Here is a 230,686-nt window from a genome sequence, read left to right as displayed (position 1 = left end):
AGGAGAAAACGGTTGTTGAGACGTCATTGGCGTAGTCGCCAAAACAGAATCTGTGGCGGCGACAGACGGCTGCTGCCACAATGCCGAAATCAATACAGCCGCGATTAAAGAGGTGAATCTGGTAAACACGGGGGCATTGCTCCCCAATGCAGTCAGGCCAGAAAATCTTACCATCATCTTGATTTACTCAATTATTAAATTGTTATGCACTGAGCTTTCAAGACGATTAAGCCTGAGGATCAGGGGGCATGCCAGTCACATGGCCACTTTAAAGAATGAATGTCCGTATATTTACACTCTTCGAAGGTCATAATTGCGAAGAACCCGGGGCAGGCCCTCAAACCCAGCTGTGGCATGTGCCTTCGCCATATTCTACCTACCCGCTTAATAGGGCTGGCCTCTGATTACGCCCCTTCTGTTTGTTTTGGCTGGCGGGCTTGCAGTTAAAAAAGTGTTGCCCAGTCATTCCCATTCATAAATTTTTCCGGTATACGAACGGTCTTTCAACTTGACGATACCATCACTTAACAGCAACTTTCCATCAGACACGTGAATCGTCAATCGTACTCGCCATTCATGGGTTCCCGATTCCTCGAAAACCCCTTCACCGGTACCCGTGACAAAGCGGCCTTCTGGCGGAAAAGCCTGACCAGCATAGCTAACATGCCCTCTGTCAGCGCCAGGCTCGGAGCCATAGAAGGCCATAGTTGATGTTATGACGCCATAGCCATCCGCCATGCCTTCAAAATTGACCTGGGTGATCACTCGTCCATCGTTATCATCTGAAACTGTGATGCTTGTGGATTTGGAAGAAAACTCCCCGATTGCATTTCCAATAGTCATTGTCGAGTCCTCATCTGAATAAATCGTTTTTATCATTTTTGAGAAACTGGAGATGAACTGATCCATAAGTGTAGTTCAGTCATCAATTGACAATAACTCGAGCTTAGAAAGCTTTATCCTATAAGTTTTTTCGCTTATGTAATTGTGCGCTATAACAACAGCAACGATGGTGGTCACATTATGAATGAAGTCGTTTGTCCGACGTCTGAACAGGCGAATGAGCAATACTTAGCTGGCTCTGCAACCCCCAGCAATGATCCACTTCTTGATTGCGAAAGATGATGGCCAAGACACGTCTTCAGCGGTTCAGTTTTTCAATCATCATGGCTTCAATCTGACGTCTGGCCACCTTGTTACTGGGCAGCATGGGCACCTCATCCCGGCTGATGGCCACATAGGCGCGAGGTACCTTGTAACTGGACAGGTTTTCCGTTAATTGCGCCTGAATGTCTGCAAAGTCCAGTTCCGCATCGTCGCGAGGTACCACAGCCGCCACCAGCAGCTGACCTCGCTCTCGATCGGGAATGCCGACAACATACGCCGAGTGAATGCCATCCAACTGCTGCAGTTCGTATTCCACTTCAGCTGGAGACACATTGCTGTTGGCGGTTTTGATCATGTCGCCATCGCGCCCGACAAAATGGATACGCTTGCCGTCACGCTGACCAAGATCGCCGGTGTGGTAATAGCCATCTACGGTAAAATAGGCATCGCGCTCCATCTTGTGCAGACCCGGTGTCAACGCATAGCCACGCACCTGAATTTCTCCCACTGCGCCATCGGCCACGGGTTTGCCGTCTTCATCGGCTACCCGCACCTCGAAGCCATCGGCAATATGATCCAGCGGTGGACACAGCGGGTAACCCGGTGCTCGCATCTCATCGGCGTAGGAATAAGGCCCCAGAGTTTCTGTCATACCCAGAGCCCAAATGGTCATGCCCTCGGGCAGCTCAAACATATCGTCCTTGGCCAGTACACTGCCCATGGCAATTTTGCTGTTGGTACTGGTGCCTTCACTGCAAACGGTTTTCGCACCGGCAGTCCAATTAGCCAACAAAAACAGCATCATACCGCCAACCCAGAACATCGGCAGGCCCACCATGATTTCGGCACCGGGAGGCAGTGGACGCATCCGGCACAAATATTGAGTACGCTGCAGCATGGGGCCGTGACAGTGTTTGACACCCTTGGGCATGGCCATAGAGCCGGAGGTGTAAATTTCCAGAACCTGATCGGTCGAATGAACTTCCGACTCAACCTCACGCAATAACTCGTCACTCACTGATTTGGCTGCAGACAGCAACCACTGTTGGTCACGGATCGATACCGGCAGGTCCGGTCCGGTGGATACCACCCAACGCAGAAAGGGCACTTGCTGTAATCGAAGATCGGGCGTTGTCGCCGTCACCAATGCTGGCAACGCGTCACAGAGGCGTTGCACATAATCCTTGCCCAGCAATGAACGTTGCAACAGCAAACCGCTGATATCCGACTGTCTTAAAATTCGTACCAGCTCATGGGCCTTCGCCAAGGTACTGATCGGCACGGCAATGCCACCAGCCCGGGCGATGGCCGCAAAAGCCACCGCGAACTCAGGGCCGTTGCCGTAAATAAACCCCACCCGACTGCCTTTCCCCACTCCGCGCGCAATCAACCCACGGGCCAGTTCAGCAGAACGCGAGTCGAGTTCGACAAACGAGACCGAATGTGTGTCCCCCGTAGCGCTCGTCAGGCTGATTGCCGGACTTTCCCCGTAGAGTCTGGCGCTGGTTCTGATCAGCTTAGGAAAAGTTTGGGCAGCGTCAGTAACAATATCGAAACCTTGCGTTGGATTCATAAATTTCTGCTGTCCGTTTAGGAAAAGGATGGCCTGTTTTTGCAGAGAGGCCCTTCCCTATCCAAGCCATGATCTTATCGTCAAGTCGTGTTGTAACATGTTTTTCGGAGTATTTTATACACCCTTACCCCTACCAACGATTCAGGCAGCCGCCTCAGGCAATTTCAAGCGGGGCAGCTTAAGGCTGGCGATGTTACATCGACCGACCCGCTTGGCCCATGGCCAGCGGCAGCTATCGGAGCCAATGCTTTCGGGCTGCCCGTATTCCTTCAACTACCAGGCAGTTCCTTCAGTAAATTCGCGTAAAAGCCCTGTATCTGAACCAGTTCGCGGTGGGAGCCGCGCTCGATGATTCGTCCCTTGTCCAAGACCAGGATTTGATCAGAGTGTTTAATCGTGCTCAAGCGGTGAGCAATGGCAATCACGGTTTTGTCCATGAACACATGATCAATGGCTTTTTGAATGAGCTGTTCGGTCACGGAATCCACGGATGCAGTCGCCTCATCCAGCAACACCAGCTCACTGCCAGAGGCAATGGCTCGGGCAAATGCCACCAGTTGACACTGCCCCGCCGACAGATTGCTGCCATTGCCCTGCAACTGGAATTCGTATTGTCCCGGCAGGCGTTCAATAAACCCGTCCGCATAGACATAACGGGCCGCTGCCTCTACATCGGAGCGGCTGATACCCTCGCGTTCAAGGCTAATGTTGAACGCAATGGACTGGTTAAAAAGAAAGACCTCCTGCTGCATCAGGGAGCACAGCCGACTGATCTGGCCCAGCGGGATCTCCCGCAGCTCGCGGCCATTGAGTAAAATCGAGCCCTGGTAATTTTCGTAGGTTCTGTTAAGTAACCGCAGGATCGTGGACTTGCCAGACCCGGTACTGCCAACCAGGGCAATTTTCTGGCCTTTAAGGAGCTGAAAAGACACGCCGTCGAGCACCTGAGGTCCGTCGTCACTGTAACGGAAACTGACGTTGTCAAAGACCAGGGATTGAAACGTGTCTTCAACCGTTGAAGACTCCGTCAACTCCCCATCACGAACCGAGGTATCAACCTCACTTTCCTGCAGCGGTTGTTCAAATATTTCTTCGATGTGACCAAAGGCTGCGAGTGCTCGCTGGATAGAGGCGACTTGCGAGGTAAAATCCCGAATAGGCACAAAGATTCGATCAAGGGTTTGGGTGAAACCGATCAATACCCCGTAGGTAATTGTGGCAGCCAGCAGCTCGCGGGCACCAAACCAGATGATCAACGCCATGGCAATGGTGGTAATCCCCTCAATAATGGCGAACAGCGCGGAGTCGTAGAAATTGGAGCGCGACTGGGCCCGGAAGAAACCCTGGGTATAGTCTTCATACTTGTTTTGTACCTGCTCTTCGGCTGAGTAGAGCTGCACGGTCTTGATGCCGTTGAGGCATTCCTGCAAGTAACCTGTGCCCTGCGACAGCACCACCCGCCCTGAGGCATAGGCATCGCGCAAGCGGCGACGCAACATTTCGGTCATAAAATAAGTGGGCGGCCCCATGAGCAGCACCATCAGAGCCAGCTTCCAATTGATCACAAACAAAAAGATCAACAGGGCCAGCGTGGTCAACACATCGCGCACCATGCTCAGCAACCCCTGTGCGAAGGATTCGTTGACGGCCTCCAGATCACTGGTCAAACGGGTCAGGGTGACGCCAATTGGCGTTTTATCAAAGTAACGGCGGGGAAACGCCAGTACCCGGGCAAACATATCGGCCCGCATATCTCGCAACGCGTAGAGCGCCGACTTCTGCAGAAAAAAATTGAACAAAGCGTCGGCCAGATAATTGCCAATCAGAACCAACAGCAGCAAACCCGACCACCAATAGAGGCCGCTGATTTTGCCGGGCACGATCTGGGTATCAATGATGTGCATGATCAGCCAGGGAAAAGCCACGCTGCACAGAATGGTCAACGGGACGGCCGCGGCCCCCAACAGCACCTGTTGGCGATAAGGTTTGAGGTATTTGAGGAAGCGGCGAATCAAATGCCAATCGATGGCTAACCGCTCTGTCTCCGGAGGCTGCGCTCGCTTTTGTTGCGAACTCTTGTGCTGCGAACCTGGACGAGGCGACGCAGAGCTTCCACTAACATCACTCATAGATTGGGCTCCTCGTCTTTGCTGGGCCGAGTGGGTTGAGCTTCCGGTTCTTCTTGCCCCTGCTGCTCAGCCGCCTGTAATTGCCAGGTCTGGCGATACAGTGGAGAACGCTCCAGCAATTCCCTGTGCGTTCCCTGCGCAACCACTGCTCCCTGGTCCATCACCAGGATGTAATCCACCCGCTCCAGCACACTGGCACGATGGGAGACAATGAGAATACTTTGACTTTGCATATGGTCGAAAATTTGTCCCAGCAAAAAGCGTTCAGTGTCGTTGTCCACGGCCGACAGGACATTATCCAGAATCATCAATTTAGAGGGCGTGTACATGGCGCGAGCCAAGCTCAAACGCTGTTTCTGACCGCCGGATAACAGAATCCCCTTCTCGCCGACCAGGGTGTCCTCCCCTGCCGGGAATTTATCCACCTCGTCTTGCAGATCACTTTGATAGAGCACATCATCGATCGGCTGCGACTCTTCGTCACCGGCACTGAAACGAATATTGTTGACCACCGAATCGGAGAACAAAAACGGTTCCTGTGTGATGGTCCGCACAGCACTGCGCAAATCCCGGCGCGACAGCTGAGTGATGTCGTAGTCATCAATAAATATACGGCCGGGCTCAATCTCCAAGTGCCGATTGATGCAATTCACTAAAGTGGATTTACCCGACCCGACCTGGCCCAGGATACCGATGGTTTGGCCGGGACGAATATCAAAACTGATGCCCTTGAGCGCCGGCTCGGCCTGCCCCGGGTAGGTGTAACTGAGGTTGCGGATACTGACACCGGAACTGAACAATTGTTGACGCTCGGCATCAGGCAGGTGCTGATGATCCTGTGGCGGAATGTCACTGTCGAGAATCTTGCGCAGACTCTCGATGCTCAGAATGCCATTTTGAAATGAGGAGAAAATCATCGCCATGGAGAAAAACGGCATGGCCAGTAAGGTGGCGTAAGACAAAAATGCCACCACCTCCCCCAGTGACAACCCGGACTGAATCACATAGACGCCACCCACCGCAAGTATGAGGACTTTCATGATGCGATCGGTATACCCCAGAATCGGCAGCACCAGGGTGCGTATCCGGGCCAGTTGCAGAGACCGCCGCAATAATTTGTCATTGCCCTGGGCAAATTCGTCTCGCGCCCAGCCCTGAATGCGATTCGATTTGATGACCTCGATGCCGGACAGTAACTCCACCGAATGGGACGACAGCGCCTGTAACTCTTCCATTCGCACCTTCATCATCTGCCGCATACGACCAATGGCCCGGTGTGACACCAGAAACGTCGCGACCACCGGAACCATGCAGTACAGCGTTAACTGGGGGGATAATTGCCACATTTTGTAGGGCGTGAGCGACAGGGCAAAAGTAATGTTGAATACCTGCAGCATAACCACCCCGGCCAAAGCCCGGATACCATTGATGTCATTGTTGACAATAGAGATCAGCGTGCCGGTGGGATGTCGCTCAAAAAAATCCCGTTGCAGATGAGTCAGCTGAGTGAAGGCTTCATTTTTAAGATCGCGTTCAACCGCTCTGCCGGGGTTGAAAAAAAGCATTCTCGATAGCGTACGTGTCGCCATCATCATTAAAGCCAAACCGGCAATCAGCAATATCAAGGTATTGAGCTCCCCCTGATGCTGGGGTAACTGCTCTTTGAGCAAATCAATGGAGGCACCGATATAGCGAGGAATGCTGACCGCAAACCAGTTAGTGGCCAGTAACAGGATTACTCCTGTTCCATAGGACCACTTGTGACGGAGCACGTAGCGGAGGAAAAATTGCCAATTTGATTCGCGTTTTGGGTGATCTGACAAAACTGTTCCAGAATATTCGACGGTCCACGGTTTTGGTTGTGGGATGTGAACATCCAACAACCCCGGTACAACTGGGCCGCTATGATACTCGGTTGTTCGCTTTTTCACGACCCCTCAGCGCTGTCGCCCGTAAAACGGCCACAATTCGGACCACCGTCACTGCAAGGTGCATGACTCTGGGCAGGATAAACATACCGTCCCGATTCGCTATCGCCCGTTTTTTTATCAGGGGAAAGGGTAACCGTCAGCAAAATCGGATTCTGCCACTTCGATCAAAGAAGGCCCCGATCTGACAGAGGCCGCCAGTAATTGAGTCGCTAGCTCCTCTCGATTCGATGCTCGTGTCGTTGCACAACCAAAGCCTTTACCAATCATCTGAAAGTCGGGGGTATAGATGTCCACACCAACCCGGTCCACCTGGGCATCGTCCATAAAGCGCCGGATTTCTCCATAGCCGGAATTGTTCCAAAGTAAAAATATCACCGGCACCTGCGCCTCGACGGCACTGGCCAACTCTCCGATGGAGAACTGAGCCGCACCATCACCAATTAAACCAATCACCGGAAGATCCGGGCGACCCAATTTCGCACCCATGGCCGCGGGGATGGCGTATCCCAGAGTGCCGAAACCACTGGCTGAGTGAAAATAGCGTCGAGGCTGCTCTGTTTCATAAAATAGCCAGGCATAGTACACCGGCTGAGTGGAGTCGCCGGCAATAAGGACATCTGGCAGTGTTTCACGGATAGTCGCGAAAAAATCAGCGTACCTGGGCGAGTCCAACGTTCTGACGCGCCGTTTTAATGCCTGGGCCCGCGTCTGGCCATCAGCGTTTACGGCTGTTTCTGGCAAGTCCCGGGCCAATGCAACGAACATCTCTTGCGCATCGCTGCATATGGCCAGGGTAGGTTTTACATTGCGACTGAGTTGAGACGGGTCGATATCCACACGGATTAATTCACCATCGATTTTTATCGGACCCGCAAAGAAAAAATCATAATCGGTTTCTGAAAACTCGGTCCCCACCGCCAACACGACATCGGCGTTCTGCATTTCATCGCGAATCGCCTCGCAGGAGCCCGACCCTCCTACAACCAAAGGATGGCTGTAAGGGACAACGCCTTTCGCATTGACGGTATTAACGATCGGGCAATTGAGTTTCTCGGCAAATACGAGTAACTCGGTGCCGGCGTTAACCGCGCCACCACCGATAACAATAAGGGGGCGATTTGCGTTGCGCAGTATATCAATTGCCCTCGCCACGTCATCGGGTGCAGGAGCCGGGGGACGAGGTATTGGATAGCAAGTCACGTCCACATGATCCGCAGGCTCGGTGATCACATCGATGGGAATTTCAATGTGTACCGGGCCGGGTCGCTCACTGTTGAAGACAGCAAAGGCCCGTGCCAGCACTTTTGGCAGCTGGTCCAGATGTCTAACCTGATGACTGAAGCGCGACACCTCTGACACCAAGCTGCCCTGGTCAGGCAGCTCGTGAAGGAAGCCCTCTCCCATGCCCAATTGGCCACGGCGATTCACCGACGAAATCACCAGCATGGGAATAGAATCCTGGAGGGCTTGCCCCATGGCGGTGGCAATGTTCGTCATCCCAGGACCCGTAATAATAAAACACACGCCAGGGGTACCGGAAGCCCGTGCATAACCGTCTGCCATAAACCCTGCCCCCTGCTCATGGCGTGGGGTAATGTGACGAATATGACTGCTGGCCAGACCACGATAAAGTTCTACCGTATGAACCCCCGGGATACCAAACACGGTGTTGACCCCGTAGTTTTCTAACATTTTGATCAGCACTTCACCGCAGGTCGCCATATTGGCCTCTGTATCAATAAACGATGAATTTGTGCCAGCTCCGTCAGGAACTCAACACGAACCGTTATCCTGGCTATTCAGCACCATCCATTCTCTTAACTCTTCAGCGCCATCCATTCTTTTAACTATAGTGTAAAACGACAGTATAAAACGACCCTGAATCAGGATCACGGGAAAGAGAACTCTATGGGCTATGCAGACGATAAAAGCGAGCCGGGCCGAACATTTTCTGGAATCGACTTGCGTTCAGGATACGCCACAAAGGTCGAAAATAGAGGGAGGGTAAGAATGAAACGGTCTTAAAGAATGAGATTACGGGATAGCAAGGGCGAATGGGCTGACGGCAATACTGCAGGATAAGCCAACGCAAGCCGACTCATCCTGCAGATTACCCCAACAACAGGATTACAGTACCCTCTTAGAAGCGGTACTCGGTACTCAACCCGATTTGACGCAGGCTTGTTTTCGTGGTCCAGCCGGACACCCCGGTGACGTAACCGTTCGGATTGGCGGCATCAGCGCCCGGGCCAACATAATCCGGCCCACCAAAGAGGGTCGCCGGTTCGCGATTCTCGGTGATATTGCGGGCAAATAACTGTACCCGCCAACGACCGGCCTGGTCTTCCAGACTCACCCGTGCCGAGAGATTCCAGTCCGCCTCGTAAACAAAGCGTTCATCCGCAGAAGGCCCTAAACGGACGTCGTCTTTGTACACCGCATCGCCACCGATCACCAGATCCATACCATTCAGAGGTACGGTATAGTTGGCGTTTAGCACCACTTTATGTTCGGGAACTCCCACAATCTGTTCACCGCCAAGATCCGTGAAGCCGATAGGGCTGCCTTCAGCATCAACCCGCAAATCATAGGGGTCGAAGCCATTGTAGGCAGAGGGATACTCTGCAACGTTGTAGATGTAACCGGCATTAATGCTGAGGTGCTCAGTAATATCCCCAAAGAAATTGAGTTCAACGCCTTTACTGATCACCGATGAAATGGAAGTGGGGGAGCAATCGAGTACGCCCACGTTATTCACGCCACAACTCTGCCCCTGGTAGTTTGTGACATCGTTATAGAAGACGGTGGCTTCATAACCCACGCGTTCACCCCAAATACCTTTGGCGCCAATCTCGTAAGCTTTAGGAATTTCTGCCGCAATCACCGTCGCCGGCGAGCCCATATCCGCCGGAACTACTTGTGGGCCCTTGTATCCTCTCGTATAGGTGGCAAACAACATGGTTCCGTTTTCCAAACTGTATTGAATGCCAATTTTTCCCGACACATCGGTTTCACTGGTTTCGCCAACCTGTGGCGCAATACCATCATCGTGATTCAGGTTGGCACTTTGATAGTCGGTCAGTTCCTGATCGGTATAGCGCAAACCCGCCAACACACTCAGCTGTTCATTAATATGGTAGGTTGCCTGCCCAAATGCGGCATAAGCTTCATTAGTCGTTTCAGTATTGTACTTCTCAGCCACTGGGTGGCAGACACCCGCCAGCTTGTCGGTAAAATTACAGAAGGGTAAGAAAGGCGGAATCGAAGGAACGCCAACGAAAAACCCACCTTGTTCACCTTCATAAGAAGATTCACCTTCATACTTGTAATAATAAAGACCCGCGGTGTATTCCAGTGTTTTTCCACTGTTGGACGAAAACCGAATTTCCTGGGATATTTGCTTGCCTTCAGACACCGCATCGGTGCTGTAAATCTGATCGTGCGCCTGCGGATCGGCCATAATGTCGAAACTGCTGGGGCCCTCTTCCCTTTTGCGATAACCGGTTATGGAGGTCAGCGTGCCGGCCTCGAATTCAATATCCACCTGGGCCGAAAAGCCAAAATTTTCATACTCTGAGTAGGTATCAAAGGTTAAGCAACGTTCATTATTATCCTCAGATGGGGTAATGCCACAATCGGCCAGGTGACTGTAGAGATCCGTCCCTTGTTCCACATCGACGTAAACAAAATTGGGGTTTGCGGTGTTTTCATCACCCTCACTGTAATCAGCGATCAGGTTGATGGTCACGCTCTCTGAAGCCTCCAGCAGATACCGCGCTCGAATGGCGGTTTCTTCACTGAGACTGTCTTCACCACGGGCGGCATCGTGTTGGACACCTTCCACTTCGTCATAGTTAGCCGCCACACGTAAAGCGGAGTGTTCTGTTAATGGCACATTAATCGCTGCGCGGACCGTTTTTTGCCCAAATTCTGAAGACCCCGATGTCGGTGAATAGTCTGCCTGAACGTAGCCCTTCACCGTGGACGTGTCGGGGGCGACGGTGGCCATATTGATGACACCGGCGGACGCGGTTAATCCAAACAAGGTGCCTTGCGGCCCCTTTAAGACCTCGACCCGTTCCAGATCAAAGATCGCATTGTTGGGCACATTGCCCTGGGGCACGCCGTCCACGACGATGCCCACGGCGCCTTCCGCCGAGCGGGTAAATGAATTGGTGCCAACGCCTCTGACCTGACCTCCACCACCAGGCCCCCCAAACGCCTGCACCATTTCCAGAGCCGGAGATGTTCGTGCAAGATCCGCCAAACCATACACTCGCTGATCGGCCAATTGGTCAGAACCGACCACGGTTATGGCAATGGGGACATCGAGAACGTTTTGCTCGCGTTTTTGCGCCGTAACAACGACTTCTTCCAGCAAAAGCGATCGATTGTCATTCTGAGCTTGTGCGATACCTGTAACTTGCAGGGCATTGAGGCCAGCAATGATAGCTGAGAGAGTTTTTATTTTCATAGCATCACTTTTATATAATTATATTGTGTATTTGCTGTTTGATGGAGATCAACCTGTAACAACCAAGTCTGCACCCCACTTTGTCGACAGTAGCTGGGCTTCTTTTTATGGGTGCACTTAACGCTGCAGAGAGTTGGCATACGTTATCAGTGATACGACTCCTCTGCTTGTAACGTTAATCATTTTGAGCGCTTGCACACCGGCAAACTCAAACGATCAGACCGAACCGAACCAACCACACTGTGTTAAATAACTGCAGTGCTAAATAACTACAGTGTTAATCACACTAGCAAGCATTAAAGCGAAGATAAAATAATATTTTTTTAAAATACCATAGGCATGGCCTATACATAAAAATTACAATCTGGTACCCACTGTAAACACAATGAGCTTACTTCGACTGTATTTAGAGGAAAGTCAAGATTTGAGTCGAGCGGAGTGTTGGCGCTTAGGGGACCTGGCAGGTCTGCGAGTACTGTGAATTGGTGCCTGGCCCACCTAGGGAGCAGTTCATCTGTGTTGAGAGCATCGGTCTTAAAAGCACCTGGCTTAAGTGCATGACCTTAAAAAAGCCTGCCTTGAGAACTCATCCCTCTCAAGCTTCGGGAGTTGACTGCCACAGGTCTATTGCGCATAGATCTTGCGTTTCTTCCGTGCGACGGTTTCATATTCCCGTGCAGCGATGATCCAGGCTGTGGTCGCAGTTAATGCGTTTTTGACTATATCCCAATATCTTTTAATTTTTGGCGGTATTCATCGGTAACCTGGCGTGACTCCTCCAGGTTGGTCACGGCGTTGAGAGTAATCATAACCACCAGCTCTGTGCGAGAGGTCGAGCGCCCCTCGGAACTGAATAACCAGCGTATGATGGGTATTTTACGCAGAAACGGTACGCCGCTACTGGATTCATCTTTGGTTTCTTTAATCAAACCACCTAGTACGATGGTTTCTCCGCTTTGAACCGCCACGGTGGTATTGATCAGGCGCTGGGTGATAGTCGGGGAATCGATAGAGGAAGTGAATGTCTGCTCCACATCATTCACTTCCTGAGAAATGTCCAGGATAACCAGTCCTCCCGCATTAACCCGTGGTGTGACTTCCAGTAATACGCCAGTATCTCGGTACTGAATCGTACTGGTTACCAGAGCACCGGTAACCGGACTATCGGGGACTGTCACGGTGCCACTGGTGTTGGTTGTTTCCGAAGTTCGAATAGGCACCTGATCACCGACGCGTATCCTCGCCGTATAGTTATCCAACACCATCAACGAGGGGGATGAAATTACATTGAGGCGCGAGTCCTCGGCGAGCGCATTCAGCAACACTCGCGTGCTGGCGGCGTCAAACAGTGCATAGGTAAAATTGGGGTCCACAAAATTGGGGACAATATCGGAAATTCCATCATTGGGAATGTTCAAGCCCCCACGACTGTCTTTTGAACCGGCTCCCCCGGTAAAGAACCATTGCAAGCCGTATTGCAGTTCATCATCCAGGCTGACTTCAACAATGGAGGCCTCGACCAGCACTTGTAAGGGGACAATGTCCAGTTTTTGCAAGGCCTTCTCCACTTCCTTGTAGTCGGATGGACTCGACAGTATTAACAGGGCATTGTTCTCTTCATGGGCGATAATGGTAATATCCCCGGTGTCGAGAATGGAATCGGCCAAGGAGGTTGCTGGTTTCGCCTGCGTCTCCCCTTCCACGTCAACCGGTGTTGGTCGCTCTTCCTCAAGACGGGGTTTGTTGCTACGATTGCTGCGGTTCTCCGCGAACAACTGCCCCAGAATATCGGCCAAATCCACGGCTTTGCCATTTTGTACATAGTACACATACATGTTCAGTCCGCTGGCATTTTCAGAGTGATCCAGCCTTTGCAGCCATAGTTTTATTTCACCGAGGTATCTTTCCTGTGGTGTTATTACCAATAACGCATTAAGACGCTCGATTGGAGTTATGCGCAACATACCACTGAGCGGGCCGCTGTTTTCATCCCCAAAGATGGATTGTAATTCGATGGCCATTTTGCTCGCTTCCACATTTTCTAAACGAAACAGGCCTACCGACATACCTTTCAACTGGTCCACATCGAACATTTCGATCGTATCAAACACACTGGTCAGTTCTCGATGGGTTCCCCCAAGAATCAATAGGTTTCGATACTCGTCCTGCTGAATGAGTATCCGCTCTGTTTTGAAAGGCTCAAGAATCTTGACCATTTCCTTGACGGCGATATAGCGCAGCGGCACTACCACCATCTGATAACCTCGATCCGCTGACAATTGTAATTTCGGGCTCAAACCTCCAGCCCGCGCCTCATCCAGCGGGATAATTTCGTAAAGGCCCTCACGTTCAATCAAGGCCGCGCCATTGGCGCGCAACAAGGTTTCCAGGGTAGGTATCAAGGCGGACCTAGGAATGGGGGATGTTGTCCTGAGGATAACCGATCCCTCCAGGCCCGGCGCTATGGTATAACTGCGCTGTAGAATATCCCCTATTACCGACTTCACCACCTCACCGATATCCGCTTCCTGGAAATTCAGTGTGACCTCTCCGCTGAGCTCTTCTTGTACGGATGATTTTGAAGTCTGACGGATGACATTGCCGCGAGCGGAATAGATCTGGTAAGTCTCGGGTTTCGCGGTGTCGCCACCATTCTGGGACTGAAATTCCGCCAGCTCGCCCGATTCACGGCTTTTTGCCACAATGATCACGGCAGGATCATCAGGTGGCTTATTGTCGCCCCCTGCAGGTGTGTTTGTCTGTTGCTCAGGCGATGAACTGCAAGATCCCAAAAACATCATCAGGCACATCAGAGCCAGCCTGGAAAGATTTATTTTTATCATAACAACCTCAATTATGTGTTGTTTGCGAGGCTCTCGCTATACCATGATTATGGCTCTTCATTGCCATTTTTTCCCCGCTTGGCTTTCGCCTCTCGCTGTTCATCGTTGAGCGTCTTGCTGCTTGATCGATTCGTTTCCACTTCGCTGTTTGCTTGTTTTTTTTGCTTATCGGACACGGAATTTTTCTTTTTTGCCGATGCGGCTTTCTTTTTAGGCGACAAAAGTTCACTCCGGCCAGTATCGTTTTCTGAACTCAAGTTGACCGGCAATACCATTTCCAGCGAGTCGTTCTCTGAATCCAGCGTGACCCGATCATCAGATACGCTGGTGATTCGCCATCCATCGAGAAACATGCCCTCATCAAGAGTCACTAGGCGAGTTCCATCCAGGGCCTGAAACATAACCCGGGTTTTTTGCTCAGCTTTTACCACTCCGGTTAAACGCCATTCACCGACCACCAGACTGTTGCCCTTGCCGGCTGAAGACGTAACCGGTTTTCGCAGCGGATCAAACAACGGAGCTGCGGTAATCACGTCATAGGATGATTCGGAAATCTTCACCAACTGTGGCAAACTCTTATCGGCTGTCAAAACAGAAGGCGATTCACTGACAGGCTCAGAGCTGTCGGAAAACAGCAGAAAATACACAGCCTCTGCCCCCAGAAAAACGGCCAATAAAACACATATCCAAAGCATCACACCGGTAGTCCTCACCATCACACGCCTTCGGGTTCCAAAAAACCAATCAGATGAAAACGCACATTCAACACATCGGGGTTTTGCGCTTGTATCTGGGAGGCTTGCAGCTGGGATTTTCCTCGCTGTGGCTGCCGCAGGCGGCGGGCGTTGGCGATAATCTCAACCTCCTCCAGATACAGCAAAGGCTGACCGGCCTCCAACGTCAGAAAGATTTTTGACAACTGGTTAATATCACCGGTCACATTGACTTTCAGTCCCACGTCAGGGATCTCTGCGTCTTCCCGATCCGAGAGGTCCTGGGTACTGGAAAGCTGGGCACCGACACCAACCACAACATCCCGAAGATAGGTGCGCAAATTGGCAGCCGCAATACTCGACTTATCACCCGTGACAAAATAACCACTGCGTGATATCTGATCCAAATCACGCTGCAACAACGCCTCGTAGGTTTTGCGATTATTTAAAATGTTGTGGTAACGAGCCAATTCAAACTCCAGCCTTTCCGCTTCGTCAAGGGCGGTCTGGTAATAGTGAAAAACCGGCCTGATGACAAGGCTGTACAGCAAGATCAGCAACAGCAGCAAAATGCCAAGCGCCATTGCCTTTTGCTGTTGATCACTTTGCAATGTCAATGAACCCCACTTCACTCGATGGCCCTCCCTCCCTCTGTGCTGGTCAGCGTCACTTTCACTTCGGCGACAGTAATCACAAAACGCTGCTTACCGGTGCGGGGATTACTCGTGACTGGGGAGTAAAAGCTAACGTCGGTAAACAGTGGTGAATTATCGAGAATTTCTATCAATTTGGAGGCGTTACCAGATTCGCCGTGCAGTTTTAATTGATCGCGATTGAACTCGAGTCGAGTAATCCAGGTATCCATCGGCACGATACTTGTCAGCTCCCGCAGAATATCCACTATAGCCACCTGTTGATTCTTGATCGTAATCACATCGCGCAGCTGCTGTTCCAATGTCTGCTGAATCCGTAACAGCGCACTGGCATCCAGAGCCTCTTGCTTGACTCCGTCTATCTCTGCCCGCAGATCGGCCGACAATTGATGCAAGTGCCACAGCGGCAGGACGATGATCGCCGACAATAGCAACATGGCTATACCGGCGAGGCGCCAGCGGTACCTGGAGTCTTTTTTCATTTTTTCCGATCGATCAGTGATGAAGTTAAATTCCACCTGCTCAATGGAATTGCATCGCAATCCCACTTGATCCGGATGCAGGTTTAACTGATCGAGAACGGCAAAGACCGGCGCCAGAGTCGCTCTGGGAATAACGGCTAATTGCAAGGTAAGGGTTTGTTTGACGGGCTCTCTTGACGTAATGCAGTAATCGTAATAAACCTGCTCCGACCTAAAAGGCGTGAAACGATCCATTTCAAACCCCAACACATCACGCAGATTATCCACGGTAGCAAGAGGCAATCTCAGTGTTTTCACCAGCGCCTGATTTGCCGCCAAACACACTACGCTAGTGATGCCATGTGTCCGGCTATCGGACACTGCTTCGGCGAGTTTAGACCTGATGTCATCCAGTTGCGCTGCTGTAACCTCGTCAGTATTCAATGTAAAAATCTGACGGTCTGCTTTCAGGGAACTGGAATCTTTTGTCTTGTCTTGCACTGTCCGCTGAAACCGGCAGGTCAGCTGCCCACGTTCAAATTCAATGAGCAATCGTGGTTGATTGGCGTGAAACCAGGTTGTAGCGTTGGCAGGCAGCATCTGTTGCAGCTGGCTCAACCACCACTGCCATCCTGTTTGCAGCTGGCGCAACAATATATCCAGTGAAAAAGTGCTGGATCCAGTAGTCTGAGCAAAGTGATCGTCAGGCATTACTTACCTCGCTCCGAATCCGGGCCCCAACCCCACACTTATTTTTTTAACAGCGCTTTACTGCACCTGGTTACTCGCCACGACTACAACTTTCGCTCCCCCAACGAATCTTGTTCGAACCTTTCCACGTCAACCGGCACCTGATGCCACAGACTCACTCGCACCGGTCGGCGCCGGTTATTGCGGTCCAGAGCCACTGAGGCCAACATTTGGGCTTTGACGCCGGATTCCATTGAGGCGACTGTTAAAATAGTGTAGTTGATCCCCTTAAGGCGCGACAGAAATTGCCGGGGAATCTCCGGCGGTGGTGGCGGTTTCAATCCCAGGGCATGATTCTTACGACGATCTTCCACATAGCGAGCCACTTCACTTTCTGTGGCATTACTGACCGCTAGTAAGACTTCAACGGGTGCCACTTCAGGATTAATCCCCGAGCGTCGTGTGCCTACTGTCAACAGAGGCTCCAGAGCATCATAAATGTCAGGTTCGATGCCCAATACCTGGCGGAGCTCTTCCACGCTCTCAAACGGGGCGTTTCTGACACTGTAGCCAATTCCCGCATTGAGATACTCCTGCTCTTCGGCCCCGTTAAGCCGGCGCAAGTCATCGGCATCTCGCCAGTCGAGAATGGCATCAGCCAACGCGGAGGCTTTGGCGTCAATCACGCCCGCCCCGGTGAACAACTTAACGAGCAATTCGTAGGGAGCACTGTTAAGATTCACTTTACCCATCTCATCCTGTACCCAAAGTTCAACCGTCGCGTTCGCCAAATTCAGTTGATGAACACCGCCATCCGCCAGCCAACGCACATTGGCATCCCGATTCAGTAAGTTAAGTAGCGCCAGTTGAAGCCCTCCCTCTGCCACATAGAGTGCCTGCCGACTCTGAATTTGATCAGCCGCCAGGCGTGTGTCGCTGCGTCCTACCATTGTCAATCCCGAAGCAATGACGGCCAACAGCGTCATTGTCCACAGGACACCCACCAGAGCGACGCCCTGACAACCACGAACGGGCCGCTGAGCAAACACATCGCGGGGAAAATCTCGGCCGGTACACACGCTGCTGGTCGTCACAACCGCGCCACGTAGATCATCACAATCATGCCACTCAGGTGTCGACCGCCTTGCTGCCCCTCATTCACACCGTTTACTCCTTGCTGAACCGCTCATCACCTGCGCTGAAATCCAACTCCCGCTGTAAGGGGATAATCATCAACAGCGGCCAGTGGCTCAAGTTCTTTTCGTCGTTGTTCACCGTTTGAACTCGCACCATAACCGGCAGGTTTGGCTGCCGCTGCCACTCCGTCAGCCAACCCTCCTGGGAATCCCAATACTCAAATTCAAACTCTCCCGGAAAGAAACGGGTCGTGGCACGGTCAAACATCCGGCTCCAATCTTCCGGGCGAATCAGATTGCCCTGAGTGACGTCATTACTCGTTAGCTCATAGGGCTGGTACCCCAACATCAGCTGAGATTGCTGTGTTTCTTCGTCGTAAGTTGTCACCAGAGTCCACCAATAAAGCGATGCGTCTTTAAGCGGCCCCGGGGGAGGCGCCACAAAGCTGATCCGATGATGGTCTCCGTAGAAAGCGGTTTGCAACTTGCCATTTTCATCCCGCAGTTGATTGTTGTGCATCAGGCGCAGCTGTCTGCGTAAAAAGTTTTGCACCTGGACTAACTTTTCCGCCTCCAGGCTTCGGTCGGTGACCGAACGCCAACTGCGGGCTCCCAGTTGCAACACCTCAAACAACAACATCCCCATCAACGCAACAATCACCAACGCCAGCTGCAGTTCCAGCAAGGTAAATCCGCGATGATCCCGACGCTGGAACAAACTCATCATGGAAGCTCGCGCAGGTAGACTCGCTGCAATGTTAACTGGCGCGCTTCGCCCCAACTTACCTCAAGCCGGATCAAATGAGGGCTCAAGAACTGCATGTCCTCTTCCCAAGCTGGCGTATCGGTGGCTTCATCATCCAGAGGTCGCATTGCCTCAACATCAGCCTGCCATCGATAACCGTTGTCAAACTCACCCTGGTAGCGCCCGGATTCCATGTCGTTAGCCACCATATAATTCAATTGGGACTCCGCCATCATCAACGCCAGGCGCCGTGACTCCACCCGCGCGGTATTGCTAACCACCTGGGAGAACACTTGCATGACCACCGCCAGCGTCAGCGTGAGTATCGCAAAGGCCACCAACACCTCCAGCAGGGAAAAACCGCGCGCGACGCTTAATTCCAATCGCCGCGAAATCAAGCGCTGGGCATTTTTTTTATTTTGACTCATTAAGCACAACCTGTCCCGTTAACCAATCCACGGATATCGACCATGCATTCTTTCCCGAGGTTAGAAATAATTCTCCGCCCGAGGAAGAACCATCGGGGTAAAAATAAATTGCCTCATAAGCACCGTCATAAGGCCCCCACTCGCCTGCTTTTAGCTGCAGATTTAGGGCTTCGGGCCATACATGCGGTTCTTCCTCGGTCGAAAGCTGGTACTGTCGATCATCCCGAATGAGGGAAAAATCCACTGTCTTTCCCTGCTTCACCGCCTGAACCCGGGCAGTGCGCATTACCACTACCATGCCCCACACGGCTTTCTGCATCCGAGCGCGCTCAACCGCAGAGCTGAAGTTAACCCCGACCACCCCAATGGTGAGGATGATGATGGTCAACACCAGCAGTAGTTCTAACAGAGTAAAACCCGCCTCAAGCTCTTTTCGATACGAACTTGCGACTGTCACGGTGTCACTCCCAGCTGCGAATATCGCTGTTTTCCCCATCACCCCCCTCGCGGTTATCCGCCCCCAGGGAATAAAGGTCAAAATCGCTGTGCTCTCCCGGTGACACATAGAAATACTCGTGACCCCAAGGGTCTTTGCGAATCACTTTTTTCTTTAAATAGGGGCCGTTCCAGCTGTTGGCGCCCGCGGGTTTATAAATCAGAGCTTCCAGCCCCTCTTCACTGGTGGGATAGCGTCCCACTTCCAACCGAAAGAGATCCAGGGCTGCGGACAGCTCTTCGATCTGCAGGTGAGCGGTCTTGGTTTTGGAGCTGCCCAGTTGTTTAATCACTTGCGGGCCTACCAGACTGGCAAGCAGACCGAGAATAACCAGAACCACGAGCAGTTCGATTAGCGTGAAGCCTTTACGCCGTCTAACAAAGAATGCCTTGCTGCTGTGTTTTTTCACCGTTCGTCTCCTGCGCCATTGGCGTATCTGCATGAGTACACCCACAAAGGGCCACCAGTTTCACTTACATAGGCAATTGATTAATACTGATAATCGCAGCCAGTATCGACACGATAATGCCGCCAATCACTACCCCCAGGCCAACGATCAACAGTGGCTCAATCACGGTTAACAGCCGTTGAATCGCGGTATCCACTTCCCGTTCATAGACCGTCGAAATGCGCAATAGCATGCTGTCGAGCTGGCCGGTTTCTTCACCCACTTTGACCAGTTGCAAAGCCAACTCCGGAAACACACCAGTTGCGATCAGTGGCTGCGCCAGGCCTTCACCTTCGCGCAGACTCTCCATCGCTGTGGCCACAGCTGTAGCCAACACCTGATTGACAATAACGGCTCTGGCAATGGGCATCGCTTGCAACAACGGCAACCCACCGCTCAATAAAGTTCCCAGACTGTGGCTGAAACGGGCAACATCAATTTTTTGCAACAGGGAGCCCAGCAGAGGCAATCTCAAACACCAGCGATCAAAACGCAGACGGTTTTCCGCTGGGCGCAACCAAATTCGGAAATAAACGCCAACACCGATTAGCAACAACAGCGCCAGAGCCCCATAAGTTTGCAACCAATCTGCCGCACCAAGCACAATACTCGTGGACAGCGGCAGCGCCGCGCCCATGTCATCGAACAGTGAGGCAAACTGCGGCACGACATACACCATTACCAGTATCAGCGACAGGCTTGTCATCACCACCAGAATGGCCGGATAGAGCATGGCCGATGTGACTCGCTCGCGCAGCGCCCGACTGCGTTCCAGATAACTGGCGAGCTGGGCGAGCCCCTCCCCCAGATTGCCCGACAATTCCCCCGACTTCACCAGACTGACAAAAAAGCTGTTAAACAACTGTGGCTTGCCTTCGAGTGCGGCCGACAATGAATTGCCGCCACGCACCGACTCCTGAATTTCTCCCGCCAAAGCACTCAGGCGAGGATGACTGGAGAGCTTTTTCATGATGTTCAGAGCGCGGTCAAGAGAGATACCAGACGTCAGCAGAGTGGCTAACTCCCCGGCGAACTGAATCACCTGCTTCTGCCCCAACTTGCCCGAGCGCACCGGCAGCCAACGCTGTTGGGGAGAAACGGCCATGACCGCTTCCCTGGCCTCCAGGGGAATCAGGCCCGTGTCGCGAAGCTCGGCAATCACCGCCGCCTGATCGGTGGCTGTCATCACCCCCTCGCGCTTCTCACCGCTGCTGGTTATGGCTTTGTAACTGAACAGTGGCATTGGTTCATGCCTCCCGCGTCACACGCACCACTTCCTCAATCGTGGTTAACCCCTGCATCGCTTTCCGGCAGCCGTCCTGATAGATAGTGCGCATACCGGTGCGTACGGCAGCCTGCTGGATTTCGCTGGAACCGGCTCGCTGAACGACCAGTTTGCGTATTTCGTCGTTCATCTGCAGCAGCTCAAAGATGGCCAGACGCCCTCGATAACCGCTGCCATCACAGGCTTCACAACCCTTGGCGCGGTACAATTGAATAGCTTCACCGGCCACATTCAGACTCGCCAATCCGAGCTCTTCAATCACCTCAGGCAATGGCCGATACGCTTGCCGACAATGGGCACAGAGTTTGCGCACCAGACGTTGCCCAATCACTGCGCTGAGCGTCGAGATCAGCAAATAATCCTCAACCCCCATTTCCAGCAGGCGCGTAACACTGCTGGCGGCATCGTTGGTGTGCAAGGTAGATAGCACCAGATGTCCTGTGAGCGCGGATTGAACACAAATTTGAGCGGTCTCCAAATCACGCATTTCGCCAACCAGAATGACGTCGGGATCCTGACGCACAATGGAGCGCAGTGTGCTGGCAAAGGTCAGGCCGATGTCGGGTTTTACCTGAATCTGATTGATCCCCGCCAGCTGGTACTCAACCGGATCTTCGACAGTAATCACTTTTTTCTCATCGGTGTTGACGGTGCCAATGGCGGTATAAAGTGTGGTGGTTTTACCACTGCCCGTCGGCCCGGTAACAATCAACATGCCGTGCGGCTGCTGCAAAATAGACTGCAGGCGCTCGCAAGACTCCTGGCCAAAGCCCAGGGTTTCAAACTGCAGACTGATGCTCTCGCGGTGCAGCATTCGCATCACCACACTTTCACCGTGGATGGTGGGCATGGTTGATACACGAATATCCAAGTCGTGCCCCTGCATCCGCAGCTTAATGCGACCGTCCTGGGGCAAACGGCGCTCGGCGATGTCCAGCTTCGCCATGATTTTGACACGGGAGATAACGGCTGCGGCTATATCCGCCGGCTGCGGGTCGTATTCCCGCAACACGCCATCGACCCGGTAGCGGATTTTCAAGCTGGTTTCACCGGGCTCAATGTGAATGTCCGAGGCGCGTTGATCCAGGGCGTACTGAAACATCTGACTCACCAGACGTATCACCGGCGCTTCACTGGCCATATCCCGCAGCTGCTCTACGTCCTCGGCGCACAGTTCGTTTTTCCCTGACGCGGCTGCATCGACGTCATCGGCTTGCTTTTGCTCATACAGCCTTTCTATTGCCCGCTGAATCTCGGAGGGGACTCCGGTGCAACGACGCACCCGTCTCCCCAACGCCAGCTCAACGGCTTTGGCAGGATAATCATCCGCTGGGTTCTGCATGGCCAGCAGTATTTGTCCGCGAGTCTCTTTCAGGGGAATGATGCAGTACTCGTGCAAAAATCGGGGGGGCAGCTTGTCCGCCGCTATCGCCTGCAGTGGGTAGTGACGCGATTGCGCCAATGGCCGCTTCAGCATATCGGCGATGGCCTCGGCCATGACCGGTTCAGACACCATATTGAGCCGGCGCAAGGTGTCGGCCAGTGGCTGGCCGTCCGAGTCGTCCCCCAATACACGCAGGGCACCTTCAAGATCAGCTCGACTGAGAATCCCCTTATTCACCAAATAGCTCGCCAGCCCCTGATTCAAACTGGGAGCAGGCATTGGCTCGGTATGAGACAACATAGCGTCAGGCACTTTCATCTCCATCTGCAACCTTGCGAGCGAAGCATCATCAACCGGTGGCTTACTGACCTCTTGATCGCGACCAGGATTCTGATTACCGCTAACGGTTACGACCTTTTCTTTTACCAAATGCTTCCAGCCGTTGTTCGAACAAGCTTTTGCCGCTGTCGGCTTGCAGCAACCAGTTCTATTTATTGTTTCTATTAACGGTTGTTTCCATTAACTATAGCCACTAATCAACGTTTACCGCTCGGGCCCATCCAAAAGAACGCCCCATCCATCGGACGCGGACTCACATGCCTCTTTCCCACGCCAAACCCTGGCGTGTTTCATAACATCACCCGATCAACAGAGCGATAACCGGAAACTCAGGACCCAAGGACAGCCGTCACGAGAAGCAGCCAGCCCCCCCTCACATGTGGTTAAAAAATAATCGCCAATATAATTTAAGAATATAGGCCGCCTCCAATAGATCGGAATTGAATCACAAAACCCCGACTTACTCGTTTTAGCGCTCAAAAAATGTTAACGACCGCAAACCTCGCAGCGCTCGTATTCTGTACACTTAGACCATTAAACGATTAAAAAGACCGGCACTTAAGCAATAAAATAATAACAAGCCTGTCGTCTCGCAGTTCCGAGAAACTTTATCCCCCCAACTGGCCTGGAAGATCTCCCAGTTATTACTTATTGGTATATTTGATGTATTTGAAAAGATCTATTTTGTCTATGCTGTCGCTACTGGCGACCACTCAGGTTTTGGCTGGCGAGCCCACCTTTGACACACAGAGTCATGCCGACGCTCAATCCGTGCGTGAAACGTTGATCCAGCACTTTTCCAATTCTCCTAATGCTCAAAAACAACGTGTGGCCGAACTACTGAGTCGCGGCCAGGGCCGACAGGTCGAACTGGCGGGCACCACTGAGGTTTTTTACGAAGATTTTGAGGACGGCTCTCACCGTCTCAGACAAACTCTGATCACACCAGCCGGAGAACGCATCCAGTTGTTGGCCGCCGGAAGTCGGTCAGAACTCCGGTACGGCGATCAAGTCATCATCCAGGGTTTGCAGCTCGACAGTGAAGACGAAAGCTACCTCGCCTATGAAGCCAACGGCAGCACTACCACATCCACCAGCACCAGTGCCGCAGTCACACAGACCACCGGTGATCAGCAGACGCTGATCCTGATGGTGAACTTCTCCGACGACAGCAGCCAACCTTTTACTCCTCAAGAAGCCGCGGACGTTGTTCATGGTTCCTCCAGCGACTTTCTTTATGAGAACTCATTCGGCCAGACATCTCTGAGCGGCAATGCGTATGGCTGGTATAACATAGCCACCAGCGTCGACGTGTGCGACAGCGAGCTGCTGATGGAACTCGCCGACCAGGCAGCACTGGCAGACGGCATCGACCCCAACAGCTATGCTCGGGTGGTCTACGTTCACCCCCGTCGCGATACCTGCGGCTGGTCCGGACTCGCCTCCCTGGGGGGGACTCCGTCGCGGGTTTTACTGAACGGCACCCTGGATATTCATAACGCAACCCACGAAATAGGGCACACTCTCGGCTTGAAACACGCCCACGCCCTCGAGTGTGACGCACAGGCCTGGTCAAGCGACTGCCTGAACCGAGAATACGGCGACTCACTGGACAACATGGGCGCACGCATGGCCCACTACAACGGCTTTCACAAGGAACAACTGGGGTGGCTGAACACACTGGATATCGCCATTGCCGAGCAGTCCGGCACCTACCAACTGGAGCCCTATGCCATTGCGTCCGGTGGACAGGCCAAGGTATTAAAGGTATTGCGCGACACAGATCCGGCCACCGGTGAGCGCAGCTGGTTCTATATCGAATACCGTCAGGGCAATGGCTTTGACGGCCTGATCTTTGATGAATTTGGCTATAACCAGGCCAACCTCCTCAACGGTATCATTGTGCGGCTTGGCTCGGAAAGCAGTACCAACAGTTCTAATTTACTGGATATGACTCCAAACTCGGACCCCGTGTGGGATTTCTTTGACGCGGCTCTGGAAGTGGGACAGAGTTATACCGATCCGCTATCCGGCGTTACCATCAGCACCCTGTACGCCGACAGCCAAAGCGTACAGATCTCTGTGGAATTCGCTGCAACCCAGCCAGACTGCACCCGAGCCATCCCCGACGTGGCGTTGATCCCGACGACCGAAAGCGCAGCGTTTGCCGGAGACTCCCTGCAGTATCAACTGTCCGTCACCAATGCCGATTCCAGCGATTGTGCCAGCGCCCAGTTTGATCTGCAGGCCACCGTCCCCACTGGCTGGACTCAACTGCTCAGCAGCTCCATTTTGACTCTGGAACCCGGCGCCACTGGCAGCACCAACCTGACCGTCACCGCAGCCAGCAATGCTCTCGAGGGCGCCTATGTGATTGAATCCAGTGCGATTCAGAGTGTCAGTGGTGCGTCGGCCACGGACTCGGCCTCTTTTACCCTCACCTCCCCGGCAGAACCCGACACGAACAGCGCCCCAGTGGCGGTGGACGATAGTGCAAGCACCGTGGAAAAAACGCCGTTGAACATCGCCGCCCTCAACAACGACCATGATGCCGATGGTGACCCCCTGACCGTGGTCGCAGTCTCTCAGCCCAACGATGGCTCGGTGAGCCTCAACAGTGACGGTACGCTGCTCTATACTCCGCCACGCAAGTTCACCGGCTCCACCACTTTTGGCTACCAGATCAGTGACGGCGAACAGCAATCCTCGGCACAGGTAACGGTTTTGGTTGAAGCCGCCAGTTCGGAAACTGGCCCTGGCGGTAAGGGAAGCGGCGGCAATAAAGGCGGTAAAAAATAAACCTGGGTGCGATTAAAACTCGTGATTAAAACTCGTGATTAAAACCTGTGATTAAAAAAAGGGCAGCTTGAGGCTGCCCTGGTATAAGTTGCGATTGAATAGCTATCGCGTTTTTTACTGCATCTTGATCACTGATTGACCGCTTACTGGCAAAGAGGACAATCAGTGTCATCCATATCACCGACCGGGATACCACTGAGGGAACCGGTACCAGAAGTGCTGGCTTTATTGTAAAAGCTCACAGTATCCGGCTCATCCAGATTCCCCAGGATATCCACACCGGTGGTGTCCGGGTTGTATTGCTGGGTGAAGTTCACCATTGCCCCAGGTGCCATCGGACCATCCGCTGCACAGGAGGTACCGTCAGCGTTACAGGTGAAACTGGGAACACCGCTGCTGTACACCAGTCCACCTTCTGGATCACCCACGGACACATTCACCAGATTTTCATCAGTACCGTTGTTGGTTAACTGTATTGCCGTATTGACAAAAATCGTGAGGGTGCCGCTGCTGTTGAACCCGAGATCCACACCCGCAGGCGCACAGTCCTTCGTGATCAGAATATTGGGAATCGGATTCACAGAACAGACCTCTGCGCCACTCGGAGCACTGGCAGAATCCGTTGCCACATCACTGGCGTCGAAGGTGTTTTCTCCACTCCAGGTAATGGTGTTGGCATGGTCCGTCTGAGTAGTACTGGAGACTGCGGCCGAGAAGGTCAACACTTCCCCGGGGGCCAGTGAGCCCGATCCATCGGTTGGGAACGCACTCAAGTCAGCCCGCAGAACGGTGTAAGCACCCGCGGCCGCACCCGAGTCAGTCACGTCCATAAAGCTGACATTATCCAGCTTCACATTCCCGGTATTGGAGACCGTACCTGAGATATCCGCCACGAAGGTATTGCCACCAGTGATCGCGGCGTTGGTACAGCTTTTCGTGACCTGAATATCCGCCGTTCCAACAGCACTACAGATGGCGGTGGCGGTCTCTGGACCTACTGTATCGGAGCCAAACACGCCGCTGGCGGTCACGGTATCGGTAAAGTCGAAACCGGCTCCGCCACCGGTCAGATCATCCACAAACGGTGGCAATGCAGTGTAATGCCCTTCATAGGCAATCGTTTCACCGGAGTTGTGATCAAACGACACGGTTTGAGTATTCAGTCCAGTCAAGTTACCTGGGACAGCCTCCCCATCCGCCGCCAGACACAAACCATCACCGGAGGTATCGATACACACCTTGTCGAACACACTGCCGGAGGCATTGTCTGACAGAGTGGTGGTCATCATGACCGCACCGCTGTTGGTAGTGGTACCGGAGAAGGTGACATCCGCCGCAGTGCCCGCAGCATTGAGCTCTGCTTCACACTGTTTGGTTACTGCCAGACCACACAGATCGAAAGATCCCAAAGCGAAATCCTTCAATTGCGCCGTTTCGGACTGTGAAGAACGGGACTCAGCCATAAAAGTACTGAAACAGCCGATGTCTTCACCCAGCACCGCATTCAAATCCAGGCCAAATTCAACAAAAGCCGCAGATTCGTGCTGATAGCTGGTGGCAGCCAGTGGGTTGTTCGCAACCAGGGTATTGGCGTAGTCGTAAAGTGGATCTTCACCAAAAGTCTGGTCCGGTAACAACTTGTTAATCACACCACAGACATCGTCGTCACCATCGCCATCCACATCGGCCCCACCGGTTTCACATCCCTGACTGGAGAACTGCAATACCAGCGAACCGGTGGCATCGTCACCGATCCACTCGTAGACATCGATATCACCCACAGTACCACCTTCGGTATAGGCAACTGCCACAAAAATATCACCGTCAGCATGCTCACCTATAAAGCTACCGGTATTTGCTCCCGGTTCCAGAGGAGCACGAGTGACATCATTGCGGAAAAACCAGAAGCCCGCATTGGAATCACCGTTCACCGAATAGGTATCCATCCCGAAGTAGAGAATGGTGTGCCCATCATTGGGATCGCTGTAAGCGGCCGCAAAGGCGTTGACGATATCATTTTTGTCGGGCACCTGGTCACTCTCGACCTTGTACTGCCACGGACCGTCCTGTATACCATTAGTGTCTTTGGATCCACCGCCGGTGAAGAAACTGTCTTCCGGGGTCCTGGCGATGACAAAGGCTTGCGCGCCATTATCGATATTACCGTTGGCAAAAGTATCTTCGATAAAAGAGATCGCAAAGGCACTGGAAGCAGCTCCGCCGTTCCAATCAATATAGACGTTCTCCCAGTCTTCACCCGCGGCAGCGTCATCCGCCGTATTACCATCGCCGACAATCGCTGGAATCGGGTCATTTTTCTTATCCTGATCACCATCGACACCTGCCCGCGTATCCAGTTCAAACACGCCCGCGTCATGCACCGCGTAGGTGGGTGTACCCACCACCGCAAATGCCAACACAAAACACATACACGTTATAAATCGTTTCAGGCACATAATATGCACCTCCGTTTCAGGTTTTGCCTTGCGCTCACTGAGTTACGCCTCAATAAGCACTCCCACTATTCAAAGCTGCTACGGTAAACACCAGGGTTTACGGAAGCAGCGTTTCTCGATCGTTCGCGCATAATGCTATTATTTTTTTTCATTTGAACGAGTCCCAAAAGCAATGGGATTAGCCCTCACATCCAGAGGTGTTTCACTGTAGTTCTCAGTACTATTTTTGAGGGCGTCACTTCTCAAAGTTGAGAATGACCCACCTGCTGATATTCTTTAAACAATACTTCGCCTGCGCCGAACCTGAAGAGGCTCGCCGTAAATTATCAGGCAATTACTTTACATCCATCCCGAGACAGTGGGATAGGTGGCTTAACAATCAATTAGCCAGGTAATGGATTCATCCAACAGCACCTCTTTTTGTCTTCGAGAGAAACGGCTCTTCCTCAAAACAATGAGAGCTTTTTATTTTTAATCACACTGAACGAGAAATTCAAAATTTCCTTTTCCCGAACCAATTCAGAGCTTAACTTTTAATACCTATTATTTTCACAAAAATAAATTATTTTTAGGACGTTAAATGATGCGTTAAAAAGTATAGCATCGGGTTTTTTCTTCTATTTACTCTATGTTCAAAAAATAATAATCACGGACATCTAATAATAAAACAATTAGCTAACCAGGCGTTCGCTAATGTTTATCTCGATTTAAAAAAAAAGTGAAGAAAATATGCCTTGATCGCGAAGGACCCTAAGCCAAGAAAATATCCATTGTTATTCTGCACTTACGGATCAAGATAAAAACAACTATTGAAGTGTTAAATAATTTTACAGTTTGTTGCGGGGTCGTCGTAAAAATCAAAGTCTATTTGAAGAAGTATACATATGAAATAAAAGTCTATTTTAAACCCAAAGCCGAGCAAGAAGGTCGATTGAACTTCAGTCGAGCAGAGCGAGGAAATCCGAGCACTCCAACGCCGTTGTCGACACCAGTCCCACTGGGGTTCAATTAGGGCGAGCCCAACATCAAACAGTTCGCCACACCAAAGAGAGTTGCGTGGATGTAAAACCAATCCAGACGCTGAACCTGAACATTCAGAAACACGCAGGTATTACCTGGGCCTCACTCACCCTTTGAGATGAAACTGTCGGGTGGTTTAGCCAAGTGTCGAGGGGGCGTACAGAATGAAAGGCTCAGCAAGACTTGACCCAAAACAAATTCCGTTCTCATTATCAGCTAACGGTAATGAGAATAATTTCAAATGCATCTGAGTTTCACTTGACCTGACCAATAAAATCTTGATCCTTGAATGCGACACAGCCGGTAAAATCAATATCAACCGCAGGGTCTGTGATGCCTGCAAAAGGACTATCCAGTGGGCACTCACCGAATAACCAGAGCCGTATCGAGAAGCTGCCGACCGCCTTCCCTGCAGAATCAAGGGCAAGGTTATTGCTCAGCCTTGCAACACCTAGACCCGTTAATATATAAATGGGATAGCTCACCCCTAGGGCAGATCCGCCTGCCTTTTACGTACGGGTTTGAAAGGTGTTGCTTGTTCAGGCAATAGCACTAATAACGCAGGTCATCGCTATTTGCGGCAGGTCGTGCCTTTGGGCATGAGCCAGAAGGGTAACGGAACGCAGTACCGCGAGGGCAAACTGCATTCCGGAACCGTTACACATGGGTGTTAGCTTTTCCGGTACATGGTAATGACCACCGCACCACCCAAGCCCAGATTGTGCTGCAAGGCCACCCGTGCGCCTTCAACCTGGCGCTTGCCGGAATTGCCGCGCAGCTGATTGACCAGCTCATAACACTGCGCCAAGCCGGTCGCTCCAATGGGGTGGCCCTTGGACATCAAGCCGCCGGAAGGGTTAACCACAAACTTACCGCCGTAGGTGTTATCGCCGTTATCCACGAACTCGGTAGCGCCACCTTCCGGGCACAGCGCCAGGCCTTCATAGGTCACCACTTCGTTGGTGGTAAAGCAATCGTGCAGCTCGACCACCTGAACCTCTTCAGGACCAAAGCCCGCCTGTTCGTAAACAGACTGAGCGGCACGGCGAGTCATGTCCGCACCAATCAGGTTCATCGGATTTACCCAGGTTTCCGGGGTATCTGTGGCCATGGCCTGGGCCACAATCTCGACACCATCGCTAATGCCATGTTTTTTGGCAAAAGCTTCGCTGCAGATGATCGCTGCACCGGCGCCACAGGTGGGAGGACAACACATGGTCCGGGTCAGATAATCCATGTAGACCATCTTATCGTTCATGACCTCTTCCACCGTCAGCGGGTTGGAAAACAAAGACAGCGGATTGTGGACCGCATGACTGCGGGTTTTGACCGAGACCTTGGCAAACAGATCCGCCGAAGCTCCATACTGCTCCATATAATAATGACCGGCCGCACCAAAACAACGTAACGCCAGCGGCCCATCCGGGTAACCTTTTTCATCCAATACCTTGAGGAAGTTCTCGAAAGGCGACTCGCGATCATCCCAATGGGAACCCAGCGCACCCGGTTGCATTTCCTCGAAACCAAAGGCCAGGGCACATTCCACAGCACCAGACTCTACCGCCTGACGAGCCAGAAAGATCGCCGTTGAACCGGAGGAGCAATTGTTATTGACGTTAACTACAGGAATACCGGTCTGAAAGGCATCGTACAGCGCGTGTTGACCGCAAGTGGAATCACCATAGATGTAACTGCCATAGGCCTGCTGAATCTCTTTCGGATTGATACCGGCTTCTTTTACCGCACCCTGAATCGCCTTGGAGGCCATCACTCGATAGGGCTCCTGGGTGCCAGGTTTGACAAATTTCACCATGTCGACGCCGGCGACAATTGCTTTACTCATGGTTGTGTCCTTAATTCTTTGGGTTTATCAAATTTGATGCTTATGCCCAACGCATTGAGCAAACTCTCTGAGTCGAAGTTCAGCATTCTAAACCACATCAGAGGGTGCATAATCGATCATGACGAAATGCGCACGAATTTGGATAATGCTTATACCAGATAACGACACCGAAAATACATGCCTATAAAAGTCACCAGTGTTGTCCAGCTGAGCGATAGCAACAAAAGCTCATAATTCAACCAAAACTCAGAACACCAAAAAATATCACATCTACCTAATAATCAATTAGTTACAAGATATTTATTAGTTATAACATCAATACATGATGATAACTTAAGGGTGATGTAAGATGACGCAGTGTGACGACTATTTATACCCAAACAGAAAGCATCAACAGAGCTTAGCGCACATTGCTGTCATCCTGGTTTAAGCTTCCCCCCCCCCGTATTCAGTGCCAATTGGCCAGAGGAAATTTTAAAAACCCTCTATCATCTACCGTCAAAAACACACAGTGATCAAAATAAGTAGCTACCGCAATAGAGACTTTGCCCGGATTAAAATACCATAGGGCCATTTTTTGACGGTGATCTTACAAGGAATAATAAATGGGTACTTTTTCAACATTAACGTACGACCTGACCGATGGGCTGGCCAAAATCACCCTGAATCGGCCAGAGGCCGCCAACGGCATCAATCTGGCGATGGGAGAAGATTTGCGCGATTTGGCCATGGCCTGCAGCACCAACAAAGATATTCGGGCAGTCCTGATCACGGGCACCGGGACTATGTTCTGTGGCGGTGGTGATCTGAAGAGCTTTGCCGATCTTGGTGACAGCATCAGTGAAAAACTGAGAGAACTTACCCTCAACCTGCACACGGCCATCACCTGTTTTCGACGCATGAACGCCCCCATCATTATTGCGGTGAACGGCACTGCAGCTGGCGCAGGTATGAGCCTGGCGGTCAGTGGTGATTACGTGTTCACGTCCGACAAAGCCAAGTTCACCATGGCGTACACCGGCGTGGGACTGTCACCAGACGGCAGCGGCAGTTATTTCCTGCCTCGACTGATCGGCATGCGCAAAACTCAGGAGTTGATGTTGACCAACCGTGTGCTGTCCGCCGAGGAAGCTTACGAGTGGGGACTAGTGAATCAGGTAGTCAGTTCGGAAGAATTGGTCGAAGCTTCCGAAGCGTTGGCCAGGCAATTGGCCAGCGGCCCCACACAAGCTTACGGCTCGGTGAAAAAATTGCTTAACATGAGCTTTGAAAACAGCCTGGAAACTCAAATGGAGTTTGAATCACAGTTCATTTCCGGAATGTCGGCGACCGAAGACGGTCGTGAAGGCGTGCAGGCCTTTAAGGAAAAGCGCAAGCCATGCTTTAAAGGTGTGTGACCATTCAGGCCTGCTGCTGTGGGCCTGAACCATCAACATAGACTCGCTAAACGGCGTGTTGAGCAAAAGAATTTTGAAAGGAATTTTTTAAGTTGAGGCGGCCTCTATGTGAGCCACTCTTATGTGAGCCACTCTGCCGCATCCATCAACGGCAGTTGGGATCACTTACCAACCTGTCTTGGATCGAATGTCAGAGAGGTGTGTCGTCATCAAGCAGTTTGCAGCATTAACAATAATGGACGGCAATCCAGTTCGAAACCAGGCTGAATTGCCATCAATTTCAGCCCGATCAGATCATCAATCAACGTCTAGCAATTGCCTTTTTTAGCCTGGCCTGGCGGGCAGAAGGAGCTGCTTTTTTTATTGTGAGAATGGTGTCTTTCCTCGTAATAACGCTTCTCCTGGTAAGAGGTCTCACTGCGGTAATATTTCTTGTCCTGATCCTTGGTGGTCACCGCCGCACCGGTGGCACCACCGATGGCTCCACCCAGAATGGCACCGTCTCGCCCTCCGACTTCATTCCCGATCGCCGCGCCAATAGCTCCGCCGATCCCGCCGCCAATGGCCGCATCGAGAGTGTCATCGGCCATGGCCATGAACGGCATTACGGTTAAACAGACTGCGGCTGCTAATTGATTGATTCGCATATTATTGATCACTCGCTGATTCATTATTGGCTGCAGCCAGTATGCCCGAGTTTGGCGTGAAATTTCACAAGCAATGAGCTTGCACCTGCCGTTTTGTGACAGCGTCCGGCTTCGCCGTCATAGATTATGAAAATGCTCACACTATTCGGTAAACCCATGCCTCCTTTTGAGCGCACAGATACGGATCATCAAGCACCACTCATGGCTAGAGCCGCAGCGGCCGCGGCGGCCATATCCGGGGTTTCACAAGCCGCAAGATACTCCTGCTGCAGGCGACGCACCAATTCTGCCACCGTGGGGATATCGTCAATTAAGCCGATACCCTGCCCTCCACTCCAAATATCCTTCCAGGGTGTTACCCCCTCGGGCAGGTGGTCGGTACTGCGCCCTTCGGGAATGAACAAATGGTCAGGATCCAGGCCAACGGCACTCAGGGATGCCTTTAACCAACTGGCCGGCATGCCGTTGACGCCACGGGTATACATCACATCCGTCACTCCGCCTTCCACCAACATCGTTTTATATGCCATCGGCGCGGCGGCTTCCTGAGTGGCAATAAACCGCGTCCCCATGTACGCAAGGTCTGCCCCCAGCGCTTCTGCCGCTCGCACCGCTGCTCCGGTACTCACCGCTCCGGCCATCACGATGGTGCCATCAAACATAGACCGTACCTGTGGAATGAACGTCAGATGACTGATCGTACCAGCGTGGCCGCCACCCCCCGCTCCAATCGCCACAATACCGTCGACGCCCGCAGCGATGGCTTTTTCAGCGAAGCGAAGGGTGGTCGCATCGTGAAAGTGCAACATGCCCGTATCTTGAATTAAACGGGCGTTATCGGTGGGATTGCCCACCGAGGTGACAATGATCTGCACATCGTAACGACGACACACGTCAAGGTGTTTGCGGAACTCTTCACGACTGAACGTCGGCGAAATGTTGACCGCCAGCGGACCAAGGGCTCGCCCTGGCTGCGCCTCCCCAAAATCGGCCAAGGCTTGCGTCACGGCTTTGAGCTGGGCTTCCAGCTCGGCCAAATCACGGCAATGGTTGCGGGTCAGAGAGCCAATAATACCGGCCTTGCAGCATTCAATGGCCAGCGTGACACCACTGCACAGAAACATCGGCGCGGCAAATACCGGCAAAGTCAGGTTGTTGCGAAGTGTTGCAGGTAATGACATGGTGTGACTGCTCCCGGAGACCATGATCGAGGATTGGCAGGATACTTTGGCTTAAACCTGCCCTAAAGGCAGTTTACACGCAAGCCTCTGACTGGAGGAGATCTGGTCGTACTATCGCCCATGATTGCTGATGACGCTATGTCCTTTAGCCTGCTGAGCAAACTCTTTACCACGCAATCAAACAATCCGTGTTTTTAAACTGCCCCTATTTTTAAGCTATGCTGTTCTGTACACCATGACCGCCGGGCAACCTGTCTCTCCGGCGGAAAGACACCTCTCTTTATTTCACGAATGCACTCACCGATCTTGAAGCAGGCATATGGCTGAACCTAATTCACTGACTGCCGTGGAGATGGGCATCGACACCCATCAGGAACCGGTCGTTTTTCTTCGTGCCGACAGTAACATCTGTCGCTCCGAAGGCTTTAAGGCCAATACCCGTATCCAGGTACAGTGGCAAGACCACAGTATTATTGCCACGCTTAATGTCGTCACCAAGGCCGTGCTTCCCTTGGGGAAAATCGGCTTTTCACAAATCGCCTGGCGGCGAATGGGCCTGAGCGGTGAAGAGCAAGTCACCATTTGTCACGCACCGATTCTGCATTCCATGAGTGCCGTACGGAAAAAAATCTACGGCCACGAACTGACCGAACAGGAAATAAATGACATTATTTCCGACATCAGCACGCATCGCTATTCGGACATGCAGATTGCCAGTTTTATCAGCGCCTGTGCCGGTGACCGCTTGAACATTGCGGAAATCACTGCCCTGACCCGCGCCATGGTAAAAAGTGGCAAGCGCCTGCAGTGGCATCAATACACCTACCTCTATGATAAACACTGTATTGGCGGCATACCCGGCAACCGCACGACCCCGATCCTGGTAGCGATTTGCAGCGCCGCCGGTTTGACCATGCCCAAAACGTCCTCTCGCGCCATTACCTCACCCTCGGGAACTGCCGACACCATGGAGGTGCTCACCACGGTGCGCATGAGCCTGGCCGAGATGCAGGAGACGGTGCGCCATGCCAATGCCTGTCTCGCCTGGGGCGGCGCGATCAATCTCAGTCCGGCCGATGACTTGCTGATTCACATAGAACACGCGCTGGACCTGGACGGGGAAGGCCAGCTGGTAGCATCCGTGCTGTCGAAAAAAATAGCCGCCGGTTCGACCCACGCCCTGATCGATATCCCCGTAGGCCCAACGGCCAAAGTTCGCACCCAGCATCAAGCCAGGCATCTCATCAACATGTTTTGCAAAGTAGCCGCGGCCCTGGACCTAAAAGTTCGCTGTATTATCACCAGTGGAGAGCAGGCGATCGGCAATGGTATTGGCCCCGCTCAGGAAGCCCGGGATATTCTGGCCGTTTTGCAAAACCATGAGGATGCACCGTCGGACCTGCGTGAGCGCGCCGTGTTTTTATCCGCCCAGCTGATGGCCCTGGCCAGGAATCACCCCCATGACGATGTGTCAGCCTATGAGGTACAAGCCCGCAATATTCTCACCAGCGGTCAGGCCTGGGAACAATTTCAACGCATCTGTGAAGCCCAGGGCGGCCTGAAAACCATCCCCGAAGCCCGTTACCAATTACCACTGTGTACCGATCACAGCGGAACCCTGCTGGCGATGGATAACCGTCGCCTGGCACGACTGGCCAAACTGGCCGGCGCACCCGGCTCGCCCTCAGCAGGTGTAAGGCTGCACGCTAAAATAGGCACTGCTCTGGGAGAGGGCCAGCCGTTAGTCACGCTGTACGCCAACAGCCAGGGCGAACTCAGCTACGCTGCGAGCTATTTCGATAATAATCGCGACCTGTTTATGATTGGTGAAGCCCCATGACACCCGCCCTCGCAATACCTCCATCGACCTCAATCACCCTGTTTGACCTGACCGGGAAACACTCACTGACCGCCTTATTGGCCCGCGAACTACGTGCCGACATAGGTCATATCGAGCAGCGGACATTCCCCGACGGAGAAACCTACCTGCGCATCACCAGCCCCTCGACCGACACCTTGACCGACACCATAGCCGTGGTGCTTGCCGACCTGTCACAACCAAACTCTAAATTTTTGCTCCTGGCTTTTCTCTGTGATGCCCTCCGTGATACCGGCGTTCAGCAAGTAGGACTGATAGCCCCCTATCTCTGTTACATGCGCCAGGACACTCGTTTCAAAAACGGCGAAGCAATAACCTCACAAACCTTTGCCAGACTGCTGAGCCGTTCCCTTGATTGGCTCATCACTGTCGATCCCCACCTGCACCGCTATCGCACCCTCAGTGAAATCTACACCATACCCACCCAACTGGTGCACGCAGCCCCCACCATCGTGGAATGGTTAAGCCAGCAACCGAGTAACTTGCTGCTGGTTGGCCCCGACGCCGAAAGTGAACAATGGGTATCGATGCTGGCCAAAGCCAACAACCGGCCCTATGTGGTGGGTAACAAACACCGGTACGGTGATCGCGAGGTAGTCATTGAACTGCCCGACTTGCGCCAATTTCAGGGGCGTCGGGCGTTAATCTTTGATGACGTCATCTCCAGTGGACGCACGATCCTGCAGTGCCTGAAAAGCCTGCAAGCGGCGGGGTTTAACGAGATCGATTGCGTGGTGGTTCACGCCGTGTTTGGCGATCAGTCAGAAGCTTTGCTGAAAGCTCAAGGCTTGCGGCAAATGTTCACCACCAACACGCTGCCACACCCCTCCAACCGCATTGATCTTAGCCGGCCTTTGGCGCAAGCCACTCGGGAAATGCTGCAGTCACAAATTAATTGATTTAAACCCTTGATCACATTCTGGACGTCGATGAGCTCGAGTCTCAGTGCATCATTCTCATTCTTACACACTCACCTGAATTCACGTGCCAGCCGACCAGCCTGTGGATTTCCATTCAATTGAGAGTCAACCCGTTAAACATTATGAAATTAAGAGTAGACTCATCCACATTTCTCAACAGACCGTACAATGTACTCTGCCCCACAAATTATGGTATGACTAATTGTTGTATTATTAATTATTGCATGACTGCGGCTCATTCAGGCTTAGCGCCCTGGTTTGGAGCTTTGCAGCGCGGGGAAAGTGACAACAGGAGATACACATGATTTCAGTGACCATCAACGGCCAACCGCAAGAATTGGAGGTCTCGCCCGAGACTCCAATTCTTTGGGTACTGCGCGATTTCTTAGCTTTAACCGGCACACGTTTTGGGTGTGGCATGGGTCTCTGTGGGGCGTGTACTGTGCATCTGGACGGCACGGCCATTCGCTCCTGTGTCACCCCGATCTCGGTTGCTGCCGGTAAAAACATCACCAGCATCGAGTCGATAGAGAACGATTCTGTGGGACAACGTGTACAACAGGCCTGGATGGACGAAGCCGTCGCGCAATGTGGTTACTGCCAGGGTGGGCAAATCATGAGTGCGGTGTCGCTGTTAACAACCACCCCCCAGCCGACCGATGAACAAATCGATAACGCCATGAGCGGTAATCTCTGCCGCTGCGGTACCTACCCGCGGATCCGCAAAGCCATTCACCGTGCGGCCGGCACCGAAAGCCTGTCGACACACACAAACGGCTCTCAAGTGCAGGCAAACGACACGCTGTTCCGCGAGGTGAAAGTATGAAAACGTCCGATAACCGAGACCAGGCTTTGCAGCTGGCAAACGTCAGTCGTCGGAGCTTTCTTAAAGGCATCGCCGCCTCCGGCGCCCTGGTTCTGGCGGTAAGTTGGGATCCTGCCACGGCCGAATCTGAACCCCGCAAGTACGGCGCCGATTACATGGCTCATGGCTGGGTGGATAATCCCAATATCTTTATTCGTGTCGCAAGAGACGGCCAGGTCACCATCATTAATCACCGGGGTGAAATGGGTCAGGGCATCCGCACCAGTCTGGTCATGGTGATGGCAGATGAGATGGGCGCCGATTGGCAACAGGTTCACGTCGAGCAAGCCATCGCCAACGAGGAAAAGTATGGCAATCAGGATACCGATGGTTCCCGTTCGATGCGACATTGGTTCGAGCCCTTGCGCCGCGCCGGGGCTGCCGCAAGAACCATGCTGGAACAGGCCGCCGCAAACCAATGGCAAGTGCCCGTGAGCGAGTGCCGTACCGATGTCCACGCGGTGGTACATACCCCCTCCCAACGCACCTTGTCGTTTGGGTCCTTGGCGGCTGCCGCCGCTGAACTCCCGGTTCCGGCCCGGCAAAGCCTGACGTTAAAAACCCCCGATCAGTGGCGTTATATCATGCGCACATCAAACCAGCCTTTGGCCATTGACGGTATGGATATCAACCAGGGTAAAGCGCTCTACGCCGCCGATATGCGTGTTGACAACATGCTGTATGCCGTCATTGCCCGCCCTCCCAGTTATGGCTCCCGGGTCAAAAACGTTGATGCCAGCAAAGCGCTTGCCATCGCGGGTGTCGTCAAGGTGCTGGAACTGCCCAGCGTTACCCAGCCGTCCGGTTTTGAGCCGCTCGGCGGGGTGGCGGTGCTCGCAGAGCACACCTGGGCGGCGATCCAGGGCCGTAACGCCTTGCGCATTGAATGGGACGATTCTCCGGCCGGAGACAATGCACATTACGACTCTGAGGCATTCCGCGCATCGCTGGAAAGCAAGGCCACACAGCCCGGAAAGCCCGTCCGCCAGGTGGGTGACTTCAGTCAGGCCCAACGGGACTCAGCCCAACACCTGACTGCCACCTACTACGCCCCGCACCTGGCACAAGCACCCATGGAGCCCATGGCGGCCCTGGTGAGCATCCAGGGTGATCACGCTGAAGTCTGGTCGTCCGTTCAAAACCCGCAGGCCACAAGAGATGGGGTCGCCAAACGACTGGGGCTCAAAGCGTCTAATGTCACGGTTAACTGCGCCCTCATGGGCGGCGCTTTCGGTCGCAAAGCGAAACCGGATTTTGTGTTTGAGGCCGCCGATCTGTCAAAAGCCATGGGCGGTCGCCCGGTCAGAGTACAGTGGACCCGGGAAGACGATCTGCACCACAGTTTTTACCACACGGTAGCCCTGCAGCACATGGAAGGAACGCTCGACCATAACGGCCAGGTAAGCGGTTGGTTGCACCGTATACTGGCGCCCAGCATCTCCTCCCAGTTCGCACCTGATTCCGGGCACTTGTCTGACCGTGAATTGACCCAGGGCATTCGCAATATGCCCTTCGATATCCCGGCAATTCAGCAAGAGACCGGAGAAGCCCTGGGTCATGTACGCATTGGCTGGTTTCGCTCTGTCTATAACATCCCGCACGCGTTCGCGATTCAGAGTTTTGTTGCCGAGCTGGCGAATGCGGCCGGCCAGGATCACAAAGCGTTTCTGCTGGAACTGCTGGGCCCCGACCGGCAGATAGACCCGCGTACCCAGGGGGAAAACTGGAATTATTCAGAAGATCCAAGCCGATACCCAATTGATATCAAACGCTACAAAAACGTCATCGAACGGGTGACTCAGGAAGCGGACTGGGGCAAAACCATGCCGCCCAATCGCGGACTGGGCCTGGCCGTGCATCACAGCTTTGTCTCCTATTGCGCCATCGTCATGGACGTTGAGGTCACCCCCACAGGAGACGTCATCGTGCATCAGGCGGACATTGCCTTTGACTGCGGACCGCAAATCAACCCGGATCGAGTGCGCGCCCAGATGGAAGGGGCCTGTGTGATGGGTATCGGGATTGCCCTGATGACGGAAATCACGGCCAAAAACGGCCGCGTGCAACAGGACAACTTTCATCAATACCTGATTCCCCGTATCAATCAGGTGCCCAGGACGATACGGGTACACGCGGTCAACAGTGATCTGGATGTGCCCCTGGGAGGGGCCGGTGAACCTGGCTTGCCCCCCGTCGCGCCGGCCCTGTGCAACGCCATTTTTGCCGCCAGCGGCAAACGCATTCGTTCCTTGCCGGTGGCTGATCAGCTGAAGAGTTAACGGCTAGGCGCGATCAAACCAGTGCCGTGTTCTGTTGGCGAACCCCACCAGCGTCAACATGACCGGCACTTCCACCAGCACCCCCACCACGGTGGCCAATGCCGCACCAGACTGCAAACCGAACAGGGAGATCGCCACGGCCACGGCCAGCTCAAAAAAATTGGAGGTGCCAATCATGCACGCAGGTGCCGCAATATTATGGGGTAACCTGAGCCCTCTGGCCGCACTGTAGGCCAAGGCGAAAATGCCATAGGTTTGAATCAATAACGGAATGGCAATCAGCACGATGGGCAGAGGATTGGCCAAGATCGTTTCAGCCTGAAAGCCGAACAACAGCACCACCGTCGCCAACAGGCCAGCGATGGATACCGGCTTGAGCAGCTGAATAAAATAATTGAGTCTTGAGTGATCCTGACTGGAATCCAACAGTTTGCGGGTCACCACGCCCGCCACCAGCGGAATCACCACATAAAGCACCACCGATAACAACAAGGTGTCCCAGGGCACGGTGACATCACTGACGCCCAGCAAAAACGCAGCGATGGGTGCAAACGCAAAAATCATGATCACATCGTTAACGGAGACCTGTATCAACGTGTAGTTGGCATCCCCCCGGGTCAAATGGCTCCAGACAAACACCATGGCCGTACACGGTGCCACACCCAGCAAGATCATCCCCGCAATGTATTCGGTGGCCGTTTGTGGATCCACCAGGTCGGCGAAGAGGACCCGAAAAAACAGCCAGCCCAGAGCCGCCATCGTAAACGGCTTGACCAACCAGTTAATCACCAGCGTCAGCAACAAACCCTTGGGTTTCTTACCAATATCTTTGAGGGAGGCAAAATCCACCTGGATCATCATCGGGTAGATCATCACCCAAATAAAAATCGCTACGGGTATGTTTACGTGAGCCACTTCCAACGCAGCGAACCAATGGAACAAGCCCGGCACCAGATTGCCCAGTACCACACCGGCAACAATACACAGGGCAACCCAGAGGGAGAGAAAACGTTCAAACAACCCCACAACACGAACTCCTTCAGATCTTAAGATGGCGGAAAAAAGACGTGATTCTAAAGCAAAATTGCGGCAAATGGTTGCTCTTGACAGTTCAGGCCTGACTTTCCTCAAGAGACAGCCTGTTCAAGAGTCACAGTGCCCCACACAAATTCATGTTCTAGAGTGACAAGACCAGTAAGTGACAAACCCTCAGGAAAACAGGCCTGTCATCGTCAGAAAGGCCTTGGCTAAGCGAGCGTGTTACACAGTGGACAACACGTGCCCACTTATAGGCAGTGACCTTATACAAAGACATTTTAAGAGCATCATGTGATTTAGCGATTACACTTATAACGATACCAAGAAGCTTTTAGCGTAGTTGTAGTTATTGACAGAGTTATTGACAGAGCTATTGACAGAGTTATTGACAGATTTATTAGCAGAGCTGTTAGCACAGTGATCAGGCCCCTCAAATCGAACTTCAGGTCGAATTTCATGCCATCCAACTGGATCGAAATCGAAAATCTGCACTTCAGTCACGGCCCCAGGGTCATTCTCGACGGTATCGATGTGGTGATTCCCAAAGGAAAAATCACCGCCATCATGGGCCCCAGTGGTTGCGGCAAAACCACTTTGCTGCGACTGATCAGCAGCCAGCTGAAACCCAGCCAGGGGTCTATTCGTATTGAGGGTGTGGACATTACCTCCCACAACCGGGAACAGCTGATGGTCCAGCGCCGGCGGATGGGGATGCTGTTTCAGACCGGTGCCCTGTTCACCGATCTGTCCGTATTTGAAAACGTGGCCTTCCCCTTGCGGGTACACACTAACCTGCCTGAGCGCATGATCCGCGACCTGGTGTTGATGAAACTGCACGCCGTGGGTTTGCGTGGTGCGCGCGACCTGATGCCGGCCGAACTCTCCGGCGGCATGACCCGACGAGCGGCGCTGGCCCGGGCCATTGTGCTCGATCCGGACCTGATCATGTACGACGAACCCTTTACCGGTCAGGACCCCATATTTGTGGGCTTGCTGCGGCATTTGATCCGCCGTATCAACCAAACCATGGACTGTACCTGCATTATTGTCTCTCACGACATCAACGAAACCCTGTCGATTTCCGATTACATGGTGGTGTTGGCCGACGGCAAGGTAATCGGTCACGGCGTGCCGGATGAGGTCGTCAACAGCGATAATCTGCATGTGCGGCAGTTCCTCCAGGGGCTGCCCGATGGCCCGGTGCCCTTCCACTACCCGGCGCCGGACTATCGACAGGACTTGCAGCTAGAGGGTCTTTAAAATGCTGAACTATCTACAGCGCATGGGCAGGCTCGGCCTCGATGTGGCGGCCGACATTGGCCGCGCCGGTATCGTGCTGTGGCACGCCATATGGGGTGCGCCGGACTGGCGGGCGGGGCCGGGACTGTTACTGCGACAGCTGTATTTTATCGGTGTCTATTCGCTGGTCATTATCATCGTCTCGGGTATGCTGATCGGTATGGTGTTGTCTCTGCAAGGCTACACCGTGCTGGTTCGCTTTGGCGCGGAAGCCGCGCTGGGGCAGTTTGTCTCACTCACCCTGCTGCGGGAAATGGGACCGGTGGTGGCCGCGCTGTTGTTTGTCGGTCGTGCCGGTTCGGCAGTAACGGCAGAAATCGGTCTGATGAAGGCCACCGACCAGCTGGCGGCCATGGAAATGATCGGTGTGGATCCGTTGAGACGGGTCATCCGGCCACGTTTGTGGGCCGGCATTATCGCCATGCCCATCCTGGCCCAGGTGTTCAATATGGTGGCAATTCTGGGTGCCGTGGTGGTGGGCGTTAACTGGCTCGGCGTCGATGGCGGCTCCTTCTGGGCCAACATGCAAAACGTCGTGGAATTCCGCGAGGACGTCTTAAACGGCGCCATCAAGGCCTTCTGCTTTGGTATCGTGGTTACCTGGATCGCCATCTTTCAGGGTTACGATGCCGTGCCCACGTCGGAAGGCATCAGTGCCGCAACCACACGCACAGTCGTACATTCCTCTCTGGCGGTATTGGCTATGGATTTTTTGTTAACCGCGGTGATGTTCGGTGTTGATTAACCCGCTGAGACTTATTCAAGCATCACGTAATGAGAATTTCTGCATGAAACTTTCGGGAGGCACCTGATCATGTATTCACGAACCATGGAAATTATGGTCGGCGTATTTATGCTGATGGGCATTATTGCCCTGTCGTTTCTCGCCATTCAGGTGAGCGGGCTGAGTTTGAGCACCAGCGAGCGGGACACCTATACGATCTCCGCCAACTTTAACAACGTTGCCGGTCTCACTACCCGCGCCAAGGTTTCTATTGCCGGTGTTACGGTGGGGCAGGTCACCGCCATTCACCTGGACCCGTTAAGCGTTCGCGCGGTGGTGGACATGGCCATTCAAAAGCAGGTGGACTACCTCACCACCGACAGCATTGCCGCCATCAAAACCGCCGGCGTCTTGGGCGATCAGTACGTGAGTATCCAGGTTGGCGGAGCCCCGGATTTGCTGGCAAACGGTGACACCATCACCGATACCCAATCCGCCCTGATACTGGAAGATCTGGTGGGTAAAATCATTACCTCCATAGGATCGGATAAATGACACTCAAGTTACGCGTCAGCCCGTTGAGGGCAATCGGTTCAGCCCTGGTGTGTTTGATGATCACGGCATCGGTGTGGGCCGCACCGATTCCCCGTGATAACCCCGAACAAATGCTGATACAAGCCACCGACCAACTGCTCGACACCTCCAAAGCCGCCCGCGAATACGCCATGCAGGACCCTCAACGCTATTACCGACAAGTGGCCGAAATCATCGAGCAGGTCATCGACAAAGAGTATTTCGCACGCGGAGTGATGGCCACTTACGCCAGTCAACGCCAGTACCAAGCCTTGAAAACCGACGCCGAGAAACAAGCTTTTAAAGCGCGGGTAACCCGGTTTGCTGACATCCTGCAGACGGTCTTAATCGAAAAGTACGCCGACGCCCTGTTGACCTTCAAAGGCGACCGAATCGACGTTAAGGCTATTGCCACCAGCACCAGCCATGCGAAGAAAAGCAGCTTGCTGCAAACCATTTATGATAAAGGAGGTGCCACCTATAAAGTGCAATACAATCTGCATCAAAAAAGTGACAGCTTGTGGTTAATCAATAATGTGATCATCGAAGGCATTAATATGGGATCCACCTATCGCACCCAGTTTGCCGAAGCGGTGGAGAACAATCGCGGCGATGTGGACTATGTCATTGAGCACTGGCACGAGCTGATGAACCGCCCGCAAGAAAAGGCCAATACCAACCATGGTTGATCACGCCTCCCTGTCGTTCTCAAACGATACCCTGTCGGTAGAAGGCAGCGTGGACTTCAGCAATGTGGTTGCGCTGTGTCATAGCGGCGATCAGTGGCTGCGGGATCAAGCCCCGGAACATTGTAAAATTGATTTTGGCAAAGTCAGCCGCTGCAACAGCGCCGCCACAACTCTGTTACTGAGCTGGATGCGCACCGCGAAAAGTGTTGGCAAGGTCGCAAGCATTGATCAGGTTCCACCGGCACTGCGCTCACTAATGGATCTGGGTGGGCTGGACATGTTGTTAATGAAGGAATAATGCTATTTGAAGAAATACGCCTTACGCGTTGGCCCGCAGATCAAGCGTTCAACAACCGAAAGCTTTGTCACTGTGAGGTCTTGTCTTTCACCGGCACTTAATCAGATCCAGTTACATTCCCCCAGCACATCACCAACCTTTGTCTACATATCACTGAACCGGTTGGTCGATTGAGTCATGCGCATGATTTCATGCTCTTCCAAGGACAGCAGGGCCTCCAGCATCTCCTGGGCTGAATCGATGTCGGCCCGTCTTGCCAGATAGCGATAAAGTTCGATGGCCTGTTGATGCTGATCGGCAACGACCTCCATAATTTGAGAAGCATTCAGGTTAGCGAAGGGTGTCTTTGAATGCACTTTCTGTAACACGGGGGTTTTGTTGACATACTCATTGAACCAGGTGTTCAAGGCGTCTTCATCACCCGTAGACTCGAAGCCGCGAATAACCTTGGCCAGCGCTTGTTCATGATCCGCCAAATATGCCATTACCATCCTGGCCCGTTCATCGCTATTTTTATCCACAGAATTGGACAAACACTGGCTCAGTTTCTCATGAAATTTTCGGGTCCAGTCCAGGACATCTCTCAAGGTTTCTATCTCCATGACTGCTTTCTCCTCGGTAGGTTAACTCAGCCCTTATGCCAGCCGCTTTGTCGTCAGTTTCATTTTCGCAAGCAAACACTCACCACAATCTGCGAAATTTTCTTTTATGAAGCGCGTGTAGCCCTTACTAACGTAAGTCCTTACTATGAAGTGTAGAAGATCGCCAAAAGAATAGGTTGTGAGCGAATCATCCTGACACTCAAATCAACACCCCTCCCCCTACAGGTTGCCATCAGCGGTACCGGGACCCCACCAGCGGCCTGACAACCCTTCGTCTAAACACCTGCAGTATTGGTAATCATGGTGAAGACACTGTCAGAATGACTGCATTTACCCTGCAATCACCCTCTGGCAGCAGCTGCTAGCTGCAACCGTTGCTGCCACGGCGTTATCAGACTATATGGCATAGCCAGAACCTGGAGTATCGGCCTTTATTGCGGTTGACCAGCCTGCGCCAGCTTAACCACTGATTTGTTAATTTCCCTGCTGGACTTGGGCCGCCCTTTGTTCCATGACCTGATTTACACAGTAGGCGGCGTAAGCGTCGTTAGCCGCATACTGCAGTTGATACTCTTTGAGTACTGGTGCGCCCCAGTTTGATGTTTGCCCTTTCTTCGACAGTCTCTGGCCTAACAGCATGGCCACTGAAGCCTGGGCGCCTATGGGCTGCTTTAGTTTGGCGGCGGTTTTAAGGGTAACGCTGAGATCCACCAGATGCGATAAATTTGCCCGATATTTTTTCCTGAACAACGTGCGATCACCGGAAAGACCAAAGCCGACCTTTTTGACCAGCGGGGATTGCAGAATCTCCAGCACCAGCTCGACCCCCGCCGGGTATGAGGCTGGAAATAAAAACGCCCTGTTGGCCGTTGCCAGCTGGATCAGGTGTGGCCCATCAGATCGCTCTCCCGGGCGAAAGGTCGGTTTACTTTCGGTATCAAACCCCAAACAATCGGCTTTAACCAAAGCCTTTCTCGCCAACTTGAGCGCCGCCTCATTGTCCACCAACGTGATGGATGACAAGGGTAAACCCTCGAACGGTGGCAACTCGTTAATTTCAGCCTTGGTCGGCCGTAACAGTTTGATCATGTATCCCTGGTTTGTCTCGAACGCTAGGTTAGTTGCGTGCTTTTTGTCCCGGCACTTTATTGATTGATGTATTATGCGATGCCTACCCCGAGTAGGCCATCGTCTTGGAGCATTTCGCGCCAATGTGGTAACGCTACTGGGTTAAGCGCCGTCTGGTTAAGCGCCGTCTGGTTAAGCGCTGCTGGGTTAAACCTTATGTGGTTAAAAACCATGTAATTAAAACCCTATGTGGTTAAAAGCTATGTGGTTAAAACCTACGCGGTGGTTAAAACCTACGCGGCCAAGCCCAATCTGGTTAAATACAGTATGATTTATTTTCACTGCCCTGCCGGTTGGTTCGCTGTCCGAACCTTCGTTTTGTTATTGACAGTCTTTGCTGTTTCGACCCTGACTACCGCCGCCGAAGTCGGTAGCGGTGAAGCAGTGCCCGCCACACCCAGGCGCTGGCTGCTGGTGGACACCGGTCTTCTGACACTGAGTGTCATGGAAGGCAGTGAAGCGATTTATCACGTGCAGAACATCGCCATAGGCAGTAATGGCACCGGCAACCATCACAACAAACGCCTCCGCGACGAGAAAACACCTCTGGGGGATTTCACCATCACTGCCATCCGCCCCAGTAACCGTTTTCACCTGTTTGTTGGATTCGACTACCCCACCATGAGCTACGCCGATGCTGCAGTCGCCGATGGACGAATCAGTCAGGAAGAGTATGCGGCCCTTCAGAGCGCATGGCATCAGAATCTTCCAATTCCTCAGTCTACCGGGCTCGGCGGCTATTTTGGCATTCATGGTGTGGGGGCTGGGAATGCACGGATTCATCGCCTGTTTAATTGGACCAATGGCTGTATTGCTCTGACCAATCAACAGATAGAACAACTGGCTCGTCTGATTACAGTCGGCACCCCAGTGTCGATCCGTTAAAAATAAATGCGGTTTTTTGGCACCCCGTTCTCTCCAAAAGGGGTTTTTGCCCTTCCAAGCCCTGCTAATCCTTTATGACCTGCTATGCTTGCTCTAGTCACTAGTCTTAGTCTGGTCACTAGGAGGTACTCGCCAAAATCAGCATTTCTGCAGTCAGATTGCCCCGGTCTATCGCTTTTGAACGGATACCGTTCCAGGCAGGGGGGAAGGACTGCAACACGGAGGCTGATGACTGATATCAACTTGGATAAGAGTGGATACTGACGGCGAACAACCTGACTTAACCAACAACCCCTTGATAAATTCCGTAAAGAGAGTCACTACCATGAACACTTTATTGAAAACCACTGTCGTTGGCGTTTTTTTGGCTGCACTGACCGGAATGAGCGGTTGCGCCTCTACCTCCAAGGCAGAGATCGATGCCATGAAAACCGACATTCGGACCGCTCAGGACACGGCCAATCGAGCTGCCAGTGATGCCGCTGCCGCCCGAAACGAAGCCGCTGCTGCCCGCGAAGCTGCGGAGCAGGCGCGTAATGCCGCCATGGAAACAAACGAAAAGCTTGATCGCATGTACAAAAAATCTATGTACAAATAATGCATGCAACCCTAAGTTGAGCTGTCCGGCCATAGCCGCCAGACAGCTCAACCGCAAACAGACCCGTTAGCTCGATCACTGCAGTGTGGCAATCGCCACAGGCAGTCCGCTGGCAGATCGGATAGCGGCCTCAAGGGCCACGGTATTCAGGTTAACCCGGCGGTCTCGCTGCACTTCGCGATCCCTCAGTGCTTGCGACACGGCGTTGTGTACGGCGTCAACCAGCTCTTTGGCCTGATCCTCGCCGTGTTGTAAATTTTCCAGTAAAGGGTGCACCTCAAGATACAAGGTATCCCCCAACCACCCGGCCTTGGCCGGTTGATTCACAATACGCACCGCGGTTCCGGAAGCCACTTGCGGAAACAACTGTTCAATATCTCCCGGTGACAGGCGAATGCAACCGTGTGAAGCCTGCAAGCCAATGCCAAAGGTTTTATTGGTGCCATGAATGAGGTAGCCGGGAATCTCCAGTTTCAACGCATAGTTACCCAGTGGATTGTCCGGTCCCGGCGGCACCACCCTCGGCAGCGACTCGCCTCTTTGCTCATGCTCCAGACGTATCGAGTCGGGGGGATACCAGGCCGGATTTTTGACCTTGCTAATAATTCGGGTAGTGCCTTGAGGCGTATCCCAGTCCTGCCGGCCGATACTGACCGGGTAAGTCTCTACCACTGGCGTTTTCCCCTGCCCGGCCTTGGGATAAAAATACAAGCGCATTTCGGGCAGGTTCAATACCAGCCCCTTCAAGGGCGTCCGAGGCAAGATAAAACTCGAAGGGATAATCACGGGCGTTCCTTCACCAGGTAACCAGCGATCCACATGGGGGTTGGCCCATACAATTTCTTCCTGCCCGATCCCATAGTGAACAGCAATATCGAGCAGCGTGTCTTCGTAGCGAGCAGCGACGGTCTCGATTGTACCGATCAAGCCATCATTTCCAGTGGGCAAAGGATAGCTCATGGCGTGAACCGATCCGACTACCGGAAACCACGCCCCTCCAATCGACATCAATAAAATGGCAGCACAACGAAAAAAAGAAGCCACTGATAGGGCCAAGGCAGGGTAAACACTCATAGATAACCGGTTAACTTCGTTAAGTTAAGCGTAGATTATCACAGTGGTCGGCGGTTTTACTTTAAATACTCCGGGAAGTCTCTCACGAATTTGAAGCCCTCTATAGGGCTCATGGTTTATCAAGCGGGCAAGTGTTCAAGCCAATTAGTCGATAGAGAGGGCAAAAACCCACCAACCCCGTCAGCAAGGGTACCAGACCAATCAACCCCCATAAGGTTTTGGGGCCCACGACAACCAAAGCCAGCAAAATCAGCCCAACCACTACTCTGATTGTACGATCAATTGTTCCTACGTTCGTTTTCATCATCGTTTCCCCGGTCATTTGGCTAATGTAATGACGTCACTATAAGCCAAGGCCACTAAGGGGTTTTTGATCTGAATCAGAAAGGCGTCCGCGGTGATAAGACTTAGTGGCCGAAACGATCTTCAATATGTGCATGGCCATCAGTTTCATCCCGGCAACAACCCTTTTAGCAAAGGGCAAGGCCGCTTTTCGTAGAGTTGATTTTAATCGATTACCAATACCTTACTGCCACGCACCCGTTGTGTCTTCAACGCCACCAGCGCCCGATTGGCATCCCGCAACTCAAAACACTCGACCTCTGGCTGGATGTTGATTTCCGCCGCCAGCGCCAGAAATTCCCGAATATCACGACGCGTCACGTTGGCCACGGATTTGATTTCTTTTTCCTGCCAAAGATCGCGGGGGTAGTCCAGCTTCAGCCAGGCATTTTGATCACCCACCTCCTTGCGAATGGCGTTAATCACCAGTCGTCCACCCGGGGCCAGCCGCGACATCGCCGACACAACGGGCAACCAGGCGGGAGTGGTATCAATGATAGCGTGGAGTGGAGATGCCGACGTGTCAGAAGTATCACCCACCCAGTCTGCACCCAGGGAGCGGGCAAACTGGCGGGTGTCTTCATCGCGGGCAAAGACATGGATGGCAGAATCAGGATAGAGGTGGCGGGCCATCTGCAACACCAAATGCGCCGAACCACCAAAGCCGGTCAGTCCCAGGGCGGCGCCATTGTGAAGATTGGCCAGGCGCAGGGCGCGGTAACCAATGGCGCCAGCGCAGAGTAACGGTGCCGCCTGAATACTGGAAAGGCTGTCAGGCATGGGATGAGCAAAGTCCGCCTCGATCACCATCTGCTCGGCGTAACCGCCGTGGATGTCGAGTCCGGTGCCCTCAAACTGCGGGCAAAGATTTTCCCGATCGCTGCGGCAATACTCACAAGTGCCACAGGCTTTCGCAATCCACCCCACCCCCACTCGATCGCCAATGCGCAGTGATGTTACCTTATCGCCGATCGCAATCACCTCACCGACTGCCTGATGGCCCAGGATGCGAGGCAACTGGGACGGTGGTAACCGGCCTTCGATTTCATCCAGCTCCGTATGGCAAACGCCACAGGCCACCACTTTCATCAACACCTGGGATTGATCGGGTACCGGGTTGGGAAAATCCAGCCATTGCAGGGGTTGGCTACCCGGAACCACATCGGCGAGTTGTGTTAATGCCATGGCCTTCATCACTGACTCCGGTTTGACGGTTTAACTCACTTTATGTGTGCTTGCTTTTGGGGTGTCAACAGCACCTGCTTTTGGAGTGTCAACAATGGCTGATCACGTCTCAGCCATCACTTCTTAGTATAGGACTCGATGATGCTGAAGAGACCCTGTTTTTGCCATTCGTAGATCAGGCCAGGCGATGTGCCTTCATGCTGCAACATGGCCTCATAAGAACCATAGAGTTCATAACTGTAAAGCCCCAGCTGGAACAGAACATCGTCTGTGGCAACCACCCCGGTTTTGCGTAAGATATCCGCCAGAATGCCTGCGATTTGACGGGCGTGCCGATGATCAATGGCCTGCAATTCAGGATAAAGGTGCATGGCTTTGTTCAATTCTGCCTCATAACGGCTCTCCTCCGGATCCAGATCGTGCGGACGGTAAATCTGATCCATCATCGTCTGCATGATGCTGACTGGCGTCTCGCCCTCTAGATCGCTGGCCTGGTATTCGCGCAACAATTCCCTCACCGATTGCAACCAGTCACTGTAGAGCTGGTGGATGATCGCCTGCTTGTTGGGAAAGTACTGGTACAGAGACCCGATGGATAAACCCGCCAACTTGGCAATGCGATTGGTGGTCAGTTTTTCCAGCCCCTCGGAAGCCAGCAAACTCTTGGCGGCCGCCAATATGTTCTGCACTTTTTCCTTCGAACGAGACTGGCTGGGGGCTTTGCGCACCACCACCTTTCGCGATTTTTGGCTACTTTCTGACAATTGGCTACCCTCTGACAACTGGCTACTCTCCACAGGCCGCGACCATCCACACGCGGTGTGCAACACCTTTTACAAGGCACGCTGCCCCAAGGCGTTTTGTCGACCCCGTGGCAACATGGCGACAAGATATCAACTAAATGGTTACTAACTAATAGCGACTAAATAACAACAATATCGCAATAAACACTCTCATAAGCAGCGCCTATCTTATCAGAATCCCCTCTCTATGCCCGTTGGCTGGCCCCAACTTTCACTCCGATGCTACAAACATGAATTATTATTCAACTATTGACCGCACCATACAGCTGCGTTACCCTGAGTACACGAGCTTTTACTCGCATTGAGACGGAAAGCTCAAAGTTGAGCTGGCGCTCAAGGCTAAGGCTTGTTTTGTGTACCTTTACGAGCACTTTGTATGAGTAACATACATAAATTTTCTGACTGATGTGGAGTGGGCAGTCATCCACTCGCGCTGCTGCGACCCGGTAAGTGCAGCGTCAATGACAACAGCCAATGACTACAGCCAATAACAACAACACAGAAGACAAGCTAACCACCTGACACATCGCCATTAGAGATTAAGAGGAGATTGCACCCATGAGAAAATCCACTAACCGATTGTTACCACAAACGCTGGCAGTGGCCGTCGCCGCTTGCATCAGCTCCACCACGTCACTGGTCCAGGCCTCGAATTCCGGCATGATTGAGGAAGTCATTGTGACCGCGCAAAAACGCGCGCAATCCCTGCAGGACGTCCCCTTGTCCGTTTCGGCCTTTTCCGAGCAAACCCTGAAAGACCTGCACATGGGCGATGCCAACGACATCTTTCTCTACACCCCGGGGTTAGTCTCTGCCCCTGACTACGCCACCGCCGAACGGATTGCCATCCGCGGTTTAGGCTCGGAACAATTCGGCTACGGTTTTGAAAACCACGTGGGTGTGTTTGTGGACGGCATCTATCAGGAGGGGACCTCCGCCGGAGAATTCTACGATCTGGAACGGGTAGAAGTGATTAAAGGTCCGGTTGGCGCCTTGTTTGGTCGCAGCGCCATCGCCGGTGCGATCAGTGTCAGCCGCAATAAACCCGGTGACCAGTTTGAAGCCAGCCTGGATGTGGGGCTGGGTAACCTCGGTCATCAAAGTTACACCGGCGTGATCAATCTGCCGTTGACCGAACAATGGTCTTTGCGCGCCGCCGGCAAATACGATGAGAACGACGGCTATCTGCACAACATCGCCAACGGTGAGGATCTGGGGTCGACCCAGGTTGAATCTTCTCGCCTGTCCTTGCGCTACGTGGGCGACGTGGTGGATGCAACTTTTACTGCGGTCTACGAGGAACGGGCCGACATGCCCAACCTATCCCAGACCACTTCCGACATTCTGGATGAGTCAATTTACGGCTTCCCTGCCACGGATTTTATTCTGGATCCCGCCGCGGACCTAAGTCTGGCGGGCGCCTATGACGATTACGATGTCGCCGCCAGCCTGCGCCCTTTCTTTACCACCCGCTTTAACGACTGGATCGCCGACATCAATATTGCCGCCAGCGATCAACTGGACATCAAATTGCTCACCAGTTACCGCGAAGTCAGCAGTCGTTATACCGAAGATTTTGACGCTAACGATGTGGCTGACCTAACCTCCTCAGGCCCTTTTTCACAGAACGTCAATGGCGAATATTTTCAACAGGAAGTGCACTTTACTTACACCACGGAGCACAACTGGGTGCTGCTGTTCGGTGGCAACTACTATAACTCCGAAGTAGAAGCCGAAACCTTTGCGGTCACCAGCGATACCCTGATGGCCGGCAATGCCTTCTGGGATCCCGCGCTGCTCGGTCAGACGATATTGCAATCAGAACTGGGCCAAACCGCAGGTGACTACTGGGGCTGGTCGTCGTTTGTGGATGTTACCATCCCCCTGACCGCATCACTCGACCTGACGCTCGGGGCGCGCTACACCTTTGATGAAAAAGAACTGACCAATTTCGTCCCCGACCCACACACCCTGCCCGGCAATCAGGGTTTGGTCTGGAGCGCCAATAACATTGGCTACACCTCCGCGCCGGTGACCAATAAAGATGACTGGGCGGATAGTACGGTAAGGGCCGCCCTGAACTATCAATTTAATGAAGACATCAGCTTTTATGCGTCCTATGCCCAGGGTTACAAGTCGGGGGGTATTGATACGTTTTCTTACGCCTTTGCCGACGGTGTCACCTTCCCGACATTTGTGGGTGAGGATATAACCGCCTATGGCGGCGTGCCCAAAGCCGTTGACCCGGAAACCAGCGACAGCTACGAGCTGGGGATAAAGTCCTACTGGCTGAATCAACGCGTACAGTTTAATGCCGCCGCTTTCTATTATGTGTTCAAAGATCAACAGCAATTGGTTCAGGACGGTGCGGCCCTGATTGTCGAGAATGTGGGCGAAGTGGAAGGTAAAGGCCTTGAAGCCGAGGTTCGCTTCCTGCCCACGGATAACCTGGACATCAGCGTCAACCTGGGGTACCTGGATACGAACATTAAGGAAAATGACAGTTCTCCGGAGTTGGTCGGTGAAACCACCCCTCGGGCCCCGACCTGGACGTCATCGTTGATCGCCACCTACACGCAGCCCCTCAACAATGGCAGTGCCGCCTATTTCACTTACAGTTACTCGTATCAGGATGAAATGCGCACGGATGTAAACCCGCAAGCGCCCTATGTGAAAGCCATGGAGTTGAGCAACGTGCGGATGGGCTATCAATCGGCAGATTCGAAATGGGATGTCTCGCTTTACGTCGACAACCTGTTTGATGAATTTACCTATTATGACCGCCGCATTGCCGATCAGGTGGTTTTCTTACAGGACCAGTATCGTAACATCGGCAGACCTCGCACGTGGGGCCTGGATGTCAGTTACATCTTTTAACGCAAAGCTCTGACAGCGAGTCACAGCCGCCCTATTGTTACACGGCTGTGACTTTTTGGCGCTGAGAGGTGTTGATTTTTTTGGTTGAATTTTTTGGTTGAATTTTTTGATAGGGGCGAAGGCTCTTATTGCCTAGCGTTGCTGCGCTTAATTAACTGAGGCCCAGGTGAGCCCGAGTGTTTAAACACTGAAACTCACACTACCCAATTCCAGGTTTCACCTGGGATGTTCACGTTGCGTTACTTTCTCTCAATTTAGCCGACGCTGTTTCAGGTCGGCACTTTTTAAACGTTAACGACGGCACCCACTGTGAAAACAAATCTTTCTTTTTATGCACATTGACGAATCTACACATCGACAGGCTCTATTATGCTGAACCTATTACCGTCTTTACCCAACCTCGTGAGGCATTTGTTGTTGCTCACCAGTATCGCCTTATTGCCTTCCTGCACAACGCCCGAGATTGCTGATGCCAACACCGACATTGCACCTGCGGACACCGTTATCCTCGGCGCTCAGATTCACACCGAAAACATCAATCAACCCCAAGCCACCGCAATTGCGGTCGATCAGGGAAAAATCGTGTATGTGGGCGATGACACGGGTGCAAAAAAATGGATTGGTGCTGGCACCGAAACCTTAAAGCTGGACGGCGATCTGGTTTTGCCAGGCCTCGTTGACGGGCACACGCATGCGGGGATCTTGTCTTTGTTCGCCTCGGTGGAGGTGGTCGACACCCCCAACCCCGAACCTGAAGCTCTACTCACCTGGTTGCAACAGTACGCGGCCAATAATCCGGACCTCGAATTTATCGTGGTCGGTTACTTTCGCACCGCCGATTTCGGTCTACAAGGTCCTCACAAAGCATTGCTGGATAAAGCGGTCAATGACCGACCGGTCGCGATCATGGACGACTCAGGTCACAGCATGTGGCTCAACAGCAAAGCGCTGGAGGTGATGGGCATCGATCGCAATACCCCAGACCCGGCCCCGGGCTTGGCATTTTACCAACGCGACAGTAACAACGAACCCACCGGCTGGATCAAGGAATTTTCCAGTGCGCCGGTTCAGGAGCGTATATTGCGCACCGCGACCGCCGCCGATCTGGAAAACAATTTGGAAAAGTTTTTGCAGTTCCTGTCCAGTCGGGGCGTGACCCAACTCTATGATGGCGGTAACCTGTGGCTGCACGACAAAGTCTACAGTGCCTTGTCAAAACTCGACCGTGAAAATCGCTTGCCTTTGCACTACGAAGGCACGGTACACGTGCACCTGCCCGACCAAATTGACCAGGCCATTCCCGAATTAAAGCGTTTGCGTCAGACCTATACCGGTACCAACCTGCACTTTAATACCGTGAAGATACATTTTGACGGTGTCCATGAGATCTCCACCTCTGCCGTTCTGCAGCCTTTCGCCAATGATTCGTCCAATCAGGGTGGCACGCTGATCAGCCAGGCCCGTTTGGTGGCGTTCATCCAGCAGCTGCACGAAGAGAAAATGGATCTGCATCTGCATGTGGTGGGTGACCGGGCAACGCGTATCGCGCTGGACGCTTATGAACAGGCCGGCGCTCAACACTGGGATTACCCGCGCCTGACCTTATGCCACCTGGAGCTGGTGGATGAAGCCGACATCCCCCGCTTTCAGCAGCTCGGGGTGGTGGCCAATTTCACCCCGCATTGGTTTGGCGACCTGTTTCAGGGGGGCGCCGAAACCCTGGGCAAGCGCAATCATCACAAGATGCGGGCCAAAGCGTTTTTTGACGCGGGCGCCACCGTGACCTTTTCCAGTGATGTGGTGGTCCCGTTCGAGTTTGATCGGGCCAGCCCCTGGGTCGGCATGCAAATTGGCCATAACCGCCAGGATCTGGAAGGCGGGCAAAAGGCGCCCGTCATGCAACCCGCGGATCAAAAGCTGAGCCTGGAACAGCTGGTGCGTGGCTACACCCTCAATGGCGCCTACCAACTGCGGCAGGACTCGAATGCCGGTTCCCTCAGCGTGGGTAAGGATGCCGACCTGGTGATTCTGGACCACAATATTTTCCAGCAAGACCCTTACCACATCGCCCAAACGCAGGCCTTGAAAACCATGCTCAAGGGCCGTTTTGTTTATCAAAAGGACTGAGGCTACCGTGGTCGCAGGTCGCAAATCCCGCCGCCACGGAAAATCGCCTTGAACCCTGGCTAAGAACCACAGCGATGAACCATGGCGATGCTGACCCGAGTTGGTTAAGATGCGGCTTTTAAAACGCAGATGACATCACCATGCAAAGAGTTGAACTGGCCAATGGCGATCTGAGCTTTTCTCGCTGTATTCAAGGTTACTGGCGCCTGACCGATTGGAACATGTCCGCTCAGGACCTGGTTCGTTTTGTCGAGCAGGGTCTGGAGTTGGGCATCACCACCACTGACCATGCCGATGTTTACGGGGCCTTCACCGAAGAAGCCTTGTTTGGCAAAGCCCTGAAATTGGCTCCTCATCTGCGGGACAAATTGGAAATCGTCTCGAAAGGCGGCATTCAGTTTCCCTGTGAACAGAAGCCGGATGTCTATCTGGCACACTACAATACCAGCAAAGACTACCTGATCCAGGCCGCCGAGCGTTCGCTGCAGCAGCTGGGCATCGACACTCTAGACGTGTGGCTCATTCACCGTCCAGACCCTCTCATGGATGTCGATGACGTCGCAGAAGCGTTTCAACGCTTAAAACAGGCTGGCAAAGTCAGGTATTTCGGTGTCTCCAACTTTAGCGCCAGTCAATTTTCTTTATTGCAATCGCGACTTGCGTTTCCGTTGATCACCAACCAGCTGGAAATCAGTGCGGTGAACACCGACTCTGTGTTTGACGGCAATCTGGATTACCTGACGCAAAACAACATCAAGCCGATGGCCTGGTCCTGCCTCGGTGGCGGCAAGGTGTTTGACGATCCTCAGTACGCGGCATTGCGCCATAAGGCTTTGGAAATTGGTGAACAGCTGAACGCCAAGCTGGATCAGATACTCATGGCCTTTGTGTTGCGCTTGCCCTGTGAGGCGATGCCGATCATCGGCAGCGGCAATATCGAACGGGTCAAGCAACAAGCCGGCGCCGTGGACATTCACCTTGATCATCAACAGTGGTTCAGTCTGCTTGAGGCCGCCAGGGGCTTTCCCATTCCGTGATCGGTTGTTCGCATCGCGATTAAATCAACACGCTCCGCCGTGGGATTCGGCTGACGCTGCCCGTGCATGATATCGCCGCCAAACAAGGATTACCGGGTTGCAACCGGACAGACATTTTTGTCAGGTTTTGCGGCGATACTCGCTGGGCGTCATACCGTACCAGCGCTTGAAAGCCCGACGAAAATTGGCGCTGTCATGATAATTCAACAAACTGGCCACCACTTCAACCGTCAGCCGACTGTCCCTCAAGTAACTGCCTGCCAGCCGTGCCAGCAATTCGTCGCGCAATGCACGGAAACTGGTCTGCTCAAGGGCCAGCCGTCGCGCCAGAGTGCGCTTGGTGATAAACAAAGCTTCGGCCACATTCTCCTCCTGACACAATCCCGGCGCATGAGTCAGCATATAGGCCTCCACCTGTTGTCTGGAGGTGTGATTGTGAGCTGGCAACTGTGCCAATAAGGTCTGACAGTGCTGCAGTGCCAGTTCATAGTTACCGTGATCGGCAAAACTGTTGGGTGTATAACAGAGCTGGAGAGGAATGCGTAAACAGGATTCCGCCCGGTCGAATCGCACAGGACATGGCAGGTACTGTTTATAGAGTCGTGCATAGTGGGGAGCGGAGAAACGCAAATCCAGCATACCATCGTGCATCGGACGGCCAATAATGCATTCAATGGTGGTCAACAGAGAGAGACTGACCGCCTCAATCAGACTTCTATAAATTTCCACCTCCGCCTCAAAATCCACTTTCAGATGGCATTCTAACCATTCATCACTGCGTGAAATGTCCATGCGAATAAAACACATGCGGGTAGGCAGATAATCTTGAAAGGCTTTGACGGCTGACAATAAATCCGGGCTGCTGTTGGCCAAAAAACCCAGCGCACCGTGAGTGGGGGGTGTAAGACGGTTACCTACCCGCAGGCCAAAGCCGGAATCCCCGGCTAACCTCAATGAATTGCGCAGGATCTGTACCTGCTGACGCGTGGTCAAGAGGCTTGCATCGCTGGTGAGATCTGGCCCTTCCAGGCGAGTGCCTGCCAACAACAGCCCCAATGACTTTTCTTGCAGACCCAGCTCCGAGGCGATGAGACGGGTATAACTGGTCGGAATGCACGGGCTGTCAATCGAGGGAATGGCGGGCATTAACATACGATGATCCTGAGTAGGGCGTGCTCAAGTGTCTTTAAATGACCCCATTTTGTCAATAAATGACCTGCAGTAATCCTCCATCAGCCCCTACTATTAAAACCAGACATAACCATAACTAGAAACCAAAACAGAGAGGCTATCTCATGCCCCAAATCACCTTCATCGAATACAGTGACAAATCCCATTGCGTCGACGCGGAAACTGGCAAGAGTCTCATGCAGATAGCGATTGATCATGGCATCCCGGGCATTGACGCCGATTGCGGCGGCAGCTGTGCGTGCGGGACCTGCCATGTAATCGTTCATGAGACCTGGCAAGGTAAATTACCCACCGCCCAGGAGGAGGAAATGGCCATGCTCGACATGACACCAGAGCCACAGCCGGGTTCTCGTTTGTCCTGTCAGCTGACCGTCACGGACGCGCTGGACGGCCTGGTTGTACGACTCCCCGAATTTCAAATGTGATCGCGTCCCATCAAGGAGAATAATAATGAATATCCCATTTACGCTGTCTTCCGCGGTTGAGCCTCTGCCACAAGCCCATGCCATCCCCCTGGATCAACTGGACGTCAGTGACCCGCGCCTGCTGGAACAGAACATTTGGCCAGACTATTTCAAACGCCTGCGCGACGAAGCACCGATTCACTATTTGCCAGCAAGCCCCTTTGGCGCCTTCTGGTCAATCACTCGCTTTGATGACATCAAATTTGTCGACAGTAACTGGAAACTGTTTTCGTCCGAGCCGGTGATTGTGATTGGCGATCGAACAGAGGATATGGAGCTGGACATGTTCATTGCCATGGATCCCCCCAAACACGACCAGCAACGCAAGGCGGTTCAAGGAGTCGTCGCGCCGGCTAACCTGACGCAAATGGAAGGCCTGATCCGCCAGCGCGTCGGCAGCATTCTCGATAATTTGCCCATAGGCGAGAGCTTTAACTGGGTGGAACATGTGTCGGTGGAATTGACCTCGCAAATGCTGGCCACCCTGTTTGGCTTTCCATTTGAAGATCGGCACAAACTTATTTATTGGTCTGACATGGCCACCGCCGTGCCCGAAATGACCGGCGCTATTTGCGATCCGGAAGAACGCATGAGCGCCATGGGTGAATGCGCCAAAACCTTCTCTGGGCTCTGGCATCAGCGCGCTGCCGAGCAGGCTGCAGGTCAGCCCCCTGGCTTCGACCTGATCCAGCTGTTGCAGAACAATGAAGACACCAAGGATCTGATTGAACGGCCGAAAGAGTTTCTCGGCAACCTGATTCTGTTGATCGTCGGTGGCAATGACACCACACGCAATTCCATCTCCGGCGGGGTTCACGCGCTCAATCAATTCCCCGCCGAATTCGACAAACTGAGGGCTGATCCCGGGCTGATTCCGAACATGGTGTCCGAGATCATTCGCTGGCAAACGCCCCTGGCACATATGCGCCGCATCGCCACCGAGGATGTGCAGATGCATGGCCAGACCATCCGTAAAGGCGATAAGGTGGTGATGTGGTATTTATCCGGCAACCGCGATGAGCGGGTCATTGATCAAGCCGACCACTTCATGATCGACCGCCACAACGCCCGCCAGCACTTGTCCTTTGGCTTTGGCATCCATCGCTGTATGGGCAACCGCCTGGCCGAAATGCAGCTGCGGGTTTTGTGGGAAGAAATCCTGCAGCGCTTCCACTGGATTGAAGTGGTGGGTGAACCCGAGTATGTGCGCTCGAACTTTGTTAAAGGGTTTAAATCGTTGCCGGTAAAAATACACCCTAAATAGCGCGCGCCCCTCGGCAGTCGATGGATGTTTACCACAACCCTATAACGACAACCGGTGTCTAACCGCTAGAGAGCACACTGTTCAAACAAGGCCGAGAGAGAGCCTTGATCCAGTGGTGGAAGCCCTATCAGCACCAATTGGTTATTCGTTGGCTGAGGGCTTTTTATATGCTGAGGGCTCTCTATGGGCTGAGGGCTGTCTGCCGGTTTCTCAGTGATGCGCGTTTGGGGTAAAGGCCTTTCTTTTTCCAAATGGACCCGTGAGCCGACCACGTGCACCACACAGCGCTGGTCGGGCACTTCTTTAAGGTGCACAAAGCCCTTCACCCGATAAATGCTGGCCGGCAGGTTCTGTAGCGCCTGACGCAGTTTGGGCAAACTCATCAGTGAGCTGCTCTGCCAGCTCAGGGTGGCGAACATTTGGCCATGCGAAAGCTCGGCATGCGCGCTGTGCGAAGTGCACCTGATGGAAGCAGAATGCTCGTGAATGTGCGTCAGACAATGATCCTGGCACTCCCCCCGAGAATGCCCTACAGAATGCTCCTGAGAATGTTCGGCACATCGATGATCAGACGCAGACTTCAACGCGGCATCGGCCACACCTTGACCGAACAAGAGCACCAGGGGCACCTCGGCAAACTGCGTTTCAATCACCCGGGCGTTGGGGTATAACCATTGTTCTCGCAGTTGTTGCAGCTGTGCGTCACTGGCGAGATCTGTTTTATTGATCACCACAATGTCCGCCACCGCCAGCTGATCCATGGCGAGGCTCTTCATGTCACCCTCAAGCGTCGAAAACTGATCCGCATCCAGCAGGGTGATCACACCATCAATCACCAGCTTGTGCCTGAACTGTGGGTAACGCAGGCTACTCACCACTTTTGAGGGATTGGACACGCCGCTGGTTTCAATCAGGATATGGTCGGGCCGGTCCCGGCGCTGATGCAGTTGTCTTAACTGCTCAATCAAGTCGCTTTCCACCGTACAGCAAATACAACCATTGGCCAGGTTCAGCGTATTTTGCTCGGCACTGACAATCAACTCACTGTCGATGTTGATATCACCAAAATCATTCACCATCACAGCAATCTTCAAGCCGTGATCGCTGCTGAGAATTCGATTCAACAGGGTGGTTTTGCCGGAGCCCAGAAAACCGGACACCACAGTGACAGGAATGGGCGCTGTTTTCAGGTTCATGGCTCGACCTTTTGGGCAATGGGTTTGGGATCGAAGTCGGGGATCTCTTCGGGCTTCCACACCGCCTCCAGCTCGCTGCCGCGAAATTGATCGAGCCGATCCCAGACAATCTGCCCTTCCATCACGGTGAGATCCACTTGCGCCCGATGCAGATTGCCGCGCACCGGGATCTCGAACAAATTGCGATCCAGCACGATCAGATCCGCTGACTTGCCCACTTCGATACTGCCCGCCCGCGCTTCAATCCCCATGCACCGAGCGCCATTGATGGTCACCACCTCAATGGCCTGCTGCAGAGAAATGGGCTCACCCACAAACGGTGTGGTGTCTTCCCCCCAGGGGCTTTGACGGGTGATCATGGTTTCAAAACCGATCCAGGGATTGATGTTCGACACGGGCCAGTCCGTCCCCATAACCGCGTTACCGCCGGCCTCCAGCACGCCCTTGAAGTTGTACAGGGTTTTCACCCGCTCGGCGCCAGCGTGGGTTCTGGCGTAGGCAAACTCCGAGGGGTACCAGGCCGCCGGTGAGAACTCCGCCGTTACGTTTAAGGCTTTGAATCGAGCCAGGTTCTCGTGCAGCAACAAGGTGGAATGGGCACACTGATGACGCACCCCCTCACCGTTCGCACGCCGGGCTTCGGCAACGGCATCCAAAAACAAATCGGAGGCGCCGTCGCCGGTGCAGTGGGCAATCACGCGGATGCCCTTGCGGTCGAGATCCACCACCATGTCGGTAATGTGTTCCGGCGTCAGGTTTAAGCCGCCCCGCCAGGAGGTTTCCCCCGGCCAGGGCCCGGCCAGATAAGAAGACCGGGTTTCATGCACCCCGTCGAAGTGAAACTTGACCGCATTGGCACTCAGGCGGGCACTGCGGTAGTAGTGTCGCTCCCCGGCGATCAGTTGCCAGCGCCGCTTCACCGGGAAAATATCATCCTGCCAACTGATGGCGGCCTCCACCCGCAACGTCAGTTCACCGGCATCGTCGAGGGCTTTGAGGGCGTTGAGCCGATGCTCACAGACGTGGACGTACTTGGTGGCCACCACACCGCGGGACGATTGATACTGCACCCCCTCGCGATAGGCTCGTGTTAAGGCCGGCATCGGTGTGGGCGGCATGGCGGCGTGGATCATGGCATAGGCGCCATCCACCAGTATGCCCGTCGGCTCGCCGGTGAGGCTGTCACGCTCCAGGTAACCATTGCCCGGATCCGGCGTATCGGCAGTGATCTGAGCAATCTCCAGCGCTTTGGAGTTCACCATCATGGATCCCCAGGAACGGTCCAGAATGGCAATCGGGCGATCAGGCAAGATCGCATCCAGCCACGCCCGACCGGGCTCAACGCCCGCTTGCCGAAAGGTGAAGTGCACAAAGTATGCGCCGTAGATCCAGCCATCTCCCGGCTGTGCGGCCGCGTAATCCAGAATACGTTGCCGAATATCAGCGGGGGTTGGGCTTTCCAGCCCGATGTCCAGATACCCCGCGTAACCCGGCGCCAGCGCCAGATCCGGGTGGGTGTGCATGTCATAAAGACCGGGCATGACAAAGCGCCCCGCCAGATCCACGATCTGTGTGTGTGCATCGATCAGTGACTCGACGTCTTCTGGCCTGCCGACCGCGAGAAAACGCCCGTCTTTGATGGCCACCGCCTCGGCCCACGATTGTTGATCGTCAACGGTATAGATGGTCCCATTCATCAACACCACATCCGCCATCCCCCCACCCTGACCGGCGTGGCTGGAACGGTAATTGACACTTTTCGGCCTGACACTTTTTTGTATGACACGTTGCGACGTAGACGCCGCGGCTCTCTGGCTCATTGCTGTCTCTCCTGCTGAGCATTAAACGACAAGCGATATGCTTCGCTTTGCGCAGCAGAGTAACAGTGGTCAATCGTCAGAAATATATCATTAATTGACAAAAAACTATCATTAAATAACAATCTCTAGCGGGCTGGACTTGGCCGAATCCCCCCGGCCAGTGTTTGACCGTGCCAAGAGACAAACGCTATCCAGAAACAAACCCTATCCAGAGCTAAACCATATCCAGAGCTAGACCATGCCCTTCCCCCACCAGGCTGACCTTCAACGAGAAACCCACCGGCTTGCGGCCAAGCTGTTGCGGCACTTTTGTCGATTGCTGCAACTGCAGGTGGAGCGTGTGGACGAGGCCAACCCAGCAGGGCAAACACCGCGGTTCGATCTGGAAGCCGCCATGAGGCAGATGGGCATACGCCCGAATCGGGGCGACCTGTCGTCATCGGTTCTCGATTTGCCGCAGTATTACCAGCTGTTGGCACTGGCGGCGCCGGACCTGCAAGCCAGCGGCTTTTTTCTGGAGCTGGGTAACTGCTTTGACATTACCGATGCGGGATTGCTGGGATACGCGTCCTTGAGCGTGGAAAACTTTCGCCAATCGTGGGAACTGACCACCAAGCACTACGCACTCTATCCCCACCCGCTCAGGGCCCGTCGTGACATTACCCAGGGACGTGTTTGCATCCGTTTGCCAACGCCGTCCCGGCAGACAACCACCAATATCTATTTGCAGGAAGAATGGCTGACATCAACCTGGAAATGGATGCACCAGCGTTTGCCGTCGCTGGCAGGCAGGCCCGAATTGCAATTAAAGCTCGGCTACCCTGCCCCGGCTTACGCGGACCGATATCGGGCCTTGTTCCCGGGCCCGGTCAGCTTTGGGCATGAAGAAACCGAATTATCGTTTCCCGAAGCCTGGTATGACACGCCCTTCCCCACTGCCAATCCGGCCACCGCCAGATTGTGTCAGGAACAATGCTCACTGATTCTGTCGCAACTGGATACACAAAGTGATCTCGTCAATCAGGTTAGACGCGCACTTTTGCTGTCGCCGCAGAGACATTTTTCCTCGCTGGAGGCCCTTGCCCATCAGTTTCAGTTGCCACCCCACACGTTTCATCGGCGCCTGAAAAAAGCCGGCACCAGCTACAAGCACATTGCCAGTGAAGTGCGGATGGAATTGGCTAAAGAGTACCTGACCAGCACCACCCTGCCGCTGCAGGAAATCAGTTATCTGTTGGGCTACGACTACGCCGCCAACTTTTTTCGTGCCTTCAAAAAATGGTTCGGGGTGACTGCGGCTCAGTACCGTCAGGTTGTAACAGCGGCGCCGTAAAGTTTAGAGGCAGACTTACAATAACGATCAGTGTCAGTCCCTCGTGCTTACTTACCTGATGTTAACTTGCCTGATCTTAATTCTCTTGCCATCGGCCAGATTATTATCCGGGTGCTGTATGACTCGCTCACCCAAGGCCACCCCCTCAATCACCTGTGAGTAGAGCCCGTTGCGTTTACCCAACCTGACCTTACGCAGCTCGGCATATCCATCATTAACCAAAAATAATGCCCACTCCCCACTGATGCGAAACAGGCTCGCATTCGGAACTTGCAACACATCGTCGCCGTCCCAAAGGATGAAAGTGGCTTCAATACGATAGCCATCACCCAGATTCTTCCACTGTTCAGCACCGGAGGTGATATCCACAATTACCCAAACCCGCTGTTCTTCCACGCCCAGTGCGGAAACTTCGGTGAACCCCACAGGCTCGACCAGGCGCACGACACCCTGCAGCAGTTGACCGCCCCAGCGTTGCAACTCCACGGGTGTGCCGGGCGAAATTTGCACCGCGTCAAAACTCAAAACATCCACCGCCACCTCCAGGGCTGCGGGATCACCCAGTTCCAACAAGGGTGTGCCGGCAACTACCACCCCTTCACTTTCACGTAAAATTTTTAATACCCGACCGCTAACCGGAGCCTTGATCGGCACGCGTTCCTTCAGTACGCCTACCGAGTTTTGGGCGGCTGAATATTTCAATTGCGTACTGGCAGCATCCAGGTCGTAGCGGGCCACATCAACGGCGAATTGGGCCGAACGCAGCAGCGCTTTGGCACGCTGATTGTCAGCTCTGGCCTGGCTTAATTCGTCTTCAGAGATGACACGGGTCTTGCTGAGCTTCAGTTTGCGTTGATATTCTTCAGCATAACGTTCGGCGTCAGCTCCTGCCGCCGCTGCTTGTTCTTCTGCGGCAGACAAAGCGGATCGGGCCGCTGCGATGCGGGCCTCGGCTTCAGCACGACTGCGCGGGTCAAGCACATTGGAGCGCAGCGGTTCCAATTCGGTCAGTAAATCGTTTTGTTTGAAAAGATCCCCCACTTCCCAGTCAATACGCCGCACAAAACCGGATACCGGAGCCGAGACCAGATAACGGTCTTTTAACCGGGTGACCCCCTCCTCCTCGATGCTGACTCGCAAGGGCGCACGTACCACTTCGGTGACTTCCACCAACACCGGTTGTGGGCGTAAGCCCAGAAACAACAGCAGTCCGATGAGAGCGGCTACAACACCAAAAATCACATTGCGTGTGGAAATCATGGTTTTTTTACTCTTTCGATTTTCAGCTCAGAGATGAAACTTGTGTCGGTTAAATGTGGATTTGCTTTCATCCTCATCAACCCTCTAGCGATTCCGACCATCCAGCTATTCCCGGGTTTTTAAGACTTCAACCAAATCCAACGTCCTAAGTCGGCGCCATACCAGCATACCCGAGACCAGTGCCGAAACAATCACCACCAGCGCCGAAAAGGCATAAGTGTACGACGTTAAAACCAGCGGTACCCGAAACAAGTCCGACTTCATGTTGTAACTCATAAATTCACACAACCAGGTCCCCAGCAAAAAACCTAAAGGTAAACTGATTAGCGTCATCAGTGCCAGCTCCCCCAACAGGATATAAGCCACTTCTGCGTGGGTGTAACCGAGCACCCTCATACTGACCAGCTCCCGTCCATGTTCGGCCAAGGCGATACGAACGGTGTTGTAGACCACGCCAAAAGCGATCACAGCCCCCAAGACCGCATTAATAAAGGTAAACGTAAGCAGCACCTGTTTCAGGGTGTTATGGAAGCTTTCAATGACGGTCTGGCGAATATTGATACTGGCGACCAGAGGCATTTCTTTCAAACGCTGATACACAAGATCAGCCAGCTCCGGATCGATGCTCATTAGCACAGTATTGACCGCATCACCTTCCCCCATCAGGCGATTGACGTTCTCACGTCTCATATAACTCCCGACCCCCAGATACTGCTGCGACAGTGCAGTTACTGTCACCGGCACAGTGCGCTGTTGTCCTTCCAGACTTTCCACCATCACCACATCACCGGTGCTAAAACCTAGTTTGTGTCCGAGGTGTTCTACCACCATCAAGCCGTTCTCTGGCATGGCGATGTTTTCCAGCTCTGTGGTTAAGACATTTTGCAACTGGGAATCAGCAGGAATACCCTGCAGGCTGGTTCGAAAACTGCGGTGCTGATAATGCAATTTAATGGGTACTTTTCTTAAGCCCTCCACATATTCAACCCCGGGAATGGCCCTTAGGCTGGACAGCGCGCTTGTCGCCACCGGCTCGTAGAGGGTGACTTCCAGATCTTGTTGTTGGGCCAGATTAAACTGCACATGCATCATCATCTTCACCGCATCTGTCTGAAAGTTACCCACCATCATAATGGCCCCCGCCATCGACAGGCCGATAATTGACAAGCCGGTTTTTAAGGGCTTCTTTTGCATATGCCTGACAATCATTTTGCCAGGCGGAGAAAACCAGCGCTGCAATCCCAATGTCTCCAGCCACGAACGGCGGTAATATTGCGGCGGTTCAGGCCGCATGGCCTCGGCCGGGGGTAATTTCACCGCGATGTGCACGGCTCGCCAGGTGCCAAACAAAGCCGTCAGGATGGTCACCAAACCCACCCCCAGAAACATCAGGGGTCTGGCCGTATAGAGCAGCACCGGGAAGCGGTAATATTCCGTGTAAGTGGTGGTCGTTATCTGGCCGAGGTAAATTCCCAACGCAAAACCGCCGAGGATGCCCAACACGGTTATGACCATCACCAGCTGGGCGTAATGCAGGCCGACCTGCCCGTTGCTGTAACCAAACGCTTTGAGGATGGCAATAATATCCCGCTGGGTGCTCACCAACCGGGTAATCACCACGTTTAACAGGAATACCGCCACCGCCAGAAAAATGGTCGGAAACAGATAGGCCATGGTTTTCAGCTGGGTGAATTCCTCCTTCAAAAACATATTGGAGAATTGCTCATCCCGATCATAGGCCCCGCGACCGCCGTAACGTTGCAACAACAGGTCCAGCCGATCTATCACGCCGTTGGCGCTGGCGCCCGGCTGCAGCTGAATCACCACATCGTTAAAAGCCCCATCCATGTCATAAGCCGCCGACAAGGGTCGGTTCGCCATCCACAAAACGCCAAAGCGTTTATAATCCGGAAAAATTGCACCGGGGGCAATTTGGTATATATATTCGGGCGATAAGGCAACACCGACAATTGCCATGCTGCGTCTTCGGCCATTAATGATGGCCACCAGCGAATCCCCTGCCTTTAACCGCTGCGCTTCGGAAAAGGCATCGCTGATCAATATTTCATTATCACGACGATGATCAGGCAGACGGCCGGAAACCAGGTACAAACGATTGATACGCGGTTGACGGCCATCGGGAATGGAAGTGAGCAGGCCGCTGACAGGATCAGCAAAACCCGGAACTTCCAGATTGACTTGAGCAATAACTCGGGATTCCGCCAACGCCACCCCCGGAATTTCCGTAATGGAGCGCATTAATGATCCTGGCGCGCGTTTCAATTTGGCAAACACCTGACCAAAATTGTGCTCGCGGTAGTAGGTGTCCCGGGTGTTCAGCAATGAATCGTAGGTGGATAAACTCATCACGCACACGCTAACCCCACCCACGATCACCAACATGATAGCCAGCACCTGACCGCGCATGTGCCACAATTCGCGCCAGAGTTTTGTTTGCAGGGCCTGATAGCGCATTACCAGACGATCTCGCTGGGCGTTTTGATGCTCTCGTTGTTCTTTATGTCGCTGATCTGACCGTCGATAAGATAAATAACCCGATCCGCCATCTCTGCAATACCCGCATTGTGCGTAATAATGGCAACTGTGGTATTCAACTCGCGGTTCACCCGTCGCAAGGCCTCCAACACCACCACGCCGGTGGTGGAATCCAACGCTCCGGTGGGCTCATCACACAGCAGCACCGCGGGACGCTTGGCAATCGCCCGGGCAATCGCGACCCGCTGCTGCTGACCGCCGGATAATTGTGCCGGGAAGTGATGCAACCGATCCCCTAAACCCACCAGCTCCAATGCCTCAGCGGGCAACATGGGATCATCGGCTATCTCGGTCACCACAGCGACGTTCTCTTCGGCAGTGAGACTGGGAATCAGATTGTAAAACTGAAACACAAAACCCACGTGGTGGCGGCGATAATCCGTCAACTCCCGATTCGAGGCACGTGTGAGGTTTTTACCGCAGTAGGTGACATTGCCATCCGTCGCCGTATCCAAGCCTCCGAGGATGTTCAGCAGTGTCGACTTTCCAGAGCCGGAGGCCCCCAGCATCACCACAAATTCACCGCGATACAAATCCAGGCTCACCCCCCGCAGCGCGTGAACCTGGACCTCACCCATATCGTAAACTTTGGTGATGCCTTCGGCATGAAACACTACATCACTGGTGTCAGGGGGCATAGACGCTCGCTACCTCATCAATCAGACATCGCAAGCACACAACAGGGCCTGGTTTTGCAATGGCCCTGTCTCAGCGGCCATAAGTCGCAACTAAAGTAGCCTTGCCAAGTGAATTGGCATTAATCATAAATCCAATCAACGCGGCACTGGCATCTTTTGGAAGTTCAATATGCTCCGTTTTAAGGGCGTGTACCGTAAAAATGTAGCGGTGGGCATTATCCCCTTCCGGTGGACACGCGCCGCCGAAACTGTAGCTGCCAAAATCAGAACGCCCCTGAACGACACCCGCAGGTAGCAATGCGCCGTCTTCGGTGCCGGCATTTTTCGAAAATTCAGTGACGTTGGCCGGTATATTGTAAGCAATCCAATGCCACCAGCCTGAACCGGTAGGGGCATCCGGGTCATAAACCGTCAACGCATAACTCTTGGTACCACTGGGGCCCGACGTCCACTTCAGATCCGGTGAAATATTTTCACCACTACAGCCAAAGCCATTGAACACCTGTTCGTTTGTCAGCATTGCGCCTTCATGAATGGTTTGACTGGTTAGGGAAAATTCCCCCGCAAGGGCAGACGAAGCCGCCACCGCGAGACCGAAGATAAGCACTTTACATTGTTTGATCATTGCTACTTTTCCTTGTGTCCTGTTAATAACATTAACCTGCTGAGCTACCATGGCGTTTCAGGCGATAACTGCCGTTTCGTTCCGCAACGAATAAAGCCGCTCGATAATACTGATTGTGAATGGCAACCTCGTGCCTTTCTAGTTCAATTGTCTTTTAGCAACATCAGAAATCATTTTAGTAACTTCGCTAAATTGTCGCCCGGATATTTTGCTGTTTTCCCGAGTCGACAAAAAAATCTCAATACAGGGGGCAGGCCTGGACAAGCTCCATGTTTTCAAAGCGTGCTCCGCCAGCTTTTGGGTAAGATAACATTCCGGCATGAGCGTGTAACCCGACCCGCCGGCCACCAGATCAGCGATCAGCCGGTGTGAGTCTGTTTCCGTGCTGATCTTCAGGGCGCAGTGCGATTTTGCCGCGACATCGTTGATTGCCCCCCGCACACCCAGGTGATGAGACGGTAACACCAATGGCAATTGCAGAGCACTCGAGTGGGGGATGTCTCCATGGTGGGGTAACGGGGACGATTGGGGCCCCACAATGACCAGAGGCAGCGTGGCAATCCGTTCTTCTGTCAACCGATCATTGCGTGATGATTCCTCGAGGATGGCAAAATCAATAACACCACGACCTAACCAGTCGATCAATACCCCTGTCGCCCCTTCGACGACACACAGTCGAATGTTGGGGAATGTTTCCCGAAGCGCCTGAATGACTGGCATCGCCAGAGAATCTGTCAGGCCCGGTGGTAAACCCAAGGTAAAATTGGCCGCCATTGTCGCCCCCATTGAGCGAATGTTGTGCAGAGCCATATCCAACTCCCGCAGCGGCCCGGCAATGGCGCTGCGAAGATATTCACCCTCCTCGGTCAGTAGCATGCCCCTGGCCGTGCGAGTGAACAAAGTCACGCCCAACTCTTCTTCCAACAAGCGGATTTGGCGACTCAGCGCGGGCTGTGCAATGCGTAAAACACCCGAGGCTTTTGTTAAGGAGCCGTCTTCGGCGACGCGCATGAAATAGGTCAATCTTCGGGTTTCCACAACGACTTTCTCTGTCTGAGATATACAATGTCGTTATATTAGCACGCCGAATGTTGTATTGGTGATATACAAGGAGAAGCCCTACCATTATCCGCACTCGGGATCCGGTGTCTGTCGTAGGTATGGTTGTCGTTGATACGGTTGTCGTTGAACCGATTGTAGTCGACATACTAATTGTTGGCATTCACGTCCCGGAATAAACGTAAAAAGTGGAGACCAGAATGGATTTTTCAGAGCGTTACGGCCCGTGGGCCATTATTGCCGGGGCTTCAGAGGGCACCGGTCGAGAATTTGCCAGGCAAGTCGCGGCCCAGGGGGTGAATCTAATCCTCATCGCACGCCGGGAGGCACCGCTGATGGCATTAGCAGAGGAAGTTTCACAGGAATCCGGTGTGGAATGTGTCCCCGTCTCTGTTGACCTGACCAGCGCCGATGCCGTGCCGACTATTATCGACGCGGCAGCGGGGCGGGAAGTCGGTCTCTTTATCAGTAACGCCGGCTCTGACACCAACAGCGCTCAATTTCTGGACAAAGACATGGATGCCTGGATGGATCTGATTACCCTCAATACCCTGAGCCCGGTTCAGTGCTGTCACTATTTTGCCAAAGCCATGCGTGAGCGCAAGCGGGGGGGAATTCTGTTGGTGGGCTCGGGGGCGTGCCACGGCAGCGGGCCCTATATGTCGGCTTATTCCGGCACCAAAGCCTTCAACATGCGCTTTGCCGAAGGTCTGTGGGCAGAGCTGGAGCCTCACGGGGTGGATGTTCTGTTCTATGCTCTCGGCAGAACGGATACCCCGATGTTGCGGGCTCAATTGGCGGCCAATGGGCTGCCGCTCCCGCCTGGCTTGGCCGATCCCGTCGAGGTCGCTCAAGTGGGTCTCGAACGATTGCCCCATGGCCCTGCCGCTGACTGGGGCGTAGCAGACGATGCTCCCGGCCCCGGTGGCATTTCGGCAGCTCAGCGGCGTGAGCGGGTAAGGATGATTGCCAAGATGAGCGCCGACATATTCCGCAAGGAAACACTATGATGACCCTGCAGAATTTATCGGATCGTCAACAGATCACGGAGCTGATTTACCGCTATTGCCGCTCCGTGGATCGGCTGGACATTCCTTTGGGGCACTCCATATGGCATGAAGATGCGTTCGCCGATTATGGCGCTGACTATTATCAGGGGCCCGGCAAGGGGGTCATCGACCTGATTTGTGGTCATCACCGTTCTACCTTGGCTCACTCTCACCAGATCACCAATATTCTCATTGAACTGGACGGTGATAACGCCGGCAGTGAAAGCTATTGCATGGCGGCATTAAAAATTCTGCAAAACGATACGCCCATGCAGATGATGGTTTGGACACGGTATGTTGACCACTGGTCGCGTCGCAACGGCCGCTGGGGGCTTGATCGCCGCGTCGCCATTCGGGACTTTGATGAGATTCGGCCGGTAACACCGATGACTCAGGTATCAGCCGGGCGCCGGGATCTCACCGACCCCTCCTACGAAGCTCTGCGATTGAAAGCAGACAAACTGTAACTCACAACACCCCCCTGGAGAAAACATGAAAGCGGCTTATATTCTTGACGGTCAAGTGTCAGTCGGCGAAGTGCCCGACCCAATCCCGCAACAAGGGCAAGTCCTGGTCAGGACCCACAGTTGTGGATTGTGCGCCTCGGAAGCGCATTTCTTACAATCGGGAGAACAGGTTGTGGGCCTGTGCCAGAAACATGGTGGCCCGTATGCCGGACTGGATCTGTCACGCCCTTTTGTACCTGGTCATGAGTATGTGGGCGAGGTGATTGATTACGGCCCCAACAGTAAAAAACCGATCAGGATAGGACGAAAAGTCACATCCGTTCCCATCATGAGGCAAGCGGGTGCGCATTCGGTCATCGGCTTTAACAATGATTGTCCGGGCGGCTTTGGTGAGTACATGCTGCTCGATGAGGACATGGTCATTGAAGTGCCCAGCGGTCTCGACGATGACCTGGCGGCCATGACAGAGCCTTTGGCCGTCGGGCTCGAGCATGCCCGCCGTGGTCTGCCCACCAACGAGGATACCCCTCTCGTCATCGGCTGTGGCGCCATCGGCCTGGGAGTGATTGTTGGGCTTAAACTTAAAGGGATCGGCCCGATCGTAGCTGCCGATTTTCACGCAGGCCGGCGTAAGGCCGCGCTGAAAATGGGCGCTGACATCGTCATTGACCCGCGTGAAATGTCTCCCTACGAGCCCATTCATGACCTCGGCGGCAGGCAAGTAAATCTGGTGTACGAGTGCGCGGGTGTGCCCGGGCTGCTACAGCAGATCATCCAATCTGTGCGCTTTGATGGCCGTATTGTGATGGGTGGCTATTGCATGGAGCCCGAGCAGATTCTCACCTTCAGCGCCCAGAATAAACGCCTGACGGTATATTTTGCCGGAGGCGAAGAACCCCAGGATATGACGTTGGCACTCAACACCATCGCCGACGGAAAAATTGACATCGGCTCCTGGATCGGTGCCAAAATAGGTCTTGGCGGAATAGCCCAGGCTCTGGCAGAAATGTCGGGGCCAGAGGCGGCGATACGTACGGTTGTGGACCCCCGTAAATTTTGAGTCACGGGGGTATTCAAATCACCTGAAAACTACTGATGGTGGTTGCACGAGGAATTCAGCAGACTGTTGATGTTCGCATTCGAGGCAATTAATCCGGTTAGAAACTCAATCACCTGCGGGTGACAGGAGCCACGGCAAAGCACTTTCAACATGCAAAGATAAGTACGGGAGAAGATGCCAATGCCAGTTCAGGGGCTGGACCACATTAATATCAGAACGACCGATGTCATGGCCAGTGTGCGGTTTTATGAGGACGTACTCGGCCTGAAATACACAGCCGGCCCTCTGGTAAGGGGACATCAGGGCCATTGGCTTTGCGACTCAAGCGGTAATGCCATCATCCATTTGCGGGAAAAGTCCACCTACTCCCCAGCAACAGGCTCCATCGATCATATTGCCCTAAGGGCTGACGGTCAGGATGAAATGGTTCGACGGTTAGAGGCGCGGGGAATTGAGTTTAAAGTCGCCGAGGGGTTGCTCCCGGGAATAACACAGGTATTTTTTATTGACCCTCATGGAATTCCCTTCGAGATACAGTTCAGCCGCTAATCGAAAAACGCTGGCCTGCCCTCCTGACTGCACGTAGAGGACATCATTTACCTTGCCTGTAACACAGGTACAGCGCAGTCACCACATTCCGCGATCGCGCTTTTTTTAAAGTCGCGCTCTTCTTAAATCACGCTTTCGCGATGCGCCCTGGTTACTAAATTTCCGTGGGATGCCAACAGCCTGGCCTTCACCTCATCGGGTGAAGTTTGCTTAGCTTGGTCGAATTCTTCCGGGGTAATGCCAACCACTTGGATGAGATCCACCCGGCCAGAATTCAGGCAGAAACTATCCGGGAAATCTTTAGGTGGTACAAACATCATCGAGCTGATCGTTTGGGACAAAAAGAGGGGGACGCAGTGACCGCTTTCAAACGGTGGCAAATCACCCATGCTTCCCGATGCCCGAAGCAGGTTGTATGCCATTAACGTTTGCAATACCTCCACAGCCCATTCAGACTCCTCTTCCGTTTCAAGCAGGAATTCAACACCTAATCCCGACGTAATTCCCTGATGATTGCTTTCCCAGGGGTTTGACATCCCCGATGTCACATACGCCCAGGTTTTTCGCTGCTCGGTGGGTTTACACTTGAAAACACCATGCGCCAACCAGCGCGGATTAATTGCATCCACGTCCAGTTTGTCAAAAATATTGGTGGATAACGGAAAGATTCCAGGTCCAGTCTCACCAAACAGATGCTGGTATGCTCGCTCTTCTCTCTCATACCAGGATTCGTCCATTAAGCTCATTCTATCCCCGTCACCTTAACAGGCAGGCTTTTGCACGTAACGTGCAGCCTAATTATTCTTATGCCGCGATCATCAGCCCGGAGATAACCTGTGGCGTTGACCAAAACATCCCTATAAATCAAGTAGTTAGAAAAATATCACATTTTTAGAATAATTCATACGCCACGCAGCAAAATTGACACGTGCGACTTTACACGCCAACACGAAACCTGCTAGCACAAACCAAGCTTAAAAATATCGTAACGAGCGGCATAGACCCGTTAATATGATGTGTGCACTGGGGACCCAAAGCGCTAGCCACAAAACGGCTGAAAAAATCAGCCCTTACAGACAGGGACTTGCCATGCTTAAAGATAATGCACTGGCATTTGAGCAATCTATACTCAGCAGACGGCTCTTCGGGAGCTCTCCACGGCCTCTGTGGAGCACCAGAGTCTGTGTCGAAGAGCGTGGATGATGACTATGGTGTGTACTCGTCGAAACTGAAATAACGCGCTCCAGTTACAGACTGGTAACGCACAATAAAGCCGGATTCATGCTGAAAAAGTTCGTCAACTTTGTGTCAAAAGAAGCCTTTGTCTTCCCCTGCAATGTATCTCGAGAAGCTCGCAGTTAAAATCCGTCACCCTTTCTTGAATTGACATTCTCTATATTTATGAACAAGAGTTTTTCATGCTCTGTATAATGGCAATGTAATTCTGACCGCGAAGATAAAACAGCTGCCCCGGCAAAATAACAGAAGCCCACTTGCCGAAAAAATCTCCTGTTACCACTACAGTAAATACTCGGAGATATTGTCACTCCCCCTTTGAGGAAGGGCAGTTTATTGAACGCCAACGTACCGGTGACATACCAAACTGGGCGTTGAACCAACGGGTAAAAGAGCTGGCCATTGAGTAACCCAATAGATCCGCTATGCAGCTCAAGGAGTATTGAGGATTGGCCATGTAGCGTTGAACCAGCACAAAACGCACCTCATTGATCAAATCGGTAAACGTGACCCCATCACTTTCCAACCGGCGTTGCAAAGTTCTGGTATTGACCCCCATGGCTTGGGCAATTTGTTCGATTGAAGCCCGCCCCATTGGCAGCAATAAATAAATGGCCTGACGAACTTCCTCTGCTACCGACAGGGCTTCCTCTCTCTGCAGAGAAGACAGCAATAACTCAGCATAACGTGCCATCGCAGGATCCGCTTGCGGGTTGGGACAATCCAGATCCGCACTCGCGCACACTATGCCATTGAACTCGGCACCGAATTCAACTTTAGCACCGAACATACGTTTGTGAAGCTGCACATCCTGTGGTGCATCGTGGGTAAAGTTCACGCTTTGCGGGTGCCAATTCCCCCCCAACAGGGCCTTGCATAAGCGGTATAGGACACCGATGGCAAACTCGATTGACTGACGCGCTGGCACTGAAGTTTCGGTCACAACCTCCTCCCGAATGATAGCGACCTTGCCAGCGTCTTCGATGTGCATCACCAGTGCTTCGTTAAGCAGACGGCGGTAATGTATGGTGATGTGCAGCGCATCACGTAGGGTTTTCTGATGCAGAAGCAAAAGACTGACGGCACCAAAATCCGATAACTGGCGGGTTTCTGCCAAACGCAATCCGAAAGTTAGGCAGTTGCTGGCCTGTGCCGATTTTTCCAGCAGGCTGACAACGGCCGTGGCTGAAATTCGATTATCCTGATCCGCCAAGAGTGCTGGGGTCAAGCCCACCTCCCCTAACAAGAGCTGGGGGTTCAACCCCAGGTGTCGACACAACTCCGAATAATTGTTCAGTACCGCAGCGCGCATTTGAGTGGTCATGACGTCCTCATCCTCTTTTAGACACATCGAATCGTGTTAGAGGCCAGCATTTATACATCAGCTGTCATGAAATGAAAAGTCGGTGTCGTCAAAAGTGAAGTTAGAGCCCCTACTCTTTTTTAATATGATGATCACAATAACTCAGCGTTAACGCTTCCAATACTGCAAATCATTTTATGAAGGAGACCGACCATGGCTAAGTGTGTCCGCTTTTATGAGACCGGGGGACCAGAGGTTCTGCGTTATGAAGATGTGGAGGTAGGGGATCCGGGACCAGGTGAAGTGCGCCTGCGCCATGTGGCTGTCGGCCTCAATTACGCCGACACGTACTTTCGCAATGGCACCTATCCCATCCCTCTCCCCAACGGTATCGGCGTTGAAGCCTCCGGCGTGGTAACAGCAATTGGCCCGAACGTCGACAACGTGAAGGAGGGTGAGCGAGTCACCTACACCGGTTTCATCAATACCCTGGGAGCCTACTCGACCGAACGTCTTGTACCCGCAGCCCCGCTTATCAAACTGCCTGAAAGTATCAGTTTTGAAACCGCCGCCGCCATGACCATGCGGGGGCTGACCTCATCCTATCTGATGCGTCGCATCTACGACTTCAAGGCCGGCGATACTATATTGCTGCACGCCGCCGCTGGCGGAGTTGGTCTGATTGTGTCCCAGTGGGCAAAATTACTGGGGCTGAACGTGATCGGTACTGTATCAACTCAAGCCAAAGCCGAACTCGCCACAGCTCACGGCTGTGATCACATCATCAACTACAGCCATGAAAATGTCGCTCATCGAGTCCGCGAGCTGACGGATGGCGAAGGTGTCCACGTGGTGTTTGACAGTGTGGGCAAGGACACGTTCATGTCATCACTGGATTCCCTCAAACGCCGCGGCCTGTTGGTCTGCGTCGGCACCGCGTCGGGCCCGATTCCCCCTTTTGATCCGCAACTCCTGGCGATGAAGGGTTCCCTGTATATGACACGTCCGGCACTGGCCGATTACATTGCCGACCCAGAAGAAAAAGCGACGCTGGCGAGTGAGCTCTTTGACCACGTTGGCAGCGGTCGCATCAATATCGAAATCAACCAGCACTATGCGCTGCAAGACGCCGTGCAAGCGCATCGCGATCTGGAAGCCCGTAAAACCACCGGCTCGTCCATCTTTGTCATTTGAGGATATTCCCATGCGCGTTCAACAGCTGACCCACAACATTGGTGCCGAACTGTCCGGCGTCAACCTTGCGGATGCTATTCACGATGACAGCTTGTTTGATGAGTTGCGCCAGCTGTTGGTGCAGCACAAAGTGCTGTTTCTCCGCGACCAGACCTTCACCCGTGCCGAACACGTGGCTTTCGCCGAGCGCTTTGGTCCGCTCGAAGATCACCCGGTGGCGGGATCCGACCCAGAGCACCCGGGGCTTGTGCGCATTTACAAGACCCCCGATCAACCCATGGATCGCTATGAAAACGCCTGGCACACGGACGCCACTTGGCGCGAGGCTCCTCCCTTTGGCTGCGTATTGCGTTGTGTGGAATGTCCGCCTGTGGGCGGGGATACCATGTGGGCGAACATGGCCAAAGCCTACGAGCTGTTGCCTGAACATGTGAAAACACAAATCGCCGATCTGCGCGCTCGCCATTCTATCGAGTCCTCGTTCGGTGCGGCCATGCCCATCGAGAAACGTCTGGCGCTCAAGGCACAATACCCGGACGCGGAACATCCGGTGGTACGTACGCATCCGGAGACCGGTGAAAAAATCCTGTTTGTGAATGGGTTTACCACCCACTTTACCAACTACCACACACCCGAACGCGTGCGTTTTGGCCAGGACGCCAACCCTGGTGCCGCCGATTTACTGCGGTACCTCATTAGCCAAGCCTATATCCCGGAGTTTCAGGTGCGCTGGCGCTGGCAGCCCAACAGTGTCGCAATCTGGGACAACCGCAGTACTCAGCATTATGCCGTGATGGACTACCCACCCTGCCACCGCAAGATGGAACGGGCCGGCATCATTGGCGATCAGCCTTTTTGATCAGCAGCTTCCTGCAACCCCCTCCAAATTTACTTATTAAAGGACACAGTCATGAATTTCCTCGACGGTTCACTCTTCCCTGAAAATCAGGACAAACTGGTTATTACTGCGGCCCCCTATGGCCCTGAATGGTTACCCTCTGACTACCCGGAAGACATTCCCGTGACCATGCAAGATCAGATCCAAAAGGCGGTTGATTGCTATGAAGCGGGCGCCTCTGTATTGCATTTACATGTCCGCGAACTGGACGGCCGCGGCTCCAAGCATCTCTCCAAGTTTAACGAGCTGATCGCTGGCGTGCGTGAAGCGGTACCCGAAATGGTTATTCAGGTGGGAGGCTCCATTTCTTTCGCGCCGCCAGAAGACGGTGATGCGGCAAAGTGGCTGGAAGACGACACCCGTCACATGCTCGCCGAACTCGACCCCAAGCCCGATCAGGTCACCGTCACCGTCAACACGACGCAGATGAATGTCACAGAGCAGATGGATGCTCGCGACTACGCCGGCACCTCCATGGGGAACGAAACCTACGAGGCCTACCGAGAAATGATCGTACCCTCAGGGCCCGAGTTTATCGAAGAACACATAAAACGTCTGAGCAACGCCGGTATTCAAAGCGCTTTTCAATTCTATAACATCAACAGTTACGAAACCGTCGAGCGCCTGATGCGCAGAGGAGTCTACAAAGGCCCACTGGTGTGTAACTGGGTAGCCATTGGTGGCGGCATGGATCAACCGCATATCTACAGCATGGCCAACTTCCTGCGCGCCATCCCCGACGGGACCATGCTGACCGTGGAAAGTTCGATGCTCAACGTACTGCCAATCAATATGATGGGTATGGCCATGGGGTTACACGTACGCTGCGGCATTGAGGACAATCTCTGGGCACAGGATCGCTCTCACAAGGTGACCACGGTTGAACAAATTCAGCAGCTGGTACGCATCGCCAAAGAGTTTGGTCGTCCTGTAGCCAACGGGCAGGAAGCTCGCGAAATTCTTAAGATCGGTGTTTTCTACGATACTGTCGAAGAAACTTTGGCGGCCAACGGCTTCGCGCCAAACCCAAAGGGCGGCACGCAAGGATTTCTGAGAAAATAACCTAGTCAGACGAGCTGGAAACGGATACTGGCTCACCGAATCTTCAATGAGGAAGCCTCATGGCTCATTACCATCAAGACGATATCCCTGTGATCGACGTTTCACGTCGATTCGCCTGGATTGTGTTTGCCCTGACCTTTGGTCTGCTGATTTCCGACTATATGTCTCGTCAGGTGTTGAACGCCGTATTTCCCCTGCTGAAGGCCGAGTGGCAATTGAGTGACACCCAGCTCGGCTCGCTGTCGGGGATTGTGGCGTTGATGGTTGGGCTACTCACCGTACCACTGTCGATCCTCGCGGATCGATGGGGTCGGGTCAAAAGCCTGACACTGATGGCATTGCTATGGAGCTTCGCGACATTGCTGTGCGGTCTTTCCGACAACTTCGGTCAGATGTTTGCTGCCCGCTTCTTTGTCGGGATTGGTGAAGCTGCCTACGGCAGTGTTGGCATTGCTTTGGTGCTGTCGGTGTTTCCGCCGAGTCTGCGCGCGACTTTGGCCAGCGCGTTTATGGCCGGTGGGATGTTCGGTTCCGTGTTGGGCATGGCCTTGGGCGGCGTGATCGCCGCTCAGCTGGGGTGGCGCTGGGCTTTTGTTGGCATGGCTCTCTTTGGTCTGGTGCTGGCGGCGATATATCCTTTTGTCGTGTGCGCTAAGCGGGTGGCGCCACAAGCGCAAGCGATTCGGCAGCAGCGGCCCTCTCTGCGCGGCCTGATAAACAACCGTTCCGTGTTGAGCGCTTATGTGGGCAGCGGCCTGCAGCTGTTTGTAGCCGCCACCTTGATGGCCTGGATGCCGAGTTTTATGAATCGCTATTACGGCATGGGCACCGACCAGGCAGGCTTGATCGCTGGCTTGTTTGTGTTGCTCATGGGTGTTGGTACGGTGTTGTGCGGAATGTTGAGTGACCGCTTATGTCGCGAACGGGCCCAGCATAAAATCACGCTGGCCATTGCCTACTGTCTGCTGTGCTGCTTGTTATTCAGTGTTGGTTTCCGGCTACAGCCGGGTATGATGCAACTGTTGTTATTGGGCTTCGGTATGTTTCTTGTCGCTGGCACCAATGGCCCGGCCGGTGCGATGGTGGCCAACCTGACTCACACCGCCATTCACGGCACCGCTTTTGCTACCCTCACATTGGCCAATAACTTTTTCGGAATGGCACCCGGCCCTTTTGTGACAGGTATTCTGGCCGACTGGCTGGGGCTGTCTCAGGCGCTGGCGTTGATACCGTTAATGAGTTTGATTGCCGCAGGGGTATTCTTTTACGCGAAACGTCACTATCAGCGTGACGCGGCAAGTGTGCGTGAACTTTATAATAAAGAAGTGGATAGCTCATCAGACTCAGTGGTATCAGTATGACTTCTCTTCAGATTGACGTTGCCTTTGATTTCATTTGTCCCTGGTGTTTAATCGGCAAACGCCAGCTAGACAAAGCGCTGGAAATGCTCGCGGAAAGTCACCCACAAACGGAGGTCTCCGTCGAATGGCAGGGGGTGCAACTGTTGCCACAGTTACCTCCTAACGGTTTGCCGTTCGCTGACTTTTATCGTCAGCGATTGGGCAGCGATGAAGCGGTGCGTCTGCGTCAGGCACATGTACAGACTGCAGCGGCCAGTGCTGGGCTGAAGCTCGATCTGAGTCGGATTGAGCGTATGCCCAACACCGCCAATGCCCACCGCCTGTTTCAGCAAGTTCGAACACGGGCAAACCCAGCTCAGTTAGCCATGCTGCTTGAGCGGTTGTTTGCAGGGTATTTTTGTTACCGTGAAGATATAGGTGACCGAGATACACTCACCCAAATCGTCACTCAACTCGATGGCCTCGAGTCAGCGCCTCTGCTGTCAAGTCTGGAAGATCGACAGCCCCCATACCAGTCAGAACTAGGCGCTCTCAGCGTGCCCGCCTTTGTCATCAATCAACAAGTTCACCTCTTCGGGGCTCAACCGGCAGAAGCCCTGTACACCGCTCTCTGCCAGCAACTGGCCAACATGTCTTCTGAAACTGATAAATCGCTCTAGTTTCAATGGCCAACGCCCTGCGAGCAGATTCCTTCATCTGTCGTAGCCGACGTTAACATTACGCCCGTCCTTATCGATGGCCAATGTAAGGTTATCGACGACGGCTATCCCCGCACAGTACATCACAGTAGCCGTCGGTCTGAAAGCAAGTGGCTCCTTATACGTACCCACCAACGCCATGTCTGATCGGCAGCAGAAGAGAATTCATCCCTGCCCTCATCACACGTATCTGAAGACACAGACACAGTACCGTCAGATGATCCGTTTCAGCAGGGCGCTGGCCCATCTCCACAGAATCCCGAAACGCATTTGTTTTTACCCGGCGATATAACAACCTCACGGCATGACTTGGGTGGGCAATCTATGCCTTCCTTTTCGCGCACAGGCAACACTGCGTGCTCACCCACCCTGTCATGAAATGAAAAGTCACTGTCGCGTAATGAGAAGTAAGCCAACCCCGCCTCTTTTAAAGTAAACCAGCTTGCTAAACAGCAGCGAACAATAGAAACGTCTATAACCATTTTACAGAAATTGAGCCGTACACCGCTGATCCCGACGGCGGTGATTATAAAACTGGCCTGTAGAGGACAAGAATAATGAATATAAAAAAAGCAACGAGAGAGCAAGTCACTAACAAAGGACTGTCGCGTCCATCAATACTGGCGCTGGCCATTGGTCTGGCAACCAGTCCTGTCGTCATGGCGCAATCCGGTAAATCCCCTGCACTGGCGCTGGAAGAGGTGGTTGTCACTGCACAAAAACGCGCTGAAAGCCTTCAGGACGTTCCTGTTTCCGTGGATGCCATGTCCGGCGATCAATTACTCAAAGCAGGCTTCCGCGACGTCGACGACGTGGCTGCACAAGTTCCATCATTAATTGTCACCAGCAACTTATCGCCTCTGAACGCCAGCTTCCGAATCCGCCGAATCGGCAATGAAGGGAATATCCCTACTTTTGAACCTGACACTGCGTTGATCATCGACGGTGCCTTTCGCTCCCGTTCCGGCATTGGGCTGGGCGAACTTGTGGATGTGCAATCAGTGGAAGTGTTGAAAGGCCCCCAAAGTACCCTTTACGGTAAGAATGCCGGCGCCGGTGTCATCAGTATTAACACTGAAGCCCCATCGTCAGAATTTCTGGGCATGGGCGAGATTGGTCTGGGATCCGACAACTTGCAGCAGTTTAAAGGTTACATCAATGGTGCCCTGACCGATGCCGTCAATGGTCGAATCAGCTTTTCCAGCACTCGTCGCGACCATATGATCGACAACCTGATAGGTCCCGACGGAGACAGCCAGGATGGCCAAGCGGTGCGTGTACAGCTGAGTGCCGATCTCACTGACAATTGGTCCTCACGTTTGATCATTGGTCACATGAAGCGAGATATGAATACCATGCTCGGTGATACTTGGTACAGCCCCACTGTCGTCGCCATCGCAGATGCCATGGCACAACTGGGAGCAGGACATCCCGTGACGAACAATGATCCCTCGGATCGAATCATTGAACAGGTGGGTACCAACGACTTTGAACAAGACTCAACCGATGCTGTGTTGCACTTTGAATACAGTGGCGATGGTATTTTATTTAATTCCATTACGGGTTATGAGGATTATGAATCCACAAATATCATGTACGGTGTCGAGCAAATGCCGTCAGACCTGTGGATTTTTAACGACCGCCAAGAAGGCTCTTCCTTCTCCCAAGAATTCCGTTTGATGTCTGACACCGATGACAACTTTAGCTGGCTGGTGGGGACGTTCTATTACCAAAATGAATTTTCTCGTGGAGACAAAAACACGCCTGAATTTGAATTGCAATCCGACGTGGACACGCTAGGCGCGGTTGTAGGTGCAGCAACCATTGGAACACCTATGCCTACACTCTTCGGCAGCCCTGGCGACACCGGTGATGTTTATGCCCAGCAGGATAGTAAGAGTTTTGGACTCTTTGGCACAGTGGGTATCAACCTTACCGACGACCTGAAAGTGGATGTCGGATTGCGCTACTCGTACGATAAAAAAGACGGTAAAGTTGAACAACATACGACCACCGAACTGGGCTGCATTCTCAACAACCTTGTATGCTCAATTACTCCGGATGCCAGCGACTTTGATGACCGTGACAGCTGGTCAGCTATTACCGGAAATACCACCTTGAGCTGGTATGCCAATGACACCACGATGTTGTACGCGACCTATTCACGGGGTTTTAAAGCCGGGGGTTACAGCCTGCAGTGGGGTAACTTCAGCGAAGAAGCGCGCCCCTTCGATGAAGAGACCATCCAAAACTTCGAGCTGGGTTGGAAGGCTGAGTTGTGGGACATGCGCGCACGGATCAATGGCAGTGTCTTTCACACCGAATATGAAGATTTCCAAAACGCCACTTTCGTCGGCCTGGCCTTTGCCGTTAACAATGCCGAGAAGGTCATTGTCGATGGTATTGAACTGGATTCCACGTGGTTACTGACAGAAAACCTGTCCGCCGATATCAATCTGGCGTACATCGATGCCAAATACGATGAGTATACAGGAGGCCAGTGTGCTTATGGCCGCACCTCGGATAATGCGCTGGGGCAATGTGATTTGAGCGGAGAAAACCTGCCTTTCGCGCCTAAATTAACCGGCAATCTGGCATTAGAGTGGAATCAGACATTAGCCGATGGTGACTTTTATGCGCGCGTCGACTACCGCTATACCGACCGCGCCAACTACAGTTCTGAGCTGGATTCACGTCATGAAGAGGACGCTTACTGGGTAGGTAACTTCCGCACTGGTTGGCGTAACGCCACCTGGGATATCGCTGCCTGGGCGAAGAATATCAACGACGAGGTGTACTACGTCCAAAAAACTGCGTCTCCCCTTGCGTCCAAGTTAGATGGTGGCGCTTCTTTCCAGGCGTATACCGGGACACCACGAACCTACGGCGTAACGGTTCGTGTGAATTTTTAATTTCATAAACACACCGATCACAGAGAACCGCTTTGGGGCAGCTCCGCATCAACGGACTGCCCTGTTTTTCAAGCGCTTATTTAACCAGAAGGTAACTAATTCATGGATACCCAAGCAACCGTCTTGATCGTACCCGGCTTGCGAGATCATGTCACCGATCACTGGCAAACATTGCTGGAAGCCAAACTCAACAACGTGAGAGCGGTACAGCCACTAACGACAGATAAACTTAATTGTCGGGCACGGGTTGACAATATTCAGAGCGAAGTTGAGGGGATTGATGGTGACATTATTCTGGTTGCGCACAGTGCTGGTTGCCTGATGGTCGCTCATTGGGCTGCGACCTACACACGTTCTATTAAAGGCGCTCTGCTGGCTGCGCCTCCTGACATCAACGCCGAGTGGCCAGCCCATTACCCCAGCCCTCAAGAATTACGTGAGCACGGTTGGGATCCAACCCCTCAATGCCGCCTGCCCTTTCCCAGCATACTGGCTGCCAGCAGCAACGACTATCTGGCCAGTCTTTCCTCAGCGTCGCTATTAGCATCTGCGTGGGGTAGCCAACTGGTTAATCTGGGAGACGTTGGCCATTTAAACCCCGCATCGGGCTTTGGCTCATGGCTTCTGGCGGAAGAGTTTATTCTCGAGCTCGATCGCTAGCAAAGTGTTTGCGATCAGTTACCGGGCGCAGAACCTAACTGAGAACCTGAGCTTTGTGAATGATCGTACAAATCCCCCAGTCACCTTATACACCTTAAACCACAAGAGGAATCACCATGCTGGGTCAAATGATGAACCTGCCGCTCACCATCACCAACATTATGAACTTTGCTGAGACAGTTCATGGCAGCAGTGAAATCGTCTCCGTGACAGCCGATAACCCTGACCATCATTATACCTACACTGAAGCATTCGCACGAACTCGACAGTTGGCCAATGCGCTAGCCAAGCTTGGCATTGAACAGGGTCAGTGTGTTGGCACTTTAGCGTGGAATGATTACCGCCACTTGGAACTGTATTATGCAACCTCTTGCTCCGGCATGATTTGCCATACCATCAATCCACGCCTTTTCCTTGAACAACTCGAGTACATCATCAACCACGCCAACGATGAGTGGCTGTTTATCGATGTCATGTTTGTGCCCCTGATGGAGACATTGGTTGATAAATTGCCCAATCTAAAAGGCTTTGTGGTACTCACCGACCCAGCTCATATGCCCAACAACAGCAGCTTACCCAACATGATCTGCTATGAAACGTTGATCCAGGGTGAATCATCGAAATTTGACTGGCCGGAGCTGAATGAAAACGCAGCCAGCGCTCTGTGCTACACCTCTGGAACAACCGGCAATCCTAAAGGCGTGCTTTACTCACATCGCTCCACCGTTCTGCACAGCTATACCACTGGGTTGCGAGATATCTTCGGATTGACAATGCACGACGTGGTTATGCCCCTTGTACCTATGTACCACGTCAACGGCTGGGGTTTGGTCTACACAGCCCCTATGGTCGGCGCGAAGTTGGTGATGCCAGGCCCAGCGATGGGTGACGGTGAAGTCTTGAATCGCCTGATCAATGATGAATGCGTCACCTTTTCCGCTGGAGTGCCCACTCTGTGGCTGGCTTTGCTGAATTTTATGCAACAAGCCGGTACCTCTGTACCGACTCTGGAGCGAGTTATTACAGGCGGCGCAGCTTGCCCACAACCCATTTTTGACACTTTCCGAGAAAAGTACGGGGTCGAAGTGCGACAGGCCTGGGGTATGACCGAAATGAGCCCGCTGGGTACATTCAATACCTTTAAACCCCATATGCACAACTGGACGGAGACAGATAAAGCTCCAGTGCGTCTCAAACAAGGTCTGCCCGTCTGTGGCGTGGACATTAAAATCGTCGACAGCGACAACAATGAACTGCCCTGGGATGGCCAGTCATCAGGCTCGCTTAAAGTACGCGGACCCTGGGTTATCCAGCGTTATTTCAAAGCCGACAGCGATGCGACCGACAGCGACGGTTGGTTCGAAACTGGCGATGTGGCGACCATAGACCCTCAGGGTTACATGATGATCACTGATCGCAACAAAGACGTCATCAAATCGGGAGGTGAATGGATTTCTTCGATTGAGTTAGAAAATACCGCCATGACTCACCCACAAGTGGCAGAAGCTGCTGTGATAGGTGTCTATCACGAAAAATGGACTGAAAGACCCTTGCTCTTGGTCGTTCCTCAACCCGGCGAATCCCCGCTCCCCGATGAGCTACTTTCTTACTTCAAGACAAAAGTGGCCAGTTGGTGGATCCCTGAAGCCTGTGAGTTCCTACAAGAGTTACCTCATACCGCAACCGGAAAAGTGAATAAGAAAGAGCTTCGCCAACAATTCAATGACTATCGCTGGCCAGACCATGGCGAATAACAACAGCCGATTGAGCATCTAACTAGCAGAGGAAACCCATTTTGTTGTACAAATTATTCCCAGGGCTTTTATGGCTTAAAAATTACCATAAACATACATTTAGTAGAGATATATTCTCAGGCCTATCCATTGGCGTAATGTTAATTCCCCAAAGCATGGGTTACGCGATGGTTGCAGGTCTACCCCCTGAAATTGGCTTATACGCCGCCATTTTTCCACCTCTGTTGTATGCTTTACTGGGCACATCCAACAAAATTTCTATCGGCCCCGTGGCATTGGATTCTATTTTGATTCTTTCGGGGCTGAGTGTCCTGGCAGAACCTGGCTCAGACGAATATTTACAGCTCGCCATTGTGCTTACACTACTGGTGGGGATTTTACAGTTTGTATTTGGACTGCTGCGCTTTGGTTTCATTGCGAACTTTCTCTCCTATCCAGTAATCGTCGGCTATACCTCAGCAGCAGCGATTATCATCATAGGCAGCCAATTACAAAATCTAGTGGGCGCCAATGTTGAGAGCCAAAATGTTATTGAGTTGGTGTACCAGTTACTTGTGTCTTTCAATCAGTGGAATAGATACACACTAGCTGTCACGACTGCCAGTCTAGTATTTATCATCGCCAGCACCCGGCTTTTACCAAAACTTCCCAACGCCTTAGTTGTTCTCGTAGCAAGCATGTTTATTGCTGGCCTGTGGCAAATTGATGAATATGGAGTGGCTGTTATCAATTCGATTCCTCACGGTCTGCCGATGTTTGAATTCCCCAACCTCAGCTGGAACCAGTTGGGTGAATTATTACCAATCGCCTTCACTGTGGCGTTTATGGGGTACGTCGGAACCATTTCGATTTGTAAATCCCAAGAATCCCCCAAGGACAAGATCAGTGTTAATCCCAATCAAGAGCTGATCGCAATTGGCTTGGCCAACATGTTGGGTGCACTGTTTCGGGCGTTCCCAGTGTCTGCCAGTTTTTCTCGCAGCGCTGCATTTCGTTCGGCCGGCGCTTTGACTCAGGTATCGGCTGTCATTTCTTCACTGTTGATCATTCTCATACTGCTGTTTTTAGCGCCTTTATTCGCCAGCTACCCTTTACCCAAAGCAGTACTTTCCGCCATCATTGTAATGTCGGTACTTGGCCTTTTCAAATACACCGAAATGAAAACTCTTTTTCACCAGAATAAGAAAGAGTTTTGGATTTTAATGACCACATTTTTAATCACCTTATTGCTCGGTGTCCAGCAAGGACTTATGGCAGGCGTGATCATTTCGATTCTACTGGTTATACATAACAGCGCAATGCCACATATGACCGAACTGGGTTTAATTAAAGAACAAGGTCTTTATCGCAATATAAACCGATTCAGCAATGCTGAAACTCGGGATGACCTCTTGATATTCCGCTTCGATGCTCCACTGTATTTTGCCAATAAGGATTACTTTCTCACTCACCTGTACTCATGGATTAAACAGCGACCCTCGAACAGTTTGAAAGCTGTTATTTTTGATGGTAGCGCCGTAAATAGCATTGACAGCACCGCGATCCGTATGCTGTCAAATTTAACGCACAATCTCCATGAGCAAAATATCGAAGTCTACTTTACCAATTTGATCGGACCAGTACGCGATGCTTTAACAGCTTTTAAACTTGGACATTATAAGGAGGGACATATCTTCTCTACGGTCACGGATGCTGTGAAATACATTGATGAGGGTGTCTATTGGCGAACGGAAATTGCTATGCAGACCAACATTGATAGTCCCCCAAAAAACGAAACGGTCTAAATTGGTATTTTCAGGCCATATCAAAAATAGAGGCATTTTGCTAATGGGGAAGTTGACAAAATGATCTGAGTCCCGGAAAAGTGCCAAAATCGAACGGTGGTGACCCCAGATAAATATATAGGGTGTCTTCAGCTCAAGGATAACTCGGACACTTAATGCCCTACGATAAGCGGCGCGAGAAACGAGCTGTCGGTGACCGAAGGTTAAAAATCAAGGACAGCCATTATTCATACTTATAAACTCAAACTTTGGTATGAATATCACAAGCAATGGAACTTTTATCGAGACAATCCCATACTGCAAGGGTTTGCAACACAATCCACTGCCGTTAGCTTGGAGGTCGAAACCCAGATATCGGATGACTGTCGTGCCCCAGCCTCGCTATACGTTCAAACTGCCAATCGGGCGTTGCCTACTCACTGAGAGATTACTTACAACTGGTGGATTGTACGAGGCGTGCCATACGCGATGACAAACGGGGTACGATTCCCGAATACCTGCCGCCGATTCTCACACGGTTAAATATTCCCCCCGACCAATGGCTGATCAGAAGCCAGCACTTTGAACAGATCCTGTATCGACGATTTCGAAAATCGGCTTAACTTTCTCGAGCCCACCCGGCCATATTAATCCATCGGTTTTCGCCGAGGAGTGTCTGCGTCTGAAATATGGCTTTTTGACCTATGTTTAGGCTTTTGTCAATTAATTCTGATTGCGCAAGAGCATTTGGTAAAATCCAAAAGAACTATGATGGGGTTTTCAAAGTCTTTTTTAGGAAGTGCCTGTCTAGGACTTGCTGTTATATCTAAAATTTCAGCACTTAGTGCTTTACCGAACAGACACAGATTTTGGTTTGGCATACTGTATACAGGCAATCAGAATTTTCTGGTTACGTTTTCCAAGCAGTTCTAGGTTAATCCTATGGTGACATTCATGAACAAAGACCAAATTAAAGGCAGATCCGATACTGCAAAAGGTAAAATCAAAGAAAAATTCGGAAAAATTTTCGGCGATAAAAGTACAGAACTCGAAGGAAAATCAGAAAAAGTCGCAGGAAAGGCACAAACAGTCTACGGCGATCTAAAAAGTGATGCTAAACATGATCTCAAGAAATAATAACCCTACTTTAATTAAAAGGAGGTTAGATATGAGCGCTGAAAATCGGGAACACAGTATTTTAAAAGACAGTAATATTCATGCGAAGCATGCCTTGCATCACGCTCCCCCTCCGGCATTGATGAGTGCCAGCACAATCACAGGGGACAATGTCTATAACAATGAAAATGAGGATCTCGGCAAGATCAAGGACATCGTTCTGGATTTAAGTAACGGAAGAATAAGTTATGCAGTGTTGTCATCCGGTACTTTTCTTGGCCTGGGAGAAAAGCTTTTTGCGGTGCCATGGAGTGCACTCACACTTGATGCAGAAAATAAATGCTTTGTATTAAACGTTGACAAAGACGAGTTCAAGCTCGACCCAGGATTTGACAAGGATAAGTGGCCAGACATGGCAGATAAGAAGTGGGAATTAAACAGTCATAACTATTACAAAGCCACACCTTATGATGAAGGTTCTCACACCGGAAAAGCTGACGGGAATTTTGTCTTTTATAAAAGCAGATAGGACACCGTTAATTAACAAAGAAAAACACAGACTTTATGGCGCACGGAAGCGCCGCCACGTCTTTCTTCGAACATTATTGGACATAGAAATAATCTGTCGTAATTCAGACTTATTCTGTAGTAATTCAGACTTGATCTGACAGTTACCGATTTTTCATAAGGTATCTGTGAGGTCAAATTCAGTTCACGAATTTTTCCTTCCAGATCTGCTTGCCATCACGCAAGGTATCCATTGGCGCTCTGCAGCAGCACCTCTTGCCTTGATGGGTTCGTTGATTGTTGCAGTCATCCCACCAGATGTTCGGTTGCCCTTGGTTTGGGCTGTGGGGGAGCATCTGAATGAACGTCTTACCGATGCAGGTATACACAATATGACTTTGGATGCCCCGCGCGTCAACTGTACTTTCATTCCAACCTTATCTAACTCCCCTTCAGATTCATAGTCGATGAAATTCCATTCTAATTTCGAGGCCCTCCTATAGATCGATATGAGAGAACAAAACAGTTGGCAACTGCTGCCATAAATAAATCTTTGGGAGACCGCTCATCACCTGTAGCACCAAATTGTTTTTGTGGGGAAACCACAACATCAGGTAAATTGTTAGCTCGGCCTGTCAATCTACCCAAAACTTTCCTTCGGACTTTACTCTATAAAATTGGGGTAAGTCTGTCATTTTAGTACATCCTAACTAGAGATTTGATGGAACTTAATCCCCAAAATGCTAGTGCTATAAGTCATCTTAGCAGGGAGTGAAAAGTCGATATCAGCCTCTACTGTTTCATTAATGTCACTTGTGTTGATGTTGAAACCCGATAGATAGTCACATCAACAGTATGCTCGTTTTGATCGTCAATCAGCGGCACATTCAACCCCTCCACCCCAACATTTACCTCAACACCATCCAGCGCAATGGTATTCGCACTGGGGATGCCCATGACTGTGCTCTGATGAATATTAATGTGATACATCGATTCACCATAACGATAGGCAATGGCGCAGTCCTCCCACCCCAGAGGTAGACAGGGTTTAACGAAAAGCCGGTCTGCCTCTCGACTCAACCCCATCAATGACTCAATAATCAGGCGGTACAACCAGCCCGCCGATCCGGTATACCAAGTCCAACCACCGCGACCAATGTGCGGTGCGACCCCATACACATCGGCGGCAACCACGTATGGCTCAGTTTTGTAGGTAGCGACCGCTGTTGCTGTCAATGTATGATTAATAGGGTTGATCAATGTCAGCAATTCCCACGCACGAACACTGTCACCCAATTGCGCGAAAGCCATCGCCGCCCATATAGCCGCATGGGTGTATTGCCCACCGTTCTCCCGCACGCCCGGCACATAGCCTTTGATGTACCCTGGCTCTAACTTCGATTTATCAAAGGGCGGATCCAACAATTGTACTAGCCCCTGTTCACGCCGCACCAGGTACTTATCCAGCGCATTCATGGCTTTGTGTGAACGCTCGCCGTCGCCAGCACCAGACAAAACGGACCAGCTCTGGGAAATAGAATCAATCTTGCACTCACGATTCGTCGCTGAACCCAGGGGAGTACCATCGTCAAACCAGGCGCGCTTATACCACTCACCATCCCATGCGTGTTCGGCAAGATTACCCCGCAATGTCTTGGCTTCTTTCCGGCACCGCTCAGAGAAGGCCATGTCGTTATGCATCAGAGCGACATCGGCAAAAGCTGTCAGTACTTGGTAGAGGAAGAACCCGAGCCAAACACTCTCCCCTTTGCCATGGATACCGACCAGATTCATGCCGTCGTTCCAGTCACCAGACCCCATTAATGGCAAGCCGCGCTCACCTAAACGCAAACCGTGCTCAATGGCCTGACGGCAATGCTCATAAAGACTGGCAAATTGCGGCGAGGAACCAGGCAAGTCGTAATAGGATTCTTCATCGGGGTTGAGGCTGCGACCCTCGAGGTAATTGAGTGGTTCATTCAGTACGCCAACATCGCCTGTGGTTTTCAGGTAGCGACAGGTTGCCAATGGCAGCCACAAAAAGTCATCGGAACAACGTGTGCGCACACCTCTGCCTGAAGGAGGATGCCACCAATGCTGGACGTCACCCTGCGCATATTGGCGCTGCCCGCACAACACTATCTGCGCCCGCAGCAATGCCGGCTGAGTGTGCACCAGGGCCATAGCATCCTGCAGTTGATCACGAAAACCGAAGGCACCACCGGACTGGTAGAAACCACTGCGCGCCCATAGCCTGGAGGCTAACGTCTGATAAACCAACCAACCATTTGCCAACACATTCAACGCCACATCCGGGGTATCAATCTGCACTGCACCGAGAGTGTGCTGCCAATGCTGTTTCACTCGTGCCAGCGCTGCGTTCGCCGTTCCTGGTATCCGTAACCGTTTAGCCAACTCACTGGCATGAGTGGTATCACGTCCCGCGCCCAAACGAAAAATAATTTCGCGCTCCTCCCCTGCCGCCAACGCAAAACTGACTTGCAGCGCACCGCAGGGATCGAGTGCCGCGCCTACGCGGCCGGATAAATGGGTTCTGGATAAAGCATCAGGGTTTGCCAGTGAGCCATTACGCCCCAAAAATTCACTGCGATCGCCGGTTAAAGTCCGAGACATATCATCAACATCAAAAAACGCCACACGTCCAGAGAATTCGGTGTTGTAGTTATTGTGAGCCAGCAAGGCGCCACTAAAGGCATCGATGTGCGTGACTACATGCATGGCCGTTTTGGCGCGCAGATCCCCTAGCACCCATTCAACAAACCCGGTTGCGGACAGCTCTCGCGTTCTGCCAGAATTATTGCGCACTCTCAAAACGGAATATTTAACCGGTTCTTCCAGGTCCACATAGATACTCAGCTCTGAGTGAATCCCCTCTGCAGTGCTGTGTTCAAATACGCTGTAGCCAAATCCATGGCGCGTCTGATACGCCCCAACACTGGCACACGGCTGTCCGGTGGGCGACCAAACCTGACCACTGGTTTCATCGCGCAGATAGAGTGCCTCTCCACCGCTGGTGCCAACAGGATCATCACTCCAAGGGGTGAGCCGGAATTCATGAGCATTTTCACTCCAGCTGTATGCCAGACCGCTTTCCGTCACCACCGTGCCAAAACCGGGATTCGCGATGACGTTAACCCAAGGCGTAGGGGTTTGAGTTCCGGTGCTGGTGGTAATGATGTACTCGGTGCCGTCGGCACTGAAGCCGCCCAGTGAATTCTCCAGCATCAGTTGTGGAGCGTGCTGCGCCGTCTGTTGATGCGGTTGTCGCGAGACGGGACTGCCGAATTCCCCCTCTAACACCGTAGGTGTTAACCGCGCCACACTGGTATTTATCAGTGTTCGGCGATTGACCTGCTCCATCATTGTGCCAACACTGTCGACAATAATGACCCGCGCGGCAGCCTGTAACAGAACCCGGTCTTCCAGAGAGATCTGTTCGGCAAAGCGTACAAAAATGCCACCGGGTCGATCAATCGTATGCGCATCACTGCTGGTGGCAATGAGCCCCATGATCTGATCCTGCAACTGCTGTCGGTAGCCAATGTGGTTTTCATTCCAGATTACCAAATCAACTGCCAACCCTTTGAGTCGCCAGTACGCGTGACACTGGATAAGCTGACGGGCATGATCCAGACAATTAATATCCGTAATTTTGAGCAACACAATCGGCAAGTCACCGGATATCGCATACCCCCAAAGACCAGACTGTCCGCGACGGTTCTGAATCAGAATACTGGCATCGGCGCGCAAGGTTGCATTAGCGTAGATGACTGCACCGGCAAGTCGTCGATACAGCTGTGCCTCTAGCTGGTGAGCGTTTATCTGCCGCAAAATCACGCCGCTGTGGGTACCGGCAAGATCGACCACCCGATCCGTCAGATGTCGATCCTGATAACGCTCAATGAGCGTCATGCATTCCTCACGACTGCTCGCGGCCCCAAAGATAAAGTCAACCGTCGCAGACTGCCTTGGCTCAAGCACAATGGAACACCGAATGGCTGCGAGCGGATCAAGTACCGAACCTTGACTGCCTGACAACGGCGTCGTATCGATCATTGCCTGGGGTGCAGCGGACGTACGTCCACGGCCGATAAAGCGCATGCGATCAGTTTCAAACGAAATGTCATTGACCGCGGTTCCATTGGCGCCCAGAAGGTGGAACATCCACGGGGGTTTTTCACCGGTCGATCGTGGACGTCGGCTGCACAGGATCGCGTTCTCGTGGCTCAGCACTTCGGTCTGGACAAATAGCTTCCCAAATGCAGATTGCATGGCATCCGCATCGGGGGTAGAGAGCACCACCTCTGTACAACTGGTGATTTCGATGGTTTTTCGTGTCAGTGATCGATTGGTCAAGCGCACTCGGCGCAGCTCGATATCATCTTCCGGTGACACCACAATTTCGGTGTAGGTCTCAATCTCTCCATCGCGGCGGCGATATTCAGCACGACCTTCCGAAAACATCGCCGCGTAACTGGCTGCGGGTTGGCAAGTGGGTTGATGAGCGGCTGACCAATACTCGCCACTATTAAGATCACGCAGATAAATAAAGGATCCCCAGTTATCACAAGTGCTGTCTTCGCGCCAACGAGTTAACGCAAATCCCTGCCAACGGCTGTAACCACCACCGGCATTAGTCACCATCACCTGATAACGTCCGTTAGACAACAGTTGCACCTCGGGTGTCTGCGTTTGTGCGCCCATGGGAGCGTCCAGTGATGCTTCCATGGCGTCGGCAAAATCCTCTCCCTCTGCGTGTTCCGCAATGCGAGTATCCAGCACGGTGGTTTTCGGAATGCGCTCCTGCAACAGCAGAAGTGTTGCCTGCAAGGCAGGATCTGACACAAAGCGCCGCTGCATGGGACGTTGCAACAGCAGGTAGGCCAGTGACAACAACGTCATACCCTGATGGTGGGCCATAAAAGAGCGCACAACACTGTGGCTCTGACCGCGCAGTAACCGTATCGGGGTATAGTCAACCGCCTCGTAAAACCCAAATCGCCCCTCTATTCCGTCGCTCGAAAACTGTTGTAAATTAAGACACGCCTGCTCAGGTGCAATCATCAAGGCTAGCGCTGTAGCGTAGGGAGCAACCACGAACTCTTCGGCCAGACCCCGCTTTAAACCCAACCCAGGAACACCAAAGGCGTGGTATTGATAATTCATGTTTGCATCGACAATGTTGTAACCCGACTCAGACACCCCCCAGGGCATGCTTCGCTGCTTACCGTAAGCGATCTGTCGCATTACCGCCGCGCGGCAACTCTGTTCCAGCAAAGAGCTGTCGTACATGGGCATGACCAACAGGGGCATCAGATACTCAAACATCGAGCCACTCCACGACACCAGCACCGGTTCGCCACCGGCTTTGGTCAATAACCGTCCCAGAGCGAACCAGCTCTCTTGTGGCAACTGCCCCTGAGCAATAGCCACAAAGTTACACAGCCGTGCTTCCGACGCCAGCAAGTCGTAATAGCTGGTATCGCATCGGCATTCATCAACGTTGTAACCCACAGCCAATAGGTGGCTCGATCGATCGTATAAGAGTTCGTACTCCATGATGGCGAAACCGTCCGCCTGCCGAGCCAAACTCTGTGCGCTAGCCATGCGATCAAGCATCTGAGACTGACCTTGTTCAAGCCGTTGACGCAGGAAGAGTAAAGCGTCACGCTCGGTTGTGGATTTTTCTATTGACAGATCACTGTCACGCTGCTGAGTGATCGTCACCAGATGATCAATCTCTGCCAGCCACTGTGAACTCCGTTCGTTCAACTCGGCCAATGTTGGGATGCTATTAAATTTCATCATTACCTGCATCGGCTCCGGCAGGTTCTTGATTGTGAGCCATGGCGCCATAGCCAGAAGATCATCCAGCCCATCTTGCGTCTGACGCTTCACCGCGTACAACCACTGCATGGCGGTCGCCATTCTTTCATCCATACTCAAGTTTTTATTAACACTCAAATTTCCATTAACTCTCAAACTTTCATTAACATTCAAAACTTCGACTCTGTCTGCCTCGTCTGCCTCGTCTGCCTCGTCTGCCGGGGTTACAGTAGCCGGATTTATCACACCGTGCTTGGCAGCAGTCATAATAAGGCAGGCTAAACTCCGCGCTATTTCCTGCAGGCAGCAGAAAGTCCCCGGCAAGGTCATTGGCTGTAACGCAACAGCCTCGTTAATCAGTAATTGAAGCTTCGCCATAGACGCCGCATCAAAAGGGCTTTCATCGATAGCGCTGCGAACATCGGCTACCGCTTCCTGCATCAAACTGACACTATCGGCCAGCCCATCAAAAACACGTGGCGACACCAACATCTGTGTCGGCAACTCCAGCAGTGCCGCACGCAGGGTTAATAGGTGTCCAGCGAGATTGCCACTGTCCACTGAGGAAATGTAACGAGGAGGCAAAGGCTGCAGTGTTTCGGTGTCATACCAGTTATAAAAGTGTCCCTGATAACGCTCCAGCTTCTCCAGCGTAACAAAGGTATCCGCACAACGACTAAGCAGGGTGCCGGTAGAAATATAGCCAAAATCAGCGGCGCTAATATTGGCCAGTAATGACATACCAATATTCGTTGGCGACGTGCGATGAGCCAAGACTGGCCCAGGATCTTCCTGAAAATTATCAGGCGGTAACCAATGGTCGTTGGCAGTAACAAAACAGTCAAAAAACGCCCAGGTTTTCCGTGCAATTCTTCGTAAAAACAGTAACTGTTCATCACTTAATTCATGTTCATTCCGCACCAAAGGCTTGCTGAGCCACCAGGAAAATAACGGGGCTAACAGCCATAAACTGGTAACCGGTATGACCGCTATAAACATATACAACCCGGCAAAACCACTCGCCACGGTAACGCCAACCGCCAGCGCGGGCGCAATCCACATTGAGCGATATTCTGCAACGAGACCCTCCTCATTACTGCTATCCCCACGAGACGAGGAATGATTATTGAAAACACTCCATTCCAGCAAACGTTTGTGCGTGCCTAATACGCGCCAAGACGTACGCAAGATGGTAAAAAAGTTAATGCACGCCTCAAAGGGAAGGCAGGCAAAGCGGAATAAAATCAGGGTGGTGTTCTGTCGCACCGATCTGAACACCGTGGCCAGATGCCGGCTATAAAGAACCTCCTGAGGCCGACGCAACCCATCAACAACGCAAGCCAACAAAGAGGGAATCAACAGCACACCGACTACCACCAATGTCCAAAACCAGGGCTGTGAAAACAAAAACCAGCCGCACAATAGCAGCAGCATAAACACAACAGGAATCAGACTGCGACGAAGGTTATCCAACACTTTCCACTGCGATAACCACGACAGCGGATTGCGCTCCCGTCGTCCATCGAATCCCGGAACCCTGGGCAATAACCAATCGGCTATTTGCCAGTCACCGCGAATCCAACGCTGCTGCCGCGCAACATCAGTCTGATAGCGGGCGGGATATTCCTCATACAGATGAACATCGCTCAGCAGCCCAGAACGCGCATAGCAACCCTCAAGTAAATCATGACTGAGAATCCGGTTTTCAGGAAAGCGTTGGTCGAGCGCGCATTCAAAGGCATCAATATCGTAAATACCCTTGCCAATAAAGGACCCCTCGGCAAATAAGTCTTGATAAATATCCGAGACTGAACGGGTATAGGGATCAATACCGGGTTCATTGCCACAGAGTTGCGCATAGCGAGAGCGGTTTGCCCCCGACAAACTGGCGGCCATACGCGGCTGAAGAATGCCATAGCCACCTACGACGCGCCGGCAACAGTCATCATAACGTGGCTGGTTGAGAGGGTGTGCCATGGTAGCGATGAACTGCTGCGCGGAATCTCGAGGCAGCTCGGTATCGGTATCCAGAGTGATGACGTACTTAACATCTGACAGCTCGGCCCTATTGCCGATCGTCACATTGAAGCGATCCCAGCCGCCGCCCCGCAGAGCGTGATTGAGTTCGGCCAGCTTGCCACGCTTGCGCTCGTAGCCCATCCACTTATTTTCTTTCGGATTCCAGCGGCGAGGGCGGTGTAATAAAAAAAAGTGGTCGCCAGTCTGGTATTTCTCATTGAGCTTTTCGATACCGCGACTGGCCAACACTAACAGCGGTTCATCCGTCGGCAGAGTCTCGACATCAGCATCACAAAAATCCGACAGCAGTGCAAAATGCAGATAGGGATCACGGCATCCCAGAAAACGCACTTCGAGGGCCTCAAGGAGATCCGAAACACCCCGCGCGCTACTGAGCAAGGTAGGAATAACCACCAGGGTGCGCTTCTCCGGTGGTAACCCTTTCGAGTAATCCATGCGCGGCAATAATTGCGGCCTCACCAATAAGGTCACTAACCAGTTTACCAGCGCCGACGCCAACTGGCTGAACGCCAATATCACCAAGGTCGACAGCAGTATAAATTGCCAAGCGACCATACTTTCACGATACGCTGGTATCAGCAGTGCACCGCTAAATATCATTGTCAATAATGTGATGGAGCCGAGGTACACCACTAACGGCGCACGGCGAAGCCAACGACTGATCCGCTCCACACGGGTCAGCTTCACGCCTAGCACCGTTTCTAATGTGGGCCGCCCTTGATCTATCAAGTAGTAACCCACATGAGCGGTATGATCATGATGACCGTTTTGCACAGCCCCTGATTTCGCAAGATCGATCGCCACCTCCGCCACATGAATTTCAGCCTGTCCCAAGGACGAGTCGAAACCTGGGCTGCGTTTGGCCAGAATATCGATGACTTGCCGGTAGCGATCGCGGGAAGCAAAATCCATCGCGGAATACACTGTACCGCAATTATCCTCGCACATGTCCCGACACAGTACCCGTTCGACCAGACTCATGTCCTCGATAAATTCACGCCACTCCATTGCTCCCAAAAAGCGCAAACTGCCTATGGTATTACTGACAGAAGCCTGATCGGCCGCCTGCTGTTGAGTTTCTGAAAGTACCAGCTGTTCGATGGTCAAACTCGATTCAGCCAATCGCTGCCTGATCCAGGTTAATGGCAGAGCCAGAGCCGATCCGTGCCCCTGAAGACAACGCTCCAGCTCCGCCACAAATGAACTCACCATCGGCGGGGCTGAACGGGCCATGTCAGCAATCACTAAAATCAGACTTTTGGGGTCACTTTCAGCGATTTCCAGCATTCTGTTAGCCCACTCCTGGGCCAGGTTGACATTCACTCTGGCCGCAGCAATGCGCACACTGACGCGTCGTAAATTCTCAATCATCGCTAGCCGCAGCATGATGGGGATTGCCCACAGCTCACCTAACATCAATGGTGTAACGGTTTGATAGGCAGCAACAAACAGCGTTAACGCCTCGCGATCAACACGGCCGTCGCCATGAGAGATAACCTCTAAAGCCAGATCATAGACACGCGGCAAGCCTGCAGAAGGTCCTTCTACCAACCGCGGCAACTCACGACTGTAATCCTTTGGTAAATGCCGTCTTGCGATACGCACTTGTTCATCAATCAAGTAAAAGTTATCCAGCAACCATTCCCCAGCAGGAACTATCCGCAATTTGTTCTTTACCGCGGCGGTTAACAGTGAATGCGTTTCAATTAAGCGGCGCTCATTGTCATCGAGACGTGACAGCAAGCGATCTAAATGTTCCGATTCACCCAAGGTATGTTTCAACGCCAAATATTTTCCGTGCTGCTCCATTTGTTCAGCGCAAAACAGCTCATCACGTAGCGGCATTTCCTCGACTTCTGCATCCAGCTTTACGCCTTTACCATTCAAACGCCTGATGAAATCCGTGCCTTTTGAAATATGGCCATTGAATACCTTGCTAAAATTTTTCAGTGACATTTGATTCATCAATATCGATAATCCATTGTACTGCTGGCTTTGCCAACGTGAATTTCACTGCTTTCAACCGCTTACTGATATATCTCTATACACTTAACGTTTATAAGGCACGCTTCCTTAATCACAAAAAAAACTGTCAAACTGAACTTGATCAGACGATTCAAGGCCCGCAAGAATCCCCCCAGCTCGGACGATGGCGATTCGAAGACATTAGAAACAATGGCGGCTGAATAGAGAAGTCACTGATATTCAAAAAATAAACTGGGCTTATCAAATCAGCACGGAGAAAAGGTAATATCTAGAGTGAAATAGTATCTAGAATTGACGCTTTAGGTCTGTGCGGTAACGTACGCTTCCCCGAATAGGCATGGACTGCCGCCCTGTCGCTCGGATGTGAGAGCGGCAGACACTTGCAGAAATCGATAGCGCTCAGAATTAAGAAATATTTCGGAGGTTGATGGGCTGTAAGTTTTACGCTAAGGGTTAAGTTATGACCATTGTCGAGATAAAACATACCCGACCATGCCCTAGTCAGAAGAGCTGGGCTTTTGATATGACTCGGTATGATAAGAATACCGGTGATAATCATTTGATTTACGCAGTTTCAAGTAATAACTGCATTGACTACGGCGCCAACAACAAATCAATCTGCCCTAGCCGCTGACTAAACAGCCATGTTCCCTCAACCCACTGCAGTTTGTCGTTAAACGTGCCAATAAGGTGAGACGGAGTAGCAACGGAGTCAGCCTCATCGTTCGCTGCGGCATACAAGATGATATAGCTGGTGCATGACCTTCGGTTGGACTCACAACATCTATAACGATATTCGAGGTGATATGACGACTAAGCCTGCGCGGGCAACGCGAGCGCCCGTGGAATGGCCCGCCAGTGCAAATGTGACCGGAGCCTCCGCCAACACACGTTGCGCCATTGCAATATGGTTCTCGCATCCACGAAAGTCGAGGGCATGAACCTCAGTCAGATCTTGCAGGGCATCAAACTGTGCACGCCAAACACGTTCGTCACATAACAGTCCAGCCAGAAGATACAGGCTTTGCTTCATTTACAATCTCCTAATAATGCTGCCAAAAAGTGCGTAGATCGTGCACCTAAAGTAACATCACGTGCTCCATCTCGCCATCCAGCGCGCTAATATCCATGGCACAGAGACGGTATTCCCCACGATAGCCAGCGGACAATATCTGCACTCCCGCATTTCTCAGCACATCTCTGGAACACGTCAGGTTTTCAGAAAGTCCTCATAGGTTTCGCCACGCTTGATCGCGTAAACTTGCATATTGCTCAAATCAATTTCATCCATACCAACTACTTGCGGATTCACTTGAGAGTCCTCAGTTAATTAAAGAGTTATCTTGATCCGATGGATTGATCACCTCATAGAGCACGGCCGTCATGGCCGTGGTCGTGGCGAGGTAATAGTTTTGATGCACATTGTGCCAAGGGCCCTCGACGGCACCTCGCATCGCCAGCCACATGATCTGCTCAAAACTCTCAGACCCTCCCAATCGCACGTAGTCGGCTTGTGTCATACGCGTCAGAGCCTGAGGATCGTGTTGCAGTAACTCAAGAAATTCCATATCCCAGTCGGTGTTATTAAAGCCAGCGAGTTCGACGTGTATCTGATGCGAAAGTCCGCCCGTAACGACGACCACAACGTTCAGAACCTCGGGGTAGGACTCCACAGCCCGACGCACGGCCTGGCCGGCTCGTGAGGCCAAAGGAGCGGTAAGGGAGCCGCGCACCCGTGATCGATCGGCTTGTCCTGGAAGACAGTGATGTCGAACAGAAGACCTAGAAAGATTTCAGTAAAGGTCTACCAGATAGATCTGAACTGATCAGTGCTCCAATGAGTAATAACCGGTAGAAGTATTGCTTCGCAGTTAGCGCCTTATCAAGCCCCATCCTCTTCAATTCATCGTCAAACACTAATGCATCATTACGGTTTTTCCAGCCTTTGGCCAACAATTTAACCAATCCCTTCCGGTTGGGGTTGATTTGTTTTAACAGTTTAAGTGCGATTGCCAACGTCATCTCTTCTCTGGTGAAATCCGACCCCATAGGGTAGTGAGGGAGATGACTGCTCAGAGATTCTTTACGTAGAGAATGATGCACAGCCTCGGGAAAATTGTTGCAGAAGGCCTCAGGAACTTCATAATCAATTTCAATTTTTCCTGCTGCTTTTGCCATTTTTAACAATTCTGGTTGGAACCTTGAATCGGCAATGCACAACATCCTCGAAATTACCTCACGGTCTGACACGCCTCTCAGATCCGCCATACCGTACTCCGTAATCACAATATCACGAAGATGACGGGGAATTGTTACATGTGGGTAGTCCCAAACAATATTGGATTGTGTCTTCCCTTTCGCTGTACGTGTGCTATGCAAACAAATGATTGAGCGCGAGTTTGGCAATTCGTGAGCTTGAGCAACAAAATTATACTGCCCACCAACACCGCTCACGATTTTATAGTCTTTTAATCCGTCGGAAATGATGGCTCCTGTTAATGTGGCCATCATTCCGGTATTGATAAATCGCGAATCACGTCGCTGAACTCGTTTTAATGCCTCATTACCATAAAGATGATTTGTGTAGCTCACCGGGCACATATTCAGCCCATCACGTGAGTCGTTATCAAGATCACGTAACTGCTGGTAAAAGTTTTCAGAACCTATAAAAAAACCAGCGTGACAGTAGTGTCCGCTTCCCAGTGGTTGGCCGATGTTTTCATCACACAAAGCAGCCACTGTTTGCGGGTTTTGATCACTCTCCGGTAACACTGTATTTGTGTGACTGACGATGTCGCCATCTTGCCAGTAAAGACCTTCAGGAATACAATGCAATGCCTTTAACAATTGAAAATCATCCACTGACAAAGGCGCCTTAATAACCCTTTTTTGAAAGAGTATATTGATCAGCTCAGGGCTGATTTCTGGTTGAATGACATCATGATCGAGTAGAGACTGTAATTCATCACTTGGATAAACCTTGCGGGTAAGAACAGAATGTTTCCGTAAATAGAGAAGCCCCTCTACATACATTTCGGTATTGGCATAAATGCCTTGTTCAAACGTATTCTTTTCCAACTCCAGGCGTGGGCGAATATCAGCATGTCCGGAATGTATCAGTATGTTCAATAGCCTTTGATAATTTTGATTATCATGCTGGCGCATCGCCAGCATAAAGGCGATGGCATCCCCCATGGAACCAATACCAATCTGTATTGTGCCGCCATCTTTAATCAGCGTGCTGGCGTGAGCGGCAATAGCATAATCCGATAATCCTACCGGAGCCTGGGGAATAGCAAAGAGAGGAAAATTGCCATGGTCATTTTGTTGAGAGTTATCGCCGGTAATTAACAGATCGAAAAAAGTTTCGCTAATCTCAGCCTCGCCGTGTAAATACGGCAGCTTCCTGTTTACTTGAGCTATAGTGAAAACCTTCTTGTCTACCGCTTTCAAGGCTTTTACCAAATCAATAGTCACATCCGGGTTACAGCTTAAGCTGTAGTATCGGCGCCCGTCCGGATTGGGAGCGACTTGATGGGCGATAACATTAACACCAAGGTCTACCAGGTCACGTACGGCATGCGTATAGTTGCTGTTTAAAAATTCGCATTGGGCAGAGGTATTGCCTAAAAGTTGACCTGGATTTAAGAAAAACTCAGAAACTTTAACGTTGGTTGGTAAACTGTTGTCCCGTCTGGAAATGGCGTATTCTAATTCTGGGTAGTCGGCATAAATACGGTGAACAAAGGGCTGTAAAAACCTTGAGGATAACTCGTCCTTGGCCCGTGGAAATTCCAGTGTGAGCGCAGTCACAATGTGTAATGTTATGGCTGGATCCGATTGGGCTCTTTTGAATATCCCGTTTGCAAAGTGATTAGCTTTTCCCAACCCCAGGGGTAGTGCCATTACAATGTTTTTACCGACCGAATCAATCAGGTGGTCAATTCCAGCTTCAATACTTTGCAAATAATGAGTCATTATGAAATTAGTCTGTCTCCAAGCCATTTTTCGTGCCAAATGCCACTTAACGTCTGATCATTAGTGGCCGAGCATGGCAGCCCTGGAGCAGATCGGTATTCTCTAGATGGCATTGACCGGTAAATGAGACCCCAACCATAGCATAACGCTGAGTGACTGTGGGTGTTTGACCTGCTTTAGTATCTTTTGGGGAAATTAGGGTGCCTGTAATCAAATGAAAGCCCGGGATATAAAAATCAAGGACAGTCATTATTCATATTTGACCTCTGTTTAGGCTTTTGGTCAATTAATTCTGATTACGCTTGAGAATTTGGTGAAATCCAAAAGAACTAGGATGAAATTTTCAAAGTCTTTTTTTGGAAGTGCCTGTCTAGGACTTGTTCTGCTAACTCACCACCGTGATTCACGGTCTTTTTATATCGACAAAATATGCTACTCGATACGCAATATCTTGCACGCTTTGGAAATATTGCTTATTCATCCGCCACATTGGGCAGTCTGCGTTTGTCTTTTATGATCCAAAGACTACTATCTAGTATTAGGATTATCTGTTGGTTTCTGTTGATCTAAAGGTTTCTTCACCTTCAATCAAAATCGATAACTCTTTATTTTTCAAAAAAAGATGTCTCAGATATGCTCCTAACTCACTCAGCCTAGGTGGTGGGAAATGCCTGTCTAGGACTTGTTCTAACAGGACTTTATGCACGCTAAAGACATCGACATCAGCGAGTTGGAAGATAAGTCTTTCTGGTTGAGGTTTGGTGATAATTTGTCTCATCTGGCAGCGCCAGTATTGTAGTGATTAATTTTAAAACTCGTAGCAGGTAAATGTGGCGTTCTTCATTTTATTCCTACACATGCTGGGATGTATTAGCGCGGTTCATGCCGTGCTATATACCCGAACTGAGCAGGGTGCCATTGCCTGGAGCATCTCCCTTATCAGTTTTCCATACATCGCACTCCCGCTTTACTGGTTTCTGGGACGCAATCGTTTCAAAGGATATGTCAGCGCCCGTAAGCTCTCGCAGCAACTGGGCGTTGATGTGTTGCTAGACAGGCGCGAGACATTAGCGCCCTATATTCTAAACAAAGACCAACTGGATCCCGCGACACTGGCCGCCGAAAGACTGGCGGCACAACCAATGTTAGGCGGTAATGCCGTTGAACTTCTCGTCGATGGTGAAGCTACTTTTAATGATATTATTTCCGGAATATTTGCCGCGAAAGAATACATCCTGTTTCAGTTTTTTATTATCAAAGACGACGGGCTAGGCAGAAGAATTAAAGAATCGCTCAAACAGAAGGCCAGTGTGGGTATTCGAATTTATTTCCTTTATGATGAAGTCGGCAGTCATTCTCTGTCTGTTGGCTATCTGCAGGAATTGCGCGATGCCGGCATAAAAGTCGCACCTTTCAATACACGCAAGGGTCATGGTAACCGGTTCCAGTTAAATTTTAGGAATCATCGGAAGATTGTCGTTACCGATGGAAAAGTGTGCTGGATCGGCGGGCATAATGTCGGAGATGAATACCTTGGGCTCAATGCCAAATTCGGCCATTGGCGCGATACCCATGTTCGAATAGAAGGCCCTGCATCACTGGGTGCGCAGTTATCCTTTATTCAGGATTGGCACTGGGCCACAGAGACAATTCTCAATTTAAACTGGGATGTGCCTGATGTTGCACCGGGTAAAAGCGCTGCACTCATCCTGCCGACTGGACCGGCAGACGAACTCGAATCAGCCAGCCTAATGTTCACGCAAGCAATAAACAGTGCCAGAAGCAGGATCTGGATAGCAAGCCCGTATTTTATTCCGGATCGCTCAGTATTAAACGCCTTGCAACTGGCTGGTTTGAGGGGAGTGGATGTTCGAATCCTGATTCCTGAAATGCCTGATCATTATCTGGTTTATCTGGCGGGATTTTCTTACCTCGAAGAAGCAGGGCTTACCGGGGTCCGTTTTTTCCGTTACGCCGACGGGTTTCTACACGAAAAGGCCATGTTAATTGATGAGCGTGTCGCCACCATAGGTACGGCCAACTTTGACAATCGATCATTCAGACTCAATTTTGAAATTACAGCGGTGATCGCTGACGATCCTGTTTTTATCAATAAAGTGGAATTGATGTTTAACAACGATTTTCAGTCAGCACGTGAGGTTTCTTCAACGGAGCTCTATGAAAAACCCTGGTGGTTTCAGTTTGCAGTTAAATTCGCCAGACTTACCTCTCCAATCCAATAGTCGCTTCCAGGCTTTACTAATTCCTATTAATCTTTAAGGTCAAGGCTGCCATATAAATGGTCCACCATCTGGGAAGTGCCTGTCTAGGACTTGTGCCACCGAGGAGTTTCTGCGTCTGAAATATGGCTTTTTGACCTCTTTTTAGGCTTTTGGTCAATTAATTCTGATTACGCTTGAGAATTTGGTGAAATCCAAAAGAACTAGTATGGAATTCTCAAAGTCTTTTTGGGAAGTGCCTGTCTAGGTCTTCCGCAATTGCATTTTCGATATGCGTTTCTGTACTCAGCCTGGCCTGGGGATTCGCCTTCTTCGCTGCCATCAAGTTGACCGAGGACCATGTGCTGCAGCATCAGCTGAAGCGTGCCGCCGAAAGCTATCCCTCTTTGACGACCAACCTTCGCGGGTACGACGAGGTTGGTAGCTTGCCGGAATCAATTAGGGAGTGGGCGCAGACAACCCCTGATGAGGGATTGTACGAATTCAATGCCGAACAGTTACATGTCGCGATAATACCTACAGACAATGAACAGCGGCGCGCATTTGTGGTTTTCGACGTTGCCGGAATTGAGGCTGCCTCGTCCGAGGATTGGTGGTGGCTGCTCATTATCACCAGTGTTGTGGGCGCTCCCGGAGTTTTTGGTTTCGCTCTGGGAGTAGTAGTGATGCGGAGAGCCGTCGCCCCTGTAGTGCAACTCGCCAAAGTGGTCGCGGACATTGATCTGGAACATCTATCAGCCGGAGATCATAAGCGCATAGAGTCTAGCTGGTTCGGCGACGATGAGGTTGGCATGCTCGCTGGAACCATTGAAAAGACTCTTGAACGTATCAGCGCATTTGTTGCGAGAGAGCGCTACTTTACCGATTCAGCCAGCCATGAATTGCGCACGCCGATCACGGTGATAACAGGTGCACTCGAGCTGTTAGAACAAAGCGATCTGTCAGTAGCCGATCAGAAGGTGGTTGATCGGGTGAGGCGTGCGACGCTCGACATGAAGACCACGATTGAACTTTTCTTGTTCCTCGCTCGCGAAACCGACGACGGTTTGTATGGCAAACAGTTTTTGGTGATGCCGCTGGTGAACCAGGCTATAGAACAACAACGCCATTTACTGCGAGGCAAGTTCGTCGATGTTGAAATCGATCAGCTCGCAAAACCCACAGTATGCGGGCATCCACAAGCTTTTTCTATCGCGGTCAATAATCTGGTGCGAAATGCGTTCGAGCACACTCTCGCCGGGCAGGGACCGATCACGATTCTCATCAAAGAGCACGAGCTATTAGTCACCAATCAAGTGAGCAGTGACGCTGATGGTCGCCACACCCCGAGCGAGGCGTCGTCTCACGGATATGGCCTGGGTCTGGGTATTGTTCAACGGCTGTGTGAGCGCAATGGCTGGTCGTTTTCAATCCACGTTGATGCGGCGCGTGTTGCCGCCCGTCTTTCATGGTGAGGACAGTAGGTTCCCACCACAAACAAGAACTTTCAAACAACAACTGCTAAAAAGGAGTCACGCAACAGGTGGTGCATAGGGTAACTCGGGAACCTGCCGCCTACACCACAACCCACATCGAGGGCCTTGCCCGCCTTGGAGGTAAATTCAATAGCTTAGCGCACCTTTTTGAACAACCTATCACTGTGGAAAACAAGTCATTATTTTTAATGAGACCTCCGGGAGGGCTTCTATGCACTCAATGTTTCAGAAAATGGGCTTTAATTTCAGAAAGTACTACAGAAACTGGTGGCTATTGCTCGTAAAAATATTTTTTCAACGTCGCCAATTGCTTCTCATAATGACACCACCCACCCACCGACCGGCTGTGGATTTTGCTGCGTACCTGCGCCGCACTGGCTGTCGCTGCGGCGGTACGATTGCTCTCAAACGCCAAACATTCGGGTTCGAACTCCAGCTGTAAAAAATTCAACAGGCCACGGGTTGTATCTTCCTGCTCCGTCACCAGCGTCTCATAGTCGATCGTATGAAAACGTTCCGGCAGGTGCCTTTGCCAGTGCGCCATCAGCTCGCGATGCTGCTGGACATAACTGCCCAACTCCTCTAATTCGTAAGAGTAAAAGTAAGCCCCGGCAAAGAGTTGTTTGTATAGCGCCCAACAGTTATCCATAGGCTCGCGCTGCAGGCAGACGAATTGAGCCTCGGGGAAAGCTTTGGCCAATAAGCCGATGTAAAGGCTGTTGTGTGGCAGTTTGTCGACAAACCGCGGCTGGTCATTGCGCAGGTAGTGAATGGCCTGATAATAATGTTCAGCAAGCGGCTTCAGGTTTTGGTGAGCCACCGCTTCCAGCACCTCCACACTCAGCAGATCGCCAGATTGAAGCGCAGCCAGCCGTTTCGTCTGGATGGGAATGTGAGGCAACTCACCCAGAGATTGAACCCCGCTGTGATTGGTAATGATGCGCTCTACCAACGTGGTTCCAGAGCGCGGCAGGCCGACCACAAAGACGGGTCCTGTCGAGGCCAGATTCTGCTGAGTCGCGCCGTCATTGGAGAGGCTCGAAAACCACGATGAATCGAATGTGTGCCGTAATGACTGAAACAGTTGGCGATCGCTGGCGGGGTTGTAGTTCAGTCGCTGTCGCTGGGCTTTAGCCCCCCCATGAAAGTGTTGCCAGGCCTTATCCCATTGCCGCAGGTCTTCAAAGGCTTTACCCAGACTGTAGTGCAGAAAGATTTGACCCTGAGGATCTGTGTCCGGGCATTTTTCCAGAGCCGTCTGCAATGTACTGACCACATTAGCGTTAGCTGGCTCTAAGCGCGCTAACTGCCAATGAGCTTTGGGGTAATTAGGCTGCAGCTCCAGTGCGTGCAGCAGGTAGTTTTTGGCCCGTTGCCTGTGCCCTAGGAAGATCAGGCAACCGGCCGTATTCGACAGGTACGGTACGGAATCCGGAGACATCTCCAAACAGCGCTCGTACAAGGTCAGCGCCGTTTCCTGCAAACCGATATGGCTATAGACCGTGGCCAGCAGATCCAACAAGGTGGCAGACAAGGTATGGCACGCTGCGCTGTGCAGAATCCAGTCAGCCTGTTGTCGAGCCAAGCCATGCTCACCTTTATGCACAAGGCATCGCGCCAACTGAATACGGGCATCAAGACGAGAGGAATCGAGCTTCACCACAGTTTCAAACGCACGCAACGCAGCCCCCAAATGGCCGTGCTGCCCGGCCATCAACCCCATCACCATGTGAGCATCCACCTGTTGTGGATCAGCCGTTAATATCTTTTGACACAGCTGACTCGTCAACGGCCAATTGCGCGAGGCAAACGCTTGTCGCAAGGCGTGCAATTCAGAAGTCATGCTTTCGTGTCCTGTGGAGGCCCAGGGCTCTATACCGAAGCCGTTCAGTTTTCTACAGTGTAGGACACTGAGGCGCTGATTGGCACGCAGGAGTTCAGACGGTCATTTTACTGAGGGCAATAACAAGACGGCATTCGTGCAGAGCACACGGTCTATACCCGCCGCTAAGGGGATTCGTGAAAGGACTCCATAAAGTCGATGATTTCCTGCATGTCCTGACTGTGCCAGAAACTCAGAAACACCGACATGATCAGCAGTTGCGAACGGGCCCTTTCGCTGCTCTGGATGCGCTCATCGAGCCTATCTTTTGCCACAGCCAATTCCGGCGCGTGAAGCAGAATCAATTTCGGCGCATCCAGCATCCAGGCCAGCCCCATCATCCCGACATAGATTTTCAAATGTCGTTTTAGCTCACCAAGAATAATTTTTTCACCACCCGCCTGATGAAATTCATCCACGAACAAGGTCAGTAACTCATCCAAATGATCATGCCAGATGTTTAACTCTGCCGCGCTCAGGCAGCCCCAAATCGCCATAGCCACATTCATTTGGCACACATTTCCCCAGTCTATCAGGCCACATTGCAGTTGTTCCTTTTCATCGCGCCAGAACCAGGCATTGTCCACGTGTGCATTCCAGTGACACAAGGCGATCAATTCCGGTGAGCTCTGGAGGATCTGTTTGGCAACAGACTCCAATTTCTGGAAACGCGGCGCTTCTTCTGCCAAGCGCTCAAGAAAAGCATCGCTGCGGATAGGTTCCGGCAAAATCTGAGGGTAGGCATGACTGAACTCGGCGTATTGCCTGACACGGCGTAATATCTGTTCAGGCGTATAAGGCGCACGTTGACTGACCGACAATTTTTCCGGCTCAAAGGGAAAGTAAGTTTCAACTGTGTCGGCTAACTTTCCAGCCTTGTGTGTACCCGCCAAACGTGCCAGGGCGGTAATCAGTGCCCGGTAGTGCCCCAGGGGATCGGGCATTTCATAATCCAGACATTTGGGGTATTGGGGCTCTACCCCATTCTGATCATAAGGAATTCGCTGAGTAATGAGGATGCCGGTTCCGGACTCATGGTGGAAATCGGAGAAGTAACAAATCGGAACGGCCACGGGAAAACCTGGATCCCGAGATAACAAAGCAAATAATACTTCCAATTCCATCTGCACTTTTGCCGCATCTCTATGGTCATTGTCAAAGTCTCGGGAAAACTTCACAAACAGATCGCGATGTAAATGTGGCAAGGGGGTTTCATACTCAACCGAGAGCAGCACTTTTCGACCGGTGCTACCCCCCTCAATTTCGCGGCATTCGGTAATGGTCTTGATTCGATTATCGGCGGCTAGCACGCCGGTCAACTGGAAGGCCCTGGTCAGAAACGCCTCTCCCCCTTCCATCAGGGCAGCAGCGTGTGCCGGTATGTCCAATCCCAGTCTATCGCCGCGGATCCAATCGATTTTCATAGGTGTTCTCATCGCAGGTGAATAGTCACAGAACAACCTACCGCGAGAAAACTGCTTTGTACATCACTCTATCGGTACACTCTATTGATTACCTACGTACAGTCAGCCTGGCTAAGCAACTCAAAACAGATTGGGTTGACTCCCTGAGTACTGGTGTCATCGAAATAATTGCCACTCCTCTTGCGATGCGTAATAACCATTAATGTAGGTTACCCTCTGCATCGATAGAGAACTTTGATCCGCAATGATCTCATACCGTGTTTCAACCAATCTCGCCCCGGCATTGACATTATTTCGACGGGATTTTTCAATGAAGACAAAGTGATTATCGGCCACCATGTTCAAATCATAAATCCAGAAGCCATTGAGTAATTCGAGATTTTCCAGCCTCAGAACATTATCTTCGGCAAAGGTTTTTTCAGCATGGATATTGAGATTACCGGCAGAGTCCAGTTCGATATCCACCTCCAGGGTGGCGTCTTGATACTCCTCCCGGGGCTCTCCTACAGAACCTTTACAATCCTTGAAAATCAGATCACCCAGCCAATCGCCTTCCAGTTGACGAAACAGGTTTTCAAGTTGATTTTTTTCATCGACTGTCGGGATATACTCGTTTTCAAGCTCATAATACCCCTCGCCCAGAGCAATCAAATTTGGCGACTGTTCATTACAGCTATTGGCTGTCGCAGCAGGACTTAAAACCGCAACGCCTATTACAAATACAAAGATATAAATATTCTTTAAACTGGTTTCATTATTCATAATTCTTCCCAGCCTCACTGCATCGACCACAACTACATTAACTACTCAACCTCTACATTACTGAACTACTCATAAACTACTATAGCTATAATCACAGCCTCAACCACAACTGAAACTGCAATTACAACCGCTTTTCCATTTTTACATGGGGGATACCCTGTTCGGTATAGCCCTCCCCGACCATCGTATACCCCAGTTTTCGGTAGAACTCGACGGCCGTTTGCCGCGCGGACATTTCCATATGGGTGAAGCCACGCATTTTCAAGATGGCTTCTACAAAGTCAATCAGCCGGCTGCCCAATCCTCTACCCTGAAACACTTCAGACACGGCCATTTGCCGCAATTTTCCCACAGTGTCACCCGGCAGTGGTTTGACAACCACACAGGCGGCCAGCTCGGAATGTATAAAAACACCAAAATGAAATTGCCGGGCATCATCCTTGACATCGAGGCGGGTCAAAATCAGGTTTAAAGGAAAGCGAAGCACAGCCTCCCGAAGGATCAGGGTTTGTTTGTAATCCTCGGAATTGTAATTAATTTCTTTAATGATCATGGCCATCTTTACCTGAAAACCTGTCTCTGCCGTCTCAGTTTAGGTTCAGGGTTTCTGACCTGTAAAAGCGAAAGACCCCATAAACCCTGCTTTAACCTTGCCTGACATGCTATTCCCTTCCACCTTGCCCGTAAATTTCAAAGTCATTTTCATCGGCTTACTGATCTTGTTAATCCAGGTCACATCGCCGGTTGCAGGATTGTAGGCGATTTCTTCAATGACCGTAGTGGTGCCTTCGCCGGTTTGTTCGCCTCCCAATACACCGTCTGTCGTGGTTAAAGCCAGGCTGCTGTCCATGGGGCCCGTTGGACCTTTGACGGTCACCACCCACTCACCATCCAGAGTCGCGGGGGCCGACGCTGAGGAGGCGGCATTCTGCTGTGCCTGTTGCACCGCCCGATCCTTGATCGTCTGGGCACCACGGGCATTCACATACGCGGGCAATGTGTCCCAGCCACGCACGGTCGAGGTTGACAACAATTTGGCATGCTCCATGTCCACGTCCCAATCTGGAATACGCTTCAATAACTCCTCAAACACCACCCGGCCTTCCAGCCGTGCCAACACATTACCGATGCACGTATGAATACCATAACCAAAAGTCACATGAGAAGGAGTTCTACCGCGATACAGATCAAAATGATCCGGGTTGGGGAAAATGCGCTCATCGTGATTAGCCGATCCCACAAGGAACAAGATCGCACTCCCGGCCGGTACCGTCTGTCCCTGAATTTCAACGTCTTTTGCAACATATCGGGCGACATGGGGACCCGGTGGTTCCAGCCTCAGCACCTCCTCAATCGCGTCGGGAATTAACGAAGGGCTTTTCACCAATTCCCGCCGCTGCTTCGGATGCTCCGCCAGCGCCTTCGCCACCCAGCCGATCAACCGGTTGGTAGTCTCATTACCCGCTCCGGCGAGAACATTAAAAAACGTCACCAGTTCTTCTCGTGTCAGCTTGCGCAGGGTTCCGGTCTCATCCGTAAACTCAACATTTATCAGCTCTGTGGTGACATCATCACCCGGGTTCTTCTCTCGCCAATCAATGTATTTATCAAAGCTTTGCTCCAGTTGCAGCCCCTCGCCATAATCCAGCGGTTTACCTTCTTCGGTGCGCATTTTGGAGTCGGTAATTTCCCGAACAGATTGAAAGTCAGACTCTGGGATACCCATCAACATGCCGATCACCCGCATGGGCAGTTCACGTCCCACATCGTGAATAAAATCGAACTCATCTCGCTCTACCAGAGGGTCCAGCACCTGAGCCGCCAATTTTCTTACCATCGGTTCCAAATTCATCATTCTTCGCGGGGTAAACAAACGCTGGGCAATTTGACGGTACATGGTGTGACGGGGCTTATCTTCAAAGATAAACGTCCCGGCAGGCATCTGGATATTCTGTTGGATCATTTCCAGAATACCGCCACGAGACGAGATAAACGTTTCATGATCACCCAGCCCCTTGCGCACATCTTCATACCGGCTTACGGCATAAAAGTCGTATTTCTTGTTGTAATACAGAGGTGCCTCTTGCCGTAAACGTTGGTACACCGGGTAGGGTTGTTCCACAATTTCCCGTGAATACGGATCGTAATAAACCTCGCTGCTTTCCATACTGTTGCCTTTGTTATAGTCAGCCCCTGTTCATCAATTGTCCCGTTAATTATCAGGAATGAATCACAGGAACAGGTTGCTATGACCGAGCGCTTTCTTTTGATGACAAGGATTTTAACGTGTGAAAAGAATCGCCCTGAATGACGTGCCGGGTATTCGATACACCAATGATAATAGCCCCCACTTCAAATTAGTGTCAACATCCTGACATCAATTCAACTTTTCGCTATACTAAGCGGCCAATGATCCAATTAGCCGCCACAGGGCTGCCGGATGATTGTCATGCACCACAAGCAAAACCCGGATTCGTGAAACAAAAGGTTATCCATGACGCCACCTGATAAACTCAGCACCTCGGACCTCGATGCACCCGGTGCTACGAAAAACACAGTAAAACGCCGACGCTATAATAGCCCACTGCGAGAGCAACAGATGGCGAAAACCCGTCAAAACCTCATCCAGGCGGGAGTGGAGCTGGTGCACGAATTTCCCGATTGGGACTGGAACAATCTGACTTTCCGGGCTGTCGGCAAACGCGCCGGTGTCAGCGAGAGAACCGCTTATCGACATTTTGCGACAGAGCGTCAGCTGCGTGATGCTGTGATGGAAGAGCTGGTCAAAGATTCCGGTATTCGTCTGGAGGAACTGGAGCTGGACAACTTCAGCGATGTGACAGCGCGTATTTTCTCAATCCAGTCGTCGTTTGCGGTGACACCGAAAACGGTAGAAGACCCAACCCTTGCAACGATGGATCAACAGCGACGGGAAGCCCTGCACCAAGCGGTTATTCGCGCCACGCCCTCCTGGCAGCAGCAGGACCAGGAAACTGTGGCTGCCACCCTGGATATTCTCTGGAATCTGCCGTCCTTCGAACGCTTGATTGCGGCATGGGATTTCGAGCCAGAGCGAGCATCAGACACCATTCTTTGGGTCATTGCGCTGATCAAAGAAGCGGTTCAGAAAGGTAATAAACCCAGTGAATACTGTCGTGAGTAATTACGACTGCTGGTACGGGCTGCTGGTTGCTTTCTAGTAGCTTTCTAGTAGCTGTCTAGTTGCTCCGGCCAGCTCCGCTGACTGCGGCCCCAAAGAAGCCTGGCCCACTCTTCGACAGCTCTCTCAGGCATTCAATCCCACCCCAACAAAAGCAACGCCATGCCTGGGCCGCTACTACTGACAGCTACCCCGCACTCCCACCGCCATCTGATCATTCATTGGCCTAACCAAGCTTTACCTTTCGATGATATACAACACTGATGTCCAATGATAAGGTTTAGCGATAATATAACCGCGGTCGCAGACACCGCGGTCACAATAAACCTACCGCCGTTCTGCAGCAGAGCTGATCCGTTCTTGATGACTCTCACTCTGGCTGCCATAAGGATTATTCAATGTCAGGCATGTCTCCGGCCCAGCTGTCCCCCTATCCTGCCCCTTCCGTAGCCTGGCGAGCCACTATCATATTATCCCTGCTGTACTGGCTGTCGATTCTGGACCGTTTCATTATCGCGTTGTTGGTAGATCCCATTAAACGGGACCTTGGCTTAACGGATATGCAATTCGGCCTGTTACAGGGTGTAGCCTTTACCATTACCTTTGCAGCCTTCGGACTGCTGGCCGGCGCGCTAGCCGATCGCTTCAGCCGTCGCTGGATTATCTTTGCCAGTGTGTCGATCTGGTCCCTGGCTACCGCCGCCTGCGGCCTGGCCCAGAATTTTTTCCAGTTGCTGTTTGCCCGGGTGGGCGTGGGAGCCGGCGAAGCGGGGCTCAACCCCAACGCCAACTCCATGCTCGCCGACCTGTTCCCCAGAGATCGACTGACATCCGCCATGGCGGTCTACACCATCGGAGCCACTATTGGCTCAGGCATGGCTTACCTGCTGGGCGGCATGATTGTCGATCTGGTCAGCAATTCCAATCCGATTGCCTTGCCCTACATCGGTGAACTGCGTCCCTGGCAATCCGTATTCCTGATTGTCGGGATTCCCGGAGCATTTATGTCGCTGCTGATATTTACCATCCCGGAACCTGTACGTCGGGGAAAATTGAGCACTGCGGAGGCCGCCAAACGTAAACACCTGCTCAGCTCTTATGCAGAGTTATTGAAATTCATGCGGCCTCGCTGGAAGTTTTTTACCTGCCATTATATGGGGTTTGCCATTGCGTCGATTGTGTTGACTAGTGGCGCCATGTGGTATCCCGCCCACATGGGCAGAAGTTTTGGCTGGGACGCCAGCACCATCGGCCTGAACCTTGGATTGACTTTAATTGTTGCCGGCGTCACCGGAAAATTACTCAGTGGCTTCATCATGGACACGATGTACCGCCGCGGTTACCGCGATGCCCAGCTGCGCTGGTACACAGGCTGCCTGCTCGTCGCAGCACCCATTGGTATTTTAGCCACCACCAGTGATAACCCCTGGGTGTTTTTAGGTGGCATTGGTGTCTTTCTTATTTTGCTGGCGCCCCTGCCGGCTTGCTACAGCACCGCCCTGAACCTGGTTACACCCAATCAACTGCGCGGCACCGGCATTGCATTCTTTGCCGTCACCGGCGGCCTGATTGGTATGGCAGCGGGGCCTATTGTCGTAGCGGCTATTTCAGATTATCTGTTCGGCTCAAACCTGGGGATGGCGATGGCTGCCACCATCGGCGTTTGCAGCCCGCTGGCAGCGCTGTTTCTGTTTCTGGGTTGTCGCCCTATGCGCGAAGCGGTTAATGAAGCAGAAAGCTGGTCAGGCAACCCTGTAACCGTCAATTAACAGGATTGCCTAAATGTAAAAAGGGAGCTGGCTTTCGCTGGCTCCCTTTTTCTGACACGCTTTTGATTGCGTCGAATCTTACACTTTACTCGACAGCTGTCCATTCAAGGCTATTGCGTCACTGCCGCCAAACGCTCTGTTGCCATTTGTCGAATGTCGCTGGCTTTGACTTTTTCATTACCGGTAAGAGAAAATTCGTCTTCAGCAAAGAACAACACTTTCCGCGGGACTTTAAAACTGGCCAACTTCTGCTTGAGAAAGGCAATCATTTCTTCCTCATCCAGGGTTGCACCGTCAACCGGCACAATACAGGCCACCACCATTTCACTGAGGGTCTCGTGAGGTACACCAACGGTTTGCGAGCGCTTAACGCCGGGATAATTTCCAATGACCGTATCAACTTCTTCCGGTGACACATTGGCTCCGCCGGTTTTGATGATGTCATTCAGGCGCCCTTCCCAAAACAGGTGGCCGTTTTCATCAATATAACCGCCATCGCCGGTACGGTAATAACCGTCTTCATCAAAAGTCTCTTCTGGAGATTTGCCCAGATACCCTTTCATTAAGGTCGGGCCTTTGATACAAACCTCACCACGCTCGCCCATAGGCACAATGTTTCCAATGAGAGGATCGACAATCTTCATAATATTGCCTGGTAACAAAGCACCGAAATTGCGTGGGTCTTCATTGGCCGGATCTCCCAGCACAAACGAACTCAGAATACTCATGGTCTCGGTGGTGCCAAACGCATTGGGCATTTCCCACGTCGACGTGACCGTAGGGTGCTCCATAATCAGTTCACCCTTGGTGATCTGACGAAGACTGCTGAGATCCGCCTGTGCCCAACGAGGACTTGCCTGCATACGTGCCCACTGGTGGGGCCGACCATTCATCAAGCTCACTTTTTCTTTTTCAATTAACGCTAAGGCTTCGTCGGCATCAAACAATGGTTGCAAAATTATTGCACCACCGGTGGATAACGCCGTCCCCACAATAATCGATACCGGCCCTGACCAGAAGAAACCATTACCGGTCCAGCTGCGCGCTGGCTGATCCAGTCTCCACAAACGTTTCCAGCGCCAATACTGAATCGTGAACGCCTGTTGAGAATGTAAAATACCCTTCGGCAGACTGGTGGTACCTGATGAAAAAAACAGGGCGCCGGCATCCGATGGATGCACTTTTGCCGCTCTCGCCTCTACCACTTCGGTTGAAATCAATTCGGCAGTTTGTAAAAACGAGTCCCAGGATTCAATCGCTTCGATTGCAAAGACATCGCATTCAGCATTGCCCGTTTTAGTCACGCCATCCAGATACACCAGACGTTTTAAAAACGGAAAATTCTCAGAAGACATCGTCCCGGCTTTTGCGGATAAAATTGCCGGTTCAAGTTCTGTCAGCATCGCCGCAAAATCTTTTTTCAACACTTGGTCTTCAAACAGTAACACCGACACATCCGAGACACTCAGTAAATGCTTCATTTCATCCGGAGTTGAAAACGTACTGAATACGACAGACACGCCACCGGCAAGGGCCGCACCAAACATGGCACTTAGGTATTCAGCCCGGTTGGTCATTAAAATACCCACGCGAGTATCTTTAGTGACACCATTGGCAATCAATGCTTTCGCAACCCGAACGGATTCGTTCCACAAATCCTGATAGCTCCAGCGCAGAACATCGCCGGTGTGAGCACCATCAGAGGAGTTTTTCCCATAGTGCATGACAACAGCTTCGCTCGCCGCGTAGCGTTGCGTGACTTCCCGAAGATACCCCGGAATTGAGAGTGCTCCAATGCCTTCCTCTTCACTGAGAGGCATGGCGTGGAACAAAGAGAGTGGTTGTGCTTTTATCATTATTGTCTCTGTGCCTCTTGTTGCAAAGGCTGTTGATATAGACTCAAGTTAAAAATTATTTTTGAACATTGCTCTGAAAAACTGACGCCAGCCAACCGTTGAGTTGGTCTTGTGTTGAACAGACTCTGCATTCACAGGCCCTGCAGAGCAGCAGGAATCCTGCACAGCGTTATGCAAGATGGATAACGCTGTGCAGCGGGTTATCGAATCAGCAGTGGGGGCTGATCAATAAGGCAGTTCGATTTCAGCAATGGCACTGAGAATGACGTCGCCATCCTGAGTCGTCTGCTTTACTTTCACCTGTACCACTGGCATGCCATAGGCTGACTGCTCAATTTTGTCGATCACCTCACCGTCAATGTAGGTTATATCCCCTTCAAAGGCTGGCATGCGGAACTGAGACTTCGAATGCCAGATGTAGCCTTCATGACCGGCCCAATAGGCCATGTAGTCGTGGAACCAGGCACTCATGGAAGCACCGTAACCGTAGGCACCTCCCATACCAATTTTTTCAGCCTTATCCTGGTTGATGTGACCACTGGACGGCCCGTGATAAAGACCGTCTTTCTGACGCGGATCAATCAGACCGGCTTCGTGATCGTAGGTCATGTTTTCTGAAAATCCGGCATCTTCTTTGGCGGGATCGTAAACCCCTTCCGGTGCATTCCAGCGCCAGGTACCCCAGATATTCTGACGGTGAGCACGGCATTCCAGTGCAAAGGTCACCACGGAGTGTGGCCCTACCACACGCCGTCGCAATTTATCGCCAATCTGGACTTCTTCGAAATGCGGTGAAACCCCTTCACGGTTTGACAGGATCCAATCCATACGGGTGCGGGCGATTTCGTCCAGCTCCTCGGTCGTCCACTTTTTAGGCGTGCGCTGCTCTTTGTCGTACATACCGCGCTTCCTGGCTTCTTCTATCAGGTAACGGATGGCCGTTGAGCGCTCTTTAGCCACCAAAGAACCATTTTGGTTGCGATGCACCGTATCACCACGGGAGAAGACGGTGGGGCCGGCAAATTTTGTGTCAGCGATGTCATAGCCATCAAAACGACGCTTCTGGGTCAGCTTGTCGCCTGGGCGAACCGGGGTGCCGTAAAACCACCACTCTTCACCGCCAAAAATCAGGTGAGAGCCCGGGATATTCCCGACACAAGCCGGGTGACAACCATGGCCGTAGTCCATGGCCACTGTGAATGACTGAGGTGCCACAATGCCACCAAATTCGGATTCACGGGCAAACTCTTCGTTCCAGTGAATCGGGTTGGGGTAATCCATGGCCTGCACCCAACGGCGAATATCGGTGGCATTACAGGGATCCCATAACTCGGCAAAGATCACCGGTTTGCCGACCCACTTGTCGACATCACTCATATCCAAAGTCACCGGATTTTCGTTCTCAACAGCAGCAGACATGTGGCCTCACTCCTTTCAATTATTATTAAAATTCATACGATAACGGGTTGATTGGCAAAATAGTAAGCGACTTGCCTACCGAGGTCTCCGCACTTTACGCGGCGTTATATACACTTTGCGCAAGCGGGTTTGGCGATGCCCCGAATACTCTTTACGCCGTAATTATATACGCCGGCAGGCGCTTAGAGGTGTAGATTTAAGGGAAGATGACGGAACTGATCTACGACCAGGCAGGAAGGTAAATCAGACACAAAAATGCCCGAATTCATGCAAATCCGGGCATCTCTGCGAGTTTTGGCCAATCAGGAGTGAGTGATCCACTCCCAATCCGTTATTGAGTCTTAACGACCACCCGCTCCCTTACTCATGGCTTCCATCACCTCATCCAGGTTGAACGAGGCGGGTTTCTGCCGTGGAGGGTACTTTTTGAAAGTTTCTATCATCTTGCCAGCGATCTGCTGTGACGGTACCACCATCCACTGCAGCTGCGCTTCCATCCACTCGTAGTATGTATTGGAATTTTTCTGGGCCCGCTCGAACGGATCCATACGCAGATCAAACACTAATGGCGCGCGCAGACTCACAAAAGGCTCCATCCAAACACGGAACGTGTGCGCTGTTTGCTCCTTGAACACCAACTTCCAGCGGTCATAGCGCATGGCCACTAACTGTCCGTCGTCATTCCAGTAGAAGAACTCCTTGCGTGGCCACTCACCCGCATCCGGTTTACCGGTAATATGCGGCAAAAGATTGTAGCCATCCAGATAAACGTTGTAGTTGGTGCCGGCCGCCCGATAGCCTTTAAGCAACTTAGCCTTGATGTCGGGCTCCCCAGCTGCAGCCATTAAGGTAGGCACCCAGTCGTTGTGCGCGGCAATCTCGTTGGACACGGAGTCTGGCTTAATTTTACCCGGCCAGCGGATCATGAACGGCACCCGATATCCACCTTCCCAATTGGTGTTCTTCTCACCGCGAAACGGCGTGATACCACCGTCGGGCCACATGTTAAAGTGAGGGCCGTTGTCGGTGGTGTAGATCACGATGGTGTTATCGGCAATGCCCAGATTGTCGAGATGATCCAGCAACTGCCCGATCTCGAAATCGTGCTGCATCATGCCATCGGCGTATTCATTCAGGCCTGATTTACCCGCCCATTTGGGTGGCACATGGGTGACATAGTGCATACGGGTGGTGTTGAACCACAGGAAGAACGGCTTGTCAGCTTTGACCTGTTTATCCACCCAGGTGGTGGCCGCTTCCAGAAACTCGGTGTCGGCCGTTTCCATGCGCTTTTTGTTCAGCGGGCCGGTATCTTCGATTTTTCCGTCTTCAGTGCTGTGAATCACACCACGGGGTCCGAATTTTTTGCGAAACTCCGGGTCCTTCGGGTAATTGGGGTTCTCCGGTACCTCTTCGGCATTGAGGTGATAGAGGTTGCCGTAAAACTCATCAAAGCCGTGGTTGGTAGGCAAAAACTCGTCACGGTCCCCCAAATGGTTTTTACCAAACTGGCCACTGACGTACCCCAGTGGCTTCAACAATTCAGCCAGGGTCGGGTCTTCCTTCTGGATACCCAGTTCCGCTCCGGGCGCTCCCACCTTGGTCATGCCCGTGCGCACCGGCATCTGTCCGGTAATGAACGCAGCGCGACCTGCGGTACAGGATTGTTCGGCATAATAATCGGTAAAGCGCATGCCCTCTTTGGCAATCCGATCAATATTCGGTGTCTTGTAGCCCATCATACCCGCGTTATTCACGGACAGGTTCCAGTATCCGACATCATCACCAAAAATCACCACAATATTGGGTTTGTCTGCAGCAAACGCCATCGGTCCCAACGCAATTGCTGATAACGCCAACAGTAAATTCCAGATCGAAACTTTCATACTATGTCCCTTAAGTTATCATCGGCGCCCCGATTAAACGCAGGTCGCACAATTCAGCGATACAGGACTTAGTGTAGATCGGTCTGATGGCTCTGCAAGAAAAACACCGGGTAAAGAGGCTCTTAACGCCAATCCGTTTGGGGAATCGCGACTGACACAAAAGCAGGAGTTACAGTGGCCATGTTTTCTGCAAGGTGGATACGACTTTGGCGGATAAGTCTTTTAAGCCAACCAAACAGATTCTGAAAAACTGGCGATTGGAGTGCACAGCTCAACATCTGTCATGTTTATGGCAGCTTACCGTCATGGCTGGTGTGACAGATTTTTCAACTCAATGACCACTGAGGTCTTCTTCTATTCCAGCGTTGCTTAATGACATTAATGCCCTAAGAGACCTAATTGAAACCTTGCATCAATTTACTCGCCTTTTTATACGAACTTATACGATTTATATGTAGTTATACGATTTATATGTAGTTATACGATTTATATGTAGTTATACGATGCGTTGATTCGGCGGTTTAATTCATCAGCCTGACAAGTGCTTGGCGACAGCACGGGCAATGACCAGCTCTTCATTGGTTGGTATGACCAGCACCCTCACCGGGCTTGTCTCGGCACTGATATCAAACGCATGTTTGACATTCAAAGAGCCATCAATGATGACTCCCAACCATTCCAGTTGTGCACAGATTCGCTCTCGCACTAACGCCTGATGTTCCCCAATGCCTCCCGTGAACACTAAGGCATCCAAGCCGCCCAATGCGACCGCCAGACCGCCCAATTCGCAGCGGACTCGATAGACAAAGTAATCCACCGCTTGCCGGGCGGCTGGGCTGTTCGACGAGATCAGTGTACGCATGTCATTGGAAAGGCCGGAAATACCCAGCAGACCGGACTCTTTATACAGGATGTTGGAGATTTGCCCGGACGACAGGCCCTCATTGTCCAACATGTAAAGGATCACCCCTGGGTCAATTTCCCCGCAGCGGGTGCCCATAGGCAAGCCATCAAGCGCACTGAATCCCATGGTTGACGCGATTGACTGCCCCCCCTTCAACCCACACATAGAGGCCCCATTCCCCAAATGCGCCACGATCACAGATCCGGACGATACTTCAGGCAGTGTCTGCGCCAGTGCATTGGCAATGTATTCGTAGCTCAAACCGTGAAACCCGTAACGACGCACGCCCTGCTCGTAATATCGACGCGGCAGTGCAAACACATCGTTGACAAAGGGGTGTTGGCGATGAAATGACGTGTCGAAACAGGCGATCTGTGGGACGGCCTTATAACTCATGCCGGCAGCTCGAATACCCCGAATATTGTGAGGTTCGTGCAGTGGCGCAAACGGCGTTAAATTCTCCAGGTCTGCCAAAACCTGCGCATCAATGAGCGTCGGATGGGTGTAATCTATCCCTCCGTGCACCACCCTATGCCCCACCGCGACGATGTGCGCATCCGGCAGGCAACGTCGGATTAGATCAAACACAGCGTCAAACGCTACCGCGTGAAATTGCCCGGAATGCAGCGTCATACGACAGTCATCGATAACCTGCTCATTTGCCCAGCGAGCCAATAACTGAGCATCATGTCCCAACTGCTCAACCTTCCCCGAGGCCACAAGATCCGGTTCCGGACCGCAAGTAAAAAGCGCAAATTTCACCGATGATGAACCCGCGTTCAAGGTCAGTATCAGCGACGGCATTAAACCAGACCCCGCTTGTCATCGGTCAGGCGCGCCTGGTGAATTGCAGCCACCGCGCAAGAGGCCAAACGGGACATGGCATCGTCCGCTCTGGATGTCAGTATGATCGGCACCGAGGCACCGAGCACCACGCCCGCCGCTTCGGCGCCAGCCATAAAGGTCAGTTGCTTTACCAGCATGTTGCCCGCGTCCAAGTCGGGAACCACCAGCACTTCTGCGTGGCCCGCCACCATGGATTTGATGCCTTTGGACCTGGCCGCAACCGGATCCACCGCATTATCCATGGCCAGTGGACCTTCCACCAAGCCACCCTTAATTTGCCCACGATCGGCCATCTTGGAGAGCAATGCGGCGTCCATGGATGAAACAATGGCCGGGTTCACCAGTTCCACCGCACTGAGCACACCCACTCTCGGAGTTTCGATTCCCATGGAGATCGCGAGGTCAATCGCGTTTTGTACGATGTCCACCTTGGTCATCAGGTCGGGCGCGATATTGATCGCGGCATCGGTCACCAGTAACGGATGAGCAACGCCCGGGACATCCATAACAAACGTGTGGGTAAAACGACGACCGCGGCGCAACCCTCCGGTTTTGCGCAAGGCCGCGCGCAACAGAATGTCCGTATGCAGGTGCCCCTTCATGATGGTCCCGGCCCTACCCGCTGTCACCAGATCAACACCCGCGATCGCGGCCGCCGCTTCACCCTCTGCGTGGACCATTTCAAATTCAGAAATGTGTTCATTCAACTGTGCAGCTGCCTGCAGTATTTTATCGCGGTTACCCACCAGAATCGGCGTGATAATCTTGCGCCGTGCTGCCAACAAGGCACCCTCGAGAGATTCTGTTTCTTCCGGGCAAATGACCGCTGTCACCAGTGGTGGAAGTGGCTCTGCTTTTCGAATCAAGGCACTGAAATGACGGTGTCGCTGCACCACCAACCCCGGCAGACCGGCGTCGTCAAACGTGATTTTACGCGTCGGCGCAATAACCACAACCTCTCCCTGGACAACCAGGGTATCCGTTGCCAGATCACGGACTTCAGTATCCAGAGTCACCGTGCCATCCGCATGCTTGGTTTTCACGGTTACTCTGATCAACACTTCATCCCCCGCGTGCACCCGACCGACAAAATTCAGCGCTTGCGAATGGTAGAGCGTACCCGGACCGGGCAAATAATTGCCCAGCACCGCCGAGATCAGGGAACTGCACCAGATCCCCGAAGCGACCGGCAGCTCACTTTCATCGGAGTCATCGGGCAGATGCATTGGGTTATGGTTACCAGACACCGCAGCAAACACATAGAGGTCATCCAGCGTGCAGACGCGACGGTGCTCAAACGATGCACCGGGGTCCAGTTCATCGAAGGTGGTGTTTTCGAGAATCATGGAAATCCTGAGACAGAAGGTGAATGATTAATCAGAACGTATTCAAGAACTTATCTGAACATGTTCTGTTAATCATAGCCGATCTAAACCAAATCGGTTTAAATACTGTCGATGGAACCAAAGTCCACTCGCCAATCTGCGTTGACACTCTTTGAATCAGGATAAGTTTGGAAGTGCTTCCTGAATGCAGCTGTTTCTTAAATAAGAAATCAGCTGCATTCAGGCGCATTTTTATTTTAACGCAGTGCTGTTTTAAGCCAACGCTATTACTACCAAGCGTGCGTTAAGCCAACTGCGCCAAAAAGTGATCGGCAATGTCCAGCTCGTAGTTGCCATTGCCACTGCCCAGGTGCTCATTCAACATGGAGCGCTTCAGGAACAGGTGACAGGGATGCTCCGAAGCCATGCCAATACCGCCGTGCAACTGCAGCGCTTCTTCCGACACATCGGCAAACATGGAGCAAGCCACCAGCTTGGCTTTTTTTGCCAGCAATTGTGAATCGATTTCAGCCAGTTGTTCGTCAGTGATGCGTGACAGACTGTCAGCCAACAACGCTTCGGCGGCGTCAATCAGCGTTTTCATATCCGCGCAGCGATGCTTGAGAGCCTGAAACAGGGCCAGCGGTCGACCGAACTGTTCCCGGGTATTCAGGTGCTCAATGGTGATATCCAGCAAGCCGGCGGCAGCGCCAACACAATCCGCGGCCAGAGCGAAATCGCGCAGGCTTTGCAGGCGCGCAATCATTGCAACCGCCGCGTCACCGCGCGCGAGCACCACCTGATTGGCCAAAACCACATTGCTGAAGGTCACATCAAACAAGCGACGGGTGGTGTCCCAGGTGCCTCGGGCAGAGAGTTCGACACCTGCCTGATGCAGCTTCACTAGCACCACACAATCGTCCACACACACCAGAACGTCGCTGGCGGTATCCGCCGACGGCACCACCGAGAGCTTGCCGTTAAGCGTGTCAGTTAACGTTACCGTCGACACATCGGCCAGGGGTGCGGTGACGGCGTCACCGGTGGTGAAACGACTGATCAGTTCGGCTTTAGTATCAATGTCGCTTTGTACAAGGGCATCCACTGCCAGCGTCGCTGCCAAAAACGGCACCTGGGCCAAACCACGACCCAGTTCGGTGTGCAACATGCTGACGCCATGCACCCCCAGTCCCAAGCCATCCAGCTCTTCGGGAACCGCCGTCAATAACCAGCCCAGTTCCACCGTCAATGGCCAGAGAGTCGCTTCTTCAGCGGCGGTGCCTTCGCCATCCATAACCTGGCGGGCGGAGGCTTTCAATTCGTTCAGATATTCGTTCAACTCACTCATAGCGGCCTCCTTACAGTTTCCAGGTTTTGGGTTCACGGGGCATTCCCAAGACACGCTCGGAAATGATGTTGCGCTGAATTTCATTACTGCCACCGGCGATTGACCAGTTGTAGGAGTTCATGAAATCCAGGGTCCAGTTACCCGTTTCCTGTGTCGCACCGCGCATAAAGTCAGGATCAAACTGACCCTGCAAGCCGCTGATGCGACGACCCAGTTTGGTGTACTCACGCAGTGTTTGCGCGTAGCAGAGTTTCACCATGGAGGCATCACCAACCTTTTCTTCGCCGGAGATACGTTTTAATAAATACTGATCCGCCAGGGCACAACAGGCATCGACACGGGCAATGACTTTACCCAGGTCGCGGCGCAACGCTGTATCTTCCAACAGACCGCGCTCTTTCAGTGTCTCGGCCAGCATCGGCAGTGCGTAACGCATGCGCTGGCTCAGCTCCACCAGTGTCAGTCCACGCTCGGATGCCAAGGTCGCCTGTGCGACTGCCCAGCCCTGGCCTTCTTCACCGACCAGATCTTCCACCGGGACTTCGACATTATCAAAGAAGATCTCGGCAAACTCGTCGTCACCGGTAATCTGATTGATCGGTACCACCGTGACACCAGGGGACTTCATGTCCAGCAGCAGATAGGTCTGGCCCGCCTGCGGGGGACCGGAACTGTCAGTGCGTGCCAGCAACAGGCAGCGGTCGGCGTACTGGGCCATGGTGGACCAGGTTTTCTGACCGTTGATGATGTATTTGTCACCGCGGCGCTCGGCGCGGGTTTTGAGGGAAGCCAGGTCAGAGCCGGCGTTGGGCTCGGAGAAGCCCTGACACCAAATCTCACCATTGAGGATACCCGGCAGGTATTTCTCTTTCTGGGCCTCGGTACCACACTCCATCAGCGTACAGGCAGCGTGGTACAAAGCCACAAAATACATGATCAGTCGCGGCGCATCGGCACGGGCCACTTCTTCGTAAATGACCTTTTGTTCTGCCAGAGAGCGACCTCCGCCGGGCCAGCCTTCGGGCCAATGGGGTGTGGCATAACCCGCTTTGGACAGCTTGCCGAACCACTCGCGCTGCAGCTGTACAAACGATTCCTGATCCACCCCAGTCATGGCATCGCGCCAGCCGCTGGGAACATTGTCTTGCAGCCAGGTACGTACCTCCTGGCGCAAAGTTTGGGTATCACTCTCCGACATCATGGATAAAGCCCTTTGGTGTAAGTCCAGACAGTTATTATATGCAACAGTGGTGACAATTGTATACAACAGTGGTGACTAGTTATACCTTTACTTCGATCCAATCATCGACTATTCGCAATTCGTAGGTATCAATCGGCTTGGTGGCCGGCAGGTTGAGAGCCTCACCGGTTTCCAGATTAAACTTGGCCCCATGCACCGGACAGGTAATGGCACAATTGCGCACCCGACCGTTGATCAGCGGCTTCACCTGATGCGAACAAATATTGGAGACCGCAAAATAGCGGTCCTTGCTGTGGCACACCAATACCCAGACACCGTTAATCTTAGCCGCCTTTTTACCATTGGGCGGCACTTGTGAGACTTCACAAAAACGCGTAAATGCGGCCGTCACCGGGATCATCTCTTCTCCATTCATACTGCCTAAACCTCAAATTCGTTCCTTATTGACCCGACACGGACTGTCCAGAGACATATTTATCGACCGTCATTTCAAAATGACGTACCCGGATTTCCTGATAATTGCCCAGCGTCAGACCCGGCTTGGCACTGGCCTCAATGCCCTGCTGTTGCAGAATCAGGTTTTCGGTGTCCTGATCCAGAATGGCACCAAAGCCGGGGTCCATGCCTTCAGCCTCGGTAAAGGACTGCACCTCGTCCAGATAGACAGGCTCGGCCGGATCCGGGCGCTCACCGTCTTTGGGCACTGGCCGCAGGAAGAACACCTCATAGATGGTCATGCGGTGATCTTTCGGGTCCGGCCGGAAGCGGTACACCATCGGCAATGAAATCCCCGGAAACACAAAGGTGTTCGGGAACAGGGTGTAAGAGAAACAATCCAGCAATTCGGAATCGGACACTCTGCTCAGATCGGTGTTGGTCGCCTGCTCAAACATCGCCCGCATGGTGTCGGCCATGCGTTGACGGGCGCTTTCGCCCTCGGCCAGAGTGCGGTCGATATCCCCCAGCACCGAGGCATCCCCCACGGTAAACTGATCGAGAATGTCCTGCTCGCTGTACTGGCCTTTCAGGTGCGGACTGAGCACCCCCAGAGGTGAAATAAAGCGGTTCACATGGTCACCGTAAACGTCGTACTGGGAGTTGGCATCGCCGTTGGAGACTGCCACCTGTGGGTGGGTATCGATCACATGGTAGGCCTCCATAAAGGCTTCCATGGTCAACTTCCAGTTGGCTGGAATCAATTTCGACACATGACACTGAATGTAGCGGTTTTCCAGTCCCCAGCTGTTGATGTGCGCCATGAATTCAGGGCCCAGATAATCTTCCAGAGACGGCGCATTCTGATCCATATTGATGAACACAAAGCCGGCCAGGGTTTCCACACGGGTCTGCGGCAGTGAGAACTTGTCCGCCTGCACATGGGGGAAATCCCACTCACAGGTGGATTGCTTCAGGCTGCCATCGAGATTCCAGCTCCAGCCGTGAAACGAACACTTAAACTCCTGAGTGCAACCTTCTGTACCCGACGCCCGCAGCTTGGTGCCGCGGTGCAGACAGGCGTTGTAATAGGCGCGAATGTCATTTTCAGACACCCGGGTGATGATGAATGAATAACGCCCCAGATCGTAGACGTAGTAATCACCGGGCTCAGGAATGTGCTCCTCGCGGCAGGCAAACTGCCAGGTGCGCTTCCACAGGGTGTCGTATTCTTTTTTGGCGTACTCGGGATCGTAGTAACGCTCCGTGGAAATGTCCTCGCTCCCCAGATACTCATAGGACTCTGAGCGAACCCAGTCAGGCGCACCCACCTTATCGCTGGCGATGATATCCTGCGTAGTGGGCTCATCGGGGCAGCGGGCTTCACCATGTGCTATTTGCTGATCTAATACCTGTTCGCTCATCGTCTTCTCCACCAGGATGTCTGTCGTTATTATTCGGCCCTGTCACCCACAAACGCCGTGATCTCCGGGCACTGCCGTATCTGACCGACATTATGGCACCCCCCTATACACGCCAAAATGACTGCAGTCGCACACGTGCTTGCCTGTCTCCGAGAGCCCCTTTATCCGCCATAATCCCCCCCGTTAGACTAGCTCTACAGCAGTTTGGCGAGCTTTTGTGAAAACAGCCTGATGCGCGTGCCGGGCACGGAAACATTCTCACCGGAAACATCATGTTCAGCTGCACCAGATAATAACAACCCTATGGGAGGGATAATCACATGATCAGAGGCATACACCACGTTGGCGTCCATGTTCACGACATGGACCGAATGATTCAGTTCTACCGGGATGCCTTTGGCTTTGAGCTGGTGGGCGAGCCGTTTCAATGGAGCAATGATGAATTTATCGATCGCATAGTGGATGTTCCCAACTCCGCGGCCCGGGGCTGCATGCTCAAGGCCGGCAGCTGCTATATGGAGCTGTTTCAGTACAGTGCGCCGGCACCCAATTCCACTGAGCCACTGAACCCCTACGACAAGGGTTATACGCATTTTTGCGTCGATGTGACTGACATCGACGCCGAATACACACGCCTGAAAAGCGTCGGCATGACCTTCAGCGAATCGGCCCCGATCGATGTCGGCCACGTGAAATCCATTTACGGACGCGACCCGGAAGGCAATGTGATAGAAATCCAGGAAACCACCGCCGACTGTGATTTCCCGCTGGATCAATTAACCGCCGACCCGACCCGTCCATAACCTAGTAACTAGTTTCTAGATCCTAGTATCTAAAACCTAGCATTCATTGGCCAGCTGGCTGTTTCGCCGCTGGCCGCAGTTCGAATCCAGATGCAGTAATCCCATGACAAAGCCTGAAGCGACCCTCGATAAAACCGTAACCACACTGGACGACAAATACACCCAGCCCGACGGGCAGGTGTTCATGACCTCCAATCAGGCGCTGGTGCGCTTGCCGCTGGACCAGATTCGCCGCGACCGCGCTGCCGGGCTCAAGACCGCCGGCTATATCTCCGGTTATCGGGGCTCACCGTTGGGCGTCTACGACTCTGCCCTATGGAGCGCGCAAACCCTGCTGGATGAACACAATATCGTCTTTAAACCGGGCCTCAACGAAGAGCTGGCGGTCAGCGCCATTCGCGGCACTCAGGAGCTGAAATGGTTCGGCCAGTCTGAATTCGACGGGGTGTTCGGACTCTGGTACGGCAAGGGTATCGGTGTGGATCGCGCCTGCGAGTCCATGAAACTGGGCAACTTCGAGGGCGCCGCCGCCCAGGGCGGTTTTCTGATTGTCGCCGGTGACGATCACGGCGGCAAATCGTCCGACAGCGCGCATCAGTCGGAGCACACGTTAATGGCGGCGATGGTACCCATTCTCTACCCCGCCAGCATCAGCGAAATTATCGAGTACGGTCTGTTTGGCTGGGCCATGTCCCGCTACAGCGGCTGCTATGTCGGCCTCAAAACCATCACCGACACGCTGGACCTGTCCGGCTGTGTGGAATTGCCCGACGCCTTTCACGACTACGCGATCCCCACCGACGTTGAAATTCCCCTCGAGGGCCTGAACCTGCGTCCAAATTTACCGCCGCTGATGGAAGAGGAGTGGCTGGTGAATCATCGCCTGCCCGCCGCCACGGCCTTTGCCCGCGCCAACAGTATCGGCACGACCGGCATCGATCGGGTCATCATCGACGGCGAGCGTCGCCGTCTGTCCATCGTTTCAGCGGGCAAGGCCTATCTGGATGTGCGTCAGGCACTGGCCGATTTGGGCCTGGACGACGAGGCCTGCCAGCGTCTGGGCATACGTCTCTACAAGCCAGGCCTGGTGTGGCCGATGGACCCGCAAGGTTTGACGGCGTTTGCCGCCGGCAGTGACACGGTACTGGTCGTCGAAGAAAAACGCCCGGTAATGGAAGATCAGATCGCCCAGCAACTGTATGGTCTCAGCGCCGATCAGCGCCCCGCCCTGACCGGCAAACGCGACCTCAAGGGCGCGTCACTGCTGCCGTCCATCGCCGAGCTGTCGGTGGGCACGGTGCGTCACGCCATCAAAACCTTGCTGGATCAGCTGGGCATTCAGGATGACCACGTCGACACCCACTACCACGGTTATCTGGCGCTGGAACAACGCGCCACCGAACTCGGCAGCAACGCCGTGCGCCCGGCCTTCTTCTGCTCCGGATGTCCCCACAACACCAGCACCAAAATCCCTGAGGGCTCAAAGGCCATGGGCGGCATCGGCTGTCACGGTTTGGCGGCCGTGGTGATGGATCGCGACACCATGCAATTCATGCCCATGGGGCACGAGGGCTCACCCTGGAATTCGGTTAGCCAGTTTGTCGACACCCCCCACATGTTCCAGAACATGGGCGATGGCACCTACTCCCATTCCGGCATCCTGGCGATACGCGCCGCCGTCGCTGCCAACGCCAACATCACCTACAAAGTGCTCTACAATGACGCCGTGGCCATGACCGGCGGCCAGCCGGTCGAACAGCAGCTCACCCCCATTGGCATGGTCCAGCAGATACTGGCCGAAGGTGTGCGCCCGGTTTACCTGGTGTCGGACAACCCCGACCAGTACAAGTCCACCAAGCTGCCCACGCACTCTTTCCTGCGCCACCGCGACGAAATGGACAACCTGCAACGTCAACTGCGCGAAAGCAAAGGCGTCAGCGCCATTGTCTACGAACAGACCTGCGCCACCGAAAAACGCCGGCGTCGTAAACGCGGGCTGATGAACGACCCGGACAAGCGGGTGTTTATCAACCCCGAGGTGTGTGAGGGCTGTGGTGACTGCTCGGTACAATCGAACTGCATCAGCGTGTTGCCGCTGGAAACCGAGTTCGGCCGCAAGCGAAAAATTGACCAGTCCACCTGCAACAAAGACTACAGCTGCGTCAAAGGTTTCTGCCCATCGTTCGTCAATGTCAGCGGAGCCAAAATTGCCCTTCACGCCAGCGGCGACCCCGCCCGTTTACAGCAGCTGGTCGAGCAGTTGCCCGAGCCCGCACTGGCCCCGCTGGATGCGCGCGGTTACAACATTCAGGTGGCCGGTATCGGCGGCACCGGAGTACTGACCATCGGCGCGCTGCTGGGCATGGCAGCCCACCTGGATGGCAAAGGTTGCACAATTCTCGATCTCACCGGCATGGCGCAAAAAGGCGGCTCGGTCACTAGCCACATCCGCATTGGGCCCAACCCCAAAGGTATTTTTACTTCACGACTGTCAGAGGGCATGGCCGATCTGCTGATTGCCTGTGACCTGATCGTCGGCTCCGGCGCTGCGATTTTGAAAAGTGTGCGCCCGGGTCACACCGCCGCCATCATGAACACCGATGTGGCGCCCACCGGAGAATTTCAGACCAACAAACACCTGGATCTGGGCGAAGCCCGGCTGCGCAAAGCCATTGTGGTAGCCATTGACGGCGGCCCTGCGTTCAGCCTGCACGCCAGCAAACTGGCGACGGACCTGACTGGCGACAGCATTGGCACCAACATGCTGATGCTCGGTTATGCCGCGCAGCAAGGTCTGTTACCCCTGTCGATCAGGGCCATTGAAGAAGCCATTCGCCTTAACGGCACCTTTGTCGACGGTAACCTGCGGACTTTCGCCCTGGGTCGACTGGCGGCTCACGATCCACAAGCCCTGGCAGCTGAACTGGACTCAACCCCGGAACCAGTACCACTGGATAGCGTAGAGGATGTGCTGCGCAGCCGTAGCCGCTTGCTGACGGCGTATCAAAACGAAGATTACGCTAAAACATACCGTGATTTTATCAACACTATCCGTCAACGAGTCGCCAGCACCAAAGCTAGCGACACCTTCGTCCGTGAAGTCGCCCTGACCCTGGCACGGCTGATGCTTTATAAAGACGAATACGAGGTCGCACGGCTGTACACCGAGCCAAAATTTTTGGAACAGATCCGCAGTCAGTTTGCTGGTGACTTCAAACTCAGCTTCAATCTGGCTCCGCCGCTGCTGCCGGGCCAAGACAAGGCCACCGGCCGGCCTAAAAAGCGCACTTTCGGCCCCTGGATCGTCACCGTCTTTAAACTCTTGGCCAAGCTCAAAGGGCTGCGCGGCACTGCGTTTGATGTGTTCGGCTACACCGCCGAACGCCGCATGGAGCGCCGGCTGATTGTGGAGTACCGCCAGTTGATGGAAGGCATCGCCGACCAGCTGAACGCCGACAACCTGTCCGCCGCCGTGAATCTGGCCAGCGCTGCGCGTGACATCGCCGGTTATGGTCCGGTCAAGGAAGCAGCGGTCGAAGCCTACCAACAGGTATTGCCGAGCCTGATGGAACGATTCCAGCACCCGACAAAGTTAAACAGCGGTGTTGAATACATTGCGGCTCAACAGGTATCCTGAGGCTAACTGCGTCGCTAAACACATTCACAACCGCTCGAGGCGCGCACCCGTCAGAGAACTAGAATCTAGTAACTAGAAACTAGAAACTAGAAACTAGAAACTAGAAACACAAGAGGCTGTATCCATGCACAAACGCAACGTCGGTAATTCCGGACTGAAAGTGTCCAGCATTGGGCTGGGCTGTAACAATTTCGGACTGACACTGGATGCCAGTGCCTCGCAGGCGATCATCCAGCGGGCGCTGGATTTGGGGGTCACCTTGTTCGACACGGCCCCGGTGTACGGCCAAGAGTGGGGCTTGTCCGAAACCATTTTGGGCCAAGCCCTCGGCGCTCGCCGGCAGCAGGCGGTGATTGTGTCCAAGTTCGGCATGACGCCGGACTTCACCGTCAGAGACTCTTCTCGACGCGGCATCATCCAGGGGCTGGAAGACAGCCTTAGGCGCCTCAATACCGACTACATCGATCTCTACATGCTGCACTGGCCCGATGCCTCTACCCCCATGGAAGAAACCCTGCGAGCACTGGACGACATCATCCGCTCCGGCAAGGCCCGTTACATTGGCTGTTGCAATCTGCCCGCCTGGCAAGTGGTGGAAGCCAAATGGCTGTCCAAAACCGACAAGCTGCACGAATTTATCGTTGCCCAGGACGAATACTCCCTGATCAATCAATCCGCCCAGCACAAGCTGATGCCCGCCCTGGAGCAATACGGCATGGGACTGATGCCCTACACCCCGCTGGCCAATGGCTTACTGACCGGGAAATACTCCGCGAACGCAGCACAGCCCGACGGCACCCGGTTGAGCAAAAACCTGTGGAACATGGGCGACCGCTACCTCACCGAGGCCAACTTGCAACTGACCGAAAAACTGACGGCGTTCGCGCAAGAACGGGGGCATACGTTACTGGAACTGGCCATCGCCTGGCTGCTGGCACAACCCGCTGTCTGCAGCGTGATTGCCGGTACCACCAAACTGGAGCAACTGGAAATGAACATTGCGGCCAGTGACTGGCAGTTGAGCCAAATCGACCTGCAACAGATTGAGGCACTGTGCTCAGAATCCCCTTGATTGTGAAGAGCAGTGTCCTTTAAAAACAGTGACTATGGATGACATTGCCTCCCCTGCACATCCGAAAAAAATAACCTTCAGGAGCACATATGCAACAACCACTCACCTCTCCTTTTAGCCATGTGAGCACGGCCGAGCAAGTCAGCGCCGGGTTGGATTTGTCCCACGTGCACGCCATTGTGACTGGCGCTACCGCAGGTCTGGGTTTGGAAACCGCCCGGGTACTGGCCCTGCGCGGTGCCCAAGTCACTTTGCTGGGTCGCAACCAGCAGGCCGGTGACGCCATCGCCAAAACCCTGCAGGCCGAAACGGGCAATACCAATATTGACATGGTGTCGGTGGATTTGAATTGTCTGCAGAGTGTCACGGAATTTGGCAACCACATCAACCGCTCCGGGCAGGTGGTGGATCTGCTCATCAACAACGCCGGTATCATGGCCGCCCCTTACCAGCGCAACGAATTGGGTTTTGAATCACAGCTGTTTATTAATTACGTCAGCCATTTGCTGCTGTCCGAAGCGTTAACACCGGCCCTGCTCAAATCCTCCGCTCCACGTATTGTCAGTTTGAGTTCGCTGGGACATCACATGTCACCGGTGGTACTGGATGACTTGAATTTCGAAAACCGGGCATACGACAAATGGCGTGCTTACGGCCAATCCAAAACCGCCACCGCCCTGCTGGCGGCCTACTTACACCAGCAACTGGGCGCTGCAGGCGTGCTGTCCACTGCCGTCCACCCAGGCTCCATCGATACCAACCTGAGCCGTTACTTGACTCCAGAGGAACGTCAAGCGGCCATTTCAGGCGGTAAATCCACTTACAAGACCCTGCAGCAAGGCGCTGCCACCACCCTCTGGGCGGCCACCTCTGTCTTGCTGGAAGGCCATGGGGGCAGCTACCTGGAAGACTGCAACATTGCGCCGGTGGTTGAAAAGCCCAACTACCAATATGGCGTAATGCCATACGCCATCTCGCTTGAGCAAGCCAATGGTCTCGTCCATAACGTCGAAGCCGCACTGGGCAAACCCATTCTGAGGAAGTTCTGAGCGTCCCACGAACACAAAAAATCTCGTGATTTACACCCCCACACTTGCCGACTCAATATTGGTGTCAATCCGTTGACGTGAATTTGCATGGGAGTAAAGTGTGCGCAATAATAACCTCAAAATTTGACGACAGCGCGAAGCCTCCTTTACACCTTTAAATTTGCAAGATTGCTTTAACGCACGATACCTATAAAAAAATATCCTTATCAAAATACCTTTAACAGGCAAGAAGCCCATGCAAAAAAATAAAAACACGCGTCTTTTTCAATGCAAACGGACACTGTTCAGCCTCATCGCTGGTATCACTGTGGCTGCCATACCGTTAGCCGGTAATGCCGGTTCTGAAACCGACCAACATCAGCTGGGAACCAAATATTCCCCCCTGACCCAGATCAATAAAGACAATGTGGCTAACCTCGAGCTGGCGTGGGAGTTCAACACCGGCGACTTGCCGGCAGAAGTCGACGGCATGTCGCTGATCGCGTTTGAAGATCAACCCAGCCTGATTGAAGGCAATCTGGTGGTCTGTTCCGTCAAGCGCCGCCTCACCGCCCTGGACCCGGCCACCGGAGAAACCCGCTGGACGTTTGACCCGGAAGGCCCGGACCGCAGCACAAAAAAATGCCGCGGTATCACCAGCTGGGTGGACGAGCAGGCCGCGGCAGGAAGCCAGTGTAAAACCCGAATTTTCCTGGGCACGTCCGATTACCGTTTACTGGCCATCGACGCCAAAACCGGCAAAGCCTGTGAAGCTTTTGGCGAAAACGGCGCTGTTAAAATGCCGATCACCAAGCCCGAATTATTTCCCGGCGAGGTCGTCGCCACTTCCAATCCCGCCGTGGTTAATGGCGTGGTCGTGGTCGGTTCCGCCGTTGCCGATATGCAGCGATCCGATCCTCCCAGCGGGCGAGTGCTGGCGTTTGATGCCCGGACCGGCGCACAGCGCTGGGCGTTTGATCCTGTGCCCCGTGATGCCAACGACCCGGCCATGACTTCCTGGGGCAAGGGGACCGAAAGTTTTGGCCAGGGGAATGTCTGGTCGTCCATGGCGGTCGACCAAAAACTGGACCTGGTGTATCTGCCCACCACCAGTGCTTCTGACGATTACTATGGTGGCGACCGCCCCGGCGACAACCACTACACCTCTTCCGTTGTCGCCCTGAAAGGCGCCACCGGTGAAGTCGCCTGGCACTTCCAGTTTGTGCACCACAACGTGTTCGATTACGACACGCCCACGCGCCCCATGCTGATCGATTACCCTCACAATGGCGAGATGGTGCCGGCTCTGGTACAAAACACCAAAATGGGCATCATCTACATTTTCAATCGTGAAACCGGCGAACCTCTGGTGCCAATTGTCGAACGTCCTGTTCCCCAAAATATCCAGACACCCGGTGAAGTGCTGTCACCGACTCAACCCTTTAGCGAAGGCATGCCGACGGTGCTGAAACACGGTTTCACTCCGAATGATGTGTGGGGCTTTACCTTCATTGATGAATGGCTGTGCCGCAACAAGGCGGAAGAATACCATTACGGTCCGATTTATACGCCACCCAGCCTTAAGGGAACCATCATGTCACCCTCCGCCGGCGGGGGTCCCAACTGGGGTGGCGGCGGCTATGATCCAGACAGCCACATCATGGTGGTCGCGTCCAATCGAGTCCCCACCATCGTTACCTTGATTCCGCGGGAACAAGCGCTCAAGCCACAAGCGGATGACTCAAAGGTTGAAGGGCTCTCCATGACCTTTCCCAATCCCGGTTCAAAATATGTCACCAAGGTAGAGCCCCTGCTGTCGCCCACTGGAGCCCCGTGCTCTGAACCGCCCTGGGCAGCCTTGACGGCCATTGATTTGGTGAAAAAAGAAATCGTTTGGGAAGTTCCGCTGGGCAGCATTAAAAAGATGGCGTCACTGCCGTTCGACTGGTTTCTGGGCACACCCGGCGCCGGCGGCCCGCTGGTCACAGCAGGCGGGTTGGTGTTCATCGGCTACACCCTGGACAACAGTTTCCGCGCCTTTGACATGGCCACCGGGGAAACCCTGTGGGAAACGGACTTACCGGCCGCCGGCACCTCGATTCCGGTGACCTATGAAGTCAACGGCGAGCAATATATTGTCATCCCGGCCGGCGGCCACAGCATGTACGGCTCGACCATGGGCGACTCGGTGATGGCGTATAAACTCAAGCGTTCTTAAAGTTCGCTTGAATTCAACGCAAAAAAACGGGCTGTGAATCACAGCCCGTTTAACTTTCTCACCAACAGCGACCTGAACTTCCATCTTTCGCGATCAGTGTTAACGACTGGTTTTAACTATCAATCCTAACTACCAGTCTCAACTACCACCGAGCACTTTCCAGCGTTCCGGTGTCATCCAGACATACTCTAGGTAGTGTCCCACCACCTCGCGTGCGTCCAGATACAAAAATTTCAACTGGTCACTGCCGCCTTCAATCACGACCGGATACCCCATCTCGTCCACCCGACTGCGGAAGTCATCCCAATCCGCCACGCGCATGCAGCTGTGGTGAAATTTCACACTGTCATCGTCCGGCAATTCATCGGTATACACATCCACCAGACCGGACACCGGCTCAATCAATTCGTATTGCAAATTGTTGACCCAGATAAACGCCAGTTTGGAGACCGCCGTTCCCTTGCCTTTGGCAGTGGTAATTTCGACCGGCACTTCGTAACTCGCCACTTCCACCACATCGCTGTTTTGGCGAAAACGCTCAATGGCTTTTTCGATATTGCGGGTAATGTACCCATTTTGGTAATGCTGGCCTTCAAACATACTCTCTGCTCCGAAGTGATTTCAGGTGAGCGCGCTGTTTGGATCAATAGCTCTCCCACCGTCAGGTTAACCCAGTCAGCGTGCCACAAAATTCAGCCGCTCGCAGGCACAGGCGATTTATCCAGAGCGACATTCTATTGCCATCCGGCCTTGGAAGGGCTCAACTTGCGAGAGGGAGCCATTACATGCGACAGGAAGCCACATACTGACGTTCAGGTGCTTCAGTTACGTCTGGTGTATCGGCGCGTCATACGTTCAATAGAGTAACGTGAGCCCATCACCACGACCACCAAAGCAAACATCACCAGAGCAGATCCCACCCATTGCATGGTGGTCATTTGTTCATCCAACACCCAAATACCGGCGAGCAGCCCCACCACGGGTACCCCCAGAGAAAACGGAGCGACCCGACTGGCCAGATGACGCGTCAGCAACAGCGTCCAAAGCCAGTAGGCCAGACCGCTGGCGGCCCACCCCAGATACAGCAGTGACAACCATCCGGTTGCCGATGCCTGCAACCAATTGTCATGTGCATCATGGTCGTCAAAGACGATTGAGATGAGGACAAAACCCACCCCGGATATCAGACTGCTCCAGGCAACCAGGGATAAAGCCGAATACCCCTCACTGCTGGCCTGCATTTTTTTCACGATGATGTTGGCGCTGGACCACATGAGCGCCGCCATCAACGTCAATAAAAACCCTAATTCAGTAACCGTTCCGAGACCCTGATCAGTGAACAGGTTCAGGACAAAGCAGGCCAATCCCGCCGCAGCTACCATCATGCCCACAGTTAACGGCCTGGATATGGGTTCGCCCAGCAAGGTTGCTCCCATCAGTGCGGTAAAAAAAACCTGGGTTTGCATCAAAACGGATGCCAGTGCCGCCGACATTCCAAACTTCAGGGCAAAAAATAAAAAACTAAACTGCCCCAGACCCTGGGCAAAACCGTACAGCAACAACCATTTCATCGGTATCGATGGTCGCGCCACAAACAAAAACAAAGGAAACGCAGCCAGCAAAAAACGGGCAGCCCCCATTTGGAAAGGCGTAAAGTCCAACAGCGCGAATTTCATAGGAACAAAGTTCAGTCCCCACAACAGAATCACCAACATCGCCGCGACCAGTTCCACGGGCGATAAGTGAGCGGATTTTTCTGACACCATGCCCTCCAAAACCCTACACACCCCCAATCACGATGGTGGCCAGATACGCTAAATTGCGCTTAAAAAGCGTTTCGACAGACCTGGCTGAGTGGCACGTTATGAACAGCATTTTTTTATCATTTTTCAAAATTCTTCTCGCTCGGATTCAGCCGTAAATATTCAATTTTTCTGACACGAAATCTTTACAAATCAACACCGGTGTACACTAGACCACACTACCCCAATTGGAACATAATAACCAAAGAAAAAAAAAGCGGATAAAGCCATAATAACAACAACAGGAGTGTTCGATACATGGAGATGCTAGGCGAGCAGCGCATTGCTGCTCCTTGTCAAAAAGTCTGGGAAGCCCTCAATGATCCCGATGTCCTGCGTGCGAGCATTCCGGGCTGCCAAAGTCTGAGTAAAGAAGCCGATGACCGTTTCGCGGCGACGGTCGAAGTCAAAGTCGGTCCCATCGGTGCGCGCTTCAAGGGCGTGGTCACACTGACACAACTCAAACCGCCACACAGCTATGTCCTGTTACTGGATGGCAATGGCGGCATTGCCGGTTCCGCCAAAGGCTCTGCCAAGGTACATTTGAGCGAGATCGACGGCGGCACACTGGTGTCTTACGAAGTCGATGCGCAGGTCGGTGGCCGCATGGCGCAATTGGGCGGCCCGATTATTGACGCAACGGCCAAACAACTGGCCGGTAAATTTTTCAGCCGCTTCGGTGACATCGTCAGTGGGGTGAAAGCACCAGAGGCAGCACCCGTCGCTGCAGCCGGTCCCGCAGTAACCCCCGCCTATGGCATTCCCGCTTATGCACCAGCTGCGGCGGCTTCTTCACTCTGGCCGGGTATCGCCATCGGTTTGCTGCTGATTTTGGTAGCGCTGGCGGCGTTCGAATATGGGCGTCATTCAACCGCCTCCGTCATCGTCATTGATAACGCCGTGCTGGAACGGCTGATTCAGGAGCAGCAGCATCAAAACGGGACACCCAGCCAGCCCTCCAAAGGAGACCGGCAATGAAACCCGCTCCTTTCGATTACGTCGCACCGGCCTCTGTTGAAGAAGCCTGCGCGACGTTGGCCGAAGCCTGTGGCGGTGCCGCCGTACTGGCTGGCGGGCAAACACTGATACCCCTGCTCAACCTGCGCATGAGCCAACCGTTCATTTTGGTCGACATCAATAATATCCCTGAACTTAAGGGCATAACCCGAGTCGACCACGGAATTCGTATCGGCCCTGCCACACGCCAGTGCGATGCTGTCGACAGCGACATTCTGATTCAGGATCTGCCCGTCATTGTCGAAGCGGTACGCCACGTGGGACACCACCAGACCCGCAATCGCGGCACAGTGGGCGGTTCCATCACCCTGGGTGAGCCCGCGGCCGAACTACCCGCCACCGCGGTAGCACTGGGCGCCACCATTGAGATCCGATCTTCGCAAGGCATACGTCAGGTGTCCGCCGACGAATTTTATCTAGGTCCTTACATGAACGTGCTGGAGCACGATGAACTGGTCACGGGTATTACCTTTCCCGGCTGGCCCCAGGGTCACCTGACGATTTTTCGCGAACTGGCACAGCGCCCCGGCGATTTCGCCTTGGTCGGACTGGTCGGCGCACTGGCGATTGAGGCCGGTAAAATCACCCACGCCGGACTGGCCTGGTTTGGCATGGGACCGACACCGATGAAAGCCCGGCAAGCCGAACAACTATTGATTGGCCAGTCGCTGCAGGACATTGATCCAGAGATCATCGCAGAAAGCGCTGTTGCCGATACCGCACCTTTCGACGACCAGCACACCAGTGCCGAGTATCGTCGCACCGTCGGCACCCGGCTGTTCGCCCGCGCATTGCTTGAGGCCATCGACGCTCAGGAGGCGGTATGAGCAAGCACACCATAGAACTGACCATCAACGGCCGCCGTCACAGCAGCGACGTTGAAGCGCGCACCTCCCTGGCGGATTTTTTACGCGACGATGCCGGTTATACCGGTGTCCACTTAGGTTGTGAGCACGGCGTCTGCGGTGCCTGCACCGTCATCGTCGACGGCAAAGCCGTGCGCAGCTGTCTCATGCTGGCCGTACAAACCCACGGCAGCGACATCACCACGGTGGAAGGTCTCGCGGCGGACGACGGCACCCTGCACACCGTCCAGCAAACCCTGCAGGACGAACATGGATTACAGTGTGGTTTCTGTACTCCCGGCATTGTCATGACCATGGCGGCGCTCACGGACGAGTCCTACCGCTCACAGGCAAACCCTACGGAAGAGCAGTTGCTGGGTGCGCTTTCCGGTCACATTTGCCGATGCACCGGTTATCAGGGCATTCGCCGGGCGGCGAAAAAACTGGCCAACCCGGTGGAAATCTACAGTGGAGACGAGTCATGAACGCACCCACTCAGATTAGCGGCCCCAAAGCCACTGAGAACATTCAGGAAACCCAGCTGGCCATCAAGTCGGAAAGCCAATTAGAAAGTAAGTCGGAGAACAAGCCGTCCGAAAAGCCAAGCCACGACGCCATCACCAGCGGACGTTATATCGGACAAAGGGTGCGCCGCAAGGAAGACCCGCGACTGCTGACCGGCCGCGGTCAGTTTGTGGATGACATCAGCCTGCCGGGGCAATTGCAGGTAGCCTTTGCCCGCAGCCCGATTGCGCGCGGCGACATTGTCGCCATCAATATGGATATCGCCCTGGATGTCCCCGGTGTGCATGCGATTTACACCCAGCAAGACCTGGCCTGCTACAACGTGGACATGATCAGCTTTTTCCTGGTGTCCCCGGAAGTTGAAATCACCCCGCTGGCCAATGGCCGGGTTGCCTATGTCGGCGAGCCGGTGGCATTGGTCATCGCCGACAGCCGTGCCATCGCCGAAGATGCCGCCTCGCTGATTGAGGTGGAATACGCCGAGCAGGATCCGGTGATCAGTATCCGCGACGCCCACCACGCACCACCGATTCACCCCGGTACCGACGACAACATTGCCGCGCAGATGGGTGAGGAAGACATTGACGAAGATCTCGAAGCCGAGCTGCAACGCGCACCTCACTTGATCACGCACACGGTGGTGCATCAACGGATCTCGCAATCCCCCATGGAGACCCGCGGTGTTCTTGTCACCTTTGACGGCAGCGAAGAAATCACGCTCTACATTACCTGCCAGAGCCCGCACATGGTGGCCCGCTGGGTGTCCATTGCCCTCGGCTTGCCACCAGCCGCCATCCGGGTCATCGCCAAAGACGTCGGCGGTGGTTTCGGACTTAAAAACCACCCCTGGAAAGAAGAGACGGCGGTCATTCTCGCCGCCATGAAATTGCGGCGTCCGCTGAAATGGATCGAAGATCGCTACGAAAATTTGATCGGCGCCAATCAGGCCCGCGAACAGGAAATGGCACTGCAAATCGGTTTCGATCACGACGGCACCCTGATCGCCTCCCACGGGAATTACAGCTGTAACAATGGCGCCTACCCACAGCTCGCCGAGTGCAATATTGCCGTGCACATGTTTGTCTGGGCCGCCTACAAAATGCCCACCTATGGTTTCCTGACCCGCGGCTGGTACACCAACACCGTCGGCTACGCCGCTTACCGTGGCCCCTGGGCGATGGAGACCCTGATCCGTGAAACCGCCCTGGATGTTGCCGCCCGACGCATAGGCCTGGACCCCATCGAGATCCGTCGTCGCAATCTGGTGACCTTACAGGATCAACCCACCACCTCCTGCATGGAAATTCCGCTGGAAGACGTCACCCCGGCCGAGTGTCTGGAGAAATTACTCACTGCGTTTGACGTGGCCGCCTTCCGTCAGGAGCAGGCCGCCGCTCGCGAGCAGGAGCGCTACCTTGGCTTGGGATTAGCGACCTACATTGAGCCCACCGGCGCCGCCGGGGCGATCACCACCATGACCGGTGAATTGGCCCAGGTGCGCATTGAGCCCACCGGCAAGGTCACCGCCACCATGAGTACGCACTCCCAGGGGCACGGCACCGCCACCACCATGGCGCAAATTTTTGCCGACCGACTGGGCGTTGCCTATGAAGACGTCACCGTCTTTGAAGGCGACAGCTCACGCGGTGGCTTCTCTCCCGGCGCAGCGGGAAGCCGTCAGGGGGTGATTGCCGGTGGTGCCGCCATCAAAGCCGCCGAGTTGCTGGCCGACAAAACCAAACTGCTGGCCAGCCATCTGCTGGACACCACCCCCGACAATATCCTTATCGACAACGGCATGGTGTCGGTTGCCGGACAACCGGACAAAACCCGTTCGCTGGCCGACATTGCCAACATCGCCTACGGCGAGCCCGATCGCTTACCGGAAGATTTTGAACCCGGACTGGAAGCCCAGTACCGCTATCAGCCGCCACCCATGACCTTCAGCAGTGCCGCCAATGCCTGTGTGGTGGAAGTGGACAGTGATACCGGCTTCGTCAAGATTCTGCGCTGGATCTCGTCCGAAGATTGCGGCACCCCGATCAACCCGGCCATTGTCGAAGGTCAGATTTCCGGTGGTCTGGCGCAGGCCATTGGCATGGTGTTGCTGGAAGAGGTGGGCTTCGACGAGCGCGGCAACCCCACCACCGCCACCTACAAGGATTATCACCTGCCCGCCATTTCCGATGTGCCGGATTTTGAATTCGTGCACGCCAACACCCCGTCACAATCGGTCGGCGGCATGCGCGGCGTGGGCGAAGGCGGTGCCATTATCGGCGCTCCCGCACTGGTGAACGCCATCGCCGATGCTCTCTCGCCTTTTGGTGAGGTGCCGGTGGAACTGCCACTGACACCGGTGAAATTGTTGAGTGTGATTGAAGGTCGTGACCTGAGTCGTAAAACCGCAGCGCCCGCCAACACCCCGGCGCAGGAGGGCAACACGAGCGTGGCCGAGCCAGTCACTCCAGCTACCGCACCGGAACCCGCAATCGCGCCAGCCACAGCCACAGCCACCAACACTGTAGCCGCCGTGATCGACGGTGACTGGAAAATGATCCTATCCACCCCCATGGGGCCACAGGAAATAAGCGGCCATTTCGAAACTCAGGGCGACTTGCTGTCCGGCTACCTTAGCAGCCCCGAAGGCCAGATGGACTTTAGCGGAACGGCGGAAGGCAATAACCTGAAATTTGATTTAAAGGTTCAGAAACCGATGAAGATCACCCTGAAGTACAACCTCACGGTGGACGGTGACAAGCTGGCGGGCAAATGCAAAATGGGGATTTTTGGCTCTGCCAAGGTCTCCGGTGAAAGAGCTTAACGCTGTCCCCGCTTAAGCGCTCTATCTTCAACGGTCTGTCGTAAACAACAGCTTGGCAAATTAGGTGCCCGCCATCAAGGTGGGCACCTAAACTTTTGCGTGCTGAACCGTTAAGCTTTTGCAAAAGTCGTTTATTGGGCAGTGTCCGGCAGCGCCTGTCGACGCAAACGGCGTGAGACACTGTCCACCACAATGTTCAACAAGGCCGTCACCACGATCAGCAAAAAGGCACGGTCGTAACGGATTTCTTCGAACGCAGAATCGATGTAAAAACCCAGTGTGGCAATGCCCAGTATGCCCATGATCGCGCTCTCACGCAGAATGACCTCCCAGCGGTAAAATAGAAACGCCAGCATCGCGGGGAAACGCCGCGGCGTTTCTACGTAAGCATAGCGTTTGAGCCCTTGCGGATCATCCGCTCGGGTAATCCGGCTTTTGTGCTCCGCATCGCTGGCGTTGGCCACCAAAAAGGCAATCAAGCCGCCGTTGTGCAAGGCCAGCGCCAGCACCACCGGCAACCCCGACGGCCCCAGCAACAGCAACAGCACATACACCAGCACCATCTCCGGGGTCGAGCGCAACACCAGCAACAGCAGGCGACCCGGCCAGCGCATCACGGGTCCCACCAAAGCCCGGCTGGCAAGCGGGTAGGTGAGCAACACCAACACGCCGGTCAACACCACCGCAATTTGCGTCAGCAACAGGGTCTGCACCAGTCCCGGCCACACCTGCTCACTGAACATCATTGTGAGCCAGTCGAGCAATCCGCTGCCATCACCGGCGCGCAGCGCCGACGGCCAGATGTCCACACTGACAAACTGCCACAGGGATCCCCCCCCGCTGAAGCCAATCGTCTCCGGCAATAACCACACCGCCGCGATCAAATAGAGCGGAATCAAACGCGCACGCAGCCACCAGCGCAGGCTGGCAATCAGCAATAAAAACGCCCACAACAAGGCACCGGCCTCGCTGTACTGCCCCTGCTTAAACGCCGTTTCCAGATGGAACCCCAGGGTCGGCAAACCGATAAACCCAAGAATGGCACTGGAGCGCAGCGCACATTCAAAGCGGTAGCGGGTATAGCTCAACAATGCCGACCAGGATTGGGGCAGCAGCGTATAGGCCGTACGTTTAAGACCCGTTGCCGCCGGCGGTAACGTCTGCGCAGGCTGCGTTGCCTGCTGCTCAAAAATTTCGGCAAACACCTTGCCGAAGACACCGGTAAACGGCACCAGAATGGCCAGTAAACCGGTGGTGGCACTGAGGCCAAAGATCTGCATAAAGATCAGCCCCCAGAACAGTTCATGGACGGAGCGCAGCGCCGCACACAAGAGCCTGATCGGGCGCCAATGAAACACCATGGCCAACAGCAACCCCAAGGGGGCCGCCACCGCCACCGCCAACAACGCAAAAGCCACGGTATAACCCAGCGCCTGCAATAGCGCCGGTAAGTCGCTCCAGCCAGGCAATAGCAATCCCCAGCCGATTTTCCCCAGCTCCTGCCAGGGGTCCACCGCATAGATTTCAATATCGGCACCGAACAACGCCAACAGTGCCGCCCCCACCATCAGCAGACAAACACCGTTCAGACGGCGGGCACTCGAGTTCTCACGAAACGGAAGATGGGGCAGGAAACGGGATACTTTACCGGCGAGACATCGAAAAGACTGTGTGATAAACGTCATGAAGTGCGAATAACCCAACCATCGTCGGTGTTGCCAGGCAGACCGGAAACCGGGGAAGACACCTGCTGGTAAAATTCATCCAGTTGCTCACCATTCAATTCCCGAGCCGGACAATCACAGCAGAGCCGGCCTTCGCGCAGCACCACGATCCGGTCAAAGTGATCGAGTGCCAACTGGCGGTTGTGCAAACTGATCACCGCCGTTTCATGCTGCTCAAGCAAATACGCCAATAACATTTCAGCCTGTAACGGGTCCACCGAAGACACCGGCTCATCACCGAAAAACACTGGCTGGCGACGGAATAAGGCACGTCCAATGGCCACCCGCTGGCGTTGACCACCCGACAACCGGTCTACCGATTGCCACAGTTTGTCTTGCAACCCCAACGTCTGCGCTATTGCGGTAATGTCGCTGCGAGCTGATGACAGCGGACGGATAAGATTCCACAGCGCTGTCAGCGTACTGAATCGATCCAGTCCGCCCATGAAAATATTCTGATACACCGACAACAAATCAACCAGCCCACCCCCTTGAGGTTGCAGCGCGCTAGTCTCCGGCTGCTGTTGGTACAACAGATTCATCAAGGTGGTTTTACCCGCACCCGAGGGGCCCAGTAATGCCACTTTCTCACCCTGACGGATGGTCAAACTGATGTCCGCCAGCACCCGGTGATCACCGTAACTTATGGACTGATGGGTCAGTTGCAATAACACCGGCGCGGTCGGCATGGCTTCAGTTGTCTCAGTCATCAAGAGTTGTCTTACGCATCAATCATGGTCTTTCTAATTCGCTGTCTTACTGATCAATCAAGCCAATGGCTTTCGCGGTTGCTTCAATCGGTGCATAGTCACTGTTGTTTGCCGGAACAAAACTTTTTCTGGGAAAGCTGGCCAGTAACTCCGGGTCAGTCATCTCAAGCAGCACTGTACGTACTTTCTCTTTAAAGCCCTGACCAAAACGCTGATCCACATCACCGCGGATGCTCCACTGATAATCCGGATAGGTGGGCGTTGTCCAGATGACCTGAACTTTGTCCTCGTTGATGTCGCCCTGCTTGAGCATATTCTCCCACACCGCGTAGTTCACAGCGCCGAGCTGATAGGCGCCGGACTGCACTTGCGCAATGGTGCGACTGTGATCGCCGGAAAACCCAACGCGGGAAAAAATGTCTGCAGGTGCTGCAGAAAATGCCTGGCGCAGATAATATTCAGGCATCAAGCGACCCGACGTCGATCCCTTCGAACCAAAGGTGAAGGTTTTACCTTTGACTGCTTCGGCCAATTCAGCCCCGGGCTCAATCCCGGCACTCTTATGCGCGATAAAATAGGTTTTGAAAAACTGGTCTTCGAACCCCTGAGCCAGAGCTTCTGCGCCCGGTACCAGGCGACGTGCCTGCACCCCCGACAAACCGCCAAACCAGGCCAGCTGGACCTGATCATTGCGGAAGGCCGTGATTGCCGCGGCGTAAGACTTCACCGGGATATAGCGCACTTCAACCCCGAGCTGGTCACTCAAATAGTCCGCCACCTTGCCAAATCGTTGCTGCAGACGGGATTCATCTTCATCCGGGATGGCTGTGAAAACAAAGGTCTCGGCCTGGGCCAATACCGGCAGGATAATCAACAGAGGCAGCAACAGGGCCTTAACCAATACGCAACGCACAATAGACATGAAAAATTCCTATTTAGTAAAAGTGCCAATCTTTAAAAGTGCCCATGAACATCAATGTAAAATGAACCGTCCTGCGAAAGGGACAACAATACAGGCATGAAGGGACAACAATGCAGGCATGAAAAGTAAATACCCTTATGTCTCACCCCTTACGTCTGTGAGGCGAGGTATTCACGCACTTCGTCTCGATTACCGCGAAAGACAATTTTGTCGAGACGCTTGCTGAGCTGAAAGTCGTACATAGGGTCGTAGTAATCCGCTAACAGCCGTTGTATCCAATCGCGGTGCAAATTTGGATTACCTTGCCGGTGAGCATCCAAGGCCCGAACCAGTTGCTCACTGACCTCAGCATAGCGCACGCCGCCCAATCGCTTACGGACGCGGTACAGCGATTGAGTCAGATCCTCTGCGAACGCGTTGAAGCTGTCCTCCTCACCTAACTGCTGACGCCACTCCTCAAGTTTGTTGAGGATATAGTTGCGATAACTGTGCTCAATACGCTCTTCCAAAGAGACGTCCAACAACACAATCGGACATTGCTGCATAGCCTTTACCAACAACGGCGGCACCGAGCAACGCCCCACCAGACGGCCTTCATCTTCAAACAGAATCGGCTGAGTCGGTGTGCGTAAATGATGCTCTGCTTTCAACAGAGCGACGGCCAATGCATTCTCAAAACTCAACTGGGTGGGCTGCCCCTGCGGTCGTCGGCCAAAACTGGACCCCCGATGGTGTGCGAGTCCTTCCAAATCGACAGCCTGATCCGACGCTTCCACCAGCGCGGTTTTGTTACACCCCGTGCGCCCACCCAGTACCTGCAGCGGGCGGGTCGAACAAATGCGCTCGAACTCATCGATCAGAAACCGGCGCATGGCCTTGTAGCCGCCATGGATACGCGGGTAATCGCAGCCGGCTTCTCGCACCCACTGCTGACAAATCTGACTGCGCAGCCCACCGCGCCAACAGTACAAATAACCCTCAGGGTGACGTTGGGCGAAATCGATCCAGGCCTGAACTCTCTGCGCTTTGACGGAACCGCACACCAGCTGATGTCCTAGCTCAATGGCCGCCGCTTGCCCCTGTTGTTTGTAACAGGTACCCACCTGGGTGCGCTCATCATTGGTCATCAATGGCAAGCTCACACTGGTTGGCAGTGCGCCTTTTTCAAATTCGACCGGTGCGCGGGTATCGATCATCGGTATGTCGTTGAGAAATATCTCAAGCAATTCCTCACGCGTTGGGTTCGCGTCCGCACGGCTCACAGCTCAACCCCACCTTGAACCCGAATCGGGTGCTCGCCACTGAGATCCTCTAACTGGCCAATACTGCGGGCGTACAGCCCTTGCTCAGCCAATAGAGATTCAAGTGCCAGAGCCTCACCCGGACGCACCGCAATCAGCAAACCACCGCTGGTTTGCGGATCGCAGAACAGATGCTGTTCCGTTGGGGCCATCGCCGCCAACTTATGACCGTAGCTGTCCAGATTGCGGCCGGTGCCACCGGGCACACAACCCTGTTGCAGATACCCCAGTGCTTGCGGAATTACCGGTACTGATGTGGCCTCCACCACTGCCTGCAAACCACTGCCTTCACACACCTCCAATAAGTGCCCCATCAAGCCAAAACCGGTCACATCGGTAATCGCAGTCACGCCTTCCAGCTTGGCCGCCTGAGCGCCGACGGTATTCATCTGGCACATGATGTCCCTTGCCAAATGGGTGTGCTCCGGTTGCAGCTTTTGCTGCTTCTGGGCGGTGGTCAGAATGCCGATGCCCAAAGGTTTTGTCAGATACAGCCGGTCGCCGGCTTGGGCCTGATTGTTTTGTTTCAAGTGCTCGCGGCGTGTCAGGCCCGTCACGGCCAGCCCGAAAATGGGTTCCGGGGCATCGATACTGTGCCCACCGGCCAACGGAATACCCGCATCAGCACAGGCCTGACGACCACCATCCACCACTTGCTGTGCTACTTCTGGCGGCAACTCATTGATCGGCCAGCCCAAAATGGCTATCGCCATCAGCGGCTGCCCCCCCATGGCATAGATGTCACTGATGGCATTGGTCGCCGCAATACGGCCAAAATCGAATGGGTCATCGACGATCGGCATAAAAAAATCCGTGGTGCTCAACACCACCTGGCCATTGCCCAAATCGTAGGCGGCCGCGTCGTCCTTACTGCTGTTGCCCACCAGCAACTGCGGCGAATCCGGCAATTGGAGCTGCGACACCAGGATCTGGTCCAGGATTTTGGGAGAAATTTTACAGCCACAGCCCGCGCCGTGGCTGTACTCGGTCAAACGTACCGGTATATCAGTCATGCCTTCATTCGCTTCCACGTTGAAACAGGCCTGAATGATACGGACTACGTACCATTTTGTCAGTCATTCGCCACAAGTACTTTTTTTGCGGCCCTAATCACCCGCACTGGCACACAGTTCATCATGAGTAATACGCTGTGCCGATCTATCCTTTAGGCGCACCTCAGACCTGATGACAGTCACCCTATCGACTCCCTATCGACTACACTTGTGGGATTACTCGGGGCGCAAATTCACTATTTCTCACCACTTTTATTCAGCCACAGGGAAGACGCAGCATGATCACTTTGCTTAACCACGACCGTGAAGCCAAAACGAACCCCGCCGGAAACAGGATGACCTTGCCGCCTCTCTTTGCCAGCACCGTTGCGGTTGTTGTGGGGTTTGCCGCTTTAACTGCGCCAGACTTTGCTCGGGCCCAAAGCAGCGAAGAGCTTGCCAAAAAACTCTCCAACCCCGTCGCCGCCCTCATCAGCGTGCCTTTCCAGCTCAATTACGATTCCGATCTCGGCCCCGATGATGACGGTGACCGCTATCTGTTGAATGTACAGCCCGTTCTGCCCTTCTCCATGAGTGAAGACTGGAATTTAATCTCCAGAACCATTCTCCCGGTCATTTCGCAAGACGACATTATTCCGGGCGCGGGCAGCCAATCCGGTATCGGTGACATTGTGCAAAGCGTTTTTTTCTCACCCAAATTGCCCACAGCGAGTGGATGGATTTGGGGCGTTGGCCCCGTGGCATTACTGCCCACGGCTTCCGATGATTTGCTCGGTGCTGAAAAATGGGGAGCTGGCCCCACCGGAGTTGCCCTGAGGCAAACCGGTCCCTGGACTTATGGAGCCCTGGCCAATCACATCTGGTCCTTTGCCGGTGATGATGACAGGCAGGATGTCAGCAGTACGTTTTTGCAACCCTTTATCTCTTACACCACCAAGCAAGCAGTCACTTTTGCGTTCAATACCGAATCCACTTATGACTGGGAAGCCGAAGAATGGTCCATCCCACTCAACCTGATGGTTAGTAAAGTCGTCAAAATGGGCAATCAAACCACCAGCATCGGTGGTGGCCTGCGCTATTGGGCCGAAAGCACGGATAATGGCCCGGAAGGGTTTGGCTTTCGCCTCGTGTTTACGTTGTTATTCCCAAAATAACGGATGAGATGAAATATCAAGTCGTGTCCGGCAACGGAGGTTTATCGTGAAATACCTGTTCAAAGTCCACATCAAACCCGGCCACACAGCCGAGGAGTACGCCGACGCCTGGATGAGAGCCAGTGACATCATTCAGCGCGCTCCAGGCGCACGGGGTACAGAATTGCATCGCAAACTCGATGACCCCAATGAGCTGATTGCCATTGCCAGCTGGGAAAGCAAACAGCAACGTGATGCCATGGAATCGCATCACGACGGCACCGTTGCCGCCATTATTCGCAGCGCCGCGCCCTATTGTGACATTGAACCCATTGGGGAATTTGACGATCCGGAATGGGTGGTGATGCCCTCAGAGTCACCGGCCTCGGGGACCGGCAAAAAACCAAATTAATAACCCCAACACCGGTAATAACAGCACCACCAAAATCCAGATTAATTTGTTAACCATACTGGCCCTGGATTGAATAATATTAAGGATGGCCCATATATCGGCAATCAAAATAAGAAGACCCAAAAACCCTGATACCTGAACATCCATCGGCAACTCCTTGTTATTCTTTTGTGATTTTTATTTCTTTCGTCATGTTTGTATTGCGGACAAGCTTAAGGCTCAGGTTACTGTTAACCCACCAGATAAAACTGTTCACTCAACTTCTGCGTCAGCGCTTGATCCGCTAAACGGCTTCTTGTGATCCATCTGTGACCCTGATTATAGTTCCCTATCCTGTACTTGGCCTGTCGTTCTTCCTCCCTGTCTCCCCGCCGACATGTTTCCCCACCGACCTGTCTCCCTGCCTGCCCGCCTTCATCACATTACCCTTTTGGCTCGGCATCTAAAAAAGTCTTAAACCACTTGAAATACCATGCATATGCATGTTTAATAAACTCATGACTGACTCAACCCTCCAAACCAAGAACACTGCCAGCAAGGCCAAATCCCGGGTCGCGCCCTGCTTCGCGCTGAGTTTGCGCAAGGCCAACCGGGTCCTGACCCAGTTTTACGACCGGGACATGAGCCCCCATGGCATCAAAATCACCCAATTTGCCATTTTACGGGCTGTTTATTATTTGGGAGAAGCCACCAACCGCAGTTTGCAGAACGTACTGGTGCTGGATCAGACCACCTTGTCGCGCAACCTGAAACCCCTGCTGCGCGATGGCTATCTGGAAACCCGACCCGGCCGGGATAAACGGGAAAAAGTTCTGCAGCTCACCGCGGCCGGCAAGCAACTCTTTCACGCCGCCGCCGAGGATTGGCAACAAACCCAAAGCGATCTAAAAGCCCTGTTGGGCGATGAGCTCATAGCGCAATTACTCACAGTTGGTGATGCCATTGTCGACCTTAAAGACACCTCGAGCTGAAGCACTCTACTCATGACCGGGAGAAACCCTGCGATGAACCAACAAGCCCTACCTCACGCAAAATACATGCATATACATAAACAATAAACCTCAGCAACCAAGGAGACCGCCATGGCGCAGACACACACAAATACCTCATCGGTGTTTCAACCCAGCAACCAGATGACGATTTACACCCATCCGCTCACCCACAATCCCATCAAGTTACAGCTGGTGATGAGTTACATCGCTCACGAATCCGAGCGGGCCCGTCAACAAATGCACGATATCCAATTGGAAACCGTTGCACTGAACCAGCTGGAACACAAACAAAAGGATTTTTTGCAGCTCAATCCCAACGGCAAAATCCCGGTACTGGTGCACGGCGACCTGATTCTCTGGGAATCCAATGCCATTGCCCAGTATTTGGCTAACTATTTCGGTTCCCGTCTGTGGCCCTACGGTGCCGATCAACAAGCCAGTGTATTGCGTTGGTTGCTGTGGGAAACCGGATGTTGGGATACGGTGGCCGGCAATATCCTGTTGAACGAGTTCTATTTGCCCTTTTGGGGCTACCCCGGAGATGCCACCCGCAAGGACAAAAACCGAAAAATATTCAAAACACGCGCCGCGCTGTTAAATCAACAACTGCAAGGCAAGGCGTATCTGAACGCCGAGGAGATGTCGCTTGCCGATCTCTGTATAGCGGCGCCGCTGATGCACTTTGATGCCATTGACATCAATCTCAGCGCTTATCCGGCACTGCAGGATTGGTTAACGCGACTCAAGCATCAGCCCTGGTGGCAGCAGGTCGTGCAAGAGCTGCAAGTTTTTCAAAATACCTATACCACAACCGAGGCATCACAACTGATCTCTTAATCTTGGATTAACCAAACAAGGTACATGCATATACATTTATTTATGCATCAAAAACCGTTTAATTGGCAGGAGTACTCACCATGTCACCGTCTCATTCAACAGCGTATACCTACTTCCAGTTTGTTCATCGCTACCCCAAAACACTGGTCATCCTGAGCGTGTTAGCCATGCTGACCATAGGCACCTTTTTACCTCAGCTCACCAAAGACACTCGCGGTGATGCGTTTATGGACCCCAGTAACCCTGCCCTGTTGTATCGCGACAAGGTGAAACAGCAATTTGGGTTGTCGGATCCGTTTGTGATTGCCGTGGTGACACCACAGGATCAGGGCATTTATGCCCCGCCGGTACTGGAGTTGGTGGAATGGTTGTCTGAACACAGCCAGAACGTCGACAACATTGATCCGGAGCGGGTCATGAGCCTGGCCACGGAAAACAACATCCTTGGCAGTGCCAGTGGCATGGAGGTCACCCCCTTCTTTGATCCACGTCCGCAAACGGATGCCGAAAGTGCACAGCTTCGGCAAGCCATTGAGGACTTCCCGCTCTATCAGGGCAAGCTGGTGTCGCGCAACGGTCGCGCAACGCTGATTGTGGCGGAAATGCTCGACGAAAATCAGGCCGAAGACACCTACATTGCTCTGCAACAGCTGATCGATTCAGCACCCACCGTTGACGGCGTAGAACTGCACCTGGCCGGTGAAGGTGCCGTAGCCGGCTATTTAGGCAGCTACATCGACAGTGATGCTGGTCGGCTTAACCCCATTGCCGGCTTGATCATCACCCTGATCATTGGTCTGGCGTTTCGGCGGGTGGCCCCGGCCCTGTTGGCCAATGTCATCATCGCTGCATCGGTGTTAATGACCTTAAGTCTCATGGCGGCCAGCAAAGTGCCTTTTTATGTCATCACCAACGCTCTGCCGGTGATCTTAATCGGTATCTCTGTGGCCGATGCCATTCACATCTTCAGTCGCTACTACGAACTGCAGATTGAAAAACCCGGTGTCGCCCGCAGCCAACTGGTGGTCGAAGCCATGGTCGACATGTGGCGTCCGATCACCTTGACCACCCTGACTACCATGGCCGGTTTCCTGGGCCTCTACTTTGCCTCTCACATGCCTCCGTTTAAATTCATGGGCGTGTTCACGGCTCTCGGCGTCGCCATCGCGTGGGTTTTTTCCATGGTATTTTTGCCCGCAGCCATGATCTGGGCCCAGCCCAAAGTCAGTCAGAACTTCGTGCGCAGCCAACAGGCGAATCGTGAGATTTTTTCGGTGATCATGCAAAAACTGGGTGGCATCAGTATTCGCCATCCGGGCACAACCATAAGTCTGGCGGTAATCATTGCCCTGGCAGGCTTCTATGCCGCCAGTCAATTGCAGGTGGATGAAGACCGGATCGAAACCTTCCACCACAGCGAGGCCATCTATCGCGCCGACCGGACCATCAATGCGCACTTGGATGGTACCAATAATCTGGACATCGTCATTGAAACGGAGCGTGACGAAGGCCTGTTTGAGCCGCAGGTATTGCAAAAAATTGAGGCACTGCAGGATTTTGCCCTGACCCTGCCCCACGTCAATAACGCCACCTCGATCGTCGATTACCTCAAACAAATGAACCGGGTATTGAATGACGGTCACCGTGAAGACTATCAATTGCCCATGCATCGCGACGCCATCGCCCAATACTTTCTGCTGTACTCCACCTCCGGCGACCCGACCGATTTCGAAGAAGAGGTCGACTATGATTATCGCCTGGCCAACGTTCGTCTGATGCTCGACAGCGCCGCGTTCCGCCACACCCAACCGGTGGTAACCCAACTGCAATCCTACCTCGACAACAACTTCAACGAACCCGGTCTGTCCGCCACCCTCAGCGGCCGCGTCACCGTCAATTACCACTGGATTCGCGGCGTCGGCGATACCCACTTTTACAGCCTGGCCGTGGCCCTGATCCTGGTGTGGTTAGTCGCGGCCTTGTTATTCCGTTCCGCCCTGGCCGGCGTCTACGCCCTGTTGCCGGTGGTCAGTGCCATCCTGCTGATCTATTCCTTTATGGCCCTGACCGGTATTGCTTTGGGCATTGGTACCTCCATGTTTGCCAGTGTTGCCATCGGCCTCGGGGTCGACTTTGCCATCCACACCCTCGATCGCATTAAGGAACGCCTGCATCATCTTTCGCAAACTGAACGCAGCATCACCCGCAGCCAACTGGACGAGCAACTGCTGGCCATTTTTCCAACTACCGGGCGGGCGCTGTTGTTTAACTTTCTCGCCATTGCTTGCGGTTTCGGGGTGCTGATTTCCAGCAAGGTGGTGCCTTTAAACAACTTCGGCACCATTGTCGCCCTGGCCGTGACCACCAGTTTCATTGCCAGCGTGACTCTATTACCGGTACTGATCAAAGTGTTTAAACCGCGGTTCGCGTTTGGCACACTGACGGTGGAAGAAAACTGCCCGACTCACGCTTCAGCGTCCACCAAAATCATCGGCACCGGCCGCGTATTGGGCTTTCTGGTGGTGGGACTGGCTCTGGTCATTACCCTGTCTTTGTTGGGAGAACGCGCTCAAGCCGAGGGACTTGCTGACCATACCTCTGCGGCTGGTGAATTGCCCACCAGCGAATGGATTATAGAGCAGGTCAACAGCCGCGACGACGGCCAACAGGTGACTCGCACACTGACCATGACCCTGACCGATCGTCACGGCAAACAGCGGGTGCGGGAAACCCGGGGATTTCGTAAATACTTTGGCGAAGAGAAACACTCGGTATTGTTTTACACGAGCCCGACCAATGTCAAAGACACCGCTTTTCTGACCTACGATTACCCCCGCGATGCCGAGCGCGATGACGATCAGTGGCTGTACCTGCCGGCGTTGCGCAAAGTGCGTCGCATCTCCGCCTCGGATCGGGGGGATCACTTTTTGGGCACCGATTTCACCTACGAAGACATCAAAAAAGAAGGCCGGCTGGAGCCGGCTGACTTTGCCTACAAGGTCATCGGTCGCGAAAGTACCAGCTCTAGCTCTAGTAGCAGTGACAGCTCTAGTGACAGTGACAGCGAGCACACACTGTACCACCTGGAGGGCATCCCCCACACCGAGGCCATTGCCGGGGAATTGGGTTACAGCCGCACCGAACTCTGGGTCGACAACCAGACCTGGATCGTGGTCAAGGCGCGCTTCTGGGACATACGCGGCAATGAGCTCAAGTCCTTACAAGTCGAAGACATTCGCCCTGTAGATGGCATTCTCACCCGTCACACCATGATCATGAGCAACCATAAAACCGGTCACCGCAGTGTGTTCACTTTCAGTGATGTGGACTACCAAACCCCTGTCGATGACCAGCGCTTTCGTCAACGCAGTCTGGCCCGAGGTCTGTAACCATGAAACCTGTTGTGCACCACCCTCTCATTACGTTAACTCTGGGCGGGCTCATCCTGAGCCTGCCAATGGGCAGCGTGGCCTCGGACAAACAGACTCCCTGGCAGTCGAAACTGAACGAACACCTGAACGGACAATGGCAACAAGAGTGGGCCGGTGACCGTCGTGAAAGCCAAAAAATGGAAGCCCAGCTGCAGCTGGAATGGGAACAGGATTTTACTGACGGTTGGCTGGCTCAAACCTCCCTCACCGCCATCGCTCGACTGCGATTGGATGCAGAGGGGCTCTTAACCGATGGCTCAACCCGGCAAACCTACAGCAGTGCCAGCGAGCCCTGGATCAACAACCGTCACTCACAACTGGAGCTGCGCGAATTCTATCTGGATGCCGAATGGTGGAATCTCTACTGGCGGCTGGGCAAGCAGCAGGTCGTCTGGGGGCAAGCCGATGGCTTAAAAGTTCTGGATGTGGTCACACCGCAAAGTTACCGGGAATTTATTCTCGACGACTTTGACGATTCCCGCATTCCCCTGTGGATGGTGAACGTGGAATGGCTCACCTCGGACAGCAGCAGCCTGCAGTTTTTGTGGATACCCGACACCAGCTATCACGATCTGGCTCAGGGCGACAATCCCTACACGGTGACCAGCCCACTGCGGGTGCCGTCACCCTCAAATATCCAGCAGGCGGTCGACGGCGTAACCACAGATCAACCCCGCAAACCCAACCACTGGCTCAAAGACAGTGATGCCGGTGTGCGTTACAGCCAATTCTGGCGCGGCTGGGATCTCACCCTGAATTACTTTTACCACTACCGCGACTTTTATGTGCCCTATCAAGCGATTGAAGCCAACACCGATGTAACAACCGCGCCGGCATCCGGGACTGTGTTACATGTCCAACCCCGTTATCAACGTAGCCATCTCATTGGCGGAACGGCCAGTAACGCTTTTGGTAATCTGACCCTGCGCACCGAAATTGGCTGGTACAGTCACAGCCATCACATCGCCGAATACTCGGCAAACAATCAGGGCATCGAATCCAGCCCCGAGCTGAGCTCGGTCATCGGCCTCGACTGGCAAGGCTTCAGTGACACCCTGATCAGCGTGCAGTGGTTTCAAAGTCTGTTGCTGGATTACGACCGGCGCATGATCCGCGATCACAACGAGCAAACGCTCAGTCTGTTGCTGGAACGCAAGCTGGCAAACGACACCTGGACCCTCAAACTACAGGGGTTGTACTCTCTCAATCATCAGGATCAACTCTGGCGCCCGAAAATCAGTTACCTGTGGCGCAGCAACGTCGAACTGTGGCTGGGCGCCGATGTTTTTTCCGGAACCTCAAAAGGCCTCTATGGCCAGTTTGATAACAACGACCGGGTTGTGGTGGGTTTTGAGTGGGGGTTTTAATGAAAACGGTACGCTGCTGCTAATGCTTCGTCGACCATCATTAGCAGAGCGTCTTCCACAAGTGAATACTTTGGTGTCCGTCCAATTACCGATCTACTGGTTTCACTTCAAGCTATGGCACAAGGTATGCCACAAGGGGAATTACTCATCCATAAGAAAGCGATCAATCTCCTGATGCAAGCCCAAAATAATTTTTTCGTGGTGACTGGCCAGCCAAATCTGCTTGATGGCTTTGGAGCGTAAGCCTTTCTGGATGCGCTGCAAGTTACCCAAATCCTGACGCGGAACCTGATACATTTGTTCCGGATCATTACCATCGGTCACAAATACTGGCTCTGCGCGTTCAGGCTTTACGGCAGCGGGCAGTGAGCGCGTGGAGAAAATTTCAAACGTACATTGATGCGGATCGCTTTCATGTGGACGTACCCGATAGATCATCGCATTCCCGGCTTGCGGCAAAATCATCACATTGGGAAACAGAAAAATCTCCCCGCCCCACATAGCGATAATTTCCGGTATAGCCTTGGGCATGGGGCGATCCTTGGCGGCAGCATTCTCATAGAGCACCCGAATGTATTCACCACCCAGGCTGGACCCTTCAGGAATGGGCTGGCCCTTCAACGTGCGCAATAAATCCACGTCCTCTTGCAGAACTTGCGCATCCATACCGTCAACCAGCAGTTGCAGGCGATCTGCCATCGCATCCACCGGATCTTGGCCCGGCAGCTGTGAGGTGACTTTGCCTTGATAGTTGGTGGCTCTGCCCGCATAAAAACGGCCATGGCCATTGGCGTACGTCTGGTAGTCCACATTGTGGTGGTTGTAATTTTCAAACTCACCATTGATTTCATCGCCAAAAATAAACTCCGCCGCTTTGACTTCCAGCTGCGGGTGGGTGGCGGGAACATGGTAGGTTTCAAAAAACGCCTCTTCCGCCACCTTCCAATTTGACGGAATCGATATCGACTTCCACCAATAATGACGCATCTCTTTCAGATTGAGGTCGTCCATCAAGGATTTTACAGGTGCAATAAAATCATCAAACGACGGGCAATCTTTATCGAAATTGATAAACACAAAGCCCGCGTACACCACACACGGCAGACTTTTCAGGGCTACATCGCTATTACACAGCTTGCCGCCACGGAATTCTTCCCGGGCCAGGATGTACTGATTGTCGCCCTCAGTGTTCCAGCGCCAACCGTGGAATGGACAAATAATATGCCCGCCGGGAAAAGTACCCTGCCCTTCAGCCAACGCCGTTCCTCGATGAGGGCAAACGTTGTGGTAGGCCTTAACGGTGTTTTCATCCACCCGGACGATAAAGACCGACTGATCGCCAATTTCGTAAGTGATAAAATCATTTGGCTCAGGGACTGCATCCACCCGTGCCGCCACCTGCCAGACCTTGGTCCACAGCCGATCGAACTCCAACTGTAAAAACTCGGGGTCTGTGTAGCGACCGACGCGAATCCCGTGCTCCAACGTTTTCCAGCTTTCAGGAACCTCTTTACCCTGGATGGTTTTACCCTGAATTGTATTACCCTGGATTGTTGCGGTGGTGCTTTCACGGTGCGGTGTGGATGTTCTAGTCATATTACTCAACCTCTCAGATATTTTACCTATTCAATTATGGTCAATCTAGCGTGGCACGGCAGTAGCATGAGCTCTGTAACGACATCAAAACTGCCTTGACATTTTTGATCACTTAGTCGAATGCCAAGACACAAACATTAATACACTGCTGAATCATACAATGCCCGGTCATCATTCTCCAGCTAGACTCACCAGAAAGGCTCTATGAGGGTCATCTCTGCTAAACGCCTGACCTTATGAGAACGCCCGTTTTTCAACGGCTTTGCGGGCATCACACCGGGACAGGATTATCCGTAACGAAAGCGGTTAAGTTAAGCCGGAACCTATTTTTCCAGTGCTCCTTCTTTAGGTATCGAGCTTGTTCCATCTTGCCGATTAACTACAGGTGCGGGGACAAACTCTTTCGGCGCAGGTCCCAAACCAAATAATAGATAGGCCGCAACCAGAGAGAGAATACACGCCGCATAAATAAACAGTGAATAACTGCCCGTCATGTCATACACAAGCGCGGCCAACGCTGGGCCAACGCCGCCACCGACGGCTATAGCACTCGACATGATGCCGAATATTTTCCCAAAGTTTCGAAGACCACCATAGAGGCTGGTCAGATACGCACAAATCTGCAATTTTGTACCCGCCGCATAACCAATCACCATCAGCCCGATGATAATCATGGGTATACTGTCAACTTGTTTGAGCATCAGAAGAAACGCAAAACCGGATAGGCCTAAAGTAATCCCTCCAACCCAACCAGCTTCAAAGCGATCCATCAGCCAGCCGGTTGCCAGTTTGCCAAAAATTCCAGAAACACCATAAATACTGGTGAGATATGCCGCATATTCGCGGGTTACACCCGATTCCACCAGAATCGGTACTTGATTTACCAATATGCCAATACCGGTCAACATAACGATAAATGTCGCTATGCAGATGCGTATCAAAGCCGGATGGCGAATCGCTTCCCTTAAGGTTAATCCGGGTAATTCTGGCTGTTTGGGATTATCTTTAACAATCACAGTGTGAACGTCATTATCTGATTTCCGCAATCTGTCCCGCGCGTCATACAGAAAAAATATTGCCGGTATTAAAGCAATCCCTCCCCAACCAAATCCTAACAAAAAATAGGCATGTCGCCATCCGAAAGCCGCTATAAGCCATTGGGTGAGCGGAGGAACTATGGCCTGTGCGAATGCGGTACCGCACATCGTGACTGCAATGGCCAAACTCCGCCCGGCATAAAAAGTTCCTGAGACTGCCGTCGTCCAGACAGTAGCTTTAATCAGCAGAAACACCAGTGACTGACACACCCAAAACATCATCCACTGAACCGCACTGCCGTTAGCCAGCCCAAAAGAGGCTAACACCACCCCCGAAAGAACCAATCCCGGCAGCGCAATACGCCGTGATCCCCAATGGTCAATCAGCCCGCCGACAAAGGGCGATAAAAAAATTGATGTTACGGCAGAAATGGATAGGCCTGTCATAATTTCTGTCCGACTCCAACCAAACTCTGTTGTCAATGGTTCCACAAATAATCCAAGAGCGTTGGGAACAATTGAATAAAAACCAAACCCCAAGAAACAGCAAACAACCATAGGCCAATGCGCTTTCCATTCTCTGCGCTGATCATCTTTTCTGGTTTTATTCATACCCACAACCCTCTCATAAGAACAGGCATGTTATTGTTATCAATGACCAATACTTCAGCCTTACATTTAATTAAGATACTTCAATTTTTTTACTCACCGATATACATTTTTCATCATTAGCTTTCACCACACACAATTTAATAAAAAAAAGGCCACTAAAATCAATCCGTGACCATAAGAGGGATAAAAACGAAGTTTAACATCCAAAAAAAATGCCATTCACATCAGCAAAGTCAAACTATTGACATCTATCAACCATTCTTGAAATCAGATCAGAGGCAGTTACGACGCCTCGGCGTAACGATTGCTCGTAACCTTCTTGTTCTACCGCTGGGCCAAGGACTTCCAGATCAAAAACACCCTGATACCCCGAATCCAAAATGTCACCCATCAATCGATCCAGAGGCAAGTCCCCATCACCAATGTGTACCCGTCTACCTGGCGGCAATTGGTTGTGGCTACCGATAGCCACATCATCAATTTGCACAAGGGTAATTTGGGGGCCCGCGCGCAACAGCGTTTCACGAAGGTTTCGTTCCATCCAGCAATTACCAAAGTCCACCACCAAACCCAATCCCGTCAGTTCAGACACATCAACAGCATCACGCAGTGTATTAATAAATGAAGCATCGGTACGCAGTGAGGGCTCAAACGCCAATTGCACACCGACACTGGCAGCATGTGTCACACATGGCGCTACCGATTCAGAAAATACCGCCATAACTTCATCCCAGGGTGCGCCGGTTGTTCTGCCTGGAGGGAAGTAGATTGAGCAATTGGGATCGACAGAGGCAATAATATCCATCATTTTATTGAGCTGATCTTGTTCCTGAGTCCATTTCTCTGGAGCACTCAACGAAAAAGAGCCACAAACCAAGGTCGAAGGTTGGATATTTTCATCCATCATGCGGGAAAGCTTGCCGTCCAGGTCATCGGAGACCTTGGATATCAACAATCCGGCATGATGAACACCTAACTCTTTCCACAAAGCCAGATCCTGTTCGAAAGACCAGTTAAACGTGCTTAAGGCATTCACTGACAGTCGTTTATTCAACATGGTGACACCTCGTCGATAGCCGCTTTAATCAGGCGAATTTGAGATTCCAGCCAGCGCACCTCACTGAAATTTTCACGCCCATTCTGTTCGAGCAACCTTTCAGTGGCTGTCAGCTTAATGTTGAGTGCAGTCAAATCCGCAGCATCAACATCCAGAACTCCTTCGGCCATGTGCATGGCATGAAGTATTTTTCCTGCATTGATGTGATGCTTTGCCTTTTCAAGTACCTTCTCTTTACCCGCCAATTGAATCAAGTCTGCGAATATCGCCGCCGGCGGTACATTGTAAAGCTCTGTGCTTGACTCGTAACGAAACCAGCCAATGTGCTCTTCCCATATCGCCCTCACCAGCCAGGGCAGCTTGCCATGCCCCTGCCCTATGGACAGATCTGGCGGCAATTTTATTGATTCCATCAGAGTCCAAAGATCAATCCCGTCATTCATTCCTTTAAAGGTTTGATCCTTGATGTACTGTACCGCATCGCGCATTCTGGTGAGCTGTGTGCGTATGGCTGCTTCCCCTCGCAAGGGCTCACCATGGCCGGTGATCAGCACTTTAGGATTGAGATTTATGACACGCTGAAGGCTGTCAAGGTACCATTGTACATAGCGTATCTTATCGCCCCGCAAGGTGTATAAATTAGGAACATGGCCAAAGATAGGACCGGTCATATTTCCGGTAAACGCGATGCCTTCTTGTGGCATCCAGACCACCAGAGAATCTATAGTCTCCCCGCCTTTGACTGAATAAAGTTCAAACTGTCGACCACCCAATTCAAAACGGTAGCTGTCGTGAAATGTGGTTGTGATGACGGGTTTGGTGAACTCCTGCACGCTTTTTTTGATATCGCCACTCCACAGCTGTCTGGAGCGGCGAGCCATAGTTGGCCTTAAAGCTTCCCAATAGCCATACACATGATCAAAATTTGCCTGAGCGATGGTTTCCGTTTCCGGGGTATTAAACCACCGCCACCCACCCACATGATCTGTATGACTCTGAGTAAAAATAATTTTTGCGACGGCATTATCACTGACAGAATTCAGTCTGCGAAAATTTTCATCGCCACTGAATACAATTCCTGTATTAATGATGACGTCTCCACCAGACGTGATCACCCGATACGCATTAGAGACGTCCTTGGACATATAAATACCATCACCAAGGTCGATAGCATTTTGCGTACCTTCACCGTCGAGCACCAGCGTCGCATTTAAAGGTTGCTTGGAAGCGGTCATTATTTCACCTCGTGACGAACAGCAAATCGATCGGTGTAAAAATTAAAGCGCTGGCGAAGCTTGTCAATGTCAAGTTTGAAGTTCCCTTCCAGGTCATACACAACTCGACCATCTCTGCCACGCGGGTGATTATCCATATAATCCCGCATATCTTTTTCGCTGTCGTCCGATAGTGGTAATCCCGCCGCCGTCAACACACGCTGAGCCGTTCCAACATCATCGCCCATAATATCCTGAAACAATAAATCAACCCGCTGTCCATCCGGCACCTTGTCCATGTCACGAATATAACAGCGCAGCATATGCTCAATACGATCAACCCAGTAATTGACGTGTGCCTCGATATTTGGCACTTTTTGATGCGCCAAAACAGACAGCCCTCGCATGGTTAACACTGACTGCAAAATAGCCAACGGGTCTCTGTGAGTCATGACAACAATGGCATCAGGATAAACCGTCATCAGCGCCGGTAGCTGTTCACTTTGGGCATTGCCTTTCAGGATCCAGCGTCGATCATCTGGCATCTGATACGCAATGGCCTTCAGCATGGTGCGACCATATTGATAGTGCGGTACTTGATCCTCTGAAAAATAAAAATCTCGCCACTTGGGAACATCTGCCATCCACTCCCATTGATAACTAGCGAAATCCGGAATTTGCAGTTCATTTTCACCACAGGCATGATCAGGAGAATGCTCATGCATTGCAGCCATGATCGGGTTTGCCTTCATCTGGTTCCAGTGATTATTGGACCTAACCCAGCGCGGATCCTTACCGTCCCGATCTGGCACTTCACCCGGTGTCGGCACCGCTTCTGAACCCAAATACACCGGCAGATAGCGTAAGCGCCGGTCTGCAGCTATCAGATTTTCAAGATGTGTAGTGCCAGAACGGGGCAGCCCGGTAATAAATATAGGACGGTCAATTTCAACTGCATCAACGGCTGGATTTCTTTTCAGAAATTCTTGATTTTTAAGTCGATTAGCCGCTGCTTTTATACACGTAGCCACAATGCGCTTTTTGGATATTTTCCAGGTATTGGTATCTCCTTCAACCTCGCCAAGTATGCGGGCCAGTCGATCTCGAAACCCCATATCCCCGAAATCTTCCAGACCGGTTTGCTTAACGGCCGCACTCAATACGCTGTCAACGGACATATCCAACGGCTCTGCTTCGATTGTTTCCAGTTGCTTGCGGCGTTCTGGCGATAGCGTGGGATTTTGAAATTCGTCAACTCGGAATACTTTGGATTGCACTTCAGATGCAGTCATCGCCTCCACTCCTTAGTCTCTCTCTGACAATTTTGCAATGTTGGCTTTTCCTGCATTGGCCATCCAGCCACCATCAATTTTGACCAGATCGCCGGTATGAAAACGCGAGGCATCACACATGAAATACACACCGATACCTTCAAAATCTTCGATGGTACCGAAACGCGGGATCGGTGTTCGCTCACGCACCTGCCCTCCCAACGGTGAGTCAGGCCCCTGATCTTTGACGGTTTCACTGACGGTGTAACCTGGGCACACCGTATTGCAGCGAATACCGTACACACCCAGATCAACAGCAATACCGCGAGCCATCGAAGCCATTGCTCCTTTTGCCGCATTGTAATGTTGCATCCCGGCTGAGCCGGTTAAGGCAGACAAGCTGGCACAAAACACGATGGAACCACCCGGATCACCTGCATCAAAGCGCTCCTTCATATGACGTGCTGCTTCGCGTGCAACATACATGGCGCCATGCTGATTCACACTTAATAAGCCGTGATACTGCTCACCCGACAATTCAAGGAATGATTTCGCATGATTCATGATGCCGGCATTCGCAATGGCACCGTCCACCCGACCCATAATTTTCACAGCCTCTTTCATCGCCACAACAACCTGTTGCTCATCAGCCACATCAACCTCTTGAGCGATGACCTTGGTACCAAATTGTTTCAACTCACGGACGGCCTCATCATTTTTGTCCTTACGGCGACCCCAGATGACGACATCACCTCCGGCCCGGGCAATCCCCCGCGCAAAGCCAAAACCAATTCCTGCATTGCCGCCGGTAACGACAACAACTTTACCTGTCAAATCCAAAGGGTTCGTATTCATTATGCTCACCATTATTGTTAACCAACTCAATAAAGTTAACTCTATTAGAATAAAAATCCAATGTAAACAAATTTATGCGACATTGAGATAACTTTATTGGAGATATGCCGCGATTTACATATGCAGCGATAGCAAACAGGTAACTCAAACTGAAGTGACTGCCACCGAGGGCAAAGTGAAACTGCTGTCTGCAGAGTGCTGCTGCACTCAGGCGGGCGACACCGCGTGGATGGGTACTGGGTTTGGCCCGCAAAGCGGGCCAAACAAGGGTCAAAAATTATAGTGCAGGCTAGCCCCTACAGTGCGTGGAGCTCCGTAGTGATAGGCTCCGTAACCGCCGCTGTCGAGCACGTTCAACCCGCCCAGGACATATTCCTCATCCGCAGCATTATTGACGTACGCCGCAAAATCAAAACCGGATCCCATAATACTCCGCCAGTCAAACCGGGCATTCCACACAGCGTAGTCGTCCCACTCTGAAAACTTTGTGGCGAACTCAACATCTTCTGCGCTCCACAAGCCGCCGGTACGACTTGGCATAATGCCGAACTGCTTAGCCTTCGGGTGGGTAGACATATCATCCTGCCAGTAAACACTTGCCATCAAGGTCATTTCGCCCAGAGCTTCATTCACTGGCAGCGTGTAAGTCGCGGACGCTGTAAGTGTCTGTGGGGGCACATAGGAAAAGTCATTATTACTGGTATCGACTTGCACACCATTAATCAGGTCTTCGCGCTCCTTAAATTGTGCATCCACATATGAATAGGCCAGTGTCAGTGTCAATCGATCCGTAGGGACTGCGGTCAACTCCACTTCCAGGCCTGATATTTGGGCTTTAGACGCATTTTCGGTGCGCGTGACCAAACTATTTCCCTGAAAGAAAGACACCGTGTTTTGAATGTCTTCATAATCCTGGAAATATATCGCCACATTCGATCGCAGAGGAAAACCAAGCCAATCCCAGTCTGCCTTATGACCAATCTCATAAGTTATAACCGTCTCTTCATCGAAAGGGGTCAGCGTGGCGTCATCGACCCCTCGTGTATTAAAACCTCCCGCACGATAGCCAGTGGAGACGCTGCCATACAATAACTGTGCGTCAACCGGAGCATAGCTGGCGGAGATTCTCCATGTCGGTGACGAGTAATCCTCATCCACATTTCTTTCACACGTAGTCAGGTCAGAACCATTGGGGCCCGTCAGCACACAATTGGTTCGATCCAAATTGCTCCAGCTGTGCACAGACAGTTCACGCCCTTCCCAACTCTGGCGTGCCCCGGCAGTAACCGACCACTCATCGGACAAAGAATAGGTGCCCTCCATAAAAACCGCATAGGAGGTATTTACAATATCCGTATAACCCGAGTCGTAGGTAAATGGCCCTTGTTGAAGCTGCCGATCTTGTGACGCGTTCAGTTTTGACCAGTAACCGCCCGTCATCCACTCCAGCTTGCCGCCGAAAGCAGTGCCCAACAATTGTATTTCATCACTGAAGAACTCCGAGTCCATGACGTTAAGCGGTGGATTCAACGTCGCCCCCCAAGGGAGGCCGGCAGCCCACAACAGACCATCCTCTGGTACCGACCCAAACACGGGGTATTCCGTTCCATCAATATCCGTTGCCGTACGGAACACCACCCCGCGATAACCAACAATATTTTTAATGCTTAAGTCATCATTAATTTGAAACTCGGTGGTATTGGAAGCAAAGGTATTCCTGACCAGCTCTTCACCATCCAGATCTGACTTCACTTTCCACGGGTCATCCCGGGCAATATTTTCCTGAACTGCATTCCCCCAAGGGGCCAGCACGGGACTGACTCCAGCGGCAAAACCCAGACCGACACTGTAGTTAATGCCTGTCACAACTGGTACCGCAGCCGCACTTTGGGCCTCGTCATAGGCCAGAACTGTATAATTTGTTAACGAACCGGTGTCTACATTAAGACTGAATCTGACGCTTTCAGAGTGCTCATCACGATAGTCCTTGCCGTGCAGCGCATTGTCGGCAATGTTTTCTTGATAACCATCACGATCCAGCTTGCGACCCGACAGCCTCATTTGCACAGCATCTGATACCGGAATGTCTACCGCGCCTTCAAATCCCCGCAAGTTATAGTCACCCAGCTTAAATTCTGCATAGCCACCAAACTCATTGCCTGGCAGCTTCGGCGTCATAAGTACGGCCCCGCCAGTACTGTTGCGACCAAACAGCGTCCCCTGTGGCCCCTTCAGAACCTGGAGGTTTTGCAGGTCGTACAAACCCAGATTACTGCCCTGTGTTGGGGCAATGACGATGTCATTGAAATACATGGGCACAGCCGGGTCCTGATTAAACGCAGCCTCCCCCTGACGCTGCCCACGAAGGGTAATCATGGGTTCATTTAAAGAGCCGCCAGCCTGAGAAATTCTCAGCGACGGTACTTTGGTTCCCAGGTCTTCAACTTGACCGATACCCTGTGTGCGTAAAAAATTTTCATCCAGCGCGGTAATCGCGATAGGCACATCCTGTAAACTTTCCTCACGCCGGCGAGCGGTTACTACAACCTCTTCCAGTGACAGGACAGACCCTTGATTTGAGGATGACTGTGCGTTGGCAAGACTACTCATCAACCCCAATAGGGACGATGCCAGTAGTATGGAAGGTTTCAGCAACCGCTTGGTGTTGACGTGTTGACGGATCATCGTCGGGAGTACTTTGGGCTTACTCTTCATAGGAAAACTCCTGTTGGAGACTCTTTTATTATTGTGTCGCAATTACACCTACGTGAACGTACTCACTGTGGGTGCTCTCAGAATCTGGCTTTTGCTCCAGACGCAGCGAAGATCGACTGGTCGCCCAAAACAAAAAAACCAAATACTTTCGAGGCTGAACCTGAGCCCCTGATATTCTTAATCACGTTATTCCTGATTGCTCAGGTTAGTCCTGAATGGTTGTGAGCCCATAGAGTGAACTTTTTAAAGTACCCTGAGTACTTTCGACCTGTCGCAATAGATCTATTATTTTTATATTCACGCCAGAAATTTGGCTTTTCTGGCCAGATTCAACACCCACTCATCCTCGCTCAAAGTCGGTTGTTCGCCGTTTTGGTTGCTCCAAAACCTTAGCCTGAACCCTACATGAGTTAACTCTAAAGTCATACTTTATGATTTACAATAGATTTTTAAATAAAAAAAGATATCTCTTTATGGTGGGCCGTGCTCCTAAGCAGAAGCTGCATATCAACAGAAGCCTTTAGCTAGAATGAGAATAAGGTCGGAAGGACGGGGACGAGCGGAGGGTCTAAGATTGGAAGAACACTAAGGACTGGCACAGCCCTAAACAGGCATCTTTATTCAATAAATTACAGCAACATCCAAAGCAAAGCGGCATCACCTGGCACAAGTTTTATCGAGCGAGGGGCTCATTGTTAATGGGTCTGGTCTGCAATGGTATTCGGCATCCCTTCTCACAGACCATAGTGCAGACAGGGTTACAGCCTGCCATGCCCCCACAAACGTTTATGAAAGAGGTTGCGATTATGACGAGCGACCATTTCCCCCAGTGCCACATCCCCTTCAGAAATAGCTTCTATTTCGAGCAGCTTGGCTTTGCGCCAGGCCCGTACAAATTCGCGATGTTCTTCGCTGCCGTCCAAAGACGCTGGAATAGAGGGAAACTGGGTAAAGGTAAATGTCCGGTTGATATGAAAGATCAATTCAATATATGGGCTGTTAATTAATTTAAAAATTTCCCGGCGGTTTTCTTCTTCTATCGCCAGAATATCATCAAACGTTGCTTCATCGGTCACAGATAACACGTCAGACCTCAGCTTGGCCATTAACTGGCGAGTCTCTTCGGTAGGTGAGGATGCGGCTTTTTTGACAATGGTCATCCACATCACCGAGGCAATTTCAGTCACATCCTCAGTATCAACATCCAGCATTTTCAGATACGCACTAACCGAGTTTTCGATGACTTCGACACTGGGACGACTGGCGAAGTAACCACCATTGATGCCTCGCTTAACCTTCAACAGCCCCTCGCGTTCCAGCAATCTGGCAACCTGCCTGACGGTCGGACGTGAAACCCTCAGCAAATCGGTTAAATCATCTTCACTGCCCAGAAGATCGCCGTCTGAACGATTCCAAATGAGGTCTCGCAGTTCCTGAGCGGCGGTATTCATATTGTTCTTGGCTTGCTTCGGTGACATACACCCTCCGTGAAATCGAGGCATGTTTATACCACATTTTCAAAAGCAACTGATAAATGTTTGCCCTGACAGAGGTAGAGTGAACCCCAAGGGGAGAGCGTCAGCCCGCAACATGCCCAGCATTCACTGATCGCACCCCCGCCAGATTGCCTCCATCAACCCTAATATCGGTACCACTGATGTAAGCTGCCTCATCCGATAGCAAAAATGCAACCACAGCTGCAATCTCCTGTAGATTCCCCTGCCGCTTCAAGGGACAGGTCTGCAGCAGCGAGTATTTTCCGTTAACCTGCTTAAATTCATTCGCCCCTTGGGGTGAAGCAATCAACCCTGGCGAGACGGACACCACACGTCCACCCCGTTGTCCCCACGCCAGAGCCTGGCGCTGGGCCAGCTCAAGCACCCCGATTTTGGACCACATATAACTCAGCTCTGGTGTCATGGGCAGCTCTGCAGTACTTTCCAGCGCCGCTAAAAAATTGGCTGCCAGAGGGTTCTCAAACAACAACTCAAGCCCGGCTGGCAGGCGTCCCAAGTGCGCAGAGAGAGACGATATCAGCACAGCGCTGCTCCCCGGCGTCACTTGTGGCAACAACTCCTTCGTAACCAGCGCTGGCCCAATCAAATTGACGGACATAATGGTGCGCCAGTCCGCCATACTCGGACTGAGCCCCGCCACATGTGCAAGAGCCTTGAAACCTCCCAGCTGGTTTACACAATGGCCCAGCTGTTGCACCGAGTGTCTGCAGGTGACGTCGCAGACTTGCGTGATTACCTGTAAGCCGTCCTCACGTAAAGTCTCTGCCTGATGCTGCAAGCGCTTGGGGTTGATATCCACCAGTAACACTTTGTGGTTCTGCCCTAGCCTGCGAGCCACCGCAGAGCCCATGCCGCCAGCACCGATAACCACGGCCAAAGGCAAAGCGCCCCAGGCATTCGTCAGATCAAGTGGTGTCACATTGCCACCCCCCTAGTCATGTTCGGATGGTTTGCTCATCAGAGAGAAGGTTTTGCAGGCAAGCCCAAATTTCCGGAAGCAATGGCTTCTATTTTCTGACGGATGTAGGCGTCAGGATCAGCAGCATGTCGCTGCATCTCTTCAAGTACTGACGCGTGAGTTGGAATAAATATGCGTTTTTCTTCCATCCCATCAGCAAGAATCGTCCCAGCCTGCTCGGCACTTATCAATTCAAATTGAGCGCCGGGACCACTCATGATGGCGTTATCCGACCAGCTTTTCATTCCTTGCATCACGCCCGTCATTACCGGGCCCGGGCAAAAACAACTGATCTGAATACCTTTGGGCAAGAGATATAAAGCCAAGGATTCGGTTAACGCGACAACCCCCGCTTTGGAGGCGGCGTAAGGAATACGATTGCTGGCATAAGGGTACAAACCGGAGAAAGAAGCGGTATTCACGATATACCCGCCTCCCCGAGCAATCATTTTGGGCAGGATGATTTCATTACTGCGCACCACGGGCATCAAATTAAGATTTACCACCCGCTGCCATTCAGACAGTGGAATGTCTTCCGGGTTGCCCGAAATAATAACGCCCACGTTGTTCACGACAATATCGATTTCTCCCAACGTCTGCTCGGCACGAGAAAACGTCCGGTGCAGTGAATCGTTGCAAGTTACATCACATTGAAAGCTGCACGATTTACCGCCATTGGCCTCAATGTGAGCGGCTGTCGTTGCCGCCCCGGCTTCATCAATATCTGCAACAGCCAATGCGGCTCCACGGCGAGCAAATTCCTCAGCAATTGCTCGCCCGATGCCATTACCGCCGCCCAAGATCAAAGCCGTCTTATTCTGGAAAAGCGAAAGGGATGAAGTCATGGAGTTTCCTCTTTTTAATCAATGGAGGGGCCTCAACCCTGTAGTGCCAGATCAAGCAACGGTTGCGCCGCATCATGAATGGGTTCGTAAGCAGGATGACCGCCCAGCGCTTCTCCCAAAAGCCGAACATCTTTATTAAGCATTTTTGCGCCGTGAGTAAAATCTGTGGGCTGTTGCCACCTTGCGCACACATCAAACGCAAAACTTCGGCCACTGCTCAGTTTTATTAAATCCACAAACGCGTCAGGGTCAATACCCAATGACTTGGCCGCTTCCCGTGCGTGATAAGCCATAGCGAGATTGGCAGCCATCAGGGAGTTATTGACTAACTTTGCCATCTGTCCCGAACCAATCGGCCCCAGGTGAATCAAATGCCCACTGAACGTGTCCAATACCGGTTTCATTTTTTGAAAGGCTTCAGCGGTACCGCCAACCATCACGGTGAGCGCTCCTTCTGCAGCCGCCCCGCCACCGCCACTGACTGGAGCATCTACCAGCAGCAGTCCACGGTTTGACGCTTCCTGTTCCAACTCCCGACACAGCTGAGGGTGTATGGTCGCATGAATGGCAACGGTTCCACCCGGTTTCATCGCTGGCAACAGCTCTCGGCAAACTTGCCTAACCCCGTCATCATCGACCACACAGATACCGCAATGCTCAACCTGCTCACCCAGCTTGGTGACGCTTTCAGCAAAGGTCGCCGATGTATTTTCATAAGGACTCAATGATTCCGGACGACGAGCCCAGAGTACGACCGGCAATCCCGCGTCTATCATTCGCTGCGCCATAGGCGCACCCTGACTGCCCAACCCGATAAAACCGTACTTCATCTGAACTCCTGATTGTCGCTACTTTTATAGCCTATTAGGCTGGTGTTAAAGCACCACCAAGACTCACTATCATTGGATACCGACTGCCAGCAACATTTAACTTTTCGGCTGGCCATCCCAAGTTAAATTATTTTTGATTTTATGGGCCATATCAAAAAGCACGCCCTGCACATAAGATGCTTTTGGCCAACCCGCATGTACAGCATACTGCAGGACAAACTCCTGCATTTCTTCAACCGTGGTATTACCACTGGCCATGGCACCATAAATATGCGTTTGTATAGGGCTTGTCGCGGCTGAGTCACACACACCCACCAAAGTCACCCAACGGCGTGAGCGTTGACTCAGGCTCTCTCGGTGCCACACCTCACCAAACACAAAATTCAGAATACCGCCCTCAAAGTAGGGAGCCACCGGCGGCGGCCCCGGAAATGTCATCACCTGGGCAAATTCATCGGCGCCACGCTGCAACCTGTCGCTGGGTTCCCAGGGCTTTTCGGCAAGTGGTTTGAAACCGTCATCAGTCAGATTCAGCGCCTGCGACATCCGACTGACCGCAGCATCAATCACGGCACCCGATGACCAACCATTATAAATCGAGCTGTGTACCGCGACTTCGCGTAATTCCTGAACACTGAGCTCCTGATTACTCAGCGCCCCGCGGATATAGTGGTCCAGAGAGTCGGAGGGATTGCCATTACTGGCTACACCAGCAATGGCGATCAGATAACGTGCCTTCACATCCAATCCAGGCCGGGACCAGATCTCAGCAAAAATGTAATCACGCCAGGTGGATTGGTATAGCGTTTCTGGCGCAGCCACCGTTGCAGCCCAAAGTTTTTCTTGCAGTTCTGCGCCACACGCACTTCTATTCTCTGGATTTTGCATTCTTGCACCCCTACATTTTGGCAGTGAGAACAAATACACGCGGGCTCGAATGCGGATATAAAGTATGCGAGCGGCCTGATAGACTGTGTATTTATTCTTATTGTGATTCAGCGAATTCTATAGCTGCTATTCAGTTGCTCGTGTACGATTTCGTGTTCATTGTTCTGTAGCTCTGGCTACCCAGTTACAGATAAGATATACAGACTTTCTGTGCTTCACTGGAATTTCGCCCCATCATCAATGCATCACAGATGTTTTCAATTTTGTACTCATGGGTAACAAGTGAAGAAAGATCGTATTTGCCTGACTCCATCAAATTGAACACATCTTGGGATATAGATTCATTCGGCGTATTCCCACACCCGTGAATATGCCAGTTGTTGTAACACACCGACTTTAAATCCATGGGTACCGGCTCGTGATGCACCCCCAGTATGGCCAGATGCGCATCTCGCTTCGCCAGCATGGTGAAGTTATCAATTGCAACGGTAAGACTCAGGGCATCGACATAAATATCAGCACCGCAACATTCACCAGACAATCCAGCTTGCGAACCAAACTCTTCTATCGCACGACTTTTTAGGTCTTGGGACGCAGCATTGCAGGTCACTACATCGAATTTTTCAGCATTCTTTAAACGAAAATCCGAAACATCCACGATCATCACTTTATCGCAACCGTACCATTTCAGCATGATGGCAGCGGACATACCAATAATCCCCGCACCAAAGACAATGGCTGTTTTTCCAGGACCAGGATTGAGGCCAACGACACCCCGAGCCCCAACCATAAAGGGCTCAAGTAAAACAGCAGTTTTAATGGGTATATCTTTGCTGATCTTTAAAACACTGAATCCGACTTCACATTGTGGCAGTTTCAGGTACTCTGAAAACGCCCCCACGTTTGACATACGCTTGCGGTTTCGGATGGCATTGCCCAAATTGGGAAACACCCAGTCTCCCTCGACCAAACCCTGTACATTTTTACCAACTTCCACCACCTCACTGACCACTTCATGGCCAAACTCAGAATCTTTCCAGACAGGCCGTGGATCTCCATTTTTATAAGCCGCGATGTCAGTCCCACAGACTCCTGCCAACAGATTTTTGATGATCACGTCTTCATCGCCACACTGTGGATATGGTAACTCCACCACATCAACACAACCTTTATCGCGGTAGATGGCAGCTTTATAATGTTCAGTACCCATACATAACCTCAGATTAATAAATGACCGGACATCAACAAAGACGTACATACCCATTGCAAACGATAAGTCGCCAATGTCAAGTGATGCTGGAACCTCTTCTATATCAATATTTTTCTTGCTGCACTCACGGCCTCTCTGACCATGTCTCTTACATCCAGCTCATTGGCCAGCCGACTAATTATTGGCACTTCTAAGCCAACCGTCAGTGCTGGTGAAATCGCTTTCACAAATTCCTGTAGAGGTAAAACGCCCTCACCAGGTAAACGCCGGTCAAAACAGGCTTCCTGGAAATAATCATCACTCGTTGGATTAACAGCAACGTCGCACAGTTGCACATACCCAATGAGATCAGGGTCGATGGTCGCTAATGAAGAGAGGGTCGCGCCGCTTCGAAAAAAGTGCATCGTGTCAATTAACAGCTTTATCTGACCTGGCTCTACTTCCTGAATAAGACGGAGAGCCTTCTCTAATGTGTTGATCGGATGAGGCGGTGCGAACTCCAGGTAAAGCTTCATATTTCGATCCGCCACCAGTTGTGCCAGCATGGCCAACTGGTCAAAACCTCGGTTTTGGTCAAAGTCGAGACAGACGGTACTGACAGCCTCGGCCCCCAACTCCATCATGATGTCCAGGTCATTGCCATAGTTGGTAACATCCGTGCCTGGACGAATGGCAAACCCTTCAGCAAGAGAAATGGTGACGCCGCTGTCATTCAATACGGCAAGGGTTTCTCTTCTGAGTGCAACATCCTCTCTGAGTGACCAAGGCGGAAAGCACTCAAGCTTCCAGGGTACCGGCGTCAAGGCGGTAGAAATGTGACCGCAACCCGATTCTGCTGCCAGCAACACATGCTCCACCGGCGGCATACCGAATACAGTTTGCAACTCTATACCTAATCTTTTCACTTGGGTGTCTCGCTTTCACTGCCTCGATTTCACTCAACAGTGCTGACGGATAAAATCGACTTCACTCCACTATAGAGATAACTCTATTAAATATCAACCTGCAAAAATATTAATATAATGGGATTTCAATACCCAAATCCACAAAAGAGATAACTCAATGGAAATAACATTATCCACTATAACTGCCCCAGAAGGTCAGTATGGACTCCTATAATCCGGCACCAAGCAATTCGACCGATAGGCCCACCCAATATTGCTGTTGGATCTTTAAAAAACGGCTACATGCTGCTGGGATTTCCTTGCTCCCCCTCTCGCGCTCCCCAAAACCGATATCAAAACAAAATGCTCCTCAGGCGTTAATCACCAAACAGGATTTGACAAAAGTTATGATCTTCGTAAATATAAATCCAATAATAATTATATTTATCCATTATTGGATAATTATGAGGTGTGAATTATGGCTAAAAACATGAATGACCTGGTGATCATCAGTGTGGATGATCACATTTGTGAACCGCCAGATGTGTGGGAGAAGCATGCCACTGGTGATGCGAAAGAAACCGCCCCGAAGTTTATGACCGACGCACAGGGTAAAAACTATTGGGCCTATATGGGCAAACAGTATCCCTCCGTAGGGCTCAATGCGGTCGTTGGTCGCCCCTTCGAAGAGTATGGAATGGAACCAACCAATATCTCGCAATTACGCAAAGGTTGCTATGACGTGCATGCTCGCATCGACGATATGGACATCAACGGCATCGCGGCATCCCTGAATTTCGGCAACTCTATTGCCTTCAATCCCAGAATTTTTCAAAACGCCCCCAATAAAGACCATGCAATACGGCATATCAGTGCTTACAACGACTGGCAAATCGACGAGTGGTGTGGCTCCTACCCCGGTCGCTTTATTCCCTGTGCCATCCTTCCAACCTGGGACATGAATGCGACTGTCGCCGAAATTGAACGCATTGCCAAAAAGGGGTGTGTTGCAATTTCCGTCACCGAGAACCCGACCGTCATTGGCCTCCCCAGTATCCATAACGACTATTGGAAACCATTTTGGAAAGCGGTTAATGACCACGACATGACCATTTGTCTGCACATTGGCTCTGGCAATCCTGCACCGCACGCGTCAATGGAAACCCCGATTGAGGCCTGGATATCGACTATGCCCATGTCCATTGCGGTCGGGGCAGCGGATTGGTTACAGCTTAAGGTGCTGCATGAATACCCGGATATGAGGATCGCCTTATCTGAAGGCAGCATAGGCTGGGTACCTTACTTCCTTGAACGCTGCGACTTTTCAAACTCTCGCCATAAGGCTTGGACCCACTCTCTGTTTCAGGACACAAAACCCAGCGAGCTCTTTAAACGTCATTTTCTTAACTGCTTTATCGATGATGCTTTCGGACTTAAAAACATCAATGACATCGGTGAAGATATGATTGCTTATGAATGCGACTACCCGCATTCAGATACATTGTGGCCGCAAGTGCCTGAAAGGCTCTGGGAAACCGTACAGATTTTGACTGAGCGTCAAATCGATAAAATAACCCACGAAAATGCCATGCGCTTTTTCCGTTTTGATCCATTCAAACATTTTAAACGAGAGGAACTTACCGTCGGTGCATTGCGGGCCAAGGCTGAAGCCAAAGGTGTCGACACTACGCCCATTTCCTCAGGTGGCAGCAAACCTTTGACCGATGAGGCAATTCGTCCTATTACATCGGGTGATATTATGACTATGTTCGAGGCTCACGCCGAAAAGAATAACGCCTAATCCGAGCCTTAAAATTTTGAACAGATGAGCGTCATTAATGATAAAAATTGAAGAAGTCATTGCAGGCGCAGAACAAGCGTCAGGATTAAAAGCCAAACTCGACATGGCCACTCATGAAGGCTTGTCTGTTTATTTAAATTCACTCAATACCGAAGCCCCCCTCACCGAGAGGGGCTGGGCAAGTATAAAGAATACATTAATCTCCAACCTGTCGAATCGACTGCAAATAGACCATTGGCTTGAAGCCAATCCGGAATTACTGCAACGCCCTGTCGAGAAACCGATGTTTGTGTTTGGCCTACCACGAACTGGGACAACCTTAGCGATCAACTTGCTAAATGCTGATTCAAATCGCCGCTGTTTATTACGTTGGGAGGCGCTTAATCCAATTCCGCCAGCGCAGGCTGACCAACTCAGCAGCGATCCCCGCTGCCTTAAAGAACAGGAAAAACTCAACCAGTCGCTAAAACACATACCTCATATTTCTGCGATACACCATGAAGATGCTGACGGGCCCACTGAGTGTCAATTCGCCATGGCGCAGTCATTTTGTGCACAACTTTACGATGCCACGTCTGAGGTGCCTTCATACCGCCATTGGTTATTACATGAGGCAGATTACCTCCCGGTTTTCCAGCATCACAAGCGGCTTTTACAAGTGTTGCAAGCCAACAACTCGGGACAATGGACGCTCAAGAACCCTTGGCATCCTTTGTTTCTGAGTGACTTAACATCTGTATACCCAGATGCGCAGCTGGTCATGACCCACAGAGACCCGGTTGATGTGGTTGGTTCAGCCTGCAGTTTAATCAAGCAAGTGCGATTACTGTTAAGTGATGATGTAAATCTGGAATATATTGGCGAGTCAATGCTGGATATCTTCGAGGAAATGATTCGTCGCACACTCAAGCATAGGGAAATGCACGGCTGGGATTCCATCTACGATTTACAATATTCCGAGCTGATGATTAATCCCATTGGTGAAATGAAAAAGCTTTATGCCCACTTTCACACACCATGGACATCCACCACCGAAACAGCGATGCAACAACTGTTGGCCAAGAACCCCAAGGGCAAGTTTGGTAAACACGAATACACCCTTGATGAGTTTGGCTTGAGCAAAAGTATCGTACGCGACCGTTTAAGTGACTATTGCAATCAGTTTAATGTCACCTGTCATGACTGAAGGCTCCGACAACATCAAATAAATAATCAAATAAAACGCAGGCCACAACCCTCTGTGGCTTGCGAGATTTCTTACCACTTTTTGGGCAAGCGTTTATTGCGGGTCTTCCCTTCAGGCCGACGATTCAAGTTCATAGTGAGACTTCATACCCTGCGATCAGGCCATTAGTAACGATGGCTTGCGGCCGTGAACTTCGCTGGTGACATAATCGGCCGCTGCCCGCATCCGACTGATGCGCGCTTCAATCTCAGTTTGCTCCATTGTAAGCGGCAAGCCTGCCAGGGTGAGTTCCAGAATAACTTCACCGGACGGAGAAAATACCGGCACCGAGATGTGACTGATTCGCGCCGCGCCCAAGTCATCCAAAGAGAGAAGCTGTATCTCATTTTGCGAAAGCTTGCCCAACGCTTCATCCATCGCTGCCCAATACTCCGGAGACTGGTAACTGTCTACATGATCCGCCACCAACCGGCTGAGCGCGTTGATCCCCTGATCCAGCGTTGAGATGGAATACCCCCTGGCACGAATCGCAGCAATGGCTTGTTCAAGATACGTTCTCATAGAGGTCGAAAAACCGGAGGTTGCTCGCTGTAAATAAGCTTCAATAGACGCTGTGCTGGACCATGCTATATGGCACATTCCGACAGGTGGTACCAGCGGTCGTCGGTCGCCAATCCGCGTCACCCCACTGTGTTCCGCAGGGCTCCCTCTTTTAGCCAGGTATAGAACCTCATCGCCAGTGATCACACTGACCATACATTCCGTTCCCAATTCAGCGGCGACCTTTGCCATCTCTTGCTGGGCAATATTCACCACTTTGTGTTTTTCCAATGCCACCTGCCCGATCGCGATCAGGGTAAAACCCAATGAGTAAGTTTTGTGTTTCGGATGGCGAGCCAGGTAGCCCGCCTCCGAAAGCGACATTAAGACACGATGTGCCGACCCAAAGCTCAGTGACAAGCGTTCAGAAATTTCTGACACTGTAAATGACTCTGCCGGATGAGATGCCATAAAATTAATAACCTTGATGATCCGGCCATTCGCTCCTCCCTCCATAGATCTTCCCCCCTATCTGCAAGAAACAATTGACAATTGCGCACAAGATAGCAATCATATTTCCACAAAACAATATAGATTTCCAATATTGGAAAAAAGGCCAGATCTACGCCAGGGCGCCTTCCTTGCACCCCAATCCAAAATAATTCGCCCTACCCTGGAACAGCGCCGTTTTCATTTTCAGAGGCAGGAAGGCTCTCTTCAATAATCAATCGTTTTGAGAGCTGGCTTACCGCCGATGCTGAAACCCTAAGAGCAATAACGATGGTCAACCTATGCATGTTTTAAAGCCGCTGACAGGACTCAGAATCCTTGATTTCACGGCGATGCCACCCGGTGGCGCCTGTACCGTGATGCTGGCCGACCTGGGTGCAGAAGTCATTCGTGTGGAACCCCCGGCCAGTAAAGGCAAGCCCAGCCTGGTGATCGGCCAAATGGGCCTCAGTCGGGGTAAGCGTTCGATGACACTGAATATGCGCAACCAAGCCTCCATTGACGTTCTGACACGGTTGGCCCCCACCATTGATGTGGTGGTTGAAAATGCCAAACCAGGCGCGATGGAAGCCAGAGGCTTTGGCTATCCACAATGCAGTGCGATTAACTCACACATAATCTGGTGTGCTATCACCGGTTTCGGCCAAACCGGCCCCTATGCTGAACATGCAGGGCATGATCTGTCATACATTGCCCACTCAGGCCTGCTTGGGGCAATGTCCGATCAATTACCCTGGCAACCCGGCATAGCGCTGGCACTGCAGGCTGGGGCACAAACAGCGGTAGCCTCCATTCTAGCGGCTGTCATTGAGCGAGGGCGATCGGGTAAAGGCGCCTTTATCGATCTCAGCTTGTCAGAAGCCGCGACCTGGTTGCTGAACTGTGGTATCAACCCACTGTCGAAAACCCCTCTCTTTTTGCAAGCCACTGCCGACCGGCGACTTTACCAATGCGCAGACAATCGCTTTGTGGCCGTCGCCTGCGCAGAACCCCGTACCTGGAATATTCTCTGCGATGAGCTCAAAGTGCCAGAGTGTAAAGCGCTGCTCCATCAGCAGGAACACCAACAGCAAATTACCCGGACGCTTACAGAAATTTTCAGAACCCGCACGGCCCCCGAGTGGGTCGAACAGCTAGCCCCAAAAGGGGCCGCCGTGACCATCCTCAATCACGGCAGCGAGCTCCTCGACGACCCTCAGGTACGCAGCCGGCAATCGGTGGTTGAAACGGCAGGTGTTCCCGTACCCGCCAGCCCGATACGCATCAGCACATCCGATGGCGCCCACACCACAACCAATACCGAAGTAGCACACATCACAGGTGACGATACAGTCGCCATTCTTCGCTCAGCCGGTTTTACGAGCACTGAAATCGAATCGCTGACAAGCGACGCCATCATCTAACACGACAATTGCGCAGCTGAAAAGTCATCAAGACTGCGAGAGGAAAAGCAACATGACAAAAATTCTGGAAGGCATTACCGTCCTGGAAGTCGCACAGCACACTTTTGTTCCCGCCGCTGGCGCCATCCTGGCGGACTGGGGCGCGAATGTGATTAAAATAGAACACCCGGTAAGAGGCGATACCATGCGTGGTTTTCGCAGTACCGGAGGGGTGGAGCACAACCCTGACCGGCACACCCTTGTGGAAAATGCTAACCGCGGCAAACGCAGCGTGGGGGTTGATGTCTCTACCGCTGAAGGTCAGCAGCTCATCTACGAAATTGCCAAAACTGCGGATGTTTTTTTGACGAATTACCTTCCAGCCCAAAGACAGAAATTGAAACTGGATCTGGAACATATCCGGGCAGCGAACCCAAACATCATTTATGCCCGTGGCAGCGCCTATGGGGACAAGGGCCCAGAGCGTGAAGCCGGCGGTTTTGACGGTACCGCTTACTGGACCCGCAGCGGCATCGGCTACTCCATGTCTCCGCCGGAATTGGATCGCCCGCTGATGCAAGGTATACCCGCTTTTGGCGATTGTGCTGGCGGCATGAATATCGCGGGCGGTATTCTGGGCGGGCTGTTCCACCGCGAAAAAACCGGCAAGCCTGTCGAGCTTGATGTTTCACTGCTCAGCACGGCCTGGTGGTCGGCGAGTACCGGTCTGGCACAAACCATGGAACTGGGGGAAGTGCCACGCACACGTATGCCTGCGGGGGGCGGCTCTCCGGGCAATCCGTTTATGGGAAACTTTACCACTAGCGATGGCGGCACCATCAATTTTTGTATTCTGACGCCCGGGCCTTACATCCGAGACACGTTTCAACATCTCGGGATTCCCGAAGCCGCAGACGACCCTCGCTTTGCCGACGTGGAGGCGTTGCGTGAGCACTGGGCTGATGCCAGCGCACTGCTTGTCCAGGCCATTGCCAAGCAGCCGTTTGCTTATTGGCTCAGCCACCTGAAAACCATGAAAGGGCAGTGGGCGCCGTTTCAAAGCTTGGAAGATTTAACCCGCGATGAGCAGGCATTAGCCAATGACATGATTATCGAAGTCGAAGGCTCTGACGGACATCCCCTCAAACTCGTTCGTCCACCGGTGCAGTTTGATCACGCCCCCGTACAAACAACCCGCGCCCCTCAGGCATCCGAACACACCGAACTCTACCTGCTGGAACTGGGCCTGGATTGGGAAAGGATTGAAGCATTAAAAGCCAGTGGCATCATCTCTTGACGATTGAAATCGTGGTCACGGATTAATCCATAAAAATACATCTTCGCCAACACCAAGAGGCTTTACTCATGATTGGAAACGACCCTCTCGACCTCGAAGGACAGATCGCCTTTGTCACCGGTGCAGGACAAGGTGCCGGTCGCGCCATCGCTCTCACTCTGGCCAGGCACAATGCCGGCGGGATTGCCGTAAATGATTTTGTCGCTGAACGCGCCCAGGCCGTCGCCGACGAGATCATCGCCCTGGGCATACCCGCCTGCGCCGCCCCCGCTGACGTCAGTGACATCCAGTCGGTCACAGCAGCCATGGATGCAGCTGAAGCGCATTTGGGTCCCATTACCCTATTGATCAATAATGCAGGCAATGCCGGACCCAGCGCATCGATGAAGCCTTCGCCCGTGTTCTGGGAAACCAGTCCAGATGAGTGGGATCGCTACTTTAAAACCAACCTCCACGGTGTCATGAACTGCTGCCATAGAGCGCTCCCCTCCATGGTGAAAGCTGGCCGGGGTCGCGTGGTGACCATCGTTTCTGACGCGGGCAGGACCGGAGAACAACGCCTGACCACATATTCTGCTGCCAAGGCGGGGGCCAATGGCTTTATGCGTTCACTCGCCAAAGAGGCTGGCCGCTACGGCATCACCTGCAACTGCATTTCCCTGTCGACGCTGGAACCACCTTTGGCGGAACCCGAGAAATCCGAATTTTTGGCCAGTGAACAAGCCCAAAAACACGTTAGCCGTTATGTCATTCGACGGTTTGGCAAACCAGACGATGTCGCCGCCATGACCCTGTTTCTGTGTTCAGAAGCGGCATCCTGGATCACCGGACAAACGTATCCGGTAAACGGCGGTTATACATTTGCCGTGTAACATGAATAAAAATTAATGCCCTTAGCGGCCTAACTACATAAAAGAAATAAACTCAGGTGGACACAAACATGAAAACAGCTTTGGTCACCGGCGCTGCCGCCGGTATTGGTAAAGCCTGCGCTATGCGCTTAGCCAAAAACGGTGTTGCCGTTGGTGTTCTCGACCTCAACCTTGAGGAATGCCAAACCGTGGTGCAAGAGATTGAGGCCAGCGGCGGTAAAGCCGTCGCGCTGACGGCCAACATTGCTGACCGGACAGAAGTCCGGCATGCGGTTGGCAAGTTGAGAGATCACTTTGGTCCGATCACCATTGTGGTGAACAATGCCGGCATAGCCAACTTCATTCCCTTTGAAGATCTCACCGACAAAGATTGGGACATCATGTTTGAGATTAACACCAAAGGTACTTTTATTGTCACTCAAGAAGTTTTGCAAGATATGAAAGCTGCTGGTTGGGGGAGAATCATTAATATTTCGTCATCCAGTGCCCAAACAGGGAGTAAGGAACAGGTTCATTATTCTGCGTCCAAAGGTGCCGTCATTGCCATGACCAAATCACTGTCACAAGCACTAGGTCCCTACGGCATCACCGTCAACAATATTCCACCGGGTGCTGTGATGAACACCATTATGTCAGAAGCCAATAAAGATAGGTTCAGGATGTCAATGGATCAACTGACCAAGATGATTCCCGTGGGACGAACAGGTGTGGCGGACGATATTGCGAATGCCTGTGCCTGGCTGGCATCGGAGGAAAGCAGCTATATTACGGGACAAACCATTGGCGTTAACGGTGGTCGCGTGGTGTCCTGATCAGGGCACCACTTTAACCATCCCGCTAACGAATGACATCAACACCTGTAGTACAGAAGTAGAATCGGTGTTAATTTTTCAGACTCTTAGGACTACGAGGTTGACGATTTGCTTCACCTAAACCGGTGCCCAGATGGGGGCACCCCGCTGTTCCCTCTGCGATGGTATCACCCGCCCGTCAATGTCGGTAATACCGTACTCCTCGGCTAGTTCTGGGGCAATAAAAGTACCACCCGTTTTGTCCATGATGTTCGGATCAGCTGCCAGCGCGGCGATTACCCGGCCGGGAAATTCCACCGACGTTCCGGCGGCACTGTTGAGCTGGGCCGCCATGCCCGGCACAGATTTAAGATTCTCTTTGGCCCGCTCGGTGTAGGTGAAACCCTGCCACAATGACATCGAGGCGACGTTGTAGGGTTTAAGTTCGATCGCCATGTCCCGCGCCATTCGATCGGTCGCGGTTTTGGCGGTTCCAAATATCGCGCTGTAGGTATAGGTCACACCCACATAACCGGAAATACCGATAATCAGACCCGATCGCTGTGGCACCATGATCTGAGAGGCGTGCCAGGCCGCCACAAACGCCGCTCGCACACCAATATCAAACATCGCCCAATTGGTTATGGGCTTTTGCCAAAATCCACCGGGCTGGGTCATTTCGTCAGGGATGGCAATCGCATTGTTGACCAGGATGTCGAGGCGACCCTGCTCTTGTTTTACTTGTTCAAACAGGGCGTTGATCTGCTCGTCATCGGCAAGATCCACGGCTACCGGAATCCCCTTGCCGCCGCGCTGATCGCACTCGGCAGCCGTTTCGCCCACCGTACCCGGCAAGGGATTCACACCGGCTGTAACCGTACGTCCGGTAACGTAGACCGTGGCGCCCTGCTCCGCCAATGCCAGGGCTATTCCCTTGCCCATGCCCCGGCTCGCGCCGGTAATGACGGCAATTTTTCCCGATAACAAGCTCACGAAGGTCTCCTTAATCGTGTGTGGCACTGCGCGTTTAATGGGCGCCGCCATTAAAATCAACGCGCTTGATTACTTCTTCGGCAGCATGATCTCCGAGAGCGCAGTGGCCGAAGTGACGCCAAGTTGGTTGACCATTTTGAACTTGACCTGCACTAAATGGCGTCCTTCGTCGTCGATCATTTTGTCCACAATCTCACCGTTCATCACGGTAATATCACCGGTGAAAGCAGGCCCCCGGTAAGAGCAGTTCGAATGCACGATCTCGCCCCATTCACCGGCCCAGCCAGAAAGATAATCGAGAATCCAGGCCCCCATAGACGCCCCGTAGCCGTAGCCCCGTGGCATGCCGATCTGGCGTGCGTAACGTGGAAACAGGTGGCCGCGAGAAGGCCCGATGTAGGCGCCGTCGGTCATCTCCGGATTTTCCAGTTCCAGCACAGGGTCTTGCTCTTTACCGGCCATGTCGCCGACAAACCCCAGGGCCTCGATATCGAGGTCGGTACGGCGCTTCACGCCACACCACAGGGTGAACAGATATGAACGCCATTCCGTGGTAAAACTGGCAATGCTATGCGGACCAATGATACGCGCAGGTAACTGGTCGCCGACATTGACATCGTCCCAGAAGCGCTTGCCGTGTCCCAGGTCGTGGAGCATTTTGATCCACTCGAACTTTTGCTCCTCCAGCTGCATCAGTTCCGCGTCTGCCCACACCGGGTCTTCAGTGCGGTCGTCCTCTTCAAGGTTGGACATTTCCCGGGCCAAGTCAGGGCGATAACGGATGGAGGTCGAACGCTGCTTGGCAATCAAGTCACCGTCCTGGTTGTAATAGTAGTTGTCGCCGCGCTGGAAACAGGTGGGTCCGGCAAACTTGGTGTCCTTAACCACGTAGTCAAAAGGTACCCGGTGGTTATGCAGCATATCGCCAGCAAAGACCCGAGGGCCTTCAAACCACCACTCATCGCCACCAAACACCAGATGGGAATTGGGAATGCAACCGATGCAGGAGGGGCCCGTGCCGTGGGCATCGTCCATGGAAACCGGGAACGACTGCGGCGCGACCATACGACCAAAGCGACTTTCGGCGGCAAAATCCGGATCGTAGTGAATCCGGTTGGGATAGTGCATGGCCTGAACCCAACGGCGAATATCCGTGTTGGCAAAGGGCTCTCGCATCCTGGCAGGCTGAATAGGAACCCCCATAATGCGATCCAAATCCGAGCAATCCAACGTCTTATCTGTCACAAACACCTCACGTCATACATATAGAAATGGCTTCCAGGGCCAGCAACGTTTGCACCGAGCCAGTTACCCGCCGTGGTCTCAAATTGACACCTTAAATTCACACCTTAAAGGTACCCCGACCGCCTCCATTCACGCTTGACTTATTTTGACAATCTGTGAAGATATAACCGCAGGTCAACCAGCGACGCAGACGCAACCTATATTCTCAACCGGCCACCCACACGCAAATGACACCCCCCGGGAACGCTCCACAGGATTTCGATACCTTACACCCTCAATTACTGCAAGGGTTTGATCAGCTTGTCACTGACCTTGGGGGCAACCCGACTCATCTATTGGCTGACAACGGGTTGCAGCGCGGACCAGGCGGAAAAATCGAATCTAAACTCACCTACAAAACATTCGCCAGACTCTTGGAACATTCGGCGCAAGCGCTCAACACTCCCGACTTCGGCTTGCGACTGGCCAAACTCCAGGGCGTGACAAACAGCTTTGGTGTTCTGGGTGAATTACTGCGCTACGGGCAGACCTTTGGCGACGGACTCGATTACATCGTCAACCACAACTACCTGCACAGCCTTGCCGCTAAAATCTGGAAAGATTCACGCAGCCATCCCAAACTGGTCTTTATCGGACACGACATCCTGGTGGAGGGTGTTCCCAATAAAGAACAGGTTATGGAATTCATCTTGTTATTAGGTCACCTGGGTGCCTTGGAATTTACCGCAGGGCGGGCCCGTGCCCGGCGAGTACAATTTCGTCATCAACCGGTATCCAGCCCGGCCGTTTACCGACGTTATTTCGGATGCGCGGTTTTTTTTGGTCAACAGGTAGATTGCATCAGCTTTTCAAAGAAGGACCTGGCTTGCACCGTCGTCGACCCCGATACAACGACGTTTGCCAAAGTGGTAGAGCATCTTGATGCCAAAGTGAACCAGCGCAGGCCACCGCTGCACGCGCAACTTCGCGGCATTATCATGCACTCACTGACCACCGGAAGCTGTGATCTGGAGACCGCGGCCCGTAAAATGAACCTCCATCCCCGCACCTTGCACCGGGGCTTAACGCAGGAAGGAACCAGCTTTCAAAAAATCAAGGATGAGGTGCGGCGTGACACCATGGTCTACTATCTGCTGCATACCGATCTCACCTTTTCGGCAATCTCTGAAAAACTCGGGTTTGCCGAGCAGGCCATCATGAGCCGAAGCTGTCAGCGATGGCTGTCGGCCTCACCGTCGCAGATCCGCTCCCGAAGAACGCCAACAGCTTAATAGGCTGACTCAGCGCAGTACATACTCGATATACGTCTGCTTAAGTATGTGATTTTTTCAACAACCTGCTCAGCCACCTCACAGCCAGTAGGCAGAGAATTAAAAAATTACTTTGGCAAGGGTATTCGCTGTCTTCAGGCTACTCATACAAATCTCTCTGCCCGTTTGGTGCTATGGCCCACGATGCCGAGCTGGCGTCTTTTGAGGCGCTTTTCTGATTCATGCATGGCCCGGTTTTAAAGTTCGGGCATGAATTCTCACTTACAGAGATGCAGCAGGCAGCAGTCGCAATGCTACTCTGCCCCCACCACTACCCTTACCCGATCCAGATTCTGAATCCGGGTAAACTCGGTATTGCCATCGCCCTGGCGCTGCGCTGCCGCCCGCACGGTGACAAAGTAGGTGCCCGGTGCCTCAAAGCGATGGCGGTTGAGAGCAACGCTACGAGCCTGGGGATCCTTGAAGCGCTCGACTTCGGCAAACACCCCGCTGCCGTCAAAATCCCAGGTTACATCGACCACCCGGCCAGCGTTGGTGGGCACCACCACGGTAGCGGTAAACTGTACCTCTTCCCCCGGCCGCACCGTGACGCTTTTGCCAGCGTTGGCCAGCAAATCAATCACCGGTTGAATGCCCTGGCGTGCAGCAGCCGTGGCCGGAATCTGCACCTGGCCATCGGTTATCTCATAGACGCTGGTCGGTGCCGGTGCTATGCCTTTTTCGACCCACGCACTTATGTCCCGCAGCGCCTGTTGCAGCACACCAAGGTAACTGACCGTTTGCGTACTGACCGACTGATCCTTGCTGTCGCCATGATTGGCGTGATCAGTGTACCAAAGCCGGAAATTGTCATTGAGGCTGTCGCCATATACTTTTTGCGCCTGCTGACGATACCAATCGCCCTGCCATGGGTAGGCTTCAGTATCGTAAAGATTCGACAGGAGAATCATTTTGCCTTTGAAATTGCCGGTTGGCAGGATACCCGCAGCGCTCTGCGTAAAGCGTGGTCCCAACAGCATTGGCCGCTGAGGGTAGATGGGGTTACCCTGCTCATCGCGGAACTGATCCCACACCGGGTAACCTTCGGCAGGCACTTGATGGCGATGGTAAGTCTGTAAGGCGAGAATATTTAGATTGCTGATTTCAACATCATCGCCGACCTGCAACTGCTTCAACACCTCGGCCGAACCGCCCACCATGGGATCAGCACTGACCAGAATAAAGTTGCCCGCAATTTTGTTGACGCCAATGCGCTGGCCCGCTGCCTCGCCGGTTTTCACAAACACATCTGAACCCAGGGTATGTTCGGTGGGCAGACGGTCAAATTCGATAGCCACCGGAATGCGGTTATCTGCATTGCTCAACATGCCTTTAAACGCATCATCGGCCAAGCCCCGAGAAACCGAAGCCACCAGCGCCTCTTTGATACCTGAGTTCGGCACATCCTGGGTGAAAATCAGTTTTTTTATTCTGGCACGCTGCTGTATTTTGGCTTTCCGTAATGATGCCGGTGCGTCATAGCCCTCATAACCGGGCTTGGTCCAGAAGTCACTAAAATAGCTGGGGTCTGCCATCAGTATGCCGGGATAGAGTGCAATCAGGCCATGCAAATCCAGAATGTCGTGGGTATACCAGGCCTTTAACGGGAAACCCATTTTGGTCACTTCGGTCAACGCAGCCGCTTCCTCTGCGTTCAAACCGTTGTAAGGATCGACTTCGGAACCTACTTCAATGGCATCTACAATGGCTGGGAACTTATCACCAAGTATGCGCATGGCGTACATACGCACCGAAAACACATTGGGAATCGCCATGGGTGAGCCGGGCACAAAAGGTACTGCTCCATCCCAAACCCCTTCTGTGTTTTCCATGCCACCAATGGTGCGGTAAGCCCCACCGCTGCCACCAAAGGCATAACCGTAAGGGCGTTCACAAGCGTACATTTCCATGGCAACTATGCGCGAGTAGTTTGCGGCAGCGGCATTGGCCCGATAGGCTGAAATACTCGAATCAACCTGACTACCCGGCTGTCCCATTACTCCGCGGCCACCACCATTAGTCTCGACAAAGTAGGCGCCACTCTCAATGGTGAAACGGATTTTGTCATCTTCTCCGGTCGCCCCCTGGGAAATGTTCTCACTCAGCGGTATTGGTGTAATGTATTGAAAAAAGCGTCCTTCATAGACACTCGCTGGAGGCAGGTAAAATGAAAAGCGAGTGTCGGTGCCTTCGAAGCCTCCGTGCACATAACGATGTCTGACCGGACTGTTCCGCCACTCATCCTGATCCACATAGGGTCTGGCGAACATGGCATCAGCCGACAATGCCTTCTCTACGGCTGGTTGAGCATCGCACACTGCCAGTTCGGCAATCTCATCTCCGGCTGCGTGAGCGGTGGTAATAATATCGGTTGTTGCGTCGGTCGCCGAATCCGGTTGGCAAGCGCACGCCAGCACACAGAAACCGGTAATCAATGATATTTTCAGGATATTTTGTAGCATAAAAGTTCCTGTTGACTTAAGGAAATAAAAACACTCGATGATTGAACGGGAAAACACTGCCTGTGAATCAACTGAATAATCAGCCCGCAGATCAGCCGCCAAGCTGCCGCTGCCTCTACTTGGACTCATTACCTCAATTTGTACTTTTTAAAAATTGTACTTTCTACAGTCGTGCGCCCTTCAGTTGTATCTTCTACAGCTGCTGCTCACTAAAACGCGGGGTCCACAAACGCGCGTTCCAGCGCCCGGTCAATGGCATCCTGAAAACGCCTGGCATCTTCCGCCTCGGGTTGCATAGCCTGAAAGCCGTGATAGCCCCCGGGTACCACAAACAGCTCCGTGGGCACGCCGGCATTCAGCAACCGGCGGGCGTATTCAATATCCTCATTCACAAACAGGTCGATGGAACCCACCCCGATAAACGTGGGCGGCAAGCCCGACAAATCCTTTACCCGTGCAGGCACAGCGCCTTCGGGCACCTGCTCGGAACCCGCCGGCACCCCCAGGAGAGCACTCCACCCCATCACATTTTCTGCAGGCCCCCACGACAGATACCCCATCCACTCCGGCTGGGGCACGGTGCTGCCAGTGCGGTCATCCAGCATGGGATAAATCAGCACCTGCCCCCGCAGGGGAATGTCGCCGCGCTTTCTGGCCTCCAGCGCCAGCATGGCGGCATGACCACCGCCAGCGCTGTCCCCCATCAGCACAATGCGATGTTTGTCCACACCCAGTTCGGCGGCGTTGTCGTACAGCCATTGCAAGCCGGCGTAGTTGTCATGCAGCGACCCCGGGAAGGGCGTTTCCGGGGCCAGCCGATAATCTACCGACACCACCACACAGTTATGTTTTGCCGCCAGTGCCTGCATCTCGGCAACCGAACCTTGCGCACGGCCCAAAATGTAACCACCACCGTGGGTGTGTAATATGGCAGGCCGAGATTCATCCCCCTGACGTCCGGCATTGATCACATAAACGGTCACTTCCGGCTCACCGGCCAGCCCCGGAATGCGCTTCTGTTGCACGGCCGGTTGAGCCAGGAATGGCCGCTCATAGCGTTGGCCGCCTTCGCGCAGCATGGGCAAATTCTCAACGGAAAACCCTGGCCGATCGGCATACCCCTTGCGCCGCTCCAGACCCGGACGCAACGCGGGCGCCACATAGCGTATAAACTCTGCGTGTCTCTCTAGCGTCTTTTGTGTCGCCTCCTCCGTTACTGCGCTATCCGTAACTGAACTATCCACAACTGAACTATCCGCAACTGCGTTTGGCCCCCACATTACAGCGGCCATCAACAAAGGCCACGCCAATCGTTTCTGAATATTGCTCATATGGATCTCCTAGTTTGCCGGTTGTAACAGTGTCACCGGCCCCATCAAACCCGAGGGTCGCAAGGGGGCATTGGGCAGATAGGTTTTAATGGTGGTGTAGGTCACTTTTTCGCTCTCTTCTACATCGGGTTGCAGGTCGCCAATCAAGCGATTGACCCACAAGTTGGCGACCCGAATTTCCACCTTGTTGTCACCCACTCGTGCCAGTGCATCGATATCCACCTGATATGGCGGCTTCCAGGCGATGCCCGCCGCTTGGCCATTCACCCACACTTCGGCCACATCACCTACCTGGCCCAGATCCAGCAGCAAAGAGCCGGAGTCAGGCTTGGCCGCCAGGGTAAATTGGTTGTGATAGGTGGCAATGCCCGAGAAATACTTCACGCCCTTGTCCGCGTGTTCCGAGAGTGGCGCCAGTTGTGGCAGTACCATAGATTCCGGCGCACCGCGACCGGCCTCAAAACTCACCTGCCACTCGCCCGTCAGGGTCATTAGCGGTGTGCTCTGAGGTACAGCCACTGTGCGTGAAGCGTCGCGGGTATCCTCAGTGAACACCACGAAATAAGACTGGTGCGCGGCCATGGGCAGTTCCACTTCCGTCACCTCGCCTTGAATGCGATAGCTGGCCGGAGCCGATTGGCCAGTGTCGGCGTACCAGAATTGCGGAGCTTTACCGGTCACGCGAAATTGCGCGGTAACGGTCTGGGCATCCCCCTGATTGGAAACGTAATAAATATCACCGTGTTCAATCGCACGATGCACAAACTGCAAGGGTGCAGCGGCACTTTCCACCCCACCTTGCACCACATTCTGCGCTGCACTTTTCGTCACACCATGCGCCACAAAATCCGGTTGCACGCCGAGCTGTTGCAAGGCGTCCTCGACGTTGCGACTGTTGATCACGCGCCCTTTGCCAACACGGGTTAGCGGGTCACCCGACCAGAGTTTGGCCACCAGGGCAGCAAAGGCACTGTCATCATCCGCCAGGCTGGGGCTCAGCGTGGGGGCAGCCCCCACCACGGTTGCCCCCGCTGCAACCAATTCGCCCAACCGCTTCAGTACCGGCAGCGTCATGTACTGACTGGTGCCACTGAGGAAAAGCACACGGTAGCGAGCGCCACCTGCCGTCACCAGATCCCCGCCTTCGGTTTGCAACAGGTTCATCACCGCATCCGGCGAGACAAAATCGTAGCCGTAGCGCGTGGGTATATCCTGGGCGTACTCATTGCGCAGCAACGCGCCTACCGGCGTTTCTTCGCCGTAGAAATAAGCCACATCGGCCACAAAGCGGCCCTGTTGTAACAGGTAACTGTTGCGCGCCATGTAATTGATCCAGGGTTTGGCCATGGGTGCCCAGGTTTCGTGGCGACTGAAGAACTGGCCAAAAATATGCAACGACAAGCCCGGCTGTTTGTCTTCCACCGGCTGATGCACCACGCTGTGAATCACCGGGCGGTTGATGCCTTGCAGGAACTCCTGGTCAATCATCGGCTGTAAATCGGCCGGGGCGTAGGCCCAGGGCGCCAAGACCGACGTCAGCGATTCTGCGGCCACAAACGGTTTACCATAGAGATGAGCCACCGACGCCGCACCGCGCATATCAGCTTTATATTTGGGCGCGGCACCGCTGTCACGGTTGTGAGTCCACATGGCGGCCATGGGGATATCAGCAAAGCGGCGCATCTCCAGATCATCCCCCAGCGTCGCCAGGCCGCGGTCGCCTTCCAGCGATTCGCCATACACCGTCAACCCATAGTCGTGAGCGACCCTGGCGACTGTGCCGTAATGTTCGGTAGAAATCAGATCCGCCAAGGTGCGGCGGTAATCGTAAAGGAACCGGTCGCTCTGCTCGCGCGAACCGATGATCACGCCCGTCAGTGCCGGCATCCATGGTGTCGGATCGTAGCCCCGCAAGCGTTTAAACTGTGCCACCATTTTCGGCGTCCAGTTGGAGGGCCCCGCCTCAATGCTGTCGGTGAGCAGCGCCTGCAGCCCTTGCTCACCCATCAACTCACCGCCTACGACGTCGCGGTAGTTGTCCAGATAGGTGCGCAGGTAGCGCTCAACGGCGTCCGCATCGTGCTTGTCCACCTCCAGACCGGTAGCTTCCGGTGTGGCCGGATGATTGGTTTTGCCAGTGAGGGAATAGCCCAGCCGCAAGACCTGCCACTGCCCCTGTTCAGGCTGCCAGTTAAGGGTGCCATCGGCCTGCAGATATTGGCTCACGTCCAACACCTGTGACGGTGCAACACCCGCCACATCACTCCCCGCGAATTCGTCCAGTCCGTAATAGTTGTAGACCAGTGAGAAGCCGGCTTTTTGTTCATAGGCGTTCACCCGGGCTTGCGGCGAAAGGCTCAACTCCATCAGCTCTGGTTTGGACGCGGCACTCCAGTTCATGCCCATCACCGCCCTGGGATCGACTCCCGCAGCCGGGGCAAAGTTCATCACATTATCGACACCACCGTGGCCGAAGACCAGCCGAAACTCCTGCCCTATCACCGCCTCAAACGAGGCGGTAGTCGGTACTTTGGAAAGACGCAGACGGGTGATGCTCTGCCACTCACCCGACTCATCCAGAACCTGCAATTCAGGCTGCAACGGCCCCTTGCGAAAATCGCTGGGGGCATTGGCCAAAAACAGTTGCAGTGAGCGAATCGTCTGCGGCTGGTCGTAGCGAAGGCTGACCGTTACCGGCCCAGAGCCAGCCGCCGGAAAATCCACCCCGGAGTGCAAGTCCCCGTCACTCAACACATCCCCCGCAATCGCGTTTCCGTCAATCGTGATCGCGGCCTTGGCCGAGCTCACCGCCGTCACAGGGTAAGCCAGCACCATCGCATCCTCAAAGTGTTGATGCTTCAGGTGATCACTGCCCAAGCCGTGCTCCAGTGCCATGGGTAAGGTCTGAAAAGGACCGGTGGTGTTCGGTGGCGGCGGCAACTTGACCGCTGTGGACTGGGCGGCATCCACCCGCGTTTCGCTCCACACCAACTTTTTCATGCCGTCTTGAGCTGGTACCCATGGACCACCGGTTTCGCTCCAGCCCGGTGAGGCCGCAATGCCGAATTCCATGCCCTTGTCCGCGGCCGTCTGAACCGCCAGCTTGAACGCCTGCTGCCAAGCCGGCGACATATACACCAAGCGTTCGTCCACAATCTGCGGTGTCTGCATGGCGGCATCGAAATTTTGCACACCGCCGATACCAATGTTGTCCATCCAGTCCAGATCCCTGCGTATACCCTCGGCGCTAATGTTGCCGTTCATCCAGTGCCACCAGACGCGGGGCTTGGCCTCTGTCGGCGGGGTTTGAAAACTCTGTTGCAGGTCGGTCACGCTGTGACGGTTGCCATCGTGAGCAGGGCTACAGCCACTGAGACCGACCGTCAGTGAGGCGGCAGTAATAAGATGGCGGGCGAAAGGGAATCGACAGGGCATGGGTCACTTTCTCTGACTGGAATACCGATACCCACGTTGCTGGCATCGGAATATGAATTCAATGTTGTTTAAATTCGATCAAAAAAAACGGGGCAGAAGATCTGCCCCGTTTTCGGGTTTGGCTTAAAAACGTTTGGTGGCACTGATGGAGAGCACCCGCCCCAGAGTAAAGCCACTGTATGAGGCTTGACCATTGCGACGGTACAGGGGCGGCTCTTCATCAAACACATTGCCGGCGTTAAATCGCAGCGACAAATCCTGAGTCAGTCCTGTGCCCTGAAAATCATAGCCAACGTACAGGTCCGTCACCAGAAAGGCATCCACATGATCCTGCAGTGGTTCGCCGTTAGCGGGATTGCTTGAAGCATCATTCACCGCATAGCTGGGGGTGTACTTGAAGGTCATCTTGGCTCGCCAGTTATCCCGCTGCCAGCCCACGGCGCTCATCAGGTTGTACTTGGCTGAATTATCGCGATCATCAAACCACTGATTACCTTCGACACTTTTCACTTTCGATTCCAACTTGTAGTTGCCCGACAACTGGAAGTCGAACGTACCCAGGTCACTGTCGTGCAGGTAGTTAAAACCGAAGTCCAGGCCGCGAATCAACGCCTCGTCACCGTTGTCCAGGCGCCGGTCAATAATCACCGCGACCGTACTGGCATCCACACCGGCCCAGGCATCATCACCGTTGAAGGTCTGGGCAGAGGCGGCATCCAGCTGTGCCTGGGTAGGACTCCAGGTGTAAGCACTGGCGTACTGCACGGCTGACACCGAACTGCGCGGATCAAAGAAACCGAGGATGTCGGTAAATTCGATTTCGTAGTAGTTTGCCTGCACTTGCAAACCCTCTGCCACCGGTGGTGTCATGGTAAAACCGACGGCCCAGGTTTCGGCGGTTTGTGGCTGCAAATCATCGTTGGCACCGAACAACTGAGCCACATTGGGTCGCGCCGCAAAGTCGATGGTTTGACCCGCCGCCGCCGCCGTGTCCGTTAAAAATAATCCGGCCACACCGGCGTTATAACCGGCTTCAGAGCGTCCAATCTGATCCACCAGGGTCGGGGCGTTAAAAGACTCCCCCCAGTTGGCATGAATGGACAACCACTCCACCGGCTCCCAGGTCAGGCCCACATGGGGGTTGGTGGTATCACCAAAATCACTGTAGTCGTCATAGCGAGCGGATGCCGACAGAACGAGGGATTCAATCCCGGGTTTACCACTGATCAGCGGCACTTGAAGTTCAGCAAACACGGAGTTAACTGTGCGGTCGGCACTGTCATAATCAAGACCGCTCAGGCCGCCCCGTTCGACGTTATCCTCGCGAATTTCTGCCTGCTGGTCGCTATACTCGACCCCGATCGCCATCGAAAGGTCTCCGGCGGGAAGTTTCAACAGGGCACCATCAGCAATGACCCGCGCCATAAACAGCTGCTGCAGTGACTCACCCGATTCTTCCCAGTTGAGTACATCGCGAATGACGTTTGCCTCGGCCGCGGCAATATTGGTGGGATCAATGACGCCGTCTAACACATACCCCTGCAATTTGGTGGCATTGGAATCCGGCTGATTGTAGTCACTGTCACTTTCGCTGTAGTGCAGCAGGCTGGCAATACGCCAGCCGTTGTCCAAATCAATTTTTAACTCGGGGGATAGGCCCCAGGCTTCAAAAGTGGTTTCACCCTGGGGGTCGCTGTAAGCCGCGTTCGGGGCATAGGAAAAGCCCACAGTAGGCACCACTTCGATACCTGCTCCGGTAATTTCGCGGGTGGCGACGGTATCGCCCAATGGATAAACATCCCAGGTCGTATTGCGCTCGCTGTAGAAACCTTTGACATCCAGGCTGATGCGCTCAGTCAGGCTCTGAGTGACGCCGAAGAACAGTGAAGAGCGATCTTCAGCTGGCACCAAAGAATTGAGAGACCCTTTATCACACAGTTCACCGGTACTGCCCAGACTGGCCACGGATGAACCGTTAAGGTAGACCGACGTGATCGAGGTTGGGGAAATACACTCCCCTTCAGCCGGAGCCACTTCGTCGCGACTGACCCAACCGCCGCCTTTTGACCAGCTGCGATCCTGGCCCAGAATGGCGTCGCGATCAGAGTGATTCAGTGAGATGTAGCCAGAACCGTTTGTCCAGGTCGTGCCCGCAGTGATGCTGGTGTCGTAGCTCCAGTAATCATCACCCTGACTGTAGCCGGCACTGATTTCGACACCGTCAAAATCTTTTTTGGTGACAAAGTTAATCACCCCGCCAACGGCATCGGCGCCGTAGAGGGAGGAGCCACCATCGGTAATGATTTCTACCCGGTCAATCACCGCCGGTGGGATCATGTCGGAATCCACCGCAGACTGTTTAACACCGACCGGCACCACGCGGTGACCGTCGACGAGCACCAGTGTGACGTTACCAGAGGCGGTACTGAACTTGGGCAGCGCGCGCAGATTGGGGCGTACCACCTGAGTTTGTGTCGGCGCGGTGGGCTCGAGACTGGTCATGCCATTGAACAGGTTACTCGCCTGCGGAAGGGTAGCCAGAATGTCGTTGGCACTTGTTGCGCCGGAGACTTTCACATCGTCAGCCGAAATGCCAATCACCTGTGAACCGGTGGGTTCAATACCACGGATATAGGTACCCGTTACGGTAATTTCCTCCAGTTGCAAGGGATCTGTAGCGTCACCCTGAGCGTAGGCATTCATCATGCCCGCCGCCGACAGAATCGCGCCGGTGATGGTGATGACCGATTTTTTCAGGTAAAACTCAGCCAAAGGCTGTGGGGATACTCGAGTATGCACAGTGATTTCCTCTTATTTTTATATTTATTCGGTAGCTATAATTTTTTGTGTGTCCCTCGTTCAAACAATTTGAGTTCAAACATCTCGGGTTTAAATATCCTGGAAGCAAATATCTCCGGTTAAAACCCCTCTGATTTAAACCCGGACAGTTAGGACACGGATGAAAATACGTCTTAGAGTAAGACAAGGGTTGAGCAACCAACTTCAACAACTAGACAGCACTGGTGATCAACGCTAGATCAGTATAAGAAACCGACGCCTTATCGGTCAAGATAATTCATTTTCCTTCTTTTTCTGTATTATTCGACCTGTGAAATGCCACATGCAATCAAATTCAATCACTTTAAGTCATTAACACCCCCCCCCCTCTCTTCCCGTTTGATTTGTATGCCACTGACTGATGGTGCGTTAGTGGTTGGGATATCGTACGCAATAAGCACATAACTGTAAACGTTTACACAACACCTTTGTTCATCCAGATCGATAGGTGTTATTCAATAAGCCGCGGCACGACGCCAGCTTGCCGACATTGGCAAAAGCCTTAACGGAAACAAACGATAACAACATGAGAGGACGCCGATTCAGGCTAATGAAAAACCAAAGGTATTTCATAATGGATGAAGAACAGTACGCGGTAACCCAGTTAATCTGGGTGTACTTTTCATTGCACCTGACTTAGATGTGAATTGTTGAATGGGTCGGATTTATGCTCTGGCCTATCGATTCGGTTTCTGTCGAAGATAGTTCCCACTCAAAAGAGACGTAGCCAGTCAATAAACGGTTTTCGATTTACATTGAGTCAAATATAACCTGCTCTGTTGATCTGTAATGCCCTCACCGGACACTGATTTCTCCTTGTGGAATCAGTGCCGGACTTTATCAGATCAACCGTCCAAGATAACAGTCTCCGACCAGTCAGGTTAATGGTCATCTAATAACCGAGAACACATACAGGAGTACAGGAGTACAGGAGTACAGGAGTACAGGAGTACAGGAGTACAGGAGTACAGGAGTATCGATGTTTTAAAAATTCTCTGCAGACCTCCAGCGACTTAAACCAATTCAGATGTAAACGTTTACATGTTGTTTTCCATAATCTAGACTAGCGGCTGATAATAAAACTTACTGCTCACAAGCATTGGTCATGTGTGCAGTAAAACAATAATTCGAGAAGCCTTTATGCCATTGTCCAGCTCAGCCAAAGCCTGGTTATTCCGCCTTTTAATTGGCCTTCTGGTCGTCATGCTTCTGGGCACCGCGATCATGGTGTACAAGATGCGTTCCTACGGTTTCTGGCGCAGCCCGGTGTACGAAATCGACGCGCCGCAGGTTCCGGACCTCAAGCGCCCAGCCGTACTGGTCTTTTCCAAAACCAACTCGTTTATCCATAAAGAGGCAATTCCGGCGGCCGAGGAACTGTTGCAGCAACTGGGCAATAAAAATGGCTGGTCGGTGTATGTGACCGAGAACGGCGCCGTGCACAACCTGCAGGATCTGGCCCGCTTTGATGCCATTGTCTGGAACAACGTCACCGGCGATGTGCTGACACCCGAACAGCGCAGCGCCATGCGCCAGTGGCTGGAAAACGGCGGTGGCTGGGTCGGTCTGCACGGTGCCGGTGACAGCTCCTCCGACTGGGACTGGTACATCGACTCGCTGGTGGGCGCGCGTTTTACCGCCCACCCGTTTCCTGAGCAATTCCAGCAGGCCACCTTGCAGCCGGAATCCGCTGACCCCATCGTCGCCCACCTGCCCCGTCCCTGGCAGCGCACCGACGAGTGGTACTCGTTTGCAGCCAGCCCGCGCGGCAAGGGCTTCACCGTCCTTACCACACTCGACGAAACCACCTATAACCCGGATTTTCGCGGCCAGGATTTGCGCATGGGCGACGATCACCCGGTCATCTGGAAACACTGCGTGCAGCGGGGTCGCGCGCTCTACTCGGCACTGGGACACACCGCCGAAAGTTACCGCGAGCCCGCCTATACCCAACTGCTGGAAGCCGGCGTGAGCTGGGCCGCCGGGCTTGGTGACCGGGGTTGCCAGCAGGTCCCGGAATCTCCGGCCCCCAACCCACTCCGACCGCAAGTTCCTGTGCCTAAATAACAGTACCCATACGCAAACAACATCGGTACGAGAACGTGATCAACCAATACCTGTAACCCGTCGCGGCGTAACAGGCGAAATTTCAGTAAGCGGAGTAGGAACAATGGCAAAAATCAGAATGGGCATGGTCGGCGGCGGCGAAGGCGCTTTTATCGGTCAGGTACACCGTTACGCCGCCGCTCTGGACGGCGAAATCGAACTGGTCTGCGGCGCCTTCAGCAGCGACCCGGAAAAATCCCGCCGCTCCGGTGAAGCCCTGCACCTGCCCGCTGAGCGCGTCTACGCCAGCTACCAGCAGATGATGCAACACGAAGCCACTCTGCCGGCCGGGGAGCGCATGCAGTTTGTCGCCATCGTCACCCCCAATCACATGCACTTTCCGGTGGCCGCCGCGGCGCTGCACGCCGGCTTTCACGTGATGTCCGACAAGCCCGCCACCTTTGACTTGCAACAAGCTTTGCAACTGCGTGAACTGGTGCGCGACACCGGTTTGCTCTACGGCCTCACTCACACCTACACCGGCTACCCGCTGGTGAAAGAAGCCCGCGACCGGGTGCTGGCCGGCGAACTGGGTGCCGTTCGCAAAGTGGTGGTGGAATACCCGCAGGGCTGGCTGGCGTCACGGGAAGATGAAGCCGACAACAAACAGGCCGCCTGGCGACTGGACCCGCAGCAGGCTGGCATCAGCTGTTGCATGGGAGACATTGGCGTGCACGCTGCCAACCTCGCCGAGTACATCACCGGCCAGAAAATCAGTCGCGTTTGTGCCGATCTCGGTGCGGTGGTGGCAGGCCGTACACTGGACGATGACGGCAGCATTTTGCTGCGCTTCGACAACGGTGCCCGCGGTGTGCTGATGGCCAGCCAGATCAGTGTCGGCGAAGAAAACGCACTCCGCATCCGCGTCTACGGTGAGCGCGGCGGACTGGAATGGTCGCAACAGGAACCCAACACCCTGTGGCTGAAATGGCATGACCAGCCCACACAAATGCTGCGCACTGGCCTGCCGTATCTGGGCGTGGTGGCCACCGCCAACACCCGCACCCCTAACGGCCACCCGGAAGGGTATCTTGAAGCCTTTGCCAACCTCTACATGGCCTTTGCCGGCCAGGTACGGGCCTTTGAGTTGGGCGTCGACGCGGATGAACGCTCAGCCGATTGCCCCGGCATTGACGATGCCGTGCGCGGTATGGCTTTCATCGAGCTGGCGGTTGCGGCCAGTAACAGCGACGTTAAGTGGCATGCGTTCCCGCAGCACTGAACCCGCCCCAATCTCTGACAATTTCAGGAGTTTTTTATGTCGACACTTAAAGGCCCGGCCATTTTTCTCGCCCAGTTCGCCGGCACCGAAGCACCGTTTGACAGCCTGCACAACATTACCCGCTGGGCCGGTAAACTCGGCTACAAGGGCGTGCAGATTCCCACCTGGGAAGCGAGTCTGATCGACCTCGAAAGAGCGGCCTCCAGCAAAGACTACTGCGATGAACTGAGAGCCGTCTGCGCCGCCAACGGTGTCGAAATCACCGAATTGTCCACCCACCTGCAGGGACAATTGGTGGCGGTACACCCGGCCTATGACGAACTCTTCGATGGCTTTGCCCCGGAGACGGTGCGTGGCAACCCCACCGCCCGACAGCAATGGGCCGTCAACCAACTGCTGCTGGCCGCCAAGGCCAGCCAAAATCTGGGGCTCAAGGCCCACGTCACCTTTTCCGGCGCCCTGCTCTGGCACACGATCTACCCCTGGCCGCAGCGCCCATCTGGGCTGGTAGAAACCGGCTTTGCCGAACTGGCCGCACGCTGGCTGCCAATTCTGGATGCCTTTGACCGGGCCGGGGTGGACCTCTGTTACGAAATCCACCCCGGTGAAGATCTGCATGACGGCGTCACCTTTGAGCGCTTTCTGGAAGCCACCGGCCATCATCCGCGCTGTCATATTCTGTATGACCCCAGCCATTTTGTGCTGCAACAGCTGGACTACCTGCAGTTCATCGACATCTACCACGAGCGCATCCGCATGTTTCACGTCAAGGATGCCGAGTTTAACCCCAACGGCCGCAGCGGTGTCTACGGCGGTTATCAGGGCTGGAAAGAACGCCCCGGTCGCTTCCGCTCCCTTGGCGACGGCCAGATCGATTTCGGCGCCATCTTCAGTAAGTTAGCCCAGTACGGCTTTGACGGCTGGGCAGTACTGGAGTGGGAGTGCTGCCTCAAACACCCGGAAGATGGCGCCCGCGAAGGTGTGGACTTTATCAATCAGCATATGATCCGCACCACCGACAAGGCCTTTGACGATTTTGCCGGCAGCGGTACCGACGACGCAGCCAACCGCCGTATTCTCGGCCTCAATTGAGGAGATCCATCCCATGAAAAACCTATTCACGACCGCTACGCTGCGTCACTTCAGCACCTGCCTGATGTCCGCGGCCCTGTTGTCCAGGACCCTACAGTCCACAACCCTGTTGTCCACAGCCCTATTGTCCGCGGCCCTGCTGTCTACACCCTTACTGGCCAGCGCCGCCACCGACTGTCCATTGCGCGATGCACCCTATTCCCTTGAATCGCCGTTGATCGACGTGATGCTGAGTGAGCGCGCCAGCGCTGTGGTCAACCGCCATATGAATAACGCGCTGAGCAAAATGCCCGCACACTTTGCCAGCACCACACCGCCTTCATTCAGCGCCATTCTCAACGTCAGCACTGTGGCATCCATGGCCGGTATCGAGGCCTCGGTGCTGCCGCAGGTGGCCGAGGAACTGGCGGCCATTGAAGTGACCGAGCAGGATCGCGTCGCCCGCTGTGCCCGCTACGATACCACACCACCGCAGTTGGCCACGCCCTCACCGTTGCCCGGCGACGGCCGCAAACCGCGACTGCTGCTGTTCGAAAAAATCAACGGATTCAAAGACACACCCTCGTTCAACGCCGCGCACGCGCTGTTGCAAGACATGGCCAGGCAACAGGGTTGGACACTTGTCAGCAGCGACAATGGCGCGGTGTTTAATGCACAGCAACTGAGTCAGTTCGACGCGGTGATCTGGAACAACGTCAGCGGCGATGTGCTGACCCTGAGCCAGCGCCAGGCGTTTCGCGACTACATCGAGCAGGGCGGCGGCTTCGTCGGTATTCACGGCTCCGGCGGTGATCCCACGTACTTCTGGGATTGGTACGCCGATGAGTTGATCGGGGCGCGCTTTGCCGGTCACCCCGCCGACCCGCAGTATCAGGATGCGCGAGTGGTCATTGAAAATACCCACAGCGGCATCGGCAAAGGGTTAGCCGCCGAGTGGACGATGAACGAGGAGTGGTATTCCTTTAAAACGTCGCCGCGCGACAAGGGCGCCACCGTGATCGCCACCCTGGACGAATCCAGCTACAGCCCTGTCGGTCACCACGGCATCGACCTGCGCATGGGCGATCACCCCATTGCCTGGCAGCGCTGCCTGGTACAGGGTCGCAGTTTTTACTCCGCCCTCGGGCACCGGCCGGAAATCTACGCCGACCCCAACCACCAGCGGTTGCTGTTGCAGGGCATAGAATGGGCCGCCGGACAAACCGCGGATGCCTGCCCTTAAGCCTGATTCCCTCATTCCTGATCAACGGAGCACTTGCCATGAATGACACAAACACCAGCACACCGGGCGTCGGCGTTAACGCCTGGGTCTGGGATTCGCCGTTTAACAAAGACTCCATCCACCTGATTGGCAAGGCGGCGGCAATGGGTTTTGACGCCTTTACCTTGCCAATTGAACAGCCAGAGCTGATTGACATCGACACCGTGCGTGCCGCACTGACTGAACATCCGCTGCGTCTTTATGTCTCCGGCGCCTACGGTCCCGACCGCGACCTGACGCACGAAGACCCGGCGTTGCGCCGCAACAGCCTCGACTATATCCGCGCGAGTCTGGCAATCTGCCAGCAACTGGGTGTGTCCATCATGGCCGGACCGGCCTATTCAGCCGTGGGCAAACGCCGCAAGATCCCGGCAGAACAAAAGCAGCGCGAATGGCAGCTGGCGGTCGAGGGACTGACACAAGCTGGCAACATGGCCGCCGATCACGGCGTCACCCTGGCCATCGAACCGCTCAACCGCTTTGAAACTGACCTGATCAATACCGCCGCCCAAGTTAAGGCCCTGATTCGCGACATCGACCTGCCCTCGGTCAAAATTCATCTCGACACCTTTCACATGAACATCGAGGAAGAGAGTGTCTACGACGCCATCGTGCTGGCGGGACAAGACCTGGTCTACGTCGACGCCAGTGAAAGCCATCGCGGCACACCGGGCCAAGGCCAGGTGCACTGGCAACAAGTCGCCCGCGCCCTGCGCGACATCAACTATCGCGGTGATTGCATCATTGAATCGTTTACACCCGCCTGTGAAGAGATTGCCGATGCCGCTGCCATCTGGCGCCCGCTGGCACCCAGTCAGGATTCACTGGCCAGAGAGGGTGGTGCCTTTCTGCAGCAACTGTTTGCCCACCCTCCCTCACTGAAATAACATCACAATAAATAACAGCATAATAACAGGAGAATCTCCCATGGCCGCCGCAGACCTGGATCGTAAACGGCTCTACCACATTGGCAACCTGTCGATTTTTATGATCGGACTTGGCTTCGCCGTACGCGCCAACATCGCGCCGGATTTGCAACGGGAAATCTACGATCCCATTGATCTGGCCAACTCCGCCGCCATGGTGGGCGAAGCGCTGGGAGCCACCTTTACCGGCTTTGCCCTGACCCTGCTGTTCGGCAGCGCGCTGGTGGATCTGATTGGTATGAAGCGCATGCTGCTGTTGTCAGCCCTGGGTTACGTGTTGGGTTCACTGGGCCTGCTGGCCGCCAGCTCTGTTCCAGTGGGGGAAGCCGCTCAGGCGCTGGTGTTGGGCAGTCTGTTGCTGACCGGTCTGGGCTGGGGGGCCGTAGAAGCAGCCTCCAATCCCATGGTGGCGTCGCTCTACCCGGAAGAAAAAACCCATCGCCTCAACATCCTGCACGCCTGGTGGCCAGCGGGCATCGTCGTCGGTGGCTTGCTCGGCGTGGGCATCAGCGCCGCCGGCCTGCCGTGGGAGCTGAATGTGGTGATACTGATGCTGCCGTCACTGGTGATGGCCGGGCTGGTGATGAAGGCGGTGTTCCCGGTGACCGAGCGGGTGGCTGCCGGTGTCAGCTACGGCGAGATGCTCAAGGAGCTGTTTCGGCGTCCCCTCTTCTGGGTGTTCTGGGCCTGCATGTTTCTGACAGCCGCGGCCGAACTGGCGCCGGGCCAGTGGGTCAATATTTCCCTCTCCAACATCGTCGGCATGCAGGGCATTGTGCTGCTGGTGTACGTCAGTGCCCTGATGTTTGTGATGCGCCACTTTGCCGGTGCCATTGCCAAAAGAATCTCCTCGGTCGGGCTCATGTTGTTTTCGTGTACCGCAGCGGCCGCCGGTTTGTATCTGTTAAGTCTAGCCAACACGCCGCTGCTGGCGTTTGCGGCGGCCACCGTGTGGGGCATGGGCGTGTGTTATATGTGGCCCACCATGCTGGCGATCATCTCCGAGCGTTTCCCCCGCGGTGGTGCCGTGGCGCTGGGTCTGCTGGGCTTCGCCGGTGGTTTGTCGATCCAGTTTGTGCTGCCGCTGATGGGCGGTATCTTTGACAGCGCCAAGGCCGAGGCCGCCGGCGGTGTGGCGCAGCTGTCCAACCTGTCGCCTGAAGCTCTGGCGGAGGTATTGCGCTATGCGTCGGTGGAATCGTTTCAGGCGGTGGCCTTTCTGCCGCTGTTGCTGCTGCCGGTGTTTGGCTTGATCTGGCTGTTTGACCGCAAGCGCGGCCACACTCAGCCAGCTACCGTGTAATTCCAGCGCGCCGTCCTCAAACAGCCGCCGTCGAAGCCCGCACCACCAGTTGGTGCGGCAGTATGACCTGGCGGGGCAGAGTCGGTTCATCCGCCAGCGACTCGAGCATCAACGCCATGGCCATCTGCCCTATCTCGCTGCGGGGTTGGCGCACGGTGGTCAGGGGTGGGTAGCAGTAGGCCGCGGCATCGATGTCATCAAAGCCGGCAATGGACAGTTCGCCCGGAATGTCCAGGCCCAGGTCCCGGGCCGCGTGCATGGCACCAATCGCCATTTCATCACTGGCGCAAAACAGCGCTGTGGGTTTGCTGCGCTGCTTCAACAACCGGCGGGTGGCGGCATAGCCCGTGGCCAGACTGTAATCACCCTCTTCTATGAGTGCGGGTTTGACCGGCAACCCCGCCGCTGTCAAAGCCTCCTGGTAACCACTCAAGCGCTGGGCGCAGAGGGATGACCCCTGCGGCCCGTTGATGTAGCCAATGCGTTTGTGGCCAAGGCTCAACAAATACTCCATCATTTCGCGGGCCGCCCGGGTGTTGTTAATGACCACACTGGGCACCTTCAGCGGTCCGGCATACTCACAGGCCATCACCACCGGAAAAGCCGCCTCCGGCTGCTTGCCGTTTGGCTCCTGCTCAAGCGGCATGTCCTGCCCCAGACAAATCAGCCCATCGGCCTGGCGTTGCGGCACCAGCTGAACGTACGCCTGCTCGCGCTCGCGGCTCTGCTGCGTATCGCCCAGCAAAATGCGGTAGCCGGCCTCGGCGGCCTTGAATTCAATGCCCTGAATCACCGCGGCAAAGAAGGGGTTGCTGATGTCCGGCACCAGCACCACCACATTGTTGGTGCGGCGACGGCGAAAGTTACTGGCCAGTGAATTGGTCACATAGCCACTTTTCTGTACTGCGGCCATGACGGTCTTGCGGGTCGACTCCGCCACCGACTCGGGTTTTGACAGAGTGCGCGAGACGGTGGCAATCGAAACCCCCGCCAGCTTGGCAACGTCCTTGATGGTAACCATGGATTGTCCGGGTGCTGAAAAATTGTCATCTTAACACTATCTTTCAGCGACGGGGGTTTCTACAGGTATGGAGGTGGCACGTCGGATAAGATTTTTAAGGACGTCATTAAGCACTGCTGGTGAGCCCGGGAGATTGGGACGTCGTCGGAACTTAGCCGGGAGGGAGGCTGCCACACAGCGATTGTTTGCTGAAAGCAGACGCCCCAACAGGGGGGCGGCCACCCAAACGCATAGGCAGCCAATACAAGAATGAGAGTGCATGCCTTCCACCGCGAGCCTGTCAGCATCAGCTCACAACACGCTCACGATAAAAACAATGTCTGACAAAAAACTGCTCTCAGTTAGTTGTCAGCAATGACCTCAGACTCTGCAGGCATGGCCCAGACCATGGCTTTGCCAATCAGCTCCTGAAACTCTGGCACACGATAAGTCGCTGCCTGGTGACCAATTGCCGAGTAGAACACCTTGCCCTGCCCCAAGGTGTGCCGCCAGGCGATGGGGTGTTCACCGGTCATGCGGTCGTTCATGCCCATCCAGTTTTCACCCTTGGTGATGTAGGAGGATTCGTCGAGAGTCAGCAGGATGTCATAACCACGCTCGCGGGGGTTGCGGTCAAAGGCGTACCACTCCTCCGATTTCACCTTCCAGGGACTGGGCAGGTGAGACGTGACATCCGCAGCCGAATCGGCCACCAGCACATCGGCGTCCTGAAATTGCGGGTTCATGGTATGCCCGACGAATTGAGCACCGATAAGCGTGTCCACGTACCACGGCCATTCGTATTTGAAATCACCACCACTGGCGTGTATACCGACCCAGCCGCCACCGGCCTCAAGCCAGGCTTTGAGTGACTGGCGCTGGCTTTCCGTCAACACATCACCGGAGACGTTATTCCACACCACCAGATCAAACTTCTGCAACACCTCTGGATTGTGGCTGGCCGCATTATTGGTGATATAGATGTCCCAGCCATTGTCGTCAGCCAACTTTTGCAGCATGGCATCGGCGGCAGGAAGCGCATCGACATGAACATAACCATTGGTTTTGTTTAACACCAACACCGCCGGATGGTGTAATTCGGGAATCGTTGGCGCTTGAGTTTCATACACAGGCTCCTTTAAAAAGCCATTTTTTTTCAGCTGATAATAGGCATTGATACCGCCGCCAATAACCAGCACCAACACCACACCGCCTGCAATTTTAAAAAACTTTTTCAGACTCACAAAACAGATTCCTGTATTCAGGCGGGGCTCAGATTACCCCCGCCTCCATTTGTTTGACCGCATAATCACAGGCTCTGGCCGTGAATGCCATGTAAGTTAATGAGGGGTTGACGCACGACGACGAGGTCATAAAAGAACCATCGGTGACAAACAGGTTGGACACGTCGTGGGCCTGGTTGTATTTGTTCAACACCGACTGCCGGGGATCGTCACCCATGCGCGCCGTACCCATCTCGTGAATACCGGAACCGGGAATCGACAGGTTTTCTACATCGCCAAAAGACATGGTGAAGGCCGAACCCGCGGCGTCCACAATGCGCTTGCCCTGCGTCTGAATGTCACGTGCCATGGCTTTTTCGTTGTCGCCCCAGTTGAATTCAAACGCCACCTGCCGCATACCGTAGCGGTCTTTTTTCTGGCTCAGGTACACACGGTTTTTGGGATTGGGCAGACACTCGCCAAAACCGCCGGCATAGAAGGTCCAGGTGTTAGGCACTGCGGTCAATTTGTCCTTGAAGCCGGCGCCAAAACCTTTCTGATTAAAGCTGCCCATCCAGTTACTGCTGTTGATCATGGTCTGGTAGCCATAACCGCGGACAAAACCCAGGTCCTCTTGCTGATCGGGCAAATTACGAAAACGGGGAATGTACAAACCGGTGGGACGGTTGCCGTAATAGTAGGTATCGCGGTTATCGGCAAACATACCCACGGTGCCGAGGCCGAGGAAATGATCCATCAGGTTCTGTCCTAACACACCGCTGCGGTTGGCCAGGCCGTTGGGGAACGCCTCGCTGGTGGAGTTGAGCAACAATTGGGTAGAACCAACGGTCGACGCGCACAAGAAAACCACCCGGGCACTGAACACATGGCGCTGCAGGGTTTCGGAATCAACCACGTGCACCTTGCTGATCTTGCCGCTGGCCTTGTCGTACTCCAGTCGGTCCACCACCGAGTTGGGGCGCAGCGTCATGTTGCCAGTGGCGCGGGCGGCAGGCAGCGTGGAGCTCTGCGAGCTGAAATAGCTGCCTGTGGAGCAGCCATTCTCACAGGGACCACAGTAGTGACAGGCACTGCGTCCCGGCAGATCTTCGGTCAGGATCGCGGTGCGGGCGTTGGTGAGGGTGATGTCCGGAGCGTTTTTCTTCAGCCGCTCGGCAATGGTCTCCTCCACCGCAAACCAGGGCATGGGCTTCTGGAATTCACCGTCCGGCAGTTGTGGCAGGCTCTCCTTTCGACCATTAACGCCGATGAATTTTTCAACGTAGCTGTACCAGGGGGCAATCTCATCATAGCCCACGGGCCAGGGAATGCCGTGACCGTCTTTGGCGTTGGCCTTGAAGTCTTCTTCGCTCCAGCGGTAGGTCTGGCGCCCCCACATGAGCGATTTTCCGCCCACCACCCCGCCGCGAAACCACTGGAAAGGCGTGCCCTCGTCGGTGGCGTAAGGGTTCAGTTTGTCGTTGTTCCAGAACTGCATATTGGCGGTGCGGAAAGCATAGAGCTGGCTTTGCACCTCGTAGTTTTCCGCTTCCAATTCCCGCTGGGGCTTGCCATTAAACGGAATTTTCCAGCTCGGGGCGTGCTCACCCAGGTAACCGGTGCCGTGTTGCAGATCGCGACCGCGCTCCAGCACTAACACCCGCAGACCTTTCTCAGTCAGTTCTTTGGCCGCCCAGCCCCCGGTAATACCGGAACCCACGACAATGGCATCGAAGTCGTAATTTTTGGTGGTAATCATGTCAGGTTATCCGTCAGTCAGCTCAGCGATAGGTCGTAAAAGGTGCCCAGGTGCTATCATCGGGTTTGCGCGGGTAGTGGCCGTCAAACTTCATCGGCATGGGGTTGTAACGCAGTACGTGTTTGCTGCCCACCTCGGAGGTGAAAAAGCCCCAAATAGTGAGTTCTTTGAGCTGGCAGATAAACGGGGCATCACTGACAAACGCGCGCCTTACATTGCCCTGTGCGTACCAGGCACTGTCACCAGCCCCCGCCTCCAGAGCTTCCAGCACTGCCAGCTGCTCCTCGGTACTGAGCTTCTCGTAGGAAGCACCCAGCTCCCGGGTTGTGTGGTTTTCCAGATCATTCAGCCCGGTCATGAAAATGGCCCGCTCATCGTCGTTGAGCCAGTCCTGCACCATCAGCTCGATAAAGTGCGGCACACCGGCATCAATGGCGCCAGGGGTTTCAGTGCGGGGAATGATGATTTCCGCCGCGGCGGCAACAATGGCGCGTTGCTGTTGGGAAAACAGGGTGGCGGGTTTTTTAACATAGTCACCCGCCGCCGCTAGGTAGGTCATTTGCGCCTGACTCAGCGCCAGTACGTGCCCGGACACTCCGGCACTGCCCACCATAATGGCAGCGCATTGCAGGAACTCTCTTCGATTCATTGTGTTCACCTTTTTCAGGTTATTAAATTATTGTTGTTAAATCTTTCGCACAAATTATTGGCTTTAAGCCATGGGAAATACGCAAACCCTGACCTGGCCGAGCGCCGGAGTAAGGGCAACCCATTAACTAACCATGGTGTTAGTATTATTCTGACACCATGGTTAGTAATGTCAACAAGAGATTGATGGACCGAGAACAAGCGGCGTAAACAATTGTTAATCTCTCCTACCAACACTGCCGACAACCGGTCACGTCAAAGAATGGAAAAGCAAACCGAATCATCCAGGCAATCGAATTACCAAGCAGGTTGAATAAGGGTTGTGTTGGTTTAAGACTGAGATGATGTCTGTCTTGTTGAGGTGCAGGAGCAGGAGCCGGTGCAGGTGTAATAAGACACGGGCTGAGTGCACTTTGATGGTCAGAGAGGCCTGATACTTAAAGCAACTTATCCCGCCCCCCAGAGTGCATCTTCATTGTTATAGCACAGAAGCTTCCACTTGCCGGGTTTGGTTTCCAACAACAGCAATGTCATGGTGATACCGTTAATTTGACGATCCTGCGGCAGAAGCAGTTGCAACAGATTCAAAAAAATTTGATAAACACTGAACCCAACCTGGTATATCAGAAATACCAGTAGCGCCAAACCTATGACTTTACGAATTTTTCATGACAACAATACTAAAGACAACATCCGGCCATCACTAATCAAAAAAATGACTGATAGTCTGCTAAACACCCAATAGAATTTCTGACGGAAAATTAACGCCAAACCAAACGTTTTACCCGACAAGATAGCGTGGATACCTATTTGGCAGACGATCACTTCGTTATCGATATATGAATCGATGATAAAAAAATGGCGAACTCAATTGTTCGCCAAACATCATGCCTGCAAAGAAATATGACATGAACACTGGGAAGAGAAAACTTACACGTTGAACACTTCATTAAATAAGGCCCACAAACCTCAGAGATTATCAATTATGAGCCTTACTCCAATCTATACTCAAAAGTTGTAGCGGACATTCACACCAAATTCACGTGCTGCGGTCATGGTTATTTCGCGATAATCCGAAACCAGATCAGCACCAAACTGGACAGGTACAACACCCGCAGAAGGTCCTCGGCTCAAGACACGCTCCGTGTTAAAGATATTTTTACCATAGAACATCACTTCCCACTTGCCCTCGCCCTCGCGCAAACCGGCATAAAAGTTAACCATCTCGTACGCATCCACATCGTCTATTGCGTTGGTGGGATCACTTTGAGAGTCACCATAGTGGGTCAGCATGCCTCGCACATAGCCGTCGAAATCGGCCACCGGGAAGCTGTACTCAGACATCAATGTCGCGGTCAGCTGTGGACTGGTGTTAGACCGAATGCTGGCTGTGCAACTGGCAATTTGATCCCCTCCTGATGCGGCAAGAATGTCAGCCGCAGAAGGTACTGAGCCATTATAGGGGTCGTTACAGGGAATTTGACCGTTCTGGATCTTGCCCTCCGACCAGCTGATCAGCGCACTCACGTCCCAGCTGTCACTGATTTGGTAGAATGTCTCCACCTCAACACCGGTAACCTCGACCGGGACCGGCGCCACGAAATTGAAGCTGCTGACGCCCGCTCCCGCCACATACCAGACTCCGGAAGGTGTGCGGTACGGATAGTTATCAAACTCCTGATAGTAGGCGGCAGTATTGACCCGCAAGGTATTGTTTAGCCAGGAGGATTTAAAACCGACCTCATAGGAATCGGACGTTTCCGGGGGCAAACTGAGATAACCGTCCATCGCGGCGTCCGTGGGCGTGAAAACACCGACCACTTCCACGCCTGGGCGGAAGGATGAACCATAGGTCACATACGCCATCAAACCGTCAGTAAACTGGTGCTTCAACGAGGCGCTGTAAATATCTTCAGACCACTCGTTGTCACTCTCCGTATAAAGAGAACCAATCACGTTGAGTGAGCTGTCGGTTTGGTAGTTAATGTGGCGGCCACCCACTGAAAACTCGGTATCTTCACCCAGATAAAAGGTGGCATTGGCAAACAACGATTGTTCTTCTGACTCGCCACGACGCTCAATGTTCGAGGTATAAATATATGACGGAACAATAACCGTTGGGTTGGTGAGATCGCTTCCGGTCTCAATATGCTGGTAGAAACCACCAACAATAAAATCCATTAAACCGTCAAACAGCGGCTCTTCAGAGGCGAAGCGGATCTCGTGACTGCTGTCATCCGTGTAGGTAGACAAAGGCTGGCTAAGGTCATAATAGGTATCAAAGGCATCCGTTGGATCCTGACTGCCGTGCAGATCAAAATCGATAGCGTTAATTGCACCGGCGTAGTTCAGACTAAAATCCCCGACGACCCAACCAACCTCCAGGCCCGTTCTCACAAATTCATGCTCAACGCTGGTAGCGCGATCCATCACCCCTTTTCGATCTTCCGCTTTGATGAGCGTTCCGGATGGTGTGATGGCGCTATCTGCCAAATATGCGGATTCCACTTGCGAAACCGTGGTCCGCTTAGGATTCATTTGCTGATGCATCAGATTGATGGTGAGGTCTTCCGTTGGCTGAAACAGCATTGAGGCTCGCCAACCAGTGCCCTTATAATCGGAGTCTTCACCGCTGGTTATGCTCTTAACGTCGTTAGCATCGTTGCTTTCCTGGAAGCCGGCAAATCGAAATGCCAACTTGTCTTCAATCACCGGAACATTCACGGCTGCGCGCACATTATACCCGCTATGATCGGTACCGGTAACATCAACGTAGCCCCCAAACTCTTCAAGCTGAGGCTTTTTAGCCGTGATGGTGATTGACCCCGAAGGTGATGCCCGACCACGCAAAGTTCCCTGGGGGCCCCTGAGCACTTCAATTTGCCCGACATCAAACATGGCTTGCATGACGGCCAGAGACACGATTGGCGCATCGTTCAGATAAAACTCCACCGTCGAATTAAAACCGCTGGCGTAGGTATTAAAGTCCACTCCCCGCATCGAAGCGCTGGGCCCGATATTATCTTCCGCCAGTGACAATCCGGCAACGACACCCTCCAGGTCTTCAAACTTGCGAATATTGAGATCATCCAAGGCGTCGGCGGTCACCACATTGACCGTTAAAGGCACGTCCTGCAGGCTTTCATCTTTCCGGCGAGCAGTGACCACGATTTCCTCAAGGGCCAGAGTTAACCCTTCATCGGCTGCAAACACTGGCACTGAGGCAGCCGATCCAATTGCTGCCAGAGAGCTCAGAAAAAGTACTGTGGGTGGTGAACAGAGAAATTTTCCCGAGTGGCTTTGTATGCATCGTGCCAGTCTATTTTTTTTGAATTTCATGGGTAAGCCCTGTCGTTTTATGATTATTTTGGTTTCCGGTGCTCGACGGTTTTATCTGTCTATGTCGATTGCTGTGAAGACTATTCTCTGCCCCGATCAATTTCAAATTCCCAATTGGAATGCGCGCATATCAAAAATGTTATAAATCTGCCCGGCCTCCGGATCATCCAGCAACAGCATCCGAAATCTGTTTCACAATAACCGACTTCAGTGCCTGAGCTGCAGGGGATAACACCCGATCTTTCAGTGAAATCAAAAAGTAGGGAGACACTTGAATCGGCACAAGGAGTGCCAAAGACTTAAACCGCGCACCAACCTGCTCACTTAACAGCAAATCCGCCACCTCCGAAGCAACAGGCGCGATAGCGTCTGACGCGCTTAGCCTGGCAATCATAAGCAGCAGGGACGTCGTGGTCATGGTTTTATCCGGCGGTGCGAGTCCCGCTTCGATAAACACCATGTCGACCGCTTTCCTGATGGGGACCGGCAGCGTCTGTGAAACCCACTCGTAGGCAGTCAGGTCAGCAAGCGCAATGTTTGACTCGGTGGCAAGCGGGTGTCCTTCACGGACCAGAAGATCAACGGACTCCGACTTGGCCTGCATGACCTCCAATTCGTTGATATCGATATCCGAAGACAGCCGGGCAAGGATAAGATCACAGACGCCCTCCTGCAGATATTTAAGTAAAATAGGGCTATTTTCGACATGGATCTGCACATTGACATTGGGTGTCGACGTTTTAAGCATCTCGATCGCCGGCATGACAATACCGAGGGCTGCGCCCGTCACCGCGCCAATGGATACTGCTCCCCCTCGCCCTGCACTCAACTCATTGATCTCGGAAAAGAGATCACGGATGTTCAGTAAAATAACCTTGGCACGTGACGCCAGGGCTTTTCCGGCTACGGTAGGCTCAACACCTTTGGCATGACGAACAAATAGTTTTGCTTCGAATAGCGCTTCGATTTCAGCAAGCATACGCGAAGCAGCCGGCTGAGTGACCCCCACGGCATCCGCAGCCAGACCGATTTGCCGGTACTCAGAGATTGCCTCAATCAGACACAGTTGATTGAGTTTTAATTTTCGAGCCGCACCTAAATTCATAACGCACCCAACTTGTCATAATGGAGGGTTAAGTTAAGGTCTGCACCGTCAGGAAAAATCAACAAGCAGATCCCGTTATCCGTTTACTCATCCCTCAGCCACCGAATTACGATTACCATTATCCGACTTCTTACTGAACATGATCTCCCCCCAATATCCGCTTAACAGCAGCGGTAATAGCTGGATCAAGATATTGTGCCAGCTGCGATTCAGGGGCCACATACTCAATAAGATCTTTCTGTATTTTTCCGACTCGCTCGCAACAGTACACACCGCATGCAACGATAGGATACTGACATTCAGAGCCCACAACATCGCGTTGCCCTTCATGATGACAGTGCCCGCTCCCGGAAGTTTTCCATAATTAAACGGTTACACCACGCGCTGCTTGCGTGCCTTCAGTGCTTTACCCGCGCAGATAAAACCGGCAAAGAAAACCACGCCAGTAGCGAACCCAGCCATAGCATTGAACGGCGCAACCTGCTCGGCAACGGCCGGTATCGTTGCTACCGTCAGAAAAATCATGGTCATGGCGTTGATGGCTATTTTTAACCAGCCCATCAGCATGCAGAATATCACCACCAGAACAATCACCAGAAATACCAGGCCGGCAGCCTCACCCATCACACCTGTCAGCAACGGCGTGGCAAAGCCCAGTAACAAACCCACGACCCCGCCGACAATTGTTGCCGGTAAGCGACTGACTTCGACTTTTTCGATCATCCCCCAGTACAAAACAAACAAGAACCCCGCCCAGTACTCGGTGATCCCCAGAACATGACAAACTGCCAGAAACACCGCAATGACCACGACAACCCCAATCACGGTTGCCAGTGCGATCAATGGTGTCATAGCCGGTTGTGCGTGTGTTGCGGTTGTTTCATTAGACATGTAAAACCTCACTGTTATTGTTTATTCAGGTATTCAGCCCTTTACGACGCCACGCCAGTCTTCGCAGACGTGGCGTGCGGATAGAACTTTTGGATGTTCGAGAATCTTATGGACTTGCTTAACGGCCCAGGCTAACTTTCAGCGTTAGCTGTGCGTCACCATGACGCTCACTGCGCACTGTGATTGTCACCTCACCCGCTTCTGTGCCGCGCACAATCGCCTGGGCCCGGCCCAGATAGGTAGAACATACTGTACCGGTGTAAGTATCAACGGCTGTGGGATTGGCACTGCCAAAGCCCATTAATTCGCCTGCTCCCGCAACAGAAATGGACAGCCTGTCACCGATCATGGACTCAACCACACCCTGATTGTCTGCAAGCTCAATGGCGATATAGGCCAGATCATCCAAGCCCTCCAGCGTGGTTTTTTCGGCACGCAATTGCAGCTGTACCTTGTCCGCCGAGCGAAGACTTGAACGGCCGCTTTCCCGCCCCTTGCGATAACCCACAGCCATCAGCTCGCCGGCCTCATAAGGTACACAGAAGCGCGTGACAAAACCCGCCTTCACGCCCGCCTTTTTTCTCCCCAGTGAGCGGCCGTTCAACCACAATTCGACCTTGTCATCACAGGAATAAACCTCAATGATGGCCTTGCCGGTGACACCTTGCCAGGCCCAGCTGACAACCGCATCCGTAGAGCGCCAGGGCGTTTTGTTGGTGCGTTTACCGTTGTGCATCAAGGGACGTACAGCAATGGCAGGCGCATCCAACAAGCCCCAGACGGCCTTGGCCAGTAACGTCGGTGCGCCCGGCACACCGGTAATGTCGATAGCACCACAACCTGCAAGCAACGCCGGAAAGGGTTTATTGATACCGCCGGGTTCCTCACCGTAAGACCAGCTGCCAATGCCTGACTCACCCAGATAATCCCAGCCGGTCCACATAAAATCCCCGATAACACCGGGCACGGAAGTGACGCGCTGCCAAATCGCCGGCAAATCACCAGGCATGGATTCGGAACCCATGATCACGCGCTGTGGGTATTTTTTGCGATCACCCTTGTAGCGACCGTAGGCGTAGTTGTAGCCGGCAATATCAACGGTGGCGAACACATCGCGACTGACGCGGTCGGCTGCGGGCAATCTGGAAATCAGGCCCATGATCATTCCCAACTTTGCCGTGACCATATTGGCGGCGGTACTGGTTGCTTCCTTTTTTTTGCTCTCTGCTTTTTTCGGATCGCTCTCGCCGGCGTATTTTTCTTTTTCAAACGGTGAGGAGCCTTTACTGGCCATAAGGTTTAACAGCAGATTCACCGCCAGGGTCGTTGGCCTGGTCGGGTCTGAGTGCTTAAAGAAATCGTGGATTTTCGCGGCCGCTTCGACACCCTCTGCCGTCGCGGTTTCGCTGATTTCGTTGCCAATGGAATACATGATGACCGCGGGCCGGTTGCGATCGCCGGCAATCATGGCGCTGGCATCCGCTGGCCAGACTTCATCAAACTGTTCGGCATTGTCGTATTTGGTTTTGTGCTTAAACCACACATCGGTGAGTTCATCCATCACATACAGGCCAAGCTCATCACAGGCATCCAGAAAGCTGGACTGGAATGGGTTGTGGGACGCACGTATGGCGTTATAGCCACTCTCTTTTAAAATGCGCGCGCGGCGATATTCCGCCGCTGGCAAGCTGACGGTACCCAGTAGGCCGTTATCGCTGTGGACACAGGCACCGCGGAGCAATACCGGTACGCCGTTAATGCGCAGACCGTGTTCGGCATCCACTTCAATTGTGCGCAGCCCAGTGCGGAAGGTCTCTTCATCCACCAGCTCGCCAGACTGTTTGATCTGCACCGTCACAGCGTACAGGTAAGGAGTTTCCGCAGACCAGGGCTGCACATTAGGGATATCCACAGTGCCTTTGGCCACACCCTCGACAACGTCCAATTCGGCACTGGCCACCTGCCCATCCTCATTCGCAAATCTGATGTGAGCCATGCAATTGCCAGTGGCCCCTTCGACGTGAACAGCCACATCCACCACCGCCTTGGGCGACAGCGAGCGGGTCACCAGGTGAATACCATCATCGGCAATATGCACAGGGCTTCTGACATCCAGCCACACCGGACGATTGATGCCGGAACCAGAGTACCAGCGGGTGTTGGGTGCCTGACTGTTATCGACCAGCACTTCGATGGTCACCACCTGGCCTGGGACGCAGCCCTTCAGCGAGGCGTAAAAAGCGCGATAACCGCTGATGCAGGCGGCCACTTCGTGACCGTCCACACTGACTTTGGTATGACCGTACACGCCCTCAAAAAACAGGCGATATTCATTGCTATCGGCATCCGCAGGCACCTGCCACTGTTTGCTGTAGCGATAGACCCCACCGGGGAAATAACCGCCGTGATTGCCGGTAGCGGCATCCGCCGAGCGGGCCTCGCCGATCATGGCATCGTGAGGCAGGCGCACGGGTACAACCTGCCCGTCATCACCGCGCTGCAATTGCCAGTCTTCGAGAAAAAGTGTTCTTGTCATCATGTTATCCCGCGCTTTACTGTTGCGTTTATCAGATTCAAGGCCATCTGCAATGACCTTGATATTTATTATTGATTGACTTCGGTTCTGAACAACCGAACAGGGCCTGGTAAACCCGCACCAAAAGCACTGCCATCTGCACGCGCCATATGTTGGTAGCGAGGATCCTGCGCTCTGGCTTTGGCAATGAAACCGTTGACCAGCGGTGGCAACACTTCCACCTCAATAGTGTTATCACCGGGTTGCAGTGCAGACGTGATATCGACAACAAATGGCGGGATACTCGCCCGGGCCATCGCCTTGCCATTGACCGCAACCTTGGCCGAGCCAAACACCAGTCCCAGGTCCAACAGGTAACTGTCGGTGGCGGCCGTCTCAGGCAAGGTAAAACTGTGTTGATAGATGCCCGGCGCGTCGCTGTACGTTAATTCGGGAATGTTGCGCCAGTCCTGCAGCGTCTGTAGTTCCAGCGTCTTATCACCCACCTGCAACTGCCACTGATCCAACACTTGCAGCAGCTCACCCCGGTTTGTTAGTTCCTCGACAGCGACATGGACCTGCTGGTTTTGCGGCATAGGCTGCCCCAGGATCAAAAAGCGACTGCTGTAGCCTCGCAAGCCCAGTTGCAGCTGTTGGTTCTGTGATTGCTTATTGTTAGGTTGCACCGGCCAGGCGGTGCCCTGCAGTGCGTCAAACCACCAGGCCTCGGTATCCGCCGGCAGTGTGAGTGAGACGGTTTCCGCCTGCGCCGATTGATTGGCAAAAAAGTAAATCCACTCGTCGTGGCCGAGCATGCGGGCATAGCTGCGGATGCCTGCGGTTGGAGCTTGCGTTAAAGGCGCAACCGTACGGCTGGCGACGCGGGTGACCACGGTTTCCGGATTGTCCATCAGCCGCGCCTGACCTGTGGCAAACAGGTTCGTAACTCGCTGACGTACTTGCGCATCACCACGCTCGGCATCTTTAAAGCCCGGTTGCCGGCTGGGTAAACGACCAAAGAACAGGATCTGTGTCCCCTGCGCAGAGAGTTCCCCTACCCGAGCCAATGTGCTGTCCTCCATGGCCTCGACATTGGCAAACAGGATGCTCTGATAACGACCGCCGGAGGCGGTTAATTGACCGCTGTCCAGCAGTTCACTGTCGATGGCATGGGCATTGACCCATCCCCAACTGAGTCCACGGCGCTCCAGCTCCGCAGTGAGAGGCTGCAGCTCAGCCAGCCACCGAGCGCGTACATCCTCCTGGTGTGGGGGCGCCTGCACCAGTTTCTTCACCGGCTCGCGCATTTGTGCCAGCGGGTCATCGGCCAGGGTTGTGGCGTCATAATCGGGGAGTTCGCCATTGACCAGGGGTTCATGGGTGTTCTCTTCGCCCGAGCGATAACCAAGAAACGGGTAGTAAATCAGCACATCCACACTGCTGCTGCCCTGTCGCAGCAGGTTCTGGCTGCGGGCCATGTACTGATTGAGCTGGCCAATATCGGGCCATAGAGAGGTGTTGGCGGGAGACACAATGCTGGAGAAATGGCCGGGATTCTCGACACCACTAAAGGGCGACCAGCCCTCCGGGCCAAACGGACCGGGTTCGCCGCCGCTCCAGGGATAGGGCGTACCGTGATAGACAATGTGGTTGATACCCGCCAGCAGCAGCTTGTCCGCCGCCGCCTTGAGCTTGCGGGCTGTGCTGCTGTAGTCGTAACCGCGCCAGACGAAAGACTCCGCGCTCACCAACGGCTTGCCATACAAGGCCGCTGCCGAAGATGCCATTTTGAGGGAAAGATTGGACCCTCCCCCCTGCAGTTGTTCCGTCTCTGGAATGGTATTGGCCCCCATCGCCCGCAGCATGTCGAGATCCACCCCGTAACTCTGCCCGCGGGAGATCAGGCCTCGCGCTTCGGCCCAGTTGGCCGAGGTGGCGATAAAGCGCTCGATCATCAAATCCGAAAGGGTACGGCTGTAATCGTAGCGGATGCGGTCATCCATATCCGTGAGACGGAATTCGGGGGCCGCGTGGACGCCAAACACCTCGCTGAAGTAGAGATCATCCGCGCCAGTGACATAAATGGCCGGCAGTAGCGGCGCCAAATCATAACCGCGACGGGATTTGAATTCGGTCAGGATGTCAGGCGAACTCATGCGATTGAGACGAAACTCCAGGCTGTCGTTAAAAAATCCGCGCACCCCCTTGCCATAGTGCTTTGGCAATCCCGTGCGCTGACCGAACGCATATTCATAATGACCGCGTACCTGCGGCTGACGCAGATGATCGACCACATACCCCTTGGGCGATTGCGCGCCGTTGATCGGTACCTCACCGGAGGGCAGCAGGTAGCTGGCGATGATGGCCCACTCGCCGGCGGGGGCCTGCCAATGCAACTTGCCGTCACGCACCTTGTCGGTCAGCACCACGGCGGTGGCCGCATCCAGGGTTTCGGTATCATTCAGATTTAATGGGTTCCAGGCGTGCTGACCACCTGTTTTCTGCACCGCCAGTACGCTCAACAGCTGCGCATGATTCGCAGCAAAATTCACAAAATCCCCCATGAAGGGCTCAAACGCGGCCAGGGCATATTTATTCGCCGGGGGCGCAGGCTCGGGCAACGCCAGCTCCAGAGCGGTGCCGTCTGGTTTGACCACCACCGAAGTTTCGCCATAGGCCAATTCCGTCAGGCTATCCTCCAGATTTATCTGTGGTCCGCCCGGCGGCCAGCCACTGAGGTGGGTCAGATCCACTTGCCAGCCCAGCTCCTCCACCGTTTGCATGAGGCTGTCGAGCTTGTGGTAGAACGACGGCGTATCAAAACTGTAGACAGCCGTCAGCGCGGACTCGTCGGTGACCGCCGCAATACCCATCGCCGACGCCTGGATTTCAGCGCCGCCGAAGTTGGCGGCATCCAGTTGTTCCAACTGTTGTTGCAGGACGGCAGGATCGACGGCACCACCCGGCCACCACCAGCGGGTCCACGGGCGCGCGGATTTTGGCGGAGTCGCAATAGCCTCCCAGGAGAAAAGACCCACCAGGTGCGCCGCACCCTCGCCCTGTGGCTCCGGCTCACCGATGGCATAACTGGCAATACTGGGCTGGCCGGCGGGATCGGCGGGTGGCACCAACCCCTGGCGCACCACATGGGTAAAACCGGCTATAACGAGAGCCACCAGCACGGCAAGTGACACCGACAGGTAGAGGGTCCAACGCAGGATTTTTTTTATCATTATGTGATTCCGGGCAGTGTTAGCTTATGAGTTCATCCGCTTGTGAGTTCAACCGTTTATAAGCTCGTCTGGCAACAGCAAATCAAGAAGCTGGTTCCACTCGGCTACCAGATCAAAGCCGCAGTCGCTGCGCAGCCACTGAATCTCCAGCCCATAGATCGCCGCCAGTATCTGCTTTGCCTTGGATTGCGGATCGGCAAAGCTGCCGGTCAGCGGGGCTGCGAACCGGGTCAGTGTGGCCGCTTCTCTGGCGGCGAAGTAAGCGTGCGCAGGATGACCGGCAGTCAGGCTCTCAGCACTGAGCAGCACCGAGAGCTTCACCAGCTCGGGCTGCTGGCTGTTGCGCAGCACCACTTCCCGCAGTGCCATTTTCATGTGCTCTGCGCTGTTGCGCGTAACCGGTAACTGCGGGTTATCGAACAGATGTGAGACTTCTTCCGTCTCCCGACGATCACGATCTTCCAGCAGGGCCACAAGGAGCGCCTCTTTGGAACCAAAATAATGCAACAGACCGGCATTAGTCAGATTACAACGAGTCGCCAGGGCCCGGATGCTGAAACTGTTGTATCCGCATTCGCCAATAATTCGAATGGCTTCATCCAGGATAAGACGTCGCTTTTCCTCAGGATTGGAGCGGGTGCGGGGCGTCGCTTTGGTCATATCGGGGTTTTCCTCAGATTTGGGCAACTTCATTATCTATTTCATTACCCACTACATTACCTACCAACCAATTGGTAGGTAGCGTTGGGATTAAACGAGAGAAATGCATGCCTGTCAAGAGTCGATCTTGCGTCACGGCAATATGTATTTTTCGGTATGCAAACATACTGAAAATGAATTTGATTGCTATACCTTCAGCCCGTAATCTCGATGACAATTCAGGCGTTACGGGGGATGGTGGCTTCCCCCATGTCAGGACACTGAGTATCCGCTATTGTGATATTAACCCCCGCAGGATGAATTCTTACCGATGACCACACCAATCGCTCTACTCGGCCTGGGTGAGATTGCCCGATCGCACCATATCCCTGCCCTTCAGCAATCTGCCCAGTGGCAATTGGCCGCCACGGTCTCAAGATCCACCGCAGTAGCCGGCATAGAAAATTTTCACAACGTTGAGGAACTGCTGGCGGCGCGTCCGGATATTCCCGTGCTGTCGCTTTGCATGCCCCCGGCCCCCCGCTTTGAGATTGCCTCCAAGGCGCTGCAGGCCGGCCGTCATATCATGCTGGAAAAACCCCCCGGCGCCACTGTGAGCGAATGCCGTCAACTCGAGCAACTTGCCGCACAATCCGGGCTGACGTTGTTCGCCACCTGGCACTCCCGCGAAGCCGCAGTGCTTGATCAGTGTCAGCAGTGGTTGTCCGACAAACAGATCAAGGGCTTCGACATTACCTGGAAGGAAGACGTGCGCCGCTGGCACGCCGGCCAGGAGTGGATCTGGCAACCGGGCGGCATGGGCGTATTCGACCCCGGCATAAACGCCCTGTCGATCTTAACCAAAATTCTGCCGGTCGGGGTGCGGGTTATCAGCGCCGAGCTGGAAACCCCAAGTAACCGCCACACCCCCATCGGCGCCAGGGTCACCATGGCTACCGCCAGCGGCGCTGTCGGCAGCGCCTGTTTTGACTGGCGCCAGGAAGGCGAACAGATCTGGGAAATCCGCATCACCACCGACGCCGGCGAGCTGCAGCTTACCGACGGCGGTGCCGCGGTCTCGATTAATGGTGAACCTCTGCCAGCACCGTTAATAAGAGCGCCGTTAATAAAATCGCCGGTCACAAACGGCAACACCCTGAGTGACGAATACCCGCGTCTCTACCAACGCATGCACAGTCTGGTGCAGGAACGCGCCAGTGATTGCGACTTTACTCCCCTGCAGCTGGTGGCCGACGCCTTTATGCTCGCCCGGCATCACAGCACCGACCGTTTTGAATTTTAAGCACACACCGATACTCACCTGAGACTTACTGGTACCGACTATGAACAAGCGCCTGACCGGCATTCTCCCTGTTGCCCCCACCCCGTTCCTGGCCGACGGTCGTGTGGACGAACCCGGCATGCGCCGGGTCATCGACTGCATGATTGATCAGGGCGTCGATGCCATTTGTATTCTGGCCAACTACTCCGAACAATTTGTGCTGACCGACGCAGAACGCGCGTTGATGACCCGTGTGTCGCTGGAACACAACGCCGGGCGCAAACCCATCATTGTTACCATCAGCCATTTCAGCACCGATATTGCTGTGCAGCGCGCCAAAGAAGCCGAAGCGATGGGGGCATCCATGTTGATGATGATGCCGCCGTATCACGGCGCGCTGCTGAAAGCCACCGAAGAGGGCATTTACCAGCACTTCGAAGCGGTCAGTAATGCCGTCAACATTCCGATTATGGTGCAGGATGCGCCCTTGAGTGGCATCAACCTGTCCGTGCCCCTGCTGGTAAAAATGGCAAAGGAAATTGAGCACGTCAGTCATTTCAAACTTGAGTGTCCGTTTGCCGCCGACAAACTGGAGACCCTGATTGCCGCCGGTGGCGAGCACATTGTCGGCCCCTTTGATGGCGAAGAAGCCGTCACCCTGCTGGCCGACCTGGATGCCGGTGCCATTGGCACCATGACCTCCGGCACCTTCCCCGAGCAGATTCGTCCAATTGTGACGCACTATCTGGCCGGCGAAAAAGACAAGGCGCTGTCGCAATGGACCCGCTGCCTGCCGCTGATCAATCACGAAAACCGCCAGTGCGGCCTGCGCGCCTGTAAAACCGTGTTTATGGAAGGCGGCGTGATCAAGAGCGATTTTGTCCGTCATCCACAACACCCCATGTCGCCACGAACCAAAGAACGTCTGCTGCAACTGGCTCGCGATCTCGACATTCTGGCTCTGCGCTGGGGTAAATAGCCATGAGCCAGAGCGATAAAACAGCCGTGAGCCAGGACGATAAAACCGCTATGAGCGGCGAAAAAAAATTTATCCCCAAAGCATGGCCGCGCAAATTGCGCTCCACCGAATGGTATGGCGGCACCAGTCGCGATCACATTTATCACCGCAGCTGGATGAAAAATCAGGGCTTGCCCAACGATCTGTTTGATGGTCGTCCGGTGATCGGCATCTGTAACACCTGGTCCCAATTGACGCCCTGCAACGCGCACTTGCGGGATCTGGCGGAACGGGTGAAGCACGGCATTTACGAAGCCGGTGGCCTGCCGCTGGAGTTTCCCGTTTTTTCGCCCGGTGAAAGTTCACTGCGTCCCACCGCCATGATGTATCGCAACCTGTGTGCGATGGATGTGGAAGAATCGTTGCGCGCCAACCCACTCGACGGCGTGGTGCTGTTGGCCGGTTGCGATAAAACCACTCCGGCGCTGCTGATGGGTGCGGCCAGTGTCGACATTCCTGCGATTGTGGTGTCCGGCGGCCCAATGCTCAACGGCTGGTTTCGCGGCGAACGCATCGGCTCGGGCACCGCGCTGTGGCAAATGTCGGAAGACATCAAAGCCGGCAACATGACTCAGGAGGATTTTCTGGAGGCCGAGCAAGCGATGTCGCGCTCGCCGGGCTCCTGCAACACCATGGGCACCGCCAGCACCATGGCCAGCATGGCCGAAGCCCTGGGGATGGCACTGTCGGGCAATGCGGCGATTCCTGCGGTGGACAGCCGCCGGCGGGTGGTGGCACACCTGACCGGCCGGCGGATTGTGGATATGGTCAAAGACGACCTGAAACCGTCTGACATTTTGACCAAAGACGCGTTTGAAAACGCCATTCGGGTGAACGGCGCCATCGGTGGCTCCACCAATGCCGTCGTGCACCTGTTGGCCATCGCCGGGCGTGTCGGTGTCGATTTATCCCTGGACGATTGGGATCGACTCGGTCGCGACATCCCCACCCTCGTCAACCTTATGCCCTCCGGCAAATACCTGATGGAAGAATTTTTCTACGCCGGCGGCTTGCCGGTGGTGATCAAGATGCTGAGTGAAGCGGGCAAATTGCACCGCGATGCGATCACGGCGTCCGGGGTGTCCATCTGGGAAGAAGTCCAAGACGTTAAGAACTGGAATGACGATGTCATCCGACCCGTCGACAAGGCCCTCACCGCAAGTGGCGGCATTGTGGTGCTCAAAGGCAACCTGTCCCCTAATGGCTCTGTGCTCAAGCCCTCAGCGGCGACACCGGAATTGCTGCAACACCGAGGCCGCGCCGTCGTCTTCGAAGACATCGACGATTACAAAGCGAAGATCAACGATGACAACCTCGACGTTGATGAGAGCTGCGTGCTGGTGTTGAAAAATTGCGGCCCCAAAGGCTACCCCGGCATGGCGGAGGTCGGAAACATGGGCTTGCCGCCCAAGGTGCTGCGCAAAGGCATTACCGATATGGTGCGCATTTCTGATGCACGCATGTCCGGTACCGCTTACGGCACGGTCGTCCTGCACACCACGCCGGAAGCGGCCGCCGGCGGACCGCTGGCCGTGGTTCGCAATGGCGACATGATCGAGCTCGACGTGGCCAACCGCCGCTTGCACCTGGACATTCCTGAGCAAGAGCTGCAACAACGCCTGGCAGAGTGGAATTGCCCCGTCACGGCGCCGGTCAGTGGTTATGCCCGGCTCTACCACGACCATGTGCAGGGGGCCGATACCGGCGCCGATTTTGATTTTTTACGGGGCTGTCGTGGGGCTCCCGTCCCCAAAGACAGTCACTGATCCCCTTTAGGAGTTTTGGTTATGTTGACAGGTAAACATCTGATTGCGGGGGCGTGGGTTGATGGCACGTCCACCTTTGTATCGTCACCGGCCACCGGTCCGGCCCACACGTTCGCGGCCGGCACCGCCACCGACATCGCCAAAGCCGCTGAAGCGGCCGAGGCCGCTTTTGCGTCATTCAGCCAAACCCGGCGCGCAGAGCGCGCCGCCTTTCTGGATCGTATCGCCGACGAGATTGAAGCGCGCGCCGAACAGATTACCGAGATCGGCTGCCAGGAAACCGCCTTACCTGAAGTGCGTCTGAACGGCGAGCGCGGTCGCACCGTGGGACAACTGCGGATGTTTGCCCGTCATATTGAATCCGGAAATTACCTGGACGTCCGCCACGATCCGGCGTTGCCCAAGCGTGAACCTTTGCCGCGTGCCGATCTGCGCTTGATGCAGCGCCCGCTTGGCCCAGTGGCGGTGTTCGGTGCGTCCAACTTTCCCCTGGCCTTCTCGGTAGCCGGTGGTGATACGGCGTCGGCGCTGGCCGCCGGCTGTCCAGTGGTGGTAAAAGGCCACTCGGCCCACCCCGGCACCGGTGAACTGGTCGCCCAGGCCATTGATGCTGCGATTAAAGCCTGCAACTTGCACCCGGGGGTGTTCTCCTTTGTTCAGGGCGGTAACCGCGATGCGGGTACGGCCCTGGTGCAACATCCCAATATTAAAGCGGTGGGGTTTACCGGCAGTCTAGGCGGTGGTCGCGCGCTGTTTGATTTGTGCGCCCAACGTCCCGAGCCGATTCCGTTCTTCGGTGAACTGGGCTCGGTCAACCCAATGTTTATTCTGCCGCGAGCGGCCAGCTCGCGCGCTGCGGTCATCGGCGCGGGCTGGGCCGGCTCGTTGACCCTGGGCGCCGGACAATTCTGTACCAACCCCGGCATTGCTGTGATCATCAAAAGCCCAGACAGCCAGACTTTCATTGACGCTGCACACCAGGCTTTGTCTGCCGTAGCCACTCAAACCATGCTCACCGACGGTATTGCTGAAGCCTACGACAAAGGCGTAAATCAACTGCGTTCGGTCGGCGGGGTGGAATCCAAATTATCGGGTGGCAGTGTACAACGCGACGCCACCCCGACTCTGTTTATTACCAGTGGTGCCAACTGGCTGGCGCACGAAGAACTGAGCGAAGAAATCTTTGGCCCGGCCGGTCTGGTCGTGGAAGTCGCTGACTTTGAAGAGATGCAAGCCATTGCGCGTAAAATGCAAGGCCAACTGACCTGCACTCTGCAATTGGAGGAGGATGACCGCGAGCACGGTAAAGTCCTGCTACCCCTGCTGGAACGAAAAGCCGGCCGTATACTGGCTAATGCATTTCCGACGGGTGTTGAAGTTTGTGACACCATGGTACATGGCGGTCCCTACCCGGCGTCTACCAACTTCGGGGCAACGTCGGTCGGCACTATGGCGATCCGCCGCTTCCTGCGCCCGGTGTGTTATCAGGATATTCCGGTAAGCCTGCTGCCTGAAGATCTGCAATAACCTTGTGAGCGTGATCACTGTGTAAACTGCGCGGGCGTTTAGGGTTTAACACACTCCACACGGAAACCGGAACATGACCACAGCCACCATTTTTGACGATCGCCGCTGTACCCTGGGTGAGGGGGTGTTGTGGCACCCCGGCAGACAACAACTGTTTTGGTTTGACATCGTGGGCATGCGCCTGATGTCTCGGTCACAACAGGGTGAACCTCTCAGCTGGCAGTTTGATGAACATGTCTCGGCCGCCGGCTGGGTCGATGACCAACGCCTGCTGATTGCCAGCGCCTCGGCCCTGAGTCTTTTTGACGTGGAAACCGGGGACTTGGAAACGCTGTGTGCTCTGGAAGCCGACAACCCCGCCACGCGCTCCAACGATGGCCGCGCGGACCCCTGGGGCGGCTTCTGGATTGGCACCATGGGCAAATCAGCCCAAGCCAAAGCCGGTGCCATTTATCGCTATTACCGGGGCGAGCTGCGGCAACTGATCAGCCAGCTCACCATCCCCAACGCCATCTGCTTCTCACCTGACCGACAATACACCTACTTTGCCGATACCGAGCAGGCCATGATCTGGCAGCAGCCACTCGACGCGGATCACGGCTGGCCTCTGGGTGAAGCCACGGTCTTTATCGATGGCGGCAAAGCGGGCGTCTATCCGGATGGTTGTGTCACTGATGCGAGCGGCAACCTGTGGAACGCCCAATGGGGGGCTTCCCGGGTTGCCTGCTACAACCCGCAGGGTGTGCTGATCAGTACCATCCCGTTACCCGCAGAGCATGTCACCTGCCCCGCGTTCGGAGGTCCAGACCTGCAAACGCTGTACATCGCCACGGCCACACAGGATTTATCGCCGGATGCCCTGAGCCGTCAACCTCTTGCCGGCCAGGTGTTTAGCGTAACCGTGGATCAACGGGGCCTGACCGAGCCTGCGGTGGTCATTCGTTAAGGGCACCTTCAAGGACACCTTAAAGGGCACCATCGAGAGGAGAACTCGTCCAGGTTGACCTTACAAAAAGGCGGCCTGTAAGTTAGGCACATATTCTCCGCTCATGGACAATTCATTCAATACAATCTTCTTATAACAGGCGCTGCGCTATGGCAATGATCCTTCACACTGTTGCGTTTAAGACAAAACACAAAACCGGCTCTCGGGAAGAGCGTGAATTCCTTGAAGCCGGAATGGCACTGGCTAATTTACCCATGGTCAAAAATTTCGAGTGCTACAAACAGACAGGACGAAAAAACCCCTTTGAATTTGGTTTTTCCATGGTGTTTGACTCAGACCAGGATTATGACGCTTATAACCGGCATCCAGAACACGTTGCGTTTGTTGAAAACCGATGGAATACCGAGGTTGAAGACTTTATAGAGCTGGATTACACCAGGCATGAGATCTCTGAAATTTAGGGTGAACCACGCTTCCAGCTTGAGGTCGCGGGTCTTTCAATTTGGGGGTTTTCAATTTATGGTCTTTCAATCGTCAAGCGCGCTCAACATTCCATGCGCTTCGGTGCGCGAGTGCGTTTTCACCCGGATGAGAGTTCCTATGAACGACATTGAACGACTATCAGCCATAGAAGAAATCAAGCAATTGCGGGCCAAATACTTAATGCGGTTACAACCCATACTGGCAGCCTCTACGATTAGGCAGTGAGTCTTTTTTTGAGCTGCTGGATTGTACGTTGAAAATGCCTTTGTAGCTGTAAAGCAGCTGGAGACAGAGTGCGCGTTTCGCCATGACCACTGGCCACCCGTTTTCCAAGGCAGCCGAAGTCAAAGATCGTTATACACTGATCGGATGGCGGCAACCCGCTGTACTGCCCGCCACCGAAAGCCGGGATTAAGTTAACACGTCCGATATGGTCCGGTTGGTCTCCATCGACAGCGCGCCCCAGCGATCAACCTGTACCCCCATGGCCTGCTGTACGGTCAAACCGATACGACTGATGGGGTCGGCGTTGCCCGCCAGGTGAAAACCGGTGCGAATTTTACCGCCGGCGTTGCCCGCGATCATGGTGGGAATCCCCTCAACCGCATGGGCCTGGGCAATCGAGCAGTCCGAGTGTGCCAGGATCAGACAATTGTCCAGCAGTGTACCGTCGCCTTCAGGGATGGCCGACACCTCGTCGAGAAATTC

General features: G+C 53.2%; 169 protein-coding genes and 2 pseudogenes (1 of these 171 cut by a window edge). 72 read left to right on the top strand and 99 right to left on the bottom strand.

The window, feature by feature from the left end; translation table 11 throughout:
* The 18 genes from G8770_RS09560 to gspE form a co-directional block, all read right to left on the bottom strand.
* On the bottom strand, positions 1 to 129 hold the beginning of the coding sequence (locus G8770_RS09560) for a DUF3604 domain-containing protein (RefSeq protein WP_208022166.1). Its footprint begins 1,755 nt before the window's first position; 129 of the gene's 1,884 nt are visible here — the first part of the coding sequence; its start codon is at positions 127 to 129; the stop codon falls past the left edge of the window.
* A gap of 333 nt (positions 130 to 462) precedes the next feature.
* Positions 463 to 909, bottom strand: a complete 447-nt coding sequence (locus G8770_RS09555) for a hypothetical protein (protein WP_167185332.1) — start codon at positions 907 to 909, stop codon at positions 463 to 465.
* Between the two features lie 232 nt (positions 910 to 1,141).
* Positions 1,142 to 2,680, bottom strand: a complete 1,539-nt coding sequence (locus tag G8770_RS09550; protein WP_167185330.1) for a class I adenylate-forming enzyme family protein — start codon at positions 2,678 to 2,680, stop codon at positions 1,142 to 1,144.
* 269 nt (positions 2,681 to 2,949) lie between these two features.
* Positions 2,950 to 4,809 (bottom strand): ABC transporter ATP-binding protein, encoded by a 1,860-nt coding sequence (locus tag G8770_RS09545; protein ID WP_167185327.1) that lies wholly within the window; start codon positions 4,807 to 4,809, stop codon positions 2,950 to 2,952.
* Complete coding sequence (locus G8770_RS09540) at positions 4,806 to 6,632, bottom strand: ABC transporter ATP-binding protein (protein ID WP_208022165.1); 1,827 nt, start codon at positions 6,630 to 6,632, stop codon at positions 4,806 to 4,808. Before G8770_RS09540 ends, G8770_RS09545 begins: the two co-directional genes overlap by 4 nt.
* A gap of 225 nt (positions 6,633 to 6,857) precedes the next feature.
* Positions 6,858 to 8,462: a 5-guanidino-2-oxopentanoate decarboxylase gene (locus G8770_RS09535; protein ID WP_167185324.1), complete on the bottom strand. Its 1,605-nt coding sequence runs from the start codon at positions 8,460 to 8,462 to the stop codon at positions 6,858 to 6,860.
* Positions 8,463 to 8,880: 418 nt separating this feature from the next.
* Positions 8,881 to 11,214: a TonB-dependent receptor gene (locus tag G8770_RS09530; RefSeq protein ID WP_167185321.1), complete on the bottom strand. Its 2,334-nt coding sequence runs from the start codon at positions 11,212 to 11,214 to the stop codon at positions 8,881 to 8,883.
* 719 nt (positions 11,215 to 11,933) lie between these two features.
* Entirely contained in the window at positions 11,934 to 14,057 is a 2,124-nt protein-coding gene (gene gspD, locus G8770_RS09525; RefSeq protein WP_167185318.1) for a type II secretion system secretin GspD, read from the bottom strand.
* A gap of 47 nt (positions 14,058 to 14,104) precedes the next feature.
* Complete coding sequence (locus G8770_RS09520) at positions 14,105 to 14,755, bottom strand: hypothetical protein (RefSeq protein WP_167185315.1); 651 nt, start codon at positions 14,753 to 14,755, stop codon at positions 14,105 to 14,107.
* Between the two features lie 17 nt (positions 14,756 to 14,772).
* Positions 14,773 to 15,402: a type II secretion system protein GspM gene (gene gspM / locus G8770_RS09515; RefSeq protein ID WP_167185312.1), complete on the bottom strand. Its 630-nt coding sequence runs from the start codon at positions 15,400 to 15,402 to the stop codon at positions 14,773 to 14,775.
* Entirely contained in the window at positions 15,399 to 16,595 is a 1,197-nt protein-coding gene (locus tag G8770_RS09510; RefSeq protein WP_167185309.1) for a PilN domain-containing protein, read from the bottom strand. The genes gspM and G8770_RS09510 overlap by 4 nt, the downstream gene beginning before the upstream one ends.
* Positions 16,596 to 16,678: 83 nt before the next feature.
* Positions 16,679 to 17,668: a type II secretion system protein GspK gene (locus tag G8770_RS09505; RefSeq protein ID WP_167185306.1), complete on the bottom strand. Its 990-nt coding sequence runs from the start codon at positions 17,666 to 17,668 to the stop codon at positions 16,679 to 16,681.
* A 73-nt stretch (positions 17,669 to 17,741) separates the two neighbouring features.
* A complete protein-coding gene (locus G8770_RS09500; RefSeq protein ID WP_167185303.1) occupies positions 17,742 to 18,437 on the bottom strand; it encodes a prepilin-type N-terminal cleavage/methylation domain-containing protein in 696 nt (231 codons plus the stop codon).
* Positions 18,434 to 18,883: a type II secretion system minor pseudopilin GspI gene (gene gspI, locus G8770_RS09495; RefSeq protein ID WP_167185299.1), complete on the bottom strand. Its 450-nt coding sequence runs from the start codon at positions 18,881 to 18,883 to the stop codon at positions 18,434 to 18,436. The genes G8770_RS09500 and gspI overlap by 4 nt, the downstream gene beginning before the upstream one ends.
* A complete protein-coding gene (locus tag G8770_RS09490; protein ID WP_167185297.1) occupies positions 18,870 to 19,340 on the bottom strand; it encodes a GspH/FimT family pseudopilin in 471 nt (156 codons plus the stop codon). Before G8770_RS09490 ends, gspI begins: the two co-directional genes overlap by 14 nt.
* Before the next feature lie 4 nt (positions 19,341 to 19,344).
* A complete protein-coding gene (gene gspG / locus G8770_RS09485) occupies positions 19,345 to 19,788 on the bottom strand; it encodes a type II secretion system major pseudopilin GspG (protein ID WP_341771124.1) in 444 nt (147 codons plus the stop codon).
* Positions 19,789 to 19,852: 64 nt separating this feature from the next.
* Positions 19,853 to 21,070 carry a type II secretion system F family protein gene (locus G8770_RS09480; RefSeq protein ID WP_167185291.1) on the bottom strand — a complete coding sequence of 406 codons (1,218 nt, stop codon included), beginning with the start codon at positions 21,068 to 21,070 and terminating at the stop codon, positions 19,853 to 19,855.
* Between the two features lie 4 nt (positions 21,071 to 21,074).
* Complete coding sequence (gene gspE, locus G8770_RS09475) at positions 21,075 to 22,925, bottom strand: type II secretion system ATPase GspE (protein WP_208022164.1); 1,851 nt, start codon at positions 22,923 to 22,925, stop codon at positions 21,075 to 21,077.
* A 573-nt stretch (positions 22,926 to 23,498) separates the two neighbouring features.
* On the opposite strand from gspE, the gene G8770_RS09470 reads away from it, so the two are divergent.
* On the top strand, positions 23,499 to 25,634 hold the full coding sequence (locus G8770_RS09470) for an Ig-like domain-containing protein (RefSeq protein ID WP_167185288.1): 2,136 nt from the start codon (positions 23,499 to 23,501) through the stop codon (positions 25,632 to 25,634).
* 143 nt (positions 25,635 to 25,777) lie between these two features.
* On the opposite strand, the gene G8770_RS09465 is transcribed toward G8770_RS09470, so the two are convergent.
* From G8770_RS09465 to G8770_RS09455, 3 genes are all read right to left on the bottom strand, one after another.
* On the bottom strand, positions 25,778 to 28,090 hold the full coding sequence (locus G8770_RS09465; RefSeq protein ID WP_167185286.1) for a hypothetical protein: 2,313 nt from the start codon (positions 28,088 to 28,090) through the stop codon (positions 25,778 to 25,780).
* Between the two features lie 1,274 nt (positions 28,091 to 29,364).
* Positions 29,365 to 29,595, bottom strand: coding sequence for a hypothetical protein (locus tag G8770_RS09460; RefSeq protein WP_167185283.1), 231 nt, complete (start codon positions 29,593 to 29,595; stop codon positions 29,365 to 29,367).
* Between the two features lie 185 nt (positions 29,596 to 29,780).
* On the bottom strand, positions 29,781 to 30,953 hold the full coding sequence (locus G8770_RS09455; RefSeq protein ID WP_167185280.1) for a lipid-transfer protein: 1,173 nt from the start codon (positions 30,951 to 30,953) through the stop codon (positions 29,781 to 29,783).
* A gap of 605 nt (positions 30,954 to 31,558) precedes the next feature.
* Between G8770_RS09455 and G8770_RS09450 the strand changes: the two genes are divergently transcribed.
* Positions 31,559 to 32,350: an enoyl-CoA hydratase/isomerase family protein gene (locus G8770_RS09450; protein ID WP_167185277.1), complete on the top strand. Its 792-nt coding sequence runs from the start codon at positions 31,559 to 31,561 to the stop codon at positions 32,348 to 32,350.
* A 308-nt stretch (positions 32,351 to 32,658) separates the two neighbouring features.
* On the opposite strand, the gene G8770_RS09445 is transcribed toward G8770_RS09450, so the two are convergent.
* Together G8770_RS09445 and G8770_RS09440 are read right to left on the bottom strand one after the other, a co-directional pair.
* Positions 32,659 to 33,009 carry a glycine zipper domain-containing protein gene (locus tag G8770_RS09445; RefSeq protein ID WP_341771121.1) on the bottom strand — a complete coding sequence of 117 codons (351 nt, stop codon included), beginning with the start codon at positions 33,007 to 33,009 and terminating at the stop codon, positions 32,659 to 32,661.
* Positions 33,010 to 33,185: 176 nt separating this feature from the next.
* Complete coding sequence (locus G8770_RS09440) at positions 33,186 to 34,178, bottom strand: NAD(P)H-dependent flavin oxidoreductase (protein WP_167185274.1); 993 nt, start codon at positions 34,176 to 34,178, stop codon at positions 33,186 to 33,188.
* A 319-nt stretch (positions 34,179 to 34,497) separates the two neighbouring features.
* On the opposite strand from G8770_RS09440, the gene G8770_RS09435 reads away from it, so the two are divergent.
* The 4 genes from G8770_RS09435 to G8770_RS09420 all read left to right on the top strand — a co-directional run bounded on the left by G8770_RS09435 (position 34,498) and on the right by G8770_RS09420 (position 40,121).
* Entirely contained in the window at positions 34,498 to 36,018 is a 1,521-nt protein-coding gene (locus G8770_RS09435; RefSeq protein WP_167185272.1) for a thymidine phosphorylase family protein, read from the top strand.
* Positions 36,015 to 36,956: a ribose-phosphate diphosphokinase gene (locus tag G8770_RS09430; RefSeq protein ID WP_208022163.1), complete on the top strand. Its 942-nt coding sequence runs from the start codon at positions 36,015 to 36,017 to the stop codon at positions 36,954 to 36,956. Before G8770_RS09435 ends, G8770_RS09430 begins: the two co-directional genes overlap by 4 nt.
* Positions 36,957 to 37,278: 322 nt before the next feature.
* Positions 37,279 to 37,803, top strand: coding sequence for a (2Fe-2S)-binding protein (locus G8770_RS09425; protein WP_167185269.1), 525 nt, complete (start codon positions 37,279 to 37,281; stop codon positions 37,801 to 37,803).
* The gene (locus G8770_RS09420) at positions 37,800 to 40,121 is read left to right on the top strand and encodes a xanthine dehydrogenase family protein molybdopterin-binding subunit (protein WP_167185266.1); all 2,322 of its coding nucleotides are present in this window, start codon (positions 37,800 to 37,802) and stop codon (positions 40,119 to 40,121) included. The genes G8770_RS09425 and G8770_RS09420 overlap by 4 nt, the downstream gene beginning before the upstream one ends.
* A gap of 3 nt (positions 40,122 to 40,124) precedes the next feature.
* Here the strand turns inward: G8770_RS09420 and arsB are convergent, their stop codons facing one another.
* On the bottom strand, positions 40,125 to 41,147 hold the full coding sequence (arsB, locus tag G8770_RS09415; protein ID WP_167185263.1) for an ACR3 family arsenite efflux transporter: 1,023 nt from the start codon (positions 41,145 to 41,147) through the stop codon (positions 40,125 to 40,127).
* A gap of 468 nt (positions 41,148 to 41,615) precedes the next feature.
* Between arsB and G8770_RS09410 the strand changes: the two genes are divergently transcribed.
* The 5 genes from G8770_RS09410 (at position 41,616) to G8770_RS09390 (ending at position 44,742) form a co-directional block, all read left to right on the top strand.
* A complete protein-coding gene (locus tag G8770_RS09410) occupies positions 41,616 to 42,419 on the top strand; it encodes an ABC transporter ATP-binding protein (RefSeq protein WP_167185260.1) in 804 nt (267 codons plus the stop codon).
* A gap of 1 nt (position 42,420) precedes the next feature.
* A complete protein-coding gene (gene mlaE / locus G8770_RS09405; RefSeq protein ID WP_167185258.1) occupies positions 42,421 to 43,203 on the top strand; it encodes a lipid asymmetry maintenance ABC transporter permease subunit MlaE in 783 nt (260 codons plus the stop codon).
* Between the two features lie 69 nt (positions 43,204 to 43,272).
* Entirely contained in the window at positions 43,273 to 43,737 is a 465-nt protein-coding gene (gene mlaD, locus G8770_RS09400; RefSeq protein ID WP_167185255.1) for an outer membrane lipid asymmetry maintenance protein MlaD, read from the top strand.
* Positions 43,734 to 44,444, top strand: a complete 711-nt coding sequence (locus G8770_RS09395) for an MlaC/ttg2D family ABC transporter substrate-binding protein (protein WP_167185252.1) — start codon at positions 43,734 to 43,736, stop codon at positions 44,442 to 44,444. Before mlaD ends, G8770_RS09395 begins: the two co-directional genes overlap by 4 nt.
* Positions 44,437 to 44,742, top strand: a complete 306-nt coding sequence (locus tag G8770_RS09390) for an STAS domain-containing protein (RefSeq protein WP_167185249.1) — start codon at positions 44,437 to 44,439, stop codon at positions 44,740 to 44,742. The genes G8770_RS09395 and G8770_RS09390 overlap by 8 nt, the downstream gene beginning before the upstream one ends.
* A gap of 143 nt (positions 44,743 to 44,885) precedes the next feature.
* Here the strand turns inward: G8770_RS09390 and G8770_RS09385 are convergent, their stop codons facing one another.
* Both G8770_RS09385 and G8770_RS09380 read right to left on the bottom strand, forming a co-directional pair.
* Positions 44,886 to 45,344, bottom strand: a complete 459-nt coding sequence (locus G8770_RS09385) for an ATPase (protein WP_167185247.1) — start codon at positions 45,342 to 45,344, stop codon at positions 44,886 to 44,888.
* A gap of 474 nt (positions 45,345 to 45,818) precedes the next feature.
* A complete protein-coding gene (locus tag G8770_RS09380) occupies positions 45,819 to 46,433 on the bottom strand; it encodes a 3'-5' exonuclease family protein (protein ID WP_208022162.1) in 615 nt (204 codons plus the stop codon).
* 243 nt (positions 46,434 to 46,676) lie between these two features.
* On the opposite strand from G8770_RS09380, the gene G8770_RS24145 reads away from it, so the two are divergent.
* Together G8770_RS24145 and G8770_RS09370 are read left to right on the top strand one after the other, a co-directional pair.
* Positions 46,677 to 47,357, top strand: a complete 681-nt coding sequence (locus tag G8770_RS24145) for a L,D-transpeptidase family protein (protein WP_167185244.1) — start codon at positions 46,677 to 46,679, stop codon at positions 47,355 to 47,357.
* A gap of 325 nt (positions 47,358 to 47,682) precedes the next feature.
* The gene (locus G8770_RS09370; RefSeq protein ID WP_167185241.1) at positions 47,683 to 47,955 is read left to right on the top strand and encodes an Lpp/OprI family alanine-zipper lipoprotein; all 273 of its coding nucleotides are present in this window, start codon (positions 47,683 to 47,685) and stop codon (positions 47,953 to 47,955) included.
* A 75-nt stretch (positions 47,956 to 48,030) separates the two neighbouring features.
* Here G8770_RS09370 and G8770_RS09365 read toward each other — a convergent pair whose 3' ends face one another.
* The 4 genes from G8770_RS09365 to G8770_RS09350 all read right to left on the bottom strand — a co-directional run bounded on the left by G8770_RS09365 (position 48,031) and on the right by G8770_RS09350 (position 51,320).
* On the bottom strand, positions 48,031 to 48,915 hold the full coding sequence (locus G8770_RS09365) for a L,D-transpeptidase family protein (RefSeq protein ID WP_208022161.1): 885 nt from the start codon (positions 48,913 to 48,915) through the stop codon (positions 48,031 to 48,033).
* Between the two features lie 223 nt (positions 48,916 to 49,138).
* Positions 49,139 to 49,333, bottom strand: a complete 195-nt coding sequence (locus tag G8770_RS09360; RefSeq protein ID WP_167185238.1) for a YgaP family membrane protein — start codon at positions 49,331 to 49,333, stop codon at positions 49,139 to 49,141.
* A gap of 203 nt (positions 49,334 to 49,536) precedes the next feature.
* On the bottom strand, positions 49,537 to 50,556 hold the full coding sequence (locus G8770_RS09355) for a zinc-dependent alcohol dehydrogenase family protein (RefSeq protein ID WP_208022160.1): 1,020 nt from the start codon (positions 50,554 to 50,556) through the stop codon (positions 49,537 to 49,539).
* A gap of 116 nt (positions 50,557 to 50,672) precedes the next feature.
* A complete protein-coding gene (locus G8770_RS09350; protein ID WP_167185233.1) occupies positions 50,673 to 51,320 on the bottom strand; it encodes a TetR/AcrR family transcriptional regulator in 648 nt (215 codons plus the stop codon).
* A gap of 597 nt (positions 51,321 to 51,917) precedes the next feature.
* Here G8770_RS09350 and G8770_RS09345 point away from each other — a divergent pair.
* The 3 genes from G8770_RS09345 to G8770_RS09335 all read left to right on the top strand — a co-directional run bounded on the left by G8770_RS09345 (position 51,918) and on the right by G8770_RS09335 (position 57,400).
* Positions 51,918 to 54,236 carry a TonB-dependent receptor gene (locus G8770_RS09345; RefSeq protein WP_167185230.1) on the top strand — a complete coding sequence of 773 codons (2,319 nt, stop codon included), beginning with the start codon at positions 51,918 to 51,920 and terminating at the stop codon, positions 54,234 to 54,236.
* Between the two features lie 369 nt (positions 54,237 to 54,605).
* Positions 54,606 to 56,363 (top strand): amidohydrolase, encoded by a 1,758-nt coding sequence (locus G8770_RS09340; protein ID WP_167185227.1) that lies wholly within the window; start codon positions 54,606 to 54,608, stop codon positions 56,361 to 56,363.
* A 140-nt stretch (positions 56,364 to 56,503) separates the two neighbouring features.
* Positions 56,504 to 57,400: an aldo/keto reductase gene (locus G8770_RS09335; protein WP_167185224.1), complete on the top strand. Its 897-nt coding sequence runs from the start codon at positions 56,504 to 56,506 to the stop codon at positions 57,398 to 57,400.
* A gap of 120 nt (positions 57,401 to 57,520) precedes the next feature.
* Here G8770_RS09335 and G8770_RS09330 read toward each other — a convergent pair whose 3' ends face one another.
* On the bottom strand, positions 57,521 to 58,552 hold the full coding sequence (locus G8770_RS09330; RefSeq protein WP_243760379.1) for an AraC family transcriptional regulator: 1,032 nt from the start codon (positions 58,550 to 58,552) through the stop codon (positions 57,521 to 57,523).
* A 143-nt stretch (positions 58,553 to 58,695) separates the two neighbouring features.
* On the opposite strand from G8770_RS09330, the gene G8770_RS09325 reads away from it, so the two are divergent.
* Positions 58,696 to 59,016, top strand: coding sequence for a 2Fe-2S iron-sulfur cluster-binding protein (locus G8770_RS09325; RefSeq protein WP_167185221.1), 321 nt, complete (start codon positions 58,696 to 58,698; stop codon positions 59,014 to 59,016).
* A gap of 25 nt (positions 59,017 to 59,041) precedes the next feature.
* Positions 59,042 to 60,319: a cytochrome P450 gene (locus G8770_RS09320; protein ID WP_167185219.1), complete on the top strand. Its 1,278-nt coding sequence runs from the start codon at positions 59,042 to 59,044 to the stop codon at positions 60,317 to 60,319.
* A gap of 65 nt (positions 60,320 to 60,384) precedes the next feature.
* Here G8770_RS09320 and G8770_RS09315 read toward each other — a convergent pair whose 3' ends face one another.
* Together G8770_RS09315 and G8770_RS09310 are read right to left on the bottom strand one after the other, a co-directional pair.
* Positions 60,385 to 61,515: a CobW family GTP-binding protein gene (locus G8770_RS09315; protein ID WP_167185216.1), complete on the bottom strand. Its 1,131-nt coding sequence runs from the start codon at positions 61,513 to 61,515 to the stop codon at positions 60,385 to 60,387.
* Entirely contained in the window at positions 61,512 to 63,335 is a 1,824-nt protein-coding gene (locus G8770_RS09310) for an amidohydrolase (RefSeq protein ID WP_167185213.1), read from the bottom strand. The genes G8770_RS09315 and G8770_RS09310 overlap by 4 nt, the downstream gene beginning before the upstream one ends.
* 238 nt (positions 63,336 to 63,573) lie before the next feature.
* Between G8770_RS09310 and G8770_RS09305 the strand changes: the two genes are divergently transcribed.
* Complete coding sequence (locus G8770_RS09305) at positions 63,574 to 64,668, top strand: AraC family transcriptional regulator (RefSeq protein WP_167185210.1); 1,095 nt, start codon at positions 63,574 to 63,576, stop codon at positions 64,666 to 64,668.
* Positions 64,669 to 64,719: 51 nt separating this feature from the next.
* Here G8770_RS09305 and G8770_RS09300 read toward each other — a convergent pair whose 3' ends face one another.
* The 5 genes from G8770_RS09300 to G8770_RS09280 all read right to left on the bottom strand — a co-directional run bounded on the left by G8770_RS09300 (position 64,720) and on the right by G8770_RS09280 (position 70,785).
* Entirely contained in the window at positions 64,720 to 65,928 is a 1,209-nt protein-coding gene (locus G8770_RS09300; protein WP_167185207.1) for an efflux RND transporter periplasmic adaptor subunit, read from the bottom strand.
* Positions 65,929 to 66,033: 105 nt separating this feature from the next.
* Positions 66,034 to 68,403 (bottom strand): ABC transporter permease, encoded by a 2,370-nt coding sequence (locus tag G8770_RS09295; RefSeq protein ID WP_167185205.1) that lies wholly within the window; start codon positions 68,401 to 68,403, stop codon positions 66,034 to 66,036.
* Positions 68,403 to 69,122, bottom strand: coding sequence for an ABC transporter ATP-binding protein (locus G8770_RS09290; RefSeq protein WP_167185202.1), 720 nt, complete (start codon positions 69,120 to 69,122; stop codon positions 68,403 to 68,405). Before G8770_RS09290 ends, G8770_RS09295 begins: the two co-directional genes overlap by 1 nt.
* Positions 69,123 to 69,192: 70 nt before the next feature.
* Complete coding sequence (locus G8770_RS09285) at positions 69,193 to 69,798, bottom strand: YbhB/YbcL family Raf kinase inhibitor-like protein (RefSeq protein ID WP_425050209.1); 606 nt, start codon at positions 69,796 to 69,798, stop codon at positions 69,193 to 69,195.
* An 87-nt stretch (positions 69,799 to 69,885) separates the two neighbouring features.
* Positions 69,886 to 70,785: a LysR substrate-binding domain-containing protein gene (locus G8770_RS09280; RefSeq protein WP_167185199.1), complete on the bottom strand. Its 900-nt coding sequence runs from the start codon at positions 70,783 to 70,785 to the stop codon at positions 69,886 to 69,888.
* Between the two features lie 221 nt (positions 70,786 to 71,006).
* Between G8770_RS09280 and G8770_RS09275 the strand changes: the two genes are divergently transcribed.
* The 4 genes from G8770_RS09275 to G8770_RS09260 all read left to right on the top strand — a co-directional run bounded on the left by G8770_RS09275 (position 71,007) and on the right by G8770_RS09260 (position 73,931).
* Entirely contained in the window at positions 71,007 to 71,816 is an 810-nt protein-coding gene (locus G8770_RS09275; RefSeq protein ID WP_167185196.1) for an SDR family NAD(P)-dependent oxidoreductase, read from the top strand.
* Positions 71,813 to 72,322 carry a nuclear transport factor 2 family protein gene (locus tag G8770_RS09270; RefSeq protein ID WP_167185193.1) on the top strand — a complete coding sequence of 170 codons (510 nt, stop codon included), beginning with the start codon at positions 71,813 to 71,815 and terminating at the stop codon, positions 72,320 to 72,322. The genes G8770_RS09275 and G8770_RS09270 overlap by 4 nt, the downstream gene beginning before the upstream one ends.
* 25 nt (positions 72,323 to 72,347) lie before the next feature.
* The gene (locus tag G8770_RS09265) at positions 72,348 to 73,382 is read left to right on the top strand and encodes a zinc-binding dehydrogenase (RefSeq protein ID WP_167185190.1); all 1,035 of its coding nucleotides are present in this window, start codon (positions 72,348 to 72,350) and stop codon (positions 73,380 to 73,382) included.
* Positions 73,383 to 73,556: 174 nt separating this feature from the next.
* Complete coding sequence (locus tag G8770_RS09260; protein ID WP_167185186.1) at positions 73,557 to 73,931, top strand: VOC family protein; 375 nt, start codon at positions 73,557 to 73,559, stop codon at positions 73,929 to 73,931.
* A gap of 122 nt (positions 73,932 to 74,053) precedes the next feature.
* On the opposite strand, the gene G8770_RS09255 is transcribed toward G8770_RS09260, so the two are convergent.
* On the bottom strand, positions 74,054 to 74,677 hold the full coding sequence (locus G8770_RS09255; RefSeq protein ID WP_167185184.1) for a suppressor of fused domain protein: 624 nt from the start codon (positions 74,675 to 74,677) through the stop codon (positions 74,054 to 74,056).
* A gap of 797 nt (positions 74,678 to 75,474) precedes the next feature.
* The gene (locus G8770_RS09250; protein ID WP_167185181.1) at positions 75,475 to 76,491 is read right to left on the bottom strand and encodes an AraC family transcriptional regulator; all 1,017 of its coding nucleotides are present in this window, start codon (positions 76,489 to 76,491) and stop codon (positions 75,475 to 75,477) included.
* 192 nt (positions 76,492 to 76,683) lie between these two features.
* On the opposite strand from G8770_RS09250, the gene G8770_RS09245 reads away from it, so the two are divergent.
* The 11 genes from G8770_RS09245 (at position 76,684) to G8770_RS09195 (ending at position 90,417) form a co-directional block, all read left to right on the top strand.
* Positions 76,684 to 77,664 (top strand): quinone oxidoreductase family protein, encoded by a 981-nt coding sequence (locus tag G8770_RS09245; RefSeq protein ID WP_167185178.1) that lies wholly within the window; start codon positions 76,684 to 76,686, stop codon positions 77,662 to 77,664.
* A gap of 10 nt (positions 77,665 to 77,674) precedes the next feature.
* The gene (locus tag G8770_RS09240; RefSeq protein WP_167185175.1) at positions 77,675 to 78,523 is read left to right on the top strand and encodes a TauD/TfdA dioxygenase family protein; all 849 of its coding nucleotides are present in this window, start codon (positions 77,675 to 77,677) and stop codon (positions 78,521 to 78,523) included.
* Positions 78,524 to 78,574: 51 nt separating this feature from the next.
* The gene (locus tag G8770_RS09235) at positions 78,575 to 79,624 is read left to right on the top strand and encodes a beta-keto acid cleavage family enzyme (RefSeq protein WP_167185173.1); all 1,050 of its coding nucleotides are present in this window, start codon (positions 78,575 to 78,577) and stop codon (positions 79,622 to 79,624) included.
* Between the two features lie 59 nt (positions 79,625 to 79,683).
* On the top strand, positions 79,684 to 80,985 hold the full coding sequence (locus tag G8770_RS09230) for an MFS transporter (RefSeq protein WP_167185170.1): 1,302 nt from the start codon (positions 79,684 to 79,686) through the stop codon (positions 80,983 to 80,985).
* Positions 80,982 to 81,644, top strand: coding sequence for a DsbA family oxidoreductase (locus tag G8770_RS09225; RefSeq protein ID WP_167185167.1), 663 nt, complete (start codon positions 80,982 to 80,984; stop codon positions 81,642 to 81,644). Before G8770_RS09230 ends, G8770_RS09225 begins: the two co-directional genes overlap by 4 nt.
* 596 nt (positions 81,645 to 82,240) lie before the next feature.
* On the top strand, positions 82,241 to 84,595 hold the full coding sequence (locus G8770_RS09220) for a TonB-dependent receptor (protein ID WP_167185164.1): 2,355 nt from the start codon (positions 82,241 to 82,243) through the stop codon (positions 84,593 to 84,595).
* A gap of 102 nt (positions 84,596 to 84,697) precedes the next feature.
* On the top strand, positions 84,698 to 85,255 hold the full coding sequence (locus G8770_RS09215) for an RBBP9/YdeN family alpha/beta hydrolase (RefSeq protein ID WP_167185162.1): 558 nt from the start codon (positions 84,698 to 84,700) through the stop codon (positions 85,253 to 85,255).
* 116 nt (positions 85,256 to 85,371) lie between these two features.
* The gene (locus G8770_RS09210) at positions 85,372 to 87,009 is read left to right on the top strand and encodes a long-chain-fatty-acid--CoA ligase (RefSeq protein WP_167185159.1); all 1,638 of its coding nucleotides are present in this window, start codon (positions 85,372 to 85,374) and stop codon (positions 87,007 to 87,009) included.
* A 41-nt stretch (positions 87,010 to 87,050) separates the two neighbouring features.
* Positions 87,051 to 88,793 carry a SulP family inorganic anion transporter gene (locus G8770_RS09205; protein ID WP_167185156.1) on the top strand — a complete coding sequence of 581 codons (1,743 nt, stop codon included), beginning with the start codon at positions 87,051 to 87,053 and terminating at the stop codon, positions 88,791 to 88,793.
* Between the two features lie 933 nt (positions 88,794 to 89,726).
* Complete coding sequence (locus G8770_RS09200; RefSeq protein ID WP_167185154.1) at positions 89,727 to 89,909, top strand: CsbD family protein; 183 nt, start codon at positions 89,727 to 89,729, stop codon at positions 89,907 to 89,909.
* A 31-nt stretch (positions 89,910 to 89,940) separates the two neighbouring features.
* Complete coding sequence (locus G8770_RS09195) at positions 89,941 to 90,417, top strand: PRC-barrel domain-containing protein (RefSeq protein ID WP_167185151.1); 477 nt, start codon at positions 89,941 to 89,943, stop codon at positions 90,415 to 90,417.
* Positions 90,418 to 90,595: 178 nt separating this feature from the next.
* Here G8770_RS09195 and G8770_RS24630 read toward each other — a convergent pair.
* The 5 genes and pseudogenes from G8770_RS24630 to G8770_RS09170 all read right to left on the bottom strand — a co-directional run.
* Positions 90,596 to 90,712: pseudogene (locus G8770_RS24630) on the bottom strand (IS481 family transposase); the annotation flags it as partial.
* Between the two features lie 475 nt (positions 90,713 to 91,187).
* The gene (locus G8770_RS24140) at positions 91,188 to 100,238 is read right to left on the bottom strand and encodes a glycoside hydrolase family 94 protein (RefSeq protein WP_243760378.1); all 9,051 of its coding nucleotides are present in this window, start codon (positions 100,236 to 100,238) and stop codon (positions 91,188 to 91,190) included.
* Positions 100,239 to 101,590: 1,352 nt separating this feature from the next.
* Entirely contained in the window at positions 101,591 to 102,001 is a 411-nt protein-coding gene (locus G8770_RS09180; protein WP_341771118.1) for a DODA-type extradiol aromatic ring-opening family dioxygenase, read from the bottom strand.
* 49 nt (positions 102,002 to 102,050) lie between these two features.
* Positions 102,051 to 104,234, bottom strand: a complete 2,184-nt coding sequence (locus G8770_RS09175; RefSeq protein WP_167185148.1) for an acetyl-CoA hydrolase/transferase C-terminal domain-containing protein — start codon at positions 104,232 to 104,234, stop codon at positions 102,051 to 102,053.
* Between the two features lie 556 nt (positions 104,235 to 104,790).
* Complete coding sequence (locus tag G8770_RS09170) at positions 104,791 to 105,024, bottom strand: hypothetical protein (protein ID WP_167185145.1); 234 nt, start codon at positions 105,022 to 105,024, stop codon at positions 104,791 to 104,793.
* 52 nt (positions 105,025 to 105,076) lie between these two features.
* Between G8770_RS09170 and cls the strand changes: the two genes are divergently transcribed.
* Together cls and G8770_RS09160 are read left to right on the top strand one after the other, a co-directional pair.
* The gene (gene cls, locus G8770_RS09165) at positions 105,077 to 106,489 is read left to right on the top strand and encodes a cardiolipin synthase (RefSeq protein ID WP_208022158.1); all 1,413 of its coding nucleotides are present in this window, start codon (positions 105,077 to 105,079) and stop codon (positions 106,487 to 106,489) included.
* Positions 106,490 to 106,827: 338 nt separating this feature from the next.
* Positions 106,828 to 107,940, top strand: coding sequence for a sensor histidine kinase (locus tag G8770_RS09160; protein WP_341771116.1), 1,113 nt, complete (start codon positions 106,828 to 106,830; stop codon positions 107,938 to 107,940).
* Between the two features lie 292 nt (positions 107,941 to 108,232).
* Here the strand turns inward: G8770_RS09160 and G8770_RS09155 are convergent, their stop codons facing one another.
* The 5 genes from G8770_RS09155 to G8770_RS09135 form a co-directional block, all read right to left on the bottom strand.
* Positions 108,233 to 109,804, bottom strand: a complete 1,572-nt coding sequence (locus G8770_RS09155) for a tetratricopeptide repeat-containing sulfotransferase family protein (protein ID WP_167185142.1) — start codon at positions 109,802 to 109,804, stop codon at positions 108,233 to 108,235.
* A gap of 164 nt (positions 109,805 to 109,968) precedes the next feature.
* A complete protein-coding gene (locus G8770_RS09150) occupies positions 109,969 to 111,267 on the bottom strand; it encodes an aminoglycoside phosphotransferase family protein (protein WP_167185139.1) in 1,299 nt (432 codons plus the stop codon).
* Between the two features lie 156 nt (positions 111,268 to 111,423).
* Positions 111,424 to 112,029, bottom strand: coding sequence for a hypothetical protein (locus tag G8770_RS09145; RefSeq protein WP_167185136.1), 606 nt, complete (start codon positions 112,027 to 112,029; stop codon positions 111,424 to 111,426).
* A gap of 121 nt (positions 112,030 to 112,150) precedes the next feature.
* On the bottom strand, positions 112,151 to 112,582 hold the full coding sequence (locus G8770_RS09140) for a GNAT family N-acetyltransferase (protein ID WP_167185133.1): 432 nt from the start codon (positions 112,580 to 112,582) through the stop codon (positions 112,151 to 112,153).
* 45 nt (positions 112,583 to 112,627) lie between these two features.
* Entirely contained in the window at positions 112,628 to 114,196 is a 1,569-nt protein-coding gene (locus tag G8770_RS09135; RefSeq protein WP_167185131.1) for a cytochrome P450, read from the bottom strand.
* A 327-nt stretch (positions 114,197 to 114,523) separates the two neighbouring features.
* Here G8770_RS09135 and G8770_RS09130 point away from each other — a divergent pair, with 327 nt between their 5' ends.
* Both G8770_RS09130 and G8770_RS09125 read left to right on the top strand, forming a co-directional pair.
* Complete coding sequence (locus tag G8770_RS09130) at positions 114,524 to 115,192, top strand: TetR/AcrR family transcriptional regulator (protein WP_167185127.1); 669 nt, start codon at positions 114,524 to 114,526, stop codon at positions 115,190 to 115,192.
* Between the two features lie 395 nt (positions 115,193 to 115,587).
* Complete coding sequence (locus G8770_RS09125) at positions 115,588 to 116,958, top strand: spinster family MFS transporter (protein WP_167185124.1); 1,371 nt, start codon at positions 115,588 to 115,590, stop codon at positions 116,956 to 116,958.
* Positions 116,959 to 117,068: 110 nt separating this feature from the next.
* On the opposite strand, the gene G8770_RS09120 is transcribed toward G8770_RS09125, so the two are convergent.
* From G8770_RS09120 to G8770_RS09080, 9 genes are all read right to left on the bottom strand, one after another.
* Positions 117,069 to 118,814 carry a class I adenylate-forming enzyme family protein gene (locus G8770_RS09120; RefSeq protein ID WP_167185122.1) on the bottom strand — a complete coding sequence of 582 codons (1,746 nt, stop codon included), beginning with the start codon at positions 118,812 to 118,814 and terminating at the stop codon, positions 117,069 to 117,071.
* A 225-nt stretch (positions 118,815 to 119,039) separates the two neighbouring features.
* Positions 119,040 to 120,233 carry an FAS1-like dehydratase domain-containing protein gene (locus G8770_RS09115; RefSeq protein WP_167185119.1) on the bottom strand — a complete coding sequence of 398 codons (1,194 nt, stop codon included), beginning with the start codon at positions 120,231 to 120,233 and terminating at the stop codon, positions 119,040 to 119,042.
* A 341-nt stretch (positions 120,234 to 120,574) separates the two neighbouring features.
* Positions 120,575 to 122,119: an arylsulfatase gene (locus G8770_RS09110; protein ID WP_167185116.1), complete on the bottom strand. Its 1,545-nt coding sequence runs from the start codon at positions 122,117 to 122,119 to the stop codon at positions 120,575 to 120,577.
* A gap of 529 nt (positions 122,120 to 122,648) precedes the next feature.
* Positions 122,649 to 123,827: an acetate/propionate family kinase gene (locus G8770_RS09105; protein ID WP_167185113.1), complete on the bottom strand. Its 1,179-nt coding sequence runs from the start codon at positions 123,825 to 123,827 to the stop codon at positions 122,649 to 122,651.
* Complete coding sequence (locus tag G8770_RS09100; protein WP_167185110.1) at positions 123,827 to 125,215, bottom strand: bifunctional enoyl-CoA hydratase/phosphate acetyltransferase; 1,389 nt, start codon at positions 125,213 to 125,215, stop codon at positions 123,827 to 123,829. Before G8770_RS09100 ends, G8770_RS09105 begins: the two co-directional genes overlap by 1 nt.
* Before the next feature lie 283 nt (positions 125,216 to 125,498).
* Positions 125,499 to 126,542: an acyl-CoA dehydrogenase family protein gene (locus G8770_RS09095; protein WP_167185107.1), complete on the bottom strand. Its 1,044-nt coding sequence runs from the start codon at positions 126,540 to 126,542 to the stop codon at positions 125,499 to 125,501.
* Between the two features lie 10 nt (positions 126,543 to 126,552).
* The gene (locus G8770_RS09090) at positions 126,553 to 127,743 is read right to left on the bottom strand and encodes an acyl-CoA dehydrogenase family protein (RefSeq protein ID WP_208022156.1); all 1,191 of its coding nucleotides are present in this window, start codon (positions 127,741 to 127,743) and stop codon (positions 126,553 to 126,555) included.
* A gap of 79 nt (positions 127,744 to 127,822) precedes the next feature.
* Positions 127,823 to 128,158, bottom strand: a complete 336-nt coding sequence (locus G8770_RS09085) for a Rieske (2Fe-2S) protein (protein WP_208022155.1) — start codon at positions 128,156 to 128,158, stop codon at positions 127,823 to 127,825.
* Positions 128,159 to 128,183: 25 nt separating this feature from the next.
* Complete coding sequence (locus G8770_RS09080) at positions 128,184 to 129,602, bottom strand: aromatic ring-hydroxylating oxygenase subunit alpha (RefSeq protein ID WP_167185104.1); 1,419 nt, start codon at positions 129,600 to 129,602, stop codon at positions 128,184 to 128,186.
* Positions 129,603 to 129,922: 320 nt separating this feature from the next.
* Between G8770_RS09080 and G8770_RS09075 the strand changes: the two genes are divergently transcribed.
* The 5 genes from G8770_RS09075 to G8770_RS09055 all read left to right on the top strand — a co-directional run bounded on the left by G8770_RS09075 (position 129,923) and on the right by G8770_RS09055 (position 138,360).
* Positions 129,923 to 130,405: a VOC family protein gene (locus G8770_RS09075; RefSeq protein ID WP_167185101.1), complete on the top strand. Its 483-nt coding sequence runs from the start codon at positions 129,923 to 129,925 to the stop codon at positions 130,403 to 130,405.
* A gap of 103 nt (positions 130,406 to 130,508) precedes the next feature.
* The gene (locus G8770_RS09070; protein WP_167185098.1) at positions 130,509 to 134,042 is read left to right on the top strand and encodes an indolepyruvate ferredoxin oxidoreductase family protein; all 3,534 of its coding nucleotides are present in this window, start codon (positions 130,509 to 130,511) and stop codon (positions 134,040 to 134,042) included.
* A gap of 124 nt (positions 134,043 to 134,166) precedes the next feature.
* A complete protein-coding gene (locus G8770_RS09065) occupies positions 134,167 to 135,114 on the top strand; it encodes an aldo/keto reductase (protein WP_167185095.1) in 948 nt (315 codons plus the stop codon).
* An 89-nt stretch (positions 135,115 to 135,203) separates the two neighbouring features.
* Complete coding sequence (locus G8770_RS09060) at positions 135,204 to 136,163, top strand: SDR family NAD(P)-dependent oxidoreductase (RefSeq protein ID WP_167185092.1); 960 nt, start codon at positions 135,204 to 135,206, stop codon at positions 136,161 to 136,163.
* A 235-nt stretch (positions 136,164 to 136,398) separates the two neighbouring features.
* Positions 136,399 to 138,360 (top strand): pyrroloquinoline quinone-dependent dehydrogenase, encoded by a 1,962-nt coding sequence (locus tag G8770_RS09055; RefSeq protein ID WP_167185089.1) that lies wholly within the window; start codon positions 136,399 to 136,401, stop codon positions 138,358 to 138,360.
* Positions 138,361 to 138,498: 138 nt separating this feature from the next.
* On the opposite strand, the gene G8770_RS09050 is transcribed toward G8770_RS09055, so the two are convergent.
* Both G8770_RS09050 and G8770_RS09045 read right to left on the bottom strand, forming a co-directional pair.
* Positions 138,499 to 138,960, bottom strand: a complete 462-nt coding sequence (locus G8770_RS09050) for a VOC family protein (RefSeq protein ID WP_167185087.1) — start codon at positions 138,958 to 138,960, stop codon at positions 138,499 to 138,501.
* Positions 138,961 to 139,181: 221 nt separating this feature from the next.
* The gene (locus tag G8770_RS09045; protein ID WP_167185085.1) at positions 139,182 to 140,126 is read right to left on the bottom strand and encodes an EamA family transporter; all 945 of its coding nucleotides are present in this window, start codon (positions 140,124 to 140,126) and stop codon (positions 139,182 to 139,184) included.
* 294 nt (positions 140,127 to 140,420) lie between these two features.
* Here G8770_RS09045 and G8770_RS09040 point away from each other — a divergent pair, with 294 nt between their 5' ends.
* Genes G8770_RS09040 through G8770_RS09025 form a run of 4 tightly spaced genes read left to right on the top strand, consistent with a single transcriptional unit; the run spans position 140,421 to position 145,370 of the window.
* Positions 140,421 to 141,140, top strand: a complete 720-nt coding sequence (locus G8770_RS09040; RefSeq protein WP_167185082.1) for an SRPBCC family protein — start codon at positions 140,421 to 140,423, stop codon at positions 141,138 to 141,140.
* A complete protein-coding gene (locus G8770_RS09035) occupies positions 141,137 to 142,006 on the top strand; it encodes an FAD binding domain-containing protein (RefSeq protein WP_167185079.1) in 870 nt (289 codons plus the stop codon). The genes G8770_RS09040 and G8770_RS09035 overlap by 4 nt, the downstream gene beginning before the upstream one ends.
* Positions 142,003 to 142,509 (top strand): (2Fe-2S)-binding protein, encoded by a 507-nt coding sequence (locus tag G8770_RS09030; RefSeq protein ID WP_167185076.1) that lies wholly within the window; start codon positions 142,003 to 142,005, stop codon positions 142,507 to 142,509. The genes G8770_RS09035 and G8770_RS09030 overlap by 4 nt, the downstream gene beginning before the upstream one ends.
* The gene (locus tag G8770_RS09025; protein WP_167185073.1) at positions 142,506 to 145,370 is read left to right on the top strand and encodes a xanthine dehydrogenase family protein molybdopterin-binding subunit; all 2,865 of its coding nucleotides are present in this window, start codon (positions 142,506 to 142,508) and stop codon (positions 145,368 to 145,370) included. Before G8770_RS09030 ends, G8770_RS09025 begins: the two co-directional genes overlap by 4 nt.
* Before the next feature lie 131 nt (positions 145,371 to 145,501).
* Here G8770_RS09025 and G8770_RS09020 read toward each other — a convergent pair whose 3' ends face one another.
* The 5 genes from G8770_RS09020 to selD all read right to left on the bottom strand — a co-directional run bounded on the left by G8770_RS09020 (position 145,502) and on the right by selD (position 151,040).
* Positions 145,502 to 147,055, bottom strand: a complete 1,554-nt coding sequence (locus tag G8770_RS09020) for a PhnE/PtxC family ABC transporter permease (RefSeq protein WP_208022154.1) — start codon at positions 147,053 to 147,055, stop codon at positions 145,502 to 145,504.
* Positions 147,052 to 147,804 (bottom strand): ATP-binding cassette domain-containing protein, encoded by a 753-nt coding sequence (locus tag G8770_RS09015; RefSeq protein WP_243760377.1) that lies wholly within the window; start codon positions 147,802 to 147,804, stop codon positions 147,052 to 147,054. Before G8770_RS09015 ends, G8770_RS09020 begins: the two co-directional genes overlap by 4 nt.
* 46 nt (positions 147,805 to 147,850) lie before the next feature.
* The gene (locus G8770_RS09010; protein ID WP_425050243.1) at positions 147,851 to 148,720 is read right to left on the bottom strand and encodes a putative selenate ABC transporter substrate-binding protein; all 870 of its coding nucleotides are present in this window, start codon (positions 148,718 to 148,720) and stop codon (positions 147,851 to 147,853) included.
* A 155-nt stretch (positions 148,721 to 148,875) separates the two neighbouring features.
* Complete coding sequence (gene mnmH, locus G8770_RS09005; RefSeq protein WP_167185067.1) at positions 148,876 to 149,988, bottom strand: tRNA 2-selenouridine(34) synthase MnmH; 1,113 nt, start codon at positions 149,986 to 149,988, stop codon at positions 148,876 to 148,878.
* Positions 149,985 to 151,040, bottom strand: a complete 1,056-nt coding sequence (gene selD / locus G8770_RS09000) for a selenide, water dikinase SelD (RefSeq protein WP_167185064.1) — start codon at positions 151,038 to 151,040, stop codon at positions 149,985 to 149,987. Before selD ends, mnmH begins: the two co-directional genes overlap by 4 nt.
* 278 nt (positions 151,041 to 151,318) lie before the next feature.
* Between selD and G8770_RS08995 the strand changes: the two genes are divergently transcribed.
* Together G8770_RS08995 and G8770_RS08990 are read left to right on the top strand one after the other, a co-directional pair.
* On the top strand, positions 151,319 to 152,194 hold the full coding sequence (locus G8770_RS08995; RefSeq protein WP_243760376.1) for a transporter: 876 nt from the start codon (positions 151,319 to 151,321) through the stop codon (positions 152,192 to 152,194).
* Positions 152,195 to 152,240: 46 nt separating this feature from the next.
* A complete protein-coding gene (locus G8770_RS08990; RefSeq protein ID WP_167185062.1) occupies positions 152,241 to 152,585 on the top strand; it encodes an antibiotic biosynthesis monooxygenase in 345 nt (114 codons plus the stop codon).
* On the opposite strand, the gene G8770_RS24625 is transcribed toward G8770_RS08990, so the two are convergent.
* Positions 152,550 to 152,642 carry a PLDc N-terminal domain-containing protein gene (locus tag G8770_RS24625; protein WP_243760389.1) on the bottom strand — a complete coding sequence of 31 codons (93 nt, stop codon included), beginning with the start codon at positions 152,640 to 152,642 and terminating at the stop codon, positions 152,550 to 152,552. The two genes, G8770_RS08990 and G8770_RS24625, sit on opposite strands and share 36 nt — an antisense overlap.
* A 440-nt stretch (positions 152,643 to 153,082) precedes the next feature.
* On the opposite strand from G8770_RS24625, the gene G8770_RS08980 reads away from it, so the two are divergent.
* From G8770_RS08980 to G8770_RS08965, 4 genes are all read left to right on the top strand, one after another.
* The gene (locus G8770_RS08980) at positions 153,083 to 153,556 is read left to right on the top strand and encodes a MarR family winged helix-turn-helix transcriptional regulator (RefSeq protein WP_167185056.1); all 474 of its coding nucleotides are present in this window, start codon (positions 153,083 to 153,085) and stop codon (positions 153,554 to 153,556) included.
* Between the two features lie 111 nt (positions 153,557 to 153,667).
* Positions 153,668 to 154,414 carry a glutathione S-transferase family protein gene (locus G8770_RS08975; protein WP_167185054.1) on the top strand — a complete coding sequence of 249 codons (747 nt, stop codon included), beginning with the start codon at positions 153,668 to 153,670 and terminating at the stop codon, positions 154,412 to 154,414.
* An 80-nt stretch (positions 154,415 to 154,494) separates the two neighbouring features.
* Complete coding sequence (locus G8770_RS08970; protein WP_208022153.1) at positions 154,495 to 157,803, top strand: outer membrane lipoprotein-sorting protein; 3,309 nt, start codon at positions 154,495 to 154,497, stop codon at positions 157,801 to 157,803.
* A gap of 2 nt (positions 157,804 to 157,805) precedes the next feature.
* The gene (locus G8770_RS08965) at positions 157,806 to 159,212 is read left to right on the top strand and encodes a DUF1302 family protein (RefSeq protein WP_167185051.1); all 1,407 of its coding nucleotides are present in this window, start codon (positions 157,806 to 157,808) and stop codon (positions 159,210 to 159,212) included.
* 141 nt (positions 159,213 to 159,353) lie between these two features.
* Here the strand turns inward: G8770_RS08965 and G8770_RS08960 are convergent, their stop codons facing one another.
* The 14 genes from G8770_RS08960 to G8770_RS24525 form a co-directional block, all read right to left on the bottom strand.
* Complete coding sequence (locus G8770_RS08960; RefSeq protein WP_167185048.1) at positions 159,354 to 160,808, bottom strand: aromatic ring-hydroxylating oxygenase subunit alpha; 1,455 nt, start codon at positions 160,806 to 160,808, stop codon at positions 159,354 to 159,356.
* A 323-nt stretch (positions 160,809 to 161,131) separates the two neighbouring features.
* A complete protein-coding gene (locus G8770_RS08955; RefSeq protein ID WP_167185045.1) occupies positions 161,132 to 162,457 on the bottom strand; it encodes an MFS transporter in 1,326 nt (441 codons plus the stop codon).
* Between the two features lie 238 nt (positions 162,458 to 162,695).
* Positions 162,696 to 163,514, bottom strand: coding sequence for a sugar phosphate isomerase/epimerase family protein (locus tag G8770_RS08950; RefSeq protein ID WP_167185042.1), 819 nt, complete (start codon positions 163,512 to 163,514; stop codon positions 162,696 to 162,698).
* A complete protein-coding gene (locus G8770_RS08945; protein ID WP_167185039.1) occupies positions 163,508 to 164,749 on the bottom strand; it encodes an alkyl sulfatase dimerization domain-containing protein in 1,242 nt (413 codons plus the stop codon). The genes G8770_RS08950 and G8770_RS08945 overlap by 7 nt, the downstream gene beginning before the upstream one ends.
* The gene (locus G8770_RS08940; protein WP_167185036.1) at positions 164,749 to 166,020 is read right to left on the bottom strand and encodes a sulfotransferase family protein; all 1,272 of its coding nucleotides are present in this window, start codon (positions 166,018 to 166,020) and stop codon (positions 164,749 to 164,751) included. The genes G8770_RS08945 and G8770_RS08940 overlap by 1 nt, the downstream gene beginning before the upstream one ends.
* A gap of 12 nt (positions 166,021 to 166,032) precedes the next feature.
* Positions 166,033 to 166,854, bottom strand: a complete 822-nt coding sequence (locus G8770_RS08935; RefSeq protein WP_167185032.1) for an SDR family NAD(P)-dependent oxidoreductase — start codon at positions 166,852 to 166,854, stop codon at positions 166,033 to 166,035.
* A 270-nt stretch (positions 166,855 to 167,124) separates the two neighbouring features.
* Positions 167,125 to 169,569 carry a TonB-dependent receptor gene (locus G8770_RS08930; protein WP_167185030.1) on the bottom strand — a complete coding sequence of 815 codons (2,445 nt, stop codon included), beginning with the start codon at positions 169,567 to 169,569 and terminating at the stop codon, positions 167,125 to 167,127.
* Positions 169,570 to 170,327: 758 nt separating this feature from the next.
* A complete protein-coding gene (locus G8770_RS08925; RefSeq protein WP_167185027.1) occupies positions 170,328 to 171,047 on the bottom strand; it encodes a FadR/GntR family transcriptional regulator in 720 nt (239 codons plus the stop codon).
* A 100-nt stretch (positions 171,048 to 171,147) separates the two neighbouring features.
* Complete coding sequence (locus tag G8770_RS08920; RefSeq protein WP_167185024.1) at positions 171,148 to 172,005, bottom strand: SDR family oxidoreductase; 858 nt, start codon at positions 172,003 to 172,005, stop codon at positions 171,148 to 171,150.
* 38 nt (positions 172,006 to 172,043) lie between these two features.
* On the bottom strand, positions 172,044 to 172,889 hold the full coding sequence (locus tag G8770_RS08915) for an SDR family oxidoreductase (RefSeq protein ID WP_167185021.1): 846 nt from the start codon (positions 172,887 to 172,889) through the stop codon (positions 172,044 to 172,046).
* A 32-nt stretch (positions 172,890 to 172,921) separates the two neighbouring features.
* Positions 172,922 to 173,719 carry an NAD(P)-dependent oxidoreductase gene (locus G8770_RS08910; protein WP_167185018.1) on the bottom strand — a complete coding sequence of 266 codons (798 nt, stop codon included), beginning with the start codon at positions 173,717 to 173,719 and terminating at the stop codon, positions 172,922 to 172,924.
* Between the two features lie 96 nt (positions 173,720 to 173,815).
* Entirely contained in the window at positions 173,816 to 174,607 is a 792-nt protein-coding gene (locus G8770_RS08905; RefSeq protein WP_167185015.1) for a carboxymuconolactone decarboxylase family protein, read from the bottom strand.
* Between the two features lie 184 nt (positions 174,608 to 174,791).
* Complete coding sequence (locus G8770_RS08900; RefSeq protein WP_167185012.1) at positions 174,792 to 175,817, bottom strand: zinc-dependent alcohol dehydrogenase; 1,026 nt, start codon at positions 175,815 to 175,817, stop codon at positions 174,792 to 174,794.
* A gap of 98 nt (positions 175,818 to 175,915) precedes the next feature.
* On the bottom strand, positions 175,916 to 176,722 hold the full coding sequence (locus tag G8770_RS24525; RefSeq protein ID WP_167185009.1) for a TIM barrel protein: 807 nt from the start codon (positions 176,720 to 176,722) through the stop codon (positions 175,916 to 175,918).
* A 457-nt stretch (positions 176,723 to 177,179) separates the two neighbouring features.
* Between G8770_RS24525 and G8770_RS08890 the strand changes: the two genes are divergently transcribed.
* Both G8770_RS08890 and G8770_RS08885 read left to right on the top strand, forming a co-directional pair.
* The gene (locus G8770_RS08890) at positions 177,180 to 178,502 is read left to right on the top strand and encodes an amidohydrolase family protein (protein ID WP_167185006.1); all 1,323 of its coding nucleotides are present in this window, start codon (positions 177,180 to 177,182) and stop codon (positions 178,500 to 178,502) included.
* Positions 178,503 to 178,539: 37 nt separating this feature from the next.
* Positions 178,540 to 179,688 (top strand): sulfotransferase family protein, encoded by a 1,149-nt coding sequence (locus G8770_RS08885; protein WP_167185004.1) that lies wholly within the window; start codon positions 178,540 to 178,542, stop codon positions 179,686 to 179,688.
* Between the two features lie 156 nt (positions 179,689 to 179,844).
* Here G8770_RS08885 and G8770_RS08880 read toward each other — a convergent pair whose 3' ends face one another.
* The gene (locus G8770_RS08880) at positions 179,845 to 180,744 is read right to left on the bottom strand and encodes an IclR family transcriptional regulator (RefSeq protein WP_279537133.1); all 900 of its coding nucleotides are present in this window, start codon (positions 180,742 to 180,744) and stop codon (positions 179,845 to 179,847) included.
* Between the two features lie 275 nt (positions 180,745 to 181,019).
* On the opposite strand from G8770_RS08880, the gene G8770_RS08875 reads away from it, so the two are divergent.
* From G8770_RS08875 to G8770_RS08860, 4 genes are all read left to right on the top strand, one after another.
* Positions 181,020 to 182,141 carry a CaiB/BaiF CoA transferase family protein gene (locus G8770_RS08875; RefSeq protein WP_167184998.1) on the top strand — a complete coding sequence of 374 codons (1,122 nt, stop codon included), beginning with the start codon at positions 181,020 to 181,022 and terminating at the stop codon, positions 182,139 to 182,141.
* 52 nt (positions 182,142 to 182,193) lie between these two features.
* Positions 182,194 to 183,417, top strand: a complete 1,224-nt coding sequence (locus G8770_RS08870; protein WP_167184995.1) for a CaiB/BaiF CoA transferase family protein — start codon at positions 182,194 to 182,196, stop codon at positions 183,415 to 183,417.
* 68 nt (positions 183,418 to 183,485) lie between these two features.
* Positions 183,486 to 184,289, top strand: a complete 804-nt coding sequence (locus G8770_RS08865; protein ID WP_167184992.1) for an SDR family NAD(P)-dependent oxidoreductase — start codon at positions 183,486 to 183,488, stop codon at positions 184,287 to 184,289.
* 68 nt (positions 184,290 to 184,357) lie between these two features.
* The gene (locus tag G8770_RS08860; RefSeq protein ID WP_167184989.1) at positions 184,358 to 185,101 is read left to right on the top strand and encodes an SDR family NAD(P)-dependent oxidoreductase; all 744 of its coding nucleotides are present in this window, start codon (positions 184,358 to 184,360) and stop codon (positions 185,099 to 185,101) included.
* Between the two features lie 117 nt (positions 185,102 to 185,218).
* Here G8770_RS08860 and G8770_RS08855 read toward each other — a convergent pair whose 3' ends face one another.
* The gene (locus G8770_RS08855) at positions 185,219 to 186,073 is read right to left on the bottom strand and encodes an SDR family NAD(P)-dependent oxidoreductase (protein ID WP_167184986.1); all 855 of its coding nucleotides are present in this window, start codon (positions 186,071 to 186,073) and stop codon (positions 185,219 to 185,221) included.
* A gap of 69 nt (positions 186,074 to 186,142) precedes the next feature.
* Complete coding sequence (locus G8770_RS08850; protein ID WP_167184983.1) at positions 186,143 to 187,318, bottom strand: FAS1-like dehydratase domain-containing protein; 1,176 nt, start codon at positions 187,316 to 187,318, stop codon at positions 186,143 to 186,145.
* Between the two features lie 227 nt (positions 187,319 to 187,545).
* Here G8770_RS08850 and G8770_RS08845 point away from each other — a divergent pair, with 227 nt between their 5' ends.
* Positions 187,546 to 188,589, top strand: a complete 1,044-nt coding sequence (locus G8770_RS08845; protein ID WP_167184980.1) for an AraC family transcriptional regulator — start codon at positions 187,546 to 187,548, stop codon at positions 188,587 to 188,589.
* 293 nt (positions 188,590 to 188,882) lie between these two features.
* On the opposite strand, the gene G8770_RS08840 is transcribed toward G8770_RS08845, so the two are convergent.
* The 4 genes from G8770_RS08840 to G8770_RS08825 form a co-directional block, all read right to left on the bottom strand.
* Positions 188,883 to 191,090, bottom strand: a complete 2,208-nt coding sequence (locus G8770_RS08840) for a PKD domain-containing protein (protein WP_208022152.1) — start codon at positions 191,088 to 191,090, stop codon at positions 188,883 to 188,885.
* A gap of 209 nt (positions 191,091 to 191,299) precedes the next feature.
* On the bottom strand, positions 191,300 to 192,334 hold the full coding sequence (locus G8770_RS08835) for an alpha/beta hydrolase fold domain-containing protein (protein WP_208022151.1): 1,035 nt from the start codon (positions 192,332 to 192,334) through the stop codon (positions 191,300 to 191,302).
* Between the two features lie 96 nt (positions 192,335 to 192,430).
* Complete coding sequence (locus G8770_RS08830; protein WP_167184978.1) at positions 192,431 to 195,856, bottom strand: glycosyl hydrolase; 3,426 nt, start codon at positions 195,854 to 195,856, stop codon at positions 192,431 to 192,433.
* Between the two features lie 123 nt (positions 195,857 to 195,979).
* Entirely contained in the window at positions 195,980 to 198,655 is a 2,676-nt protein-coding gene (locus G8770_RS08825; RefSeq protein ID WP_167184975.1) for a TonB-dependent receptor domain-containing protein, read from the bottom strand.
* A gap of 1,179 nt (positions 198,656 to 199,834) precedes the next feature.
* Between G8770_RS08825 and G8770_RS08820 the strand changes: the two genes are divergently transcribed.
* From G8770_RS08820 to G8770_RS08795, 6 genes are all read left to right on the top strand, one after another.
* Complete coding sequence (locus G8770_RS08820; protein WP_167184972.1) at positions 199,835 to 200,761, top strand: ThuA domain-containing protein; 927 nt, start codon at positions 199,835 to 199,837, stop codon at positions 200,759 to 200,761.
* A gap of 103 nt (positions 200,762 to 200,864) precedes the next feature.
* Complete coding sequence (locus G8770_RS08815; RefSeq protein WP_208022150.1) at positions 200,865 to 202,022, top strand: Gfo/Idh/MocA family protein; 1,158 nt, start codon at positions 200,865 to 200,867, stop codon at positions 202,020 to 202,022.
* Between the two features lie 36 nt (positions 202,023 to 202,058).
* Positions 202,059 to 203,114: a sugar phosphate isomerase/epimerase family protein gene (locus G8770_RS08810; protein WP_167184969.1), complete on the top strand. Its 1,056-nt coding sequence runs from the start codon at positions 202,059 to 202,061 to the stop codon at positions 203,112 to 203,114.
* Positions 203,115 to 203,127: 13 nt separating this feature from the next.
* On the top strand, positions 203,128 to 204,336 hold the full coding sequence (locus G8770_RS08805; RefSeq protein WP_167184966.1) for a ThuA domain-containing protein: 1,209 nt from the start codon (positions 203,128 to 203,130) through the stop codon (positions 204,334 to 204,336).
* Positions 204,337 to 204,374: 38 nt separating this feature from the next.
* Positions 204,375 to 205,262 (top strand): sugar phosphate isomerase/epimerase family protein, encoded by an 888-nt coding sequence (locus G8770_RS08800; protein WP_208022149.1) that lies wholly within the window; start codon positions 204,375 to 204,377, stop codon positions 205,260 to 205,262.
* A gap of 40 nt (positions 205,263 to 205,302) precedes the next feature.
* Positions 205,303 to 206,604: an MFS transporter gene (locus G8770_RS08795; RefSeq protein WP_167184963.1), complete on the top strand. Its 1,302-nt coding sequence runs from the start codon at positions 205,303 to 205,305 to the stop codon at positions 206,602 to 206,604.
* 16 nt (positions 206,605 to 206,620) lie between these two features.
* On the opposite strand, the gene G8770_RS08790 is transcribed toward G8770_RS08795, so the two are convergent.
* The 10 genes from G8770_RS08790 to G8770_RS08745 form a co-directional block, all read right to left on the bottom strand.
* Positions 206,621 to 207,625: a LacI family DNA-binding transcriptional regulator gene (locus G8770_RS08790; protein WP_167184961.1), complete on the bottom strand. Its 1,005-nt coding sequence runs from the start codon at positions 207,623 to 207,625 to the stop codon at positions 206,621 to 206,623.
* A 341-nt stretch (positions 207,626 to 207,966) separates the two neighbouring features.
* Positions 207,967 to 208,848, bottom strand: coding sequence for a ThuA domain-containing protein (locus G8770_RS08785; RefSeq protein ID WP_167184958.1), 882 nt, complete (start codon positions 208,846 to 208,848; stop codon positions 207,967 to 207,969).
* A gap of 28 nt (positions 208,849 to 208,876) precedes the next feature.
* Positions 208,877 to 210,586: an FAD-dependent oxidoreductase gene (locus tag G8770_RS08780; protein ID WP_167184955.1), complete on the bottom strand. Its 1,710-nt coding sequence runs from the start codon at positions 210,584 to 210,586 to the stop codon at positions 208,877 to 208,879.
* Positions 210,587 to 210,608: 22 nt separating this feature from the next.
* Positions 210,609 to 211,235, bottom strand: coding sequence for a gluconate 2-dehydrogenase subunit 3 family protein (locus G8770_RS08775; protein WP_167184952.1), 627 nt, complete (start codon positions 211,233 to 211,235; stop codon positions 210,609 to 210,611).
* Positions 211,236 to 212,242: 1,007 nt separating this feature from the next.
* Entirely contained in the window at positions 212,243 to 214,453 is a 2,211-nt protein-coding gene (locus G8770_RS08770; protein ID WP_167184949.1) for a TonB-dependent receptor domain-containing protein, read from the bottom strand.
* 283 nt (positions 214,454 to 214,736) lie between these two features.
* Positions 214,737 to 215,678 (bottom strand): LysR family transcriptional regulator, encoded by a 942-nt coding sequence (locus tag G8770_RS08765; protein ID WP_167184946.1) that lies wholly within the window; start codon positions 215,676 to 215,678, stop codon positions 214,737 to 214,739.
* Positions 215,679 to 216,050: 372 nt separating this feature from the next.
* The gene (locus G8770_RS08760; protein WP_167184943.1) at positions 216,051 to 216,569 is read right to left on the bottom strand and encodes a hypothetical protein; all 519 of its coding nucleotides are present in this window, start codon (positions 216,567 to 216,569) and stop codon (positions 216,051 to 216,053) included.
* 118 nt (positions 216,570 to 216,687) lie between these two features.
* Entirely contained in the window at positions 216,688 to 219,105 is a 2,418-nt protein-coding gene (locus tag G8770_RS08755; protein WP_167184941.1) for a glycoside hydrolase family 2 TIM barrel-domain containing protein, read from the bottom strand.
* Positions 219,106 to 219,173: 68 nt separating this feature from the next.
* Positions 219,174 to 222,317 (bottom strand): glycosyl hydrolase, encoded by a 3,144-nt coding sequence (locus tag G8770_RS08750; RefSeq protein WP_167184938.1) that lies wholly within the window; start codon positions 222,315 to 222,317, stop codon positions 219,174 to 219,176.
* A 48-nt stretch (positions 222,318 to 222,365) separates the two neighbouring features.
* On the bottom strand, positions 222,366 to 223,010 hold the full coding sequence (locus tag G8770_RS08745; protein ID WP_167184935.1) for a TetR/AcrR family transcriptional regulator: 645 nt from the start codon (positions 223,008 to 223,010) through the stop codon (positions 222,366 to 222,368).
* A gap of 277 nt (positions 223,011 to 223,287) precedes the next feature.
* Between G8770_RS08745 and G8770_RS08740 the strand changes: the two genes are divergently transcribed.
* From G8770_RS08740 to G8770_RS08715, 6 genes are all read left to right on the top strand, one after another.
* Positions 223,288 to 224,259 (top strand): Gfo/Idh/MocA family protein, encoded by a 972-nt coding sequence (locus tag G8770_RS08740; protein WP_167184932.1) that lies wholly within the window; start codon positions 223,288 to 223,290, stop codon positions 224,257 to 224,259.
* Positions 224,260 to 224,299: 40 nt separating this feature from the next.
* Positions 224,300 to 225,217, top strand: a complete 918-nt coding sequence (locus tag G8770_RS08735) for a dihydrodipicolinate synthase family protein (protein ID WP_167184929.1) — start codon at positions 224,300 to 224,302, stop codon at positions 225,215 to 225,217.
* A gap of 2 nt (positions 225,218 to 225,219) precedes the next feature.
* Positions 225,220 to 227,022 (top strand): L-arabinonate dehydratase, encoded by a 1,803-nt coding sequence (gene araD, locus G8770_RS08730; protein ID WP_243760374.1) that lies wholly within the window; start codon positions 225,220 to 225,222, stop codon positions 227,020 to 227,022.
* Positions 227,023 to 227,043: 21 nt separating this feature from the next.
* The gene (locus G8770_RS08725) at positions 227,044 to 228,549 is read left to right on the top strand and encodes an aldehyde dehydrogenase (NADP(+)) (RefSeq protein ID WP_167184927.1); all 1,506 of its coding nucleotides are present in this window, start codon (positions 227,044 to 227,046) and stop codon (positions 228,547 to 228,549) included.
* A gap of 73 nt (positions 228,550 to 228,622) precedes the next feature.
* Positions 228,623 to 229,495 (top strand): SMP-30/gluconolactonase/LRE family protein, encoded by an 873-nt coding sequence (locus G8770_RS08720; protein WP_167184924.1) that lies wholly within the window; start codon positions 228,623 to 228,625, stop codon positions 229,493 to 229,495.
* Between the two features lie 149 nt (positions 229,496 to 229,644).
* Positions 229,645 to 229,956, top strand: coding sequence for a Dabb family protein (locus G8770_RS08715; RefSeq protein WP_208022148.1), 312 nt, complete (start codon positions 229,645 to 229,647; stop codon positions 229,954 to 229,956).
* Positions 229,957 to 230,389: 433 nt separating this feature from the next.
* Here the strand turns inward: G8770_RS08715 and G8770_RS08710 are convergent.
* Positions 230,390 to 230,686: pseudogene (locus G8770_RS08710) on the bottom strand (DUF1552 domain-containing protein); the annotation flags it as partial.

It is taken from the genome of Pseudomaricurvus hydrocarbonicus (genome assembly GCF_011602365.1).
In the GTDB taxonomy this organism is placed as follows: Bacteria; Pseudomonadota; Gammaproteobacteria; order Pseudomonadales; family Cellvibrionaceae; genus Pseudomaricurvus; species Pseudomaricurvus hydrocarbonicus.
This window is presented reverse-complemented; position numbering and strand designations above follow the sequence as displayed.

Excerpts from the sequence above, each read along its gene's own strand:
- G8770_RS09555 (WP_167185332.1), bottom strand. The coding sequence starts at position 909 with ATGGATCAGTTCATCTCCAGTTTCTCAAAAATGATAAAAACGATTTAT.
- G8770_RS09550 (WP_167185330.1), bottom strand. The coding sequence starts at position 2,680 with ATGAATCCAACGCAAGGTTTCGATATTGTTACTGACGCTGCCCAAACT.
- G8770_RS09545 (WP_167185327.1), bottom strand. The coding sequence starts at position 4,809 with ATGAGTGATGTTAGTGGAAGCTCTGCGTCGCCTCGTCCAGGTTCGCAG.
- G8770_RS09535 (WP_167185324.1), bottom strand. The coding sequence starts at position 8,462 with ATGGCGACCTGCGGTGAAGTGCTGATCAAAATGTTAGAAAACTACGGG.
- G8770_RS09530 (WP_167185321.1), bottom strand. The coding sequence starts at position 11,214 with ATGAAAATAAAAACTCTCTCAGCTATCATTGCTGGCCTCAATGCCCTG.
- gspD (WP_167185318.1), bottom strand. The coding sequence starts at position 14,057 with ATGATAAAAATAAATCTTTCCAGGCTGGCTCTGATGTGCCTGATGATG.
- G8770_RS09510 (WP_167185309.1), bottom strand. The coding sequence starts at position 16,595 with ATGCCTGACGATCACTTTGCTCAGACTACTGGATCCAGCACTTTTTCA.
- G8770_RS09500 (WP_167185303.1), bottom strand. The coding sequence starts at position 18,437 with ATGATGAGTTTGTTCCAGCGTCGGGATCATCGCGGATTTACCTTGCTG.
- gspI (WP_167185299.1), bottom strand. The coding sequence starts at position 18,883 with ATGAGTCAAAATAAAAAAAATGCCCAGCGCTTGATTTCGCGGCGATTG.
- G8770_RS09480 (WP_167185291.1), bottom strand. The coding sequence starts at position 21,070 with ATGCCACTGTTCAGTTACAAAGCCATAACCAGCAGCGGTGAGAAGCGC.
- G8770_RS09470 (WP_167185288.1), top strand. The coding sequence starts at position 23,499 with ATGTATTTGAAAAGATCTATTTTGTCTATGCTGTCGCTACTGGCGACC.
- G8770_RS09465 (WP_167185286.1), bottom strand. The coding sequence starts at position 28,090 with ATGTGCCTGAAACGATTTATAACGTGTATGTGTTTTGTGTTGGCATTT.
- G8770_RS09455 (WP_167185280.1), bottom strand. The coding sequence starts at position 30,953 with ATGAGTAAAGCAATTGTCGCCGGCGTCGACATGGTGAAATTTGTCAAA.
- G8770_RS09450 (WP_167185277.1), top strand. The coding sequence starts at position 31,559 with ATGGGTACTTTTTCAACATTAACGTACGACCTGACCGATGGGCTGGCC.
- G8770_RS09440 (WP_167185274.1), bottom strand. The coding sequence starts at position 34,178 with ATGTCATTACCTGCAACACTTCGCAACAACCTGACTTTGCCGGTATTT.
- G8770_RS09435 (WP_167185272.1), top strand. The coding sequence starts at position 34,498 with ATGGCTGAACCTAATTCACTGACTGCCGTGGAGATGGGCATCGACACC.
- G8770_RS09430 (WP_208022163.1), top strand. The coding sequence starts at position 36,015 with ATGACACCCGCCCTCGCAATACCTCCATCGACCTCAATCACCCTGTTT.
- G8770_RS09425 (WP_167185269.1), top strand. The coding sequence starts at position 37,279 with ATGATTTCAGTGACCATCAACGGCCAACCGCAAGAATTGGAGGTCTCG.
- G8770_RS09420 (WP_167185266.1), top strand. The coding sequence starts at position 37,800 with ATGAAAACGTCCGATAACCGAGACCAGGCTTTGCAGCTGGCAAACGTC.
- G8770_RS09410 (WP_167185260.1), top strand. The coding sequence starts at position 41,616 with ATGCCATCCAACTGGATCGAAATCGAAAATCTGCACTTCAGTCACGGC.
- mlaE (WP_167185258.1), top strand. The coding sequence starts at position 42,421 with ATGCTGAACTATCTACAGCGCATGGGCAGGCTCGGCCTCGATGTGGCG.
- mlaD (WP_167185255.1), top strand. The coding sequence starts at position 43,273 with ATGTATTCACGAACCATGGAAATTATGGTCGGCGTATTTATGCTGATG.
- G8770_RS09395 (WP_167185252.1), top strand. The coding sequence starts at position 43,734 with ATGACACTCAAGTTACGCGTCAGCCCGTTGAGGGCAATCGGTTCAGCC.
- G8770_RS09390 (WP_167185249.1), top strand. The coding sequence starts at position 44,437 with ATGGTTGATCACGCCTCCCTGTCGTTCTCAAACGATACCCTGTCGGTA.
- G8770_RS09385 (WP_167185247.1), bottom strand. The coding sequence starts at position 45,344 with ATGGAGATAGAAACCTTGAGAGATGTCCTGGACTGGACCCGAAAATTT.
- G8770_RS09380 (WP_208022162.1), bottom strand. The coding sequence starts at position 46,433 with ATGATCAAACTGTTACGGCCGACCAAGGCTGAAATTAACGAGTTGCCA.
- G8770_RS09370 (WP_167185241.1), top strand. The coding sequence starts at position 47,683 with ATGAACACTTTATTGAAAACCACTGTCGTTGGCGTTTTTTTGGCTGCA.
- G8770_RS09365 (WP_208022161.1), bottom strand. The coding sequence starts at position 48,915 with ATGAGCTATCCTTTGCCCACTGGAAATGATGGCTTGATCGGTACAATC.
- G8770_RS09360 (WP_167185238.1), bottom strand. The coding sequence starts at position 49,333 with ATGAAAACGAACGTAGGAACAATTGATCGTACAATCAGAGTAGTGGTT.
- G8770_RS09355 (WP_208022160.1), bottom strand. The coding sequence starts at position 50,556 with ATGGCATTAACACAACTCGCCGATGTGGTTCCGGGTAGCCAACCCCTG.
- G8770_RS09345 (WP_167185230.1), top strand. The coding sequence starts at position 51,918 with ATGAGAAAATCCACTAACCGATTGTTACCACAAACGCTGGCAGTGGCC.
- G8770_RS09340 (WP_167185227.1), top strand. The coding sequence starts at position 54,606 with ATGCTGAACCTATTACCGTCTTTACCCAACCTCGTGAGGCATTTGTTG.
- G8770_RS09335 (WP_167185224.1), top strand. The coding sequence starts at position 56,504 with ATGCAAAGAGTTGAACTGGCCAATGGCGATCTGAGCTTTTCTCGCTGT.
- G8770_RS09330 (WP_243760379.1), bottom strand. The coding sequence starts at position 58,552 with ATGTTAATGCCCGCCATTCCCTCGATTGACAGCCCGTGCATTCCGACC.
- G8770_RS09325 (WP_167185221.1), top strand. The coding sequence starts at position 58,696 with ATGCCCCAAATCACCTTCATCGAATACAGTGACAAATCCCATTGCGTC.
- G8770_RS09320 (WP_167185219.1), top strand. The coding sequence starts at position 59,042 with ATGAATATCCCATTTACGCTGTCTTCCGCGGTTGAGCCTCTGCCACAA.
- G8770_RS09315 (WP_167185216.1), bottom strand. The coding sequence starts at position 61,515 with ATGAACCTGAAAACAGCGCCCATTCCTGTCACTGTGGTGTCCGGTTTT.
- G8770_RS09310 (WP_167185213.1), bottom strand. The coding sequence starts at position 63,335 with ATGAGCCAGAGAGCCGCGGCGTCTACGTCGCAACGTGTCATACAAAAA.
- G8770_RS09305 (WP_167185210.1), top strand. The coding sequence starts at position 63,574 with ATGCCCTTCCCCCACCAGGCTGACCTTCAACGAGAAACCCACCGGCTT.
- G8770_RS09300 (WP_167185207.1), bottom strand. The coding sequence starts at position 65,928 with ATGATTTCCACACGCAATGTGATTTTTGGTGTTGTAGCCGCTCTCATC.
- G8770_RS09295 (WP_167185205.1), bottom strand. The coding sequence starts at position 68,403 with ATGCGCTATCAGGCCCTGCAAACAAAACTCTGGCGCGAATTGTGGCAC.
- G8770_RS09290 (WP_167185202.1), bottom strand. The coding sequence starts at position 69,122 with ATGCCCCCTGACACCAGTGATGTAGTGTTTCATGCCGAAGGCATCACC.
- G8770_RS09285 (WP_425050209.1), bottom strand. The coding sequence starts at position 69,798 with ATGGTAGCTCAGCAGGTTAATGTTATTAACAGGACACAAGGAAAAGTA.
- G8770_RS09275 (WP_167185196.1), top strand. The coding sequence starts at position 71,007 with ATGGATTTTTCAGAGCGTTACGGCCCGTGGGCCATTATTGCCGGGGCT.
- G8770_RS09270 (WP_167185193.1), top strand. The coding sequence starts at position 71,813 with ATGATGACCCTGCAGAATTTATCGGATCGTCAACAGATCACGGAGCTG.
- G8770_RS09265 (WP_167185190.1), top strand. The coding sequence starts at position 72,348 with ATGAAAGCGGCTTATATTCTTGACGGTCAAGTGTCAGTCGGCGAAGTG.
- G8770_RS09260 (WP_167185186.1), top strand. The coding sequence starts at position 73,557 with ATGCCAATGCCAGTTCAGGGGCTGGACCACATTAATATCAGAACGACC.
- G8770_RS09255 (WP_167185184.1), bottom strand. The coding sequence starts at position 74,677 with ATGAGCTTAATGGACGAATCCTGGTATGAGAGAGAAGAGCGAGCATAC.
- G8770_RS09250 (WP_167185181.1), bottom strand. The coding sequence starts at position 76,491 with ATGACCACTCAAATGCGCGCTGCGGTACTGAACAATTATTCGGAGTTG.
- G8770_RS09245 (WP_167185178.1), top strand. The coding sequence starts at position 76,684 with ATGGCTAAGTGTGTCCGCTTTTATGAGACCGGGGGACCAGAGGTTCTG.
- G8770_RS09240 (WP_167185175.1), top strand. The coding sequence starts at position 77,675 with ATGCGCGTTCAACAGCTGACCCACAACATTGGTGCCGAACTGTCCGGC.
- G8770_RS09235 (WP_167185173.1), top strand. The coding sequence starts at position 78,575 with ATGAATTTCCTCGACGGTTCACTCTTCCCTGAAAATCAGGACAAACTG.
- G8770_RS09230 (WP_167185170.1), top strand. The coding sequence starts at position 79,684 with ATGGCTCATTACCATCAAGACGATATCCCTGTGATCGACGTTTCACGT.
- G8770_RS09225 (WP_167185167.1), top strand. The coding sequence starts at position 80,982 with ATGACTTCTCTTCAGATTGACGTTGCCTTTGATTTCATTTGTCCCTGG.
- G8770_RS09220 (WP_167185164.1), top strand. The coding sequence starts at position 82,241 with ATGAATATAAAAAAAGCAACGAGAGAGCAAGTCACTAACAAAGGACTG.
- G8770_RS09215 (WP_167185162.1), top strand. The coding sequence starts at position 84,698 with ATGGATACCCAAGCAACCGTCTTGATCGTACCCGGCTTGCGAGATCAT.
- G8770_RS09210 (WP_167185159.1), top strand. The coding sequence starts at position 85,372 with ATGCTGGGTCAAATGATGAACCTGCCGCTCACCATCACCAACATTATG.
- G8770_RS09200 (WP_167185154.1), top strand. The coding sequence starts at position 89,727 with ATGAACAAAGACCAAATTAAAGGCAGATCCGATACTGCAAAAGGTAAA.
- G8770_RS09195 (WP_167185151.1), top strand. The coding sequence starts at position 89,941 with ATGAGCGCTGAAAATCGGGAACACAGTATTTTAAAAGACAGTAATATT.
- G8770_RS24140 (WP_243760378.1), bottom strand. The coding sequence starts at position 100,238 with ATGTCACTGAAAAATTTTAGCAAGGTATTCAATGGCCATATTTCAAAA.
- G8770_RS09170 (WP_167185145.1), bottom strand. The coding sequence starts at position 105,024 with ATGAGACAAATTATCACCAAACCTCAACCAGAAAGACTTATCTTCCAA.
- G8770_RS09155 (WP_167185142.1), bottom strand. The coding sequence starts at position 109,804 with ATGACTTCTGAATTGCACGCCTTGCGACAAGCGTTTGCCTCGCGCAAT.
- G8770_RS09150 (WP_167185139.1), bottom strand. The coding sequence starts at position 111,267 with ATGAAAATCGATTGGATCCGCGGCGATAGACTGGGATTGGACATACCG.
- G8770_RS09145 (WP_167185136.1), bottom strand. The coding sequence starts at position 112,029 with ATGAATAATGAAACCAGTTTAAAGAATATTTATATCTTTGTATTTGTA.
- G8770_RS09140 (WP_167185133.1), bottom strand. The coding sequence starts at position 112,582 with ATGATCATTAAAGAAATTAATTACAATTCCGAGGATTACAAACAAACC.
- G8770_RS09135 (WP_167185131.1), bottom strand. The coding sequence starts at position 114,196 with ATGGAAAGCAGCGAGGTTTATTACGATCCGTATTCACGGGAAATTGTG.
- G8770_RS09130 (WP_167185127.1), top strand. The coding sequence starts at position 114,524 with ATGACGCCACCTGATAAACTCAGCACCTCGGACCTCGATGCACCCGGT.
- G8770_RS09125 (WP_167185124.1), top strand. The coding sequence starts at position 115,588 with ATGTCAGGCATGTCTCCGGCCCAGCTGTCCCCCTATCCTGCCCCTTCC.
- G8770_RS09120 (WP_167185122.1), bottom strand. The coding sequence starts at position 118,814 with ATGATAAAAGCACAACCACTCTCTTTGTTCCACGCCATGCCTCTCAGT.
- G8770_RS09115 (WP_167185119.1), bottom strand. The coding sequence starts at position 120,233 with ATGTCTGCTGCTGTTGAGAACGAAAATCCGGTGACTTTGGATATGAGT.
- G8770_RS09110 (WP_167185116.1), bottom strand. The coding sequence starts at position 122,119 with ATGAAAGTTTCGATCTGGAATTTACTGTTGGCGTTATCAGCAATTGCG.
- G8770_RS09105 (WP_167185113.1), bottom strand. The coding sequence starts at position 123,827 with ATGCCGTCGCTGATACTGACCTTGAACGCGGGTTCATCATCGGTGAAA.
- G8770_RS09100 (WP_167185110.1), bottom strand. The coding sequence starts at position 125,215 with ATGATTCTCGAAAACACCACCTTCGATGAACTGGACCCCGGTGCATCG.
- G8770_RS09095 (WP_167185107.1), bottom strand. The coding sequence starts at position 126,542 with ATGAGTGAGTTGAACGAATATCTGAACGAATTGAAAGCCTCCGCCCGC.
- G8770_RS09090 (WP_208022156.1), bottom strand. The coding sequence starts at position 127,743 with ATGATGTCGGAGAGTGATACCCAAACTTTGCGCCAGGAGGTACGTACC.
- G8770_RS09085 (WP_208022155.1), bottom strand. The coding sequence starts at position 128,158 with ATGAATGGAGAAGAGATGATCCCGGTGACGGCCGCATTTACGCGTTTT.
- G8770_RS09080 (WP_167185104.1), bottom strand. The coding sequence starts at position 129,602 with ATGAGCGAACAGGTATTAGATCAGCAAATAGCACATGGTGAAGCCCGC.
- G8770_RS09075 (WP_167185101.1), top strand. The coding sequence starts at position 129,923 with ATGATCAGAGGCATACACCACGTTGGCGTCCATGTTCACGACATGGAC.
- G8770_RS09070 (WP_167185098.1), top strand. The coding sequence starts at position 130,509 with ATGACAAAGCCTGAAGCGACCCTCGATAAAACCGTAACCACACTGGAC.
- G8770_RS09065 (WP_167185095.1), top strand. The coding sequence starts at position 134,167 with ATGCACAAACGCAACGTCGGTAATTCCGGACTGAAAGTGTCCAGCATT.
- G8770_RS09060 (WP_167185092.1), top strand. The coding sequence starts at position 135,204 with ATGCAACAACCACTCACCTCTCCTTTTAGCCATGTGAGCACGGCCGAG.
- G8770_RS09055 (WP_167185089.1), top strand. The coding sequence starts at position 136,399 with ATGCAAAAAAATAAAAACACGCGTCTTTTTCAATGCAAACGGACACTG.
- G8770_RS09050 (WP_167185087.1), bottom strand. The coding sequence starts at position 138,960 with ATGTTTGAAGGCCAGCATTACCAAAATGGGTACATTACCCGCAATATC.
- G8770_RS09045 (WP_167185085.1), bottom strand. The coding sequence starts at position 140,126 with ATGGTGTCAGAAAAATCCGCTCACTTATCGCCCGTGGAACTGGTCGCG.
- G8770_RS09040 (WP_167185082.1), top strand. The coding sequence starts at position 140,421 with ATGGAGATGCTAGGCGAGCAGCGCATTGCTGCTCCTTGTCAAAAAGTC.
- G8770_RS09035 (WP_167185079.1), top strand. The coding sequence starts at position 141,137 with ATGAAACCCGCTCCTTTCGATTACGTCGCACCGGCCTCTGTTGAAGAA.
- G8770_RS09030 (WP_167185076.1), top strand. The coding sequence starts at position 142,003 with ATGAGCAAGCACACCATAGAACTGACCATCAACGGCCGCCGTCACAGC.
- G8770_RS09025 (WP_167185073.1), top strand. The coding sequence starts at position 142,506 with ATGAACGCACCCACTCAGATTAGCGGCCCCAAAGCCACTGAGAACATT.
- G8770_RS09020 (WP_208022154.1), bottom strand. The coding sequence starts at position 147,055 with ATGACGTTTATCACACAGTCTTTTCGATGTCTCGCCGGTAAAGTATCC.
- G8770_RS09015 (WP_243760377.1), bottom strand. The coding sequence starts at position 147,804 with ATGACTGAGACAACTGAAGCCATGCCGACCGCGCCGGTGTTATTGCAA.
- selD (WP_167185064.1), bottom strand. The coding sequence starts at position 151,040 with ATGACTGATATACCGGTACGTTTGACCGAGTACAGCCACGGCGCGGGC.
- G8770_RS08995 (WP_243760376.1), top strand. The coding sequence starts at position 151,319 with ATGATCACTTTGCTTAACCACGACCGTGAAGCCAAAACGAACCCCGCC.
- G8770_RS24625 (WP_243760389.1), bottom strand. The coding sequence starts at position 152,642 with ATGGTTAACAAATTAATCTGGATTTTGGTGGTGCTGTTATTACCGGTG.
- G8770_RS08980 (WP_167185056.1), top strand. The coding sequence starts at position 153,083 with ATGACTGACTCAACCCTCCAAACCAAGAACACTGCCAGCAAGGCCAAA.
- G8770_RS08975 (WP_167185054.1), top strand. The coding sequence starts at position 153,668 with ATGGCGCAGACACACACAAATACCTCATCGGTGTTTCAACCCAGCAAC.
- G8770_RS08970 (WP_208022153.1), top strand. The coding sequence starts at position 154,495 with ATGTCACCGTCTCATTCAACAGCGTATACCTACTTCCAGTTTGTTCAT.
- G8770_RS08965 (WP_167185051.1), top strand. The coding sequence starts at position 157,806 with ATGAAACCTGTTGTGCACCACCCTCTCATTACGTTAACTCTGGGCGGG.
- G8770_RS08960 (WP_167185048.1), bottom strand. The coding sequence starts at position 160,808 with ATGACTAGAACATCCACACCGCACCGTGAAAGCACCACCGCAACAATC.
- G8770_RS08955 (WP_167185045.1), bottom strand. The coding sequence starts at position 162,457 with ATGAATAAAACCAGAAAAGATGATCAGCGCAGAGAATGGAAAGCGCAT.
- G8770_RS08950 (WP_167185042.1), bottom strand. The coding sequence starts at position 163,514 with ATGTTGAATAAACGACTGTCAGTGAATGCCTTAAGCACGTTTAACTGG.
- G8770_RS08945 (WP_167185039.1), bottom strand. The coding sequence starts at position 164,749 with ATGACCGCTTCCAAGCAACCTTTAAATGCGACGCTGGTGCTCGACGGT.
- G8770_RS08940 (WP_167185036.1), bottom strand. The coding sequence starts at position 166,020 with ATGACTGCATCTGAAGTGCAATCCAAAGTATTCCGAGTTGACGAATTT.
- G8770_RS08935 (WP_167185032.1), bottom strand. The coding sequence starts at position 166,854 with ATGAATACGAACCCTTTGGATTTGACAGGTAAAGTTGTTGTCGTTACC.
- G8770_RS08930 (WP_167185030.1), bottom strand. The coding sequence starts at position 169,569 with ATGAAGAGTAAGCCCAAAGTACTCCCGACGATGATCCGTCAACACGTC.
- G8770_RS08925 (WP_167185027.1), bottom strand. The coding sequence starts at position 171,047 with ATGTCACCGAAGCAAGCCAAGAACAATATGAATACCGCCGCTCAGGAA.
- G8770_RS08915 (WP_167185021.1), bottom strand. The coding sequence starts at position 172,889 with ATGACTTCATCCCTTTCGCTTTTCCAGAATAAGACGGCTTTGATCTTG.
- G8770_RS08910 (WP_167185018.1), bottom strand. The coding sequence starts at position 173,719 with ATGAAGTACGGTTTTATCGGGTTGGGCAGTCAGGGTGCGCCTATGGCG.
- G8770_RS08905 (WP_167185015.1), bottom strand. The coding sequence starts at position 174,607 with ATGCAAAATCCAGAGAATAGAAGTGCGTGTGGCGCAGAACTGCAAGAA.
- G8770_RS08900 (WP_167185012.1), bottom strand. The coding sequence starts at position 175,817 with ATGGGTACTGAACATTATAAAGCTGCCATCTACCGCGATAAAGGTTGT.
- G8770_RS08890 (WP_167185006.1), top strand. The coding sequence starts at position 177,180 with ATGGCTAAAAACATGAATGACCTGGTGATCATCAGTGTGGATGATCAC.
- G8770_RS08885 (WP_167185004.1), top strand. The coding sequence starts at position 178,540 with ATGATAAAAATTGAAGAAGTCATTGCAGGCGCAGAACAAGCGTCAGGA.
- G8770_RS08880 (WP_279537133.1), bottom strand. The coding sequence starts at position 180,744 with ATGGAGGGAGGAGCGAATGGCCGGATCATCAAGGTTATTAATTTTATG.
- G8770_RS08875 (WP_167184998.1), top strand. The coding sequence starts at position 181,020 with ATGCATGTTTTAAAGCCGCTGACAGGACTCAGAATCCTTGATTTCACG.
- G8770_RS08870 (WP_167184995.1), top strand. The coding sequence starts at position 182,194 with ATGACAAAAATTCTGGAAGGCATTACCGTCCTGGAAGTCGCACAGCAC.
- G8770_RS08865 (WP_167184992.1), top strand. The coding sequence starts at position 183,486 with ATGATTGGAAACGACCCTCTCGACCTCGAAGGACAGATCGCCTTTGTC.
- G8770_RS08860 (WP_167184989.1), top strand. The coding sequence starts at position 184,358 with ATGAAAACAGCTTTGGTCACCGGCGCTGCCGCCGGTATTGGTAAAGCC.
- G8770_RS08845 (WP_167184980.1), top strand. The coding sequence starts at position 187,546 with ATGACACCCCCCGGGAACGCTCCACAGGATTTCGATACCTTACACCCT.
- G8770_RS08840 (WP_208022152.1), bottom strand. The coding sequence starts at position 191,090 with ATGCTACAAAATATCCTGAAAATATCATTGATTACCGGTTTCTGTGTG.
- G8770_RS08830 (WP_167184978.1), bottom strand. The coding sequence starts at position 195,856 with ATGCCCTGTCGATTCCCTTTCGCCCGCCATCTTATTACTGCCGCCTCA.
- G8770_RS08820 (WP_167184972.1), top strand. The coding sequence starts at position 199,835 with ATGCCATTGTCCAGCTCAGCCAAAGCCTGGTTATTCCGCCTTTTAATT.
- G8770_RS08815 (WP_208022150.1), top strand. The coding sequence starts at position 200,865 with ATGGCAAAAATCAGAATGGGCATGGTCGGCGGCGGCGAAGGCGCTTTT.
- G8770_RS08810 (WP_167184969.1), top strand. The coding sequence starts at position 202,059 with ATGTCGACACTTAAAGGCCCGGCCATTTTTCTCGCCCAGTTCGCCGGC.
- G8770_RS08805 (WP_167184966.1), top strand. The coding sequence starts at position 203,128 with ATGAAAAACCTATTCACGACCGCTACGCTGCGTCACTTCAGCACCTGC.
- G8770_RS08800 (WP_208022149.1), top strand. The coding sequence starts at position 204,375 with ATGAATGACACAAACACCAGCACACCGGGCGTCGGCGTTAACGCCTGG.
- G8770_RS08795 (WP_167184963.1), top strand. The coding sequence starts at position 205,303 with ATGGCCGCCGCAGACCTGGATCGTAAACGGCTCTACCACATTGGCAAC.
- G8770_RS08790 (WP_167184961.1), bottom strand. The coding sequence starts at position 207,625 with ATGGTTACCATCAAGGACGTTGCCAAGCTGGCGGGGGTTTCGATTGCC.
- G8770_RS08780 (WP_167184955.1), bottom strand. The coding sequence starts at position 210,586 with ATGATTACCACCAAAAATTACGACTTCGATGCCATTGTCGTGGGTTCC.
- G8770_RS08775 (WP_167184952.1), bottom strand. The coding sequence starts at position 211,235 with ATGAATCGAAGAGAGTTCCTGCAATGCGCTGCCATTATGGTGGGCAGT.
- G8770_RS08765 (WP_167184946.1), bottom strand. The coding sequence starts at position 215,678 with ATGAATTTAGGTGCGGCTCGAAAATTAAAACTCAATCAACTGTGTCTG.
- G8770_RS08760 (WP_167184943.1), bottom strand. The coding sequence starts at position 216,569 with ATGTCTAATGAAACAACCGCAACACACGCACAACCGGCTATGACACCA.
- G8770_RS08755 (WP_167184941.1), bottom strand. The coding sequence starts at position 219,105 with ATGACAAGAACACTTTTTCTCGAAGACTGGCAATTGCAGCGCGGTGAT.
- G8770_RS08750 (WP_167184938.1), bottom strand. The coding sequence starts at position 222,317 with ATGATAAAAAAAATCCTGCGTTGGACCCTCTACCTGTCGGTGTCACTT.
- G8770_RS08745 (WP_167184935.1), bottom strand. The coding sequence starts at position 223,010 with ATGAAGTTGCCCAAATCTGAGGAAAACCCCGATATGACCAAAGCGACG.
- G8770_RS08740 (WP_167184932.1), top strand. The coding sequence starts at position 223,288 with ATGACCACACCAATCGCTCTACTCGGCCTGGGTGAGATTGCCCGATCG.
- G8770_RS08735 (WP_167184929.1), top strand. The coding sequence starts at position 224,300 with ATGAACAAGCGCCTGACCGGCATTCTCCCTGTTGCCCCCACCCCGTTC.
- araD (WP_243760374.1), top strand. The coding sequence starts at position 225,220 with ATGAGCCAGAGCGATAAAACAGCCGTGAGCCAGGACGATAAAACCGCT.
- G8770_RS08725 (WP_167184927.1), top strand. The coding sequence starts at position 227,044 with ATGTTGACAGGTAAACATCTGATTGCGGGGGCGTGGGTTGATGGCACG.
- G8770_RS08720 (WP_167184924.1), top strand. The coding sequence starts at position 228,623 with ATGACCACAGCCACCATTTTTGACGATCGCCGCTGTACCCTGGGTGAG.
- G8770_RS08715 (WP_208022148.1), top strand. The coding sequence starts at position 229,645 with ATGGCAATGATCCTTCACACTGTTGCGTTTAAGACAAAACACAAAACC.